Below are 230,686 nucleotides of genomic sequence, written 5' to 3'. Positions count from 1 at the left end.
TATTTTTCTTTCAGAAACCAGTCCTGGCGGTGTACTATCGTATAATTCGGCAGTACCTTGACTGCCTTTGTTCATGTGCCGTGCATGGATGCATAATCTGCGGAAGTGACCGTGAACAGCTCCGGAAGAAAGACCTTGAAGCCGATGGTCACGTCCGCGTCTTTGGAGAGAATGCACCCTTCCTCCACGGACAGGATCGGAAACTTACTTTCCAGCGTTGCGGCTTTTAATATATTTCTCATGAATGCGTTTTTTAAATAAGGAAGATATACGTTTGCGATTGATGATATAGGACGGGTGGTACTTGACTGCGGCCAGCTTCATCAGGCCGTTGGGACCATACTTCTTGTTCAGGTGGAACACCCCGAAGATCAGAGAGAAAGCGGAGAGGACACCGAAACCGATACAGAACCACCGGTCAATACCTATCATATAGAAGATGACGAACATCAGGAAAATGGCCAGCAAGCCCCCGACGAAGAAGTACAGGTATTGTGCCTGCAAGCCGTTGAATTCCACGTTGCGTCCGATTCCCTTGTTGATATTGTATTCCATAGCCTGCTATATTACAGGAAGAAGGAACGAAGGACTGTCGCCGCGACGATGAGGAAGACGCAGGCTCCAAACCAGCTCCCGGCGGTTTTACCTGTGTCAGGGTCGCCGCTGCTGAACTTCGAATATACCTTAATGGCACCTATCAGCCCCACAATAGCCCCTGCCGCATATATCAACTTGGTGGCGGGGTCAAAATAACCGGTAAGCATGGATGTTGCCTTTGTTATACCGGCACTTCCGTCCCCTTCGGCATAGGCACCCAGGGTGGAAACAGTTATTCATGCGATAAGCGCAACCGTCTTTTTAAAATGTCTTTTCATATGCAATCTGATTTTTTAGTGTGAATAAAAATCTTGTTTCAAACAATCCGCAGGAAGTTGCCCTCCTGCGGATTTGTCTCTTGCAACCACGATGTCTTTTTAGAATCAACCTGAGTCATAGTAGCCAATCATAGGTACCTTCGTTTTTAAGGGGTTAATCACTCTTTTAATGTTCGCTCCGGTAAAGGGAAAGGATCAACCGGAATCATAGAAGCCTCTCATATCTCTATATCTTCTTTTCTAACAGGTTATACACAACGTTTCAAGAACTCGTCCTGCCCGGATCAACCGGAGTCAAAGAAATCTTTCATGCTTTTTCGTCTTTTTAGGTTATACATTCTGTTTTAAAACTCGCTGCACCCGGATCAACCGGAATCATAATACTGTCTCATATTCCTTACTTGTTCTATTTATTCGGGCACATGCTCCCTAATATCAAATTCCCGGAGAATGTCGTCCCTATTCTTTCCTGTCAATAAATGGGGCTCGCCCTTATCCACATACAAGCGCATATAGCGTTTCAGTTTATCGCTGCTTCCCAGGACGCTCGCCTGCAGTACCCTTTCCATGTTTGTGCCTTCCAGCTTTTGGAAAGTCTGCCGGGCCTGTTCCTGTTCCGCTTCCGTAAGTTCGTCCGATGCCATTGCTTTCTCAATCATATCCATATCGTCAAAGGTGACACCGGTTGCCCGGTGGGGATTGCTCCGCTGTACGTATCCTGTAATCTCGTAGCGTTCGGGAATCTCCTCTTTTTCTTCACCGGAAGAAGGAGAGGCCTCCCGCATATAATCAATTTCAGGATAATTCAGTTTTTGAAAAGGAGCCGGGAATTCCGGGAATTTCGTATTCTTATCAAGGGGGTCGCGCACTCGGAGAACCGGCTCTGTTTCCTTTTCGGGAGTAAAGGTACCACTCTTTTCCATGCCCGGTTCAAGCTGTCCGTTATTGTCATCTATTGTCAGTGATTGTCGTATTTGGTATCGGCTTTTGCCTATTATTTCCGTCTCGGATGAGGAAGCTGCCGGATGGATGGCGACAGGCGTAGCCTGACGTTCCTTCCTGTCCTTTCTGCCTCTCCATGTGAAAATGCTGCCTGTATGCACATACTTTTCAATACTCAGGTAAGAGGCATAGATGAACAGGATAATAAAAAGGTATTCCATGTCCTTATGATTTTAGTGATTGGTAATACTTCTCCAGCACGGCATTTATCAATCCGCCGTTCTCTTCGAAATGATGTGCCAGCACCTGGTTTACAAAACCGGCTACGGTCACTTCGCCACGTCCTACCGCCCATACCAGGGACGAGATGCGGCGATGCAGGCCGGCATCGATATGCAATGATTTACGGGATTTGGTTCTGACCGTATTCAGGAAGGACGCCCTGTAAGCGTCGATTTCCCCGGTGGTAAAGACCGGAGCTTCGCTACTCCCGGCAATCTCCTCTACCGTATCCTCCGGCTTCGGGGATGCACTCGTTGCAGGGGAGTCCGGTCGTATCGTCCCTTTCCTGGCGACAATATCCAATATGGCCTTCTCGTCAATGCTCCGGGGGTCAAATCTCTTTTTTCCGCTGTCCATAATTCCCCTTATTGTAAGGTATGGGTGGTATCCAGATGTGTTACGGCACATAACTCATCTATCAGTTCACAGAGGCCCGAACCTTTTATCTGGCGGTTGTCGGGAGGGAACAGTGTGGAACGGAAGATACTGTTCTTCAGGGAGCTCAGCTCCTTGTTATAGCGTTTGGTATCCGGTATTCGTGACTCCAGCAGGCGTAACTCCGCTTTTTGTATGACGCGATTCCAGGACTCGTAGCTTTCTGTCCGTTCACGCTTGTCGACCATGTTCCAGAAAAGATAGATGCCTTTCAGGTTACAGTTGTGCCTGGCAATCAGTTCTTCCTCCACCACCTCGGCAAACTGGAGGGAACTCTGCATGACGACATTATCTGCCTTTAGGGGGATGAAAATGTAATCTATTGCGGAAATGGTATGGACAACCCCTTCGCTGCGGAGGGTTCCCGGAAGGTCGAACAGTACGACATCAAAGACGGCATCCTGCTCTTCGATGTAGCGGTACAGGTCTTCTATAGCTTTCTCCGGATTGCTTTTGATTACTGGATAGGAACGTTTCCGGATTTGTTCATGCTGCCGGTAGAGGGCCACTTTGAGAAAATCACTTTCCTGCACGCTTTCTATGTCCCGGTCACGCATCCGGGAGATGCTGTGCTGGGGGGAGTCGCAATCCACGACACCCACCTTCAGACCTTTCTGGTAGTGAAGGATACTGGCCACCAGAACTGTGAAGGCAGACTTTCCGACTCCTCCTTTCTGGCTGGCAAAGGCAATTAATAACGGTTCTTTTTTCATACGCTTTCTTTATATAATCAGATAAAAATATAATGCTGTAAAACTGTAATGCTTATAATTGTATATCGTTCTACACTGCAAAAGAAAGGAATGCCGGGAAAAGATGAAATACCCTGTCACGGATAGTCATGGATAGTCATGGATAGTCATGGATAGTCAGGAATTGACAGGAGGAAATGCCGTCAGGCAGACAGGAAAGGTTGCAATGAAAAAAGAAAAATCCCTGCCTCATCTTTGAAGCAGGGACTAATAATAAAGGAGCGATACCGGTTACCGGACGTAACCGGCGGCTTGCAAGTCCGTCAGGAAATGTTCAGGGGTATCGGTGGCAACTGACACGCCATGCAGCTCCCCGTAACGCCGGGCAAAGTTCTCCATATACTCCTGATCCGTGCAATCATAGTCGAACCGGCTCCCCTCACGGAGCAGCCGGACGAACTCTTCCGGGCTGGCGGCGGTTATCTGACCGCCATCCAGCAAATGATAAGTCTGTATCATACCGCTAACTTTTTAGTTCTAAGTTTAAAAAATAATTTCTGTTTCCCGTCCAGGAAGGGTAACCCCTCCAGTGTCATCCGGCTGGGAAGGCTGGAGCTTTTCGCAAAGGTAATCAATCCGTTCAAGAACCGGATCCAATTCTCCATCTTTGTGAAATTAGTCGTACCGGAATGCTGGCGGAACTCAACGGTCCGGTGCCTGGAATAAGCCTCAAAATTGACCTTGTGGTACCGATCATTATTAAAGACCTCCCGCAGGCCGTCTATCGTCCTTACCGATTTGATTCTCTCGTCGGAAACACCGGAGAGGGTTTTGCAGTAGGTATTGTTCCGGCGTGTCCTTGGCATAAAGGCATCAATCAGGTGTTCGAGATGCTTGTAGGTCAAAGCCAGATTCTTCCAAGTGTCCAGATTGAAACCAGCCGCATCCATATGGACATGGAACCCGCAACTGTCATTCACTTTTGCATTACAGATGTCAAGCACCCAGCATACCGTTTCCAGCTCTTTCAGGCCATTCTCACCCACCAGTATCGGGCTGACCAGCTCGAAAGTATTATTTCCCTGCAGGCTGCTGTCCGTCACCAGCTTCCAATGATCCCTGGTCGTGTGATTATAACCCTCAACGGCAACATGGATGCCGGCCTCCCTCAATTCGCGTGCCAGTCTTTCCATATTACAGTTATAGGCTTCAATCTCAATACCGAACTTGTGGGTGAAGGTGTAATCCATCAGGGTGGTTGCTGCCCTGTTCAGCAAGACTCCACCTTCTCTTTCAAGCATTTTCTTCTCAACATTATATACAAAACCATAGTTGCCGCGTGTCACCAAATCGGCAATTTCCCTGCGCGTCAGGCCCAGATGGAGCAGCTGCTCAATCTTGCTCGTCTTGGTGGTACTCTGTTCTAAGATATTTCTAACTTGTTCGTTCATAGCTTTTTATCCTTTATTATTATACCACTAAGGTAGCATAATAAACCCACATATCATAGTATTAGAATCCTTATTGTCAGACTGTTAGCTTAGTTTAGCTAAGGCTAAATACCCTTATTTTATGTATCCGATTATAACATTGCAGCAATCTACAAGGACAGCAATACAGCAATCTACAGTTCAGGGAACCTGTCTTTTTTCTCATCGTTTCCCCAGTTAGGGAGATTAGATAATTATGCTTATTTTTGTGATGCGAAAACTTAACCTATAACGAATAGATTATGATGAAATACCTGATTGTGTCCGACATACATGGCTCGTTACCGGCACTGGAACAAGTGCTGGCATTTTATCGGGAGCAACAATGCGGAATGCTTTGTATTTTGGGAGATATCCTGAATTATGGTCCCCGGAACGGGATACCTCAAGGACTTGACCCGAAAGGGATCGCAGAACGTCTCAATGCGATGGCCGGTGAGATTGTCGCCATCCGTGGAAACTGTGATTCGGAGGTGGACCAGATGCTGCTGGACTTTCCCATCCTGTCCGATTACACCCTGTTGGTGGATAATGGAAAACGTTTCTTTCTCATCCACGGACATATCTACAATGAGGACAGACTGCCGAAGGGAAGGTTCGATTGTCTTTTTTATGGTCACACCCACCGGTGGAAACTTGAACGGACTGAGCATACAGCGGTCTGCAATACCGGCTCCATCACTTTCCCGAAGGACGGGAACATGCCAACATTCGCTATTTACTGTGACGGTACGGTATCCGTTCACCGGCTGGACGGCAGCAGGCTCAAGGAACTTTCTCTCTGATGGGGAATGTATAATAACAGCCTTTTATAATTGCTTATCCATTATACAAATATAGCAATATCCAAAACGCCAATTATTCAGTTGTCACTGTGTAATATTCCAAGAGACTACAGATATAATAGTATTCGGATTATCCGATTATCAAAATATTCAGTTTTCTAAATATTCAATTATCACGAAAAAGAAGCCATCTGATGTGTCGGATAATCGTAGAATGCTCTACTATTACAGGAAGCTACAGCCTATTCCGCCTCCGGAATATTGGTAAAAAACACCAACTTTCCTGGAGAAGCAGACCGAAATCGGGAGAGGTTGCCATCGGGAGGGAGGCACCAATCGGGGCAATCTACAGTTCTACTTAAAAACGTTGTCCCCGTAGAGGGGACAGCAAGTTGTGTTTTCGTTAAACGAAAACCATACGGTTTAACGGCGAAAGCCATTAAACCGTCAGTAATAAAGTTCCGAAGATCGCTTTTCAAATAATAATAAAGCTATTGATATATTTCACTTCTATCATCCGTGCTAGGTATTTATATCTCCAATAATATTTTCTTTAATTGATGCAGAACATCATTATACTTACACAGCGGATAGAGAACAAGAAAAGATACCATTTTATGGAAGATACAATATATGTATCTGAGGAATATTGATAAATGTTTATCCTTTAACAAATACAAGAACAATAACTCAAATAATAAATTCTGCGATATTCATACATTATAAAACATCTATTCATGTAAGATCCGAAATCTAAATTAAATAGTAAAATCCTTATATAGACAGTTAGTAATCACACAAATTCAAAACAACATTATCAAAGCAGAGCTTAGGTAAACTAATTTTCCAGAGCCTTTATTTATACTTTCCGCCTGATAATTCCTCCTCTTTGCATGTTTTTTCTAAGATTCGGTCTTCACACATTTCATTTTCCTTTCAGATATTTCCATAAAGTAAATTCCTTACTTTAAACCTTTAAAGCATTGTGATAAAATTGAAGTGGCATTATAACAAAAGAACATATTTTTACCAGAAACATTGCCCATTAGCCAATGTATTGAAATGAAGGGAAATTAAAAACAAATAAAATCTATATAAATATTAATTATCAATGTGTTATTAAGTAATGATGATTTCTGTTGTATTCTGTTGTATTCCTTAAAATCTTTATTATTCGCCGTTTTTGTTACCTAAAACGATACTTATATTCGGATTATTTGTCACCTTTGTATATGGATATAAATCATTGATATACAATGGGAAGGAAAAAGAAATCATTAATAGAGAAATCTCCGTTCAAGTTACGTCACCGTAAACTGGCGGACGGACGTTTATCCCTGTTTCTTGACCGTAGCGTAGACGGCGGGCATGAGTACGAGTTTCTGCAACTCTATCTCATGCCGGAAACATCTGCCAAAGCAAGGCGGCAAAATGCGCAGACACTTCGCAAGGCGGAAGATATTCAGCGAGAACGGACAGAAGCCCTGCTCAATGCGAAGGTGGAAACAGTACCGGAAAGCAAATCTTCCGATATGCTGCTGTCCGACTGGATGCCCATTGTCCGCAAGAACCACGAACACCGGGGAGCACGCGACCTGAACGGAATCGACAACGCCCGCAAGAACCTGCTGAAATTCCGTGCAGATGTCAGGCTCTGTGATGTGGACAGACAATTCTATCTTGATTATATCGACTGGCTTCGCTCTTCCTGCAAGACCGCATGGGGAAAACAGGTTACTCCCAAGACGGCTCATTCCTATTATACCACTTTGCGTACCGCTTTGAACGAGGCTGTGCGTGAGAGACTGATTGAATCAAATCCTTGGTACAAACTGGAGATGACCGAGAAAATCAAAGTTCCCGAAAGCAAACGGGATTTTCTGACCATCGAGGAGATAAAGAAAATGATAGCCACGCCATTCTTTAACGAGCAGGTACGGCGAGCATACCTGTTTTCCTGTTTTTGCGGACTTCGTATCAGTGACATACGGAAATTGCGTTGGCGTGACATCTCCACATCAGACGGGCAATGGCTCGTGTCTGTAGTAATGACAAAGACCACAAATCCCGTTTATATCCCCCTTTCGTCCCAAGCGGTAAAATGGTTGCCGAAACATAATGGCTGCACGCCGGATGATCTTGTCTTTGGAGGGCTGCCCAATGCAAGCAATCTCTGCATCAGTCTCAAGAACTGAGCTGATAAGTCAGGTGTAAAGAAGAACGTGACATTCCACACGAGGAAACACAATGTATTTGTTATCTAATTGAAATTTAGATGGTTACCATATTATTTTCATTTAATAGGTAACGATTTAGAAACGAGCGAGATTCAACGGTTTGTTCTATCTTGCATACATTCAAAGAACGATTATCGTAGTGCAAATATAAGATTTGCGGGTGAGAAAAGCAAGATTATAGCCTTTCTGTATCCTAAAAATCATCAGAAACAGGAGGCCTGTTTTCACGTCCCTCCCCTGTTTTCTCGTTGGTTATATGATTCCGTATTTGCGCAACTTTTCATACAGGGTGGTCCGGCTGATGTCCAGCATCCTGGCTGTCCTCGCCCGGTTGTATGGGCTTGCAGAGATAGTTCACGGCGTCCAGTTGCATGGCTTCCACAGCGTTCTCCACCTGTCCGTAGTTCGTCATGATCAGGAACGGGACGGCAAGGCATTTCTCATGCGTCCAGCGCAGCAGCTCCGTGCTGTTCCCGTCCGGCAGGCGCAGGTCGGCAAGGACGAGGTCGAACTCCTCCGAGGCGAGGGATTTCTTTGCCGGGGCCAGTGCCGTCACGTGGCGGCATTCCATTCCCTGTTTCTTCAGCCAGTTGCCGATGCTGCGGCCGAAAACAATGTCGTCCTCTATGATCAGTATCTTTTTCATTCTTCCTTCTTTTGCAGGTTCATGGCATGGCGGAGCAGCATTTCCTTCACGATGCCAAGCTGCCGGAGGTCGTCATCCAGCACAAGGACGCGTGTCCCTTCCATATGAAGGTGCTGGGAGAGTTTTTCCGTATCCAAGGGGGATTTCCCGTCGGCCGGCGGAAGGAGAAGCAGGACGATAAATTCGCTGCCTTGCCCTTTTCGGCTTTCCACACGGATGGAGCTGCCCATCCGGGAGACCTGCCTGGAGCAGATGGCAAGGCCGAGGCCGAAACCGGATACGCCACGGGCATTCTCCAGCCGCTCGAAGGCGGTGAATATCCTCTCCGCGTCCTTTTCATCCATGCCGGTGCCCGTATCCCGGACGCACAGATGCAGCTCGCCGTTCCTGTACTCTGCCTCCAGCCGGACGCTCCCTTCCTTGGTAAACTTCAAGGCATTCGAGAGCAGGTTGTTGACGATCTGCTGGAGATGGCTCTTGTCACCGCAGACCACCACGTCCGTGCCGGAGAAACCGGAGGAGAGAAGCAGGCGCTTCCTCTGCGCAAGCGGGGCGTAATTGTCCACTGTCTCCTTGAACAGGGATTCCAGGTGGAAGATACGCTCGTATGACTGTGCCTGTCCCGTATCCAACAAATAGAAGTCCATTAGGGTATCTACTAGGGAGAGTATGTACTCCGAGGTGTGACGGATATTCTCCACATACTTCGCCTTACGCCGCCCGTCCTTCTCGCCCGGCAACAGGTCGGCGGAACCGGTTATCGTTGTCAGCGGGGAACGCAGGTCATGGGCGATGGCGAGCATCATGTCCTTCTTGGACTGGAGGAGTTCCCGGTTCTTCCTGTCGGACGTCTCCAGCTCTTTCTGGTAGCGGTATTTTCTATTTATGTCCCGGTGTATGATGGCATAGAACACGATTGTCAGCAGGGAAACACCCAGTGCAAGACAGGCCACGGTACGGTAGGACGTGTCACGGTCAAGAATGAATGCCTCATATTTAGATGTGAACCGTGTATTTGTTTCCTTTTTGAACTCGGTAACGAGCGCGTTCATTTTCCGGTTCAGTTCCGCATTGTTCCCATACAGGCTATCCATCTGGACGGACAAGTATGCTTTCCGCCTTTCCTATTCCTCAATGACCCGGTCGTTCAGGGTGAGCAGCATGCGTCTTGCGGTCACAACCGGGGAAGAGGCGGTCTGTTGTTCCTGCTTCCGTTCTATCTGTTCTTTTTGTTGCAGGTAAGCGGACTTTTTCTCTTTACGCCGGAATATATCCCAGAAATTCCGTTTTTTGGAAACCGTTCCATCTGGATCGGAGACTTCCGTTTTTAGAGAAATAGTCTGTCCCTGTGACTGTTTCCTGACCTCGGACAGGACAACCGGAATCCTTTCCCCTACGATGTCGGCTATGTTCTGCTACTCCTGAAGGTTCCTCATTGCCGTAAAAAGAAGCTGTTCCTTGTTTTCAAGCAGCAAGCACAGCGAATCGATGTGCTCTTGTTGTTCCGGTGAATGTACATATTTTTTTAGCAGGTGGAGGCTGTCGTGCCGTCGGTCTGTACATAACGTGGCGGATAACTTTCGCAAGCATTACCGCGATAGGGTTACTGGTAGCTCTGTTTCTGGGCATGGTCTTCCCGAAACCGCCCAACACCCGACCGATGACGCTGCACCGGTTGCCTGTACTGTTCCGCAACAAGGCGTTGATAAGTATCTATCTGTTCGCCTTGCTGGCAACTATGGTACATTATACGGGATACAGTTACGTAGAGCCGTTTCTGGTGCAGATTGCTCGGCTGGACGAGAATCTCATTACGTTGGTTCTGATGCTTGTGGGACTGTCCGGTATAGTAGGAAGCGTTTTGTTTTCCCGATATTCCGGTCGGAAGTCCGGTTTGCTCCTGTTTACGGCCTCTTCGGGCATGGCGGCCTCTTTTCTGTTATTGTATCCGCTTTCCGGTTTTATGAGAGCGGTACTTGCCTTGTGTTTCTTTTGGGGAATAGTTTATACCCTCTTCAACTTGTCGCCTCAGGTGAAAATTATGGCCGTATTGCCGCAGGCTTCGACCATTTCGATGACCATTTATTCTGCGGTCTTCAATCTCGGAATCGGCTGCGGTACTACTATCGGAGGAGCGGTGTGTATACATGCATCCATTGCATACATCGGTTATGCCGGGGAATCACTGCTCTGATTGCTTTTGTCTATTGTATCAGGCATGTGTTGCGTCCATTGAGACCTATTCTCTACAGAGGGTGATTTTAGCAAATATAGGCCTTACGCAGGTTTGGATTTGCCAACGGGAGATAGAGAAGCGGAATTTACAATCTATCTCCGAAGCATAGAACGTGCACTCGCTTTTGGAAAAGAAATGATGTAACTGAAGTTACTTGCAGAACATTCCGTACTTGAATAATAGACTGCAATATCAATATGATTTTTGGTTTTATATCATCTGTGTTTTAGTTTCATATTTGTTTCCTTTGTTTGTCCAGATCTGTATTCTTGTTCTATCTTTGCGTCGAAAATTGATGTTTTTTAGCATGAACTATAATATGAAAAAAGCTAATTTATCGAATGATATATGTTGCGCGATCCCTTAATTTATTCAGGATTTACCAATTCTGATGTATTTATATAGATGAGGGAAGGCTGTTCAGAATCTGAATAGCTCCCATGAATTTCAAGTCTGTTTTGATTATAAATGAACATTATGTTTTTAGGGATCAGACCGAATCAATGTTACGGTCAGCAATGAAAAAAGAGCTTTTTATCAGTTGTTTGCACAAATGTAAAATTTGGGCAATAAATGACGTGTGATTCGCAGTTCATACCTACATCATTGGAACATAACAGGATACTAATTTAATTTATAAATAAATTAACTAAAAAATAAAGTTCAAATGTGTAAATTAAGAATTATGCAGTGGTATGGGATAGTTGTTTTTTTGTTAATAGCTTCTTGTACGGATGTAGATATCACCATGCCCAAGGGTCCCAAAGGTGATACGGGGCTTTCAGCCTATGAGTTTTGGAAGGAAAAAGTGGCGGACGGAACTGTAAACTGGCCGAAGGATCAGACGGAAGTGGCAGACTTTTTCAAATATTTAAAAGGTAAGGATGGCAAGGACGGTCAAGACGGGCAAAGCGCCTTCGAGCAATGGAAAGAGATGATTGCGGACGGTAGTGTGGATAATCCGCATGATCCAGATAAAAAGTGGTCTCCCGAAAATAATACGATACAGGACTTCTGGCGCTTCCTGACCGGTGCCAGTGGCGAGGACGGACAGACACCCCATGTGGGAGATAATGGAAACTGGTTTATTGGCAATGAGGATACTGGTATTGGCGCACGCGGTCGTGACGGTCAGAATGGAGCGGATGGAAAAGATGGCAAGGACGGTCGTGATGCCGTGCCCCCGACGGTCACTATCGGTGATAACGGCAACTGGTTTGTTGACGGTGTAGATACCGGCAGGAAGGCTGTGGGCCAGGATGGAGCGGACGGCAAGGACGGAGTGTCACCGACAGTCACCATTGGCGATAACGGCAACTGGTTTATTGACGGTGTGGACACAGGCAAGAAGGCTGTGGGGCAGGATGGAACGAATGGTAAGGATGGCGTGTCACCAACAGTCACCATTGGCAATAACGGCAACTGGTTCATTGACGGCGTGGACACAGGCAAGAAGGCTGTAGGTCAGGATGGCGTGAACGGCAAGGACGGAGTGTCACCGACAGTCACCATCGGTGGTAACGGCAACTGGTTCGTGAACGGCACGGACACCGGTAAGAAGGCTGTGGGACAGGACGGAAAATCTCCCGAGGTGGCCATTGGCGAGAATGGACACTGGTATATTAACGGTAAGGATACCGGCAAGTCCGCTTTCGGCAAAGATGGCAAAAACGGAACCAATGGAACAAACGGGACCAATGGTAAAAGTGCCTATGAACTTTGGAAAGAGTACATTTCATCCGGTGAAGTGGACAATCCGCATAATCCTGACCAGAAATGGCCGGCAGACCGGAATAAGCAGACGGACTTTTGGGATTTCCTCACAGGCAAATCTTCGGTGATCGAGGTGGAAATCGGAAAATATAATGTTATTCCCGAATACTGGAACTCTTTATTGAAAGAGTATGTAATACCTTCGGACGGATCGGTGCTCTTTACCGTGTATGACAAGGCCGGCAAAAAAGTCGCGGCAGGCGTAAATGTGAGCGGCTTACCCGGCGTATCTTCCACGGAGACATTTACAACGGATGCCGAGGGGCAGTTCAAGGTCACATGGGACAAGTTGCCGGACATGAAAGAACTGTCGGACAGAAGAGGAAGCGTAACCGTAACGGTTGATGGAGCGCAGGAAACAAGTGCAAGGAACACGCTGGTGCCGAACAGGATAAATGTCAGAGCCAGTGTGAGTGGTGCGTATCTGAGTGCCTATACATCGGAAATAAATTCATTGGAGTATTTATATATATCATACAAAATTGAGCGGCAGGTAGATGGAGAATGGGGCAGTTACCCAAGTGCCATTACGACCCCTTATAGTAGTATGAAATCATCTAAGATTAATGATATAAATCAACCTGTAAATGAAGAGAATATAGATAAAAGTAAATTAAAACGTTATAGCGGAGGGGATACTTATTTATACATAATACGTCCGATGGTCTTTACAGCAACAGAGAAGGCCAATATTGCAAAGAATGATACTATCAGCCGGTTGAAACAGTATGAGTGGGACGGAAAAGAAAACTATGTAGGCCTTTATTTCGGTGATGGTGAGGGAAATTCCAACGACTATGGACAGACGATATATTTACAGGATAAGATACACGTTCCGGAATTATATCCGGCTCCGGGTTTCAAGGAGAACAGTGTCTTTGTCGAAATCAAGGAGGGTGTCACCACCCTATGGGGAGAAATTGACACGGATAAGTTACCGGACTTTTATAAGACATACTCTTACCCGACAGGACAAGATAGATTGCAGAAAGAGGAAGGTACCAATATCTGGAAACATCCGGAAGGCAACCTTTCTGCATCCGCTTTGGCTGATAACCGGGCTGTGTTCATACAAATGCGTACTTTCATCAACGGAACGGGAGGAACCGTACATACGGGAACGCTGGAACTTTCAAAGGGTGGCAGACGGTTCTGCCTGACAAGCGCCTATCCCAACAACTGGATTGGCGTGGATGTCCGCTCAAGGCAGAAAAGTGGAAGCCAGATAGTATTCTACAATACTAACGAGTACCGTGGGCGTTACGCTTACTACCTGACCAAAGAGGGCGATCAGTATTATTTAGTTGATTTTGCAGACAGGTCCCAAAAAACTCCTTTGGCAGTCAAAAATTGTCCGGCTGACTGGATGGATTGATTTATTTATCGGATAATTGAATATGAATATGAAGAAAAAAATGATAGGTTTTGTCTTCCTCTCCTTGCTGCCAGTCTCTTTGGTAGCAAGAGGGCAAGACACAGAAACAACCCGTCGCGCACCTTCTCAGGAAGAAGTGACCATACACGACGGACAACAGGAAAAAGCATCAAAAGCCTGGGAGATCGGTGTCGGTGGTTCACTGATAAACTGGAACCGTGTGGCGATAACCGGTTTCCGGAGCACACCGGAAAATTACTTTTATAATCTGAAGGCAAATCATCTGATGGGTGGGGCTAACCTGTACGTGGCACGGGAATTGAACCGATGGTTTTATCTGGACCTGCAGGGGACTGTCGGAGTGACAAGCAACAACCGTACCACAGGAAGCGGCAGGAAACATGATTGGCTGTACATGGGGGGATTAGGCTTGCAATTCCGTTTTACCCCCTTGTTCAAGTCCAAATGGGTGGAACCGTATCTTAGAGTCGGGGTAAATTATCTGCATAAGGATTTTACTTCCGTATATGGCGGTAATTTTGTGGATGATCCTACAGGAGAAGCGCGTTGGGAGTCTTTTGATACATGGAACCCTGACGGGCGCTCATCCGATAAGAACTCCTTTATCCCCCTGTCTTTCGGCGCGGGGGTAAAAGCCTGGTTAAGTAACTCGTTCGGGCTAGGTCTGCAAGGTGAATATCTTCTACCCGTACAAAAGAGTCTTCCCCACTTCGTGCAGATTTCTGCCAGTGTTATCTGGCGTATTGGCGGAAAGAACAAGCATACACCTCCAGTAGTTCGGTATGTAGAGGTGGAAAAGCCGGTCGAGGTGGAAAGAATCGTTGAACGGGTTGTAGAGAGAAAAGAGAAAGTTCCTGTCATGGTGGATACGGTATTTTGCGATTTGTTAGAGAATATTCATTTTGAATTTGACAAGGACGTGATTACTCTTGTTTCCCATAAGATTCTGGACAGGCTGGCAGCTTTGCTGAAGAATTACCCGGATAGTCATTTCCTGATCACGGGATATACAGATGCCCGTGGAAGCGCGCAGTATAATTTGCGGTTGTCTGAGCGCCGTGCAAAAGCGGTATATAAAGCCTTGCTTGAACGCGGGGTCCCCAGCCATATGCTCAAATGGCGTGGATTCGGCAATCGTGCTGCCTTGGTTCCGCCTGTAGCTGCTGACAACATTCGGGAAGGGGATAGAAAAATTTTATTGGAAAAGGTTACCAATATGGAGTACTGGAAGGTTTTGGGAAAAGAAGACTAAAAGCCAATCTTATAAAATTCACGACAAATAGATTTTGTCGTGAATTTTATTTATCCCTGTCTTAGATATTCAAGAATGTTCGACTTTACATTTATTACATGTCCCTTTAATCAGGACCTCACATTCCTCTTGTTCAAAATTCTCAGGCAAGTGATATTCTTGCAATGGAATATCCTCAAAACAAGTTACAGAATGACATATTTTGCAATAAAAATGAATATGGCTGTGATTGGGGGAGTTATTCAGTGCATATCTGGCCGTAACGTTGTCTATTGTGATCCGATGAATAATGTTTGCTTCCAACAAAGTCTGTATCGTCCGGTAAAACGTGATCCGGTCATACATATCGCCCATTTCTTCCTTGATATCACTTTCTGTCAACGGGAACCGCTTGTCAAGCAAAATAGAAATAATGGCTATTCGTTGGGCGCTCTTTTTAAGCCCTTTTTCCCTTAATATATCTATTGCACTCATAATGGCTGATTGGTTTATATTGCAAATATACTTAATAATCAGAAAGTATCAAAACAAGCAGATAGCATGGTTCGGGATTTTGAAACAGTGTTTCGACATGAACAAACACCTGTTTATAGGTATTCTGATGATATCTAAAAAAAATGAAACAATGTTTCATGTCTGAAAACTGTTTCATTTGAATGTTTTTATTATCTTTGCAGCGTTTCTATGAAAGTAGGTAGATGAAAGTAAGGACAAAAAACAGAATTGCTGTCGCATGGCTGTTACTTATGACACTCATGCCTGTCTTCGTGGTGAAGGCTATGCACCACCACGAAGAGATTGCTGTCTGCCATTCAGACAACGGGCATCCTCAGAGCCCCTGCAATCAATGTCCTGTCTGCCATTTTACCCTTTCCCCATTTACACAGGCTGAATCTTTCCATATTCAGATTATAATTCCACTTTTTAATTATGAACCGGTTGCTTATATGGGTATGAAGGGTTATCAGCCCGTTCATCCGTATAATCTGCGCGCCCCTCCCTCTTTATCTGCATTACTATAAACAAATGCGAAAATTTGCCACACCATTGTGGGTGTGCCTGCACATTGTCTGTCCGAAAAAACAGGTTATGGCATATGATATTTGTATCATTCGATTATACAAATACGGATATTGTATATCCTTTTCCGACGGCAAATGCAGGAAGGCATATGGCTAATATGCCGGATTTTAAGGAATAATTTCCGGCAGAAGGTTCTATCGATAATCTAAAAAAATAGCGATGAAAAGAGTTGTTGCAACCGTTGCGTCATTCCTGTTCATCATTCATTCTCATGCCCAGCACCAGGACAGTGTTCCGGACATGACAAAGGATGGCGTGACGTTAAGCGAAGTGGTCATCATGGGAAATGACAGCAGGCGGGATACTCAGATGAGATCCTCCCAAAGTCTTGTCAGAATCGGCAAGTCCTACCTTGAAATGAATCTTTCAGGCAGTCTGCCGCAAACATTGGCGGGAATACCGGGTGTGAAGGCGATGAATATCGGTTCCGGGCAATCCAAACCGGTTATAAGGGGACTGGGGTTCAACCGCATGGTCGTGACGGAAAACGGCATCAAACACGAAGGGCAGCAGTGGGGAGAAGAGCACGGTCTTGAAATTGACCAGTTTTCAGTAGACAGGATTGAGGTGATAAAAGGACCGGCTGCCCTGCTCTATGGTTCGGATGCCATTGGAGGGGTCATAAACCTGTATAGCGACTATATACCGGCGAGACCGTATGAAAGCAGGGCGGAACTTTTTATGCGAAGTAATAACGAATCGGTCGGTCTTTCGGCACAAATGGCGGGAAAGAGGGACAGGCTTTATTACAAAGTGGGCCTGACACTGGTGGATTATGCAGATTACAAAGTTCCCGCGGACAGCATTCAATATTATTCCTATTACATTAAATTAAAGGACCGGCGTTTACGCAATACGGCAGGCAAAGAACAGGACGGGAGTTTTACATTAGGGTATGTGGGAGACCATTTCTCCACCGCTTTCAAAATATCCGATATTTATACCAAAAGCGGATTTTTTGCCAATGCCCACGGTTTGGAGGTACGGCTGTCGGATATAGATTATGACCGTTCCAGACGTGATATCGATCTGCCGTACCATCTGGTCAACCATCTGAAAATTATGAACCATTCAACATGGCATTCAGGGAACATCCGTTGGGAGGGCAATCTGTCATTCCAGCACAATCTCCGCAAGGAATTGTCGGAGCCGGTCTCACACGGCTATATGCCTACGCCTTCCAATACCCTGGAAAGGAAATACACCAAGAATACTTATACGGCAGGTATTGGAATGAAAGTGTTGATAGCCGGAAAGCATAGCCTTAATGCTGGGGTGAATGCAGAGTATCAGCATAACAGACGTGGCGGCTGGGGATTTATCATTCCCGATTTTGAGACAACCTCGCTGGGAGGATATGTCATGGACCGTTATTTTCTGCTTGAGAACCTGATATTGAGCGCCGGATTACGACTGGACAGAGTAAACACCCATATTCACAGCTATCATGACTGGTATAAGACACCTGTGGAAGAAGCCGATTCCGTCTTTAAAGAAAGAGCCGCCGGTTTAAAGCGCTCTTTCACCAGTCTCACCGGTTCGCTGGGGATTAATTACAGTGCTGGGCAATGGATATTGAAAGTAAATATCGGAAAAAGCTTCCGTGTGCCGATTCCCAAAGAATTGGGGGCTGACGGAATCAATTACCACATATTCCGGTACGAAAAGGGAAGCGCCGGCTTATCCCCGGAAGAATCATACCAGCTTGATCTCGGAATGAACTGGCACACCGGTGCGGTCAATATTCAAATAGATCCTTACCTGAACTATTTCCCAAATTATATCTATTTGAACCCGACCTCAACGTATACCGAAGGCCTGCAAACCTATTATTACACACAAAGCCGGGTGATTCGTTACGGATTTGAGGCTGAAGTCAATTACAAGCCCATATGCTGTCTGGAGGCCGGATTAAAGGGGGAATACCTGTATGCGGAGCAACTCTCCGGTGACAAGAAAGGATATACCCTGCCTTTCTCTCCTCCATGGAGTGCCAGTGTGGAATTAAAATACACGCACCCTGCCAGGGAGGGACGTGAGGCGGGGTTTGTCTCGGCAACGTATAAAATTGTCGGCGATCAGAATGGGATTGTCCCTCCCGAAAAGCCAACCCGGGGCTATGGAGTGCTTAATATGGCGGTCGGAAAGGCTTTTGTATGGAAAGACTTCCGGCTAAGACTGAACTTTCAGGGACTGAACCTGCTGAACAGGAAGTATTACGACCATACCAGCTATTACCGGCTGATTGACGTACCCGAACCGGGACGTAACTTTTCTTTAATGATAGGATTTGATTTTTAAACAATAATTGATTAACAAACATCGAAGGAACGTACCGGAAAACAAAGCACCGGTACCTCCTTCAAATAAAAAAAGAAGATTATGAAAAAGAATTTAGTATTGACAGTAGTTCTATTGATGGGTTTATGCATGTTTACCTTTTCATCCTGTGATGATGAGAAAGAAAGCACAGGGAAACCAATCGTTGGTTTGAATGAAGTGGGCAAAGAAAACAGTAAAACCGGAATTGCCGGAAGTGACCTCCACTTGGAAGGCGAGATCATAGCCGAAAATCTGATCAGGCGTATTGATATAGAGATCCACCAGGAAGACGGCGGCGATTTCAAGATAGAAAAGTCTTTCACCGAAGGCAAGTATATAGGTGTAAAGAACGCTCATTTCCATGAGCATATAGAGATTCCCTCCGAAGCGCCTGCCGGAAAATATCACCTGCATTTTACCGTTACCGACCGGTTGGGACAGACAGAAACCAGGGAATCGGAACTGACGGTGAAAGCGGCAGCCGCACACATCATCGTGGAAGACTTGAAGTTCGGCGCCTCCCATGATTTCTCCGATAATAAGATCGGTTATACAGGTACCAAGCCAATGGTGTCCGCACATATCAAGGCGGAAAACGGACTCGAAAAGATTACGGTCTTCATACATAGTGAAGAAGGAACACCTTCATTCGAACTGGACACTACCTATACTTTTAATGGAGAGAAGGAATGGGGTACCGGAGGCCAGCATAAGCATATTGCGATTCCGGACAATGCCCCTGCAGGAGATTATCACATGCATTTCAATGTATACGACAAGAAAGGCGAAGTATCGGAAAATTCACTGGAGGGTGTGCAGTTCAGGAAAAGCAATGCGGAAGTGTACGGAGTGGAAATTGGAACCAACCGTTCGGCACTTGCCTCTGATATTCTGACAAAGTTCAGAGTAAAGGCGGAGGACGCCTTGCATTCCATCCGTATACGCATCTATAAAGAGGCTGCACCCGGTGAGTATTTTTATAATAGTACGTTGGCGGATGAGTTTTCTAAAGGAGATTTGAAGGAATACGCATTCAACAAGAGCTTGGAAGCCAGGGATGGTCATGGGAATTATGCGGCTGCAGGCGAATATATTCTTGAAATCAGAGTGGAATATGCCCTGGGAGCCAATAAGATATTCAAGGAAAAGTTTAATATAACCGTAAAATAAGAATCATGGTAAAAAGCAGGAGCATCATTCTTCCTTGTGCCTTTATGTTCTTTCTCCTTGCTGCATGCAGCAAGGATGAGAACGGCAAGGATTTGGATAAGCCGGTCATTGAAACCGATAGCGAGGCGTTACCGCAGAACTGTCAGGTATATGTGAAAGGAGAAGAAATCCCTTTCATATATACTTTTACTGACAATATGGGTCTGGGCAGCTATAATATCGAGATACATCACAATTTCGACCACCATACCCATAGTACCGATGCCGGAGATTGTCCGCTGGAGGAGAAGAAGAAACCCGTAAAGCCCTGGGTATATAACCAGGATTTTCAGATTCCAGAAAGCGCATCGACCTATAATGCCAAAGTGTATATTCCTATTCCGGAAGATGTTGATACGGGGGATTATCATTTTATGATCCGGGTGACCGACAAGGCCGGCTGGCAACAACTGAAAGCGGTAAGTATAAAGATCATAGAAAAGAATTATTAGAAAAATAATAAATCATGAAACGTTCATCACTTTATCCAATAAGTTGTGATATCGGATATATTTATCATGCTTGCGTTCCAATATTTCTGTCTTATAAAATCGTTGGCTGTAGAAGGAAATCCTCCTCTCTGTGTTTACAATCATAACAGATAGCGATATGGATATTATTTTTAGTTTTATATTATCAATGTTTTGGTTTTATATTTACTCCCCTCTTTTTTTGTATTTGGCTTCTTGTTTTACTTTTGCCTTAAAGAAATAATGCTTTTAGCATGAATATTATAAATATATGGAAAAGCTATTTTTATTGAACGATTTATATAACGATCCCCTTGCCTTATCCAGATTCAGTCAATTCAGATGCCTTTATTTAGGCAAGGGGGAGACTGTTCAGAACCTGAATGACTCCCATGAATTTCAAGTCTGTTTCGTGTTGAAGGGAACATTATGTTTTTTTAGGGACCAGATTAAGTCTATGTCACAGGTCGTAATGGAAAATGAGCTGTTCTTTATCAGTTGTCTGCACAAATGTAAAGTCAGGGCAATAGATGACGTGCATCTCGTCGTTCATGCATGCAACATTGTAGCCCCTTATTTTCATGATAAGGTAATAAAATATCTGCAGAATATAGTGCTTGAGAAAGTCAAGCCTGTGGAGGTTCTTCCTGTTTATCCGTTAATGCGTTCCTTTCTTGACCTACTGGTTGATTATATGAAGCAAGGTATGGAAATCCCGGAACTGCACCGGGCCAAGGAATATGAACTTTTTTCATTATTCAAGACCTGCTACTCAAAACATGAAATAGCATCCTTCTTTCGTGATGCCTTGTCAAATGAATTGCGTTTTTTTGTATCTGTCATGACTCATTACAAAAGCTGCAGGACCGCTAAAGATTTAGCTGTTTTATGCGGATATAATGATACCATGTTCAATTTATTATTCAAAAAATGTTTTTCTGGGGAGACTCCATACCGATGGCTGCAAAAGCGGACTTCCCACGAAATCAAGCTTAAATTGATAGAGAATATTCTGCCAGTCAAGCAAATAATGCTGGAATATCATTTTAAAACGTTTTCTCATTTTACCACTTTCTGTAAAAGAAATATTGGAGATACTCCCAATGAAATACGCAGGAAAGGAGTTGTCATTGAAAGAGTGCCTTTCCCTTAGACGATTTTCTGTATCTGTTGCCTTTAGTTAAAACAACAATATTCTAAAATAGCAGATGCCACATGTTGGATTAAAAGATAAAATACAGATACTGTCGAACCTTTTGTGTAAGCCTGTATTCTGCATCATTTGAATATAACAAAACTCTAATTTAATTTATTAATGTATGAAAAAGATTCTTTTCTATTTCTTGTTAAGTACAAGCACATTGAGTGCTTATTGTCAAACCCTGCTTGAGGGAAACAAATTTTTCGATAATTGGTCTGTTGGACTAAAGGGCGGAACAGTAACTCCGCTTACCCACAGCGCTTTTTTTAAGAATATGCGTCCTGCCGTTGGAGTGGACCTGACCAAACAGTTGACTCCCGCATTCGGACTTGGGGTCGAAGGTATGGGATATATTAATACGAGTAACAGCAGGACTGCTTTTGACGCATCCAATATCAGTCTGTTGGGAAAGTTCAATCTTATGAATCTGCTGGGTGGATATCATGGAGTTCCCCGTACTTTTGAGATGGAGACGGTTTTGGGAGCCGGTTGGCTACATTATTATGAAAACGGAAAAGGTGATATAAATTCTTGGAGCACGAAAATAGGCTTGAACTTCAACTTTAATTTAGGTTCGGAAAAGAAATGGACGTTGGCATTGCAACCTGCACTGGTGTATGACATGGAAGGAGACTTCAACGAGCACCGGAGCCGTTTCAACGCCAATAATGCCGCCGTAGAAATTACTGCCGGTATTGTTTACCATTTCAAGAACAGTAACGGTAAGCATTATTTTACAATGACCAAGCCTTATGATCAGGCGGAAATAGACGGTTTAAACCGGAGTATTAATGAGCTGCGTATGGAGGTAGATTCTAAAAAACAGGATTTGAATTCTGCAAATCAAAAACTTGCGCAGCTCAGCCAGATGCTGGAAGAGTGTCAGAAGCGGGAACCACAGGTTCAGACTGTTGTAGAAACAGCCAAAACGTTAGAATCTGTAGTCACATTCAGACAAGGAAAATCATCCATTGATGCATCCCAGTTGCCCAATGTGGAGCGAATTGCAACTTACCTGAATAAACACAGCAATGCCAAAGTCGTTGTGAAAGGATACGCGTCTCCCGAAGGCAGCATAGAAGTCAATGAACGGATAGCCCAAGCGCGCGCCAATGCCGTCATGAATTTATTAGTCAAAAAATACCGCATCAGTGCGGACCGCATTACTGCGAAAGGACAAGGCATAGGCAATATGTTCTCGGAAGCGGACTGGAATCGTGTCAGCATCTGTACTATCGAGGAAGGAAAATAGAAACTTCAATGAACATCGCAATAGTTTTCGTGTTATTCCTAATGACACGAAACTATTGCATAAAAACTTTCTATAGAATATGAATAAAAAAATATTGCAGTCAGTACTTTGGGGCTTTATTCTTATTTTATCATCATGCCGGTCTTCCCAACCGCCATACGACGGAACTTATGAAGGCATATTGCCTGCGGCCGATTGTCCAGGCATCTATGTCTTATTGACCATTAACGGAGGACAGTATGAATTACTGGAGAAATATATCACGCGTCCCGGAACTTTTGTTACTTATGGAAAGGCCGGAAATCTACCCGGTGATAAGATTCTTTTGGATAATAAGATGGAACTCAAATCCGATGATGGCCGCTTGTTATATAAGGATACGCCCCTAAAACGGATTTCCCTCCAAACGGAACTTCCGGAATTCTGTACTTCGCAACTCCTGAAAGAATCTCAAAGTGGGGAAAATGTAACCCTCAAATTATATGAGAAACAAGGAGAACAGTATGCGGACTTCCTTTTCAAGGCCAAAAAGCATATACTCAAATTAAAGGAAAAAACAGATTTAGTTTCTGAATATGCGGACAAAAACTGCTCCTTGAAAGTGCCGTCGGAACAAAAACAATCGTCCGTGTCAGACGAACTGGTTTTCAATGACGGAACAAATTCTTATACATTTGACCGCCTTACACCTGATTATTGTATTTATTCGTCGGCAACAAAGACCAATCCAACCTTTTTTGATGTTGTATATTATACTGCCGGCGAAAAACCCATGGTCAAACTTATATCTACCGCTCCTGAACATTGCTATACTCTTTTCCAGACAGAGGCTTCTGCCAAAACTGCGGAATATTCCGATGGGAAAGTGGAATGGCGGGTAGGAAATCATAAAAATGCAACATTCGTTGTTGACAATAAGGAGTATGAGTATAATGAGCAATAAAACATCAGGATTGCAGTCAAGAAAATAAATTATACATCAGGATTCATTTGCTGTTCGCTCCTTTAGCGAATAGCAATGAATCCTTGGATGACAAATGTCAAATGACAGAGTTCAGTTTCACTGCAAACCTGTTTCCTGTCTCTCTATAATGAGTCCCGACAGTTCCGGCTAATTCACCGATAGTCCCGTCAATTCGAACTTTCTTCAGATAAAGATAGGGATATCCTGTCTTTAGCACATATGATATATTAACCAAAAGGTATCCAGGGTGCAAGTGGCGTAATTTATATTATCTGTACTTTTACCTTTAATTTCTTGAATTTTGAAAGATTCAGCCATATGCTGTAACCAGCCAACATGGGTGGTCAGAATGGCTTCATTATTCATCATTATAACCGCCAATATCAAATCTATCCGGATTTTACCTATTTTTGTGCCCGTATTATGAATCTGCAAATGGAAACGATGACTGATAATAATGAAATGAATGCCGGCAACGGGACGCCATGCTGCCATTGCCACGGGGAAGAGTGCCGTTGCCGGGAAGAAAACGGGGAATGTGAATGCCACTGCCACGCGCACGAAACCCTCTACCCCGGGGTAACCTGTATCGATGTGGAACCCGACGATTTCAACGACTGGGACTAATCCCCACCGGACTTTATCCGGTACGGCACGTTCAACCGCTGACGATACCCGCCCACGCCGAACGTGGTCGTGACCTCTTCCACCAGGTAAACGCCGTTTTTCGAGGGGTTGCGGTCACTGTCCCGGTGATACCATTTAAGTTGTAGTTGCGGAAATACTCCGTCGTCTCCTCCACGAGCTGGTCGGAGATGATGCCGATGTGCGGCGACATGTACGGCACGATGGTGTAGGTCGAGAGATCGACTTTCGTCTTCGTCACGGCGCCCTTGGCGGTCGTGTTCCCGGTAACCTTGTGCGTCTTTTTGGAAATCTGCGTGGCGTTCACCGTCTGGTACTGCCTGCTGCCGGCAATCGTCGGGTCGTACTCGGGGTTCAGACGGACAGTCACCTCGAAGAATTTCTCGTCGGTGCTGAGCGCCTTACCCGTGACGGCGAGGAATTTCGGGTCGGTCTTGACGACTTTCAGGTTGCTCTGCGCCACGTGCTCGTTGAACAGGATTTTGAACGGACCCGTTGATTCGTCTTCGGGGAAGACCGGCTGCGCCTTGCTTGACGAGTACGGGCGGCCCACGGCAATCGCCGGCATGGCTCCCTCGTTTTCGGCATCGTATTTCAGGAAGCAGTAGACCTTGTATTTCGACCACTCGGAGAGGATGTCGGCCATTTGCACAGTCCCGTACTGCTATTGACTCTCTCCAGGTTATATAGCATATTAACGGTATTACATAATGTTTATGAGAGAAACTAACACTTTTAGACATTTTCGCTTTTAATATCCATCCAGAAGCGACTCCGGAGCTTCATGGAGGGTATGGTTTGGCAGCACGATTGCCGTTAAACCGTACGGTTTTGGTTTAACCAAAACACAACTTGCTGTCCGCAGGAGCGGACCACGTTTATCCAATAATTATTGTATATCAGAGTGTTGTGTGGCTATTTTCCTGTATTTTGTTTGGCTTTTCCATCAGATATTTGCCGGCTGTTCTCCCCGTTAAAAGATAGATATATCTCCATAACCATGTGACTTACGCCCATAATTCGGGGATAAGGAGGCGAATATACGGAAAATCTGCCCTTTACATACCTTATTCTCCATTAACGAATTACTACTTCTACACTTCTGCAAATGGAGAATGGCATGTAGCCGTATACGCCTTATTGTTTTTTCTTCATCGTCTCCATTAATAGATTGCTACTTCTACACTTCTGCAAATGGAGAAATGGACATGTAGCCGTATATGCCTTATTGTTTTTCTTCATCGTCTCCATTAACGGATTGCTACTTCTACACTTCTGCAAATGGAGAATGGCATGTAGCCGTATACGCCTTATTGTTTTTTCATCGTCTCCATTAACGGATTGCTACTTATACACATCTGCAAATGGAGAATGACAGGTAGCCATGTGTGACTTATGTTTTTCTTTATAGTTCTCCATTAGTGAATTGATATTTATACACTTCTGTAAATGGAGATTTTAAGATATCTGTATCTGGAAAGGTGCGTGCTCCCTTCGCTTCCGGCTATCCTTATTTTAATATCCAGCTATATTGTAATTCTGTGATAGCATTATCCGGCTAGCGTATTATCTGGCTATATACAAATATGGCTACACTATAATTCATGGTTGTGATGGAGATGGCTCTTCCCATCCGGTAACATGACCATAATACCACGAGAAAAAAAGACGACGCCCACAGAGAAAAAACGGATGGAAGGGACGGTTACAGAATGACAGATTTCAACAAATAGCCGGCTGTTTTTGGAGACAAGCTCGGATCTGAAGTTCCGGTCAATCAGCCGTCAAAGGGCTGTTCAGGTATATTATGCCATCAGGTACAAGAATGTTTGTTATGGTAGTTTTCTCCGATTGTCATTAGGGAAAAAGGATTTCAAGGTATCCTGTTTGTTGGTATTCCGGCTGTTTGGTAATCAGGTAAATAGAAAGTCCGGTACATGTGAATTTAGGAGATCATCCCAGATGGTAATCTGTTAAAGAGTTTTTTGGAACATTTGAAATACCGATAATAAAAACGAAATCAGGTATATGGACGCTGTCATACACCCACAACCTGCCATACCTCTATTCCGATAATTATATATGGTTATCCGTGTATATCGCTATATCCTTATTCCGATAGAAGGGCGTATCGTTATCGTCGTATCTCTATATCTAAACATATGGCTATGTGCGTATCCGGCGGTATCATCGCCTTTCCCATCCGGGTCTGTCACAGGTTGGATAAGTTTTTAATCTGAAGGTAACCAGCCTGATGGTATAGGAACATGAAGAACTCTGTAATCATGGCATTTACCCGGGCAGAGAAGCCACATCTTTTATTACCGAATTCTCGGCGTTGTTTCGTCCATGTGTGAAGAGGAGTTTTTTTTCATCGCAACGTTCCTTTCACATACCCAAAGGGGGGAGTGAATCCAGCCCTGCTTCGGCTTTCTTTTTCTTTCCCATATGACAAAAACTAACTATCTATGACTATTCCTGCCAGTGGACTGGTTCTGTTTAGCAGGTGTCTTTTTTTCTTTACATTCGTATCAACGAACATTAAAAATTGAGCGTATGGAAATATACTACATTGAAGCCGGTGTCCTTGAGAGGATGCTGACATGCTTCGAGAATCTGTCCACACATGTGACAGATTGTATGAGAGAAAACGTTGTAAGGAACTCGGAGAATGACTGGGCGGTCAGGATGTCTGCCTGCTCCTTAACATCTCACCGTATCTTGCTTTCTTTTGATAGGTAATGAATGATTCAAACCTATGAATTCCGTTTATCCCTATCCTAAAAAAAGTTTTATTCCCTTCTTTCTTCTCCTTAACTTATTCAATATCAAATTCTTTCTTTAATAACTTAAAGAATACATTGTTTCTATTCGATGCAAGTTCATAAATGTCTTCAAAGGAATATAGTTCTATCCTAATATCCATTTTATTTCTCGGATTATCATCCTTAGAAAAATTGTCCTCAAAGTAATATGAATTTGCCAGGAATGGGATAGGTTTATATCCGCCACTAAAACTATTGGATGTCAACTCCTTGTCTATATCGGATTTCCTAGCAAGAATGATACCTGTATATTGTACTTGCTCCGTATTCACAGTCCAATTCAATGTTTTATGTGGATGCTTATAAAAATCGTGAGCGTATCTTTTAACCTGTGCTATCATTCCTTCTTTGGTATTTCCTGCATTATGTGCGTTTGTTGTTGATTTTAACTCAAGGATCAGAATTTGTTTTGTTTTTTCTGGGTCATCAGCCCAAATGTAAACATCTGACAAAGGTTGCCCTGACTTGGTGCTTTTAACTTTGAAATCGTTTGAGAATGTTGTGAACTTGTCATCAAGAATCCAAAGATTATGTAAATGATTGATATTTGAAGAATCACTTAAAGTTGTTCCTCTTTTAATAAAGAGTTCGTACAGAGCTTTCTAATTCTGATTTATCATTTCCGTCTTCATCAAATTTTTGAATTAACATATGCAAACGTTTCAATACACTTTCTCGATGTTTGACATATATATGCAAACTTGAGTTTAAAAGCTTATAACATTCTTCAGAATCACTAAAAAGTTTATCTTCTTCATTTTCAAACTCTCTATCTATTTGATTCCAGAACTTTTTCTCTATCCTACTCTTCTCGTCAATAGCAGATTGTACAATATCTTTCTCATTTACTATCTTTTTATCATCGATAATATTACTATCTTCAATAAATGTCTCAAGCGAGGGGTACTTCTTTTTGAAATTCTTTAAATTACGCTTTGTCTCCTTTTGGTTGTTCTCTATAATAGAGCTAAATTCAATATCCAAGATCTCATTTATTTTCTTATTTATTTTTAATATATCATCAACTGGGATTTCTATTTTTTCGCCTTTTGTGTCGACATGTTCATCGAAATATTCCGATGTTAAATACAATAAATAACCGTCATTATTATCAATTGAATAACTTAATTTTCCATTGGATAAATCCGCTTTCAAGTTCCTTGCAAAACAGATTACCGGATTCTCTCCATGCATTTGTGTTCCTTTTTTTATCAACCATAGCATAAAAGATTTATTACCCTCTGCGAGATTGATTTCAAAAGGTTTTCTTTCTGTTTCAGATTCAATATTTCCTTTTTTTACAGTAACATCCTCTCCATTGAAAATAATATTTACTACAAGCTGTTCATTGGTTACAATGAATGGAAAAAAAGTTTCTATAAACCATTGTTTAAATGCTTTTGAGTTTGGGTATTTATAAAAAAAAGTTTTTGCTCGTCCTAATGTGTTTTGTTTGTTTAAGTATGCTGTCAGCTTGGTATAGGTATCTTTTATTTCTGGCATTTCTTCTACAAACTCATCAAAATTAAAAAGTCCATCAGATGTATTTGGATATGGAATGGTTCGCTTTTGATATGTACCATCTTTATCCTTATACACCGTTTCATATTCAGATGAGTCGGTAAAGTATACAATAGCCAATCTCCCTTGGCCCAAAGGATGGAAATTAAACTGCTCCTTTTCCAGGTTTTTTTTATCAAGTTCTTCAAAATAGAGACGATTTTTTTCTGTAAAGCCTTCACCATTATCCCTTAATTCGATTTTACATTGATTTTCATCAAAAGTAATATTCAGGTCTAGCTGAGGGATAAAATTCGTTTCTTTATTTTGCCGAATTAAAACGGCATGTATGGAATTGGAAATTATCTCTCTTAATAAAAGAAAGAATTTTTCACGGCTATTCTTATATTCTTTCTCTGCCCTGTATTGAACGTTTGATTTCTGTTCCATGATGATACTACAATTTTTTGAAGGCTATTTTAAACTCAACATATATTCTACTTGACGATAAAAGATCACTTGGCCACTTCAACCGACATCTTACGGAATTCCTTAAGCAAACTCCTTAATTCCAACGTAGCTTTACGTGCTTTCATACCTGCCACATTGTTGCCTTTGGAAACCAGCTGTTCCACATCTTTTTGAAAACGGCAAATTTTCTCTGAATGTCAACAAGAAGTTTGTTTATATCCTTAAAAAGTGTTTATTGATCAGTGATTTTATAATCATAGTTACAAAAATAAGATTTAAATTCCAAATAATTAAATGTTCCAGTCTCTTTTTATTGAAAAGACTACGAAGGACAAATAAGGTTCAGGAGCAATTCCTCGTTTGGAACCACTTGTTGAAATCGCAATGATAAAGTTCTTAGCCTATATGGAGCACTCCAGAGGTTTTATACTCATTTTTTTGATACTTATTTTGTACGGTGGGGATTTTTTCTTTACCTCTTTCGCATGACAATAGCCGACTATCCATGACTATTCCTGCCAGTGTGCCGGTCGTGCTTGCCTCTCATGTTTTTTTCCCTTATATTCGCTCCGACATTTAAATGAGTTGAAAATATGGAAATATGCTACATCGAGACCGGTGTCCTTGAGAGGATGCTGGTACGCGTCGAGAGCCTGTCCACACATGTGGACAGATTGTATGAGAGAAACCGCTGTAAGGAACCCGGCGAGTGACTGGACGGCCAGGATGTCTGCCTGCGCCTTGACATCTCGCCGCGTACCCTGCAGACCCTCCGCGATACCAGACGGCTGGCGTTCACCCGCCTCCAGCGGAAGTTCTATTACAAACCCGAGGATGTGGAGAGGCTGATGACCTACGTTGGCATCAGACGCAAGGAGAAGGCGGTGAGGGAAAGAAGAAAGAACGGAAACCTTTAAAGAACGGAAGAAATGGAAGGAATTATCGATAAGGAAGACGGGCGCATCCGCAGGTTCTTTGCCCTGCTGGACAATATAGAGAAAAAAGTGGAACGTCTTGCCTGTGACAACCGTCCTCCCTTCAACGGGGAACGGTTCCTGACCGACAGGGAGCTTTCCGGGATGTTGAAGATCAGCCGCAGGTGCCTGCAGGATTACAGGGACCAAGGACGGATTCCCTATATCCAGCTCGGTGGAAAGATCCTGTACAGGCAGTCGGACATCGAGAAGCTGCTGGAGGAGAATTATCACCCTGCATTGGTATAATATCGTATTCAAGTTTAAAGATTGCCGCCGGAATTGCATTTACGATTCCGGCGGCAATCCTTATTTAGTCGGCGGTTTCCTTGCCGGCCGCATCCGCGGACTTTCTTCTTTCCATCAGCCGGTCCATGTCCGAGGATATCTTCCGGTCGGTGACCTGGGCGTAGACCTGCGTGCTGTCGATGTTTGTATGGCCCATCATCCTGGCGATGCTCTCTATCGGAATACCCGCGGTCAGCGTCAGGGTTCCGAACGAATGCCGGGCCATATGGTAGGACAGGTTCTCCCTCATCCCCAGCGCCACGCCCATCCCGTGCACCTCGTACCAGAGGACGTCGCGGACAGGCAGCGGGAATATCGGCTTGCCCTCATCCGTGGTGTTGTAAAGCCCCAGTATCTGTTCGGCCACGGGGTGCAGCGGGATGAACGCCTCCACGTCCGTCTTGGCCCGGCGGATGCGGATATACCTTCTCCCTTCCGAGGTCCTTCCGATATGACGGGGATGGAGAGCCCTCGTGTCCGCGTAGGCAAGACCGGTCATACAGGAGAAGATGAATGTCCTGCGCGCCAGCTCCATCATCGGGTCGGGCATCGGGGTCTCCATCATCCGCTTCAGTTCACTGCGGCTGATATGCCTTAGTTTAGGTGCATCTTTCTTCTCGTATGCCACATCTTCTATCGGGTTGGCCCGCAATACTTCCCGGTCCACGGCGATGTAGATGAGCCGGTTGAGCCAGCACAGGCAGTGGTTCACATGCCCGTTCCTGTGTCCCAGCTCCTTCTTGAGAAAGACCTTGAACGATTCGGCGAACTCCCCGGTGATGTCCGAAAAGGCGATGTCCCTCATCCCGCGGGATTCGACGAACTGTCTCAGGTTAAGCTGCGTGGTCTTCGACTGGCGGTAGGTCGAGGTGGAGTTGATCTCCTTGGAGCGGACCCTGAGACGTTCGCGTTCCACCTCTCCGGCCTGCAGGAGATATTCCGGCACGGAATTGGCACCTGACACGGTGGTCTTGAGCAGCTTGGCCGTGACCACCCCCTGGTTCCTCAGCAGGTTGGCGTACGCCTCCTCCAGCCGGCTGCGGAAGGCGGCAAGGCGGTTGTTCTCCCTGACTGTTTTGATTTCACACTTCTTGCTGTCCCAGTCACCGGGCCTGCAATAGATGCCGGTGGTAACGGCTGACTTCTTGCCGTCAATGCTGATCCGGCAGAGGACGGCGGTCGTGCCGTCCGATCTGACCTTGTTGCGGTTGATGTAGAATAAGAGTTTGAATGTACTACGCATGATAATGATATTTTTTAGGATTAAAGAATGAGTTTCAAATCACGGGTCGCCTCGATGAACCTGTCCATGTCCTCGAACAGTTTCTTAGGGGTCACGCGCGCGTAGACTTGGGTGGTCTTTATATTGGAGTGTCCCAGCATTTTGCTGATGGTCTCGATCGGCACCCCCTCCTCGAGCGTGACCAGGGAGGCGAAAGAATGTCTTCCCATGTGGTAGACGAGGTCCTGGCTGAGCCCCGCCATCAGGCGCAGGGATTTCATGTTGGCCCTGAGCGTGTGGTAGTCCTGCGGCGGGAAGAGGGTGGCGCGGGTATCGTCACGGTACTTTTCGATCAGTGCGAGGGCCTCCGGCAGCAGCTTGACGCGTCCGAGGTAGTCGGTCTTCTTCCGCCGGTATTTCAGCCAGAGGCTGCCCTCGTCATCCCAAAAGAGGTTCTCCCGGGTGATGCTTACCACATCGGCATAGGCGGTACCGGTGTAACAGGCGAAGAGGAAGAGATCCCGGGTGATGACATGTGGCCTGCGTTTTTCCGGTATCTCCAGATCACGCAGCTTCTCGAAATTCTCACGGCTGAGTGCTTTCGGTGTTGTCTCCTTCTGCTTGGGCAGCTTGAAGTGGCAGAAATGATATTTCTCCGAGTGCCCTTCCTTGTAGGCGATGCGGCAGATCTTTTTCAGGATGGACAGGTAATGGCGCACCGTCTCCATCGCCAGTCTCTTCTTTTCCAGGCAGAAATCCTGATAGTCACGGATGAACTGCTCGTTGAGCTGTCCGAAGGCGAGGTCCGAGACCTTGAATTCCGTTTTGATGAATTCGGCAAGGGGGCGCCGGGTGTACACGTAGGTCGACATTGTCGTCGGTGCACGGTCCACGCCCACACGGGCCTTCATCTCCTCGTTGTGCCGGTCGAGAAGTTTGAGCAGGGTCATCTGCATGCCCGCGTTACCCTGGAACATGTCCCTGACCGCGGCGGCATCGAAATCCTTTTTCCTTTCCATGAGGGAATTGAAGGCCGAGTGTACGGCAAGCAGCAGTCTCTCTATTTTTTCATTGGTCTCCACCGCTTCCCGGCTCTTGCCGTTCAGCCGGCTCTCACGCGCGTTCCATAGTCCGGGGGTACAGGAGAGCTTGCAGCTGAACTGCGCCATCGTGCGGTTGAGGGTGATCCGTCCCATGATCGGGGCTTTGCCGGTCTTGTCCGGCTCGCTCTTTTTCAGGTAGAGCAGCACCTTGAATTTTTCCACTTTCATAACGCTCTTTTTTAGGTTGTAAAAATACTCCTTTGAAAAGCGTCCTTTGGCATGCAAAACATTGATAAACAGTGAATACAAATCCGCTTTGTCCCTATCGGTAAAAATTCGGTTACCTGCCGTTGTTTCCGAAACAGGCGGCTAACAGTCTGGTAACTGAAACGTTGCAATATTTTGTTTTCTTTTGCAGGTCTGTCTGTTCTGTAATTCTCGCAAAATGCTTAATTATAAACGATTTACGTTTAATTCTCGTCATTCTGTTTTTTATTGCATTTCTAAATTTTACTTCACCGTGTCGGCATCATAGAGAATCGTCATGCGCCTGCCTACATACTCTTTTGGAACACTGTAATGGTGCTTGAACAAGGAAACGTAAGAGTTCTTTCCCACGGTCATCAGTTTCCTTTCTTTCATTACGTAGCGTTTCACGGGAAGCGGACGAAGATAATCCTTCTCTCCATGAAGGAATATTTCCTTGCGTGACATCTCCCGTCCGGCCATCACCTTTTCATTGAAATCAAGCAAGGAAATATGGATGGCGGTATTGAGTTCCTCCAAACTGGAAAATGTCATTCCCTCTATATCAAGGTAAATGGAACGGTAGAGGAGCTTTACGGCATTTTCTACCAAAGCCTTGTCCTTGGGGTGACGCACACGAGCAGGATAGACCACACAGCCGTAATATTCGGCAAAAGCGGCGAAATCATCATTGATGACAGGTTCGTTGCGGTCGCTTCGTGTGACGGCAGCCTTCAGATTGTCGGGGACGATAGCCGCAGGAACACCTTCAAAATATTGAATGGCATTCTCGCATGCCTTTATCAGGTCTTCCTTGCGTTGCGACCATACGGCTTCGCAGTAGGTATAATGGCTGAACGGAAGGATGGCAACAAATACCTCGGATTTCTTCGTCTCGCCCGTCATTTCATCAACAACTTCAAGTCTGTCACCGGCAAAGTCAATATACATCTGCTCTGCGGCATAGTGCTCTACATGACCGACAACCTTAATGTGAAACCTGTATTCGCTGACAATCCGTTTGAAGGAAGACAACTGATAGCCGTCCGGATATTCGGTATGGTACTCCTTGAACAGTTTTCGGACACTCATACCTTTGCGTGACAGACGAGATACATATCCGGGAAGCAAGGCCTCCAATTCAATCCTTTTGGATGAAGGCTCCCGATGCCGGGTATCCGTGCAGCCGAACAGTTCATCCAACTGTCCATTGGGCAGGGAAAGAAGCTGTTCAATACTCTTGCCGCTTGAAAGGAATAAGCGGACATATTTGCGGACTGTATTACGGGAAATATGAAACGTAGATGCCGTTTCCTTGATTCCTATGCCAGCCGCATAACATCTTAAAATATTTTTGATTCGTTTATTCATTTGTATAGATTTTATTTTCTCCCCCGTTACACCAGGACAAGGGTACTCAAATCTACACAAAAAAACTATAATTATAGGTGAAGCAAGTGGGCAACACTATTTTAGCCAAAGGGGTCAATCATATTTTAGCCAAAAGGGATAATTCTGCGTGGCCAAAAGGGTCAAAGTTGAGTGGCTTTTCCACGCTCCCCCTCTTCTTGTCTCACGCACAGATTAAGGATAATGGTTTCAATTTCAGGTGTTATCTTCATATTGGCAAGTCTTGATGGACGTTTAGACTTATCGGACAATTCCGACTTGCCTTGTTCTTTCTCGCAATTTATCCAACGGTATAACGTGGAACGGGTAATCCCGCACCGAAGGGCAGTTTTTGTCACAGAACCCGTTTCGACGTATAGCTCAAGCCATTTTTGGCGCATCCGTATATCTTCTTTCATGCTACGAAGATACGGATTAAGATTTGCCAACGAAAAGAAAAAGTGTAGCGTATCTATTGATACTTTGCAATTAAATACTACTCCGCTTTTCAGCCATCTCCTTAATACCAGCCTGTCAATCTACACATTGTTGAGAAGCCATTCATGATTAATATGATCAAAACAACCCTTAATGTCACCTTCCAGTATCCATTGTGGTAAACAGTCTCTACTCAACCATCTATGAAGTGCGTCTATTGCATCTGCAGTACTTCTAAACTTTCTGAACCCATATGAGTTCGCATCCGCTTCACTTTCAGTTATAAGTTCTAAAGCCATAAGATATATCCTGCACGGCTCTGTCCTTCATGGTTGGTATTCCCAAAGATCTTGTCTTGCCATTTGCTTTGGCTATGTTGACCTTCCTCAGCGGGAAGGCCTTATATCCTCTCCTTTTCAATAAACATATAGCTTCTATTTTCTTGGCATCAGTGTCCCACTTCATATGGTCAACCCCTGCCGTACGTTTACCTTTATTGGAAGTTACTTTCCTTATCGCCAATGCCTTGGCTTCGTAGGAAGTGGCAAGTAGGTACCGTAAGGCCTTTACCTTGTTGTACCTCTTTTCTTTGTGGGCCTTTGCTATTCGGACCTGCAGTTTTCTCACCTTACGCTCATATTTGGAAGAATCGATATCTTTTCATGTCGTGTTTCGTACGGTTAAAGATGCACACTCGGCTTTTGCCTTGCTCATTTGCAGTTTCTTCATTTTATTAAAGTTCTACAATCGTTTCACAAAGAATTACCCTGCGGAAGTCTGCCTGATTTCGCATGGGGTGATGTTTAAACCTCTATCCTCCGCATTACACAGAATCATTCACTTTCTCCGCAATCCTTTACCCGCACCACATTCGGCTTTTCTTGCAATTGGCTTACCTGCCTGACATAGACAGGAGAAATACGGGTTTACCAAGTTCCGTACAAGTAACTGACGCCCGACTTAGAGCCCGCCCCTCCACCGCCAGTATGATGTCCGTGTAGCCTTACATTCCCAAAAGACTATCCTGACTACCCACCTTTTGGCTATAGCTTATAAATATCCGTAAGCTATTTCTTTATTACGATGGTGTAGCGATTCACATATGTTACTCATATCAGTCAGCCTAACAGCCTATACATTGGATATTTCTGTAAAGGACTGCATTGTCAAGAGGGCTTCGCACTAAACCATGACTGGTAAAGCACGCCTCTTTAGACTACTATTGACAGAACAATAGGTTCAGGCACAGTGCTGAACAATTACTTGTACGACTTCTTGTCGCACGGAATACCTAAAGATACAAAAAGGCCAACTAATTCGCAATAATTTGGCTATGAATTAGTTGGCTAATTTTATATTATTTAATAAATACCCCTATTCAGTTCGATTAATGGAGCTGAACTATAAATTTGGACGTTTGCCTTCTTATACAAGATTGACATTCATTGTTTCCGCTATTGTTTTGTTTTCAATCAGCATTCAACTGTATCAACATGAACAGTCGTTTGAAAACTTGAAACTCATTTTCCAAAAACATAAATAATCAACAGATTATTAAAGGTAATCAGTTGGACTATACATTATCTCAGAAAATATATCTATTTGACCTTCATTATATCTTTCAACAGTCCCAACGGCTCATCTGTAGTGATAAAGTCGACTTTATCCCAAAAGTATTGCATGTCCTCTTTTTTATTAACCGTCCATACATTCACTTTTAGCCCCAAGGCATGGCAACTTTCAATCCAATCGGTATAACGGTAAAATTCAGAGAAGTGATAATCCGGTCCGGCACTACCCAATTCTTTCAGTTGTTGTGGAGATAAGTCCCCTTTCAGATAATATACAGGAGTGCTTGTGGGAGCCTGACGGATCAGTTCCTTTAATGCGTGAGACGAAAAGGTGATATATATCATCCGGGGTTCGAGTCCCATCTTCTTTATCATCGAAACGATCTCTTCAACAGCTTTTATCTCCCGTTCGGGTTTACTATGAGCTTTCAACTCCAGCACCAGCTTCAAAGATGTTTTCCGCTTAGCTGTTTCCAGAAGCTCTTTTAAGGAGGGTACGCATTCTCCATTCGCTAACCATAACCCGGTTAATTCCTTCAGAGTGGACTCTTCAACCTTATGCCCTTGAATAATCCCATCATGGCTAACCACCAAACCATTATCTTTTGTCAGCCAGACATCAAACTCCGAACCATAACATCCTATAGAATCCGCTTTCAACAAAGATGTAATGCTATTCTGTGCTGATCCTTGGGTTTTCCAGAAACCACGATGGGCAATCACCCGTGTTTGTGCCGAAGTATTGGCAATCATAAACATAATTACCAATAAACACATTACCTTTTTCATTTTGTCCTTTCCTCTAATTGTTAGTTATATAAGAGCTGATTCTCTAGTATCCCGGATTCTGCACTAGATTGGGATTTACTTCTATCTGATCTTGTGGAATAGCAAGCCAATAGTTCTTGGGAGCGGTAAAATTACGAACGCCGGTTTCTTTCATGTCCGTAAGTTTATAAAAACTATCAGCGGTTTTTCCGGATAATGTCCAGGATTTCTGATAACGCATCATTTCAGTATGGGCAATTTTCCAACGGCGCATATCATGGAAACGTCTGCCTTCCATAGCCAATTCAATGGAGCGTTCATCATGTAATATTTCGCGCAACTTCTCTCCTGAAGGAATACCACCGGCTTTTGCCCATGAATCTGCAAAGGTAGGTAATCCGCAACGTTCACGTACTTTATTCAAATAGGACAGACTGGCAGTACTCAGTGTGCCGCTATATTCGAAATCCGCTTCTGCATAACTCAGATAGAGTTCGGCCAGACGCATATAAGGAAAGCACCAACGGTTGTAGGTTATTTGATCGGTAGTCCTATTATAGGTATCATATTTAGACACCCATTTCTGACAATAATAACCGTTGTCCGTTTGATACTCATCCTTGGCATTGCCATTATTCTGCTGCATTTCACCACGTCTGCATTTGAGCACTATTGTCTTTCCCTGCACGTCATAATTTCCACGATCAAAGCCAATAGAGGCATAAAAGCGCGGATCACGATTCCTGTGAAAACGTACCGTACTATCACCTGGTGCAATGGAATACGGATCAAGCTTCTTAGTCTCGGGGTCATCTGCCCAAGGTAGACCGTTCTTGGTATAATACCTACTCACACAATCCCACGTCGGGAATAAGGACCCTCTAAAACCTTTGGTCGAATAACTTGTAAATTCAACACGAGGAGCCATATTCTTGATACAGTAGGAAATAGTTCCCTGTTCAGCAAAGCCAAACAGGACTTCATTCCAGTTAAATCCGCTACCACTGATCCCATCACCGACAAAGGCTTCATGATAGTTTTTCTTCCCTTGCTCCAAGTCATTGGTCGAATTTCCATAAAGTTTGTAACCGTTCTCTTCGCAAAGGTCTATGGCCTCTTTGGCAGCATCCATCGCTCTCTTCCACTTTTCCCGGTCATAAGTCTGGTTAATCAGAAAAGTGCCGTCGGGGTTTTTAAAGTCGGAATAAAACTCACTATTCCCATTGACTAACGGCGAGGCGGCATAAAGCAACAGCCGAGCCTTGAAAGCCAAGGCAGCAGAAGAGGTAGCCCTGTTTCTCTTACTTGAATCCCATACGCCAGGAAGTAATCTAGCTGCTTCCGAATATTTATTGGCAATGAAATCGACACATGTATCATAAGGAGAACGGGAGGTCATCATCTCGGCCGGAGAACTTTCCATTGGTATTTCCTTGTCAATAATAACTATCGGTCCATAGTACTCCAGCATGATCTGATGATAATACCCGATCAAAAACAGCACTTCACCTTTCCACCAGCTCAGGTTTTCGGGGGTAATGTCCGATACCCTATCCAGATTATTAAGCACATTATAGCAATTGCGGATACTTTCCCATACTGCTTTCTTCACAGCACCCTGCGGATAAGATTTTGCTGTATTGCTCCATAATGAGTAATAAGTCGTTGTTGGGGATTCTTCCCCATAAACCAGACTGCGGAAATGAAACCAGCGCGTTGTTCCTCCTTTGCTCGTTATGATTTCGTTTCCTCCGGTAAAATCAGGAAATTGTTGGGGATGGAAATAGTTAGGGATATTCGCGTAGCAAGACAGTACCATTCCTTCAGCCTGATATTGTGTCCGGTAGATATCATCCACGGTAGCAGTACCTTGCGGAACCACATCAAGAAAATCACATGATGCCATCATTAAACAGCCGATTGCCGACAGGCATAACTTTGTATATATATTTTTCATAACTTATTCTGTTCTTAATTAATAATGAAACTGAATTCCGATCTTGGCCGTGCGCTGTAGCGGATATTTCAAACCATTCCCACTTCCCATTTCAGGATCCCAGGTACTGAACGGAGAGAATGTCAGCAAATTAGTACCTGCTGCATACACACGCAGCCACGGGAAGAAGGAATAGCCCAGTTCGGCATTCTTCAGGCGCAGGAAAGCTGCGTTACGTAGGTAATAAGTGCTGGTTTGCGCATTGTTCGTGATAAATTCGGGTGATAATCGGGGATAGGCGGCACCGGCTACATTATTGCTTTCCGACCAGTGGTCATCAACGATATACTGTGCAATGTTATATCCTTTATGGCCCGCTTCGCTGAACGGATGAATATCGCTCATCATTAAACTGACTTTGGCCACTCCCTGGAAAAACAGAGACAAATCCCACTTTTTATACTTCAACGTTCCTCCAAAACCATAGATAATCTCCGGAATTTCAGGATTGCCGATAATCGTCCTGTCATAACCATTCACCACGTTATCACCATTCAGATCTTTATATTTAATATCTCCCACCGTATAATTTCCGAACGACTGTTTGGGAGATCTGTCTATTTCCTCCTGAGAAGTAAACAATCCGTCAGACACATATCCCATAATACTGTTTATCGGGTGTCCGATTCTTGAAGAATAGGGTTCTACATTCACCGGTTCGTCTATCTCCGTAATCTCATTATGCGCATAGGTCAGACTACCGTTCAGGCGGAGCACCCAATCTTTGCCAATTACTTTGCTGTATGCTACACTCATATCCACACCCTTATTCTTTACCGAGCCAATGTTGGCATAAGGCAGCATACCTGTCACTCCCATTGTTGAAGGGACGGACGAACGTTGCATAAAAATTCCACTACGGTCTTCCTTGAAATAATCAATGGTTATATCCATAGATTCAAGAAGGGTCATATCGACACCTAAATTCAGCTTTTTCGATTTCTCCCATGTAGCGTTCGCATTACCATAAATATTTACAAGCGGCCCATTCACGCGGGTACCGCTACCAGTCCACCAATCCAAATTATTATTCATACTGACTTCTGTTACATAGGGAAAGCGAGTGGCAAGCGCATCATTTCCGGTCAATCCATAAGTAGCTCGGATTTTCAGAGTGGAAACTGTTTTTTTTAACGGTTGGAAAAACTTTTCATTAGAAATAGTCCATCCTAGGGCAATCGCAGGGAAGAATCCGAAACGATGCCCGCTTCTGAAATTCTCCGAGCCATTATAACCAAAGGTAGCCTCAAGCAGGTAACGCTGACCAAAACTGTAGGTCAGACGTCCGGCCATCCCTTGCTCACGGTAAGGAAGAAGATCTTTTTCAGCTCCGCCGTCCTTCACTTTCTTGGTTTCTTTCATGTGGTAAACAAGGGTAGCTCCCACATCATGTCCACCAAACTGGCGTGAGTAGTCCAGCGCTCCCTGTAAAGACCAGACACTCTCTGTCGGATCACGCCCGGAATTGCTCTTCAGATAAGGTTCTCCCGGCTCACCGATAGTCGAAGTCTTATAAAGGTAGTTTCCCTGATCATCCATCGTATAGTCATCAGATACTTTATAGTAGAAAGGTACAATCCAATGATCCAGCCAGTTAAAACTGTAATTATAGAAAGATGCCAGTCCGGTGAGTTTTAACCCTGGTGTGACAAACTTCAAGTCCTGTTCGAGATTGAAAGCGGTCGTCATATAGACATAATTTCGTTCCGTATAACCTTCACTCAATTTGGCGTAAGGATTCGGCTCTGATTTTCCCACATCCCACGGATCATTGCTACCGTAGCGGATGTATGTATCCCCTGGTTCAGCAGGAAGTGTAGCAGGAAAACGTACGGGATTCCCATGCATGGAATAGGCGAACAAATTCCGGGTACTTGTTTTGGGGGCATGGTGGTAGAACAACTGCGTATTCATATTTAGCCCCACTTTCGTCGTAGAGGTAACACGGGCTGTCACATTACTCTGAAACAGGTATTTCTTGTTGCGCATACCCACATCAAGCTTATCTTCCTTGGGTTGCCGGATGATACCATTTTCATAGAAGATTCCAGCATTCAGGAAGTAATCCACATTTTTGCTTCCGCCCTTGATGGAGATATTCAAATTCTGATTAACGGCGAAGTCTTTGAACAACATACTGTACCAGTCATTGTTTGGGAACAGGTAGGGATTTGCATTGGCACGTGTTTTATCTATCTTATCCCGGCTATAGAAAGGCTCATACTCTTGGTTATTGGAAATAGCCTGATTATAAACGGCTTCATTATACATATCCATGTAAGTCGGGCCATCTGCCATTTTCTGCACATAGGTAGGCATGGAGAAAGTATTATCAAAGCGGATATCTACAGACATTTTCTCGGAAAGCTGTCCTTGCTTGGTAGTAACGATGATAACTCCGTTAGCCCCCCGTGAGCCGTATAGGGACGTTGCCGTAGCATCTTTCAGCACAGAAAACGACGCGATAGATTCTGGAGGAATATTGTTCATCATCGTAGCGTTGATTTCCACACCGTCAAGTATGATCAGCGGTGAGGTATTCGAACCAAAAGTTGATATACCACGTATATAGAATTTCGCCTCATCAGAGCCTGGTTCACCCTGTGTTTGTACGGCGATGATACCTGGAACGTTCCCGGCAAATGAAGTACTAAGATTACTGGATGTCATCTTCAGGTCTTCCGGCTTCACTGCCTGCACAGCTCCCACGAGGGATTCTTTCTTTTGTTTGCCAAAACCGACCACGACCACTTCATCCAGCATCATACTCCTGTCCGGAGTCAAATTAACGGAAATGAACTTCTTATCTTTTACCACTACCGTTTTCTTCTGGTACCCAACATATGAAATGGTCAATGATGCGTTCTTTGCCAACTGTATAGTGAATATACCGTCCACATCTGTTATAACCCCGTTCTGCGTTCCACTTTCCAATACGGTAGCTCCAATAACAGGCTCTCCGTTTTCGTCTCCCACATATCCTTTCGTTTCTGCTTTTACTTCTTTTTGCTGGCTCTCGTCGATCTTTCTATTATCTGCCGCCGTTACAACGGAAACGGGAAATAATGTGAAGGCTAACCATAACAGGATGCAACAGCTTTCGCTGGTAAGGCATCCTTGTTTTACTTTACAGTTCATATATCAATAGATTTTTTGATTAGTAGTGTAGATTTTTCTCTGAAATACAGGGAGGTGTGTCGTAATGCACGATGTACCCTCTTTTTTATTCATTACTATACAACTCTGTTCATTTTCTTTTCTATTATTCATTGTGTGTGCAATTTATTTTATAATTATTTCTTTGACTTTATATAAATTACAGTACAAATTCTCAAACTAAGAATCGTTTATATATACGATAGGAAAACAACTCTCTCTTCCGCCCGAAGGCTGGCTGGCAAAAAAAAGTAAATACCTTGTCATACATCAAATTTAGTTGTTAATATATTTGCAAAATTACCCGGAACAACTCGGATAAAATATCAGAAAATGACCTGATATTATAAAATTTAAAGCAAAATACATATTACTAGTGCGATATGAAATCTTTAGGCAGTACTCCGAACTGTTTTTTAAAACAGCTTGAAAAATAGGAGGGGGTACTGAACCCTACCATGTAAGAGACTTCCACCACTCCATAGGTTCCTTCTTTCAGTATGGAAGCTGCCTGCTTCAAACGGAAAAGGCGGAGATATTCGTTCGGACTCATATTTAGGATTCCTTTCAATTTCCGGTAAAAGTTGGAACGTCCCATATTCATTGCATCCGCTATATCATCAATTTGCAGGTCCGTATTATCAAGATGGCGTAATACATACTCATTTAACTTGCTAATAAACATCTCATCGGCCTTTGTCTGCGCCATTGCATCTGCTTTGATAAAAGGAAATTCAATAAAGTGACGGCGTAATCTTTCCCGATTACTCAACAGATTTGCTACATTGGCACGAAGATACTCCATAGAAAACGGCTTTTCAATATACGCATCCGCCCCTTCTTCAAGTCCTTCGATTCTTGATTCCAGATTAGTTTTAGCTGTCAATAATATTACAGGAATATGACTATAGTCCAGATTTTGTTTCAGATGCTTGCATAATTCAACCCCGTCCATCAGAGGCATCATAATGTCACTTATTATCAGATCCACAGATTTCTGTTCAAGAACGTCCAACGCCTCGACCCCATTTTCCGCAATCAGTACATGATACAATGAAGACAATTGCCTGAACACAAAAGCAAGCATATCCTTATTATCTTCTACAACCAATATGGAAGCAACCTCTCTTTTATCTTTATCAGAAACTTCACGATCTTCATCATCATACCCAGGTTTCTTATGTTGTTCTTCCGAATCATCCGGAAGTGTCTGGTGTAATATTGGAATGGAAAGAATGAAACGGTTACAATCTAGCTCCCGGTCCATCACCAGCATACCTTGATGCAACTCTGCCAAGTAACGAGCCATAGCTAATCCGATGCCTGTGCCCGAGACAATATCTTTCCCGTCCCGGTATTGGACAAAAGCTTTAAAAATATTTTCACGCATTTCGATAGGGACTATATTCCCATCATTACTCATAGAGATAGTGAACACCTCATTCTTCTCATCAACAGACAAATGGAGATAAACGTATGTCCGGGCATATTTCAATGCATTAGCAAACAGATTACTGAGAATTTTGGTCAAAGCCTCTTTGTCAACAGAAGCCAACAATTCTTCCTCTGGAACTTCTACTTCAAGTTTAATTCCCCTTTGCTTTGCCAAAGTGGTGAAATACTTATAAACAGAGTGGACGATAGTACCGATATTATATTCTTTCGGATTCAATTTAAAACCTTTATTTTCCGCTTTACGGAAATCAAGTAATTGGTTTATCAGGTTCAGTAACCTCTCCACGTTCTGATCCATAATTTCCAATTCCATCCTTACATTTTCGGAGAGTTCCCTATCAGCAAGTACATTCTCCAATGGGCACTTTATCAGTGTTAAAGGAGTACGGATTTCGTGTGCCACATTTGTAAAGAAATCTATCTTAGTGGTGTAGAGTTCCTGCTCCTTTTCCTGTTCGAACTTCTCCATCTCTTTACGCTGCTTTTCAATAGTACGCTTCCTTAAATAAAAGAAGAGGGCGAAAAATGTACCGAGTATCAATAGGATATAAATCAGGTATGCCCATACGGATAAATAAAACGGGGGCAATATCCTGATCCCCAATGTGCGTACATCTGGATTCCATACACCATCACTATTCGCACCTTTCACGCGTAACATGTATGTCCCATAAGGTAAATTGGAATACGTAATAGGGCCCTTACCCGCTGTATGCCATTCGGAATCATACCCTTCCAGTCTATATAGCAGTGTATTCATGCTCGGTGACTGATAACTTATCGCAGCTATCCTGAAGGAGAACGAATTCTGATTTGACTGAAGTTCGATATGGTTTGACAAAGTGATACTTTGTTTCAATGGAGAGCCTTTTTCTCCGACTACCACCTTTTTATTAAAGAGCATAAAATCGGTAATCAAAACAGAGGGTAAAAAATCATTATCAATAAAGGAGGAGGGGGCAAAGGAGATGAAACCGTTAATACAGCCAAAATAAATCCGTCCATTCTTATCCTTATAGCTGGACTGGTAATTAAACTGGTTACTCAGCAACCCATTAGCAACTGTATACACTTTAAAACTGGAATTCTTCGGGTTAAAATGCACCAGCCCTTTATTGGTTGAAACCCAGAACAATCCCTTTTCATCTTCTTCAATCCGATAAATGACGTTGCTTGGCAGACCGATACCGTCATAACGGACAAAGGTGTTGGCGGAAGGCACAAAGCGGCAGAAGCCACCTCCTTGTGTGGTAAACCATAGCTGATTTTGACTGTCTTCAAAAATACTCAGCACCTTATTGGATGGAAGGGTGGACGAGTCTGCTTCCTCATGTACGAAATGTTCCCAACCACCTGTACGGACATTCTTTTTATAGACGCCATCGGCATAAGTTGCCAGCCATAAATTCCCCTGCTTATCCTCCTTTATATAATAAACAAACGTCCACCCAAGTTCGGGGACGCGTTTAAAACGTTCCGTATCTGGGTTGTACCGAAACAATCCTATTGTTGTTCCAAGATACAGATCGCCCGCAGTTATCCGGCAGATAGAAAAGATATCACTTGCAATATTATCATAGTGCTTTACAGCGTATGTCCTCAAATCAATACGCTTCAATCCTTTTGCAAAATTCCCAACCCACAGATAATCTCCGTCCAAATACAATCCGTGAACATTATGATAAATATCCGGATGAATGAACGGTTCGATTTTTCCAGTACTAGGATAATAATGGAAAAGCCCCTTATCTTCTGTACCTATCCAGAGTGTGCCGTCATGGGCGGCACAAAACTCCCGCACCCTTTTTCCCATTTTGTTTGATTCTTTCTGGGGATAGACTTTATCAAAGTAGGTATATTGCCGGGGGTAATAATTCACACCCCCAAAATAAGTCCCTATCCACATTCCGCCTTCACGGTCTTTGAGAATCGAATAGATGGCATTGTCAGAGATTGAATAGGGATCACCGTTGACGTTCTGCAAGTGGATGATTTTTGCCGTGTGCAGATTATAGATATAAAGTCCCGATTCGGTTCCTATCCATAATTCGTCATCTGAATAAAATGCAAGTTCCCTGATATAAATATCACCTCCCAATTCATCCTTGGAAAGAAGGGTACGGATAGTCTTATTAGTTAGGTTCACTTCTTTCAGTCCGAATACAGTTCCCACATACATGCAATTATAGGGTCCGGGGAGCAATTTATAGATGTATTCATCTCTGAAAGACACTTTTGAATCTTCTGGAAAAATCGGAGTTAAAGTTTTAAGCTTGTCTTTTGAATAATACAGATTTCCATCACGTATGTCCAACCAGCAGACATCGTCCGAATCAAAATAGAGTTGGCCGGAAGTTTTAAGGTTCAGAGTACCGGACCCGTCCGACTGATAATTAACCAACTGGCTATCCTGGGGATTGTAATAGAAGATTCCCCGCGTCTGAGTTACAACCCAGATACCTCCTTTCTGGTCCCCAGTTATCAGATTGACCGTACAGTCTATATCTATGTTTGGATTACTTATCAGAGTAAAATGCCTGACCTTTTCCATTTGTGGGCAATAGACATATAGGCCTACGTCTGTCCCAATCCATATTTGCCCAAGATTGTCTTCATACAAAGAAGTGATGAAATTATTGCCCAAGGTTCCGGATTCTTTCATGAAAGTCCGAAAAGAGATACCATCATACCGGTCAAGACCATCCTTCGTCCCAAACCACATAAATCCTTGTTTATCCTGAAGGATGGCATGGACCGTATTCTGGGATAATCCATTATTGATATCAAGTGAACGGAATGCATATTGTCCTTCATTCAGAACGGCAAGGGAATAAAGAGGCATCAAAGAAAGAAGTATTAATATAACTAAAATACGTAGTCTCTGCATTGTCTTAATTGTTAGTTTCATTAATTAACATACAACAGGATATAAGAATATCCTGAAAAGTGGATATCAGAGCTATTTCAACAGTATATTCTCAGTACGTCCCGGTGTCAGCAATTCCCAAAGGGATGCTACCGTCCAACCGGGAGCAAACATGTCATTATAATATCCTTTTCCATTCCTTCCATAATCCCAGTTGGTGTGCTGGATCACTTCCGGATAATAACCAACTTTTATCACTCCACACATATGTCCTTTATAAGGAAGTAACTGGCACATGGAAGTAGAAATGACTTCAGCAAAATCAGAGAAACGAGGTTCATTATACTCTTTGGAAAGCCAACGGAGCACATCGGCAAATTCAAAAATAAATACATCAATATGATTATTCTCCACCGAGACATTTCCCCAGCCGCGAGTTTTCAGACCGATATCACCCAACATCTGCCCGGGAGCAAACGGAACGTCCCAGACGTAATACCAGGACAAGGCAAAATAAGCCGCTTTTCGTGTCAGAGAGGCATAGTGGTTATGTTCCGTACCATTTGTTATCAATGATAAATAGTAAGTTGCCGTAGCGGTATAGAGGGAAGCTTCCTTATCCTCACAGTTTGCATCCAGCGTAGAGGAGAAATAGTCAGCCTTTGATATAAGCTCTTTTTCCAGATATTCCGCAGTACGCCGGGCAGCGGACAGATAGCGTTTGTCCTTAAAATATTTATATCCCATAACCAGAGGTAATGTAGCGGATGGAGTACTTCCTCCACTTCCGTCAACAACTGTAAAGTCATCATGGAATTTACGTGGAAAACTTCCATCTGGATTTTGCAGTTGCAAGAACATATCGAGCATTTTCTTTAAGCGTTGTTCCCAATCAGGATGGTGACGTTTATACTTCTGTTCATAATTCAGATAATGAAACATGGCATAAATTCCTTCCGACTGACGACGTATGCTATGCACTGGGCGTTCTTCTTTCACATCACTATCATTTTCCAGATTTACCCATTCACGCAAATAACCGGTTTCCGTAAAGCCATTTTCTAAGTAACTATCAAATATCTTTTTACTGCTAGCTGCAAGGTCATCACGTCCATTCTCATTGCCAAACTCCCATGCATTGAAAGCGTTTAGAAGTACGCGACCGACAAAACCTATCTCTGCTACATTCATGTTGGCACAGGCTGCCACTTTCATTTCAGGGCTGGAGTAATAGGCAAGAGCTTTGTCCCCAACAAAACTTTCCACAAAATAATTGCTCAGCACTCCTTTTATCTCTTCTGGAGAAAAAGGTATTTTCACAGGTTGGGGACGGTATGTATCATAACAATATTCCCAAGTATGGCAAATAAAATCTGAGTAGTCTGTAGCCTGCCCCTCAATAAATTCCCAGGTCAGGAGTACTGTTTCTCCTTTTTTTAGATATTGGAAAGATGTAACCTCCGGAGCCAGCGTCAACTTACGAATATAGGTTTTAGGAGCTTCTCGGTAAGGAAATCCAAAAGATAGTGTTGATGTTCCGTCATGGCTCTCAAAGCCGGTGAACCCTAGGGACGTTTTGCCCGAGAGGATGATTTCGCCTGTTTGGTGGGTAGCAAGGGCATCCCATTGAAAATCGTCCTTGCGTGCCACAGTCATATAACGTCCATCTTTCTGATTGAAGATACCGGTAAGGGGTGAGCTCAGACGATCCTCACGTACCAGCCAACTCTCTGATATATGAAATGAAGGAGCACCTTTAGGAGAACGTAAATTGCGACTATACCAGAATCCTGGTAGATAAAACATACAGTCATTATGTCGGAAGCCTGTTTTCAACTGTTGTTGATAATTAAAGTACACGTCTTCCAATGCCGTAATACTTACTACCATTACACATTTAACATTGTCACGTTCTATTCTCTCTGTAATGATTAATGGTATTTTTTCTTCAGACTCTAACAGATAGATTCCCTTATCATCAACGGCTCCTTGAAAAGCAAGGGAATAGTTTCGTGATTGATTACCGGGAACCTTCAAGGAGACTTGTGCAGATATTCTTTTATATATATCATTAACAGTCCTAGCATCAATAGTAATAGTACAGATCATCAGGCAACAAAGCATACATCTTAATTTTGTCATATAAATCAGATAATTTAGTTTATTAATATTCTTTTAATTTGCGTTCCAAAATTAGGATATTACGTATACAAAGAATGTGATTTTTTGAGCAATTATTATAAGATTTCAGTAGAATTCATAAGAAACAGCCCATTAAGTATTTATTTTTTTAATCCTCTATTAAGATCCCATTACAATATACACTTATATTTTTATTGGGATATTTAATACTACAAATGTAAATGTGTCAGAATGCGGGCACAACCTCAGGTCCCTAGCCTTTGTATTGACGAGACTTCTTTAAGCTGCGGAGAATTATATACTGTTGTCACTAATCGTGCGGGACGTGGTGGCAGAGGTACACTTGTGACCATGATACGTGGCACGAAGTCTGAAGACGTCATAAAGGTGCTTGAAATGATTCATGTCTCCAAGCGCAAGACAGCCAAAGAGGTCACTTTAGATCTTTTGCCGACCATGATGCGGATCGTCTGAACGGCTTTTCCCAATGCCACTATGACAAGTTATCGGTTTCATGTACCTTAATTCCGCAATACTATTGTAAATTAAATCTTTTAAGTAGAGGTTGTGTCAAAACGCTGACACACCTCTTTTAAATGCTATTTAATGCGAAATTACAAAAATACGCATTTAGATGGAGGCAAACTGTTTGCGCCATTGGCTAGGTGACATGCCCGTTTTTTGTTTGAATATACGATAAATCCATGTGTGGGATGAGAAACCGCACTCTGTGGAAATAGCGTCAATGCTATATTCGGGGTTGGCTTTCATCATGCGAACAGCCTCATTAAAACGAATGTCGCTAAGCCAGGTTCTAAAATTGGTGTATTCTGACTGATTGAAGTATTCTGTCAGTTCGTTTTTCTTGTATCCCAACTTGGTAGCTAGCGAATAGATGTTAACTTCATAGTCCTTATAAAATCCCTCTTCACACCATTTCTTGAGGGCTAATTCTATTTCCATCTTTCTATTAGCTGTCAAGATATTTGTGCCATGAGTGTTCTTGCCGTCTTTCATGTCTTCTGCTTCCGTGACTTTTGCTTCTGCGTCATTTTCCTCAGGAATGACTTCTTTGGGTGTGATGTAATAGCCCATAGCAATGAAAGTGTGGACGAAAAAGATGACAGAGAGTAATATCAAGGGACCTATTATATATAATAAGGTATTGAAGAGGATTGCTACAGGAAGGAGTCCAGCAGCAAAGTATAGCAAAATGATGCTGGCTTGCGAATAGCGCACGTATGGAATCAAGTCGATTCCGAAATTCTCCATGAGCTTCTGCTTTCGGGCTTTTGTTTCTTTGCGAATGATAAGAATAAAATATGCCATGCTAGCCACAAAAAGACCGAGCATCACATAGAGCATATTGCCAATGTGTAAACTTTGACTTTTGAACATGCCAATGACGAAAACTATGGCGATGAGTATGTATGCCATCATACCACGTAAACAATACCGTCGCACTTTGTTGCCTGTGCTCTCTATGTTGATTATGGAGAGAGTGATGGCAAATGCCACTGGAGTATAGAACAATATGTTGAATGCTGCGCCCACATCGGTACCTTGTGCACGGAGTCCATGAATCATCTGTAAGAGGTAGTGGACGGAGAAGAATAGCATGGATGCAACGAGAATCCATCTTGATATTTCGTAGCGCCACACCTTCCATCTCACCTGCAAACTTGCCATGGCTAATTGCAATGCTAGCATGGCTGTAATGACGCAACATACAAGTTGTAATATGAATAACGATTTCATAGTATTGTTATTACCTTAATTCCGCAACACTATAAATTTTAACTTTTATAATATCCTGAACAACAAAAAGTTCTTGGACAAGCCAAGCGGCAAAGCCGAGCGGCTCAGGATTTTGTCATGTCAAAGGATTCACTTAACTTAGTGTTGCAAAAATAGTCAAACAAAACCTCATCAAGCATGGTAAAAGTACAAATAAAATCCGAGAAACTCACATCTTTTGGTGGTATATTTCCAATTATGGAGAAATTCGACAGGATGTTGTCTTGTACAATAGACTCTACTTTAGGTTTGCGTAGCAAAGTGTATGGCTATCAATATAGCGAGATAATACGTTCTCTGATGTGCGTATATTTCTGTGGAGGGTCATGTGTCGAAGACGTGACCTCACACCTTATGGAAGCACTTTGCTTGCATCCACCCCTCCGTACATGCAGCGCAGACACAATACTTAGGGCCATTCGTGAATTGACCACACCGAATCTGACCTACAGGTCTGATTCGGGCAAAAGCTACGACTTCAACGTGGCTTCCGACCTTAACAATCTGCTTGTCAATGCATTGCTGGCAACTGGACAGTTGCTGCCAGACAATGAATATGACTTTGATTTTGACCACCAGTTCATTGAGACGGAGAAATTTGACGCAAAAATAACCTACAAGAAGTTTACCGGTTACAGTCCAGGAATAGCAACGGTCGGCGATGTCATCGTCGGGATAGAGAACCGCGACGGCAATACCAATGTCCGTTTCCATCAGGAAGACACTCTAAAACGTATTTTTGAGCGTTTGGAGAATGCCAGAATACATATAAACCGTGCGAGGATGGATTGTGGCTCATGCTCTGAGGCTATGGTGGAAATGGTGGAGAAGCACAGTCGGCATTTTTATATCCGCGCAAACAGGTGTGTATCGTTGTATGACGATATCTTTGCCTTGCGCGGATGGAAGACCGAATACATAAACGGTCACGAGTTTGAGATATGCTCCATCATTGCAGAGAAATGGGTCGGCAAAGCGTACCGCCTTGTCATACAGCGGCAAAGAAGCATCAACAAGGAACTCGACCTGTGGGAAGGGGAATATACATACAGATGCATACTGACAAATGACTATACTTCGACAGACCGTGACATCGTGGAGTATTACAACAAGCGTGGCGGTGCTGAGCGTGTATTGGACGACATGAACAACGGCTTTGGCTGGAAACGGCTGCCAAAATCGTTCATGGCGGAAAACACGGTGTTCCTGCTTCTGACCGCTTTAATACGAAACTTTTACAGACACCTCATATCTGACGCAAACATGAAGAGCTTTGGACTTAAACGCACAAGCAGAATCAAAACTTTTGTATTCAAGTATGTTTCTGTCCCTGCAAAATGGATTAAGACTGCAAGACAGCACATACTGAACATATACACAAGCAATGATGCATACATGATGGCCTTCAAATTTGATTTTGGGTAGCCTCAAATCTTCGTGGCCTTTTGCGTATTGCCTCAAGTCGCATCATGGGGTAAGGGGATTTTGTCTCTTGCGACTGCACCATTAGGGTTCTTTACGAAAACGAGTCGTTTTAGAGAGGTATCTGCAACCCCAGATATCAAAAATATTACAGGTTGCGGATTTTAGGATGTACAAAAGCTCTTTTATGAGGCAATTGATGAACTCAGGATTACTTATCGCTGAAGGGCACGGGATTTGGAGAGCGGAGAGCGATGAAATTCAGTGGCGCAGAGAGTAAAATAATAAAAAAGTTGGATTTTTATTGACGCGAATCAATTCTTTTAGTATTTTTGCCTTGTCTTTTACCAAAAAAGATTAATAACAGTAAGCGTTAGGCATTATCCATGTTCAGGAAATCCCCAATTTCAAGACAACAACTGGATAATACATTGGACGCTCCACGGGCTATGTATCTTATTAGTATATATAGGCGTGGGGCTTTGTGTATTATATGTTGTTGAGTATGGGGATACTTCTGAACGGTAATACCAAAGTTCCCACGCTTAACTTTATATAAACACAACTCCAGGGAACAGAGTTGTCATATAATCGCATTATGAAAGCAACTTGTTTCAAAACCGGACAGGTCCCGCCTTCCGTTTTCATTCCTCTGTCTGTTACTATCTTTAGTGGAATTCTCTGCCTTTTTGTTTCCATTCCTGCCCCTTTTCGGGACTTGCGGCTATTATTACACAAATTACATGCCAAACAGTTTCTCTGAATCCATTTATGGCATTCAATAATACCCCTGGACATACAGAAGAGGAACTTTGGAGACAAATACTCTCCCTGTCAAGGGAATTGCAGGAATGCAGGGCCTGCCTGCACTATCATAATACGCTGGACTACATATACGAGAAGATCAACATGATAGAAAAAGAACTGGATATCTTGTTGAGAATGTTGCAGAAAACTTGTGACAAAAAGACATTATAATTATATATTTTATGACTATTTGTCTTGTGAATATTAAAATTTATTTTGCGACTCCATAAGAGTCCGGTTTACAGATGCTATCACATAAATTCATGATTATTGCAGGATATGAATTACGATTTATTTTGTCTAATTTCAAATATCAGAACAGCCATGGATAAACGAATTGAATATGCGATAAACACATTGATCAATACAGAAATCTGGTCAACGAACCTGTACCTGTCATTGCAGGTCTATTTTGAGGGGCAGCAACTTCCGATATTGGCCTCATGGCTAAGTGTACAGGCACAGGACAATATGGGCAAGGTCTATCAGATGATGAACCGCATCTATCATGAAGGAGGTGCTGTAACCATCCATGAAATCAGGCGTGACATCCGGCAATGGCCGACACCGCTGGCTGCCTTGAACACCCTGCTTGAACATGAACAATATATATCCCGTCAGATATCCGAACTTCACGTACTATGCCAGAATACGGATTCATCCATCCATTCTTTCATCAAGGGGCTGTACACAAAACGGATATATGTAAGTACGGCGTTTATGGAATTGTTGCGTATCCTGGCCATGGAATATGAACGCAGGCTGCCCTGCTTCATATGATGTGTCAAATCGTGTAATCTGACCGGAGTTTATTGTTCACAGAGAAAATAATGGTCTAAAAATAAAACAAGTATCATCCTATGGATATATTCGCATACTCAATGTTGTGTTTCACTTCGTTGTTCACATTGATGGACCCCCTCGGAGTGATGCCGGTTTTCCTGCAGATGACCGAGGGCATGAGTGCCGGAGAACGCCGGAGCATCGCCTTAAAATCCTGCGCCCTCACGTTCGTCATACTGGTACTTTTCACCTTGTGCGGCAGGTTCCTGTTCCATTTTTTCGGGATCTCGACCAATGGTTTCCGGATTACGGGAGGTATCATCATCTTTAAAATCGGATATGACATGCTGCAGGCACACTTCACCCATGTGAAACTGAACGAGAACGAGAAAAAAGAATATTCCAGGAACATCACCGTCACGCCTCTTGCCGTTCCGATGCTGTGCGGTCCGGGTGTAATTTCAAGCGGCATAACACTGATGGAAGATGCCCCTGAGTATATTTTCAAAATTGCACTGGTTTGCGTGATCGCCCTAGTCTGTCTCCTCTCTTTCATTATCCTTTGCGTGTCAACGCGGCTTTTGAAAATTCTTGGAGAAACCGGAAATAATGTGATGATGAGACTGATGGGGCTTATTCTGATGGTCATCGCCGTGGAATGTTTCATAAACGGGATGCAACCTGTCCTGACAGATATTTTGAGACAAGCACACGCTTGCCCCTGAATATGAAAAATAAAAAATAGTACCAACATTAAAAATTAGATTCATTATGACCGAGAATTTACAAAAGGCCCTGAACGGGCAGATTACTGCGGAATTATGGTCCGCCAACCTGTATCTTTCAATGTCCTTCTATCTGGAAAAGGAAGGTTTTTCCGGCATGGCCCGCTGGATGCGCAAGCAATCGGCGGAAGAGACAGGACACGCATGTGCCATCGCCGAATATATGGCCAAACGTGAGGCGGAGGCAAAAGTGGACAAGGTCGATGTGGTTCCACAGGGTTGGGGCAGTCCCACCGAAGTCTTTGAACATGCCTTGGAACACGAGAGACATGTTTCCAGATTGATTGACGAACTGGTACATCTGGCTTCCGAGGAGAAAGACAATGCCACCCGTGATTTTCTTTGGGGATTTGTCAGGGAGCAGGTGGAGGAAGAGGCGAATTTCCTGAACATCGTAAACCTGATGAAGAAAGCCGGAGAGAGCGGCATCCTTTTCATGGATGCAAAACTGGGGGAACGCCAGTCCTGATTTGGAATAAAAAAACGACTGACATGAGCACGATTATTGATTTGTTGGGAACGCAGGCAGGATACTACCTGGACCATGTATGCAAGACAATAGACAAGAAACTCATCCATATCCCCGAGCCGAATATGATAGACAAGGCATGGGTGGATTCCGACAGGAATATACGCACCTTGGAGAGCCTGCAAGCCCTGTACGGGCACGGGCGTCTGGCCAATACCGGGTATGTCTCCATCCTGCCGGTGGATCAGGGGATAGAACATTCTGCCGGAGCATCCTTTGCACCCAATCCTCTTTACTTCGATCCCGGGAACATTGTGAAACTCGCTATCGAGGGAGGATGCAACGCCGTGGCATCCACATTCGGAGTTCTGGGAGCTGTGGCACGTAAGTACGCCCATAAGATTCCTTTCATCGTGAAGTTGAACCATAACGAGCTGCTGACTTATCCGAACAGTTATGACCAGGTCATGTTCGGTACAGTGAAGGAGGCATGGAACATGGGTGCCGTTGCCGTGGGGGCAACTATCTATTTCGGTTCGGAACAAAGCCGCCGCCAGATTGTGGAGGTCTCACAGGCGTTTGAATATGCCCATGAGTTGGGGATGGCCACGGTATTGTGGTGTTATCTGAGAAACAGCAGTTTTAAGAAAGACGGGATTGACTATCATGCGGCAGCAGATCTGACAGGGCAGGCCAACCATATCGGGGTCACCATCAAGGCTGATATCGTGAAGCAGAAGCTGCCGTCCAACAATGGAGGTTTTAAAGCCATCGGATTCGGTAAGACCGACGGGCGTATGTATACGGAACTGGTCTCCGACCATCCGATAGACCTCTGCCGCTACCAGGTGGCCAACGGGTATATGGGAAGGGTTGGCCTGATCAATTCGGGGGGCGAGTCCCATGGGACATCTGACCTGCATGATGCCGTCGTAACCGCAGTGGTGAACAAACGTGCCGGAGGTATGGGACTTATCTGTGGGAGAAAAGCCTTCCAGAAGACGATGAAAGACGGGGTCTCGCTTCTGAACACCATTCAGGATGTCTATCTGGATCCTTCGATAACCGTTGCATAAAAACTATATGGCATGAAAAGGATCGTATTGTTGAGACATGGCGAGAGCCTATGGAACAAGGAAAACCGCTTTACCGGTTGGACCGATGTAGACCTGAGTGATAAGGGGATCGCAGAAGCCTGTAAAGCCGGTGATATGCTGAAAGAAGCGGGATTCTCTTTTGAGGCGGCTTACACATCCTATCTGAAACGGGCTGTGAAAACGTTGAATTGTGTTCTGGACCGTCTCAATGAAGACTGGATCCCGGTGGAGAAAAGCTGGAGGTTGAACGAGAAACACTACGGCATACTTCAGGGACTTAACAAAAGGGAGACAGCAGACAAATATGGCGAGGAACAAGTCCATATCTGGCGGAGAAGTTACGGCGTGTCGCCCGAGCCGGTGAAGGAAGACGATCCCCGCTATCCGGGGAACGACACCCGTTACGCCGGTGTTCCCGAAATGGAACTGCCACGGACTGAATCCCTGAAGGATGCCGTCATGCGTGTCATGCCCTATTGGGAATGTGTCATCCTACCCACATTGATGCATAGGGACAACCTGCTTGTCGTTGCCCATGGAAACAGTCTGCGCGGGATAGTCAAGCATCTCAAGAATATTTCCGATACGGACATATCCCTCTTGAACCTGCCCACGGCAGTACCTTATGTATTCGAATTTGATGAACGGCCGGTGCTTGTCAGGGACTATTTCCTCGGAGACCAGGAGGAGATACGGAGACGGACGGAGGCTGTAGCCGAACAAGGTATGATCAGACGATAAGAGTCAGTCAATCAGACTGATTTGTATTGTCTTTTTGAATATTTTATTTATTAACAATTTAAAAAAGGAGGTAAAAATGGTACCTGTAAAAACAAATTCAAACTGGTTGCCGAGTATTTTTAACGATTTCTTCGAGAATGAGTGGCTGGCAAAAACGGGAGTTACGGCTCCTGCCATCAATGTCATTGAGAATGACAAGGACTACAAGGTTGAAATGGCGGCTCCCGGAATGACGAAGGATGATTTCAAGGTGAATGTTGACGAAAACAACAACCTGACAATCTGCATGGAAAAGAAAGAAGAGAAGAAGGAGGAGAAGAAAGACAAGAAGTATCTCCGCCGCGAATTCTCTTATTCCAAGTTCCAGCAGACCATCCTGCTACCTGAAAACGTGGAGAAGGATAAGATTTCCGCAAAAGTCGAACACGGGATCCTGTCCATTGAAATCCCGAAAGTGAAGGAGGAAGAAAAACAAAAAACTTCCAAGGCTATCGAGGTTAAATAATTCCATATCTGGAATGGTGTAAGGCCGGACAGGCTTTTCCTGTCCGGAGAGCCGTCCGGCCTTTAACAGGCACTTCCGGAACTGGGAACCGGCACAACCGATGAAGGAATTCAATTTTGAAAAAGAGCTGCTTAGCGTACAGGACGAACTGTTCCGTTTCGCGTACAAACTGACAGCGGACAGGGAGAAGGCGGAAGATCTGCTGCAGGATACCCTGCTCAAGGCAATGCTTCACAAAGAAAGTTACAACAAGAACACGAATTTCAAAGGGTGGCTGTTTATCATCATGCGTAACACGTTTATCAACGGTTACCGGGCGGAGGTCGGTCATACCCGTCTGTACATATCCTCCGATCCTGCATATTATTCGCGGATCATGGACGAGTCCCGTACAGAGGAAGTGGACAGGAACTATGACCTGGAAAAGATACGTAATGCCATCAAAAGTATACCGGAGTCGCATTTCATACCTTTTGAGATGTACCTGTCAGGGTTCAAATACCGTGAGATAGCGGAAAGAACCGGTGTGAGTTTGGGAACCATAAAGAGCCGTATTTTTCACTGCCGGAAAAAACTGAAAGCTATATTGGCAGAATGAAACAAAACAAGAACTGAGATAGATGAAAAAAGATGAATATATAGGAATCCTTACTTCCGGAGGGGACGCTTCCGGAATGAATGCGGCAATCCGTGCCGTGACCCGTACCGCCATTTTCAACGGCTTCAAAGTCAAAGGAATTTACAGAGGGTACGAAGGCCTGATAGCGGGCGAGTCCAGGGAACTTACGACCGAGGATGTGAGCAGCATCATCCAGCGTGGGGGAACCATCCTGAAAACGGCACGTTCCGAAGCGTTCACCACCCCGGAAGGACGCAGAGAGGCATACGATACCATGAGGAAAGAAAAAATCGGGGCGCTGGTAGTCATCGGGGGCGACGGCTCACTGACTGGAGCCCGCATATTTGCCGAGGAATACCCTGTCACGTGCATAGGACTGCCCGGTACCATCGACAATGACCTGTACGGTACCGATTTTACAATCGGATATGATACAGCCCTGAACACCATTGTGGAGTGTGTGGACAAAATCCGGGATACAGCCACCTCGCACGACCGAATTTTCTTTGTCGAGGTGATGGGACGCGACGCCGGTTTCCTCGCCCAGAACAGCGCAATAGCCTCGGGAGCCGAGGCCGCCATTATTCCGGAAGACCGGACGGATGCGGATCAGCTGGAGACTTTTATCGGACGCGGATTCCGGAAGACCAAGAACAGCAGCATCGTCATCGTGACGGAAAGCCCGGGCAATAAGAATGGCGGAGCCATGCACTATGCCGACCGGGTAAAAAGGGAATACCCCGGATATGATGTCAGGGTCTCTATCCTGGGACATCTACAACGGGGAGGAGCGCCAAGTGCCAACGACCGCATATTGGCCAGCCGGCTGGGTGAGGCCGCCATACAGGCCCTGATGGAGGACCAGCACAATATCATGGTAGGCATACATAACAATGAGATTGTCTATGTTCCTTTTGACCAGGCTATCAAGAACGACAAGCCCATTGACAAAAACCTGATCCGTGTCCTTAACGAGTTGTCCATATAAAATGTTACTCCTATGTCGGAAGTTGCCCCTTTAATATCAGACCTTGCCACTATCTTGATTATAGCCGGTATCATAACCGTCATTTTCAAATGGCTGGGACAGCCGGTCATAGTGGGATATATTGTGGCCGGTATTATGGCAGGTCCTTCCATTTCCCTATTCCCGACTGTTTCCGACCAGGCCAATATCAAGATATGGGCGGATATCGGTGTTATTTTCCTCCTGTTCGCCATAGGACTGGATTTCTCGTTCAGAAAGCTGATAAGTGTGGGAGCCTCGGCCATATTCTCCACTGTTATCATCGTCTGCGGCATGATGTTCCTGGGATATACGGCAGGCAATGCGATGGGCTTCTCACACACGAGCTGTATCTTTCTGGGCGGAATGCTGTCCATGTCCTCCACCGCCATCGTATTCAAAGCATTCAGTGACATGGGGCTTCTCGATCAGAAATTTACCGGTATTGTCCTGGGGATACTAATCATTGAGGACGTGGTGGCGGTAATCATGATGGTGGTCCTCTCCACATTGGCTGTAGGCAAGCATTTTGAAGGCTTCGAAATGCTGGAGAGCATATTGAAACTTGCGGCCTTTCTTATTTTCTGGTCAGCATTGGGAATCTATCTGATTCCTACCCTTCTGAAAAGATTGAACCGCTTTATTAGCAATGAAATACTGTTGACAACCTCCCTGGGACTATGCCTGGGAATGGTGATGATAGCGACAAAGGCGGGATTCTCCGCCGCGCTGGGTGCGTTCGTCATGGGATCCCTGCTGGCAGAAACAGATAAAGCGGAAGAAATCGCACATATCGTGCAACCGGTAAAGGACCTGTTCGCCTCCGTTTTCTTCGTATCAGTGGGAATGATGATCGACCCTGCCATGATATGGGAATATGCCGTTCCTGTTTTTATCCTGACGGCACTGGTCCTATGCGGGCAGGTCCTGTTCGGGAGTTTCGGCGTGTTGCTTTCCGGACAACCGCTAAAGATTGCGATACAAGCCGGCTTTTCCCTGGCACAAGTGGGTGAGTTTGCGTTCATCATCGCTTCGTTAGGAATCAGTCTGAATGTAATGGACAAATACCTTTATCCGGTCATAGTGGCAGTATCGGTCATCACCACTTTCCTTACTCCTTATATGATAAGACTGTCGGATCCCGTCTACTGTTTTGCAGACAGGCACTTGCCACAATTCCTGAAAGATTACCTGACGCATTATTCTTCTGGAACAATGACCACAAGACATCAAGGCTCCTGGCACAAGCTCATCAGGTCCATGTTGGTATCCGTCACCCTTTATCTGGTGGTATGCCTGTTTTTCATAGCGCTGTTCTTCTCCTATGCGTATCCTCTGGTAATGGGACGTATTCCGGGGATGAAAGGAAGCCTGCTGAGCTTCGTTCTTGTCCTCCTTATCATATCCCCGTTTTTGTGCGCCATCATCATGAAGAAAAACAATTCCGTCGAATTCCGCAAACTTTGGGCGGACAACAGGTTCAACAGGGGGCTGTTGGTATCAATGATAGTGATCAAGGTGTTGATCTGTATCATTATCGTAATGGGTATCATCATCCGTCTTTTCAATGTCGCTTTGGGGTCAGGACTGATATTATCTTTCCTGATCATTGTCGTTATCTATTTTTCCAAGTGGATACGGAAACGATCGCTAAGTATGGAAAAACAGTTCCTCGAGAATTTCCAGGGTACAGCCGGGACATTTCCACAGGAAGAACCGGAAACAGGAGAAACCTCCACAGAAAAAAATCATGAACTATCAAATAAGTAAAATGTTATGGAATATTCAAGTTATCATGTAAACGTCCCACAATGGAGGGAGATTACAGTCGGTTCACACCTTCCGGCAGAATTGCGGAGATTTGCGGAGATGGCACATAATCTTTGGTGGACCTGGAACGAGGATGCGAAGAGTTTATATAGTGGTTTGAACCCGGAACTATGGGAAGAGGCGGAACAGAATCCGGTACTGTTTCTGGAACGGATGGATTATGAAGAGCTGGAGGCACTGACACATGACGGAAACTTCATGCGTAAGATGGAAAACGTATATTCCACTTTTAAGGCGTATCTTGATGTGGAGCCGGACCACAGCCGTCCGTCAGTTGCCTATTTCAGCATGGAATATGGTCTGGACAGGGTTCTTAAAATCTATTCCGGCGGTCTGGGCATATTGGCAGGTGACTATCTGAAGGAAGCTTCGGACAGTAACGTAGACCTCTGCGCTGTAGGGCTTTTATATCGTTATGGCTATTTTGACCAGGCTCTGGCGATGGACGGGCAGCAACAGGTTCATTATGACCCACAGAATTTCGGGCAGCTTCCGATAGAGAAAGTGATGCAGCCTGACGGGCGACAACTGGTAATCCATGTTCCCTATGCCGACAGTTTCACGGTCCATGCCAATGTATGGAAGGCCAATGTGGGACGTGTTTCCCTCTACCTGCTGGATACGGACAATGAACTGAACAGCGAGTTCGACCGTCCGATTACCCATCACCTGTATGGCGGTGACTGGGAAAACCGGCTCAAGCAGGAAATACTGCTCGGCATCGGAGGAATGATGACATTAAAAGTATTGGGCATCGAGAAAGATGTATATCACTGCAACGAGGGGCATGCCGCACTGATCAATATCCAGCGGTTATGCGACTATATATCCGAAGGCCTGGACTTCGGACAAGCCATGGAACTGGTTAGGGCTTCCTCGCTTTACACTGTGCATACACCTGTGCCTGCCGGCCATGACTATTTCGATGAGGGGCTTTTCAATAAATATATGAAAGGATATCCTGATAAGCTGGGCATTACGTGGGACGAGTTGATGAACCTCGGACGGCAAACTCCGGGCAACAAGGGAGAACGTTTCTGCATGTCGGTATTCGCCTGCAAAACCAGCCAGGCGGTAAACGGTGTCAGCAAGCTGCACAAGTCCGTTTCACAGCAGATGTTCGCGCCTCTCTGGAAAGGCTATTTCCCGGAAGAGAACCATGTGGGCTATGTGACGAATGGCGTACACTTTCCCACTTGGTGTACGGCGGAGTGGAAAAAGCTGTTTAAGGACAATTTCGATGAGAATTTCATGAACGACCAGTCCAATCAGGAAATATGGAAAGGCGTTTATAATATACCCGATGAAGAGATATGGAACATGCGGAAAAGGTTGAAAACCAAACTGATATCCTACATCAAGTGGAAATGCGGCCGGGACTGGCTCAAAAGCCAGGTTGACCCGGCATTGGGTGTCTCCATTTTCGAGAAGTTTAATCCGAATGCTCTTCTTGTCGGCTTCGGAAGGCGCTTTGCAACTTACAAAAGAGCTCATCTTTTGTTTACCGATTTGGATCGTCTGGCGCGGATTGTGAACAATCAGGAACATCCCATACAGTTTGTCTTTGCAGGAAAAGCCCATCCAAACGACACTGCCGGGCAAGGGCTCATCAAGCAGATTGTGGAGATATCCCGCCGTCCTGAATTCTTGGGTAAAATCATCTTCCTTGAGAATTATGACATGGACCTGGCACGGCATCTTATTTCCGGGGTTGACATCTGGATGAATACTCCCACCCGTCTTGCGGAGGCTTCCGGAACTTCCGGTGAGAAGGCTCTGATGAACGGCGTACTCAACTTCTCCGTGCTGGACGGTTGGTGGTACGAAGGCTACCGCAAGGAGGCGGGATGGGCCATCACCGACAAGGCCACCTATCAGGATGAACAGTACCAGAACCAACTGGATGCGGAAACAATTTATTTCCTGCTGGAACATAATATCCTGCCGTTATATTATGAACGGAAAGAAAAAGACTATCCGGAAACCTGGGTCAAGTACATCAAGAACTCGGTTGCGCAAATAGCTCCCCGCTTCACGATGAAAAGACAGCTGGATGACTACTATGACGGATTTTACAACAAGTTGTCGGAACACTTTCATGTTTTGGCGGCGGACAATTATGCAAAGGCGAAAACGCTTGCCGGCTGGAAGGCAGCTGTCGACAGCAGATGGAATGCCGTGGAAATCGTTTCCGTGAATGCGGGAAAAGGATTGGACGCCACGGTGGAGGCTGGTAAGGAATACGAGATGACGGTCGTCATTGACGAGAAAGGGCTGGACAACGCGATCGGATTGGAATCGGTCATTATACGGCATGAGGAGAATGAGGATCGCATCCATGAGGTCATTCCTTTTTCTTTGACATCCAAAGACGGAAACCTATACACTTTCAAGGCAATAACCAGAATGTTCAGCGCTGGAAGTTTCAAACAGGCATTCAGAATGTATCCCAACCATCCCCTGTTACCTCACCGGCAAGATTTTTGTTATGTACGATGGTTCTGAACGGACATGAATAAGCAAGAGTTACTGACAAATGGACGGTGTAAGAAGAAGGCGGACCGAGAAACCGTCTGGCCGGTTGTCATCATGGACTTCACCGGTGTGTATGCCCATGAGGTATTTGCACGGAACAATCAGTTCATTTGGCTAGACTGCCGTCACCTTTCTGGAACGAGAGGTTACTGTGACAAGGAGGGGATACGAAAATTGAAGCGGGTGATTGCCGGTTATCCAGCGGAAGGTATCCATTTCATTGATTCGGGCAATTATCATTACCTGACCAAATTATGGACAGACAAACTTCGAGTTCCGTTCTCTCTGATTGTATTCGACCATCACCCCGACATGCAGCCTCCCTTGTTCAAGGGCATGCTTTCTTGTGGGAGCTGGGTAAAAGACATGTTAGACCGGAATATGCTTTGCAAGAAAGTGGTGATAGTCGGTGCATCGGACAAACTGATACGCACCGTACCGGAAGAATACGGACAACGAGTCAGTTTTTATAGCGAAGCGACGTTAGCTCACGAGAAGGGCTGGCGCAATTTCTCCTCTGCGTATATTGAAGGACCGGTTTACTTGTCCATAGACAAGGATGTCCTGAACCCGGCATCCGCAGTAACAGACTGGGATCAAGGGTCTTTCAGCCTGCAGGAACTGGAGGAATTACTGGCAATTGTCCTTCGAAAGGAACGTGTAGTCGGCATTGATATCTGCGGGGAATGCTCCGCAACGCTTACTTTGTTTGAGGAGAGGCGGGAAGCCACCGTGGACAGCCGGGCGAACAAGGAGCTGCTCAAACTCATACAGTCATTCTCCTGTTTTTTATAAAGCTGTTGGATATTGTTAATTATATTATCACATAAACCATATTTTATTATTATGATGAAAACAATTGTTCGTAAAATCGGTCTGGTTGCACACGATGCAATGAAAAAGGACATGATAGAATGGGTTCTTTGGAACTCGGAACGTCTGATAGGGCATAAGTTCTATTGTACGGGAACCACCGGTACACTCATTAAAAAAGCGCTCGAAGAGAAACATCCTGAAACAGAATGGGATATCACGATTCTGAAATCCGGTCCTTTAGGTGGTGACCAGCAAATGGGCTCACGTATTGTGGAAGGAGAGATTGATTATTTGTTCTTTTTCACGGATCCGATGACATTGCAGCCACATGACACGGATGTAAAGGCACTGACCCGGCTGGCGGGAGTTGAAAATATAGTTTTCTGTTGTAACCGTTCGACAGCGGACCATATTATTTCCAGTCCTTTGTTTCTTGACCCGACCTACAAACGGATTCATCCAGACTATACCAATTATACACAACGCTTTGAAAACAAAGAAATTGTATCGGAAGCAGTAGAACGGGTGAAGAAACGGATGAGCCGAAATGAAAACAATATGATCGAATGAGAATGTAATGTCCAATAAAGGGGATGTGATATGTTTCAGTCATAAAAAGCAGGTTCCTATCCTTTCTGTGAGTATAAAAAAAGATTAAAAGATCAACTGTGTGATAGCAAACTTGCGAGGTATCCTCAAATGGTTTGAAACAGTAATAAACTTTTATCATAAGTTTCTATTATTCCCTTTTATATGAGCGAACACGCCTTTTTGTAGGATTCCAATATAAGAATGAAGACTTCCATGTGGTTGAAACTTAAAATCCTTTTAGGATATGTCATACTGCTTCTCCTGCTCGTCCTGACCATTCATATCTTCCGCAAGGAACAGACGAGGCGGAACAGCCTGCGACAGGATGAGCATGAACTGGCCTGTATCCGGCATCTGGCCGGAGAAACATACGCGGGCTTGCTGGGACTGGCCACTTACGGTGAAACAGCCAGCGTCTGGGATGAAAGCGACCTTGGACTCTACCACACAAAAAAAGACAGTGTCTGTAACATGTTGCAGACACTGAAAAGGTATGTGAAGTCTCCCGAACAACAGTCGCGCATAGATTCGTTATGCCTGCTGCTGGAAAGAAAGGAACTGTTGTTAGACACGGTCATGGACACGTTCGGGCGTCTGCGCAAGACCGGCGAGATCGTGAACAGCAAGATTCCGGCAATCGTGTCCCATATCCAGCAGGCGGATGTCCTTCCTGCCGAGAAAAAGAAGGAGGAGGAAACTCCGAAGAAGGGTTTCTGGTCATTCATCAGGCCCGGGAGGAAAAAATCGGCCTATCTGCAGCAGAAGGAACAGCTGGAACGCCAGCGACAGTCCATTGGTAAACATCAGGGTACCACATCTGTCACGAGCATGCTGCACTCCCTTGACAGGGAGGTGACCGACATGCAGAAAGCCGAACGGGAAAGGCTGCTGGAACAGATGGACCTCCTGTACAGTAACAACACGGACCTGAACCACAGGCTACACCGGATTGTCAGGGACTTTGAGGCGGATGCTGGAATACGGCTTGATGAGCGTTACAGGCAATTCATTTCCACACGCGACCGCTCGTTCCATACGGTCTCTCTGCTGGCTGTCCTCATCTCGTTGCTGACCGTCCTCCTGTATCTTATCATCCACCGGGATCTGAACAGGATAAACCAGTATCAGCGTCAGCTGGAAGCCTCCAATCGTGAGAACACGGAGCTCCTACAATCCAGAAAACGCATGATGCTCACCATCGCTCATGACCTTCGTGCGCCACTGGCTACTATCAAAGGATGCGCCGAACTGCTCCCCGGGGAAGAAAAGAAGAGCCGCAAGGACGAGTATGCGGAAAATATACTCCATTCTTCCGATTACATGATCGGGCTGGTCAATACGCTGATCGGATTCTACCTGCTGGATACCGGCAGGAACAAACCCATCCTTTCGATTTTCCGGCTGGAGACCCTTTTCAGCGAAACAGCCCGGAACTACGGTTCGCTGGCCAAAAAGAAAAAGCTGCGGCTGACAACCGCCTTTTCCGGTCTGGATGTGGTAGTAAGCGGTGACCGTTCCCAGCTCCAGCAAATCCTGAACAATCTGCTTTCCAACGCCATTAAATTCACCCGGCAAGGTGAAATCCGCCTGCAAGCGGAATACCGGAATAAAGAATTGCATTTCTCGGTACAGGACACCGGTACCGGGATGACGGAGGAAGAAACAACCCGGATATTCACAGCTTTTGAACGGTTGGACAATGCCCGTAATGTTCCCGGTTTCGGATTGGGGCTGGCCATTGCAAGCAGGCTGGTCTCCGGGATGCAGGGAAGCCTTACCGTAAAAAGCAAACCGGGTGAAGGCAGCACGTTTACCGCATTCCTGCCACTCCTTGAGGCGGATGAATCCACCCAGATGGATGAGACACGCATCGCTACTGATTATCATCTGGATGGAATCAACGTACTGGTCATTGATGACGACCGGATGCAACTGAACATTACCAAAGAGATGTTTAACCGTAACGGAGTGCGGTGCGACTGCTGCCAGACCAGCCGTGAACTGGTTACCCGGCTACGGTCACAAAGATATGACCTGCTGCTGACGGATATACAGATGCCTGAAACGGACGGCTACGGAATACTTGAACTGCTCCGGGCATCCAATATGGAGAACGCAAAGACAATCCCCGTCATAGCGGTAACGGCACGGGTGGATGATGACAACGAGTATCTGTCGGGCGGCTTTTCGGGCTGCATCCATAAACCATTCTCTATGGAAGAACTGATAAATACAGTGGCACAAGTGATAGGAGAAAAAGACAGAAAGGAGTATGCTCCCGATTTCTCACTCATCCTTTCAGGAGAGGACAACAGGGAGGAAATGCTCGCCCTGTTTATCGAAGAGAGCCGGAAAGACCTTGCCGCATTAACCGCTGCCTTAGACCGACAAGACAAGGAGGCCGCCGCCTCCATCCTGCATAAGAACCTGCCCCTATGGGAAACCGTCCGTCTGGATTTCCCCTTGTCTCATTTACGGGAACTGGTGACAGAACCTGCGACAGAGTGGACCAATAGACAATCCATGGAAATGCGGGACATCATCCGGGCAGTGGAAAAACTGATAGTATACGCTGAAAAATACGGGAGGAAAGCCTATGAAAACAATCCTGATTATTGAAGATGATATTGTGTTCAGCCGTAGCATCAGCAACTGGCTGGTGAAAAAAGGGATGAAAACCGAATGCGTGGCAACCCTTGCGAATGCCCGTAAAGCCATCGGGCAAAAGGAGTTCGACCTAATACTGGCAGACCTGCGCCTGCCGGACGGAAATAGCACCTCGCTCCTGAAATGGATGAATGAGAAGTACTACTCTATCCCTTTTCTGATCATGACCAACTACGGACAGGTGGAGAATGCGGTGACAGCCATGCAACTGGGAGCCATCAACTACCTGTGTAAGCCTGTGCAGCCAGACAATCTCCTGGCTCTGATAACGGAGATACTGGATAAAAACGATAACGAACAGGAGTTCTACCGAGGTGAAAGCCCCAAAGCCCATGAGATGTACCGTCTGATAGAGATGATTGCCTGTGCCGACATCTCCGTTCTGCTCCGTGGGGCTTCCGGCACCGGGAAGGAGCACATTGCAGCCGAGATACATGCCCGGAGCCATCGGAAGAACAAGCCGTATCTGGCTATCGACTGCGGGGCCATTTCCGATGAGCTTGCCGCCTCCGAGTTTTTCGGTCATCAGAAGGGAGCCTTTACCGGTGCGGAAAGCGACAAGGTCGGATTGTTCCGTGCCGTTAACGGAGGGACATTGTTTCTGGACGAGATAGGCAACCTTTCCTATAAGACACAGATGCTCCTGCTCAGGGCCTTGCAAGAGAAACGCTGCAAGCCGGTAGGTTCCACGAAAGAATACTCTTTTGATATCCGGCTGGTTGCCGCCACCAATGAGAATCTGGAAAAAGCCATCGGAGAAGGACGCTTCCGGGAAGACCTGTTCCACCGGCTCAATGAGTTCACTCTGCGGATTCCTACACTGGCAGAATGCCGGGAAGACATCCTTCCTCTGGCTTATTTTTTCTTGAAACTCACTTGTGCCAAGGCCCATAAATCGTTTCGTGGCTTTGACCGGCTGGCAGAGGCGGCACTGCTGGAATATCCCTGGCCGGGGAATATCCGTGAACTGAAGAATGTAATAGGTCGAGCCGTACTCATCTGCCAAGAGCAATGGATTTCCGTTTCAGACCTGAACATTGAAATCTCCCTTCCTAAAGAAGAAGAAACGCAGTGGACGGAAGAAGAAAAAGAAAAGGCGTTGCTTCTCCAGACCCTTGAAAAGACGGGTGACAACCGTTCCAAGGCGGCCCGGTTGCTCAATGTCAGCCGGACTACCCTGTATGAGAAACTAAGGAAATACCATATCATCGACTGACCGGAGGATAACCCGAAGCAAATGAGGTTTACAAAAGTGTAAGCCGTCCTAACATTCTTGTCAAGGACGGCTTACACTTTTTATTTACACCCGTTTCTATATGAAATTTGTTTATTGTTGATTGTCAGTATTTTAAAAAGGTATAGAGCTTTAAACGGTAGCAGAGGCATTTCATTTGGCCTACTCCGGTATAAACAAATCAAATGTATGCCGTATGAAACCATTTACAGAATGCCGTATATTCAATTATTTATCTCTGGCTTCAAGCCCAAAACAGACAGTTTCCGATGAAGAATTCTCTTCCTCCTATACCGAATATGAACAATACCTTTACGACCTCGCCATCGAATCGGTTTCTGTATCGGAAAGGCTGCGCCATCTGCTTCACAGCAAGGTAGAACTGATTTCCCTAAAGAAGTTATTCACCCGAACAGGACATTTCCACACGGCAGTAGCCGAATTCTATCTGGACAAATGCCTCCTGCTGGTGGAGGCGGAAATAGAGCTGGTCAATTTTGGTGTACAGTACCCCGGAACCATCACGACACCTTCCTCGTTTCTTTCATCGCTCCATTGGAAAGGTTCGCTGGTCAACCTGATGGAACTGATCTCCTCGCTGGATTACAGCGGGCTGATTACGGACGAAAGCGGCAAACGCCTCTCTTTCGCCGGTATCGTTTCCGCTTTTGAGAAACTCTTCAATGTTGCCATTCCCAAACCATATGACCTGCGTGCCGACCTTGCCCGGCGCAAAAAGAACTATTCCGTCCTGCTGCCCAAACTAAAGGAAACCTTTGAAAAGAACATCGCGGCTTGCGGAAACGGGAAGTGAACAGGGGTATTTTTACCCCCTGTCACAAATAGTCATCTCTTGTCATTTGTAGTCACTTTCCGATTTTAGGTTCGTATCAAAATTATCACTTATTTTGCTGCCGGATAAATAAAACCTGAAAAGATATGGCTAAAATCAATAGTACACGCAAACCCGGACGGGCTGACACTTCGAGCAAATGAAGAGGCGGACGGAATCCCAAAGAGGAATCAGAACTTCATTCTTATTATTACGGATTCCGTCTGGACGAACTCCAGAACATCGAGTTTGAGAGGCTCTTTGAGAATTCGGGAGCTAAAAATAAATCCCAGTTCATCCTTGCCGCCCTTTTCGACAAACCGATGAAAGTCGTGAAAATAGATAAGGCGGCAACGGACTACTACATCAAGCTGACCAACCTGCAGAGCGAATACCGCCGGATCGGAGTAAACTATAACCAGGCAGTCAAAGCTCTGCATACCGGACTATCCGAAAAGAAGGCTCTTGCCATGCTCTATAAATTGGAGCAACTGACTATTGAACTAATATCTCTCAACCGGGAGATTATCCGTCTCACCCAAGAATTTGAACAATGGTTGCAAAAATAACATCAGGAGCCTCCGTTTACGGGGCATTATACTACAATCAAGAAAAAGTGGACAAGCAGCAGGCACGGCCACTGGCATGAAACCGGATCATGGAACCGGCAGACGGCCATCCGACCATCCAGCACTGCATCCGTTCCTTCGAACCGTATCTGGCGGCTAACCGCCGGACTGAGAAGCCCGTTATCCACATTTCATTAAATCCACACCCGGACGATGTGCTGACCGATGAACAGTTGACCGCTATCGGCCAGGAATACATGGAAAAAATGGGATATGGCAACCAACCCTATATCATCTACCGGCATGAGGATATCGGCAGGCCCCACATCCATATCGTCTCCCTGCGTATTGACGAGCAGGGAAAGAAAATTAAAGATTACAAAGAATGGCAACGCTCGACCGCTGTTTGCCGGGAGCTGGAGAGGAAATACCATCTGCTACCCGCCGAGAAGATGGAGCGACGGGAATCCCTGCCGCTGACTGCCGTCGATTACCGGAAGGGGGATATCAAGCATCAGATAGCCAATGTGGTCAAGCCCGTCATGCAGGGATACAAGTTCCAATCCGTCAAGGAGTTTAAAGCCCTGCTTGGCCTTTTCCATGTAACGGTGGAAGAGGCCCACAAGACGATAAAGGGAAAGACCTATCATGGACTGGTCTATGCGGCTACCGATGAAAAAGGAGAACGGACCGGCGTAGCCATCAAATCCAGCAAGATCGGTAAAAGCGTAGGCTACGAGGCACTCCAAAAGAAATTTGTGAAAAGCAAACAATGAATTGCCCGACATCCCGTACCCGTACAGACGAAGGAAGCTATCGCTACCGCCCTGCAAGGACAGCCCACCCGTCAGGGATTCCTGCAGGAACTTTCTGGAAAAGGCATTGCCGCCATACTCTGGCAGAACGATTCCGGTGTGATCTATGGCGTGACCTACATCGACCATAACTCAAAGACCGTATTCAAGGGCTCGCTTCTGGGCAAAGAATATTCGGCATCGGTTATAAACCGGAAGTACGGCACGATCCCACCGGAAAAGACTGAAGAAGCCCCTGTTATCCATCCGTCCGAACCGGAAATGAAAGAGACGGAGCTGGTGGAAGGACTGCTTGATATATTCTCTTTGGAATCCTATCCGTATCCGGCAGACGACCTGACGCAAAGCCCTTACGGGAAAAAGAAAAAGAGAAAACGCAGAGGTCCGCATCTGGGCTAATAAAATGTATCACCATTAATTATCATACCGCTTATGTCACAAGACGAAACCAGAGGGCTCAATAAGAACCTTGACTTCATGAGGGCCATCAGCATCCTATTTTTAGTGATGAATGTCTATTATTTCTGCTATCCCTATTTTCTTTCCATGAACCTGAACATCGGTGTCGTGGACAAGATACTGCTCAATTTCCAGCGGGATACCGGGCTGTTTTCCCATTCGCTGGTGAGCAAGTCCTTCAGTCTGCTCTTCCTTTTCTTCTCCTGCATGGGAGCGAAAGGACGGAAGGACGTGGAGATGTCATGAAGGAGTATCGGCTGTTACCTTATAGCCGGGATGCTGCTCTTTTTTGGTAGCGAGCTCTTACTGACGGCACGCTTCCCCGTCGCGCTTCTAACCTTATTATATGTAGCTACCGTAGCTGCCGGATATATCAGCCTGCTTACCGCCGGAACCTGGATCAGCCGCCTGTTGAAGAACCAACTCATGGATGACGTCTTTAACGACGAGAACGAGAGCTTCATGCAGGAGCGCAGGTTGATTGCCAATGAATACTCGGTAAACCTGCCCACCCGTTTCCGTTACCAACGAAAGACCTATTCAGGCTGGATAAACGTGATTAATCCCTTCCGCGCCTCATTGATATTAGGCACGCCGGGATCAGGAAAGAGTTATGCCATCATCAATAACTATATCCGCCAGCAGATAGAGAAAGGATTCGCCGCCTATATCTATGATTTTAAGTATCCGGATTTAAGCATAATTGCTTATAACCAGCTGCTTAAAAACAAGGATAAGTATGCCAAGCCGGTCGGATTTTATGTGATTAATTTCGATGATCCCAGATACAGCCACCGGTGCAATCCCCTCAATCCTTCGTTTCTATCCGATATCGCGGATGCATACGAATCAGCGTATGTAATCATGTTAAATTTGAACAAGAGTTGGATTCAAAAGCAGGGAGATTTCTTTGTAGAAAGCCCGATTGTGCTATTTGCGGCGGTGATCTGGTATCTTAAAATCTATGAAAACGGGAAATTCTGCACCTTCCCACATGCCATAGAGCTATTGAATAAACCGTATTCCGACCTGTTCACCATACTGACCTCTTACCGGGAGCTGGAGAATTACCTGTCACCTTTTATGGATGCATGGAAAGGTGGTGCGATGGAGCAGCTCCAAGGGCAGATAGCTTCCGCCAAAATTCCGCTATCAAGGCTGATCTCACCTGCCTTATATTGGATTATGACCGGAGATGACTTCACGCTGGATATCAATAATCCGGAGGAACCCAAAGTTTTGTGCGTCGGCAATAACCCTGACAGACAGAATATTTACTCATGTGCGTTAGGATTGTATAATGCCCGTATCGTTAAAATGGTCAACCGAAAAGGCAGGCTCAAATGCTCTATTCTAGTGGATGAGGTTCCCACACTTTACTTTAAAGGACTTGACACCCTGATCGCTACCGCCCGTAGCAACAAAGTGGCAGTATGTCTGGGAGCACAGGATTTCAGCCAGTTAATACGTGACTACGGTGATAAGGAGGCGCGGGTGATCCAGAACACAATTGGAAATATCTTTTCCGGGCAAGTGGTCGGAGAAACAGCGAAAAACCTTTCTGAAAGGTTTGGGAAAGTGCTCCAACAGCGCAAATCCATTAATATGACCCGTGAAGACACCTCAACCAATATCAGTACCCAGCTCGACTCGCTGATACCTGCCTCCAAAATCTCCAACCTCTCGCAAGGAGAGTTTGTCGGCAGTGTCTGCGACAACTTCGGGGAGAAGATAGAACAGAAGATATTCCATTGCGAGATCGTGGTGGACAATGAACCGGTAGCCGCCGAAACAAAAGCCTACAAGCCTATCCCCGTCATAACCGACTTTACCGGTGCGGATGGTAAGGACCACATGCAAGAGGAAATCGAAAGGAACTACTATCAAATCAAGGAAGACGTGACGCAAATCATCGAAAAAGAGCTGCTTCGCATCCAAAATGATCCCAACTTGAAACACCTGCTGGAAACGGCAGACGATGAATAATCCCTATTTAATTTATTAATCATTTAAATGTTGTAAACATGGAAAAAAAGAAATGTTCTCCGGCCAACCTGCCGGGAAAACCCTGCTTCCCCTGGGTGGGAGGTAAAAGAAGACTGCTTCCCGTACTTATCGAATCCCTTCCGAAAGACTTCGGACAGATGGATACCTATGTAGAACCGTTTGTCGGTGGCGGCGCCCTCTTCTTCTGAATAAGACAAGCCTATCCGGAAATCCGTTGCGTCATCAACGACTCCAACGAGGCTCTGATCAATGTCTACCGCGTCATCAAGGAATCCCCGGAGCAGCTTATTAAAGTGCTTGCCCGGATACAGGACGAATACATCGCGCTGGAGGAACATGCCCGAAGAAGGGTCTACTTCATGGAGAAACGTACCTACTACAATGAAGGAAACCCGAATAACATCACCCGTGCCGCCCTGTTTATCTTCTTCATGCGTACCTGTTATAACGGCATCTACTCCGTGAACCATAGCGGAAAGCTGTCCGTCACTTTTGGTGCCGGGGGACGGGTAAAACTGTTGGAAGAGGAACTGATCCGCTTTAACCACAAGCTGCTGCAAGATGTTGTGATTCTGGACGGTGACTACCGGCAGACCGCAGAATACACCGGAGCCAACTCCCTATTTTATTTTGACCCGCCTTATAAGCCGGTCAATGAGGGTAACTCCTGCACCTCCTACATGCCACAGGACTTCGGAGATGAAGAGCAGATCAACCTGGCAAATTTCTGCAAGGGAATAGGTGAAACCGGTGCCAAATGAATGCTTTCCAACTCCGATCCCCGGCAAAAGAACCCTGAGAACACCTTCTTCGACGACCTCTATGCCGGTTTCCATATCCAGCGAATCAGCATCTTCCGTTCCATCTGTTCCATAGCCGAGAAAAGAGAAGCGGTCAATGAATTGCTGATCAGAAATTATTAAGAATAAATATCCGGTGGTAGCCGGGTAGCAATAAAAAGAGAGCCAAATTCCCTCCAGCAGGGATTTGACTCTCTTTTTTATTGCCTGCCTTTCATGCATCAGACAAGGACCAGTATTTTATAATTTTCAACCGGACTGTTTCTTTGCAGGCTTTTCAATCAGCTTCGGGGCTGTTTCGTGCTGATGATCCGTCTTGTTCTCCTGCGCCATCTTCCTGCCCAACAGGTAATCGTTCAAATCGTTATACTCCCGGTAGCAGTCGGACTTGTCCCTGACCGGGCATCCGGCTTGCGCCATCTGCTGAAAAGCCTGCCTTCCGGCGGAATCGTTATCCAGTAGGCAGAGGGCACTCTTATACTCTTTCAAGACAGGGATAGCCTTGCCTACATTGCTGACCGAATTTAAAACGATATAGTCCGGACCGTTTCCTTTAGGCTGTCCGTTACCGGGATGCGTAGCCTTGAGCGTGAGGTATGAGAGATAATCCATAAAGCCTTCAACCACTATGCAACGGTCGCTGCCATTTTTGATATGGGTAATCTCTTTGGGCGATATGCTGCCTTTTAGGTATTTGTTACGGATCTCGTACCCGCCGCTCCGGTTGGCAAAGCCTACGGCAAAATACCATTTTCCCTTGTTCTGAAAATGCACTTCCTTGCATGCTTCCCTTGCGATTTCAGGCAAGATGCCTCTTTCTTTGAGATATCCCAGCAAGACCGGGTTCGTCAGCGGATCAATGCGTACCTGCCGGTAGCCGGTAGCCTGCGGTTCCGCCTGCCGGGGAGAGGCTGCTACCGGACGGAAAGCAGCCGGAAAATGTCCCTCTATCGTTTTAAGCGCATAAGAGATATCCTTCGTCTTTTGAAGCTCCATCGCCAGGGTGATGATGTCCCCTCCCTGTCCGATGCCGAAATCGTATCATAGGTTGCGGGATGCGCTCACCTTGAAAGAAGGTGTCTTCTCCTCACGGAAAGGGGAACAATACCAGATACTGTCCCCTTGTTGTTTTACCGGGTTGAACCCCATACGCCGGAGATAATCCTCCAACTGAATGCTCTTGGCTTCTTCAATGTTCATTGTGTAACGGATTAAATTAATGACTCTTTTTAGAACGGGAATCCTTTAGTATCACCCACTGCAACGGATTCTGCGGCTTCCCGTTTTTTCTCAGTTCAAAATGCAGATGGTTGCCGGTCGCTATGCCGGTATGACCGACATTGCCGATATGCCGACCTATGCGTACATCGCTCCCTTTCCTCACATGCAATTTGCTCAAGTGTGCATACAACGTGGAAAAGCCGCCCGCGTGCCGGATTTCGATGTACCAGCCGTAACTGCTGCTATACCTGGCTTCAACGACTTTCCCGCTTCCTGAAGCATAGACCGGCGTGCCATAGGGTGCGGCAAGATCCACTCCGGCATGGAGTATCCTTTTCTTTTTCACCGGATGCATCCTTATACCGAAACCGGAAGAAACGGCATACCTCCTCCGACTTTCATTCAATGGATACAGAATAGGATAATCGGCCAGTACGGTAACCGGCAACCGGCTGTCTCATATGAAAGACTTTCACTGCCGGGCAGAGTGGATACGGTAGATGACAGCACTGAGTCCGGCTTTATATCCCTTTGACGGGGACTGTGCAAAAGCCGGACATGACAATAAGTGACAGAACATGACAATTAATGACAACTTCCTCATAATCAAACTATTTAATGACAAAGATAGTAATTTTACCCTCGTAAATGATTCATTAATCTTTAAAATTAACGTATATGAACGATGTGAATTTAGCTCCTGAAAACAAGGAAGCAACCCCGGAACACGGGTATTTGATGGCGTATGACAAGAAAGAGCAGAAAGCCAAAGGTGTAAAAGGAATCGCAGCGAACGGAGAGCTGGAAACGCTCGAAGCTAACGAGGCGAACAGGGACCAGTTTATCAAAGTGGACCAACGTGGAAACTTCTTCACCAACTTCGGGAAGAATTTTCTCTACCAGTACAATAATCCCGGTCGTTACTCCCTCTACAACATGCCGAAGGAAACGCCCGTAGAGCAGGCCAAAGAAAAGATCGAAGCGGCGCAGGAACCACAGAACGAAGCAGTCAGAAGGGAACTGGCTTCGACCAGGGTGTATAATAACCATCGCTTCAACGAGCGGGAAGTGAATTGGGAACAGGCCGCCAAATACGGCATTACCCCGGACGGACTGAAGAACGCAAAGGACAGCCTCGAAAGAATGTTGCAGGGAAAGACTTCCGCTATCGCTTTCCGTGTGGCAAAAAATTCCGAGCTGGGGCGTGAAAACGGGGATGCCAAACTCTCCCTGTTCCGCGACGAGAACGGAGCTGTCAAGTTCGACATCCACTACATCCGTCAGGCTCCCAAGATCGGGGAAGACTACAGGGGACATGTCCTGACGGAAGAAGACCTCAAGGCCCTGAACCAGACCGGCAATCTCGGCAAGGCGGTGGATGTAGTCATTGACTACCGTACCAAAGAAACCAAATCCTGCTACCTTTCCAAAGACCCGGTGACCAATGAATTGTTCCATATGCCCGTAGAGCAGACACGCATTCCGCGTAAGGTGAAAGATTATACGCTTTCTCCGAAAGAATACGATGCTGCCGTGCGCGGTGAGGAAGTACCGATCCGTTTCAAGTCTGATAATGGAAAATTTTATGCCACCTCCATCCAGATGAGTGCCGCCGAGCGAGGGGTGGAATTCCTCTGGGAAAGAAGCACCAAGAAGTTGGAAGAGGCACAGAAACAAGGTCAGGAACAAGACGGAAGCCAGCAGCAGCCCCATGCACCGGTACAAGTAGCCGGAAAACCCCGGAAAAAAGAGGAAGCCTCACAGCAAGCGGAAAAGAAACCGCGTACCCGTAAACCGTCCATCACACCTAAAATGTAAGAAAAATGGCAACCTATATTTCTGATGATCCCAAACTATTGGACGAGCTTTTCAGGAAAGACGGTGAAGGCCAGCTCCTTGTCGGTTATGAAACCGGCAAGGAGAAACCCCATGCAGAATCCTCCTATATGCTTTATCCTGCCAATCCCGACAGGCAAGACCCTGTCTATACGTTTATGGCCTTGTTCAGCCAACAATCGATAAAAGCCAAATACTCCGCCTTCGTACCGAATACCCGTCTGGAAATCTATTCATTCCCGAAGATGACGGATGTACCGGCTATCTCCGGAGATATTTCCAAAAAGGAATATATCAATCAGGTATTACTACCCTATATCCGGGAAAAGGGACTGGCTCCTCTAATAAGTACCAATCTGAGAAATGTCCTGTTTGCGCAGTCACGCAGCGATATCCTCATGATATCGGGAGAACTTCCGAAACTGACCACACAGCAGTTGGACGAGCTGGTCCATTTTCATCAGAAGCAGGATGAGCTGGCTGCCAGGTATGATTATAATCCGGTTTACAAATTACCGCTGCATGCTGTGGAAACGTCCAAAGGAATCTTGTTTTTCAGTGATACCAAAATGGGACGGGAGGGATTGAAGAGCTTTTACCAACAGTTATCCGGCAATTATTTCTGGGTTCATGGCGAACCCGGTCCTGTCAGGCAATACAACGTCAACTGCCTGTCCGACGATATCTGTCCTTTGGTGGATGCCTGCTACCGGAAGAATCCCCAAAGCGGAAAAGGGGAATATGATTTTGATAATGCTGTATTCTCAAAAGAGGCTTTCCGTGACAGGAAACAGTGGAAACTGGCGTTTGAAACGGACATGGAGCCGAGCGCTTCTGAATTTCTCCGCCTGAATGAATTTGCCGGATGTCCTGCGAGCCGTAACAATGCGGATATCAGCAAACTGTTGTATCTGATGGAGAACGGATTCAAGCGGGATATAATAAATGATCCCGATTTCGGATACCGGAATGTCTTTCAGGAGTATGTCACCCGGATAGACGACTGTATCAACGGACAGTCCTCGGGGCCAGATTTGTCAGATGTGCTGGATGACATGCGTTGGAAAGCGAAGAATATCCTTCTGACGGATTTCGATGTCCGTGGACACCGTACATTGGATAGGACACTGAATGACAGGAGCGTCCCGTTTCTCATCAATGGAACCGATGCCGGCGAAGCCATGAGGCAAGCCTTGCTGGAAGGAAAGTGGATCTACTGTCCCCAAATATCCAAGTCAATGCCAGATTTACATTTCCTCCATGCCGAAAAGACATGCAACCGGGTAATGGCATATACCAAATCTCCCGTAAACAAGACCGTGTATCAGGAGAAAAACGGCAAAATCATTCCATATGTACCGGCTTTGAAAAAGGTATCGAAAACGAAAAGGAACAATTCCCTCAAAATGTAATGATATGAAGCAACCTGAACAATCCTATACAGCCATAGAGACAGCCCATGGCTTTGTGTTCTTTACTGATACGACGGAAGGACAGAAAAACAGGCAGGACTTTCTGCAATTTATGGCAGACCATTACTTCGATCCCCATTTCAATCTTGGTCCGGTAAATGTTTACCGGGCAGAAGGAGTCCTAAAGGATGGACCCTATGTCAATCCGGGTGAAGGCCTGTACCCGGAATATGCTTACCTGCAGATGGATAAGACACCGGAAATGGAGCTGGTCTACCGGAATGAGATGAAGCCGACCTGGGAGGATTTCGGTAGTTTCTGCCACAATATGCATTGTACCAGCAGCCATCGCAACCGTAATATCGCTGATATTTTGGAGGAAATAGAAAGCAAGGACCGTAAATTACTGGAGCTTTCCAAACAAGGTACAGCATCGGATATCCGGCAGCAGATAGAAGAAACCGGCCAGGATAAAGCCTTGCTGGACAAACTCCTCAAGCAGTATTACGATGTGCGTGGACACCGGACTGTTGGGAACATCCTCCGCGACCCGATGGAATGTGTCACCGTAGACGGTGTCCGGCTCTTTACCCCTCACCGGCAAGTATTGGCGGCAGGGCACGGACTCTTCCTGCCGGGAGAGGCAAAAAGCAACCCGTCCCATGCCTATGCATGGATAAACGGGGATTTCACCCGGATCGTATTTTCTAAGGATCCTCCTGCGAACAAACAGGTGTTCAAAGTGAAAACAGTCATCGAAAAGGCTTTGAATAAAAAGCAGGACGTGAAAAAGAAAAGAAATACCCACCCTAAATTGTAGAAATATGGACAAGAGAAACCAAATGGAAAATCCTTTTTTCGATCCCGACAAGCCGGGAAGTATTTTTGTCGGTATGGACCGTTACCATCAGTACTCTCCCCACCAGCCCCAAAATGCCCTCACATTCATTCAGAAAGGAGATGCGGACAGCCTGTTCCGCAAATTCCTGATTGACAATATCAAGGAAGCGGAGTGCTGCCCCTATATTCCGGATACGGAACTGCTCCGGTTTGACCTGGCGAACATGAGGCAGGTTCCACCGGTAGATACCCATACCCCTTTCGAGGAATATATCAGCAAGGAACTGCTGCCGTATTTTCAAGAACACTGCATTCCCCCTGCCAAACGCATTTCCCTGCGTGATGCGGTCTATACCTATAAATACAAGAATGAACCGGACGGCGGCATATTGAAGAAGTATCTCATGCAGGAACCCGCATACTTGGAGTTTCGATTACAGCAACAGGAAAAAAGGACATTGTACCGGTGCCAGCCGCGGTACACATTCCCCTTAAAAGTGGTGGAGAATGACTTCGGATACCTTATCTTTTCCGGTAACGAGATCGGCAGGAACGGATTCAGGGAGTGCATCCGGTACATCACGGACCATTACTTCGACCCGCACTACGATACCGGCCATCTGGCCGTCTACGACAGTACGTTCATGGACAAGAACCTGGTTCCTCTCATAGATGCCGCTTACAAGCCGTGCAAACCGATGGAACTGGATTATTCCTTCGATTTTTATCCGGCATCCTATATCGGTCTTGACGAACTGCCCAAAGAATTCATCGACAGTTTAAAACCGGTATGCTACCATTCGATGGAAGCGACAGCCGGGGATTTTATAAAATTCGCCACCGACTGGCATTTCAATAAGGATACGCAGGTTTCCATCAGCCGGGAGAACCATGACATTTACCGGCTGCTGACCGTCATGCGTAACGGTTATATGAATATTCATGAACAACCGTTTACCTATTTCAATGAACTGCTGCCGTATGCCAAGGAATTTGAAAAAGTCACGCAGGTTAAATCTGCCGGCGAATTCGATACGGGAAAGTTCAAGCGGTTGTCTACGGAAATCCGGAAGGCTGCCGATGGAATTTTGAAAAGGGATTTCGATGTGAGAGGGCACCGTTCCCTTGAGAATATGTTGAATGACTCCACCGTTACCTTCACCGTCGGAAGCCGAAAACTGAATGAAGTTCAAAAGACGGCACTGGCTTCGGGATACGCACTGTATCTCCCGGAAAACAACAAGGAGGCGACAAGGCATCTCCTTTTTTGCAAGGCCGACTTTGAGCAGGGCAGAATTGAGGGTTCCTCCAAGCCCTTCGGCGTCAGGACATACGTGATAAAGGACGGACTGCTCTGTCCGCTGCCGGAAGAGAAGAATACCGTTAAAAAGACTGAGAATAAGAACAGACATAACAATAACCGTTTAAAATAAAGCGATATGATACCTAAAAGTCAGATGTACCTCGGAGCGCGGATTGTAGAGAACGATCCGGAAGAGGAAACTCCCGTTGTTCCCTATAAAGGACCAGTAACAGCCATTGAAGAAACCGGAAAAGGGGAACTGGATTACTTTGTCTATATCCGGCTGGATGATGAGTCCATGAAACAAAAAAGAATCTCCCTTTGCTGCCCGGACAAGATCATGACCTGTTTTCCATGGACTATAGACCTGGAAGAAAAACAGAAAATGGAGCAGAAAATGAAGAATAAAAAAGTTCCCGACCCGTCGAAACGGCATAGACTATCTTAATCAACCATTCATCTAAACCATAAAATAATATGAGTACATACATTGGTTTCAATTTGAACAGCAACAGGCAGATTGAACATTTCCAGACCATAGAGAATCGTTATGGCATCAATTCAGATGGCGGCAAATTTCTTTTCGGGCAGGCAGAACTGGCCTTGAAAGGCTCCTACATTCCTAAGGAAGAAGTCTATTTAATACCATATCAGGGTGCTGTACAACCGGGGAACATTGAAAGGTTCATCAAGGACATGACCCATAACGGAGGACTGTCTTGTGCAACTCATTTCCCATTGCGGGATATCGCCTTCGTTTACGAGAATACATCTCCTTATGGCATCCATAATGTGGATAGCATCCAGAGAATGCTTCAAAAGGCCAAAGACAATCCCCTGCTGAAAAAACAACTGAACGCTTACCGCGCATTCCATCAAGAAAAGGAAAAAGATATCTACAACAGGGTGATTACTGCAATAAATACGAACCAGGGAGTCCTGATGTTCAATGATACCGGCAGGGGGATACAGTGTGCGCAGAAATACCTGCAGCATATTGGCGATAATTTCTTCTCGCCGGTTTACAGGGATGCGGATAAACTGCAAATATATTATTTCAGCGCTTCCAATATCAATCTGATCAAAGAGGCGTCAAAGTGTTCGAACATGTTTGAACATGGCTTAAAAAAGATATACCTTCCCCAAAAGGCTCATTTCCTGGATTCAAATATGATAGCCAACTATACCCCGGCGGTAGAATGCAGCATGGCTCCATCTTTGGAATGTTATAACCAACTGGCCGAAAAGTTGAATCTGGGCAAGAGCCAGAAGAATTATAACATAGGCGTACTCGACCGGATCTGCAAGACCGGGCAAATCGGGAATTTGGAAAAAGACAGCCGGTTCAACCATCAAAACAGCTTTGTCTCCCTGGATGAACGGATCAGGCTGTCTTATGTGGGGAAGCAGGATGGCACACTGCTGAAAAATGCACTTGAACGGACCATCAAGGATACGGCAAAGAGAATCCTACAGACGGACTATGCGGTACGGGGCTATGAACCGCCCAAACAGGAAAAGAAAAAGAGTAGAAGTATCACCATGTAACTATTTTAAATTTCAATCGTATGCAAAAGCAAGAGATTTCAAACATTATGATTTTCTTTGTTACCCAGGACTTGGAAGGGCAACCCCGACAACTGGAGATGCACCTGATGCCGGAGAAAGAAGTATCGATGATGAATCAACGATTCACCGAATACCTCCAGCGGCAAAGGGAAATGTACAAGCCGTCCCTTGTCCAAAGCCACTTGCCGGATCTTTATCTGTGCCGCTACCAGTTTCCGGCAGGAGTAAGCTACCCGGATATCCGGCTCTTTGACAAGGATAACAGCTTGGTACAAAAATTCATCACCCGGAACGGAGGAAGCATGCAGGGCAATGTCTCATTGCGCGGACTGGAATACCTGCATTTTCACGATGAAGAAAAAAGCCTGCCCATGCTGGTAGCCAGCGGACTTGCCGACCACCTGCTTGTACAGCCGGAAGCCAAACGGTTCGCGCTGGCACAGGATACTCTCCACGACGATCCGTCGGAAACCCTGACCGCCGTGGAAACCGCCAAAGGAGTGCTTCTGTTCGAATATTCCGGCTTTGGAAAGACATGCTGCCATGCCTATATGCAACATCTGGCCGACCGTTTCTTCATTACGGACGAAGAGAAACCGGAGTTTGTCAACCTGTACAAGCTGACCCGTCCGGACGCAGAAGTGGTAAAGGCATTCCAAGCATCTCCCAATGCCTTCTCCTTATATACAAACTCTTTTCTGCCGGAGAAAGCACAATATCTGGATGCGACTATCCTGCGGAATGCCCGGCTGGACAGGAGCCACCGCATAGAACCGACATTCGATGCCTATGACAAGTTTGCTTCCTCCTATAACGTGCTCCCCAGTATTGCCAATGCCCAGATACTCCGGTTACTATCCTTACAGGAAACCGCAGGAATCTATGGGATAGACTATACAACCAGAAGGATTCCGTTCATACACAAGAATTCTTTCAACTCCCAGTTCAATGCGCTGCAGAATATTCCGGCTGAAAATAAAGGCGGACAGGAGAAGGTCAAATCACAGATCCGGGATCAGGCGGCCTATATCCTGAAACGTGATTACGGGCTTATCCCGGACAGCCTGCAAAACAAAGAGATAGACCCCATCATTTCCCTCCAGACTCCCAAAGGAGCCGTCTACCTGCCCGCCACGGATGAAGGAGCCATCTATAAACAGTGTTACCTGCAATATCTGGCTGACCGTTTCTTCACTCCGGAAGTACAGGCTCTGGGACGAATCAGAGAATTCTATATTTCCTGCCCGAACCATAGCACGGAGCATTACATGCAGAAGCATCTGGACCTTTTCCGGTCCAATCCTTTCTACGGGCAGCTGGCGAAAATGCCATTGTATCCGATAGAGCAATCCGAGCTGTTGAAGAAAGGCGGCTATCCCATAGAGCCGACATACCATGCATTCAAACAGTTTACGGAAGATTACCGGCTTTCGGTAACGCCGGAGAATGCCGAGATATTCACCCTGCTCTTTATACGGGAATACGGATTACCGGCTGATTTCAATACTAATGAAAGCTATAAGGAGTTCACCCACAAAGGAAATTTTAAACCGCTGGATCAAGAAATGTCCGAACTGCAATCCAAAAAGGGATATAGTGAAAAGGCATTCTACAATATTCAAAACAGGCAGCAGCAACTCGCGGACAAGATACTTGGCCTGAGATACAGACTGACCTGTCCTCCGTTGCAACTGACCGGACCGGCGGCTTCGGAAAAGAGAAAGACGGCTTCCCGTCAGAACAAGTCACATAATCCCCGCATCTAAAACTGATTATCATGCCTGCATGGATGGAAAAAATAAAAGATACATTCACCGCTAAAGCGGATTTAAAGAGCCTGTTTATTGTGTTACAGCCGGATAATCAAGTCTCGACTGTCATGGTCGTGTCGTATGTTCCGACGGATAAGGACTCTTTTCAGGTATTTATGGATCTGACCGCCCGGATTGCTATGGATCAGAAAACCATACCGGATAACTTATTGCTGCATTTTGAGGGAATACCTGCTAAAGATATTCCTTTCACCAGCGAACTACCGGCGAAAGACAGTGAGAAAGCCCTCAGTTTCATCGCCTCTTACGGAGGCATCACTGAAAACAACTCCGTACCTTTACGGAAAGCGGCTTATTTGAGAGCATGCCAAAGGGAACTGACGGCAGAGAATATCCGGGATCTGGACTACTCACCAGCTTATAAGTGCTTTATTGCACACGAAGATGCGATGGAGAAGATTGCGGCAGGAAAGCAAGCCAAACAGTTCTACACCATAGCTGAAACGGAACAAGGTGTCCGCGTATTCAATGACGGACTTTCCGGGACTATAAAGTTTCGGGATTACCTGCAATCGACAGCGGACAATTTCTACTCAAGCTCTTTGCAGGATGTGGAGTCATTGAATATTTACCGGATAGAAACCGTCTCCCGCCGGATGCTGGAACTCTCCAACAGGAATCAGACCACCATGCCGCAGGCCGGGATGGAAATTCTGGCGAATTACAAGCCGTCCGTCACTTTCGACATGCATCCTACGGGAGAAAATCTCAACCGGTTTGTCACAGCCAGCGCATTGGAACTCTCTATCCGTAACCGGAACATTATGACACTTCAGGACATAGCAGCCAGAGGATACGCCCATTTACCGGCAGACGAATCGTTTGCCTATAAAAAGGATTTCTTGTTTGTGGAGAAAGGTATCCGTGAGATTACCCGGCAAAAGGAATTGTACCGGGATTATCCTTTCCGGCAGAAGATGGATGAATTACAAAATGCTGCCAGGTCATTGGCGCAAACACTGTTAAACAGGGATGGAGTCCGGAAGAACTATCATCGGGTAAGCCCGCCTGTTGTTGTTTCTAAGAAAGGAGAAGCTCAAACAGCCGAAAAACCGCAAGACAAGCCCGGACTGTCCTGTGGCAATGAAAAGAAAAAGGTCAAGACAAAAACCGCTTCCGTTAAAAAGCAGGCGAAGCCCAAATTATAATGCATATGGAACTGATAAATAATACATTCATTCCCGAAAAAGAGATACCACGTAGCCGCAGGGCTGCCGGAAGGAAAGCATTCCTGCAAACTTTCAGAAACCTGTTTACCAGCCGGAATCATTTCAGGAGATTCATGGATACTTACCGTTTCAACACGATCCGCTGGAGCGCGTCCAACCTCCACGAACCCTCATGGGGAAAACGGATCGGATTATTCTTTCGTACCAAAAATCCAATCGCTATCCTCCGGGATGATTACCGGAGCAATCGCAGTAATCTGTTGAATAAATGGGAAACGTCCAGCCTGAACCGTATCCAGATGGAACTGGTCCGAATGGGTAGTATGCCTATTCAGAATAAGGACAGACATACTTTCAAAGCTCTGAACAGCATTGAAAAGAAAATCAAACAACTGCAGGAATATGAAGGATGTCCCGATATGAGCCATGAAAAGCAGCTTCTGGCAACATACAAGTACATTCTTTCTTCTCCTTTTGACCGGAAGTTCGGAGGATTGCCACCCGATGAGATTTGTGGGATGCTTCAGCAGAACGGACTGTCTGAATCAAACCTTCCTTACCAAAATTACGAAGGAATCCTCCAGGGCCGTGAAACAGTCATGTACGAACTGGCAACCGGAAAGAACGGGGAGAAATACCTCCAACCGGCAGATCAGGTGAAACTGAATGCGGGAATGTCAGGAATCTCAATGGATTTAATCAGCCGTTTTCCGGCAAAGGAAATACCCCTGCCGAATCTGACGGAAAGCATACAAGTATCGGAAAAGAAAGAGAAGCTCTCCATTCCCAAAGAACCGAAGAAAAGGGTACGGAAAGAAAAATCAAAGGTCAAGAGTGTAAAAATTAAATAGTCATTCATATTAAAAAAGAAAGTAACATGAAAACAATTTGTATTTGTGAGAAGCCCTCGGTGGCACGCAGCATTGCCCGGGTCCTGGGCGTAACGGAGAAACAGGAAGGATACTTGAGTGGGAACGGATATGCCGTCACATGAACTTACGGCCATCTGTTGGCATTGGCCCTGCCTCAAGACTACGGCATTGTCCATGTGGAAAAGGAGATGCTGCCTATTATTCCCGACCCGTTCAAACTGGTTGTCCGTCAGATTAAAACCGAAGATGGATACAAGGCTGATCCGACGGCTCTGAAACAATTGGAAGTAATCCGTAAACTGTTGGGTCAGGCTAATCAAGTGATATCCTGTACTGATGCAGGGCGGGAAGGAGAGTTAATTATGAGATATGTGCTTGAATATCTGGGATATCATAAGGAAACCAAACGCTTGTGGATATCTTCCATGACAGAAAAATCGATACGGGAAGGATTTGATAGCCTCAAATCAAGTAAGGAGTTTGACAACCTGTACCGTGCCGCTAAAGCCAGGAGAGAATCAGATTGGGTCGTCGGTATGAATGCCAGCCTGTCTTTGAGCATGGCTGCAGGCAAGAGTAACTATTCTCTGGGAAGAGTACAGACACCGGCACTTGGCATGATTTGCCGTCGATATCTGGACAACAGGGATTTTATAGCCAAACCCTATTATCTGCTACAGCTACGGACAACGAAAGCAGGGAAAGAACTCGTCTTAACCTGTACCGGGAAATATGATACACCGGAAAAACTCGATGTGGACCGTAAAAAAGTGTATGAAGAGACGACAGCCAAAGTGGTGCAAGTGGAGAAGAAAGAGGTTCCAGAAGAAGCTCCGCTACTTTATGACCTGACCGCCCTGCAACGAAGTGCCAATACCAAACTCGGACTGACCGCAGAACAGACGCTGAACATTGCTCAAAAATTATATGAAGGAGGCTACATTTCGTATCCCCGTACCGGATGTAGCTATATCACAGAAGACATCTTCGAACAAGTCCCTTCCCTCATCGGCCTGCTTAAGCAACATCCCCGTTTCACATGGCATGCGGAAAACCTCTGTAACCAGCCTTTAAACCGGCACTGTGTGGACGATAGCAAGATGACGGACCATCATGCGTTAATCATTACGGAGAACTATCCCCAGAGGCTTTCCCTTGACGAGCAGAATATCTATTCCATGATCGCGGGACGCATGTTGGAGGCTTTCTCCGGCAAATGCCTGAAAGAAACGGTATCCGTACAAGCGGACTGTAACGGCGTTCTTTTCGGGATAAAAGGAAGCCAAATCAAAGTTCCGGGGTGGAGAGGCATCTATAACGAACCCAGTGAGAAAGAAGAAGGAAGTCTTCTGCCCGAATTTCAGGAAGACGAAATATTGCCCGTGCTCGGTATTGATACATTGGTCAAGAAAACCAAACCGCAGCCCATATTCACTGAGGCAAGCCTGCTTGCTGCGATGGAAGGTTGTGGCAGAACATTGGACGATGAAAAGGAAAAAGAGGCAATGGAGGATTCCGGCTTGGGTACACCGGCTACACGTGCCGGAATCATCGAACTGCTCATTGCCAGACACTACGTGGAAAGAAACGGACGGTCACTGATTCCCACTCCCAAAGGACTGGAAGTATATGATATTGTAAAAGAGAAGATGATCGCCAACGTGAGCATGACCGGAGGGTGGGAATGCGCCTTGCATGAAATCGAAACCGGCAAAGTTTCCACGGAAACATTTACTCAGAGCATCAATTCCTATACCCAACAAATCACCTCGGAACTGCTTGCCCTGAAACTTAACCATCCGGACTTGCCACATTGTAACTGCCCCAAATGCGGAGCAGAAACGATTATCGTCTTTAACAAGGTCGCCAAATGCAGCGATCCCAATTGTGGGTTCCTGTTATTTAGAACGTTCAACGGCAGGGAACTGACGGATAATCAGATGCTCCTGCTGCTATCGGGGAAACGTACCGGATATCTGAAGTTTACCAGCAAGAAAGGAAAGAAGTATGAGGCATCACTCGAGCTGGATGACAATTACAGGATTGAGATGACTTTCAAGGATAATAAACCTAAAAAATAAAGAAGCGACTTATGAAAAAAGAAATGGAAGAGATACCGGATGAACTGAATCCGGACTTAATGCTGAATACGATTGCTTCCGAACTGCTGATCAAGATAGCCAAAGGGGAGATTGATATCCAGAAGCTGGTCAGGAAACAACTCTCGGACAGGGGAATCGATGACCAACGGAACTGGATAGGACCGGACAAGGCAAGAAAATATTGGGAGAAATATAAGATGCCTGTCTAAACCAAGTCAGTCAGGATAAGAAGATAATTGCAGGTTATTCAATCCGTTTGTAGGCCAGCCTGCAAATACCGGATCTGAAACATTTGTTCCCGGTCATTTCCCATGAGGAAGGACCGGGAATTTCTGTAAACAGACGTATGCCGTCCCCTTGGATATACGGTGCGACAAAAAGGATGATTTCATCCACCAACCAGTATCTGAACATGCTGCTTATAACGGAAATTGTATCCGGAGCCGCTTCTATGAAATAAATACCTTCATTTTTCTTTTTCCATTGTGTCAATGAGATGAAAGATACATCCGGCCCGAGAGTCTGTGTAGCACGTTCCCGTATTTTGGTGAGGCCATATTTGTTCGGATTATCCCACAAAGGGGAAGAAACAGTCCTGTCGAAGAGGTATCCGTCAAGAGTAGTGATTGCAAGTAATTGGAGTTTTGCCATAAGTATAATATTTAACCTATAAATATTATTCGGCAGAAGTATTTGAGAAAGCGTGGCCTTACCCAACTCCAAGACGGAGGTTCTGGTAAACCTATGAATAGTAGCTGTGTAAGCCACGCTATGACAAAGCATAGCATAAGCAATACACAAAAAGCCTCTATTCATTGAAATTTACCAGATTTCCGTCTTGAGACATTCTGCGAATGTTATGTCTATATCTAATTGGAAGGCTATTGCCTGCCATTTAAATCTATATTTCGTTCCAAAGATACTCATATTTCTGATTTCTCCGAAGAAATCCATATCATAAAGAAATGTGGCAGGGCAAAAAAGGAAAAAAGATGAAAGAGTTACCATTTGTATAAGGGATGTCGGATTTCACGACTCCCCCGTTAAATAAAAAGTATAAGAAAAGCTACGCTGACAAAAAATGACTATTAATGACTATTAACGACACTGGAAACTAAACGATTGATTTATAGTAATATTCCCTTTATCTTGCACCCAATTTCATTATTCACAATTTAATTTATAAATCATGGAACTGACAATTATCGAAACAAGTGCTTATCAGGACTTGAAGAAACAACTAAGTATGCTGTCCGTGCAAATGATGGACTTTCAAAAGAAAATAGCCCCCGTAACACCGGACAAGTGACTGGATGCGCAGGATGTGTGCCTGGCTCTCAATATTTCCAAAAGGGCACTGCAGACTTACCGGGATAACGGGCTGATTCCTTATTCTAATATCGGTGGAAAATTCTTTTATAAAGAAGTGGACATCCAGCAAATTCTGGAGGAAGGACTAATCAAAAAAAGAAAATAAAGAGTATGGCAGACATTATCACTAAAGATTCGGAAGAGTTCAAGGAACTTACCGGATGGATCAAACGGACAGGAAAAAATCTGGAGGCTGCTGCGGCACGGATACGTCCGACGATTGCAGACGAACATTATCTGAGTGGAGATGAGGTATGCCGGATGCTTCATGTTTCCAAGCGTACATTACAAACACTACGGGATGAAAAGGCAATACCTTATACCTCAATTACCTCCGTCGGGGGTAAACTGCTCTATCCGGAAAGCGGGCTATACGAGGTACTAAAAAAGAACTATAAAGATTTCAGGCGTTACTTGAAATAAGCAACCTGCCTGAATACGAAAAACACCCTTCAACATTTGCTGAAGGGTGTTTTTTCATACTTATTCTAATTGGCCAAGCGATACACGGAACCAATCTTGTCGCACATCCTATCCGTATCTTCCCCAACCTTCGGATTGATCAGTTCAGCATAGACTTGTGTGGAAAGAATCGATTTGTGTCCTAATACTTTTTGCAAAGTTTCTAACGGCATGCCTTTCAATATAGCCAAAACTGCAAAGGTATGTCTCCCGATATGAGGGGTGATATTTACATTACAATCACACTTTTTCCCTAAAACCTTAAAACTACTTTTCATGGTTTCATAATCACCGACGGGGAAAACGCAATCAGGAGAATCTTTCTTTTTGTTATCACCCTTATACTTTTCTACAAGTTCAATTGCTATAGGTAATAATTTCACGACGTATGCTACGCCTGTTTTTATACGGTTTCCCATGAGCCATGTGCCACCATCAGAATCTGTATGGATATTCTTATAAGTAATTGCTTTCAGATCTGCGAAGGCGAGGCCTGTGAAGCACATGAAAAGTAGCATGTCACGCATAGCCTGCTGACGTTTATACCTCAATTCTACATGTATAAGCCTCTGCAGTTCTTCTTCAGAGAGAAATGAACGTCTTTTATATCCCGGCTTACATCCAAAACCCGTGAAGGGATGAACTTTTATTAAACCTTTCTCTTGAGCGATATGCATTAGCCATTTCATGGTATTAACACGTCCGAATGCTGTAGAACTGGCCGAGCCGCATGTGCCCAACATCCAATTATAATAGTCTTCAATAAAATCTTTGTCAAGTTCATCAAGTGCAATGTCCTCAACATTCTTTTTGTCTTTCAAAAAAAGCAATGCGCTCTTATAATCGGCTACTAAACCAAGATAGGTGCTTTTTGCCTTTTCCTTGCCTACTTTCTCCTTGTATGACTCAAGCTGTTCCCTGAAAAGCTCCATAAGGGTGTGGGAATCTTCTTTAAAACCGACATAGCGGCTATAGACTTTCTTGGCTGTGACAAAACTGTCATGATCGCATATGTATTGGTAATGCTTGGCAATTTGGGCTTTGGCATTATCAAGTTCCTGGTTTAACATTCTAGCTTCTTCGGATTTCCCTTTAGCCCTATTAGCTTTGGCGTCCCATAAAGAAATAGACACCTCCTTCTTACAGCTAAAGCAAGCTGTGGTCTTGTTGATGGTAATACGTCCCATTACAGGTACTTTACCATTCTTAATCGATTGATTTTTAGTGTAAAACAACACTCTGAATGTACTTCTCATAACTCAACTTTTTTAGTTACAAATTTAATTACTGTTGAGGTATTTGAAGTTATGAAGAATAATGCAATATATTGAAAACTAATGCCTTATATCCGATTAGTAGGCAAATTGGAAGAGGTAACAGATAAGTAACATAACTCACTCCCAAATATGCTCTATTTAGCTTTATTCACCACATCCGATTAAAATATTAGTTTTATAACTATTTGAATTTTAATAGGTTTGCACTATATTTGCGCATCTTGAAAAAACACTTTGTTTCTCGGTGAGAAACAAATGGTTTCATGGCATGAAACAAATCACGGCTTGTGGGGTGACGCCCAGTATGCTGTGGGATGACTGAAGATGACCTTTAAGCAAACTTGAGGTGTATTTATAATGAAAGCTGGAGAAAGGGATTGTTTTATCCTTCCTCCAGCTTTTATATTATTGATGAGCAGTGAATTACTTCACTTCCCAAGTATCATTCGTCATCAACAGCTCCTGGAAATTGTGATATTTCTTCTTGCCTTTGATTTCTTCGATTTGTTCAACGACAGCATCGTTGTAAGTCGGAGCGTCTACATCACGGATTACACCGAGTGCAATCGGGAAGTCGGGACCTTCCATCAAAGCCAGCTTCAGTTGAAGCGTATTATCTTGGCAGTGTGCGTCGTGGATAAGGATATCCTTTTCTGTGATACCGTTCTCACCCAGTTTCACTACCTTCAGCCCGAAGCCCTCCTGCATCAATCCGAACTCCTTGTTTTCACCAAATAACATCGGTTTGCCATGTTCCAGATAGATAGCATTCTTGGCACGTCCTTCTTTGGTGGCAACGCTGGCGTGAGTTCCGTCGTTGAAGATCACGCAGTTCTGTAGAACTTCTACAACAGAAGCACCTTTGTGATTGGCTGCTGCTTTCAACACTTCTACAGAAGCGGCACCATCTACTGCAATGCAGCGTGCAAAGAAACGTCCGCGGGCGCCAAAAGCCAGCTCTGCCGGATGGAACGGGTCTTCCACTGTTCCGTAAGGAGATGATTTGGTGACAAGTCCGCGTTCTGAAGTCGGTGAATATTGTCCTTTTGTCAGACCGTAGATACGGTTGTTCAGAAGAATCATATTCAGGTCGACATTACGGCGTAATGCGTGGATGAAGTGGTTACCACCAATTGCAAGGCCGTCACCATCACCGGAAATCTGCCAGATAGTCAAATTGGGATTGGCTACTTTAGCTCCTGTTGCAACAGCAGCGGCACGTCCGTGGATAGTGTGGAACCCATATGTATTTACATAGTAAGGCAGACGGGAAGAACAACCGATACCGGAAATGACGGCAATATCATGCGGAGCTACTCCCAGTTCGGCCATAGCTTTGTGCAGTGAGTTCAGGAAAGCGTGGTCACCGCATCCCGGACACCAGCGTGGTTGGCCTGATTTATAATCTTGTACGGTATATACTTTATCGCTCATCTTTTATTCCTCCAATAATTTAGTGAATGCATCTATCAATTCTCTCGTAACGAAAGGCTGTCCTTTCACTTGGTTGAACTGGCTGATGTTCAATCCGGGCACTTTCATGCGCAAATAACCTGCGAATTGTCCCAGATTCTGTTCAGCTACCACGATTTTCTTGTATTTATGCAATACATCGGCTGTGTTCTTCGGCAGCGGGTTGATGTACTGGAAGTGAACGAAAGCCACTTTCTTTCCATGTTCGCGCATATAGTCCATAGCCAGACGGAGATGACCGTAAGTACCACCCCAACCCACAATCAATAAGTCTGCATCTTCGTCACCCAATACTTCGAGTTCGGGGATATAGTCTGCAATTTTATCCACTTTGGCCTGACGCAGATGAACCATCTTATTGTGGTTTTCGGGTTCGGTAGAGATAGCGCCTGTTTCGTTGCTCTTTTCAAGACCACCGATGCGGTGCATGAATCCTTCAGTTCCCGGAGTAGCCCAGTAGCGTACGCCTGTTTCCGGATTACGTTGGTAAGGAGTCCAGTTGCCGGCCATATCCGGGGTCACATACGGAGGATTGATGGCAGGATATTCATCCAGATTAGGGAGTTTCCATGCGGCAGAACCGTTAGCTACGAAAGCATCAGTCAGCAATACAACCGGAGTCATGTGTTCCAAGGCAATCTTGCATGCCATATAAGCGGCGTCGAAACAGTTGGTCGGCGATGTTGCAGCGATTACAGGCATCGGGCTTTCGCCGTTGCGTCCGTAAAGGGCTTGTAATAAGTCGGTCTGTTCTGATTTAGTAGGAAGACCGGTAGACGGACCGCCACGCTGTACATTGACAATCACCAATGGAAGTTCACCGATTACAGCAAGGTTCATCGCCTCACTCTTCAGGCAAACACCGGGGCCGGAAGTCGTAGTCACTGCCAAAGCACCGGCAAAAGCGGCACCAACTGCAGAAGCACAACCTGCGATTTCATCTTCGCACTGTACGGTTTTGATTCCCAATGATTTATGTTTAGCTAATTCGTGCAGAATATCAGTAGCCGGAGTGATAGGATAAGAACCCAGGTAGAGCCCCAGACCTGCTTTTTCAGCTGCGGCAATCAGTCCGTAAGCGGTTGCTTTATTACCGTTGATATCTGTATAAAGTCCTTTAGATTTCGGAGCTTTGCTTTCAATCTTATAAGTAGAGACAGAAGCATGAGTGTTTGCTCCGTAGTTGAAGCCATCGTTCAATACCTTAATATTAGCTTCTGCTATTTCGGGTTTCTTGGCGAATTTCTCGCGCAGCATTTTTTCAGCAGCAGCAAGGTTACGGTTGAACAACCAGCAAACCAATCCGAGTGCAAACATATTTTTGCAACGGAGAATCGATTTGTTATCCAATCCGGAGTCTTTCAGGCTCTCTTTGCACATGGAAGAGATAGGAACTTCCAATACTTCCTGTTTTATTCCTAATTCTTCAAAGGGATTGTTGGTTTTAAATTGTGCCTTTTCCAAATCTCTGGCTTCGAATGAGTCGGAGTCGGTGATGATAAGTCCTTGCGGTTTACAGAATTTGATTTGTGTTTTCAGTGCGGAAGGGTTCATTGCTACCAATACGTGGCAACGGTCTCCGGGAGTGTAAACCTGTCCGGCACCGATGTGGACCTGGAAACCGGAAACACCGGTTAGCGAACCTTGTGGGGCGCGGATGTCTGCCGGATAGTCAGGGAATGTACAGATGTCATTTCCCACTGTAGCCGACACGTTCGAGAAGATGTTGCCGGCCAGCTGCATACCATCGCCGGAGTCGCCGGAGAAACGTACTACTACTTCCTCCAATTCTTTAACCATCATTTCGTCTGCCATAACTTTAATTACTATATTTAATTTAAAAACTGATTTTACTTTCAATTTGTGAGCGCAAAGGTCGGAAAGTTAATCGAATTATCAAAATAAATCCTACTTTATTGTCCTATTGACGCCAATTATTTGAAATATCTGAAAGGAACCTGCATTTTTATTCTTGTTAAATCGACAGAAACCGTTATCTTTGCAAGCAAATGTGAAGCGGCCTTGTAGTTCAACGGATAGAATAGAAGTTTCCTAAACTTTAGATAGGGGTTCGATTCCCCTCGGGGCTACTACAGAAGAATCTATGAGAGTGGTGTTGTTTTGCTTTCATATTGTATCAAGTTTTAAGTGTAACAATAGCTTCTTTTAAGATGAACGTCTTATAGCTTCTATTTGTTTTAATAATCAATAGAAAAAGCCTCTACCGAATGTTCGGAAGAGGCTTTTCTATTTGTGGAGTTTATTATTCTTCCGTAGCTGGTACTACGACTTTTTTGTTCTTCATCATGTTGTATGCAATCGGAGATGCAATAAACAATGAAGATAATGTACCGATAACAACACCCAGGATCATTGCGAATGCAAAGCTGCGGATTGAATCACCACCAAGGATGAAGATACACAGCAATACGATCAATGTACTTAATGATGTATTGATGGTACGAGCCAGCGTTGTGTTCAGAGAGTCGTTGAACAATACTCGTTTGTCACGTTTCGGATATAAACCGAAGAACTCACGTACACGGTCGAAGATTACCACCTTATCATTAATAGAGTAACCGATAGCTGTCAGGATAGCACCAATAAATGTCTGGTCGATTTCCAGAGAGAATGGCAGGATACCCCAGAACAGTGAATAGGCACCGATAATCATAATGGTGTCGCAACTCAAAGCTACGATAGAACCGATACTGTAAGCAATGTTGCGGAAACGGAGCAAGATATACAAACCGATAGCAAGCAGTGCCAATACTACAGAGTAGATAGCACCTGTCTTGATGTCGTCTGCGATACTCGGACCCACTTTCTGGGAGCTGACGATACTACCGCCTGTGTGATTGTCACGGTCGATGAAAGTTTCCAATGTGATATTCTGAGTCAATACCGGCTTCAAGGTTTCATATAGATATGATTCGATTTCAGAATCTACGTTGTTGCCTTCATCTTCGATACGGTAGTTTGTACTGATACGTACGGTCTTTTTGTCTGTACCGATAGCAATAACGCTTACGTTGGCGTCGCCAAATTTGCTAGAGATCAATTCACGAACTTGTTCCGGTTCTACAGGATTCTCAAATTGTACCTTAAAGTTACGTCCACCAGTGAAGTCGATACTCTGACTCAAACCACGGATGGCAAATGAACCGATACAAACAACGATGATTGCACTGACGATAATAAGGGACTTTTTGTTTGTACCCATAAAATCGAAATGGGTATTGGTCATCAGATTCTTTGAAATCTTGGTTGTGAATGTCAAGTTCAACCACTTGTCTTTGTTCATGAAGTGTTCATAAACAATACGAGTAATGAACACTGCGGTAAAGAAGGATACCAAGATACCGATAATCAATGTCGTAGCAAAACCACGAATCGGACCGGTACCAAAGTTAAACAGGATGATACCTGTGATGATAGATGTTAAGTTAGAGTCGAAGATAGCCGAGAATGCATTTGAATAACCGTCGGCAAGTGCTTTCTTCACACCCTTACCTGCACGAAGCTCTTCTTTTGTACGTTCATAGATAAGTACGTTCGCATCCACAGCCATACCAAGTGACAATACCATACCGGCTATACCGGACATTGTCAGTGCAGCCTGGAAGGATGAAAGAATACCTAGCGTGAAGAAGAAGTTGAGGATTAACGCGCAGTTAGCAACCATACCTGGGATGAAACCGTACATAGAGCACATGTAAATCATCAACAGAATCAGGGCTACAACGAATGAGAAAATACCCGCATTGATTGATTCTTGGCCTAGTGACGGACCAACGATATCTTCCTGTACGATGTGAGCCGGAGCCGGCATCTTACCTGATTTCAATACGTTTGCTAAGTCTTTTGCTTGTTCAGGAGTGAAATGACCTGTAATCTGTGAACGTCCACCTGTAATTTCAGAGTTTACGTTTGGTGCAGAATATACATAGTTATCAAGAACGATAGCAATGGAACGACCGATATTTTGTTTAGTCAACTGTGCCCAGCGGCGTGCACCGTCAGAGTTCATCGTCATGCTGACAGCCGGTTTGCTGTATTGGTCGAATTCATCTTTCGCATCTGTTACTACGTCACCTTCCAACGGAGCTTTGCCGTTACGTTCGGTAGACTTGATAGCGTATAATTCGAAAGTCTGTCCTTTCTTGTCAAATTCAGAAGGAGAAACACCCCATTTCAGACGAAGGTCTTTTGGAAGATCAGCTTTGATTTCCGGCATAGCCAGATATTTGTTGATGTCAGCAGTATCTTTGTAGTTGGCATAACCAATAACGGGACCTTGTCCGCTAGAATTCAACTGAAGTATGGACAGCAAAGGATATTGCTTTTTGATTTCTTCCATATTTGCGGCAGACTTATCTTCAGCAGTTACGTCACCTTTCAGGGCAGCTGCAAGGCTGTCGGCAGCACTTACAGTTTTTTTCTCAACCGGAGTGGCTTCGGTAAGGACTGCTTCAATAGTATCTGTATCAGCTGTTGTTCCTTCAGCTAAAATAACACGCAATTTGGCGTCTGCAGATTGCATGGCAGGGAGAACTTCTCTAGCTGTATAAGTTTCCCAGAACTCCAGATTGGCAGAACCTTGGAGAAGTTTTCTCACACGTTCCGGCTCTTTGATACCCGGAAGTTCCACCATGATACGTCCCATTTTGTCTTCCAGGCTCTGGATGTTCGGCTGAACAACACCGAAACGGTCGATACGGGTACGAAGAACGTTGAATGAGTTTTCAACAGCAGCCTTTACTTCTGCTCTCAGCACTTTTTCAACTTCTGCATCTGATGATTTCTGGTTAACTTTATCTTTCAACTGTTGTGTTGCGAAAAGTTCGGAAAGTTTTGCGTCCGGAGCAATTTTGTGGTATTCTCTGATGAACAGGGTGATAACATCATCCTGACTGTTGACAGCCTGTTTTGCAGCTGTCGCCAATGCGTTGTTGAAAGCTTCGTCAGGCTTGTTGTCTGCCAATGCTTTGATAACATCAGGTACGGAAACTTCGAGGATAACGTTCATACCACCCTTCAGGTCCAAACCTAAACTAATCTCCATCTCACGACATTGTTTCAGTGTCCAGTTCCACAGCATTACTTTCTCGTTAGAGAGAGAGTCGAGGTAGTCTTGTTCCACTTTCGGGTCGCCGTTCGCAATTTCTTTCGCCTTGTTGGTATAATGGCGTGTTACGAAGGAGAAGGAGAGGTAGAACACGCATACCAGCGTGAGTAATACCGCAAAAACCTTTACAAATCCTTTGTTTTGCATTTTACTTTTAATTTATGATGATTACTTTTTTAATTTAATTTTCAGTTAAATTCTGTCGTACACAAGTTCTTTTTGCCGTATACAAGGCTGCAAATATAGTTTTTTTTTCACATTCATGTGTAATAAGCCCTCAAATATTTGATGTTTAAGGGCTTTTTTACTGAATTATTTCATTCCTCTGTTTTTCAGTAGCGGTTCCAAGCTTGGTTCCGCTCCACGGAAATTCCGGTAAAGCACCATCGGGTCTTCGCTGTCGCCCTTCTCCAATACGTTGTGACGGAAGAGGTCGGCGGTGTTTTTATCAAAGATACCATGTTCTTTAAAAGCTTCAAAAGCATCATTGTCCAGTACATTGGCCCATAGGTAGCTGTAGTATCCGGCTGCGTAACCACCAATGATATGATTGAAGTAAGTCACGCGATAACGCGGTGCTATTTCGGGGATGAGACCGAGCTTGTCCATGGCTTCTTTTTCGAAGGCAAGCATGTCTATATTCTTTACATCTGTTACGGTGTGCAGGTTCATGTCGAGGATGGCGGCAGCCAGTAATTCGGTAGTCATGAAGCCCTGATTGAAAGTCTTCTGTTGCAGTATCTTTTCGATGATTTCGTCGGGTATCACTTCTCCTGTCTGATAATGTTTGGCATACATTTTCAGTACTTCCGGTTCAGTAGCCCAGTGTTCATTGATTTGAGAAGGAAGTTCTACAAAATCGCGCACTACATTAGTGCCTGATGTTCCTTTGTATTCACATTTTGTCAGCAGTCCGTGCAGAGCGTGGCCAAATTCGTGGAACAAAGTTTCTACTTCATCCATTGTTAATAGAGAGGGAGTATCGCCTACCGGTTTGGTAAAGCTGCAAACATTGCATACTAACGGACGGGTATCTCCTTGTTGTTCGCGGTAGTTGCTCATCCATGCGCCACCGCTTTTCCCGGAGCGTGGGAAATAGTCGACGTAGAAGATACCGAGTTGCGAACCGTCTGCGTCTTTCACTTCAAAGACTTCCACATCCGGATGATAGGTAGGGATGCCTTCCAGTTTGTTCAGGGTGATGCCATATAGTTTGTTGGCTACGGCGAAAGCACCATCGCGTACATTCTCCAGTTTGAAGTAAGGTTTTGTATCCTCTTCGGACAGGTTGTACTTTTCTTTCCGTAGTTTCTCGGTATAATACCACCAATCCCATGCTTCCACTTTTTCTCCTTTGCCTTCCTTATCCATTAATTTCTGAAGTTCGGTAGCTTCCGCTTTTGCTTTTGGCAGTGCATAGCTCCAGAGATTGTTCAGAAGATCCATTACGTTGTTGGCGTTCTTTGCCATCGTTTCGTCCAGAACGAAGTTTGCATAGCAGTCGAAACCTAATAATTTAGCTTTTTCCAAACGGAGAGAAACGATCTTACGGATATTTTCCTTGTTATCGTTTTCGTCGTTGTTGTTACCGCGGTTGATGTAAGCTTTGTATATTTGTTCCCGAAGCGGGCGATTTTCTGAATATTGCAGGAAAGGCAGGCGGCTGGCATTATGCAGGGTGAATAGCCATTTTCCCGGTTGTCCGGCTGCTTTTGCTTCTTCAGCGGCGCTTTGGCGGAACCATTCGGGCAATCCTGCCAGATCTTCTTCTTTGTCAACGAAGAGTTTGAAAGCATTATTCTCATTCAGTATATTGTTGCTGAAAGTAATGCCGAGTGTAGAAAGTTCCTTGTTGATTTCGCGGAGGCGGGTTTGGTCTTCGGCATTAAGGTTTGCTCCGGAACGGACAAATCTTTTATAAGTCTTGTCCAGCAGACGTTCTTGTTCCGATGTCAGGTTCAGCGAATCCTTCTTTTGATAGACGTCGTTCACGCGCTTAAACAGTTTCTCGTTCAGAGAGATATTATCATCATGTTCTGAAAGAACCGGTGCCAGTTTGATGGAAAGTGCGGTTAGTGAGTCAGTCGTTTCCGCATCTGTCATATTGAAGAAAATGGCGCTCACACGGTCCAGGATAGGTGCGCTGTTATCCAAAGCTACAATTGTATTTTCAAATGTCGGAATTTCCGGACTTTCGATGATAGCTTCGATGTTTTGATTCTGCTCTTCTATCCCTTTCAGGAAGGCAGGTTCATAGTGCTCCAATTTAATCTTGTCGAAAGAAGGAACACCATACTGGGTTTGAAACTCTGTAAAGAAAGGATTGCTTTCTGTTTTCGTAGCACAGGAGTACATCATACAACTTACTGCTAAAATGGTTAGTGTCTTTTTAATCATCATAAGTGTTTTTTATTAGAGTTTTCAGTTCTCATCGTTTACTGATATAGCACCAGATCGGATAGTGGTCTGATGCTTTGATAGACCGGTCTACCGTGCAATTGTAGGCTTTCAGGTTGGGGCTGATCAAGATATTGTCTATGCGGAAATAGAACTTGTTCTGATTGTAGGAAATGCCCAATCCTTTACCGGACTGTGTGAATGCATCGTCTAGTTTTTGAGTCAGGATGCGATGTGTATACGAGATAGAACCGTCGTTGAAATCGCCGCATACGATAGTTGTCGGATATTTACATGCTGCAATGGCTTTAGCCACAGAATCAGCTTGTGAAGCCCGGATAGCCGATGCTTCCGCCAGTTTTCTGATTAATTGCCTAAGTCCGGTTTTTACTTTCTTGGCATTCGGGTCTTTAATCATATCCTCATACATCCCTCTGTCTTCTTTGGTGAGTTTGTTGGATTCCAGGTGGTTGTTGATTAATGTAAGAGTGTCGTTATTTACATTCAATACATATTTCATGGAACCGTTATAATTACTTTCATATTTGATGGGATGTATCGAGAGTATGGGGAACTTGGAGAAACAGGCAAGTTGCACATCTCCTTTCCCTTGTTGGTGGACGGATTGGTAAGGATAGGCTTTCAATGCTTTTTTAATATCCTGTTCCGTCAGGTATTTCTTGTTGGTAGCGGTGTTATATTCTTGCAGACAGATAATATCGGCGTTGCTATCTACAAGATAAGATAATATAGGGTTCTTTCCATCTTTCTTCTCCAGATTGTTGAAACTCATTACGTTATAGGATAGGATTTTGATGCTTCCTTCCGGTATGGTTTTAGTGGTGGAGTTAAAAGGAATATAAGTCCGTATTTGCGGAATACAAATCAGAAAACCGATGGCGGGCAAGAGCGCATAGCGGTAGTTGACGAATGCCCAGAAGCCGATAAAAATCAGATTAATCGTCAGGAATATCGGAAATGCAAGTCCCAAGCTGGAAGCAAGTGGGTTTATTTTCGGGTTAAGGTAAGGGCTATAAGCACTTAATATCAACGTTCCCACGAAGAGAGCGTTGACAGCAAGTATCAGATATGCGACAAATTTGCCAATATGTTCCATTCTTTTATCTTTTGCTTGCGTCGAACAAGCTTTTCTTTTCTTCAGTTGTCAGACTGTCGTAACCGGATTTTTTTAGTTTTTCCAAAATACGGTCCACTTCATCAGACTGTGCTTTTTTGTGGGCATTGTAATCATAATCCTTCTCGCGACCGGTGGCACTGTTTCCATAGTGTACCTTCATTTTCGGTTTCCGTTTCCATGTTTTCTTCTGAAACAAGGAGATGAAACCATCCAGAATCCAGTTGATCCAGGAAGTCAAATCAGTTCCTTTATTTAGGCTGGCAGCAAACCAAAGTCCAGCAAGAGCACCGCCTAGGTGGGCGATATGTCCTCCGGCATTACTTGAAGTGATGGATAATACATCGATTCCGATGACAACCAGTGCCAGGTATTTGAGACGGATAGCGCCGAAAAGAAAAAGTTGCACCCTGTAATTAGGCTCACGATAAGCCGTAGCGGCTACGATGGCTAATACGGAAGCCGAAGCTCCTACCAATGTTGAGCCTACCACTTGCGAACTGAATAAAGGAAATACATTGTAGGCGATCATATACAGTAAACCTCCGCAGATACCTCCCAATACATATAGCCCTCTTAAATGTTTGGCCGAGAAAAAGTAGAGAAACAAACTTCCGAACCAATACAGCCAGAGCATATTGAATAAAATATGCAGGATACCGGCATGCATAAACATATAAGTAAATAGCGACCACGGTTGATGAATAAATCCGATAAAGGATGCCGGTAAGGCAAATATACCGAATATATCGGGGGTATTTACCTCAAAAAGTCGTAGGAAAACGTTAATCAACGTGCCGATCAGAAAGATGCCTACGTTGATATAAATCAGTTGGATGAAAATATTTCCTCTTCTGAATGTCTCCTTTAAATCAGCTATAATATGTCCCATTGTTATTGCTTTTTTTTCTCCAATATAAAATCAGGATCAATCCGAATAGCATTCCTCCCAGGTGAGCAAAGTGAGCGACATTATCTCCGGCGCTATTGGCAAGCCCTGCCCATAATTCAATTGCGGCATATCCTATCACGAAGAACTTCGCTTTGATAGGGAAAGGCAGCGGAAAGATGAACAACCGATTGTTAGGAAACAGCATACCAAATGCCAGCAAAATGGCGTAAACGGCTCCCGAGGCACCTACGGTGGTCATCATGTTCAGATATTGCTCCATAGGGATAACGCCATATCCGATCAAATTCACTTGTGTATGTTGGCTAAGTTCTATCACATATTGAATATATTGCACTCCTTCCTGGATAAGTCCCGCACCGATACCACAGAGAATATAGTAGAAGAGAAAACGTTTGGGTCCCCAGGTTTGTTCGAGAATCGGTCCGAACATGAAAACTGCAAACATATTAAAGAAAATGTGGCTGAATCCGCCGTGCATGAACATATAAGTGATAAGCTGTGCCGGATTAAAGTCACTTGCGAGGAAAAAATGTAATCCCAGATAATTTGTTAAATCCAGGCCGTAACGTTGGGCTACGATTGTCCCGAAAAATACTAGTACATTGATAATTATCAGGTTTTTAGTTACAGTTGGCATCATTTTAATTTCTGAATATTTAGATAATAGACGCAAAAGTACGAATAAATTCTGTTTTAAAGCATGAAAAACGCTTCCTATTAGCTCTTTTTCAATAATTTGCTGCGTTTTTTTTATGTTTTTATTTGATATGTTGTTTTGTTCGGCTATATTTGTGGAATCAATCCATTGTGGGATAATCTTTTGTGTAACAAATATATTAATTAATCATTTTACGTATTATGAATAAGTCTGATCTTATTAGTGCAATGGCTGCTGAAGCTCAAATGAGCAAAGCCGATGCAAAAAAAGCACTTGATGCTTTCATCACTTCAGTTACTAATGCTATGAAAGCTGGTGACAAAGTATCTCTCGTAGGTTTTGGTACTTTCTCTGTAAGCGAAAGAGCTGAAAGAACTGGTATTAACCCTTCTACAAAGGCAACTATTACTATTCCTGCTAAGAAAGTAGCTAAATTTAAAGCTGGTGCTGAATTATCTGCAGCTGTTGAATAAGATAGATAGTTGAAAGAAATTAGGAGAGGAGACGCGATGCGTCTCCTTTTTTTGTATCTTTGCGCGCAAGAAATAACTTGATTATGAAGATAGAAGATAAACTTGTAGCGTCCGTTATCAGCGGACTGAAAGCACTCTACGGTCAGGAAGTCCCTGAAAAGATGGTGCAAATGCAAAAAACAAAGAAAGAATTTGAAGGACATTTGACACTGGTCGTGTTCCCTTTTCTGAAGATGTCGAGAAAAGGACCGGAACAGACGGCACAGGAGATCGGTGAATATCTGAAAGCCAATGAACCGGCTGTAGCTGCCTTTAATGTGATAAAAGGTTTCCTGAACCTGACTATCGCATCGGCTACCTGGATTGAACTGCTCAATGAGATTCAGGCTGACGAGCAATATGGTCTGGTAAAAGCTACCGAAACTTCTCCGTTGGTAATGATCGAGTATTCTTCTCCGAATACAAATAAACCGCTTCACTTGGGACACGTGCGTAACAACCTTTTAGGTAACGCATTGGCTAACATTGTAGCTGCCAACGGCAACAAGGTAGTAAAGACTAATATCGTAAACGACCGTGGTATCCATATCTGTAAATCCATGCTGGCATGGAAGAAATATGGAAATGGCGAAACTCCAGAGACTTCCGGAAAGAAAGGCGACCATCTGGTAGGCGATTATTATGTCTCTTTCGATAAACATTATAAAGCGGAACTGTCAGAACTGATGGCTGGATTTACAGCACAGGGAATGAGTGACGATGAGGCTAAGGCGAAAGCCGAGGCAGCATCTCCTTTGATGCAGGAAGCCCGTGAAATGTTGGTGAAGTGGGAAGCCGGCGATCCGGAAGTACGCGGATTGTGGGAAATGATGAACAACTGGGTATACGCCGGATTCGACGAAACCTATAAAAAGATGGGTGTCAGCTTCGACAAGATATATTATGAATCCAACACCTACCTCGAAGGAAAAGAGAAGGTGATGGAAGGACTGGAAAAAGGCTTTTTCTTCAAAAAAGAGGATGGTTCCGTATGGGCTGACCTGACTGCCGAAGGACTGGACCACAAATTACTCCTCCGTGGTGACGGTACTTCTGTCTATATGACACAGGATATAGGTACGGCTAAACTCCGTTTTGCAGATTATCCGATTGATAAAATGATTTATGTAGTGGGTAACGAGCAGAACTATCACTTCCAGGTACTTTCTATTTTGCTTGATAAGCTTGGTTTCGAATGGGGTAAGAGTCTCGTACACTTCTCTTACGGAATGGTAGAGTTGCCGGAAGGTAAGATGAAGTCCCGTGAAGGTACTGTGGTGGACGCTGACGACTTGATGGAAGAAATGATTTCCACTGCTAAAGAAACTTCACAAGAGCTCGGAAAACTGGATGGTTTGACACAGGAAGAAGCGGATGATATTGCCCGTATCGTTGGTCTGGGAGCTTTGAAATATTTCATCCTGAAAGTGGACGCCCGTAAGAACATGACGTTCAACCCGAAAGAATCTATCGACTTCAACGGTAACACAGGACCATTTATCCAATATACTTATGCACGTATTCAGTCGGTGCTCCGGAAAGCGGCAGAATCGGGTATTGTCATTCCTGAACAGATTCCGGCTGGCATTGAATTGAGCGAAAAAGAAGAAGGCTTGATTCAGATGGTGGCTGACTTTGCGGCTGTTGTAAAACAAGCCGGTGAAGATTATAGCCCGTCTATTATCGCTAATTATACCTATGATTTAGTGAAAGAATACAATCAATTCTATCACGACTTCAGCATTTTGCGTGAAGAGAATGAGGCGGTGAAAGTATTCCGTATCGCTCTGTCTGCTAATGTAGCCAAAGTTGTTCGTTTGGGAATGAACTTGCTGGGTATTGAGGTTCCTTCCAGAATGTAAGACTTTCTCTGAACAAAATATACTTCTGCGGGGTTTCTTTTATATATAAAAGGAATCCCGTATGTTTTATTCCCCCCATCCCTTACTTCGGAAGAGAGAAACGGAAACTGCTACTGTCTCTTATTCCGAACTGCTGTTTGACCTGATCTATGTTTTCTCGGTCACGCAGCTTTCACATTATTTGCTCCATAATCTTACTTGGGCAGGATTATTGAAAGAAACCATCTTGTGGTTTGCTGTCTAGATGTTGTGGTAACACACCATTTGGGTGACTAACCGGTTTAATTCGGATACCAGGCCGATTCGTATTCTTCTTTTTATCGCATATTATTGCTGTGGTTGCTTTAGCTTTACTGCTTTCCTGGCCTTATCACATTTCTTTATTGACAATGAATATCCTAGTGACATCTGTTTTTATATTTGTGATTGTGTTTGATATGTTATTTCCTGATAAAGGTTTTAAGATCAAATGAAAAAGCCAGACTAAGTTTAATCCTAGTCTGACTTTTCATTATTGTTGATGACTGTTATTTTTTAGGGTATTTGTACCAGTCTTTGGCTTGTGCCCCATTAGATTTAACCCATGTTGCAAATTTCGGATATGATTCGTCTATCCTTACGCCTTCTTCAGGGATAGGGAATTCGCTAATTGGCATATTGAGAGCAAATGGCATTAAGTCTATCGAAACATAATATAATCCCTCGTCAGGTCTGGAAACATCTTTGCCAGTGCCTAATAGTGATGGATTGGCTTTATCTGTAGGGGGATATTTTACCAAATGCACTTCTCTACCTCTGGTTTTATCTGACTCTACGAAAATAAACGGATTATAAGGTGGTAATACGTTTTTTGAGCTTACATCATTCACTTGAATTGTTACAGTATACTTTTTGTCTGCTTCTTCTTTTCCGTCAAAAATCCTCATGTTATCAAATAATAAAATTGTAGGATGAGATTGGCCGGTCTCTGTTTTCCCAGGCATATATTGAGATTTGGAGGCATAAGAAGGCCCTTCAATAGAAACGTCACTAATATCGCTGTTAGCGATGTTATGTAATTGATAGCCAAAGCCGTTTATCAAATAACCTCCTCGGTGAAACGGAGTAAATTCATCAACAATTTTGTATACTCGATTTGTCAGTATGGATTTATATACTTTACTCTTATATCGTATCATGACATCATTCATGTCATAATCTCCCTGTTCCGGCCATAAGTCCTCGAATGTCAATATTCCGGAGTAAGTGGTGTAGTTGTCTTCATCAGTTGGAACTTCAGGATCTTCGGGCAAAGGAGGAACTACTTCTTCATCAATCGCATTTTTTTCGGAAGTATGGATATAGAAAATGGCATCGCAATAATCTAAGTCTATATTATCCTCAAATCCTATTGCTACAATTTGATTGGATTCTGTATCTCGCAGTGATACGGTTCTTTGTCTCTTTATGCCATCACTTCCCGCTTTGTTCAAAATGGTAGTAGAGTATCGGGTTCCCATGCCTTGAACAAGGTCACCTTGAACGTATTCATCTAAAGGCTTGCTTCTGAATCCCATGCCTTGCAGACACCAACCAATAGTGATCCCAGCAGGAAATTTTTCTTCAAATTTACCTTCTTTTTCGTTCCAGTATTTCAATTTAACTTCATCGCCACAAACTAAAGCACCTACTCCGGCTGTTTTATAAACAGGAGAAGCATTTGGAAATGCCAGTACCTTTTGGATATTTTCCAGAGTTGGTGTTTCGCCAGTAGGATAAGTGTAATATCCCACAGTGTTGTACCAAGCGGCAGTACTATTGACAAATACAAGACTTACTTCGGTTTCTTTAGTGATAGGGATGTCTGATATCATTTTTCCGTTAAAGAATTCGGGATAGTTGTCACGAATGCTTTTCCCGTCCGTTTTTCTAAAAACGTTTTTTATATTATAAAGTACGCTGGCAGGCGGAATGTTTTTTTCTGCAGATAAGTTATTGGGACGTCCGTTGTCGTTCCAGTCTACATTGGGTAGAAGCATCCAGTCATCCTGATATTGATGCTGATTGGTTGTCACTCCTCTGCTGACGGGTGTTGATGCTTTTGCGAGTAGAGATTGAATATACTCATTTTGGTTGAAAGAAATACGGTGGCCTTCGCCAATTGTGAGTTTTACAGGCGATGCTGCACCTAAATAGTCGGATGATAACCATACTTCTGAAATATCTGCCCGTATAGTTATTCCATCTTCATTGAACGTTCCCTTTTTGCTGGTGGCGGCACGGTAGAAAGGTTCTATGTCTTTTTTCTTCCAGCTACCATCTTTATCATTTACTTCAATCGGGTCTTGATCATAAATTTCAAAAAGAACCACATAATCTTCCTTGAAGCCATAGTCAATGTCTATAGCCAGATTCTGGTTCATGTTGAAATCAAAAAAGCTTTCTTTGGGAAGTTTTTCCGGCTCTTGAAATAAATCACGCTGGTCGTCTACACAACCACATATTAATGGGGCACAAAATAGACCCATTAATGTTTTTACAAATATTGTTTGTCTCATAAGTTTTTGAAAATAAGTAAAATAAATGGCAAATATATAAAAAGATTTATATATCTGCCATCATTCTTATTTTATTTTCTTACTTCTTTTTCGAAAACTTCTTTTTTGGTGCTGGATTCGCTCCTTTTTCGTCTTGAAGCTTGATTAAGTCGAGACAACTTTTCAGCGTTAAATCCTGTGGGACAATATCTTTGGGGATTTTATAATTGGAACCTTTATAGGTAATATAAGGTCCATAGCGTCCGTTCAAAATCTCGAGTTCCGGTTCCTCTTCAAACTTCTTGATGTGGCGTTCCACTTCTTTCTGGCGTTTGTCTAAAATGAGTTGTTCCGCCTCTTCTAAAGTAACTTCCATCGGGTCGAGTCCTTTAGGGAGCGATACATATACCTTATTATGCAGGATATACGGACCGAAACGGCCTACACCGACACTGACTGTCTTTCCTTCATATTCGCCCAATGTACGAGGTAATTTGAATAATTCCAGTGCTTCTTCCAATGTAATGGTTTCCATGGATTGACCCTTCTTCATTTGTGCAAAGCGTGGCTTTTCTTCATCTTCTACAGTACCAATCTGTACAACAGGACCGAAACGGCCAATCTTAACGGAAATGGGTTTTCCTGTCTCCGGGTCTTCTCCCAGGATGCGTTCGCCTACTTTATGTTCCGTCTTGATAGCCAACGTGCTTTCTACAGACGGGTGGAACTTATCATAGAAATTCTTCATGATAGAAGTCCACTTTACTTCTCCTTCTGCAATTTCGTCAAATTCCTTTTCTACGCTGGCGGTAAAGTTGAAATCCAGAATGTCCGGGAAATATTCGGTAAGGAAATCATTTACCACAGTGCCAATATCCGTTGGTAGTAATTTAGCCTTTTCTGCGCCGGTAATTTCAGTATGACTTTCGTCTTTAATCTGATGATCCTTTAATGTCATGACATTAAACTGACGTTCTTCACCGTCTTTATTGCCCTTCTCCACATATTCACGTTGTTGGATGGTAGAGATGGTAGGCGCATACGTAGATGGGCGTCCGATGCCCAGTTCTTCCAACTTGCGTACAAGACTTGCTTCCGTGTAGCGTGGAGGGCGTTGAGTGAAACGTTCGGTTGCGATGATAGGGCCATGTTCCAACTTCTGGCCTTTCTTCAAAGGAGGAAGCAGGTGGCTTTCATCTTCCTGTTCGTTGTCGTCATCATAAGACTCACGGTACACACGCAGGAAACCGTCGAACTTAATCACCTCGCCGATAGCTGTAAATACGTCGCTGCTGCCACTTATCGTTATGGTAGCAGTTGTCTTTTCCAGTTCCGCATCTGCCATTTGTGAAGCAATGGTGCGTTTCCAGATCAAGTCATACAGTTTCTTCTCTTGCGCTGTTCCTTCAACGGATTGGTTCTCTATATAAGTAGGGCGGATGGCCTCGTGAGCTTCTTGTGCACCCTTGGTCTTGGTCTCGAAATGGCGGGGATGTACGTAGCGGTCGCCCATCATTTTGATGATAGCGTCTTTACTGCCAGCCGTTGCAAATTCCGAGAGGTTGACAGAGTCCGTACGCATGTAAGTGATGAATCCCGATTCGTATAAACGCTGCGCGAGCATCATGGTCTGCGCTACGGTATATCCCAATTTGCGTGCGGCTTCCTGTTGTAAAGTAGACGTAGTGAACGGAGCAGGAGGCGTTTTCTTGATCGGGCGGGTGGTAATATCATCGATTGTAAAGCTCGCTCCCTGACAAGCGTCGAGGAAAGCCTTTGCTTCTTTTTTTGTTTTGATACGGCGAGCTAGTTCGGCTTTCATTTCCACCAGCTTTCCATCCGCGTCCGGGACGAGGAATACGGCAGTGACGCGATAAGCAGCTTCCGTTTTGAAGGCATGTATTTCACGTTCACGTTCAACGATCAGACGGACGGCAACAGACTGAACACGTCCGGCAGAGAGTGCCGGTTTCACTTTTCTCCAAAGTACGGGAGAGAGTTCGAAACCTACGATACGGTCCAGAATCCGTCGTGCTTGCTGTGCATTTACGAGGTTGAGGTCAATGTCGCGTGGTTGTTCAATAGCTTTTAAGATAGCGCTCTTCGTAATTTCATGAAATACGATTCGTTTTGTGTTTTCCGGTTTTAGTTTTAAGACCTCATACAGATGCCAGGCAATCGCCTCTCCCTCGCGGTCCTCATCGGATGCGAGCCATACGGTTTCTGCCTCTTTAGCTTCTGTCTTTAGTGTGCTAACCAGCGCCTTTTTGTCTGCCGGGATTTCGTAGCTGGGTTCAAAATCATTATTTACGTCGATACTGAAATCTTTTTTCTTCAGATCGCGTATGTGTCCGTAACTAGAAAGGACTTTGAAATCTTTCCCCAGAAACTTTTCAATCGTTTTTGCTTTTGCCGGAGACTCGACAATGACAAGGTTTTTCTGCATAATTCTTTCTTTTATAATGGCTTGTACCACAATATTCGGGGACAAAAGTAAAAAAAAAGATTCTCCCTACCTTATATTATAAGGAGAATTTAATAAAATCTTAAGATTTACATTTTATTACAGGAAATAAAATATCAATTGGTATAGGTTAGTTTCTCTATATTCTACGTACATTTGTCTCATTAGTAAGTTAGTTTTCGTTTGACAGTTGTCAAACGAACGCCTGACAACTGTTGAGCTATCGCTTGACAACTGTCAAACGGAAATTGAATAGTAAATTGAATAAATAATATATTGGAAGAGAGAAATTAATCTTTTCCAATGAAAAACTAATAAGTAATGAGTGTTAATTATGATCTTTATGAGACTCCCAACCCTGATAAGAGTGGAGAAGAACTACCACTGCATGCACGTGTCGTTTTGAAAGGCAGTTATACAGCCGAAGAATTTGTAGAACAAGTGACTGCATTTCAGCATATGCCTCATGCGCAAGTGGTAGGTGTCATAGAAGCTATCTCGAAAGAACTAAGACATTTGCTTTTGAAGGGATTTTCCGTTGAATTGGGTGATATTGGTTATTTTACTCTTTCTTTGAATGTGAACAAAGAAGTGACTGATTCAAAAGACTTGCGTTCACCGTCAGTATCTCTTAAAGATATTAATTTGAGAATCAACCGTCAGTTTAAGAAGGATATTGAGACTGAATTGGTATTACAACGTTATCATTCGCCTTTTCGTGTGAAGAATCCATTAGCAGAAGAAAAATGCTTGCAGCGATTAAATAAATTCTTGGAAAAGAATCCGTGTATTAATCGGCAGGATTATGCCTTACTTGTTGGAAAGACAAAAACACAGGCATTGCAGGATATTAATGCATTTATTGAAAAAGGGATTTTAAAAAAGTATGGAGCGGGACGATCGGTAGTCTATATAAAGGTAGGATGAGTCATTTTATCGGATATATATACTTGATATTAAACATTTTCTGCTTACCTTTGTTTGCATGAAAAAAGAAAATGGGAAAGGAGACGAACCTATGGCCAGTAATTATATTCGTTTCGATTGGGCTATGAAACGCTTATTGCGTAATAAAGCCAATTTTGCAGTTCTTGAAGGCTTTCTGACTACTCTTCTCAATGAAAAGATTGTCATTCAGAAATTATTGGAAAGTGAAGGAAATCAAGAAGATGAGTTTGATAAGTATAATCGTGTTGATATGCTTGCGGAGAACTCTAAAGGAGAACTTATTCTGATTGAAGTTCAGAATAATAATGAGTATGCTTATTTCCAACGTATGTTGTTTGGTACTTCTAAATTGGTGACCGAGTACATCAATCGTGGAGAAGGTTATGATAAAGTACGTAAAGTGTATAGCGTCAATATTGTCTATTTTTCATTAGGCAATGGAAAGGATATAGTATATCATGGTAAAACGGAGTTTAGAGGGATTCATCAGAATGATGTGCTGGAGTTGACTCCATTTCAGAAACAGACGTTTAAGGTCGATGCTGTCAGTCAGCTTTATCCTGAATATTATATATTAAAGGTGAATGACTTTAATCAGGTTGCCAAGAGTCCGTTGGAAGAATGGATTTGTTATCTGAATACAGGTGATATACCAGATAGTGCTACTGCTCCCGGTTTGACGGAGGCCCGTGAACGATTGAAACTCGATAAAATGACGAAAACTGAACTTGAAGCATATTATCGTCATTTGGATAATATTGTAATATTGAAAGATAATATATTGACAGAACGTGCAGAGGGGCGCGCGGAAGGTCGCGCAGCAGGGCGTGTAGAAGGTCGTGCAGAAGGACGTGCGGAAGAAAAAAGAGAAACAGCACGTAATATGAAGGCTTTGAATATTCCTATTAATACTATTTCACAGATAACAGGTCTGTCGGCAGAAGAAATACAAGGTTTGTAAATCTATTACGGATTTGTAGTGAAGACAACAAAATAATTGAAGTTTAAGTTTTTGAGAAGGGGCGTTATCCGGAAATGGAAACGCCCCTTTCATTAATTTAGAATCGGAAACTCAATCCTCCTAAGAAATTGAATCCTTCCGTAGGATAACCTAAATAATATTGATATTTCTTGTTCAGCAGGTTATGTACTTGCGCATAAACAGATACTCCTTTGAATACATTATAGCTGGCTCCGATATGCAAATCATTAATTGCGGTCATTTTTGCATACTCTTTCACTTCTTTCCGGTTGATGTAATCATAACCTAGATTTATGTTAAGAGCAGAGATCGGATGAATACGTACATTGAAAGACATTTCACTGACTGGTTTCACAGCCAACAGATATTCCTCTGTTTTGCTGTCCCAATTACGGTAAGTATATTTAGCTGATATTCCAAGGATATCTTTGTAATCGTAACTGATTTCACCTCCAAGGTAAAGATTGTCTGTATTGTCTTGAGCAAAAGAAAGATAAGAACCTGAATGAATATTACTTGGGTCAAAACCTAAATAAGATAAGTCGTTCTTTAGATTCTGATAACCACCGAACACGTTGAACCAAAGTCCCGGATAAGGGCTTGCTTTGAATCCGATACTACCGTTGATTTGCTCGTAAGTATCATAAGGACGTTGTACGTATCCCAAAGTGGCAGTGGTATTTGCCTCCGGCAGTTCACCGTAAGGACAGATACTTTCTAATCTGCGGAAATCATTCAATTGCTTACCGCCGGTTGCTTTTGCATAAACAATGTAGCTATCAGAAAAAATATACTGTGCAGTGATATCGGGTGAAATACGGAAAGACTTATCAAATCCGAAAGATAAATCTACATTGGCTCCGATATGCAATTTCCAGTCATCATTATCCAGTTCGTAATATGGATTTAAAAGAAGCGTTGTGTAGTTTTTGAAGTATTTATCTCCGGTGGAAACATTCTTTGTATATCCGTTGTAGAGAAGATTGTTCATTTCCAAAGCGATAGTTATTAATTGTTGGTCGCCGATAGCTCCCGTGACATCGCCTTTAGTGCGTATGATTGTTTCCTTGATACCTGTATTGGCTTCAGATTCATTGAACATGTTGTGCTGACGTTCATACATCAACAGATTTGTTTCTGCGTTGAAACGCAGTGGTGCAGTCTCATCAGTGAAATGAATGCCCGCATGGAAGTCACCGGATGTGAATTTCTGCTTGCTGTTTACGCTTTCCGGTTGGAAGTTGAAGTTGCTCAATCTGAAATTTCCGGCAATATTTAAATCCAACTTATCAAATTGATGCGTGTAATCCACATTAGCGCGTGTGCGATAATAAAATGCATTCCATTTTTCGGAGTCTGTGAAAGGAAGCGTTAGTTTACCATCCATTCCATCCATTTGGAAACGTACATTCAATTTGTCTTTCTGCGACAGACGGAATAGATAATTGGCAAGAATATCCAAATTGCCATAATTACCATATCCGGCACGTACATATCCCGGGGTAGTGCCGGGTTGAACTTCTTTTCCGGTATAGGGGCGCATCAGGCCTGCCGGAACGGAAGTAGCCGGAAAGAATGTTGTAGCATACTCTACTTCTTTCTTGCTCACTGTCGGTTCTTCTACTTTAGGCAGGACGTTTACTTTCGAAGCGTCCATAATGTCCGGGTTATATTCTTGTTCCACAACGACCGTGCGGGTCATTGTTGTATCCTTCGGTTGGGTGGTTTGGGCTTGAAGGCAGGATGGCATTGAGATTGCCAATGCGAGTCCTCCTATTATATAATGAGATCGTTTCATACTTTTCTATTTTTTTATTCTCAATTCTCAACTTTCAATTTACTAAGTCTGCTTTCAATCATGCTTTCAATATCGTCATTCCCTTGATAATTTTGTTGCAGACTTAGCAGATATTGGCGTGCGTCCAGGTCTTTACCCGTAGCATGATAGACGTCGGATAGAAGGATAAAACTGCGCGCTAGCCAATAAGCATGTGGCGTACTCTGTTCTATATAGTTGAGCAACTCTTTCTCTGCAGCGGCATATTCTTTTGCGTCGTAGAGGGATTGTGCAACCTGATATTTAGCTTCGGCACCGTAAGAGTTACGTGTGTCTTTGGCCAGTTCACGATAGTCTTCCATTGCTTTCTTGTCAGCCTTTTGCTTGGTGTAGGCTTTAGCACGGTAATAAAGAGCTTCATTTCTTAGCTCCGGACTAAGTTTGGCTTCTGCAAGCAGGTCGGTAGCTGCATGGATGGTTTCTATGTCATCTCGCAATAGGAAGGCGCAACGCAGAATACCCGTTTCAGCAAGTTGGCGGCGCTCTACGTTGGTTGCTTTTTCTTTCAGCATTTTGTAGCTAGCTAATGCTTCAGCCATATTTTGCTGGTTGAATTGCACTTCAGCACGCAAGATCAATGCTTCTTCTGCAAACGGATTGTTTGGATATTCCAACAACTTACCGGAATGGAGAAGAATCATATCATAATTCTTCTGCTCGTTTCCGATCAGGCAGAGATAATAATGTGCGTTCAGGCTGAAAGCTCCTTCCGGGAAAGTTTGCAGGTATTTGTTGAGGCTTGTTTTGGCTTCTTCCATTCTGCCTCGTGCATAAATCTTTTCTGCGGCGGCATACGTAAGCGAGTCTTGTTCGTTAGCATCGAAACGGATGTGTCCCGGCATGGCATTTGCTAAAGCAGCAAATTCGTCGATACGGTTGAGGTCTACATAAATAGATTTCAAATCACGCATGGCAAGGCGTGCTTCTTCACTGCCCGGATATTTTTCGATAACCTGCTTGTAGGCTTCGATTGCTTGGTTATAATCTCCTTTTTGGTAATATAATAATCCGATTTCGGCGGCAGCTTTCCTGCTGACCGGACTTTCAGGATATTTAGTAAGCAATTCTTTGAAAGAAGTAATGGCTTGGTTGTTGTTATCCATGAGAACATAGGAACGCCCTTTCTCGTAAATAGCGTTTACGGCATAAGGAGAAGCAGGGTACTTTCCTACCAGACGGTTCAGCAAGGTAATCTTACCGGTATAGTCTTTCTGTAGACCGGATACAAGAGCCAGCTGATAGAAAGAATAGTCTCCGGAAGAAGTATTCATCTGTTCGGCTTGCGAATAATACTGTTTGGCTTCTTCAAAGTTACGTACATGCAGGTGGCAGTCACCAATACGATTGTATGCATCGGCAAGTGCGGTTGCATTTTCACCTTTCTCCAGTTGAATGTATTTTTGGAAGTAATTGTTTGCTTGCATATAGTCTTTTCGGTGGAAAGCGATATACCCTAAGTTATAATTGGCAAGCGCATACATTTCGTTATTGGGTTGGGTGGTGAGTTGCAGATAAGCATTAAAATCACGTGCGGCTTCTACCATTCGGTTTAAACGGTAATAGGATTCTCCACACCAATAGTAAGCGTCTGCCTTGGTTTGACGATTGTATTGTCCGATGGCAATGGATTGGTTTAGATATTTCAGAGCTTGTTCGAAGTCGGCGTTAGCGAAAGATTGAGTTCCCAATTGGAACAGTATCTTCTGTTTGGCTTCCAATATTTGTGCGCTTGGTTTGGCAATCCGGTCGATTGATTTCAAAGCTGCATCGTAGCTACGTGTATTCATGTAAACTTCTACTAGGTAGCTGCTGACTTTTTCAGCGTATGGAGAAGTCGGAAATTCATTCAGGAATTTCTCGAAGGCAGTAACTGATTCACCGAAAGCGGAGAAAGAAGTCTCGTGCAGGCAAAGAGCGTAATTGTAAGCTGCCTGTTCCTTGATTTGCATATTGGCATTGGAGGCGGCTGCTTGTTCAAAAGCCATGCGTGCTTTGTTTTTCTCTGCCAGTTGCAGATAAGAGAGTCCCATGTGGAGATATGCGTTTTGGGTAAGGGCATCGTTGTCAGTTGTCACCTTACCTAATGTTTCGGCTGCTTTGGAGTATACTTTTGTTTGGTAGTAGGAGAGTCCTAGCATGTAAAGGGCATCCCGGCGGGGAGCCGAGCGATCCTTATTCAAGTAATTGTTGAATGCTTCTACGGCTTGGTGATATTGTCCGAAATGGTAATAGGCATCTCCCAGAATACGGTACATTTCTGCAGCGTGCTCGTTGTTCGGGTAGGCTGACAGGTAGTTTTGTGCTACAATTTGTGCCTTATCATAGTTTTTGAGCTGCGTATAAATTTCGGCTATATAATAAGGAACGAGTGCTTTGTACTTCGAGTCGTCCTGTAAGGGAAGGAAACCTTTCAATGCTTCACTATAACGTTTTTGTGTATAGCGGATGTAGGAAAGATAGTAATCACAATCTTTGGCGTATTTGGGGCTGTTGGCACGTAAAGTTTCAAACCAGATGGCTGCTTCTCTTAGATTATCGGTTTTCAGATAACAGGTAGCCAGTTGGTAGGTGCAGTCGTCCCGTTCTTCATTGCCTAACAAATCAAGGTCGGCAGAGTTGAAGAGTGCCAGTGCTTCATCATATTTTCCTTCGTAGAAATAGCAGGAGGCTAACAGCGCATAAATGCGGTTGGCATAAGGAGTGTCAGGATAACGGTCGAGATATTTGCGGAGGAGTTCGATGCGGTTTTTGTCTTTCAGTTCGTAAGCCGAACTGACTAGCATATACTCTGCGTCTTGAAGAAGGCTGGCTGCAGGCTTTTGTTTTACAAATGCTTTCAATGCCGGCAGAACAGCTGCATAATTTCTTTCCTGGAAAAGTTCTTTTCCTTCTTTATAAAGATTGTCAGTCGAAGTGAACTTGTCACCTGTCTGGGCAAATCCTATAATGGGCGTGCAGCAGATGGCAGCACAAATGAGTCTAGTAATTTCTTTTTTCATAATCGGGTGTTTATGCAAAAGTACTATATATCTTTCAATGACGTATTTTAATAGCTATTAATTTAAAGCTCATTAAAATATAAGACAGAATGAAAGGGGAAATGTTTCTGTAATTTGTTATATTTTAACGAATTATCTGCCGGATAAAAACTTTTTAAGTCCTCGGCGAATAGAATCCAGTCCAAAATCTTCCGGATTAATTTCGGAGAGAGGCAGGAAGAAAGAATCTGCTACATCATCCATTGCCGAAAAATGGCTCATGTCTTCTACGGTGCACAGAAAAAACATATCAAGTGTGTGTACAGGAAAACCTGAATAGACATAAATATTGGGAAGTGTAAACTGGTAAACTGCTTTTTTTACCTTCAACCCTGTTTCTTCCAGTACTTCACGGGTTACGCCTTCTTCACCTGTCTCGTTCATATCGATAAACCCTCCGGGAAGGTCGAGAGTTCCCTTTGCCGGCTCTTTAGCACGCTGGCAAACAAGCAATTCGTTTTTCTCATTTAAGATGAGTGCTACGGTGGCGGCGGAAGGGTTAAAGTAATAGACGAAGCCGCAATCTGTACATTTTTTGGACTTTTCGTTATTTACTTCGAAATGCGGAGAACCACATTCGGGGCAATATAGGAATTGAGCTAGAGGATGTTTCATAATCGTATATACTTCCAGTTTTTTTGTTTATGCACGCAAAGGTATAAAATGCTTTTATTAATTTCATCTATCACAGCATAGAAATATTCGATTGGACTTTTTTTGAAAAGGCGGGGTTTCTGCCTTTATCTTTGCATCAGAAACAAAAAACAAAAGATTGTTTCTGATGTTATAAGTCAAACCAATTAATAACAATAAAAGCAATAAAGATTATGGAACCAATTTTAAATTCTCAACTTCCTGAATTCAGCGTTCAGGCTTTTCACAACGGAGCTTTCAAGACTGTAACCAACAATGACCTGAAAGGTAAATGGGCGATTCTTTTCTTTTATCCTGCTGACTTTACTTTCGTATGTCCTACTGAATTGGTGGATATGGCTGAAAAGTACGATCAGTTCAAGGCGATGGGTGTAGAAATCTATTCGGTAAGTACTGACTCTCATTTCGTGCACAAAGCTTGGCATGATGCTTCTGAAAGCATTCGCAAGATTCAATACCCGATGTTGGCAGACCCGACTGGCGCTTTGAGCCGTGCACTGGGTGTATATATCGAAGAAGAAGGTATGGCTTATCGCGGTACATTCGTTGTCAATCCGGAAGGAAAGATTAAAGTGGTGGAACTGAATGATAACAATATTGGCCGTGATGCAAGTGAATTGCTTCGTAAAGTGGAAGCTGCACAGTTTGTAGCCAGCCATGACGGAGAAGTTTGCCCGGCTAAATGGAAGAAGGGTGAGTCTACCTTGAAACCAAGCATCGACCTGGTAGGTAAGATTTGATAGATCTTGATAATGGTGATTATGGGAGGCCGGTAACGGGAGACGCTGCCGGCCTTTCTTTTAAAAAAATGAAAGGAAAAAAGGTATGTTAGAATCTGCATTAAAAGAACAACTAAAGGGTATTTTTGCTGGGCTGGAGGCAAATTTTACTTTTGATATATCCGTATCATCCAGCCACGAAAACAAAACAGAATTATTGGAGCTGCTGGGAGATGTAGCGGATTGTTCCGATCATATCACTTGCTCGGTGAATGAGGGAGAAGCATTGAAGTTTACTTTATTAAGGAATGGTGATCGTACCGGAATCACATTCCGGGGTATTCCTAACGGACATGAGTTCACGTCATTGCTTTTGGCTATCCTGAATCTGGACGGCAAAGGAAAGAACTTTCCTGATGAGGCTGTTTGCAACCGTGTGAAAGCACTGAAAGGTCCGATACATCTGACCACTTATGTTTCGTTGACTTGTACGAACTGTCCTGACGTAGTGCAGGCTCTGAATGCAATGGTCACTTTGAATCCTGCTATTACTCATGAAATGGTAGACGGCGCGCTTTATCAGGACGAAGTAGATGCACTGAAGATACAAGGAGTACCCTCTGTTTTTGCAGATGGAAAATTACTTCATGTAGGCCGTGGTGAATTTGGCGAATTGCTTGCCAAGTTGGAAGAACAATATGGTATTGACGAAACCAAAGCGAATGCAGAGGTGAAAGAATATGATGTGATTGTAGCCGGTGGAGGACCTGCAGGAGTATCGGCAGCTATTTATTCTGCCCGTAAAGGACTCCGTGTAGCTATCGTGGCCGAGCGTATTGGCGGACAGGTGAAAGAAACGGTAGGTATTGAGAATCTAATTTCTGTTCCGGAAACGACAGGAAATGAACTTGCCGATAATCTGAAAACTCACTTGTTGCGTTATCCGGTGGATTTGCTGGAGCATCGTAAAGTAGAAAAAGTAGAAGTGATTGGAAAACAAAAGCAGATCACTACCTCTGTTGGGGAGAAATTCCTGGCTCCGGCACTGATTATTGCAACCGGTGCAAGCTGGCGTAAACTGAATGTTCCGGGAGAAGCGGAGTATATAGGTCGTGGTGTTGCTTTCTGCCCTCATTGTGATGGGCCGTTTTATAAGGGAAAGCATGTAGCAGTGGTAGGTGGAGGAAATTCCGGCATTGAGGCAGCCATTGACTTGGCTGGTATCTGCTCCAAAGTCACTGTTTTTGAATTTATGGATGAGTTGAAAGCAGACAGTGTACTTCAAGATCGACTTAAATCATTGCCGAACGTGGAAGTGTTTGTAAGTTCACAGACTACGGAAGTGATAGGAAATGGTGATAAACTGACTGCCCTGCGCATCAAAGATCGCAAAACGGAAGAAGAACGTTTGGTTGAGTTGGATGGTGTATTTGTACAAATCGGGCTTTCTGCGAATAGCAGTGTATTCCGCGACATAGTGGAAACCAACCGTCCGGGCGAAATCATGATTGATGCACATTGCCGTACGAATGTGACGGGTATCTATGCAGCCGGAGATGTTTCTACGGTTCCTTATAAGCAAATTATTATCTCTATGGGCGAAGGAGCGAAAGCTGCGCTTTCTGCATTTGACGATAGAGTGAGAGGGATTATCTGATTGATGTATTCAGATATAAAAAGCACATAAACAAAACATTAGCAAGAGGAGAAATGACTCCTCTAAAAAATACCCCCGTTACAGATTTGTAGCGAGGGCTATTTTATATTTAGAGAGCATGACCTTCATCAACTGCTCTATCCTGCGCATTGAGACAAATGTTCATGAATATCCGAGAAAGTGAAATGAACGTTGTTCTCATGGTATGTAATTGGGGGGATTTTAAGAAATGTGTGCTAAGTTCATTTATTTAGTCATGATATGTATATCTGACGAAATCAAACAATCCGGAATTTTCCTGCTGTGCCGGTTGGTCTCCAATAAATTTAAGATTCTCTACACTGCAAAAAATATGGAATGCAATGTCTTTCCCAAATTCCAGTTGAAGTTCATGTTTGGGCTCGTTGTCTATTAACCAGGTGATGTAATAGTTCCCGTTTTTTAATGTCAGATCAATTTCGAACAGATGCCATCCGGTCTTGATTACTACAGGAACGGAAGAAAAAGGATATGCCTGCGATGTCATATAAGCAATCATTTCGTCGGGAGTTGCATTTAACTCCTTGCGAACTGTATCTTTACCATATCCGACTTCAAAATCCAATTCATGTTGGTCGTCATGGTATATCCACGAACCCACGCTACATTGATCTCCTATTCCCATTTGCGGGATATGAGTACGCCAGGTATATCTTCCTGTTGTATAAATCCGTTCTACAGTGTGAACCTTTTTCCGATCCACCGAGTTAGCCCGTGTAAAGATCCGTAAGTAACCATTCTCTAATATGCATTGATTATCCGGGTTGTTATCCTGATGTCCGTATTTCCATCCATCCAGATTGTTGAAGTTCCATTCTTTGTTTGGCGGATTTTTAGTACTGATGTCATTGGTCTGTTGCTGTGCAAAGCAAAGGCCGCAAATGCATATTAGTAACAGAGTTAAATAGTAGTTTCTCATAATAATTGAATTTAAGTGTATTCGTTTTCTATCAATTGCTTGCTGCAAAAGTAGTCGAATGCTTTATTCTACTCATCAGATTTTAGTCATTTCAAATCATGAAACGTCCAAATCTGCACTGGAAATCCTAATCGCTCTGTTCCGGGGAGTATAATTTCTATATAAATGATAAACTAAAGTGCTGAATCTATTCTGATTGTTGTTGGGTGGAACCATGTTGTGCTCTGAATTGAGAAGGAGTCATTCCTTTCATTTCTTTAAATAACGTACTGAAATATCGTTGATAAGTGAAACCTACCTGCTCTGATATTTCAGTAATGCTCATGTCAGACTGAGTTAAAAGAATGATTGCTTTGTCGATTCTTCTACGATTGATATAATCGTTTGCTCCCATGCCGGTCAGTTCCTTGACCTTATTATATAAGGATGTCCGGCTCATAGCCATTTGGGCAGTCAGGAATTTTACGTCCAAATCTGGTTGAGACAGATTCTGATCGATCATTTCATTCAATTTGATCATAAATTGTTCATCCGCATTGCTGAAAGTAGCCTCTTGCGGAGACAGAATGAATTGATTGCCCCTGTATCTGGATTTAATATATTCACGATTTCTCATCTGGTTCTGGATCACGCTAAGGAGCATTTCCATTTCAAATGGTTTGGGCAAATAGGCATCGGCTCCTAATTTGTATCCTAACATCTGGCTTTCAGAATCGGCTCTGGCGGTAAGTAGAATAACAGGGATATGGCTAATATTCAGATTCTCTTTAATTTCCTTGCATAGCTGATAGCCATTCATTTGTGGCATCATTACATCACTTACTATAATGTCCGGTTGCTGTTGCTTAATAACTTCCAGCGCTACCAATCCATTTTCTGCCTGATAGATCTTCTTGAATTTATCCTTAAGAGCATTTTTTAAGAATTCTCTTAAGTCCTGTTTATCTTCTACAATCAACAGTGAGTATCCTTGTAGAGAGAAAGCCCCGGATTCTATTTTCTCTTCTTCCTCCGGAGAACTTAAAAGTTCGTTGAGGTAGGAATGTTGAGGACATGATACTTCTTGTTCTTGTAGATTAGCCGGTATTTCATAAAAGAATGTGGCCCCTCTGTCTTTATTATTGAAAGCGCCCATCCTACCTCCATGTAAGTCAATCAACATTTTAGCATAAGATAAACCGATACCACTTCCTCCCTCATTATGTTTGCCTTGGTAGAAACGGGTAAAGAGCTTCTTTATATCTACATTATCCAATCCGATTCCCTGGTCTTGTACGTGTACTTGTATACTTTCATTTGTACGGATGGTTTTTATAACAATACGAGTCTGATTAGGACTATATTTCAAAGCATTCATAATCAGATTGGAAAGAACAACTTTGCATTTAGTGTCATCATACGCGATAGATTGTATACTGTCGTCAAAGTCGTATGTAATTTCAATTTCTTTGGCTTTAGATGCAGTTTGAAATGTTTCTGCCACTTCCTGTATCCACTTGTGTAAAGGATGCGAAGAGATGTGTAGCACTTCCTGTCCTACCTCCATTTTGCGTGCATCAAGCACAATGTTGATAATATCTTTCATCTGATTTGCCTGTTTGAATGCCCCCTGTAGATATTCCGGTAGCTCGTCTTGCTTCACCTCTTTATTTAGAATTCGTTTCAGGGAAGCATAGATGAGTGTCAAAGGGGTACGTAGCTCATGGCTGATATTGATTAAGAAGCGTATTTTCTCTTCATATATCTTCTTCTCATGTTCCCGCATCTCACGTTTCAGCCGATTTTCTTTTTTTCTTATCAAACTAAAGAAGACCACTCCTGCCACTAGAAATGCAAAGAAAATGCATAGTATAATAAACCAGATAGATTTCCACCAAGGAGGTGAGACTATAATAGTTAAGATCTCTATCGGCTGGCTCCATTCACCGTTGGAGGTGTCGCAGGATACGCTGATGGTATATTCTCCTGATGCTAATGTACCCAATTCGAGTGTCTGGAGATAACTCTCGATCACCATTTTGTCTTTTCCTGTGATGACATACCGGAAAAGGTGTTTTCGGAAGGAGTTCTTTTCGTCAGCAATCACTTTAATGTTGAACGATGAATGATTCCAGGGAATCGAAATACAGTTATTATTAACCTGTTTCAGAGTTGATTTACCATTCAGTTTTACTTCAAGTAGCTTGAGAATAGGAGACGAATTGCTTTCGAAAATAATATCCGTATTAATGCGTACCAGTCCCATAGTACCTCCCATATACAGATTGGGAGTACGAAGAGCAGGAATAGGGGTAAATATCAATTCATTGGAAGGAACTCCATCGGATTCGTCCAGGATAACAAAACGTTTTTCGTTGATAATATACGCAAAGAACATGTTCTGCGCTCCTATCCAGACTTTTCCTTTTTTATCATAGGCAAGGCTGGATACACTGTTGAACAAGTTGGTATGTATTTTTTCTGTTTTTCCAGTCTGTTTATTATAGAAGAGCAGTCCGAAATTACTTCCTATCCAAAAGTTACCTTTATCATCCCGGCAGGCCGATGTGAAATCATCTCCCTCTTTCATATTGACTAATGAAGACAGTTCGTTGGTTTTGAAGTTTAGTTTAAACAGGTTATTGGTTCCCATTAGATACAGATGCGTATCGTCGGAATAAATTGCCTGCATAGCTATTTGGCGTTGAATGTCTATTTGGGGTGCGTAGAGAATAGATGTTTGCCGGGTATGCTTGTTGTAGATATAGACTTTTGCTCCTAATATGTAAATATTATCTTTTGTAGCATATAGATTTACCAAATCACCGGATGAAAATTCTCTTTTCGAAATAGAGTCATTGATAATGGGAAAAGGTTGCATCTGTGCGGTTCTCTTATTAAAGGTAAATACCCCTTTATTAAAACATGATAATAAGAGCTCATTTTCAGAAAAATTTGTGATAGAGGTAACTTTCTCCCCGTATGTAGTAGGGTAATGATGAAATGTATTCGTTTTTTGGTCAAATGAGTTGATACCTCCTCCGTCTGTTCCAATCCAGAGCAATGTATCCTTATCTTCAAAGATGCTAACCACGGTACGTTCGCTAATTCCATTGGGATTGTTCAGTGGAACATCTTTATAGGTTTTGATGAACACTTTCTTAATGGCGAATAATCCTCCGTGTATACTGCCTATCCATATATTGTCCATCTGATCTTTATAAAGCCGGTAGATAGAGTTATTCGGCAAGGATTGTTCATCATCGGAAATATGTTTAAGATGAGAGAATTTCATAGTCTGGAAGTCAAGTATGTTGATACCTCCTCCGTCAGTAGCTATCCAAAGTTGGTTGTCTTTTTCAAGAAAATCAAAAATGATATCGTTGTTGAGCCCGGAGTTTTTGGTGGATAAACTGAAAAGCCTTTTCCCCTCTTTCGAGTAACAGGCTATTCCTTTGCCATAGAATGATACCCAAAGCCGGTTTTGAGAGTCAACAAATATGGTGTTTATCTCGCGCTCTTTTACAAATGGACATCGATACATTTTCTTTTTTATCAAGTCGTACATCCAAAGCCCGTCTTTTTTACTGCTGGTTATCAGCACATCGGGACTCCACTGAAAGATGCGATTGATACATTTTAACTTGTCTCCATCGATGTCGGGGAAGATCGTCGTAATACTTTTATCCGTCAGATTGTATTGGTATAAAGTTTCTTCTCCTCCAAACAGGAAATTGTCACCTATTTGAAGATAAGACCAAGCGTTAAATGGCTTCCCGTTATATTTCAATGGCTGAAACTGATTTTCTGCTTTATTGTAGATGGCAATTCCTTTATTGGTAGAAACGTATAAATCGCCTAAACGATCCTCTGTAATAAAACGAATGAAATTGTCGGGCAATGAGTTGGGCTGCTCCCGGTCATGAAAATAACTTTTCAGTTCAGATTGGTCATAACTATTTAATCCCCATTTGGTACCTATCCATATGACTCCTTGATGATCTCTGTAAATGCACTGCACTCTTGATTGTGACAATCCCTGTTCCAAAGAAATTTGTCTGAAGTAGTAGTCTTGTTGTTCAGCCTTGGTAGAAAGAACAAAGAATAATATCCAGATTAGAAAAGAATACCTCTTTAGTACGTGTGCTTTTGACATAGTTATGTTCTTTTGATAGAGCAAATATAAAAGAAGTTATGAAACTGTACAATAGATTTCATCTTCTTTTGTCCACAAAGCTCATTAGATAGCTAGAAAGGATATCCAGAATACTCCTTTTGAACAGTAGCGGACTAATTATGGATGTTATTTGATCTCTATTTCCACGCTTTGCACCTATATTTGCATAGTTGACACTAAATACGGAATAGTATTAAACCTTAAAAAAAAGACTATTTACTATGAATACATCCTAAAACTGTAGAATGAAGAGGTGGCGGAGTAATGTTGGGAACATTTTGAATGCCTTGACTTGTATCTAAAATTCCTAAAAATCTAATATTATTATATTCTAACTAAATGAAAAGTATATGGATAATCTAAGAAAAACGCTTGGCTGCTTGCTACTATTTCTTTTTGCAGCAGTTACATCTACTTATGCACAGGTTGCAAAGCAGTATTCGGGTACTGTTATGGATGCCGACAGCAATGAACCTATCATCGGTGTCAACGTAACTCTTAAAGATGCACAAACTGGTACCGTAACGGATATTTCCGGAAAGTTCTCGATTAGTGCTCCTGTTGGCTCTACACTATCATTCTCTTATATCGGATACGTGACTAAAGAGGTTAAACTGGGAACGAATACCAGTTTGAAGATTACAATGCAGGAAGATCAGAACCAATTGAGTGAGGTAGTGGTCATCGGCTATGGTGTAGTGAAAAAATCAGATATAACAGGTGCTGTGGCTTCTGTTTCTTCCAAACAATTTAAGGATCAGCCGGTAAAGCGGGTGGAAGATATTCTGCAAGGACGTACTGCAGGTGTGGCAGTGACGAGCGTAAATGGTTTACCTGGTGGTACAGTTAAAGTTCGTGTTCGTGGTACTACTTCTCTTAATACCAGCAATGACCCCTTGTATGTCATCGATGGCATTATGTCTGGTGGACTGGATGTAAATCCAGCTGACATTCAATCTATTGAAGTTCTGAAGGATGCTTCGGCAACGGCTATTTATGGCTCACGCGGTGCTAATGGTGTGGTATTGGTAACTACTAAAAAAGGGGTGGAAGGTAAAGTGCAGATTTATGCGGATGTGGCTATAGGCGTATCGAACATTCTTAAAAAATATGACTTACTGAATGCTTATGAATATGCGACTGCATTAAAGGAGTATAATGGTATCTCATTTGCAGATGATGAGATGGAAGCCTATAAGAATGGCTCCAAAGGCATTGACTGGCAGAATTTGATGTTGCAGACCGGTATTAGTCAGGACTATAAATTAGGTATTTCGGGTGGAACGGCTAAAAATAAGTATCTTATTTCAGCCAATGTACTGAATATGACAGCCATGACCATCACGACCAAGTATCAACGTGCACAGTTACGGATAAATTTGGATAATGAACTCACCAAGTGGTTGACACTTTCTACCAAAATTAATGCTTCACGTACTCACAGTCATAATGGGGGTATTGACATTATGAACTTCCTGAACTATTCTCCTACGATGGAAATGAAAGATCCGGTAACGGGCGTTTATAATATGGACCCTTATAATTCAGTAAACGGAAACCCTTATGGTGCACGTGTCGCAAATTATGGTGACTCATACGTGTATGCTTTGAATACTAATATGGATTTGACTTTCAAAATAATGAAAGGGTTGACATTGTCTGTACAGGGTGCTGCTAATTACTCTCATGTTCCGAGTTACTCTTTCACCTCGTCATTAGCAAAACCCGGACAAATTAGTGGTATGGAAAATGCGAGCAGGATGAATCTATTCTGGCAGAATACCAATAATGTGACTTATAACACAAGTTTCGGCGATCATCATCTGACTGCAACAGCTGTATTTGAAGCAAGTGGTGCCGAAGGCAGAAATCTAAAACTGACCGGAAGTGATTTAGCCAATGAGTTTGTTGGTTATTGGAATGCAAAAAATGCAAAGACACGCGATGGAGAGAATGGCTATTCCGCAGAAGCTATTGTGTCCGGGCTTGGTCGAATTATGTACAATTACAAAGGAAAGTATATGCTGACAGGTACTTTCCGTGCCGATGGTTCATCTAAGTTTCAGAAGAAGAATAAATGGGGATATTTTCCGTCAGCAGCTGTTGCTTGGGATGTTGCTAAAGAAAACTTTATGAGTAAACAAAACATTGTCCAGCAATTGAAACTAAGAGCCAGTTTTGGTGTTGTTGGTAATCAAAGTATCGGTGCTTACACAACATTGGGTATGTTGGCTCCTACAAATTATGACGGTTATGGTAGCGATGCAATCCATACCGGTTATTGGACTGGAAATCTCGCTACACCGGATGTAACTTGGGAAAGCACCTATCAGTATAACATAGGTTTGGACGCCAGTGTTTTAGACGGTCGCTTGAGTTTTACAGCCGAATGGTTCCGAAAGGATACTAAGGACCTGTTGCTTCGCAAACCTGCTCCTCAGTATAACGGAGGTGGCTCTTTCTGGGTCAACCAAGGTGAAGTTAGAAACTCTGGTGTTGAATTCACCATTACAGCTACTCCTTTGACAGACAAAGATATATTTGGTTGGGAAACATCGCTGAATGCATCTTATTTAAAGAATAAGATAATCGATCTGGCAGGTAGTGATTTTATCGTTGGGGAGAATTATACAAGTATTGGCGGTGGTCCCATTCAAATTAAAAAAGTAGGGTATCCGATTGGTTCTTTCTATCTTTATGAATGGGCAAACTTTAATGACCAGGGCGCCAACTTGTATAAACATCAATCTAATGGAAGTTTGACAACCAATCCGGGTGCTGACGATCTGGTTACTAAAGGGCAGGCCGAGCCTAATTGGACTTTCGGATGGAATAATACATTTACTTGGAAAAATTGGACGCTCAATCTCTTTATCAATGCTGCATTAGGACAAGATAGACTGAATGTAAGCCGCTATGCGATGGGATCTATGACAGGTGTATATCGTTTCATCTCTTTATCTGATGCTTATTACAAAAGTTGGGATAAAGTAGCCAATAAAGCAGATGCTGTGTATGCAAGTCATAAAAATTCAGATAATAGAAACTATCCTGATTCCGATTTCTGGCTTGAAGATGCATCATTTGTGAAACTGAAAAATATAAGCCTTACGTATAATATTCCTAAGAAGATAACGAAAGTAGCCGATATTCAACTGTCGGTCAGTGCTCAAAACCTGTTTACATTAACGAAATACACAGGTATGGACCCAGAAGTGTACAGTGAATCCGATTATGGCTTTAATGGTGTGGATATGGGATCTTATCCTGTTCCAAGAACATTCACTTTTGGTATGAAACTTAACTTTTAATCTTTTAACTATACATGGATATGAAAACAATATATAGAATATTCAAATCTGTCGGACTAGCATTGATAGCACTTTGGATGGTGTCTTGCCAGGATTTACTGACAGAAGATCCTAAAGGGCAGTTGGCGGTAACTAATTTCTTCAATTCAAAAGGTGATCTGGACTTGGCTCTGAATGGAATGTATTCCAAAGTTGCGAGTGATATGTATGCAAATATTTGGGCAGGTTTCGAATCAGTGATGGGTGATGATATTTCTACACACCCTGCAGCTAATAAGCAGGGGCTGCGTGAGGTAGATACTTATAATGTTTCGGACAACAACACTTGGGTGACTGAATTGTGGGGTGCTCGTTGGAGATTGGTAAAAGCGGCTAATTTCATTATAGATAATGCCGGACGAACTCCGGAAGTGAGCCAGGAAGAGAAAGATGCGGCCATTGGACAAGCTTATTATTGGCGTGCCTATTCTTACTTTTATTTTGTAATGGCTTGGGGAGAGGTACCTATGGTTGTGAAAGATGAAATCAATTATAACATGCCATTGGCAACCGTTTCTGAAATTTACGAACTGATTGTTTCTGACCTGAAAAAGGCAGAGACAATGGTGCCTGCTAATTATACTAAAGAACCCTACGCAAGAAACGGGGTAAACATTGCTGTTAGTCAAGGAGCTGTAAAAGCAACATTGGCTTATGTGTATATGGCAATGGCAGGATGGCCGTTGAACAAGGGAACAGAATATTATCAACTAGCCGCTGCAAAGGCAAAGGAAGTAATCGATGCTTCGAAGAAAGGTACTTATTACTACAAGTTATTACCTGATTATAAGCAAGTATATTCGATGGAGTATAATAAGAATAATCCTGAAGTGTTGCTTGGCGTTTACTATAATTTGGGAATAGATGCACTTACCAATGCCCCTTTAGCTGATTTCCTGGCAGACTATGCTTATGGTGGCGGTGGATGGGGAGATACGAACGGAGAAATTAAATTCTGGTATGATTTCCCGGAAGGCTCACGCAAAGATGCATCTTATTTCCCGAAAATCATATTGAAGAATGAAACTAAGTTGCGTGATTGGTGGGAAGACCCCAATCCGGAAGCGCCGCGTGTGGTTGTTGCTCCCTGTTTCATGAAGAAAGTAGAAACGACCACTGGAGAAGAATTCGATTATACGAATCCGAAGATTTCGATGAATCAGAATGGAGAAAAGACGCATCAGATTATTCGCTTGGCAGAAGTATATTGCTGGTATGCCGAAGCCGTAGGTCGTTCAAAAACAGGCAGTATCACGGAAGCTGTCAACTTATTGAATGAGGTACGCAATCGTGCCAATGGATCTGTTGTTGCAGACCGGGATATCTATAAGACAACCATGTCGTATGATGATCTGGCAGAAGCTGCCTATAATGAACATGGCTGGGAAATAGCCGGATATTATTGGGGAAATATTGCCACTAGAGCAAGGGATATGTTTCGCATGAATCGCATTAAAGATCATTTTGAATACAGAAAATTAAATCCGGAGATTGAAGTGGCTCCCGGAGTCTTCAGGAAAGAAGCTGTTTCCGTATCTGGTACGTGGAATGACAGTAAAATGTATCTTCCCCGTCCTTTTGTAGATTCGTCTATTAATCCGAATTTGAAGAACTGAATGAAACAATAAAAACAATCATTATGAAACTAAGATATTTATATTTAGCAATAGGTGTATTATGTAATGCCTCTTTAGTATCATGCGGTGATAGCTTCAAAGAGAAAACAGAGATTGTTGCATGCGGAATCTCCACAAATGCTTTAACATTCGGAGTCTCCTCTACTGAAGTTCAGACTGTAGATATTACGTCAGAAGCAGCTTGGGAAGTTGCAGTGGATCAGGCAGGTGGTGATTGGCTTACAGTTTCTCCTTTGGAAGGAACTGGTAATGGTACGCTAACAATTTCTGCTGATAAGAATAACGGCCCAAAACGCAGTGCAACCTTGACTATAGCGGCGAAAGGTGCTGAACTTCGAACCATCACAGTTATTCAGGATGGCTATAAAGGAACCATTTATAATTACGGTGACTTTACTGGATTGCAAAAGACGGGGCTTGTGGCAGGGATCAATCCGATCACTATCGTAGATAATGACGAATGTGAAGATGGAAAAGCGTTAAGAATCTATACCCGGGCAGGTGAAGAGTATGAAGGTACTAATGGGGACCGTTTCAAGGTGCAGACAACAACGCAATTCGGATCAGGTCGTTATGAATGGAGGATATATGTCCCTAAATTCGGAATGAATGACCGGGCCAGTATTGGAGCATTTTTATATTTTGACGATGGGCATGAATTGGATTTTGAAATTTGTTCCGGTACAGCTGCAGACCGTGCAGCACATAGTGCCGGACCAGATGATATGCTGTGCCTTGTGACTAGTCAGGCTAATCCTTTTTTCTCTGAATTCACGCCTATTAAGGGGGATGCTTGGCATACGTTTGTATTGGATTTGAAGTTAGAGAATAAGAAATATCTGGCGGAGTGGTCGGTTGATGGTAAAGTTTTAAAGAGGGCACAATTAGATTATGGTGAAGAGGCTTATTTCCGTGCTATATCTAGTGTCGAGAATCTTTATGGTATGGGCGATCATGCGGCAACTCAAGAAAATTATGCCTTATTTGATTATCTTGAATATGTTCCTTATGATTATTCAATGAAGCCGATTATCGAAGGTCAGCTTCCTCCCGAACCAGAGGGAACAACAGTGAAGTGGGACTTTGAGGAAGCTGGTTTTGTTCCTGTTGGATGGACTAACAATGGAGGAACGATTGCGGATGGAAGTTTGAATCTATCTAACGGGAATAACTTCGTTTATAGTCCGGAAGTGGGAGCTGGAAAATATACATGGGAAATAGATGTTCCTTTGGTAGGGGTAGGTGAAAAATGGTTGGCAGGTGGTAATATCGCTGCAACTAACGCTGAAGAAAGGTCATTCTCTATGTTTGTTTTCTCGGGTACTGAAAATGATCGTGCGGCTTGTACGGTTCCTCCTGTTCCAGGCCAGATGCTGGTACGTTGTTATACAGAGGCTATGGGAGTTTACGGTGTACCTATTGATCCGGGTAAACACACTTTGACTATTGACCTTAGACTTAATGCAGATGGTGCATATTGGGCGGCATGGATTATAGATGGTGAAGTGGCGAAAACATTTACTACCTGGTATACTCCGGCACAGTTTAAATTTGGATTCTCAATGATGACCTTTGCTGATGGAGGTGGCTGGCAAGGAGATAAGCCTACTGCAAAGACATATACAGTCAAATATGACTATATAGAATATAAGAAGTATAATTATGATGAAGAATAACAGTTTACTTTACATTCAATGAGGTATTTAAGCATAATTGGAACAGCTATATGCTGTGTAATGTTGGTAATGACGAGTGTTTCCTGCAAGCAGGAAACACTCTCTTCCACCACCCAGGAGAAGAAAGTAGCTCCTTGGTATGTCTATATAGATGGAAGCTCTTTTAAGGATATAGAGCCAGTGAAAGAGATAATTAGTTCCATTAGCGTTTTCGGGAATCCTCCGAAATCATTTATCGATGAGTGTCATCAGAATCATATCGAAGTATATCAGGCTGTAGGTGGAAATGAAGAAACGATTGATACGCCACAGAAAAGAAAGGCACTTGTTGAGAAGTATGTAAGCGATTGCAATGCAAATGGATATGATGGAATAGATCTTGATCTCGAACATTTGAGCCCTGATATTCAGGATGCATATACCGAATTCCTGAAACTTGCTTCAAAAGAACTCCATGCTGTTGGAAAGAAATTAAGCCATTGCGTTAGTTTTTATCCGGCTTTGTATCAGGATAACGAAACTAAGATGTTTCACGATCCGGCAGTTTTGAATACTACCTGCGACTTAATTAGAGTGATGTGTTACGATATGTATTTTGCACCTGGGATAGATAAGCCCGAGCTCAAACATAGGGATGATTGTATGGGCATTGGACCTACGTCTAATTATCTATGGACTAAAGAGGCGATGCTTTTCTGGATGAAACACATTCCGAATGATAAATTAGTGATGGCTCTGCCTGCTTATGCAAATGATTATGCTGTAACTGGTGACATCAAAGGAAGGCAGGTTTACCAATCTGTGCCTGACAGTATAAATGGAATTTTGCCTTCTCCTACCTGGTTATGTTATGAAAAGGTAAACATGTATCTGTATGATGGTACTGATGGTAATCGGCATCTGTTTTATGCAAGTGATGCCAGAAGTACGGAAGCGCTACTTGAATTAGCTGATGAACTGGGAATCTCTCAAATCGGTTTTTGGCACTTTAATAGCGTAGATCCGCAAATGTGGGATACTACCGCAAAGTGGCAAAAGAAATAATGAGATAATAAATCGACCTTGTAAATAATATAGCTTTATTCTCATCCCCCCCCATTTAGAGAAAAGCTATTCTTAACAATAAGAGGCCGCAAAGGTATGAATCCGTATCTTTGTGGCTTTTTATTTTTTTCTTACCTTTGGGGAAACTTAACATAACCCCCAAAAATGAAGAACATGAAAAAGATCTTTTTACTCATTTCCGTCATCCTATTTATTTTTCCAGTACAGGCTCAACATACATTGAGACTGATGACTTATAATATTAAAAATGCGAACGGCATGGATGATATTTGTAGTTTTCAACGGGTAGTCAATGTGATAAATAATGCTTCTCCTGATGTTGTGGCTATACAAGAGGTAGACAGTATGACCCGTCGGAGCAGACAGAAATATGTGCTGGGTGAAATAGCTGAACGTACACAGATGCATGCCTGTTTTGCACCTGCTATAGAGTTTGAAGGAGGTAAATATGGAATCGGACTGTTGACAAAGCAAGTTCCGCTACGTTTACAAGCTATCCCTTTACCTGGTAGAGAAGAGGCCCGCACCTTGATTCTGGCAGAATTTGAGGATTATATCTATTGTTGTACTCATCTGTCATTAACGGAAGAAGACCGTATGAAATCTTTGGAAATAGTGAAGTCATTGATTGCTTCCTATAAAAAGCCTCTTTTTCTAGCCGGGGATATGAATGCTGAACCTGAATCCGATTTCATCAAAGAATTGCAAAAGGATTTTCAAATACTCTCCAATCCGGAAAAGCATACTTATCCTGCTCCCGATCCAAAAGAGACCATTGATTATATTGCCGCGTCAAAGCAAAACGCTACCGGATTTGCTGTCATATCTGCGAGAGTAGTTAATGAGCCAATGGCTTCCGACCATCGTCCCATACTTGTGGAATTGCGTACCGCTGAAAAGGCAGACAAGATATTCCGTACTAAACCTTATTTGCAGAATCCTGTGGGTAATGGCATTACTGTGATGTGGGAAACAACCGTTCCTTCTTATTGCTGGGTGGAATATGGCACAGATACTACCCGGCTGGAACGTGCGCGTATGATTGTTGACGGTCAGGTGGTCTGTAATAACAAGCTGCATAAAATACGTATAGATGGCTTACAGCCCGGACAGAAATATTATTATCGTGTGTGTTCGCAAGAGATGTTGCTTTATCAGGCATATAAAAAGGTATTTGGAAATACAGCACAATCGACCTTCAGTGAATTTACTCTTCCTGTTGCTGATACAGAGTCTTTTACCGCTATTGTTTTTAATGATTTGCATCAACATACCAATACTTTCCGTACTCTATGTAAACAAATACAGGATGTTAAGTATGATTTTGTTGTTTTCAATGGTGACTGTGTGGATGATCCTGTGGATCACGAGCAGGCAACCACATTTATCAGTGAACTGACCGAAGGAGTGTGTGGCGATCGCATACCGACTTTCTTTATGCGTGGCAACCATGAAATCCGCAATGCCTATTCTATCGGTTTGCGTGACCATTTTGATTATGTGGGAGATAAAACTTATGCCTCTTTTAACTGGGGAGATACCCGTATCGTCATGTTGGATTGTGGAGAAGATAAACCGGACGACCATTGGGTATATTATGGCTTGAACGATTTTACTCAATTGCGTAATGAACAGGTTGATTTTCTGAAAAAAGAACTGTCTGCCAAAGAATTCAAGAAAGCAAAGAAACGTGTCCTTATTCATCATATTCCGCTTTACGGTAATTATGAAAAGAATCTCTGTGCAGATCTGTGGACTAAATTATTGGAAAAAGCACCTTTTAATGTCAGTCTGAATGCACATACCCATAAATACGCTTACCATCCGAAAGGGGAACTGGGTAATAATTATCCAGTTATTATTGGTGGAGGATATAAGATGGACAGTGCTACGGTGATGATTCTGGAAAAGAAGAACGATGAATTGAGGATTAAGGTGCTGAATGTAAGGGGAGAGGTTTTACTGGATATAACAGTCTAAAGTCTCTAATAACTTTATAATTCATGGAGGTGCGCCAGACTTCTAGACACACCTCCATGAATTAGTTATTTCATAAAGTGCTATTCGGAGAAATATGTATAATAGAAATTCTCTATATATCCGTCATAGTTTTTGCTTTCCTCTTTGATACAACTATTTTCGTCATATTCGAATGTGTAAGTAGCTGTACTGGATGAATGTTGCCAACCACTGCTCGTATGGCAATTAGCCGAAGCTTTTCCAAAGAGACCAGTTTCAACCAGCCAACGACTAGCTCCACTGCTTTCCGCATAGATGCAATGTGCTCCGCTCACATTAGGCACGGCAGAATAGGTCTGAACTTTAAACTGCTCTACTCCATCTGAAAATCTGGTCCATTGCATAATATTTCCATTTTCTATGGTGATGTTAGATGCAATATTGCCATTCTTTTCAACTTTGGTCATGTAGCCATTCTCATCATAAGTATATTCGTAAGTGTTGGAACCATCTACAAAAGTTGCAACATAACCTTGGTCATTTAAAGTCATGTTATATGCGTTCTTACCTGTCACTGTGATATTATTTCCATCATAAGCAAAGAGCCATTCTCTATCCAATTCTCCTTCATATAACCTGTATACACGTTTTACAGTACCATTATCATTATATTCGTAATACCATTTATCCCAGTCGTCCGCAAAAGTGGCTATTCGATAAACTGTTACTTCAGAGGTTGTTGTAAAAGTGATTTCTGCATAGTCTGAATCTTCAAAATAGATTGATCCGGTTTTTTGAGCTTTTACTTTGAATGTATAACTTTTTTCCGGCTCTAAACCTGTCAGTTGAATTGTATTTTGGTCAGTACTTTGTTCACTACCGTTGTTCAAGCTATAAATATAAGCTGTTGCGTTTCCTATGGCTTTCCATGTAATAACAGCAGAACTCTCTTTTACATCAGGAACAGTAACTTCCGGTTTATCCAGAATGTTTGTACTGGGATGATTGTCATCATCACTGCAAGCAGTCGTACCTAGTACTACTGCCAGCATGGCTAATAAGTAAAAATACTTTTTCATGTTGTTCTATTTAAGGTTAATAATTAGTTTCCGGCAACTACTATCATTCCCAAACCAACCAGGAAGAAGATAAACATCAAGGCCAGTAGTTGATTAACAGATTTCGTTGAACCTTTAAATTCTTTCCAGATAAATACTCCCCAAATAGCGGCAATAAGTGGTGCGCCTTGTCCTAGTGCATAAGATACCGCCGGACCAGCTTCTCCTGATGCGATATAGCTGAACGCGGAACCAAGTCCCCATATCGCTCCACCAAGCATTCCGCATATATGAGTTTTCGTGTTTCCTTTAAAGTATTCGGAGTAGCTGACTTTTTCTCCGACAAAAGGATATTTCATTACTAATGTGTTGAAAACAAAATTGCTTAGTAATACGCCTATTGAAAAAACAAAGATGGCAGAATAAGGAGTCATCATTCCTATAGCAGGAGAATTGAAGTTTTCTACGTCCATACCTTTCACTACGAACCTGTAGAACAAAGACATCAGTACACCGGCAATTAATGCAATGATAATTCCCTTTTTGTTGTTTTTCCTGCTTTCTTCTCCCTTTTGCATTTTTCCGGAAGCCACTCCATTGCAAATGATAGCAATAACAATGAGAGCTACACCGCCAAATAAAAGCAAAGGATTACCAGTTGGAATTCCCAGATAATTGACGATTACCCCTAATACCAATGCAATGCCAACTCCTAAAGGAAAAGCTACAGACATACCAGCCAAGGAAATAGACGCTGAAAGAAGAATGTTTGAAGCATTAAATATTACGCCCCCCAAGATAACCCAACCAATGCTGTCTCCTGATGCTTGTCCCAGATCTTCCAGGAATGAACGTCCGGTATCTCCATGACTACCCATAGTGAAGCCTAGCAAGATGGTGAACAATACCATTCCAATCACATAATCCCAATAAAAAAGTTCATAACGCCAATTTTTGGAAACTAGTTTTTGGGTATTACCCCAGGAACCCCAACAAATCATGGTTACGATGCAGAATATAACTGCCAATAAATAACTGTTTACTGTGAACATACTATTAGTATTTAATTGTTAAACATGAATTCTGTTATTTAAATATAGTATCCAATCTTCCCAATAAGTGAAAACATTGGCTTCCTTACATTTTCTTGACCGGAACTCATGTTCCAGGTCCGATTCTTTCAAAAGGATATGTATATTACTACTAAAACCATATTCTTTTGATTTGGGTAGTATCTCCATCCAGCATCTGGGATATCTTTTGTGAGAGTTGACTGCTTTTATAAAATTTTGAGCATCATTCTCGTTGCCGATGGCATTTACACAGACTATGCCGGTAAACAAATTTTCTCTCTGAATAGCTTCTATACCTTCTTTAATATTATCTCCCAAAGTGATTAAAGCCCGCATACGTTGGGAACCTCTGATGCCGGAGAGTTGCTTTTCTATATCAGAAATTGTTTCTGACAGGTCTGTGTTAGCTTTTACGAAACAAAGAACAGCAGGCCATGTTTTATTCTCATCTACCATTTGATGAAACTGACTGACGAGAACCTTTTGCTGTTGTTCGTTGATTTCTCCCTGTACATAGATAATAGGATATTTTCTTGTGCTTCCTTGAGCCTGTTCCGGATAATAGACCGTTGCATTGGCTGTTTGGATAAACGGAGTCTCATTCGGAAGACTACTCTCACTATTTCCTGACTGCTTCCCATTGAAATATTCGTTTATGAATCTGAATGCTTTGGGCAGTGCAGTATTCCAGCAGGCGAAATCATGTCCTCCTGAACGTACTTCCCATTCATGAGGTATTTGTCTTTCCAGTAATAATCGGTGCAGTTCTTCATTACTTTCGCAAAGAGTACCTTCTTTATCTCCAATATCTAGCATGATGCCAAATCCTTTTAAATCGGGATTGCGGAGGGTGGAAAGAATGTGGTAGGGTGAATGTTGCTTATAGTAACTGGTTAGGCGCTGGTTACCATTCTTTCCCACTCCTCCGAAAATCCGTCCCCATTGATTGTCCCATCCTTTTTGTGGCCCTTCTTCCATGTATTGTTTTTCTGTACGGATGGATGGCGATAACGCAACGACAGAGCCGAATAAGTGGCGGTTGCGCAAACTAACGGATAATGCTCCGAATCCTCCCATAGAGAAACCAATGATCGAGCGTCCATTAATATCCTTGCGAGTACGATAGTTGTTATCTATATATGGAACCAGTTCTTTGATAAAGAAAGTTTCATAAAGGGAACTGCCATCATAAGTGTCACTGTAATAAGACAGGTAACCGTCAGGAATAACCATAATGAAAGGTTGAATCTTTCCTTCTTTTATCATTTTATCCATTACACGGGCAACGTTGCCGTATTCGAGCCAACTGGTATAATCACCTCCTATTCCATGAAACATGTATAAGACTGGATATTCTGTTTCTGAATGTTCATAACCTTCCGGTAAGATAATGGAGTAGGAGACTTCTTGCTTTAGGGACGGACTGTAAATACTCATCCCTTCTTTTTCTATGGGAAGTGCCCAAGCTCCATCTATACCTGATAGAAATAGGATAATATATAACAGTATCTTCTTCATATTATTTCTTTATTAACTGTTCACCAATATAATAACTCATTGAATAAATACCTGTTTGGGCGGACTGTTCACTATCCAGTCCGTTTCTGACACGATATTGCACCGGAGCTTCTGCACCTCGCAATCCATTGAACAGAGTAAAGATGCTATTGTAGTTGCTGCCTTCGTCTGTTATGTCCAAATAATAGATTTTGGCACGATTCTCGGCAGAAAGGTTGATAATATCCGCGTCTTCTGCAAAGAAAAAGTTGATAGCAGGGGCATTGCCTGTTGACTGATTGTATAAGTAATTAGCTTCTGAACCGTATGTTAATCCTAATCTGAAATCTGCATTGCTTTCCGTATGAACCGTCTTTTCCACAGCATCGGTAATAGCTGAAAAATTTGTTCCATTTAGAATCATTTCTTTCACATTAAAACCTGCGATTATCATACGTTTGATTTGCATAAGAGAATCTAATGCCACTGCTACCTTCTTTGTTGTAAGATCAACATTACCTTCTCCTTTGCTGTAATAAAGAACTTTGTAAGTTAGTTCGGAATTGTAGTCATCCGGTAACCATAGTTCGATATTGGAATTACCTACTTTTATGTTTTTATTAGTAGCATGTAATTCCTCTGTGAATTTTTTCAGAGTTTCCTGCGGATAGTTTTCTCCTTTGAATGAACGTTCGATAAAAGGCAATGCCTCTTTCATGGATTCACGCCAATAACTGTCAGTGTGGGCACCGTTCCGTACACGATATTCGTGCTTGATATTTTTGTCCCGTAATAGAGTATGTAATTCATCGTTTCCTGCATATAGTCTTTCTTCATCATCACCGCAGTCTATGTAATACCGTACTGTTTGAAATGTGGAACTTGGTTTATCCTTGAAAAAGTGTAGCGGACATTGGCTTTTATAATAGCTTGTCAGCCTGCCTGTTCCTGTCTGGCCGCTTCCTCCGAAGTTGTTTCCCCATTGAAGATTCCAACCGTCTTGTGACAAAGAGATGTATTGTTCATCTGTATTTAGGGAGGGACTTAATCCTATTGATACCGAGAATGTTTCAGGATGTTGCGATGCTATACTTAATGCCCCGAAACCTCCCATAGAGAACCCGGCAACAGCTCTTTCCGTCTTACTGGTTGTTGTTCGGAACCGCTTATCAATCAGGGGTACGAGTTCATTAATGAACATATCCATATAGTTGAACTTTCCGTCATAGCGGTTACAAAAATAAGAGTTGAAACCTTCCGGCATGATGTAGATCAATGGGCGAATACTACCATTGCTGGTTTGCGCATCAGCTATGCTTTGAATATTCAGACCTGAAGGTCCCCATGAACTTTGGTTCCCTCCCCAGCCATGTAGAAGGAAAACTACTCCATATTTACCCGTACTTTCCGATAGATATTCTTGAGGCAGTAATACGGAATATTTGATTTCTTGTCCTAATATTTTGCTGTAAAAACTTTGATCGGGATTATAGCGTTTGGTAAACAGTTCCGGTGTCTCGGTCTGTTCGCCTTCGGACGGACTGTTATCATCAGACGAACATGATGACAATCCGTAGGAAAATAATAATAAGGCTAATAATAGGAGTAGTTTTCTATTCATGGCTTCTCTCTTTTATTTATAAGGATTGATTGGCTCTGCCGGTATGGATGAATAAACCACCATGTCTTTACATTGAACGGCATATTTTTCATTTGGATTAATCCATTTAATAACCAGTTTGTGAGGTCCTTCCTCTAAATCATAATTATAGAAAATGTCATACTTTCTTTTTATGTAGTCATAAGGCATTTCTATGGTTTCTACTTTCTTGCCGTCAATGTAGGCCTCCAGGATGGCGATGTAATTGTCATTACTATCTTTAACATCTTGTCTGATCATCCCCATTAAAACAACTCCCTTGCCATTGAACTCAAATGTTTTTTCTGTACCGAGATCATATTTGATAACTCTTCTTTCAGAAGGATATAAGCCTTCAAAAGAAACTTCCCATGCTACGGTTTTTGGCTTCTGAATCGTGGTATAGTATTTATCTCCTTTTATTTTTCCTCCGTTTGCTTTTAATACATCACTCAATAGTTTGAGATTAATGTCGTATACAGAACTTAAAGAGATATCTGTGTAAGGGAACTTAATATTTTCACATCTTTCGAGTGCCGGTTTCCAGTATTCGGGGATAGCCTTGTAGCCTTGTATGACTCCAAGAATTCCTGCGGCAGTTGCCGGGTTACAGTCGGAATCTTGTCCGCAACGAGTGGCTATATCCATTGTTTTGAAAAAGTCGCCGTTGCCATATAAAAGTCCCATCACGCAGTAAGCCGCATTGATAGTGGCGTCAATGTTAAATGCATTGAATACCCCTTCCGGGCAGCCAATCTCAAGAGCATGACGGTTTTCTATTTCCAGCCAGCATTTACGCCAGTCATCGGGATATTGTTTCCAATATTTAATAACGTCTATGATGCAACGGTGAAATTTACTTTGTTCGGGTATTGTTTTAAGAGCTTCCGTGATAATTGTATAAATGTCGTTATTTACATAAGCCAATGCATACATTGCTCCCATGTATACACCTCCATACCATCCGTCGCCGTAGTTCATGATATGCCCTATCTTGTCCGAAAAATTGGAGGCGATATTTACCATCCCCGGACATATCATTCCAATGAAGTCTGCTTCAATCTGGAAATCAATATCGTCAGCGTGCGGATTATTTTTCCAATGTCCCGATGCCGGTGGCATAATACCGTGCAATATGTTATATCTGGCTGCCTGGTTGGCATGCCATAATTTGTAATCTGCGTTTGCAAAGGCTTTGGCAAATGATTCGGCAGGGGCATTTATCCCTTCTTTTTGCATTACTTCCAGAAAGGTAAGATCCATATATACATCATCATACAATCCCGGATCTTCTGCAAAGATGTCCTTGCAATAGTCATCATACCAGATTATTGGAGTTTTCTCATGAATGATCGCTCCTCTGTATTTAAATTCTGTAGGACCGCCATAGGTGCACCCTATGGTTTGTCCGGCCCAGCCTCCTTTAATTTTGTCGAGCAGTACCTCTTTACTTATTTCAACTGTTTTTCCATATTCTATTTGTGCCATTCCCGATATGGAAAAGGTAAATAGTAGAATGATGTTAATCAGGACTTTTTTCATCTTAACTTATTTATTAAAGTAAAATCTATCATGTTCTTTTTTCTCTGAATAATACATTATGTCGTTGATACGAATAATGTAGTCTTTTTTGCGGTTCAACCATTTCATTTTAACGTGGTGTCTTCCTTCCTTCATGAGGTATTTCCAGGCTGGTTCTACTTTGCGGTCTGTGTTTCTCATGGGTAAAGCTGCTACATGGTCCAGTTCTCCGTCAATCCATATTTCCACTTTAGCAACGTAAGGGTCATTGGGCTCTGCCAATCCGAACACCTCGGAACCGATGTGGCGTGTAGATACACGATTGATATAATCGGGAGTAATACTTCTTGTGCAGCAAATGTTGCCCCAGATAACAAATCCGTTACCATTGAAATCAAATTCAAATGTATCTGTCAGGAAGCAGTCTTTGCGTTCTCTATAAAGCGGATAGGTGTTTTCGAAATTTTGTTCTAAAGGAAGTACATCCGCCTTTTTGATTGGAATTTCTATCTCCCCACCAGATACTTTTCCACCTGTTTTGACTATGAGTTGTTTAGCTTGATCGAAACTCATTTGGTATGCTTTTGCCAACGACATATTCGTTCCTTCAAATGTAAAGTCTTCTACTTCTTTCAAAGGGTTTAACCAGAATGAAGGGATTTTATCATACCCATACATGACGCCGAGTACACCGCCGACTGTAGACGGATTACAGTCAGAATCTTGTCCGCAGCGTGTTGCAATATCGACAGAGTTGGTGAAATCTCCTTTACCGTAGAGCATAGCTAATGCTACGAAAGCGGAATTGAGCTTGGCGTCAATATTAAAGTTTAGAAATACGCCTTTGGGACATCCTACATCACAGTTCCATTTTTCTTGCAGGAAGTACCAGCAATCTTTCCAGTTGTCCGGGTGCAAAGAATGGAAATTGATTACATCCTGAATACATTGATGGAATGTACTCTCTTCAGGTATAACGGAGATTGCGGTTTTTAGAATCGCTTCAGGACTCTTTTCATAGAAAGCGGAGCTATAAAGAGCTGCTACGAAAGCACCACCATAAAAACCGTCACCGCTATTCATAATGTGGCCTACTCTGGAGGCGATATCCAATGCTTCCGGCAGCATTGCCGGAGCCATCAGACCAATGAAGTCTGCTTCGATCTGGAAATCCAGATCGTCTGCATGTGGGTTATTCAACCAATGACCGGAAGCCGGTGGCATGATACCTTGGCGGATATTATATCTGCCTGCTTGGTTAGCATGGGCCAAATGATAATCAGCGAATGCAAATCTTTTGGCAAGTTCTTCTTGTGAACAGTCCAGGCCAAGTTCATCAAATGCCTCAACAAACGTGCAATCGTTATAAATATCATCGAACAATCCGGGTTTCTTTTCCCACCAATATTTTACGTAACCTTCCGCCCAGGGGATCGGCTGGTAATCTTGAATATAAGTTCCCGTGAACTTAAACTCTGTAGGTGCTCCGAAAACAACACCAATGGTTTGTCCGGTCCATCCTCCTTTAATCTTATCTAAAAGTTCTTTATCAGATAACTTTAAAGTTTTTACAGGCTGGGCTTGTACGTTGAGAGCAAAAAGCCCTATGATACATATCGTAATTATTTTCCTCATTTTTCTCCTCCTTTATTTCTCATAAACTCCTAGTTCGGTGATAGAGATGAATGATGATACATTCTTTGTGTATTTATGCCAGTGTTCCTGCACTTTTGCATCCATTAGTACGCGTATTCCCTTGGTTTTTACTGCCGGGAATTCCAAAACATATTGTGCAAACGGAGGTTGAAAAAATACAATATCAGTTTCGGGAAGTGCCGGAGTTGATTTGAATTTACCTACGTCATACCAATGTCCGTCATTTTCAAGATATTGAATGTTTAGAGAAGTAAACCATCCTCCGAACTCTTCCAGACAGCCCATATCTAAAACAAGCATATTGATGTTATGCTCTTCTTTCCAACCGTATCCGAAATAGTCTATTTTAGGCAGATTACTTTTGGCCGCTAATGAATAAAATACAGATCCTACGCCATCTTTGACTCCGTCATTAATTACTTCTACATTTGTTGCGTACATCGGTTTTCCAAAGGTAATCCAGCAAGAATCGAGTACTTCTTCGTTTAGTTTACGGATATTGGCGTAAATAGTGTCAGCCTTGGGGGCTATATTCTTGGTTTTAACCAATAACTCAAAGTCTTTAGTAATTGAGTTCTTGTTATTTGCGCTTAATTGAAGGGTAATTGGATATTTGCCGGCTTCTGTAGGAGTTCCTGCCAGTTTACCGTTTTGGAATGTAACTCCTGCCGGAAGTTTACCTTTTACCAGTTCCCATTTGAAAGCAGCATTTGTTCTACAGGCAAATGAGTAATCGGTAGGCTGTCCGATTTCCAAGTCCGGATTCGGACCGATACAGAATTCCATCGGGGGAATGAATTGTGCTTTGGGGTTAACATATACCATATCACCTTTCACTTTTCCTCCTTTGGCACAAACCAGTTCGATTGCTTTGTTGTAAGTACGTTCAATCATGTCTTCAATGGAAGCATCAGGCATATCAAATCTGGTGATATTGATATACCGGTCGTTGAAGGGTTTTTCCCATCCTTCGATAGGTTTAGTCAAACTTTCGGGAAGAGACTTTGCGCCATACATTACTCCTAGAAGTCCGGAGATAGTGGCTGCCTGATTGTCGCAGTCAAATCCCATTGCACAGCTTAAATCCAATGTCCGTTGGAAATCTCCTTCGCCATACAACATAGCCAAAATCCCGCATAATCCGTTCAGATTAGCATTCCAGATTGTTTTTGTCATGGCTGGCTCATCTATGTAATATTTTTTAGCCATGATTTGACGTGCTTTTACCCAATCTTTAGGATATTTGTCATATAAAGCAATCATCTCTTTTACAGCTATCGCATATCTGTCATCAGCAGGCAGTTCTTTCAAGGCTCGTGTAATCAGTTTGCGGATATCCTTGCAGAAAAAAGCGTCAGCGTACATTGCACCATATAGGACAGTGGGAGATACCGCCCACGAATCGCTTGTGATACGGGCCGCCCAATCACTTTTTCCTGCAGCATACGAAATCATTCCCGGTGCTGTATACGCCCATATCTCGTTAATCAATTGAGGGTCGATCTGATACCAGTGCGGATTCAGATTTTCGTCACCTGTGAACGGAGGGGTGAATCCAAGATGCATTAATCCGAGTGCAGCCCTATTGGCTAGCCATACACGGTCACGGATATGATACACCCATCCTTCACGCATATTGGCATAAGTAGGTTCTACGCCATATTTCTCCATTAATAGTAAGTAGATATACTCAACATCAGTATCGTCATCAGAGAATGCACCGTTATACTTCTGCAATTTATCTATATTTTTAGTGTAACCGAATGGAAATCTGGATTCCGGGGCAGGTTCATCTACAAACTTGTTCTCAAAAGGAAGTCCATATATGTTTCCTACCATTTGCCCGATCCAAGCTCCGGCTATTTTGTCTTTTAACTCTGTCTTTGAAATCTTCTGTGCAGAGATAAATAAGATGTTAGTAATTAAAACAAGTAAAAAGATGATTGGTTTTTTCATACTTATCAGGGTTGATTTGTTGGAAGGTACACTTTTCTATGTGAACCTTCCAATTGTGGTTAATAATCTTTGTTTTGAGATAATTTTGGATTTGCATTTAAAATATCCGTAGGAATTGGAAATACATTTCTAAAAGTTTCTGAACTTTGGTCAGGGTGTGCCCAATATTTTTTCAGATATTTTCCGAAACGTATCATATCTTCATGGCGCCATCCTTCCCATGCCAGTTCTCTGCCTCGTTCTGCATAAAGTTCATCAATCGTCAATTGGCTTGTAGTATATGCATCAAGACCTGCTCTTGTACGAATCTTCTTGAAGTCTGCCAGTTGGATGGCCTCACTTGTTCTGTTTTGTCGTACCAAAGCTTCTACATACATTAATACAACATCGGCATAACGGAAGATGGCAAAGTCGTTGTCCATACTAACTGTATATTCTTTTAAAGAACCATCAGTCTGGTAATGCCATTTCCAGCAGCGTGCACCATCGTATGTGCCACGTCCTCCGTTGCTATTGTAATATTTTTCTTCGGAGAAGACAGGAGTATATTCGAAACCAAGATCCTTTCCGCTTAGGTCTACTTGAGGACCGTATAACCAGCTCTGACTTCTGCGAAGATCTTGTTCTGCGTATGTTTGGAAAAAGTCTGGTTGGCAGAGAAAACCCGACCATGGGGCTGCCGGAATATTAAATGTTGCTTGTGATGCAGCTTCCAATGTCAGCGTATGCAAATAAAATGAGTTACTGTCACCGCTAGTATATACTCTGTCATACAGGATTACAAAGATGTTCTCCTTAGAATCTTCATTTTTAATATCAAAATTAGTGGAATAAGAGTCTTCAATGCTGTAAGCACCTATATCCATAATGTCTTTACAGGCTTTCTCTGCTTTGTCATACATTGGAGTACCGAACCATGCTTCTGCATTCAGATACATTTTCGCAAGAATGCAATAAGCGGCAGCTTGTGTGGCCCGTCCATAATTAGTATCTGAAGGCTCCCTGTCTAGGAACTCGATATTGTCATTAATCTCTTTTTCCAGATAGTTGAAAATATATTCACGACTTTTTTGTTCCGGGTATCCGGTTTCTGTGTAGTCAGTTGTGAAAGGTACGTTTCCCCAACAAGAAATGGCTTGGTAATAGTAGAAAGCACGCAATATTTTCATTTCGGCTATAATCTTCTCTTTTCCTTCAAACTGAATAGGTGATAGTTCCGTTTCGTAAATAATTTCATTACATGCAGCAATACCATTAAATATCCAGTTCCAGCCCCTTGTTAATAATTTATTTGCAGGTGGAATTTTATTCGTCTGGATTTCTTCATAACGTCCATTACTGTACCAGGAACCACCACAAGCGGGAACAGCACATTCATCAGAAGCTTGTAAAAGCAGTGTCCATAAACTTTGTTCGGAATTGTATCCTTGTAATTTCGTATATGCTCTACCTGCATTGGCTACCAGTTCCTTCTCGTTTTTAAAGAAGTCATTCATCGCTACTCCTGTGTATACAGTTTCGCTAAGATCGGTACATCCGTATGATAATATACAGATAACGAAACTTAATATTATATTTGTCTTTTTCATGGTAATCTTATTTTTTTAGAATACTATATTAACTCCAAAAGTAAATTCTGTTGTACGCGGATAATAGCTCAAACTTTCCATACCGGGTTCCAGTCCGGAAAGGGCAACTTCTGGGTCGACACCAGAATAACCGGTGATACAGAATACATTCTGTGCAGTAAGAGACAATCTTAGTCTTTTTATCATTTTAGATGTGAAATCCCAAGTATATCCAAAGGTAACATTATCTAGTTTTAAATAAGAAGCATCCTCTATATATTTGGAGGAATATTTATAGGTCGTACTTGTGAAATTCGTTTGAGATAACCAGTTTGATGAGATATTTCTAAGTCCGATGCTGCTTAGATTTTCATATTCCATCGCATAGTTGTTCAGAATTTCTCCGCCGATAGATGCACGCAGTGAGAAACTCAAGTCGAATTTCTTATATCTGAAGGTATTACTCCAGCTAAGAGTGGCATCCGGATAAGCACAGCCAATTTTTTCCCATTGTTCTTCCGGTACGGAACCGTCTGCATTTTGTCCTAGCAATACATCTTTTCCATCTGTATCAGTTCCTAACCATATAGGACCATAGAAAGTACCCAATGACTGTCCTTCTATCAGACGTTGAGTGTAGCAGGCAGCACTTGTAGACCATCCCACTTTGTATGTTCCGTTAGTGAATTCATCATTGGTGAATTTCACCAATTTGTTTTTATTGTGCGAAACGGTAAGTGAGGTATTCCATGTAAAGTCCCTAGTGTTAAAAGGTGTACCGGATATTGTTAATTCAACTCCTTCATTAGTAACTTTTCCAACATTCGTAAACAAGGTATTATATACATAAGGAGGTGTTGGCACGATGTAGTCATATAGCAAGTTTGATGTAGTCCGTTTGTAATAATCGAAAGTGAACGAGAGGCGGTTATCAAACATTGTCATATCAACACCAACGTTGAACTCTGCTTTTTTCTCCCATTTTAGATCCGGATTTGCATTACTCGCAGGTTGATAAGTATTGATCCATTGGCCATTGTAATAGAATTTACCGGCTGTAGTCATCATCATCAAAGATTTGTAGTTTGAGAAATCCTGGTTACCGGTAACTCCGTATCCGGCTCTCAATTTTAAATCATCGATCCATTTGACATTCGAGAGGAATTTCTCTTTATTAATACGCCAACCTACGCTGACAGCCGGGAACCATCCCCATTTATTATTGTCACCGAAACGGCTGGAGCCATCACGACGTAGTGAAGCAGACAAAAGATATTTATCATCGTAGTTGTACATAAAACGTCCGAAGAATCCGATATATGTATTATCTTCTTTGTTGGACGACATGCTGGCTTTGCCTTCAGTTAGATTCGTTCCTGTTCCGATGTTATGAGTCTGGTTGTCATCGAAGTCGAAACCGGAATTTGTCATGGATGCAGATGTGCTGTAAGTATACTGGTATGTATATCCGAGTAATGCCTGAATGGAATGTTTTCCGAAAATATTCGAGTAATTTAAGGTAGACTCATATTGTGTATCGTTTTCCTGATAGTTTTGAATATAGGCTTGGCCATTCGTTCCTATTAAACTTGGATAATAATGTGTGTAATATTCACGTGTTTCATATTGTTCTTTGTCGTATGAAACAAAGTTCTCCCATTTTAATCCTTTTATAGGCAATATGTTTAGAGTAGCACGAATATTTGCACCATAATTATCATTCTTACTTTCCATGTTCCTTTCGTTAATGATCGCTACCGGATTGTAATATTCCATTGCTTTGATACGGCTATATCCTCCGGCATCCGGATCGCTGTCGTCATAAACAGGCTCTGTTGGATTATGGGTAAATGCCTGCATAAAAGCACTTGTAGAGGAAGGGCTGTATTTGCGATGAATGATATTCAGGTTATAATCCAAATCGACCCATTTATCTAATAATGACTGGCGAATATTGGTACGTGCCATTAGCTTTTCGGAGCTATTATGCTTTTGCAAGCCATCGCTCTTTTCATAATTGAAAGAAGTGTGGTGTGAGAACTTCTCGGAACCTCCGGATATAGACAAGTTGTGCTTATGGCTGAACGGAGTTTGTGTAATTTCTTTAAACCAATCGGTATCACTGTCAAAAATATAACTTTCCAATTCTGGGCGATGTTCCTTGATAACAGATTTGTATTCGCTTGCCGATAAAGGTTTTGCTCTGCGTGAAACGACTCCCACGGTGAGTTGCCCATCATAAGAAACTTCCGTTTTGCCACTTCTTGCACGTTTAGTTGTGACGATGATTACTCCATTCGTACCTCTTGTTCCATAAATAGCAGCTGCCGAACCATCTTTTAATACGTCAATTGATTCCACTTCCTGAAAATTGATATTTCTGATATCTGCACCTGCCACCCCATCAATAATAATTAATGGACCTTGGCCTGCGGAAAGTGTGTTTGTTCCGCGAAGTAATACTTCATATTTGGCTGTCGGATCAGCACCGTTCGGGTTGATAATTTGTAATCCTGCCACTTTTCCTTGCAACATTCCCATAGCATTGGTGAATGTTCCGGGATTGAGGTCATCTTTCTTCATGCTGGTAACCGATCCTGTAAGCTCTTTCTTTGTGGTAGAGCCGTAGCCGATTACTACAACGTCATTAAGCACTTTCGAGTCTTCGCGCAGGTGTATTACAAGCTGTGTCTGATTTCCTACTTGTTGTTCAACAGTTGCATAACCTACATAAGATATAACCAATACATCAGAAGGATTCGCTTTTACATTGAAGGTTCCATCAACTCCTGTAATAGAACCATTTGTTGTACCTTTAACAAGGACACTGGCACCGATAATGGGTTCATTTGCTTCATCGAGGACTGTACCTCTTATTGCCTTCTGGGCAATAGCATCATTGCTCATCAAAGAAAATACTATTAACAACATACTTGTCAATAGACCGTGGATTGAACATTGTTTTATCATAATAACAGAATTAAGGATGATTATTGTATTTCTTTTCTCAAAGGTATAGATACTTGTGCTCCCATTCTGGTAACAGAAATAGAAGAGGCTTTACTTGCAAATATAATTGCATCTTTTAGATTTTTGCCCTCAGACAGAGCTACGCACAGTCCGCCGCAGAATGTATCTCCGGCAGCGGTTGTGTCTACTGCTTCTACCTTGAAGGCTGGAATGTGGATAAACTCATTGTTTTCATAAGCGAGAGCTCCTTTGGCTCCCATCGTAATAATGACAGTTTTTATGCCTTTCGAACTAATATAACGAATCGCTTCTTTTGCCGATTCATCATCTGTAATGTGCATTCCCGAGATGATTTCAGCCTCTGTGACATTAGGAATAAGAATGTCGACATTGGCTAATAAATCGTCAGGCAGTTGTTGGGTAGGGGCAGGGGCGGGATTTAATATAACGGTAATTCCATCTTTTTTCGCCATTTTGGCTGCATAAGTGACACTCTCGATTGGAGTTTCCAACTGCATGATGACGATGGATGCCTGTTTGATGGCGGTTTCTGCATTTTGTATGTCATCAGTAGATAAAGTCCCGTTGGCTCCGGAAGCAACAACAATACAGTTTTCCCCTTTTTTGTCGACATTGATAAGAGCTACTCCTGATGGTTCCTGCGGGGTAATTCCTACATAAGTAGTGTCGATCTTTTCTTTGTGAAACATTTCCAAGGTTTCATTTCCAAAAATGTCATTCCCTATTTTACATATGAAAGTGACATCTCCTCCTAGTCTTGCAGCAGCTACGGCTTGGTTAGCTCCTTTGCCGCCATGATTCATTAAGAAGTTTCCTCCCAGAATTGTTTCTCCTGGTTTTGGTAGACGGTCTGATTTGATAACCATGTCCGTATTACTACTACCTATCACTACGATTTTCTTCTTTGTGTCCATATAATGAGTATTAAGTATTAAGGCGAATTGAATCGTAAACGATGCGCAATCGTTTGCGCAAATATAGAAATTTTTTTCAAAACAAAATATTTTTCTTGCTTTTTTCTCAGATAAAATGTTATTTTTGCAAAAAACAACCAGTAATGAAGAAAACTCTGATTGATGTATCAAAGAAGACTGGGTATTCTATCTCTACGATTTCCAGGGTATTAAATGGGAAATCGGAGAAATATAGGATCAGTCAGTCTGCTAAGGAGGTTATTTTGCAGTCCGTTAAAGAATTGGACTATCAGCCTGATATAGTTGCGCAAAGTTTGCGCAACAACACGACATATACTATAGGCCTTCTTGTACCACACATAGATAATCCTTTTTTTGCCAATATAGCAAGTGTTGTCATCCGTGAAGCACAACGTTATAATTATACTGTCATGCTTATCGATACCCTCGAAGATCCTGTTCAGGAAAATAAAGCTATTGATTCGCTTCTATCGCGTAAAATAGATGGGATTATTTTGGTTCCAACCGGTGAAAACCCTTCTAAACTCGAGGAGATTAGTACTAAAACTCCGATTGTGCTAATTGACCGCTATTTTGAGAAGCATAATTTGCCATACGTAGCTACTGATAATTATGTAGGAGCTTATCAGGCAACGAAATTATTATTAGAATCGGGGCATAGTAAGATTCTCTGTATTCAGGGGCCGGATATTTCTATAACGACTAAGGAACGTGTGCGCGGGTATCTTGATGCGCTTCGCGAAGCTGGTTATCAGGATAACGCAATGATAAGAGGAAATGAGTTCTCGATTCAGAATGGTTATATTGAGACTAAGTTGGCTCTGAACTCTACTACAAAACCTACTGCTATATTTGCGTTAAGTAGTACAATTCTTTTGGGAGCCGTCAAAGCATTAAATGAGCATAAAGTGAGAATTCCTCAAGATATGTCTATTATTTCGTTTGATGATAACTTATATCTGGACTATTTGAACCCTCCTATTACTCGTATTGCACAATCATTGGAGAATATTGGCATTATTGCTGTAAAAATGTTGATGCAGAAGATTTTGGAAGAAACTGAACTACATTCGGAGATTCTTTTGAAACCTAATATTATAAAACGGGATTCGATAAAGGTGTTAACTGATAGAAAGTAGTATTTTATATAATAGAAAAAATCGGGTTTGAACAATGTCAAGCCCGATTTTTACATATTAACACCGTTTCTTATGCTGCCGGATCCGGTGCTTCACCACTGTCTTCATTTCCACCTTCTCCGTTGCCTCCATTTCCATTGTCAGGCGTACTTGACACCATTGCCTTTTGAACCAACTATATGAATTTATAAGTATTAAGAGTTTTGGGCTCAGTTGTAATTCTTGGGGATTGGGGGGGATTTGATTCAGGGCAATCACATCCCTAAAAATTGATTCATTCCTGCACGGTTTTGAATCAATTGCCACTAATGATTTCATTAGTTACTTTTAGGTAATTACTTCCCTATTAATATGTATTTCATAGCCTAATGAGTTTTCGTTTGACTTAAGTCAAACGAACGCTTAACTTAAGTTGAACTATCGTTTGACTTAAGTCAAACGAAAACTCATTAGGCAATCAAAAAAATAATATAGGCAATCAAAAAAATAATATAGGCAATCAAAAAAATAATATAGGCAAGAAGAAAAAATAAAAGTAGCATAGTGGCGAGGTATAATTAACGATAGCATAGTTCATTCATTTCCGTACCGGAATGAATCTATTTTTAAGGGTGTGATTGCCCTGAATCAAATCCCCAAAATTTTCAGACTGAGCCGAGTTCTGGTGGAATCACTCATATGTGAGGTGGATGTTGCTCATTCTTTTTCAGGTAAAGACACTAATTTATGCATTAAATGAGAAAATACGATATCCACCCTTTATATTTTCTTTTAAAAACTATACCTTCGAAGTGGTTTCTTTCTTTTTTATCAAGTATGGATGGATTTCCGGCAAGTTCTCCTATATTTCCCGAATTAATATTCATTAACTTATTTGCCGTAATACTTTTTAATATCTCTTGTGTATTAGCTAATAGATATTGAACTATTAACTTTAAAGACTAATATTATGGAAAAAGATTCTCCTTTTTCATCCACCGGCAGAAGGTGTATTGTAACCCTAATGTGCATATTTGTCACTGCTTTTGTTTATGCACAACAGCAAAAAATATCGGTTAGTATCAAAGAGCTTCCTCTTAAAGAAGCTATCAGTCAGATAGCAGAGAAGGCATCGATGAATGTAGCCTATAGCAAAGAATTTGTGGATACGAGTAGGAAAGTGTCATTGGAGGTAAAAGACACAGAGATAAACAAAGCGCTAACTCTTTTGCTAAAAGGGACTAACATTGGGTTCCGTTTCCTGGATGACAGTATTTTATTTTATAATAAAGAATATCAAAATAAAACTGACCCTGTTGATTCGCAAGGAGAGAAAAAGGAACTATATGTGAAAGGTAAAGTTACTGACGAGAATGCGGAACCGATCATCGGAGCCACCATATCGGTAAAAGGCTCGACTACAGGTACAATCACAGATATCAATGGTCAGTATTCCATCAAGGTACCCTATGGAAGTACACTTCGGTACTCATACGTCGGCTACCGTGAAGAAAGCGTCATAGCGAAAGCAACGACAGTAAACGTAGTGATGAAAGAGAATGCTGTCAGCCTGGAAGATGTAGTAGTTGTAGGTTATGGCGTGCAAAAGAAAGTGAATGTAACAGGTGCCGTATCTATGGTTAAAGCGGAGGCTATTGAGAACCGACCTATTACTAACGTAACTACAGGGCTACAAGGATTGTTGCCTGGAGTTAGTATTGTTTCCTCTTCGGGGCAGCCGGGTGCTGTGCCCAGCATCAACATTCGTGGTACGGGAACTATTAACAGTAGTACAGCACCTTTGATCTTGATTGACGGAGTAGCCGGGGGAGACATCAACTTATTGAATCCTTCGGACATCGAAAGCGTATCCGTACTGAAAGATGCCGCCTCATCAGCTATTTATGGAGCACGTGCCGCTAACGGTGTTATTCTTGTAACGACTAAAAAGGGAGAAAAGAAAGAGCGCGTAGTATTTCAATATAACGGATATGCCGGATTCCAGACTCCCACAGCATTGCCCGAACTTGTTAATGGAAGGGAATACATGGAACTCTCCAATGAAGCCATGAGTGCTGCCGGATTTTCCAAGCCCTATACACAAGAGGCTTTCGATAAATATGATTCGGGACTGTATCCCAACGAATATTCCAATACTGACTGGATTGACGAAATATACAAAAGCCGGGCTTTTCAAACGGGGCATAATGTGAGCGCACGGGGTGGAAGCGAGAAAACCGGATTTTTTATGTCGTATGGTTTCCTGGATCAGGATGGACTGGTTGTAGGTGACGGATATAGTTCCAAAAGACATAATGCGCGTATCAGTGTAAACACGGAGGTATATGATCGTTTGAAACTGACCGGACAGATGAGCTATGTCGATTTCTATAAAAAGGACTTAGGTTATAGCGGCACATCAGGAGTATTCCGCCTGTCACAGCGTATGTCTCCGTTACTTCCCGTCATGTGGCAAATTCCTGACGAGAATGGCCGGATGGTAGATAGTGAGAACTGGTCGTATGGTTCGGTACGTAACCCCTTGCAGGTAGCTTATGAGTCGGGAATGGAAGAACGGAAAACTCGTGTGCTCAATGGTATTTTCAATGCAGATCTCAAAATTATAGACGGACTGAACGTAGGTATGCAGTACTCTGCAAATATATATACCCGCCAAGTGGATGAGTTTAACCCGAAGATGTTGTCTTATTACTCGGACGGTAGCCCGTTGAAAGCAAATGAAGATGCCAAGGACTATATCTCACAAAGCCATCTCGACGTTATGACCCAAACGTTGCAATTCACCCTGAACTTTAATAAAACCATAGGACGCCACGAGTTGGGAGCATTGTTGGGATTTTCGCAAGAGTGGGAAAATAGAAGCACACTGGGTGCTACACGTGATAATGTGATGGTTGAGGATATTCACGTTATTAGTGCCGGAATGATTAATTTTATGAATAGCGGAACAAAAGACGAGTGGGCTTTGCGTTCTTACTTTGGTCGTGTCAACTATGCTTTTGACGGTAAATACCTGTTTGAAGCTAACCTGCGCGCCGATGGAACTTCAAGATTTGCCAAGGGCAATCGTTGGGGATATTTTCCATCGTTCTCGGCAGGATGGAACTTCTCACGTGAAAAATTCATGGAGTTCGCTACTTCGGTATTGAGCTCGGGTAAGCTGCGTGCTTCCTGGGGTGAGTTGGGAAATCAAAACATTCCCGGTAATTACTACCCTTACTTGTCACCTATCATAACCGAAGAGTCTTATCCTATCGGAGCTTCTAATACACCTGTTATGGGACTTTGGCAAAATAAAATCGGTAATCCCGACATCAAGTGGGAAACCATCCGCATGCTTAATTTCGGGGTAGACCTTAGTTTTTTGAACAATAGACTGAATGTGGACTTTGATTGGTATAAGAAAGAAAATATTGATGCATTGGTTCGTCCCGATGTTCCGGCTATTGTCGGGGTTTCCAGTAGTAACGTAGGTTATGTCAATCTTGGTAAGATTGATGTCAAAGGATGGGAGCTTAATTTGTCATGGCGTGATAAGATCGGAAGTGTAAATTACAATCTCGGGTTCAATCTGTCGGACGCTCGTAATAAGATTACCGATTTGGGTGGAACTCCGGAGTCGCTGACCAGTACGGCTTCCGGTTCGTATCGTCGGGTAGGTGATCCGATAGGTGCTTTCTATGGTTATCTGACTGATGGGCTGGCGCAAGTGTATGACTTTGAATCAGTGAATACAACTACAGGTAAGTACCAGAAACCAAAATTTCCTCTTGTTGCATCACAAAACGGCATTGTACAGCCCGGAGATATTAAGTATCGGGACATCAGTGGTCCTGACGGCGCTCCCGACGGGGTAATTGATGACTACGACAAAGTGGTGTTTGGCGAGAAAGAACCCCATTACACCTATGCAATCAAGGGTGGTTTAGAATGGAAAGGCATTGATTTCAGTTTCTATTTGCAAGGCGTAGGCAAAGTTGCCGGTTACCTTGAGGATGAGGCTCGGCATGCGTTTATCAATGACTACTCAATCCCTAAAAAAGAGCATCTTGACAGATGGACGCCTATGAATCCAAATGCTTCTTATCCCAGACTTTATCAGTCGCAGGAGCACAACAGGCTCTTCAGTGACTACTGGAAAGAGGATGCATCGTACTTGCGCCTGAAGAATATTCAGATAGGTTATCGTTTTCCTGCCCGGATGGTGGCACCTCTTGGTATTAATAGTCTTAGAGTATATGCTTCGGCAGATAACTTGTTTACTAAAACCGATTACTTCGGAGCTTATGACCCTGAAGTGAGGACCACCAGCGGAGATGTCTATCCGCAAGTAAAAACCTATGTTTTTGGATTATCAATAACATTCTAACCTATTAAACGACTATAAAGATGAAATACTCAAAATACTTTTTAATCATTGCTTTCTTTGGTATAGTTACCTCATGTAGCGATTTTCTGGATAGAACGAACCCTAACGAGCCGGACAATGTAACATTCTGGGTAAATGAAGATCAGCTTAAAAATGCCTTGCCTCCCTGTTACGAAGCTTTACAAAAAGACTATCTCGTGAATTGGAGTGAATCGACGGCCGAAACTGTTATGTGGGGGAATATTACTAGTGGACTAAGTAAAGTTTCGGGAGGCAAGCACTCTTATACTGACGGCTTCCCCTTCACTACCTATTGGACAGGAGCGTATAGCTATATTTATCGCTGCAATAATTTTCTGGACAACTATAATAAAGCGCAGGTAGCTCAAAATAAGAAGGACGTTTATGCCGCAGAAGTAAAAACCATCCGGGCGCTTATGTACTTTTACCTCACGACATTTTGGGGTGATGTACCTTGGGTAGGAGAAGTCATCCAGCCCGAAGATGCATATATCGAACGTACTCCCAGAGAGAAAGTCATTGACCAGCTCGTCGAGGATTTGAAATGGGCGGCAGAGCGTATGCCTGAAGAAAGGTATACAGGCGATAAACTGGGAAGACTCGACCGCTGGGGCGCTTTAGCCATATTGGCACGTATTGCCTTGCAAAACGAAAGGTGGGAACTGGCTGCAAAAACGAGTGAATATATCATCGAAAACAGTCCCTATGGCCTGTATGAATACGAAAAACTATTTCATCACGAAGGGGATGTCGAGAATGATCCGAAAAATATCGAAGCCATCGTATATAGCCTTTTTGTACCCGAAATCCGTACACAAAGTCTGCCCAATGAAACTTGCAGCCCGACAGACTATATACGTCTCAATCCAACGAAGTCATTAGTGGATGCTTATCTGTGTACAGACGGTAAACCGGCAAAAACCGGATTGGAATATTATAAAAAGACCGGTGTGCAGACCTCATCGTTATACAAGTCGCCTGAAGAGCATTATGTGGATTATTTCCAGAACAGAGATCCTAGAATGAAGATGACTTTATATGCTCCGGGTGACAAATGGCCGGGAGGAGATGACGGTGACCCTGATACGGATAAGGCCAACGAGATATTTAATCTGCCTCGTTTTGCTTCATTGCAAGATAATAACCGTGTGGGGGCAAATAGCCGTACAGGTTTCTATCTGAAGAAGTATAACGATATTGATTTGGCCGGTTCAAGTGTGGGGGGACATGGGAATCTCAATGTCATCCGCTTTGCCGAAATCTTGCTGATTTATGCCGAAGCCACTTTCGAACTACAAGGCAAGAAACTGACACAAACACAGATTGATTACTCCATCAACAGGCTTAGAGATCGTGTGAATATGCATCGTATGAACCTTGACGAACTTAGCGCATGGGGGATGGACCTCGAAACCGAATTGAGAAGAGAACGTCGCATTGAGTTGGCAGGTGAAGGAACAAGATACGCCGATGTGATGCGCTGGCGTGAAGGCGAACTTCGCTTTGGACGTGCCATCACCGGTCCCAGCCTGAAAGTTTGTATGAATGATTTGGGCGCCAACCCATATCCCGATACCGGAGTAGATGAGTTTGGTGATGTTATCTACGAAAAGTCTACCGCGGAAGGCGGAGCACGTTACTTCGACGCAACGAAACATTATTTGTGGCCCGTGCCTAATCCCGAGCGTCAGAAGAATCCTCTGTTAGGACAAAATCCGGGCTGGGAAAAGTAATCATTAAAAAATAGAAACCATGTATTCAATGAAGAAATATTTATTATTGTTTTTATGCCTGACTTTGGGTGTTGCCTATGCGCAAGATACTCTACGGGTGCGGGTAATGACCTATAATTTAAGATTTGGCGAACTGGCATCTTTAGAGGAACTTGCTCATCACATCAAATCCTTCAAGCCTGATTTTGTGGCGCTTCAGGAAGTGGATAGCAAAACAGACCGTAAGCGTACCCCGCATCAGAAGGGGAAGGATTTTATATCCGAACTTGCCTATCATACAGGGATGTTTGGGCTTTACGGAAAAACGATTGACTATTCTACCGGTTATTACGGTATTGGGATGTTAAGTAAATATCCATATATTTCTGTCCAAAAGATAATGCTGCCCCATCCGGTCAAAGAGCATGAGAGGCGGGCCATGCTGGAGGGATTATTCGAAATGGGTAATGATACCATTGTTTTTACCTCTACGCATCTGGACGTCAACTCTCAAGAAACACGGGCGGAGCAAATAAAATTTATTACCGGGCATTTCAAAAATTATAAATATCCTGTAATTTTGGGAGGTGATTTCAACGCGCGTCATTACTCGGAGGCAATACGTGGTATGGATAGCTGGTTTGCTGCAAGCAACGATGATTTTGGAATGCCGGCATGGAAACCTGTGATTAAGATCGATTACTTGTTTGCTTACCCGCAAAAAGGATGGCGCGTGATTAGTACACAAACTGTTCAGTCGCTTTTGTCAGACCATTTACCGATTATTACGGAACTGGAATATGTGAAAGAAGCATCGAAGAAAAAATATTGATACTCACTTATAACATTTATGATTTTCTATGATACATACAATAATCAAGTATTTACTGATTTCAACAACGCTTTTTTTCTGCTCATGCCACAAGCCTAAGACGGATATTATCACCCCCGCCAAACAGTTAATAGAACGTCAGATTGGGGAAAGAGCACAGTCTATCCACTTTGAATATATCGAACCATCCGACGGTAAAGATATATTCGAAGTGATAGCAAGCGACGGTCGGCTTACCCTAAGGGGAAGCAGCTCCGTTGCTATCTGTTACGCTTTTCATACGTACATGAAAGAGGCCTGCAAGAGTATGAAAACATGGAGCGGTGAACACATAACGTCGGTGATGCCGTGGCCCGATTATGAATTGTATGAACAGGTGTCCCCTTATGAGTTGCGCTATTTCCTTAATGTTTGTACATTCGGCTACACTACCCCTTACTGGGACTGGGAGCGTTGGGAAAAGGAAATTGACAGGATGGCTCTTTATGGTGTAAATATGCCCTTGGCTACCGTGGCCAGCGAAGCCATTGCGGAGCGGGTATGGCTGCGTATGGGATTGAACAAAGAAGAAATCCGTGAGTTTTTCACTGCCCCCGCACACCTTCCCTGGCATCGCATGGGCAATCTGAACAAGTGGGACGGTCCCTTATCTGATGCCTGGCAGCAGAACCAAATCGCTTTGCAGCATCAAATCCTGACCCGTATGCGCGAGTTGGGTATGCAGCCCATAGCGCCTGCGTTTGCAGGTTTCGTGCCGGAAGGATTCGTGCAGAAACATCCCGACACACAATTCCGGCACATGCGGTGGGGTGGTTTTGATGAAGAGTACAACGCCTATGTATTGCCACCGGATTCACCTTTTTTCGAAGAGATAGGCAAACTGTTTGTCGAAGAGTGGGAAAAAGAGTTTGGAGAAAATACGTATTATCTCTCGGATAGTTTTAATGAGATGGAACTGCCTATCGATAAGGAAGATAAAGAAGCGAAATATAAGTTATTGGCCGAGTATGGAGAAACGATTTATAAATCGATTGCAGCCGGAAACCCGGATGCCGTTTGGGTTACACAGGGATGGACATTCGGATATCAACATTCATTTTGGGATAAAGAATCGCTTAAAGCGTTGTTAAGCAATGTACCTGATGATAAAATGATTATCATTGATTTGGGCAATGATTATCCGAAATGGGTGTGGAACACCGAGCAGACATGGAAAGTACATGATGGGTTTTACGGAAAGAAATGGATATTCAGCTATGTACCCAACTTTGGTGGGAAAAACACCATGACAGGAGACTTGGATATGTATGCAAGCTCCTCGGTCAAAGCATTACGTGCCGCAAATAAAGGTAACTTGATTGGGTTCGGTTCTGCCCCTGAAGGACTCGAAAACAATGAGGTTGTTTACGAACTGTTAGCCGATATGGGATGGTCATCGGATAGTATCGACCTGGACGATTGGATGAAGATATACTGCGAGGCCCGTTATGGAGGATATCCCGATGCCATGGAGGAAGCTTGGAAGCTTTTTCGGAAAACAGCATATAGTTCTTTATATTCATACCCCCGTTTTACCTGGCAAACTGTAGTACCCGATCAACGGCGGATCAGTAAAATCGACCTTAGTGATGATTACTTGCAGGCTATACGTTTGTATGCTAGTTGCGCTGACGAACTGAAAAGCTCTGAATTATACAGAAACGACCTCATAGAGTTTGTTTCGTATTATGTAGCGGCTAAAGCTGAAAATTTTTATAAGCAGGCCCTGAAAGATGATTCGGAGAATCGTGTTCTCGCAGCGCAACGTAATCTGCAACAAACTGTTGATTTGTTGATGGACGTTGACAGGCTATTGGCTTCTCATCCTTTATATCGATTAGAAGAATGGGTGGAACTTGCGCGCAATAGCGGAACAACTCTTCAGGAAAAAGATGCTTATGAAGCAAATGCCAAACGCTTGATTACAAGTTGGGGTGGTATTCAGGAGGATTATGCTGCCCGTTTCTGGAGCGGGCTGATTAAAGACTACTATATCCCTCGTATACAGCTCTATTTCACAAAAGACCGGAATGAAATCCGAGAATGGGAGGAGCAATGGATTACATCTCCCTGGAGTAACAGTACGACTCCGTTTGATGATCCGGTCGAGGCTGCATTGAGTTTAATAGAGAAAACAAATAAGTGATAGCTTTTATGAAAAAGATTGTATTGGCATTCGACTCGTTTAAAGGTTCGGTCGGTTCTTTCGAGATAGCGAAAGCTGCCGAAAAAGCGATTCAGGAGGAATTACCCGACTGTCAGATTATACGTTTCCCCATAGCTGATGGCGGCGAAGGGACTACAGAAGCTCTATGCTCTGCCCTTCATGCCCAAACGGTGTCATGTCGGGTGCATGATCCATTCATGAAGCCAATCAATGTATCGTATGGCATCGTAAACAATGGTGCGATGGCTATTATCGAAATGGCCTCGGCCTGCGGTCTGCCATTGATTGATTCAAATCGGAGAAACCCCATGAAGACTACGACTTATGGAGTTGGAGAAATGGTTGCTGACGCATTAAAACGCGGGTGTCGGGAATTCATTATCGGAATCGGCGGAAGTGCTACGAATGATGCGGGAATTGGTATGCTGAAGGCTTTAGGTACACGCTTTTTAGATAGCGGAAACGGTGAGTTGGAGCCTGTCGGTGAAAATCTGATAAAAGTTCATCAAATAGATATTTCCCAATTGAATCCGGCATTGAAGGAGAGTCACTTTACGATCGCCTGTGATGTTAGTAATCCATTTTTTGGAAAAGAGGGTGCGGCCTATGTATATGCTCCCCAAAAAGGGGCAAATAGTTTGCAAGTGATAGAGTTGGACAATGGGTTGCGGCATTATGCACAGGTGATAAAGGAATATACAAATATGGATATATCGCAGCTTCCCGGTGCCGGAGCAGCCGGAGGAATGGGAGGCGGCCTGCTTCCGTTTTTGAATGCAGAATTGCAATCCGGAATAGAAGTTATATTGAAAACGCTTCGTTTCGAAGAGGTCGTCCGACAGGCAGACCTGATACTGACCGGAGAGGGGAAACTGGATCGCCAGACTGGTATGGGAAAGGCGCTGGACGGAATTTTACGTGTCGGTGAGAAATGTCAGGTTCCGGTGATAGCGCTGGGGGGAGCGGTCGAAGCCACCGAAGCGCTTAATAGGATGGGGTTTACTGCCGTACTGCCTATTCAACCTTTTCCGGTAACACTTGAAGAGGCGATGCGACCGGAGTTTACGAAAGAAAACATAGAGAGAACGGTGCGACAGGTGGTGAGAATCATAAAACAATTTACTAAATAATACTCAATGACAGCGATAGGCGCATTAATCGGGCTTTCATTATCCATACTGTTAATCATAAGAAAGCTTTCTCCGACATACAGTCTGATTATCGGAGCGATAGTCGGAGGGTTGTTGGGAGGACTATCTTTAAATGAGACTGTTACGGTGATGACCGAAGGGGTGAAAGAGGTCACCCCGGCGGTATTGCGGATTCTGACAGCCGGAGTCTTGTCAGGCATATTAATACAAACCGGGGCTACCACGGTCATCTCCAATGCGATTATAAACAAAATGGGTGAAAAACGGGTATTTATGGCATTGGCACTCGCAACGATGTTGCTTTGTACGGTAGGCGTATTCATTGATGTGGCTGTGATAACCGTTGCGCCGGTGGCTCTTTCGATAGGCAAGCGTCTAAACCTGTCTCCATCTGTGTTACTTATTGCTATGATCGGGGGAGGTAAGTGTGGAAATATCATATCACCTAACCCGAACACTATTATAGCAGCCGGAAATTTTAATGCGGATTTATCGTCTGTAATGTTTGCCAATATTTTACCGGCAGTGGTCGGTTTGTTTTTCACTGTTTTCGTTATTGTCCGTCTGATGCCTCAATCGGTAAAAAACAAAAAAATGATGATGCAAACAGAGGATAAAGAGGAAGAGAGAAATCTGCCCTCGTTAAGAACCAGTCTGATTGCTCCTGTTGTTACGATTGTTTTATTGGCATTACGTCCTGCGGCAGGAATCAATATTGATCCTTTGATAGCTTTGCCGGTAGGTGGCTTATGTGGTGCTATCTGTATGAAACAATGGAAAAACATTCTTCCGAGTATAGAATATGGACTGCAAAAGATGTCTGTGGTAGCTATTCTGTTGATAGGAACCGGGACTATTGCCGGCATCATAAAGAACTCTTCTTTGAAAGACTGGATTCTTACAGGATTAGATCATGCTCATATTAGTGATGCATTGATTGCTCCTATATCAGGCGCGTTGATGTCGGCGGCTACCGCATCGACAACAGCCGGAGCGACACTGGCTTCTTCTTCGTTTGCTGAAACGATATTGGCTATAGGCATTTCTGCAGTTTGGGGAGCGGCTATGATTAATTCCGGAGCTACAGTTCTTGACCATTTGCCACATGGTTCGTTCTTTCATGCGACAGGAGGCGTATGCGAACTCAATTTTAAGGAACGTCTGAAGCTGATACCTTATGAATCGCTTATAGGGATAGTGTTAGCTGCCGGAACGACTATTTTATATATAATAAGTAATTAAAAGAATCAAATATTATGAATCCGAACAAACGGTTACTTTCGCTTGATGTACTTCGGGGTATTACTGTTGCCGGGATGATCTTGGTCAACAATACAGGAAAGTGCGGGTATAACTTTGCCGCTTTTGCACATGCCAAGTGGGATGGCTTTTCGCCGGCCGATCTGGTATTCCCGATGTTTATGTTCCTGATGGGTATTTCGACCTACATCTCCTTGTGTAAGTATAACTTCCAGTGTCGACCGGCCATTGCGAAAATCATAAAAAGAAGTCTCTTATTAATATTTATTGGTCTGGTTATGGAGTGGTTCATAACAGCAATAGATAGTGGTAACTATTTTGATTTGAGTCAGCTCCGGTTGATGGGAGTTATGCAACGGCTTGGGATTTGTTATGGTATTACAGCCTTATTGGCCGTAACAATACCGCATAAGCGTTTTATGCCATTAGCTATTATCTTGCTGATTGTCTACTTTATTTTTCAGTTATTTGGAAACGGATTTGAAAAGAGTGCGGATAATATCGTCGGGATGATTGATTCAGCTATTTTAGGATCTAACCACATGTATCTTCAGGGCCGTCAGTTTGTCGATCCCGAGGGGATACTTAGTACGATTCCTGCTGTATCTCAAGTGATGATCGGTTTTGTTTGCGGAAAGATAATCATCGACATTAAAGATAATGACCGCCGGATGCTAAATCTATTTCTTATAGGTACCACGCTGTTGTTTGCTGGCTATTTGTTAAGCTATGCCTGTCCTTTGAATAAGCGTTTGTGGTCTCCTTCGTTCGTTTTGCTCACTTGTGGGATTGCGGCATTGTCATTGGCATTGCTGCTCTATATCATTGATGTGAAGCAGAATAAAAAGTGGTTTTCGTTTTTCGAAGCATTTGGCGCGAATCCGCTTGTAATTTATGTGTTTAGTTGCATAGCCGGAGGATTGCTTGTGCATTGGCATATCCATACGGCTGTATTCAATAATTTGCTTAACCCGTTATTCGGAAATTACTTCGGTTCATTTATGTACGGTGTATTTTTCCTGTTGTTCAATGGGCTGTTGGGATATGTTTTGTTAAAAAGAAAAATCTATATAAAATTATAAATCAGAATGAAAAGAAAAAGTGTATACACGTGTCTGGTTATGCTGCTTATGTCGTTGGCTCTTCAGGCTAAAGACAAAGATGTAGCTGTTGCGGAAGCATTATTGAAACGTTTGCTACCGTCATACATCGAGAGTTTTCAGTTTCAAAAGTTAAAAGGAGAGAAAGACTGCTTTACAATAGAGTCCGTAAAAGATAAAATTGTAATCGGTGGAAACAACGCCAATTCAATGGCGATGGGACTGAACCATTACTTGAAATATTACTGTCTCACTACAGTGTCATGGTATGCGGATATAGCCGTTGAAATCCCTGAAGAATTGCCGATGGTTGGTGAGAAGGTGATTTCGGAAGCGAGAGTGGATACTCGTTTTTTCCTGAATTACTGCACGTATGGTTACACGATGCCTTGGTGGCAATGGAAAGAATGGGAACGTTTTATTGACTGGATGGCCCTTAATGGTATAAATATGCCTTTGGCAATTACCGGACAAGAAGCCGTGTGGTATAAAGTCTGGTCGAAAATGGGAATGTCGGACATCGAAATACGCTCTTACTTCACGGGACCGCCGTATCTGCCCTGGCATCGGATGGCTAACATAGATCGTTGGAACGGTCCGTTGCCAATGGAATGGCTGGAACACCAGGTAAGCTTGCAGAAAAAAATACTCGCGCGTGAGCGTGAATTGAATATGAAGCCTGTATTGCCAGCCTTTGCCGGACATGTACCTGCCGATTTAAAACGGCTCTATCCCGAGGCCGATATTCAACATTTGGGCAAATGGGCCGGCTTTGCTGATGCATACCGTTGTAATTTTCTGAACCCTAACGATGCTTTGTTTGCGAAAATTCAGAAACTATTTCTTGATGAACAAAAAAAACTTTTCGGAACCGATCATATTTATGGTTTAGATCCTTTCAATGAGGTTGACCCGCCCAGTTTCGAACCCGAATATTTGCGGAAGATAGCTTCGGATATGTACGCTACATTGACGGCTGCCGATCCCAAAGCCCAATGGATGCAAATGACGTGGATGTTTTATTTTGATAAAGATAAATGGACTTCCGAGCGAATGAAGGCTTTGCTGACAGGAGTGCCACAGAATAAAATGATATTACTTGATTATCATTGTGAAAATGTTGAATTATGGAAAAGAACAGAGCATTTTCATGATCAGCCCTATATTTGGTGTTATCTGGGCAATTTCGGGGGAAACACGACTTTGACAGGTAACGTCAAAGAAAGTGGCGCACGACTTGAGAATGCTCTTATTAACGGTGGAGGCAACCTTAAAGGAATCGGCTCTACGCTGGAAGGGTTGGATGTGATGCAGTTTCCCTACGAATACATTCTTGAGAAAGCATGGAACCTGAATGTAGATGATAATAAATGGATTGAATGTCTGGCTGACAGACATGTGGGATGTGTGTCGCAGTCTGTGCGCGATGCTTGGAAACGATTATTCAATGACATTTATGTACAGGTGCCGCGCACATTAGGTACTTTACCCGGGTATCGCCCTGCATTGAATAAGAACAGTGAAAAACGGACAAGTAATGTGTATAGCAATGTTGAACTACTAGAGGTTTGGAGAAAACTGAATGAGGCACCTTCTGACCGGAGAGATGCTTTTCGCCTGGATTTGATTACTGTAGGCAGACAGGTGCTTGGAAACTACTTTCTTGACGTGAAAATGGAGTTTGACAGGATGGTTGAAGCTAAAGATTATCAGGCTTTGAAAGCTTGCGGCGAGAAAATGAAGGAGATATTGAATGATTTGGATAAACTGAATGCTTTTCATCCTTACTGTTCGCTGGATAAATGGATTGATGATGCGCGGAAGATGGGAGATTCTCCCCAATTGAAAGATTATTATGAAAAGAATGCTCGCAACTTGATTACGACTTGGGGTGGAAGCCTGAACGATTATGCCAGTCGTTCGTGGGCAGGACTGATAAGAGATTATTATGCAAAGCGCTGGGAGATGTATATCAATACATTCATCAAAGCGGCCGAGAAAGGTGTAGAGGTGGATCAGAAACAACTTGAAGATGAATTAAAAGAAATAGAAGAAGGTTGGGTAAATGCAACTGATCGGAAAGATGTTCGAAAAGATATTCATTCAGCAACTGACGGATTATTATCATTCTCCACTTTTTTATTCAGCAAATATCAAAGACTGGTGAAATAAATAAGAGGCCTGTTTCATTTGTTGTTCGCGAATCATGCTATATCAGAAAGAATTAATATATTTGAAAATAAGGACTTGATATAATAAGCTTTTTATTTTCATATTTAAAATGATTAAGATGTCCCAGAAATACTCACAGGATGAAGCCCAAGCTTTGGTTAAGGCTCTGAAAGAGGGGAACCAGCTGGCATTTAGTATTGTATACAAGACGTATGCGGCGCAGACCTTTTCTTTGGCATTTAAATATCTGCTGAATAAAGAATTGGCTGAAGATGCTGTGCAGAACTTATTCTTAAAACTCTGGCTGAAAAAAGAAGAGATCGATGAAACAAAACCCATAAACAGATACCTTTTTACGATGTTGAAGAACGATCTGCTCAATACGTTGAGAGATTCAAAGAAAAATATCTATTTACTTGAGGATTGCCTTTCAATGGTTTTGGAATTGGAAGACAATTCTCAAAACGAAAACCTTAAACAAGAACAAATGAACATCATACAGCAAGCTCTTGAGCAACTTTCGCCGCAACGCCGCAAGGTTTTTGAAATGAAAGTTTCGGGAAAATACTCCAATCAGGAAATAGCCGATAAACTTAATCTTTCGATCAATACAATTAAATTTCAATATAGCCAATCTTTGAAGCAGATTCGCGCGACAGTGGGAGAGCTTAGCTTGTTGTTGCTTTATTGTATGATGTAGTTTTATCACTTTTTGCTGATATGGAACGTTCTTTTGAATTAACACGGTTTAACGTAGTCTGTATAATACTTTTTTGTAACAGTGTGTATTACTAATAGATATTGAAATATGAAATCAAAAAAGAAACATACAAATCAGGACTTTGAAGTAGTTGACGGCATCGGGAAATATATGGATGACGACATTCAGAGGATAATAGAAGGCAAACAGCTCGAATTGGGCGACAGAGAATTGCCTCCTTTTGATGAATATCGCATTTATAAGAATATTCAGGAAGCCGTGATGCGGGAAGAAAAACGAAAGAACAGGAGAATAAGGATGCCATTGTTCTTTAAGTGGACGGTAGCCTGTGCAATTGTTTTGCTAGTGATAGGTGTGGGATATAATTTCTATCAAAGTCATAATGAGGCAAACCTTGTTTATCGGGAGGTCTGTGCTGTAAGGGGGGAGAAGCTACTCGTATTACTTCCCGATGGTAGCCGGGTGTGGTTAAATGCCGATTCTAAATTGACCTATCCGGAACAGTTTGCAAAATACAACAGGAATGTTACGCTGGAAGGAGAGGCTTATTTTGAGATAGCAGAAAACAAGAAATCCCCTTTTCAGGTACTTGCCGAGAATGTGAAAATACAAGTGACGGGAACGTGTTTCAATGTAAAAGCATACGCTTCGGATAAGGTAATCAAAACTACACTCGACGAAGGAAGTATAAATATCGGGCATGTGCAAAGCCGCAGGCCTATGCAGCAAATGCTTCCCGGACAAACTGCAGTTTATGAAAAAAGGAGTAATGTAATAAAAATAAAAACTGATAGATATCACGATGATGCTTCGAGTTGGAAAAGCAACCGGCTTATTTTCAGAAATGCATCATTGAAAGAGGTGCTTACAACACTCTCGCGTCATTTTGATATAGAGATTACAGTTAAAAACGAAAAGATTGCTTCGTTTACGTACGACTTCGTTTGTAAAGGGAACGATTTGAACTATGTGTTGGAGGTGATGCAATCCATAACACCGGTTAGCTTTAAAAAAATATCAGAATATACATATACTGTTGAATAAGTAAACTTAATCTAATAACAAAAACTAATTTATGAAAGCACTTTTAAAGCCCATTGTATGGGTATGCCTTTTCTTCTTTGCGTATCAAAGTACGTATGCGCAGGCTCTTAAAATAATGAGCTATAATTGCCGGATGTCCGGACAGATGACCGGCTACTCGGTGAAGGAGTATGCTGTATTTATCAGGAAATACAATCCGGATGTTGTAATGTTGCAAGAGATAGATTACAACACAAAAAGGAACAAAAATCAGGATTTCACCACTCAATTGGCTGCGGAGTTGGGATTGTTTTCCGTATTCGGGAAAGCGATGGATACTGGTGGTGGAGAATATGGAGTAGCTATCCTTTCAAAATATCCTTTTGTTTATATCAATAACAAAACTTTTGAAGGTATAGACGGAGCCAAAGAACCCCGGACGCTATTATATGTAGATATTCAGGAGCCGGGAACTTCAGACGTAATCAGGATAGGAACGACTCACCTGGATCATTCGACAGACCTGATAAGGAGCGCAATGGCTGAACAGATTAATGAGCGGATTGGTACGGGAGATACCCCGACACTGCTGGGGGGAGATTTTAATGCCCGGACCGACTCTAATGTGATTTGTGAAGTCATGAAGAACTGGCAGAGAATCTGCGATGATACATTCACCTATCCCGCAGATCAGCCGACAATCAAGATTGATTATATATTCGGACTTCCACAGAATAAGTGGAAAGTGAAATCGTTTAAAGTTTTATCTAATCCGGAAGTTTCTGACCACAGGGCTTTGTTTGCTGAAGTTGAATTTGTAAAATGAATGAAATATGAAATCAAACTATCTATATCTGCTATTTATATGTGTCATCTCTTGCCTGTTCGTTTCGTGTAGTGATGAGGATAACAAGGGAGAAGATATTCCGGAATGGAACCGGTTCAGAACAACTAACGTGTTGGTTTATGCGCACTTGTCAGAGCAAAATTTATTTAGCTCTTGTAGTTATAAAGAGGTGGCGTCATCTATCAGAAACACTGTTCATTCAGTGGCATTGCTGGACAGGACGAACGCTGTCTATGGGCAAACAGCAATCATAAATACGGGTACGGAGACTGCTAGAGAAAGTAAGAAAGTGCCGGTGTTTGTACCTGTCAGCTATAGTAACGGAGAGAAAAAGATAATCGGCAGTACTGTGCTTTTTCCTTCTACTATTTCCGAAATGACACAATATGTAGTAAAAAACGATTGCAGATATCTTGAAACAAAAACAGAAGCAGTGAACGGAGTAGATATGCTCTTCTGTTCTGTATCATTAAATAGTGAAGACCTGATAGCTCCGGCTGTCAACGTTTTCAAGAAAAAGGTAAACGAACAGACGGTTCTGGTAGGCACTGTTAAACGTGCGTTATTGCCTAATCTTGAGTCGGCAATTACTTCTAACTTAACTTCTGATACCTATTCTTTTGTAGAAGTGGAAAATAGAAATAGAGACTCCGAGTATTGTATATTTGTCCTGACTTCACACAAATGGGCTTTTAGGGGGGTAACCGAAACAAGTGTAAGCGGAGATTTACATTGTTTTCAATTACAAATCGAATCTTTAAAATAAAAAATGAACGGTCATGAAGCAATATATCAAAAATATAATGATCCTGATACTTGCCCTTCCATGGGGTTTATTGTTGACAAATTGTAGTGATAGTGAGTCTGATTATTCGGACGACAACGCGTATCCGCCACCTACTGTAGAACTCACTTCTCCTTCCGAAATAGATGTGGTGGAGTATAACTCGACGGTGACTGTATCTGCTAAAAGTTTCTCTGCTGTGGGTATACATAGTATATATGCTACCTTGTTGAAGATGGATGAAAATGGAGAATATGAAGAGATAAACGCGACTGAACGCCAACGTTTAAAGATAGATACTCTGCAAACTGATATGACACTTGAATTTGACTTGAATGTCAAGGTCAACACGCGTGAAGCAGCCGGGATATTGGTAACATCAACGGACGTTTTGACAAAAACGGCACAAAAGGTAATACCTATTAAAAAGATAACTAAACTTCCATCCCAGATATTCACCGAACCATCAGATTTCCCTGTTTTAGTACCCGATGAAGAGGTTTCTCTGTCTGTAGTGATTCGTTCAGCTGTGGGCATTAAGTCTATAAAACATACGTTGTGTAATAAAGTACTGGGTGACCTGAAGGAATATACGACTATTCCGGTATCAGGCAATCCGTTGGAAATGGAATTTATCCTAAAAACTGTCGTAGACAATAAAGAGACCAATGGAATCAAGATCGTGGTGGAAGATATAGAAGGGTTGAAAGAGGAAAAGATTATCAATATCGAAGGTCTTGAGGGTGTTGACAATAATGTTGCGCTTGTTTTCAACGATATCGAAATGGCACCCGAATGGGAACATTCAACAGAACCGGATCAACCTTATATTTTCTCCATAGAGGGAATAATGGTACAAGGTGTGCAAAAGCATGTATTAAGCCTGAAGGAAATTAAAGGATATGGCTCAAAGGCAAATAGCGTAGACTTTGCTTTCATCAATATATGGAGAAATCCAAGCTTTGTTGCCGTTAAAAACAGAGGTTTCTCTTATGTCAGTGCGTCAAGAATTAGTGGAGGACCGATAGGGCGAGCTTACGATGTGAATGACTGGATCAAACCGGCAGGTGTTGCTACCAACAAAACGCTGTTTACCCTTATCCCTGATGATAAGGTTACTGATCTTGGTATTGATGTGATGATGGCGAATGCGGCTTCGGACGTTCATACTTTTGAGGCGTTGAATATGTTGGAAAGTATAACTAAAGGAGGTGCCGATATGTTAATGCAAAGAGTCAATGCGTCTGATGGATACCCGAATGATCCTTGTAGTCTGCAGATAAAAGACAATTCTTATATTGCTTTTGTTACTGCAGCAGGCAAATACGGTGTCATTCATGTCATTGAAGCCGCAAATGATACGGATGCGTTAGTTGCCGGAGGATGTAAAATAGCTACTCCTACAGGAGTGGTAGGAAGCCAGGGACCAGCCTACTCGGGAGCTGGCATAACCGGACTCACCTATGACGGTGTGGCATTACTTTACGGACGTACCTGTAAGTTGAAAATTGTGGTTCAAAAGTAAGGTTATTATAATGGAAGTATGAAAAAATATGTATTTTATATAAGAATCAAGAGAGGTTGGCTCTGAATTTGAGATGCTTCCTTAATATTGGCTATAGTTAAAGTAGTCCGAAAAGCTTTGAGCTTACTAAAATCACCTTTACTACAAATATATCGTAGTAAGGGTGATTTTTCTTTTTAGGGTAAAGTCATTGACTTATGCATTAAATGAGAAAAAATAGAGTTGTTTAGTGAGTGTTATGAAAAAAATGTCGAATGCTTTCAGGGTAATTCAAAAGTTACGGGTCTATTTAACAAAAGAGCTTATAAAACACATTTAAATATGGAAGACATTTATATTATCATATCTAAATATCTATTGGGAACAGCTTCTCCGCAGGAGGAGATGGAAATTATGGAATGGCGGAATGCTGATGCCGGGCACGAACAGGAATTTCAGGAACTGTGCGAGAGCTGGCAGATAGCTCATGCGGGAATACATCCGGTAATTCCTGATAAAGAACGTGTGTGGGAAAAGATAATGAGTAATCTGAATCTGGTGAAACCTGTGAAGATGTACACGCGGCGGTTGTTGTATCGGGCAGTGGGAATTGCTGCTATGCTGGCACTGGTGTTGGGCTTCTCGCTCTCTCTGCTGGTTTCGGAAGAGGAAGAAGTAGGATTAGTCTCATTTACAGCTCCTGTTGGCCAGAAAGCTGAAGTCAGTTTGCCGGATGGCACTAAAGTTTGGTTGAATTCCGGTTCTACTTTGACCTATTCTACGGATTATGCCAAAGATTGCCGTTCTGTAAAATTGAACGGACAGGCCTTTTTTGATGTGGTGCAAGACAGTAAGAGACAGTTTGATGTATTGGTAGGTGATGTGAAAGTGTTGGTTCATGGTACCGCATTCGATGTCAATGGATATGGAGACCATTCAGAATTGGAAGTTGTACTGCTTAGAGGGCACGTGACGGTTGTCTCGGCTTTAACGGACAAGCTGTTGGCAGATATGAAACCCAATCAGAAAGTCATTATTCCTTTGCATGAAATGGAGAAGTGTAAATTGGAGGCTTGCGATGCTGAAGTAGAGTCCGTATGGCGATTGGGCAAGCTGAAAATTGAAAATGAGAACCTGCAGGAAATAGTTCAAAAAATGGAACGATGGTATGGCATCAAAATTCAATTGCATGATGTACCGGAAAATAAACGTTATTGGATGACAATTAAAACAGAATCTTTGCGAGAGATGCTTGAGATCATTAATCGGGTGACTCCGATTACATACACTATTAACGGAGAGGAGGTGAGCATAACCGGAAGAAAGTAATCGAAGAATAAAAAAGGACGCAGAAGAGTGCCATCTTCCACGTCCAAAGAGCAAAACCTGCGTATGTATGCTATCCGTCAGACGGATGGCACAGGTATAGCCTTGCTTTATGCAGACAAAGGTAATAATTAATTCCTTTATTTAACCTTAAATGAGTTTACAATGTTGAAGCTAAAACAAATATTATGTAGCATTCTTGTTTTGGGCAGCCTGCTTTCCAGCCCTTCGCTATGGGCGCAGAAAGAGACTAAGGTCAATATCGCTGCCAGGCAGATTTCTTTAAAAAATCTGATACAAGCTGTTGAAAAACAGACAGATTATACTTTTGTGTTCGATAATTCTATCCCTCTGTCACGTATTGTTTCCCTGAAAGGAGGTTCTCAATATCTTTCGGATGTGCTGAAACAGGCCTTTGATAAAAGTGACATTGCGTATGAAATAGTAGGCAAACAGATTGTTTTACAAAAGGTGCAGACGAAGACCAACCGGACGATTTCGGGTGTGGTGAAAGATGAGCAGGGAGAAGCGGTTATCGGAGCAAGCGTATTGGTAAAAGGTACCACCAACGGTACGGTTACCGATTTTAACGGAAAGTTTGAGTTGCAGAATGTACCAGAAAGTGCCACTATTGATGTGACGTTTATAGGTTACGCCCCACAGAGCAAAAAGGTGGTGGCCGGAGTACGTTCAATGAATTTCGTTCTTGAAGAAGATACAGAGACATTGGATGAAGTAGTAGTGGTAGGTTACGGCGTACAACGTAAACGGGACCTTTCCGGTTCGATAGCTTCCGTCAAAGGCGATATCATTACTGAATATGCAAATACTTCTGTTGCGTCAGCATTACAGGGACGCGTGTCAGGCGTACAGATTCAGCAAACTAATGGCCAGCCGGGAGCCGGAATACAAGTGAGGGTACGTGGTTCCAATTCTATTCGGGGTGACAATGAACCGCTTTGGATTATCAACGGATTTCCGGGTGACATTAATATGATTAATACGGCTGATATCGAATCTGTTGAAGTGATGAAAGATGCTTCCGCAACTGCTATCTATGGCTCGCGCGGTGCCAATGGTGTCATCTTGATTACGACGAAGCAAGCTAAAGAGGGGAAGATTACGGTGGAATACAATGCCAGCTTCGGTGTGCAGAGTCTGGCTAAAGAACTTGAGCTACTCGATGCTTGGGAATATATGAGCTATCTGAATGAAAAAGCAGCGATTAATAATCAGCCGACGATATATACCGATGAAGAGATTAAATCTACTCGGCATAGTACCAACTGGCAGCGTGAACTGTTTCGTAATGCACTTGTTACCGACCACTCTGTGAATGTCTCTGGTGGTACAGAAAAAGTTCAGGGAACGTTAGGCGCCAGCTATTTCGATCAGCAAGGTATCGTGAAGGAAAGTGGCTATAAACGTATGTCTATCCGTTCGAGCCTGAATTATCATATATCAAAATATGTCACCGTGTCGAGCAACTTGATTTTCAGCCGCTCCAATCATAATCAGATGAATTCGCAGGGAGGTAGCCGGGGAACGTCTGTTATCGGTTCTACACTGATTCTGCCGCCAACAGCGACACCTCATTATGACGACGGAACCTGGAATGACTTCCAAACACAACCGATTGCACCGGTAAATCCGTTGGCTTATGTGAAAGAAGTGGATAATAAATGGTACGCCAACCGGATTATGGCAAATGCTTCATTGACAATAAAACCGATAGACGGACTTTCAATTCAGTTATCTGCCAACGTTAACAATAACCAGAATCGCAAAGATTATTATAAGTCATTGCAATACCCTAATTCACAAGGAGCTGCCTCTATTACATTTGGAGAAACAGTCGGTATCACAAGTAATAATATCATAACCTATAATAAGAGTTTTCTAAAAAAACACCATTTGAGTGTGATGGGTGGTTTTACCTACGAACAGAGTACATCGAAAACTGCGGGAACGGGTACGGCCGAAGGCTTCTTGAGTGATGTGACCGAAACCTATGACATGGATGCAGCTACCGTTAAGGGGCTGCCGACATCTTCTTATTCAGATTGGCGTTTGTTCTCATTTCTGGGACGTGTCAACTATAATTATGCTGATCGCTATCTATTGACTGCCAGTCTTCGTGCTGATGGTTCTTCACGTTATAGTAAAGGAAACAAATGGGGATACTTCCCTTCAGCGGCAGCGGCCTGGCGTCTTTCGCAAGAGTCTTTTTTGCGTGATGTAGAGTGGCTTTCGGATCTAAAGTTCCGTTTGAGTTACGGAGTGACTGGTAGCACTGCCATCTCACCGTATTCTACGCAGAACACATTGAGGACGGAAAATGTAGTATTCGATAAGAATACAACAGTGGCGTATGTCCCGTCAGATACCTACACCGGTGATTTGAAGTGGGAAACAACCTCACAGTTTAATGTGGGGGTTGATCTGTCCCTATTTAATAATCGCCTCCGCATGACTGCAGATTATTATCGGAAGAAAACGACTGATTTGCTGAACAATGTAGAGATGCCTCGTTCAAGTGGATACACCACTGCCCTGCGTAACATCGGTTCCATCCGTAACTCGGGGTTTGAGTTGCAACTCGACGGGCGGATTATTGATCGTGCTGTGAAATGGGATTTGGGTGTCAACTTCTCGCTCAATCGCAGCAAAGTGTTAGTCCTTTCGGAAGATAAGGATATTTTCGGTGGCGAATTGGATAACACCATTCTGAAAGACCAGCTCAATCTGATGCGTGTGGGTGAGCCAATGTATGTTTTCTACGGATATGTTGAAGATGGATACGATGAGAACGGTCATATCGTATATAAGAATATGGATGACGATCCTGCCATCACAGCAGCAGACAAGACCATCATCGGTGATCCTAATCCTGATTTTCTGGTCAATTTAACTACAGCAGTCAGTTATAAAGGGTTTACGCTAAGCGCTTTCTTCCAGAGTTCAATAGGTAATGATATATATTCGCTTAGTATGGCTGCACAAGCTTATGATTATGGATATAACGGGAATACGTTGCGCGAGGTGTACTATAACCATTGGACACTCGAGAATCCTACCGCAAAATATCCCAATCTCGACCAGACTTCTTATAAAATGTCCGACCGGTTTGTTTATGACGGCAGCTTCGTCAGACTGAAAAACCTCGAATTGGCCTACGATGTACCTTGTGCCCGTAACAAATTCATCAAGCGCGCCCGTGTCTATGTGAGTGCCCAAAACCTGTTTACTATTACGAGCTACCCTTTCTGGGATCCGGATATAAATGCCAATGGTGGCGGAAGCTCGATGATTCAGGGGGTAGATTCGTATTGTTATCCTAGTGCCCGTACTTATACGATTGGATGCCGACTCACTTTCTAACATATAAAAATTGATGTCTTATGAAAAAATTATTGATATATATTGCCGCTTTTGCTATGATACTGGCAATGAACACATCCTGTGAAGATATGGGCTCTTTGGAAGAACATCCGAAGAAAGTGGATGCAACGACTTTTATGGCGAATGCCAAAGAAGTGGAGAGTGTTATCAATTCCATCTATTTCCAACTCCGTCGTGATCCGGGATTCAGTCGTTATCTGATTGTTCTGGAAGAAGGACTGGCGGATTATTGCATTGGAAGAGGTAACTATGCCACAGCTTATGATACCGGGCTTACCAGTGGTGGGGTGGGCTTCTCCAAAGATAGCTGGGCGGTGTTGTATCGTGCCATTCGTTTTGCCAATAATATTCTTGACGGTATAGGTAATACTCCACTCTCGCAACAGGAGTATAACAACCTCACCGGGGAAACACGTTTTCTACGTGCATTCGCCTATTCATGGCTGGTACGAAATTGGGGCGCCGTTCCTTTTTTCGATGAACAGAACATGAATGACTTTAATAAACCCCGTACTCCGGAAGCTGATATCTGGAAGTTTGTGATTGATGAGGCCGATTATGCTGCATCCAATCTCCCGGAAGTGGCTAAATCTGCCGGACGTCCTTCGCGTTATGCCGCATTGGCATTGAAAACAGAAGCTTGTCTTTATGCCGGTCGCTATGAAGAGGCAGCTGAAGCAGCCGGTTTAATTATTTCATCCAAACGATATTCTCTGGTTGAGGTTGGCAAAGCGGATGATTTCCTCGACCTTTACGGTCATACGGCTAATGCCACTTCTGAAGAAATTTTCTATATAAAGTTCAACCGCGATAGTGGATCGACCATCGCCTATATGTATCTCTGCAAGCCCAATCCTTTCGTGAATATGGGAGCTGTAGGAATTTATACCGATTATCAGAAGAATAAATTTATTCAGAATTGGGACCAGAATGATTTACGTTATCAGTTCGGATTGTATAAACAAACGCAGAATGGAACACTTAATGCACTGACTAAAACGGGTATGATTTGCTCGAAATTCAGAGACTCGGAATGGACAGGGAGCAGTACAACCCCCAATGACAATCCGGTATATCGTTATGCTGATATTCTGCTTTATTATGCAGAAGCTGTTTGTCGCTGGAAAGGAGCTCCTACCGATGATGCCATGGAAAAATTGAATATGGTGCGGCGACGTGCTTACGGACAGAAACCGACACAAGCATCTTCTTCAGACTATAAACTGGCCGATTATGCAAGTAAAGATGCTTTCCTTGCACTGGTGTTGCAGGAGCGTGGCTACGAAACGATTTTTGAAGGTAAACGCTACAATGACCTGAAGCGTTGTGGAAAGCTTGCAGAAGCAGCTTTGGCTGCCGGACGTATTTCGGCTTTATCCGAAGTGGGAGATGCAGCCTACTGTTGGCCTATCCCTACCGATGAATTTAATTATAATATGGCATTGGATCAGACAAAAGACCAGAATCCTGGGTATTAACAACTTAATTAATTTGATTTCTTATGAATAGATTGAATATATTGATTGTAACAATTCTCTTTTTATTGACAACAACCGGCTGCGCCCAACAGGCTGAAAGATGGTCGACGGAAAAAGCAAACGCATGGTACGCATCTCAAAAATGGCCGGTGGGTATCAACTACGTTACTGCTACGGCAATCAATCAGTTTGAGATGTGGCAAGAGGAGACTTTTGATCCGAAAACCATGGAGTTGGAGTTGGGACGTGCCGGGGAACTCGGATTCAATACGGTACGCATATTCCTGCATGATATGGTGTGGGAAGCGGATCCGGCAGGGTTTAAACAACGACTGGATACATTTCTGGGTATTTGTCAGAAACATGGCATGCGTGCCATCGTCACTTTCTTTACGAATGGCGGGCGTTTTGAGAGTCCGAAACTCGGAGTACAACCGGCTTCTGTACAGGGTGTTCATAACTCTCAATGGATACAGAGTCCCGGAGCGCCATCCGTCAATGATCCGTCAACGTATCCGCGTCTGGAACGTTACGTGAAAGATGTGATGACTACCTTTAAGGCAGATGATCGTATTTTATTGTGGTGTTTATATAACGAACCGGAAAACTTCAAGCAGAAAGCACACAGTATGCCATTGTTGCGCGAAGTGTTCCGTTGGGCGCGTGAGGTGAATCCCTCGCAACCGCTGTCGTCTCCGATATGGATTTATCCCGGAGGACATGGCACACGCAGTAATTTGCCGATTATCAGTTTTCTGGGTGAGAATTGTGACGTTATGACCTTTCATTGTTATTACGGACCTGAAGAAATGGAAAAATTCATCGCTTTCATGAAGCAGTTTGATCGTCCGGTTATCTGCCAGGAGTATATGGGACGTCCCCGTTCAACTTTTGAAGAAATAATGCCGATTCTTAAGCGTGAAAAGGTAGGTGCCATCAGTTGGGGATTGACAGCAGGAAAGTGTAATTTCCATTTACAGTGGTCGAGCAAGGCCGGAGATCCGGAACCTGAAATCTGGTTTCATGATATATTCCGTCTGGATGGTACACCTTATAGTCAACAAGAAATTGATTTTATAAAAAGTATGACTTCAAACTGATTGATAACGGATTGAACAAATAAAAGAATGAATATGATGAAAAAGTTAAAAACTCATAGATACCTTTTGGTAACAGTAATGGGGCTTCTTGTTGCTTGTACATCTTATACCTCAACGGATGAGTGGCCTAATCCGCGTCCTAATTCAAATCCTGACCCTGAACCGGTCATCGGAGAGATTACCTCTATTCAGTCGCTCAATAAAAGTGAAAATGTAGCAGTGAACTCTCATGCGGACGAATGGGGGAATAGTTCTCTCGAATTAGACTATCGCCGGTTGCTGACTTTGGAAAGTCCGGCACTGTCGGCTGTGAATGCTCTTTATCCCCGTATCAAGAAATTAGGTGATGGGACCTATTTGCTGCTATACCAGCAGGGACCACAGGCTTGGAATGTCTATTATGCTTTAAGTACTAATCTGATTACATGGCAGAATGCATCCAGTCCTCTGTTTCAGAGCGAAAGTGCTCAGCAAACTTCCGGTGCCAGTGATACACGCTGTTTCTCATCATGTGATGCAGTTGTTCTGGCAAATAAGGATATTTTGGCATTCGCTTCCTTTCGCTTGAATCAGGGATACAGGGTCGATCCGCAGAGTAATGGTATTATGATGAGGCGTTCTTCCGATAATGGACGTACCTGGTCGACTGCCCAGATTATTTATCAGGGAACGACTTGGGAACCTTATGCATTACAACTTCGTTCGGGTGAAATACAGGTCTATTTTACGGATAGTGAGCCTCTCACAGCCGATTCGGGGACTGCCATGCTGCGTTCTATGGATAATGGGCGGACATGGACGGTCGTTGGAAAGGTGATCCGTCAAAAGACTGGACTGGCTATAGATGGCTCGGGCAAGCAAATTTATTCAGATCAGATGCCTTCTGCCCGCGAATTAAATAATTCGACGAAGATTGCAGTAGCTACAGAAACACGTTTCAGAGATGAAGGCGATGTTTATCATATTTCAATGGCGTGGAGCTCCGACAACTGGGCTTCGGCTCCATTGACCGGAGATGAAGTAGGGCCTTCGGACCGTAAACTCAATTTTGTGCAGAAGGCTGCAGCACCTTATCTGGTACAATTCCCCTCGGGAGAAACTGTCTTGTCGTACAATGCTTCTTCTCTCTTTACCATGCAGGTGGGTAACGCAGAGGCTTCCCAATGGGGAGAAACGTATCAGCCATTCAGTGGAAAAGGATATTGGGGAGCAACGGAAACTATTGACCCGCATACTCTTGTAGCTGCCATGCCTGCTACTTTTGTCAATAGCGAGAATAAAGATGCTGCCCGTATTCAGATTGGACAGTTTGTTCTGAATCATCGGATTAATGCCTCCGGAATGACACCGGTGATAGACGCCGACAATTCGGATTGGAGTGCAGTTAGTGATGCGCTATTTATCGGAAGTGTGTCCACTACACAAGCCGTGTTCCGCTTTGCTTATGATGCAGAAAATGTATATTGTCTGGTGGAACGTCTTGATAAAGACTTGACCACAGACGACAGTATGGAATTGATTTTTCAGGGTGGAGATGCTACCGGAACCCCTCTTAAAATCTCTCTTATTCCGGATGCAGTTCAATATACCATTAAATGCAGTCATTCTTCAGTAACTTGTAAGGGTGCGGTTCACGGAACTTTTGGCGATACGGCAGCCGATAAGGGATATGTAGTCGAAATGGCTATTCCACGGACTTTACTTCGGGTGGTGGCCGACCGTTTGATGTTTAATGCTACCTTATACGATCAGAATGGTAGTGATACCTTTACTGGACTGACTACTACGAATTATGAGAAATGGTTGCCAATCGTTTTAAAAGCCGCTACGGACCCTGAACCTCTACCAGGGGAAGGAGATACCGGTACTGGACCTTCCTGGAATAATGGCGATACGGAAGGTACATGGAAATAATGATAACATTTTAAATTTGCGAGACCATGAAAAAAAATAAAATTCTGATTCTTCTGGTAATTGGTTTATCATTGGGTAGTTGTGTGCAAACTGATGATGAGGTGTTTTCTCCGGAACCGACCGTTAATGGAGGAGAAAAATCCATTACGGCCATTTGTGCTGTTACTGCCACAACACGCACGTCTCTTAATGCATCCATGAATGTGGTTTGGACCCAAAATGATGAGATACGGCTGTTTGGCACTTCAACACCGAATGGAGCTGTTTATACTACTGCTGCCAATAGTGCTCGTACCGCTGTTTTTGATCCGGTGGACGCTTCTGTAGATGATGCCATCCGATATGCTATTTATCCGGCGTCGGCTGCGTCAGGCAGCCAGCTTGAAGGTACGACACTTGCTGTTGACTTTTCGGCACTTGCCGGACAGAAATGGATGGGTGCGTTCAATGCTGATAGTGAAATATCATCTTTGCCGATGGCGGCAGCCTCTGATGGTGAAGCCTTTTCTTTTAAGAATCTGTGTGGTGGAGTACGGATACAACTGACTGATTATCAATTAATGGGAATTAGTGTTAAATCTGTAGCTGTACGCGGTAATGACGGAGAACTGGTGTCGGGTATAGCTGATGTCAATGCAGCGGATGGAATCGTATCACTTCGGAAGTCTTCCACTCCTTCTGCTGCGGTTACTGCATTGGTTACTTGTGATACAAGCGTACCTCTTTCTGCAGATAATAATCCCTCGGCTCATACAGACTTTGTTTTATTTCTTCCTGCGGTAAATTATACCAAAGGGTTGACTTTCGTCATAACGGATGCTGCCGGACGGATTTACGAACAAGCAACTCCGGGTGCTTTCACTATTGAAGCCGGAGTTGTCAAACCGATGGAATTATTACCGATAACGTTGTATTATGGTAAGGTAAACTGTTATCGTACGGCATCTGCAGGAACACTTGAAATAGATGTCACACCTTATTATTCATTGGCAGGAGATTATACTTATGAAAATCGTCTGAGGGTGAATATCAATGGGGAATTAGTCGATAAGGCTGTGTCTGCAACTGTTTTGTGGACACAAACGAATTCGTCTTCATCAGGAGATGTTCTTTCTGCTATTCCTGCATTGGAGGGAACTACTTTAAAAGTTCCTGTAAGTGGCGTGAAAGGAAATGCCCTTGTGGCTATTCGAGATGCATCGGGCAAGAACGTATGGTCTTTTCATATTTGGGTGACTGAAGCATCGGATCTTACCTATATTAATGAGGAACGGGGAACATTCAAAATGATGGATCGTAATTTGGGTGCAACTTCTGTTACTCCTAAAGATCAGAATGCTTATGGTGTGTGGTATCAGTGGGGGCGCAAAGATCCGTTCCCGCGTCCGCTTGATATTGTCCGTTCGAGTGCGACAACTGTGGATAACAAGGAGCTGACCGCAAATGCAACCACTTCTGCTGAAGTGGGAACAGTAAGTTATACTATATCCAATCCTGATATAAGAATTTTTTCTGCGAATGACTGGCATAATGAATGGCGGAATAACGGACTATGGGGAAATTCTGATGGTCTCACCAAGAATGTAAAAACTGTGTATGATCCTTGTCCGGAAGGCTATTGTGTGCCCGATCAGAATTGCTATCAGGGATTCACTTTTACTTCAAAAACGGAATGTGATAACAATTACGGGCATCTGTTTGTGATTGATGGTTCGCAAACTTCTTACTTCCCGACAGGAGGCTATCTAGATAAGGGAGCTAATAAGATTGCTTATCAGGAATATCGGGGATATCAATGGACTAGTAATCCAGGAACAACAGGAGCTTATTACTTCTATTATAATAATGCAAATCTTAATTTTACAGGTATGGATCGTGCTTCGGCAGCATCTGTCCGTTGCGTCAGGATGGAGTAAAATGAAAGATATTTTTTAATCATAATAATACATGCACTCATGAAATATTTCAATATTTTGTTTCTGATTTTGTTTCTTACTACAAGCGCAAAAGCGCAATCGGTCAAGGTGTCTGTAAGCAAAGTCAGTATTCCGACATACACAGAACCTGAACGTGAAGAATTGCCGATGTTTGCCGAAAACAGGGTACATCAGCGTTCGAGTGGCAATCCTTATCCTAATAAAATCGTTCTGAAAGTGAATCGGGAACAAAAAGTGGATAAAGAATATACGCTTATCAAATTAGAGAATGAATATTTGGAACTACAAATATTGCCGGAAATTGGAGGTAAGATATATGCTGCCAAAGATAAAACGAATGGATATGATTTTTTCTATAAGAACCATGTCATAAAACCTGCTCTTATCGGTGCTTTGGGCTCGTGGATTTCCGGTGGACTGGAGTTTAACTGGCCTTTTCATCATCGGGCTTCGTCTTTTATGCCCACTGATTATGAGATAGAAAAACTGCCGGGGGGTGGAGTGGTCGTTTGGGTTTCGGAACATGATCCGACAGACCGGATGAAAGGTATGGTTGGCATTGTGCTTAACCCCGGTGAGTCTATCTTTGAAACGAGAGTCAAATTGTCGAATATCACCCCGTTAAGACATTCGTTTTTATGGTGGGAGAATGTGGCGGTACCTTCGAATAAGAATTATGAGATATTCTTTCCGCACGATGTAAGCCATGTGTTTTTCCATTACAAACGTTCGGTTACTACTTATCCGGTTGCAACAAATGCGGCAGGAATATTTAACGGTATTCGTTATGACGGTGCAGTTGATATAAGCAAGCATAAGAATACGATTCAGCCTACCTCTTATTTTAGTGCGGCATCACAGTATGATTTCTTTGGCGGTTATGATACGGGCAGGAAATGTGGGGTTGTACACATCGGAGATCATCACGTATCACCCGGTAAGAAGATGTTTACATGGGCTTACAATCAGTTGTCCCAGTCTTGGGAAAATGCTCTCACAGATACAGATGGAGCCTATTGTGAATTGATGGCAGGCAGCTATTCTGACAATCAGCCGGATTTTACATGGCTTGAACCGATGGAGACTAAAACCTTCTCGCAATATTGGTTCCCGATCGGAGAAATCGGGGTTCCGGATTTTGCGAACACGACAGGAGCTATATACGTCAAGGATACGATTAAAGTGCAATTGAACAAGACTCGTAATGTGAAGATTACGGTCAAAGGTGATAATCAGATTTTGTATTCAGGAAAAGCTACAGTCAAAGCCAGAGAAGAATATATGCTACCTGCGGATGTAAGAATGAAGTTGGGATATTCAATAGATGTTACTGCTAATGACGGAACTGTTTTAATGTCTTATACAGTGAAGAAACACGATACTTTTAATATTCCTCATACAACACAGGATATGCCGAATATCAAAAAGGTTGAAAGTCCGCATTTGTTGTATCTTGAAGGTTTGCATGTGGATCAATACCGTGATCCTGCCACTAAAGGAGAGAGCTATTATAAAGAAGCTCTTGAACGTGATCCGAATTTTGCTCCTGCATTGATCGCTTTAGGAGAAGCAAAGTTACGCAATGCTTTTTATAGTGAGGCTTTGGGATATCTTTTGAGGGCGGAAAAAGTGTTGACACGGTTCAATACGCGTCTTGAAAATGGGAAACTGTACTATTTGTTAGGGCATGTCTATTTAGCGCTCGATGAGCAGGAGAAATCCTATGATTATTTCCGGAAAGCGGCATGGAGCAGTGCTTATGTTTCTTCCGCCATGACTTATGCGGCTATGCTTGATATACGTAAACTGGAGTATGACAAGGCTGTTCAGCATCTTGCTACTGCCATTACTTATCATAAAGATAATGCTGTAGCCAATGCGTTGATGATATATGCTTCTTATTTGCAGGGAGATAAAAAAGCATCGGAACGTCAATATCTGTCTGTAGAAGCGAATGATAAACTTAATCATTTGGCACGTTACTTCGGTGTGCTGACCGGTAAAGTTAGTGCCCGGGATTTTATGGAAAAGATACGGACGGATAAGAATCAGGTATGTCTCGATCTTATAGAAACTTTGCTTGTCGCTGATCTGCAGAAAGAGGCTGTTTCCCTGATAGAGATGTTGCAAACACACGAACCTCTGATTTTTAGTCTGTCTGCCATATATGCAGATATAAAAGGCGGTTCTCCGAATGATTCGGCAACGGAAGGGATTGCTTTCCCAAGCCGGCGAATTGAAATGAACAGTTTGTCTCATTGGGCAAAACAGGGAAGTCGGAAGGCGCAGTTGCTGTTGGGATGTGCCCTTTACGCTAAAGGACATTATGAGAAGGCAGTCGCTCTTTGGGAAGGCTTGTCCAGTACTGATTATCGTGCTGCACGAAATCTGGCTGTCGCTTACTATTCACACATGGATCGTAAAAATGAGGTGTTACCCTTATTGGAGCAGGCATTATCCCTGAAGCCGAATGACGAACAGTTGATTTTTGAAACGGTCTATGTAATGGGTAAGTTAGGAGTTGCTCCTATTGAACGTATTTCTTTCTTGAATAATCATAAGTCTGCAATTAGCCGCGATGATATTATGCTTGAATGGGCACGAGCTTATAATATGGCAGGACAGGAGGATAAGGCAATAGAACTTCTTAGGGGGCGTAACTTTGTCCCAGCTGAAGGTGGGGAGCATGCAGTTGCCGAACAGTATATGTTTGCTTATTTCCTGAAAGGGCGTAGATTAATGAAAGAAAATAAGATGCAAGAAGCGGCTGATTGTTTTAAGGCTGCGCAAACTTTACCTCAAAATCTGGGAGCAGGTTTGTGGAATATCGTTAGATTGGTTCCATTTAAATATTATGAAGCAGTCTGTTTGAAATCTTTGGGGCAGGAAGACAAGGCCAATGAGAATTTTGATTTTATAACGGGTATTGAGGTAGATTATTTTAGTAATATGAACTTACCGGAATTGCCATTTTATCAGGCACTTTGTTATCGTGAAACGGGTATGCCTTTCAAGGGGGATATGCTCATCAATTATAAACTGCAAGATTGGAAAGAAGGTATGAAGACTATTGATGCGGGTTATTTTGCCACTACTCCTTTCTTTATAAGTTTCTGCGATCGTGCCGTACAGCAAAGGAGTGCTTATTATAGCTATTTACTAGCTCTGGCCTATCGTTACACTGGTGATACGAAGCTGGCACAGAAATATATTGAGCAAGCAGCAGTGAGTGATCCTTATGCTCTGAATATTTTTGCAGAAAGACAATTCTGAACGATCTTGTAAAGCTCATTTAGACGCGGATTCATACAGATTTATATTTAGAAAGAATCTGTATGATCCGCTTCATTATCAGCATCTTTGTTTAGTGCAATTAATGTGATTTCGGTTTTAGTATTAGAAAGTGTTTTGAGGGTATGGTTCTCTTTACGAAAATGTATTCCGAAAGAAAAATATTTTTTGTAGATTTGTGAGACTGATAAACACAATTCCGGGAACGATGGATATTCAAGCCTTTCGAAATTATTACGATACATACTATGAACAACTTTGTTGTTTTCTCAACTTCTATACGCATGATGTAGCAGTCATAGAAGATGTTATTCAGGAGGTGTTTCTCAAACTATGGGAGAATAAAGATTGTATTGAAATAACCTATATCAAAACCTATCTTTTCCGGGCTGCCAAAAATCGGGTATTAAACTATCTTCGTGATGAGGAAAACAGGCATCAGTTGTTAGAGAATTGGTTTAACCAGCAACTGGAAGAAAGGAAATATAAAGATTGTTTTGACATTGATGCCTTGACAAAAGTGGTGAATCGGGCAATTGAACAGCTTCCGGAGAGATGTAGGGAGATATTTTCCTTGAGCCGGAAGGAGGGACTTTCTTATAGGCAGATTGCCGAACGTCTCGGGATTTCTGTAAAAACAGTAGAGACACAAATAAGCATTGCGCTCAAACGAATAAGAGAGATCTTATCTTCTTCTGCATTTGCATTTTTGTGGCTGTTTATTCGATAAAATATTTATTCTTTACTATTGAATGTCAGATGAATAGATTTTTTGCTTTTTTGTATTTAGCTGTGTTTGTTACTGCTTGTGCGGAATGTGAAGTTATTCCTGGAATGAAAACAGCGTTTTATGGTATTACTCAAGATGGTGATACCGTTACTCAATATACCCTGACCAATGTTTCGGGGGCTCAATTCAAGGTCATTGACTATGGGTGTCGTGTGACGAATATTATGGTGCCGGACCGGGAAGGAAAAATGGCAGATGTAGTGCTTGGATATGAAAACCTAAAGGATTATGAGACTGGAGCCGAGCGGTTTTTCGGGGCTTTATTAGGACGTTATGCTAACCGTATTGCCGGCGGGAATTTTATGATTGATTCTGTTCGGTATCAACTTTCGTGCAATGAATCTCCAAACGGACATCCCGGGCATTTGCACGGCGGTGTGAAGGGATTTGATCGTGTCATGTGGAAAGCGATGCCGGTCAGTTGTTCTGATACGCTTGGCATTGTTTTTACTCGTTGCAGTCCTGACGGAGAGGAGGGATATCCTGGTAATTTGGACTGTAAAGTCACTTATTACTGGACTCCGGACAATACTTGGCGTATAGAATATGAGGCAGTTACCGATCAGCCGACTATCGTTAATATGTCGCAACATTGCTATTTTAACCTTCAGGGTTATGACGGAGGTTCGGTTTTAAATCATATCGTACAAATTAATGCGGATTCAGTTACGGTAAATACTCCGTGGTATGTGCCGTTTTCGGTTGAATCAGTAGTAGGAGGACCTTTAGATTTTCGCACTCCTCATAGCTTTGCAGAACGTGTCACCTCTCCTAATGAGCACATGAATCTTATGGGTGGTTATTCGGCTAACTGGATACTTCGTGATTATAACGGAGATTTGCGTTATGCTGCAACTGTCACGGAACCTCAAAGTGGCCGTCAATTAGAAACTTACACTACAGAGCCCGGCTTGTTGATCTATACTGGTATCGGGCTTTCAGAAAAGATTGTGGCCAAAGGTGGCCCACAACAGAAATATGGTGGTCTGATATTGGAAACCATCCACCATCCGGACACGCCACATCATCCTGAATTTCCATCCTGTGTGTTGCGTCCTCATGAGAAATATTATTCCGTTACGGAATATAGATTTACTGTGCAAAAGTAATTCAATAGAGTATACCCTGGAATTACTTATCTTTTTCCGGGAAAACTCTTATTTCTATCAAAAAAAGTAATAATTTTGGCATTGATTTGCGGATTGCCTAAATTATGAAAGATAGAATGTTAGATTTAAAACAACTTACAGCTGATGTATGCCGGATTGCTACAGAAGTTGGATATTTTTTGAAAGAAGAACGAAAGAGCTTCCGTCGTGAACGTGTGGTGGAAAAACATGCACACGATTATGTGTCTTATGTGGATAAAGAATCTGAAGTGCGTGTGGTGAAAGCCCTTACTGCTTTACTGCCTGAAGCGGGATTCATAACAGAAGAAGGCTCTGCCACTTATCAGGATGAACCCTACTGTTGGGTAATTGACCCCTTGGATGGAACCACGAATTATATTCATGATGAGGCTCCTTATTGTGTGTCCATCGCTTTACGTAGCCGTACCGAACTTCTTTTAGGTGTCGTTTATGAGGTTTGCCGGGATGAATGTTTTTATGCTTGGAAAGGCGGAAAAGCGTTTATGAATGGCGAAGAAATTCATGTGTCGAACGTTGAGGACATCAAAGATGCATTTGTCATTACAGAATTACCTTATAATCATCTGCAATATAAACAGACCGCTCTTCATCTCATCGATCAGCTTTATGGGGTAGTGGGCGGTATTCGAATGAATGGCTCGGCTGCTGCCGCAATCTGCTATGTGGCTATTGGGCGTTTTGATGCTTGGATGGAAGCATTTCTCGGAAAATGGGATTATTCTGCGGCAGCACTGATTGTTCAGGAGGCGGGAGGAAAGGTGACTGACTTTTATGGTGAGGATCATTTCATAGAAGGACATCATATTATTGCAACGAATGGAAATCTTCATCCTGTCTTTCAGAAACTCCTGTCAGAAGTTCCTCCATTGAATATGTAGGTACTTTGCAACTTTAAATCTCTATTATTATGAAACACACACTTCTTATCAAAGACTGGCTTAATTCCTTCTTATCTTTGCTATTTCCCCGTTGCTGCGTTGTTTGCGGCCGGCCGTTAGCAAAGGGTGAAGAATGTATCTGTACAGTATGTAATATCAATCTACCCCGTACTAATTATCATCTTCGAAAAGATAATCCGGTAGAACGGCTCTTCTGGGGACAAATCCCTTTGGAACGGGCTACTTCTTTTTTCTTTTACGAGAAAGGAAGCGACTTCCGGTTGATTCTTCATCGGTTGAAATATGGTGGACAAAAGGAAATAGGTGCAATTATGGGGCGGTATATGGCTGCCGAACTTTTGTCTTCCAATTTTTTTCAAGGAATTGATGTGATAATCCCCATACCGCTTCATAAGAAAAAACAGCAAATCCGTGGTTATAATCAGAGTGAGTGGATTGCCCGTGGTATTGCTGCTGTAACAGGAATACCCATCGATACAGAATCTATATTACGTAAGAAAAATACGGAAACGCAAACGCGCAAATCTGTGTTTGAACGTCGGGATAATGTGGAAGGTATCTTTGAACTTCAGCATCCCGAAACACTTGCAGGTAAACACATATTGATAGTTGACGATGTGTTGACTACCGGCTCTACTACTCTGGCATGTGCTTCCTGCCTGGTAGATGTAGAAGATATACGGATTAGTATATTGACGTTGGCAATGGTGGAATAAGTATGTATATCAGTACCCTAATTCACTATGGGTATTCAACGAAAATGAAAATAATCTGTGTGAATCTGTGTAATCCGTGGTGAACTCTAAATTAGCATTTAGCTTGTTTCGGTACGGAAATAACCAAAAGTACTATCGTTGACAATAATTCGTCAATATGCAGCTTTTATCTCTTTTTCTTGCTTATATTATTTTTTCAATTGCCTAACGAATTATCGTTTGACAGTTGTTGAACGAACGCTTGACAGATGTTGAACTATCGCTTAACAATTGTCAAGCGAAAACTCCTTAGGCAATGAAATAACTATTAATAGGTAAAGGATCGCTTAAAAATAACTAATAAAATCATTAGTGGTAATTGATTCCAAACGGTACGGTTATAAATTTATTCCATATCATTATATTTTAGACATGATAAGATTATCATTGAAATATATTTCAACATATACATTCCTACGATAGAAGTGTCAAAAATAAAAGAGACGAACAATTTCCTCAATTTAAGTTTAGGACTTTATCAGTCGATTCGTTTCTCGGTGTCGAAAAGGTTGTTTCTCGGTGAGAAACGGGTCGTTGGTTTTAAAGGAATCTATCGAATAGTAACCACCTGGATAACAGTATCTTACAAAACAGTGTTATCTGTCAGAAATACATAGGAGTTTTATTGACATTTTTTTGGCAACACCATTTATTTCTATTGTATCTATTACTGTGATAATATTTACATTAGAACTAAAATATGGCATTTATAAAAGAATCTGTTTCATTCTTTTCTTATCAGGAATGAATCTATTTTAGATTTTTCTCGGTTTAACTTAACCGATTGAGAAATAAACTTTTAGCGAATTATTTGAGAAATAGAGGTAACGATTTAGCAACTGTGCGAATTTCAGCGTTTTGCAGTGCTATGCTGTCAAATAACTCTTTCTATGTACAAAGATATGAGGATTCTATGAATTAGCAATATCTGATACAAATTTATTTCAGCATATGTTGCTTATAAATACCTATCTAACACTGTCTGCTTTTGACTTGCGGCATTTTCGATAACTTCACGAGCAACTTTTATCTTTGCTTCCAATTCTTCAACCTTAGACACGATACGTTGCTGTTCTTCTGGAGATGGAATTGGAATCCTATATTTCAAAATGTCTTCCTTATTACCTCGTGGCATCTTGATTCCCTTTTTACTTTCCATTATATAGTCAAAAAACACATCTCTACTAAGCATATAGAAAATGTACTTAGGAAGATATTTGCTTGTATCGGCAGACCTTAACACAAGAACATCTTTTGAACAACCACCTTTCTTATCCGCAAACCAAATCTTTTTAAGATATGGGCGAATATTGGAAATCAATATATCTTCATTCTTGTATTCCGTAATGGATGAAATATTCGCCTCTCCTTCAAATGGGATAATCCCCAACTTGTTCTGAAGCATATTATCAGTTGTGATGTATGTTTCAGAATCTATATCATTATACTTAATAGACTTAGTAGCAAATGGCGCAATAGCATTTAGTGTACCATCTTTAAAATTAATTGAGGACAGCAAATCCTCTATATTTTTTTCAAGCTTTTTAATCTGTTGCATAGCGGATGAAACAGACTTATCAACTTTACAAATTTCTTCTACAATCTGTTTCTGAATATCAATAGGGGGAACGGGAATTTTAATTTTAGAATACCCGTCCATATCAATATTAAGAAGTCTAATGCCATTTTGTAAGGGAATAGTTCCGCCTTTGCAATAAAAATTATGCAAAACGATCCACAGATATAGCGAATTTACTTCAGAAGTATCCTTTACTCTTACTCTAGAACAAAAATTCGAATAAGAATATGTTTCGTTATCATTCTTATCAAACAATACAACTCTTCCGATTGCTTGCGTATCACTACCGCCTGATTTTTCTAATATAATGTCTCCATATTGCAATGTGCGTGTTGCTAATTGAGTTGTTTCTACTTCTATTTCCGCAACATCGCCATAATCTAAGAAGCCATTATTTAACTTAAAGTTTGTGTTGCGTAGAACCTTTACTACTTGCAACAAACCTTTTTCGCCTTTCCATAAGCCACTTTGAAAGTTCACAAGTTTATCCAACGGTTTTAATGTATAGGCACAATTAAAGACTACTTTTTTTTTTGAATTTAAGTTTATCCCTTTTTCAAAAATATATCTATCAAAAGTGAGCATATCAATCAATGATATGCGAGATACATGTGTTTGCATACCCTCTGCTATAGGTGTGGTATAGTCGCCTTTGAAAGCTTTATATACATAAGTACTTGCTTTTTCAGGGTTATCATAGCTATTAGCATCGAAGAGTTTGGTGCATTCATCTATGTTCTTGCCTTTCTGTATAGCATGGATTCCCTCATTACCTCGGCGGTTTGAAAACTCATAGCCTAAAAAGCGTTTTTCAATGTCTTTCTCACCACTCTTTACAATAACGACCTTCTGAGGATATGCTAATACATAGTACAAAAGCTTTTCAGCTTCTATACTTAATATCGCTTCATATAACTTCGCTTCACTTTTGGCAGAGATTTTCTTTTTATACTCTGCATATATCTCGTGCGCCTTTATCTTGTCATTTGGCGATTTTTGTAACAATGTAACATAATCGGCATAATCAATCCCATCCCAAACATGAGCTACATATTTTGAGGCTGGAGTTTCTATGCCGTTGATAGTTACATCATTTAATGTACGGAAGAATGTATCAACAGCATTCTTGGTGTTTGCTGCAAAATAGTTATCTCTACGGCGCAGGAATAGAACAACAGTATTGGTATTAGTTGCCATAAATGTATTGCTCCCCAATTCTGCTATTGCAACAATATCAAAGTATTGCAATATAATCTCGCGAGCTTTAGTATAGATACCTGAATTACTCAATATTGAACTTGGCAATATAACACCGGCTATACCACCCACCATCTTTGAGTAACTGTTTGGTACGCTCAATAAAGAGACACTCTATTTCAGAGCTATTATCTGTCAATGAGTTATACAGCTCAAAGTCTTGCTCTGTATAATAGTCACGAGTTGTCTGGCGGAATGAAGATACAGAATACGGTGGGTTACTCAATATAATATCAAACTGCTGATTATCCTTTTGACTATCATCCACTTGCTTGCGTAGTTTTCCCTTATACTCTTTGTTATTGCTAAAATTCGCAAGACCGTCGCTTAGGATAACATTTGCTAAACCATCACCATGTAAATAACAACCGACTTTACCAACTTTTACAAGTCGATAATCCTTTTCGATGCCATATACATAGTCTGTCGCCCAATCAAAATGGCAATTCTGCCAATTGATAAGATGCTTCCTTGTCTCTTCAATATATTTAGAGGTATCACAATTATTTATGATGTCTTGTATCTCATGCATAAACTCTGTGATAAAGTGACCGCTACCTGCTGCATAGTCAATCATATATGGCAAAATCTCACCATCTTTACGAGATAGTTTTTCTGCCATAATGGAATCCAGCGGAAGGCTCTTAATAATAAATTGGGCAATGGGGACAGGCGTAAAGTACTGTCCAGCTTCTTGTTTAAGACCAGTAGTAAGAAGTAATTCAAAGAAATCGGATAGGTATTGTTGGCGTTTATTATATCGGATTCTATAACCCTGAATCAACTCTACAACTTCTTTTACAACCTTTGCATTTTCTTCAAATGAAGCATTGTCATACACTTCCTTGATTGCGAACTCGTTATTTTTTTCAAGACGAAGTTTGTTTACCTCCCTTAAAAGATACTGTTTTGTATCTTCATTTAGGCTGGCACAACGCTTGTCAAAATCCTCGTTGTTAAAGTCGCTGACGGTTCTATCCAAAAACCTTTTCATACCTTTACTATAAAGGTCTGTCAAGCGCAGTTGAAAATCAACATGATTATCTCGTCCATCAAGCCATTGGAATTTTAACTCTTCACCCTCTTCCGCAGTTGTTTCATCATAAACCTTGCACAAGAAAAGTGTAAATATCTTATTAAAAGCATTGCCCTTATCAGAAACTACATTATGACGCAATATTTCAAGAAAGCGGTTGAATATAAAACTCGAATCCTCAGCTTTTATCTCTTTCAACTGCCCCTTTGTCAAGGCTTTACTTTGGAAATTGTATGGCTGTACCCAAGAATCAAAAATACCATTATCTTTGGTAAGCTTATTCCATTTTTCATAAATATCCTTTACATCACCATTACGATAATCATCTTCAATCTTGATAATCTCATTTACATAGATAAACTTATTGCCTTTCAATTCTGAAGCATACAGCATTATTACATCTGCTTTGCCACCAGATAATTGGAAATATGTGAATAATTGGCCTCCGTCTTTATGAATCCTTGCCGACTCTTTATTGTACTCTTTCCCATAGGTTTTACATTCAATAAGCATATATGGCGCACCATCCTCTCGATTAACGCAAATATCCAATCTGCCCGATGTTCCATGCCCAGATGGCCAAGTCTTTTCAAGAATAATATTTTGAGGCTTATATCCTTGTATAAGTAACCTATCAACACACTCAAGCACCACAAAATTTTCGGGCTGCGAAAAATTCTGTGTGGTTTTACTTTCTGCTATGATTTTATCACCGTATTCAATATGTTCCTTATCAAAATCAATGGATATGACATAGTTGTTGTGGCCTGAATATACCTTATGATATATACCACTTCTTCCATTCTTAGGAATAAAACCTAATGCTGTTATGTGTTTCTTTACGTCCATAAAACCTCCATTCATAATACAAAAGTAGTAAAATTCCAAATGCGAAGTAAGTTTTTGAATGACTTTTTAACAATTAATGCTATAGTATTTATATTTTGAGCCTATTTTGTCGTGGAATAGGTTGCCGTATGTTCTGTCTTAGCTTGTCGAACTGTTCCTTGAACCACTCGGCAATGGGCTTTCGGTCGATGGCAAGAACTAATCTCGTCCCGTCCGTGGGGTCTTTCACTACTTGAAACCCAGCCTTTTCGGTCGTGAATTTCCGTCCGTGTTCCTCCGAATAGAGTTCCCCTGCATACTCCAACGGCTTTCCCTTGACGAGCGTTGCGGTTTGCCTTTCATCGAATCCCACAAGGCGGCAGAGGTTTTCGATACGGAGCATTTCACGGAAATAGGGAAACCATGCCGCAGCCTTTGCGATTACCGTTTTCAAGAAAGATATTTCCTCTTTGTGCTTCGTTTCCTTGTCCGCTATCTCCCTGCGGTGCTTCCGTTCTACTTCCGCCATCTGTCGGCTGTGGTCTGCCTGCATGGTCTGTATTCTATCTTGCAGGGCTTCGATGGTTTCCTCGTGGTCGGCTACCTCCCTATGTAGGGCGGTGTTCTCTTTTTCCAATGTCTTGACCTTGTTGCTGCCGAAAAGAGAACCGACACTCTCGGCGATGTTGGCGGCTGCGGTGGTTGCCGCTCCTTTCAGCTTCTCGGTCTGTATTTCTTTTTTCGCCCGTCTTAGGTCCTCCCGTGCCGTTTCTTTCTGCTGCTGCAAATCCACCACTTCCGCTTTGAGGTTATCGGAGAGTTTCTGTATATCCCGATAATACTGCTGCGTGGACTTGTGACGAGCCTTCGAACCGTCTATGCCCCTTTGCAGCCCGTATTTTGCCATCGCTCCGGCATAGGTATCTTGGTAGGACTTCAATTTCAGTCGTGTCATAATATCGTCTGCGCACAGCCTCATGGTGTCGGTCGGCTTCTTGCGGTATCGCTTCTTTGTCTGTTCCTCCCTTTTCCTGCGCTTGCGCTCTCCCTTGACGATGGGGACGAGTGTAACGTGTATGTGCGGCGTTTCCTCGTCCCTGTGCAGGTGAGCCGCCACGATGTTCTCCTTTCCAAACGTGTCGGCGAAGTATTTCAGATTGTCGGCGCACCACTCGTCCAAACGCCCCTCTTCCTCTATCCGCTTCATGTCCTCGTGCGTTCCCGATACGTTGATGCGGATAGCCCGTACTTGGTTGCTTCCGATTTTGCGTGTCAGCCCCGCTTCTTCCAATCTCTGCTGTATAGCCGCCGAACGGTCTTTCACCCCGTCGGGGTAGTCGATGAGCCTGCGGTTTAAGTACGTGCGTGTGGGGTCGGCGTTCTTCGGTATGATGAAACGCTCGATATGTGCGGTCGTTCCGCTGTCGCTGCCGTGCGCCTTTTCCATGTGTAAAACTACGAAACCCATATATTCTTCCTTTCTTTTTTGGCTTGTGAAACAATGATTTTTTGTATCTTCGGGGGCGGCAAATGCCGTCCCCGATGGGGTGTGCAGAGGGGCTTGGCCCCTTGCCTTATTGGGGAATTTTCAGCGATACGTAGTATTGCGGCTCGGAAAATTCCCTAATAAGCTACGGTATTTTCTCCGTAAATACCCTGCGGCATGCCGTCTGCCTTTCTGCGGTGGCTGTCCCTGCCGTCTGCTTGCCCGTAACCCCACCTTATTTTTTCCCTTTCGGTCGGTGGGTGGCGGAGTGGTCGTTTCCGTTTTCAAAGGCTCTTTTGCACGGGGCGGTCGGATACAAGGTTTTCCCGATAAATACGCTCGCAGCGAAGCGAGAGGAAGATTTATCGGGAAACGGCGCAGCCGCCTGACCTTTTAGCCGACATAAAGCCCCGTGCTTGCTTTGCCTTTGTAAACGGAAATGATTGCTCCGCTTTCCTCTGAAAAGAGGAATAGAACCTGCAATATATATCACCATAGTGATAGGTTTGCATGTTGGTATGCTGATATGTTGGTATGTTTGCATGTTGGTATGTTGATATATCATCATGCTTTCCAACGGCTGTTGGGCTTGCCGTCCGAAACAACCGACACGAATACCGTCGTTTTCTCTTTTCGCCTGTTTATAATCCTTTCCAACAACACTTTGCGGACTTTCGCCGCCCCGAACGATTCGATACGGAAAGCGAGGGCGGCTATCGTTTCGAGGTTGTAAACCTCCGCGCTGTATCTGTCCGATATGCGGATAATGCGCTTTATGTCATATATACTCAAAACTCCGCTTTTGCAGAGTGCCTTTATCCCTGCCCGAACCGTCGGGGCGATAACCCCGAACAGTTCGCAGATTTCCCACTCGGTCATGGCGGTTGCACCTATATCGTTCGGCAGGAAGATATTGCCCTGCTCGTCCATCGTGATAATATTCCTTTCTTCTTTCATCGGTATTCTGTTTTTAATTAGATGGCTCGACAGATATTCTTCTCCATATCTTCCAACTTGTGCGACAAGGTTTCCATGTCTTGGCTTATCTTCTGGGCGGTGATTTTGGCGTAAATTTGGGTGGTCTTTATGTTGGTATGTCCCAAAAGGCGGCTCACCGTTTCGATGGGTACGCCGTGCGACAAAAGTACGGTCGTGGCGTTCGTGTGGCGTGCCACATGGTAGGTCAAACGCACCTTGAAGCCGCATTGTCTGCCTATCTCTTTGAGTATTTTGTTGCAACTGCCGTTGCTCGGAACGGGGAAAACATGACCGTCCCGAGCCAGTCCCTTGTATTTCTCCATGATACGCTTGGGAACGTCCAAAAGGCGGATGTTCGATTCGGTGTTCGTCTTCTTTCTTCGGGTGATTATCCACAGGTTGCCGTCGAAGAATGTTTGCAGGCGGTCGGTGGTGAGGTTCTTCACGTCCGAATACGCCAAACCCGTGAAAACAGAAAAGACGAACAAGTCCCGTACAAGTTCATGGGTGGCGTTCTTCATGGGTGCGTCCATGAGCGTCTGTATCTCCGTTCGGGTGAGGTAGCCCCTGTCCACGCTTTCGGGAGAGTTGATATATCCCGCAAAGGGATTGAATGGCAAACGTCCGTCGTTTCTCGCAATGGAAACGATGTGCTTCAACACAATCATGTAGCCCCACACGGTATTGGTGCGGCATTTCTTCTCCGTGCGCAGGAAATACTCGAAATCGTTGATGAATGTGAGGTTGAGTTCCTTTAACGGGATGTCCTCACGCTTGTAGGTATGGGACAGGAACTCCCGAATATGGTTGCAGACCGTCCGATAACGGGTGAATGTCCCTTGCGCCCTGCTGTGCCCGACTTTCTTGGCAAACTCGGCGTTGTGCTGCTCGAACAGTTTCAGCAAAGTTTCCTGCTTGACGCCGATACCGAGATAGGCGTCTTTGAGTTTGGCGGCGGTAACATAACCGTCCGTCTGCATCAACTCTTGATAGCGGCGGTTTACCTCCACACGGATTTTATCTACCGCAAGGTTGATTCTCTGCGCTTCGACGCTCTTGCCCGAAGCACGGCTGTTCTTCACGTCCCACAAGCGTGGGGGAACGTCCATCTTGCAACTGAACTGTTTAATTTCGCCGTCCACCGTGATACGGCACATCAGAGGCAGGTTGCCGTTCGGCTTCTCGCTGCCTTTCTTCACGTAAAATAAGACCTTGAATGTACTTCGCATAACTCACTCCTTTTTTTGGTTACAAAATTAGTTTACAGTGAGTTACCGACAGCTATGCAAATCTACGCAAAACGCAGAAACAAAACCTTTTAGCAAGAAATTTGCACCCGTTACGGGAGTAACGAGGTGGTAACTGAACTTCTGCACCGTTTGGCTTCGAGGTGGTATTTCGTTGGCTCTGCCCCATAGAAAAACAAAGCGTAACGAACGCTCTATCAGCTAATTCGCTACGCTTTGCCCAAATTTACTTTTTCGCTATGTGTTTATTTTAAGAATGTGACTGCCCTGAATCAAATCCCCCAAGTTTTCAGACTGAGCCCTATCCATCCCAGGATTCCGTTATGCTCCGAAAAACATTGGATCAGAAAAATAAAAAAAGAGATAAATCTTCTGATTTACCTCTTTTTTTGCTCTTCCTCTTGGACTTGAACCAAGGACCCTCTGATTAACAGTCAGATGCTCTAACCGACTGAGCTAAGGAAGAATGTTTGCAATCAAGATTTTCAACTTTGCTCTTCCTCTTGGACTTGAACCAAGGACCCTCTGATTAACAGTCAGATGCTCTAACCGACTGAGCTAAGGAAGAATGTTTTTCTCAATTGCGATGCAAAAGTACTAGGTTTTTTTGAAATATGCAATATCTTTGCAAAAAAAATATTAGGAATGGACAAAATAATAGGATTGGGCAACGCCCTGGTAGACGTACTCGCAACCCTGAAGGATGATACTCTTTTGGATGAAATGGGTTTACCCAAAGGAAGCATGCAGCTCATCGATGACGCTAAGTTACAGCAGATTAACACAAAATTTTCACAGATGAAAACCCACTTGGCAACAGGCGGATCGGCAGGAAATGCCATCCTCGGACTGGCTTGTTTGGGTGCTGGAACAGGATTTATCGGAAAAGTGGGAAATGATAATTATGGAGAATTTTTTCGTGAAAATCTGCAGAAAAATAAGATTGAAGACAAATTATTGACCTCGGACCGACTACCTTCCGGTGTGGCATCCACTTTTATTTCACCGGATGGGGAGCGCACTTTCGGAACCTATCTGGGAGCAGCCGCTTCTTTGAGAGCGGAAGAACTGACGCTGGATATGTTTAAAGGTTACGCGTACCTATTTATAGAAGGCTACCTCGTTCAGGATCATGAAATGATTCTTCATGCCATTGAACTGGCTAAAGAAGCAGGTTTGCAGATTTGTCTGGATATGGCTAGTTATAATATTGTGGCCAATGATTTGGAGTTCTTCTCTTTATTAATAAACAAATATGTCGACATCGTCTTTGCAAACGAAGAAGAAGCGAAAGCCTTTACCGGCAAGGAGCCGGAGGAAGCTTTGGGAGTGATTGCCAAGAAATGCAGTATTGCTATTGTAAAAGTCGGAGCAAGCGGTTCTTATATCCGCAAAGGAACAGAGGAAATAAAGGTTTCGGCCATTCCGGTTCAGAAAGTGGTGGATACTACCGGTGCCGGTGACTATTTTGCTTCCGGATTCTTATATGGATTGACCTGTGGATACTCGTTGGATAAATGTGCAAAAATAGGTTCTATTCTCTCGGGAAATGTTATTCAGGTAATCGGAACAACGATGCCACAGGAACGCTGGGATGAAATTAAGTTAAATATTAACAGGATTCTGGCAGAATAACAAAGGATTAAGCTACTTTTACGACTCATTTAGATTAAAAAGAGGTATGAAAAAATTGCTGAACAGGCGAATAGCTATTGTTGCAGTAGCGGTGATAGCCACAGTTGCTTTCTTTAGTTTCAAGAGCGGAGATGATCGTAATTTCCAGATTGCAAAGAATCTGGATATATTTAACGCGATTGTGAAAGAACTGGATATGTTCTATGTAGATACCATTGATCCGAATAAAACGATTCGGGAAGGGATCGATAATATGCTTTACACCTTGGACCCTTATACGGAATATTATCCGGAAGAAGATCAGAGTGAGTTGGAGCAGATGATTAAAGGATCATTCGGTGGTATAGGTTCTTACATTGCTTATAATACGAAACTAAAGCGTTCGATGATTTCTGAACCTTTTGAGGGAACACCTGCTGCCAAAGCCGGGCTGAAAGCGGGAGATATCCTGATGGAGATTGACGGAAAAGACCTTGCCGGTAAGAATAATGCGGAAGTTAGCCAGATGTTGCGTGGGCAGGCAGGGACCAGTTTTAAGTTGAAGATTGAGCGTCCGAATGTGAAAGGCGGACGTACGCCGATGGAGTTCACAATTGTGCGTGAGTCTATTCAGAATCCGGCAATACCTTATACTGCCGTATTGGATAACAATATAGGTTACATCGGCCTTAGTACTTTTTCCGGCAATCCTTCCAAAGAATTTAAGAAAGCGTTTTTGGATTTGAAGAAACAGGGAGCCACTTCATTGGTGATAGACCTTCGTAGTAATGGTGGTGGATTGTTGGATGAAGCAGTAGAAATTGCGAATTATTTCTTGCCGCGTGGAAAAGTGATTGTGACGACCAAAGGAAAAATCAAACAGGCCAGTAACACTTATAAAACGTTGCGTGAACCGTTGGATTTGGATATTCCGATTGCCGTACTGGTAAATAGCGGAACGGCTTCTGCTTCTGAAATCTTATCAGGTTCTTTGCAGGATCTCGACCGTGCTGTGATCGTTGGTAACCGTACTTTTGGAAAAGGGTTGGTACAGACCACCCGTCCTTTGCCTTATGGCGGAATGATGAAAGTGACTACCTCCAAATATTATATTCCGAGCGGCCGTTGCGTGCAGGCTATTGATTACAAGCATCGCAATGAAGACGGAAGTGTCGGCACTATTCCCGACAGTTTAACTAAGGTATTCCATACGGCTGCCGGACGTGAAGTCCGTGACGGAGGTGGTGTAATGCCGGATATTACGATCAAACAAGAGAAATTACCGAATATCCTTTTCTATTTGGTACGTGATAATCTAATCTTCGATTATGCAACGCAGTATTGTTTGAAACATCCCACTATCGTTGCTCCGGAGAAGTTTGAGGTGACAGATGCTGATTATAATGATTTTAAAGCATTGGTGAAGAAAGCCGACTTCAAGTATGACCAACAGAGTGAGAAGATTCTGAAAACGTTGAAAGAAGCTGCCGAGTTTGAAGGATATATGGATGACGCTTCAGAGGAATTCAAAGCGCTAGAGAAGAAGTTGAACCATAATCTCGACCGTGACTTGGATTATTTCTCTACCGACATAAAGAAAATGATTGCTACTGAAATTATCAAGCGTTACTATTATCAACGTGGTAATATCATCCAGCAGTTGAAGGATGATGACGGTTTGAAAGAAGCGATGAAAATACTGAATGATCCGGTAAAATACAAAGAAATGCTTAGTGCCCCGGCTGCTAAGAAATAAAGAACTATTTTTCAAATATTGATAATATAGAAAACGCGGCTTTGTCATCGACAGGCCGCGTTTTCTGTATCTAATTGTAAATAGTCATATAAGTGTCATCCTCTGATACAGGTATTTGTAACCTCGACGGCACATTTATTGGCGAATCAAAGGGAGAGTGAAATAGAACCTGCTTCCCTGTCCCTCCTGGGAGCGCAGCCAGATACGTCCTTCCATTTTTTCTACTAACATTCTGCAAAGAGTCAGCCCCAATCCGGTTCCCTGAACAAAATCGTTGACTTTTCCAAAGCGGCGGAAAATAGTGGCAACTCTTTCTGCCGGAATACCGATGCCGCTATCTTTCACGTAGAACTCTACAAAATCCTCTTTTTCCCGATACCCGAAATGAATTTCTCCTTTGGGGGTAAACTTCGTGGCGTTACTAAGCAAGTTACTTATAATTTGTATAATACGATTCCAGTCACCGGAGGCATACATGTCCGCATCTACATCATCTAAAATAAGTTTGACTCCGTTTTGCGTCTTATGGCAAAACTGTTGCTCCAGTTGCAGACAGATATCTGTTAACTTGATCGGACAGATGTTGAATTTTAAAGAGTCGGCCTCCAGTGAGGACAGATCCAGAATATCGTTGAATAGATTCAGTAACATTTCCGAATTTCGTTCGATGATTTCCGCATATTGATTCTTCTCTTCCGTAGATGTTGCGTAAGTGATTAGTTTGGAGAATCCGACAATCGCATTGAGCGGAGTGCGTATTTCATGGCTCATGTTTGCAAGAAAAGCAGACTTCAGCCGGTCCGACTCTTCTGCCTTGACTCTGGCGGCCTTCAGCTCTTTCTGTTGTTGCGCGTTCGTCTGTTCTGCCTCCCATTGTTGGGATATATCACGGCACATACACAACAGATATTCATTATCCAAAGGAAAGATGCGGTTTTCGTAGTGATGTAAAACACCGTCCAACATCAGGTCATGTCTGGCTGTGGAACTTTCTCCCGTGAGGATTACTTTATCCATATTCTTGCGGACACTCTCATAAGCTTCTTCCGGCAGAATATCTTTTACGTTAGTGGTGGTGATATTACTGGCATTGATACCTTCTACGTGGTTGGTTGCCGGCGAAGAAGCAAGCTCTATAATATTGGCATCATGGTCGAAGACGGTGAGCATATCGGGGAGGGCATCCAATATCCGGGTGCTGTATTTATCGCGAAAACGTTCTTGGGAAGGAGGCGAAGAATGAGAGGAAAGAAAATCCACCTTCTCCTTTAATTGTTCGATTATTTTTAAAAGTTCCTCCTTCGTTTTGCCCTCGTAATGTCTCATAGAAGATTTATTGTTATTCATTAGAATATTGTAGAATTTGTTTTATCTGTTGCAAATATAAGACAATATTCCGAGACGCGGATTGTCTCCCAAGTTATTATAATATAAAAAAAACGGATAGCTTTTGCCCTACTAATCAGAATGTTCTATCTTTGCACCAATTATATATAAATGATTTACAATATGTCTACAGAATTATTCTCTACTCTGCCCTATAAGGTGGCAGATATTACGCTTGCTGATTTCGGACGCAAGGAAATCGATTTGGCAGAAAAAGAAATGCCCGGCCTGATGGCTCTTCGCGAAAAGTATGGAGAATCCAAACCGTTAAAAGGTGCCCGCATTATGGGATCGTTGCACATGACCATTCAGACGGCTGTGCTGATTGAAACGTTAGTGGCTTTAGGAGCTGAAGTACGTTGGTGCTCTTGTAATATATATTCAACGCAGGATCATGCGGCGGCTGCAATTGCTGCTACGGGTGTGCCTGTGTTTGCATGGAAGGGGGAGACTCTTGCTGATTATTGGTGGTGTACATTACAGGCATTGAGCTTTGCCGGTGGTAAAGGACCGAATGTGATTGTAGATGATGGCGGTGACGCTACGATGATGATTCACGTAGGTTATGATGCGGAGAATAATGCTGCCGTATTGGATAAAGAAGTACATGCAGAGGATGAAATAGAACTGAATGCAATCTTGAAGAAAGTGTTGGCGGAAGACAGTACTCGCTGGCATCGTGTAGCGGAAGAAGTGCGTGGCGTGTCTGAAGAAACTACGACAGGCGTACACCGTTTGTATCAGATGCAGGAAGAAGGCAAACTGTTGTTCCCGGCATTCAATGTGAATGATTCGGTCACAAAATCTAAGTTTGACAACCTGTATGGCTGCCGCGAATCGCTGGCTGACGGTATCAAGCGTGCAACGGATGTGATGATTGCCGGAAAAGTGGTGGTAGTATGTGGTTATGGTGATGTGGGTAAAGGCTGTTCTCATTCTATGCGTTCTTACGGAGCGCGGGTGCTCGTGACGGAAGTAGATCCGATCTGTGCATTGCAGGCTGCCATGGAAGGCTTTGAAGTGGTGACTATGGAAGAAGCTTGCATGGAAGGCAATATTTTTGTGACTACTACAGGTAATATCGATATTATCCGTATCGACCACATGGAGAAAATGAAAGATCAGTCTATCGTTTGCAACATTGGTCATTTCGATAATGAAATTCAGGTAGATGCCTTGAAACATTATCCGGGCATCAAATGTGTGAACATCAAACCACAAGTAGACCGTTATTATTTCCCGGATGGCCACAGCATCATTTTGCTTGCTGACGGTCGTTTGGTAAATTTGGGATGTGCAACCGGTCATCCGTCATTTGTGATGAGTAATTCATTTACCAATCAGACATTGGCACAGATGGAACTGTTTAACAAGAAATATGATATCAATGTATATCGCTTGCCGAAGCATCTGGATGAAGAAGTTGCCCGCCTGCATCTTGAAAAGATCGGCGTGAAATTGACTAAGTTGACTCCTGAACAGGCTGCCTATATTGGTGTGTCAGTGGACGGACCTTATAAAGCAGATCATTATAGATACTAATTAGATTTACGATTTGACGATTTACTATTTGCGATTGATAAATGTGGGAGATCGGTATTCTACCGTTATCAATTGTAAATATTGGATTGTCAGATCGTAATTTATTTTATATTCAAACTTCAATCGTAAATAGTAAATCGTGTCATTGTAAATGAAAAAGTTTCTTCCCGACTTAATAGCCATTCTGGCTTTTATCATTCTTTCTTTCGCCTATTTTTTTCCGGCTGATATTGAAGGTCGTATCTTGTTTCAGCATGACACGGCTGCCGGAGTCGGCGCGGGACAAGAATCGAAAGAGTATCTCGAACGTACCGGAGAACGTACGCGCTGGACGAATTCGATTTTTGGAGGTATGCCTACCTATCAGATGTCTCCGAGTTACGACTCGACAACGTCCCTGAAAGGGGTGGAGAAGGTTTATCGCCTCTTTCTCCCGGATTATGTAGTGCTGACTTTTATTATGATGCTCGGATTCTATATCCTTTTGCGGGCCTTCGGAATATCGGCCTGGCTGGCAGGATTGGGCGGAGTGATATGGGCATTTTCTTCCTATTTCTTCATTCTGATACCGGCAGGGCACATTTGGAAGTTTGTGACGTTGGCTTATATTCCACCTACGATTGCGGGTGTCGTTCTGGCTTACCGGAAGAAATACTTGTTGGGCGGAATTATTACAGCGTTGTTTATCGCCCTTCAGATTCAGTCGAATCACATTCAGATGAGCTATTATTTCATGTTTGTGATCCTGTTTTTCGTGGGAGCGTACTTTGAAGATGCTTATAAAAAGAAAGAACTGCCCCATTTCTTCAAGGCCAGCGCAATTTTGGCATTGGCTGCCGTGGTAGGAGTTTGCATCAATATCTCCAATCTGTATCATACTTATGAATATAGTAAGGAGACGATGCGCGGCAAGAGCGAATTGAAGCAGGAGGGTGCTGCAGCCAGCCAGACAAGTAGCGGGTTGGACCGCGACTACATAACCAACTGGAGTTATGGTATTGGCGAGACATTGACATTGCTGGTTCCGAACGTAAAAGGAGGAGGGTCAGGGTCTACGATGTCGCAAAGCGAAGCTGCTATGGCAAAGGCCAATCCAATGTATAGTGGTATTTATTCGCAGTTGCCGCAATATTTCGGTGAGCAACCGTGGACAGCCGGTCCTGTATATGTCGGGGCATTTGTGATGTTCCTGTTCGTATTGGGTTGTTTCATAGTGAAAGGTCCTCTGAAATGGGCATTGCTAGGAGCTACTATCTTCTCGATTCTGCTTTCATGGGGAAAGAATTTTATGGGACTGACGGACTTCTTTATCGATTACGTCCCGATGTACAATAAGTTCCGTGCTGTATCTTCCATTCTGGTGATTGCTGAATTTACCATTCCTTTGTTGGCGATTTTTGCTTTGAAAGAGATTTTGAGCAAACCGGATACGCTGAAGTTGAAAGAGAACCGTGGAGGGGTGATTGCCACTTTGGTACTGACTGCTGGTGTTGCGTTGATTTTAGCTGTTGCTCCGGGTGCTTTCTTCTCCGGTTTTATTACGACACAAGAGATGGCTGCTTTGAAACAAGCACTTCCAGCCGAACATTTGGCTCCGTTTGTGGCAAACCTGACTGAAATGCGTGAAGCTATTATTGCTTCGGACGCATGGCGCAGTTTCTTTATTATAATGATTGGTTGCCTGTTTTTATTCTTATATCAACAGCGGAAGTTGAAAGCTTCTTTCACATTGGCTGGTATTGCGCTTTTATGTTTGATAGATATGTGGAGCATTAATAAACGCTATTTGAATGACGAACAGTTTGTGCCGAAATCCAAACAGACAGAAGCGTTTGTTAAAACACAGGCGGATGAGATGATCCTTCAGGATACTACTTTAAATTATCGTGTGTTGAACTTTATAGGCTTCCCCGGTAATACGTTTAATGAAAACAACACGGCATACTGGCATAAGAGTGTCGGTGGTTATCATGCAGCGAAGCTCCGTCGCTATCAGGAAATGATCGATCATCATATCGTGCCCGAAATGCAGGAAACCTATCAGGCGGTGGCTACTGCCGGCGGACAGATGGACAGTGTAGACGCTTCCAAATTCCGTGTACTGAATATGCTGAATACAAAATACTTCATTTTTCCTGCCGGCGAGCAAGGGCAGGCTGTTCCTGTGGTAAATCCTTATGCATACGGCAATGCATGGTTCGTAGATAAGGTGCAGTATGTAAATAATGCAAATGAAGAAATCGACGCTTTGAATGATATTTTTCCAACGGAAACAGCCGTAGTGGATGTGAAGTTTAAAGAACAATTGAAAGGTGTGACAGAAGGATATAAAGATTCTCTATCTACCATCCAGTTGACTAGTTACGAGCCGAATCGTCTGGTTTACAAGGCTTCCACTCCTAAAGACGGAGTTGTTGTCTTCTCCGAAATATATTATCCGGGATGGCAGGCGACTATTGACGGCCAGCCCGTCGATATTGCCCGTGCAGATTATATCTTGCGTGCGATAAATGTACCGGCAGGGGAACATACCATCGAAATGTGGTTTGATCCACAAAGCATACAGGTTACAGAAAGTATTGCTTATGCGGCACTGACTTTGTTGTTGATCGGAGTTATAATCTTTGCGTTGATGCAGCGCAGCAAGATAGCGAAGAAGCCTTAAGCGAAATGTAATAGTCATTAACCTTCATAATGTATTGTAAGGTTATAAAATAAGGGCGGCACTCCTCCTCACAAAGAGCGCCGCCCTTATTTTACATTCACTAAAAAAATATGAAAAAACAAACGCTGTTCATAGAAACATATTAAGTGTGATGTTTTATGAGAGTAGTTGTTTATTGTTTGTTCATTGAAAAAGGAAAATATGAATATAAACAAATAGTTTGTGGATAGTCTTATTATACTGTAAGCTACTAAATTTGTAGCCAATAATAGAGCATTATGTTATGAAAAGACTACTATTCATTTTTTCCTTTTTTTTCTTGTTCGTGTTACGTGGGAACACACAGGAGGTAGAGATTCTGACATTAGAGGATTGTCTCCGCATTGGTATTGACAATAACTTGTCGTTAGAAGGGAAACGTAAAGAAATACAAAAAAGTAAATATGGCGTATCTGAAAACCGTTCGAAGTTGCTGCCGCAAATTAATGCGATAGCCGGTTATAATAACAATTTTGATCCTCCGGTGTCAGTCACAGACGGTTCATCTTACGGAGTTCCCTATAATATAACGAAAACATTGCAACATTCTGCTAATGCAGGACTGGAAATGCAGATGCCGCTTTTTAATCAGACTCTTTATACTTCTATGTCCATAGCTAAAGTGATGGAAGAAATCAGCCGTCTGTCTTATGGAAAAGCTAGGGAAGATGTTATTCTTCAAATCAGTAAGATGTATTATCTCGGACAGGTCACGGCCGAACAAATCATGCTGATAAAAGCAAATATCACCCGTCTGGAAGAATTGAGAGATATTACACAGGCTTTCTTCGATAATGGAATGTCTATGGAAGTCGATCTGAAAAGAGTCAATATCAATTTGGAAAATCTGAAGGTGCAATATGACAATGCACAAGCAATGATGAAACAGCAATTGAATATGCTGAAATACATTATGGATTATCCGGCTGAAAAGGAAATCGCGCTGACACCGGTAAATACCGATAGCATTACTACGGTAGCCTTGACCGGCTTGTCGGAAAATATCTATGAACTTCAACTCTCACAATCGCAAGTGCAACTGGCGGAACGACAAAAGAAGATCATTACTAATGGATATATCCCTTCTCTTAGTCTGACAGGCAGCTGGCGATATGCTGCATATACGGATAAAGGTTATCATTGGTTCCACTCCGGTCCGTCCAATCAATGGTTTCGTTCCTATGGAGTGGGGCTAACCTTGCGTATTCCGATTTTCGACGGACTGGATAAAACTTATAAAATAAAGAAGGCGATGATCGATATAGAGAATAAAAGACTGGCATGGGAAGATGCCCGGAAGAATCTGCAAACTCAATATCTGAATGCTGTGAACGACCTGATGAACAATCAGCGTAACTTTAAGAAACAGAAGGATAACTACTTGCTTGCCGAAGATGTGTACGCAGTCACTTCCGATCGTTACCGGGAAGGCATTGCTTCCATGACGGAAGTGCTGCAAGATGAAATGCAGATGAGTGAAGCTCAAAACAACTATATCAGCGCACATTATAACTATCGGGTGACTAACCTGATGCTGCTTAAACTGACCGGACAAATAGAATCATTAGTCAAATAATACGCAAATAACAATCATAAATATGGAAACAATGGAAAATAACCTTCCTTCCGCTACTCATCAGGAGAAAGCAAAAAAAATGAAGAAACTTCGTCGCTGGCAGATTGCTATCAGCCTTCTCGGAGTGGCTATTATTGTTTGGGGAGTGATTGAAGTGATCTGCCTTTTTTTGAATTATAGCCAGACGGAGACTAGTAACGATGCACAAATAGAACAATATGTGTCTCCTATCAATCTACGTGCTTCAGGTTACATTGACAAAATCTACTTTACAGAACATCAGGAGGTACATAAAGGAGATACTTTGCTGGTACTGGATGATCGTGAATATAAAATTCGCGTAATGGAGGCTGAAGCTGCCTTGAAAGATGCGCAAGCCGGTGCGACCGTCATCAATGCAACACTCAATACTACGCAGACAACAGCATCTGTTTATGATGCGTCTATTGCCGAGATTGAAGTACGTTTGGCGAAACTGGAAAAAGACCGGAAACGATATGAGAACCTCGTGAAACGAAATGCGGCTACTCCTATCCAACTTGAACAGATTGTCACTGATTATGAAGCTACGCATAAGAAACTGGAAGCTACGAAAAGGCAGAAAAAAGCAGCTCTTTCCGGTGTAGATGAAGTGTCCTACCGTCGCATGAATACCGAAGCGGCTATTCAAAGAGCAACAGCTGCGCTCGAAATGGCCCGGTTGAATCTTTCCTATACGGTTGTAATAGCTCCTTGTGACGGAAAACTCGGCCGTCGCTCATTAGAGGAAGGACAGTTTATTTCGGCAGGGCAGACCATCACCTATATTCTTCCTGATACCCAGAAATGGATCGTTGCCAATTATAAGGAGACACAAATCGAGAACCTGCATATCGGACAGGAAGTATTTGTCACAGTAGATGCCATTAGCGATAAAGAGTTTAAAGGCAAAGTCACCTCTATATCAGGAGCTACCGGCTCCAAATATTCATTAGTGCCGACCGATAACTCCGCAGGCAACTTTGTGAAGATCCAACAGCGCATCCCCGTACGCATCGACTTTACCGATTTATCGAAAGAAGACAACGAACGATTAGCAGCAGGCATGATGGTAGTGGTGAAAGCCAAACTCTAACTACCGTGCACCTATAATTCATAAATCATAATTCATAAATCAAAAATTAATGCCCTCTTATCCTAAAAATTATCCTTTCTATAGCTGGATGCCCAAGCCGTTGGGTATTATCATTCTGTTATTTTTCTTTCTGCCGATTCTTACGGTAGGCGGGGTTTATTCGGTGAATAGCACCGAAATGATGAGCGGGCTTGGCATTATATCCGAGCATATCCAGTTTGCCAACTTTGTTACTTCTATTGGTATGGCAGCCTTTGCTCCTTTCCTATATCAGTTGGTGTGTGTGCGGCGGGAGAAGATGATGTGTATTGTCGGGTTTGCGTTCATGTATATATTCAGTTATATCTGTGCAAAGACAGACAGCGTTTTTCTGTTGGCGCTTTGTAGTCTTCTGACGGGTTTCTTGCGTATGGTACTGATGATGGTCAATCTGTTCACACTTATTTGGTATGCGGGTGGAATGGAAGCTACCCGCAATATTACTCCGGGGTTGGAGCCGAAAGATACTGCCGGTTGGAATAAATTGGACATTGAAAGATGTGTGAGTCAGCCGGCTGTTTATCTGTTTTTTATGATTCTAGGACAGTCGGGCACAGCATTGACGGCTTGGCTGTCCTTTGAATATGAGTGGAAATATGTGTATTACTTTATGATGGGGATTCTCCTGATCTCTATTTTGCTCTTGTTTATTACCATGCCGAATTATAAGTTTCCCGGAAGGTTTCCTATTAATTTCCGTAAGTTCGGCAATGTCACTGCATTTTGCATCTCGCTGACTTGTCTCACGTATGTGCTGGTTTATGGAAAAGTACTCGACTGGTATGATGACGAATCTATTCGTTGGGCGACAGCTGTAAGTATTCTGTTTGCGGGAATTTTTCTATATATGGATGTAACGCGCCGGTCGCCTTATGTTTTGCTGGATGCGTTCAAACTGCGTACTATACGTATGGGAGCATTACTTTACTTATTATTGATGGTGATAAACTCCAGTGCTATGTTTGTCAATGTGTTTGCAGGAGTGGGGATGCATCTCGATAATCTGCAAAATGCTTCATTAGGTAATTGGTGTATGGTAGGTTATGCTATTGGTGCCGTGATTGCTATGGTGTTGGGAGGTAAAGGGTTACATTTTAAGTATCTGTTTGCGATGGGATTCTTCTTCCTGTCTTTATCAGCTGTTTTCATGTATTTCGAGGTACAAACGGCAGGAGTTTACGAGCGTCTGAAATATGCAGTTATCATCCGTGCCACAGGCATGATGATTCTGTATGCGCTGACGGCTGCTTATGCCAATCAACGTATGCCTTTTAAATATCTTTCCACCTGGATCTGTATTATGCTTACTGTGCGTATGGTTGTGGGACCGAGTATCGGCGGAGCAATTTATACAAATGTTTTGCAGGAGCGGCAACAACACTATATAACCCGTTATGCGCAAAATGTGGACCTGCTTAATCCGGATGCTTCCACTTCCTTCCTTGGTACGGTACAAGGTATGAAATATCAGGGAAAGAGTGAGACGGAAGCCCGTAACATGGCTGCTATATCTACCAAAGGGCGTATTCAGGTGCAGGCCACGCTCTCTGCACTCAAAGAGATGGCGGGATGGACAATTTATGGTGGGTTAATTTGTATGATATTTGTGCTCGTTGTTCCTTATCCTAAACGAAAATTGCTAACTTAGCGTCGTTTTTGATAATGATCTGTTAATATATTGGTATGATGGATAGCGGACAAGATCGTTTATTGCAGTTTGATCGCGATTTATTAAGTGGGAAAAATATATGTAGCTCTGAAGGGATATTTGTAAATTTTCCACCCTCACTGAAGAAACCTTTCCAAATGAAAGGGCTGGGGCTGATTATTTGCCGCCAGGGTAATTTCCAGTTTTCGCTTAATCAGAAAAAGCATTTCGCAGGAGCAGGCGAAAGTTTGTTTATTCCCGAAGACGGCGAGTTTCAGGTTTTGCAAGAGTCGGAAGACATGGAGGTACGGATTTTGATTTATCAGATAGAACCGATCCGGGATATTATGGGGAATCTGGTTGTTTCCATGTATATGTATTCCCGCCTTACTCCCGAAGAACCTTCTTGTGTCTGGTCTACTGGTGAGGAAGAAGAGATCGTAAAGTATATGTCCTTATTGGACAATGTGTTACAGTCGGAAGAAAATTCATTTAAACTTTATGAGCAGAAATTACTTCTACTTGCATTGACGTACAGGATTTGTTCTATTTATAATCGCAAACTCGTCAATGACGGGCGGGAAGTGGGAGGACGCAAAAATGAAGTCTTTATTCACTTGATCCAGTTAATCGAAAAATATTATATGCAGGAACGGGGTGTTGAGTTTTATGCGGATAAATTGTGCTTGTCTCCTAAATATCTTTCTGCCGTTTCTAAAAGTATCTGCGGATATACCGTGCAGGAACTTGTATTCAAAGCTATCATTCGTAAGAGCATCTCATTGCTTAAAAATACGCAGAAAGATATTCAGGAGATTTCAAATGCCTTCGGCTTCCCCAATGCTTCTTATTTCGGTACGTTCTTTAAGAAGCAGGTTGGGGTTTCACCGCAGCAATATCGGAAGAATCTTTAAACGTTTATTCTTTTTCGCCGTAGGCAAGATCGCCCGCATCGCCCAGTCCCGGAACAATGTAAGAATGTTCGTTGAGTTCGGGATCGATGGCTGCGCACCAGATTGTTGTCTTGTCTTTCGGAAATACATTCTTTATATGATCGATAGCCTTTTGGCTGGCGATAATCGAAGCAACATGAATTTCAGCAGGGTGTCCTTTCGTCAGCATTGCCTGGTAACTAAGTTCCATACTCCCCCCAGTTGCCAGCATAGGATCGGTGATAATCAGCGTTTTGTCATCAATGCGGGGAGAAGCGATATATTCTATGTGTATATCGAATTTTAGCGTATCTTTATATTTACGATAAGCGGAAACAAACGCATTCTCCGCCCTGTCGAAATAGCTAAGGAAACCTTGATGGAAAGGCAGACCAGCACGCAGGATCGTACTGATTACTAAATTGTTGTCCGGTGTACTGACCGGAGCGATTCCCAGTGGTGTCTGGATGTTCTTTACCGAGTATTTAAACTCTTTACTCATTTCATAAGCCATGATTTCTCCGATCCGTTCGATGTTACGGCGGAAACGCAGGCGGTCGTTCTGAACTTCTACATTTCTAATTTCGGATATGTACTGGTTTAGAATCGAATTAGTTTGGCCAAAATCAATTACTTTCATATTATATTTTAATCAAATTTTAATCTCATTTTCATAGTATTGATAACATACTGGCTTGCAAAGTAAACGATAATCTTTCAAATTGCAATATTCAGTTTGCAGATATTGTTAGGAATTTATAAAAGAGTTTCAATTAGGGAAAAATTTCTCTAATACCTTCTTCCTTTCCAAAGAAAGTATTACTTTTGTAGCCGGATTTACAAGGGGGTATCCAAAGCTCCCCATGTTAAGGTGAAAAGAGATAGAAAACAAAATACCAATTTTAATTAATTCAAAGAAAATGGCAAATTTAGATTTAAGCAAGTACGGCATCACAGGTGTGACTGAGATTTTGCACAATCCGTCTTATGATGTTTTGTTCGCTGAGGAAACAAAACCGAGTCTGGAAGGCTTTGAAAAAGGTCAAGTTACTGAATTAGGCGCTGTGAATGTAATGACAGGTATCTACACCGGTCGTTCTCCTAAAGATAAATTCTTCGTTAAGAATGAAGCTTCTGCTGATTCTGTATGGTGGACTTCCGAAGAATATAAAAACGATAACAAACCATGTACTGAAGAAGCTTGGGCTGACTTGAAAGCTAAAGCTGTAAAACAACTTTCCGGCAAACGTTTGTTCGTTGTTGATACTTTCTGTGGTGCTAACGAAGCTACTCGTATGAAAGTACGTTTCATCATGGAAGTAGCTTGGCAGGCTCATTTCGTAACTAACATGTTCATTCGCCCGACTGCTGAAGAACTTGCTAACTACGGAGAACCTGATTTCGTATGTTTCAACGCTTCTAAAGCAAAAGTTGACAACTACAAAGAACTGGGCTTGAACTCTGAAACTGCTACAGTATTCAACCTGAAGACTAAAGAACAAGTAATCCTGAATACTTGGTACGGTGGTGAAATGAAGAAAGGTATGTTCTCTATCATGAACTACATGAACCCGCTTCGTGGTATCGCTTCTATGCACTGCTCTGCTAACACTGATATGGAAGGAACTAGCTCTGCTATCTTCTTCGGATTGTCTGGTACAGGTAAGACTACTTTGTCTACTGACCCGAAACGTAAATTGATCGGTGACGACGAACACGGATGGGATAACGAAGGTGTATTCAACTACGAAGGTGGTTGCTACGCTAAGGTTATCAACTTGGATAAAGAAAGCGAACCAGATATCTACAATGCTATCAAACGTGACGCTTTACTTGAAAACGTAACTGTTGACGCTAACGGTAAGATTGATTTCACTGACAAGAGCGTGACTGAAAACACTCGTGTTTCTTATCCTATCTATCACATCGAAAACATCGTTAAACCGGTTTCTAAAGGTCCTCACGCAAAACAAGTTATCTTCTTGTCGGCTGATGCGTTCGGTGTATTGCCTCCAGTATCTATCCTGAACCCGGAACAGGCTCAATACTACTTCTTATCTGGATTTACAGCTAAATTAGCTGGTACAGAACGTGGTATCACTGAACCGACTCCGACATTCTCTGCTTGCTTCGGTGCTGCTTTCTTGTCATTGCACCCGACTAAATATGCAGAAGAACTGGTTAAGAAGATGGAGATGACTGGTGCTAAAGCATACTTGGTTAACACTGGATGGAATGGTTCTGGTAAACGTATCTCTATCAAAGATACTCGTGGTATTATCGACGCTATCCTTGACGGTTCTATCGACAAAGCTCCTACTAAGGTTATTCCTTTCTTCGATTTTGTTGTTCCTACAGAACTTCCGGGTGTTGATCCGAAGATCCTTGACCCACGCGACACTTACGAATGTGCTTGCAAATGGGAAGAAAAAGCTAAAGATTTGGCTGGACGTTTCATCAAGAACTTCGCTAAATTTACTGGTAACGAAGCTGGTAAGGCTTTGGTTGCTGCTGGTCCGAAACTCTAATTGGAGAATCAGATATAATATGGAAGGCGGTTCGATTTCGAACCGCCTTTTTTATTGCTATACTGTGTCTTTCTATGAAAAGGAATACTGTCTGCTTAGTTTTTTTTCCTATATTTGTCAAAACGAGACTATTTACTTTTAAAGACAGCTATGACGTATCTGGATACAGACAAACAGACCTATGCGGATTTAAGCATAACGGAGACTGCAAACAATGAGCAGTTTCTTTTCTCTTTGTTTTCTAGAACAGAGACGAAAGAAGGAAAGTCATTGATGATGAACTGGATTATGTATCCGTTAAGTGATTTGGATATGATCCGCAAAAGGCAGGAGGCTGTTGCGTGGGATGCTTTACCTGAACTTCTTTTGAATGAAGAAGAATTGGATTTTATTGAATATTATCTGGCTTATCGCGACCAGATCAGGGAAGCACACGTCTTACTGTCATGTGCTACTGTCATAGATCGCCTGTTGAGATATGATTCAACCCGTTATGTTATTTGTCGGGGAGTGAAATTGGTAATACATTTGCTGCATTGTTTGGAGAGATGGGCGAAAGAATTGGATGAGGATGCCCCACAATTGATGAAGGAGTCAGCCCGTATGGTGAATGATATTTTGTCCGGAAGTGAATTAGGTGAAGTCTTGGAACAGACTTCTGGCGAAGAAAGGCGGCTATCTAATTATACGATAGATAAATACGATTATCTATTTCGCTGTACCCGTTTGTTGTCTTTGAAAGAGTTATTATCAGTTTTGTATTTATTGGATGTCTGCCGGACAGCTCATCGGGTAGCGAAAGAGAAAAATTTCTGTTGTACACCGAAAGTGGTGGAAACAATGGATTTTTCGGTTGAGGATGTAGTTCATCCTTTTGTGAAAAATGTACGGGAGAATAACTGGGTGATGTCCCGGGGAAATATCAGTATTTTTACGGGTTCTAACATGGCGGGAAAGTCAACCACTTTAAAAGCACTGACTTTGGCTGTCTGGCTGGCGCATTGCGGACTGCCTGTCCCGGTGAAGTCAATGGTTTGTCCTCTTTACGAAGGTATTTATACTTCTATTAATTTGCCGGACTCTTTGCGTGACGGGCGAAGCCATTTCATGGCAGAGGTACTTCGTATAAAAGAAGTGATGCAAAAAGCGCTTACAGGAAAACGTTGTTTGGTCGTCTTGGATGAAATGTTTCGCGGAACTAACGCTAAGGATGCTTTTGAGGCTTCTCTTGCAGTCAATGAATTATTGAAAAGATTCTCTTGTTGCCATTTCCTTATATCAACTCATATCCTGGAGTATGCGAAAGCATTTGAAAAAGATCCTGCCTGTTGTTTTTATTATATGGAAGCGGAAATTATTGACGATGCATTTGTTTGTCATCATCGGCTATTGCAGGGGATTTCGGAGGCTAGGGTAGGATATTGGGTCGTGAAAAAACTACTGGCCGGTTTGATATAGTTTCACCTTATTATTGTGCCCATTAAGACGGTATTTTATTTTTATTAAAGGCATATTTTGATTACTTTTGTACAAACTATATACGAGAGAATAATCTTGAATAATAATGCGACAACCATGAAGAAACTCTATTTCTTTCTTATCTACTCCTTGTTTTTTGTCTCCGGACTTTACGCAGGTGAAACTGATTATACCCAAGGACTTTCCATCTGGTTTGATACTCCCAATACTTTGCAGGGGTATGCCGTGTGGTATGGGGGAAGACCGGAACTGTGGAAAGGTGGTGATAAACCGGAAACAGCAGGAAATGCAGGTCATAATCCGGATCCTGCTTGGGAATCGCAATCATTACCGATAGGGAATGGTAGTTTAGGTGCGAATATCATGGGGTCGGTGGAAGCTGAACGTATTACCTTTAACGAAAAAACGCTTTGGCGTGGCGGCCCGAATACGGCGAAAGGGGCGGACTATTATTGGAATGTCAATAAACAGTCGGCTCATCTTTTGGATGAAATACGTCAGGCATTTATGGAAGGAAATCAGGAAAAGGCTGAAATGCTGACACGTCAAAACTTCAACAGTGAGGTGTCTTATGATGCTGACGGAGAAACACCTTTCCGTTTCGGCAGTTTTACTACCATGGGAGAGTTTTATGTAGAAACAGGATTGAATATTATAGGAATGAGTGACTATAAACGTATTCTTTCTTTGGACTCTGCAATGGCAGTTGTTCAGTTTAAAAAGGATTATGTGGCTTATCAGCGCAATTATTTCATTTCTTATCCTGCCAATGTGATGGTGATGCGTTTCAGTGCGGATCAACCGGGTAAACAAAACTTGGTTTTTAGTTATGCGCCTAATCCGGTGTCTACCGGGAATATGGCTTCTGACAGTAATAAAGGGTTAGTGTATTCCGCATCTCTGGACAATAACGGAATGAAATATGTCGTTCGTATTCAGGCAGAAACAAAAGGCGGAACCTTGTCTAATGCAGATGGAAAACTGACGGTGAAAGGTGCGGATGAAGTTGTGTTTTATATTACGGCTGATACTGATTATAAACCTAACTTTGATCCGGATTTTAAAGATCCGAAGACGTATGTGGGTGTCAAGCCGGAAGAAACAACCAAGGAATGGATGAATAACGCAGTGTCACAGGGGTATACTGCTTTGTTTAGTCAGCATTACAATGATTATGCTGCTTTGTTCAACCGGGTTAAATTGAACCTGAATCCGGCGATCAAGGGAAGAAATCTGCCGACTCCCCAGCGCTTGAAAAACTACCGGGCAGGACAGCCGGATTATGATCTGGAAGAATTATATTTTCAATTCGGCCGCTATCTGTTGATTTCAAGTTCCCGTCCGGGCAATATGCCGGCGAATTTGCAGGGTATCTGGCATAATAATGTCGATGGACCGTGGCGTGTGGACTATCATAATAATATCAATATTCAGATGAATTATTGGCCAGCTTGCTCCACCAACCTGAATGAATGTATGCTTCCATTGGTCGATTTCATTCGTACGCTGGTAAAACCAGGTGAAAAGACCGCGAAATCTTATTTCGGTGCCAGAGGATGGACGGCATCTATTTCTGGCAATATATTCGGATTTACCACTCCGTTGGAAAGTCAGGATATGTCGTGGAACTTCAATCCTATGGCAGGTCCCTGGTTGGCTACTCATATTTGGGAGTATTATGATTATACAAGAGATCTGAAATTCCTGAAAGAAACGGGGTATGAGTTGATAAAAAGTAGTGCGGACTTTGCTGTCGATTATTTGTGGCATAAACCGGATGGAACATATACGGCTGCTCCATCTACTTCGCCGGAGCATGGCCCTATCGATCAGGGTGCTACCTTTGTACATGCCGTTGTACGTGAGATTTTGCTGGATGCAATCGAGGCGAGTAAAGTGTTGGGCGTAGATAAGAAAGAACGTAAGCAGTGGGAGCATGTGCTTGCCAATCTCGTTCCTTATAAAATAGGGCGGTATGGTCAGTTGATGGAATGGTCGGTAGATATTGATGATCCGAAAGACGAGCATCGGCATGTGAATCATTTGTTCGGACTGCATCCTGGGCATACGGTTTCTCCGGTCACCACTCCCGAACTGGCGAAAGCCGCTAAAGTAGTACTGGTGCATCGTGGTGACGGGGCTACCGGTTGGAGCATGGGCTGGAAGTTGAATCAATGGGCGCGTTTGCATGATGGTAATCATGCTTATACCTTGTTTGGCAATTTGTTGAAGAACGGTACGCTGGATAATTTGTGGGATACACATTCGCCTTTCCAGATTGACGGAAACTTTGGCGGAACAGCCGGTATTACCGAGATGTTGCTTCAAAGTCATATGGGTTTTATTCAGTTGCTGCCTGCTTTGCCGGATGCATGGAAGGAAGGCTCTGTCAGTGGTATCTGTGCAAAGGGGAATTTTGAAGTGGCTATGGTTTGGGAGAATAATCAGCTGAAAGAAGCTGTGGTTCATTCCAATGCGGGAGGAAACTGTGTGATAAAGTATGCTGATAAGACTCTTTCTTTTAAAACAGTGAAGGGGCGTAGCTATCGGGTTGAATATGATGTGACTAAAGGACTTATTAGACAGTAAATAGAAAATATCGGAAAATTAGAAAGTAGGAATGGTATTAGAGTATTTGAAATTGTTCGTGACGTTTGCGAAGATTGGAATGTTTACTATTGGTGGCGGTTATGCCATGATTCCGTTAATTGAACGGGAGATCGTTGCCAAACAGTGGATGAGTAAGGAAGAATTCATGGAGATGTTTGCCTTGACGCAGTCACTACCGGGTGTATTTGCTGTGAATATTTCTATTTTTGTAGGATATAAGTTGTATAAAGTGGGCGGGAGCCTGGTATGTGCTTTGGCTACGATTCTTCCCTCCTTTGTTATTATGATGCTGATAGCCATGTTTTTTGCACGGTTTCAAGATAATGAGGTGATGATTCGCATCTTTAATGGAATACGTCCTGCCGTGGTAGCGTTGATTTTGTTTCCTTGTATTTCTGCTGTAAGAGCTCTGAAACTGAAATACCTTCAGTTGGTTGCTCCTGCCATAGCTACTCTTTTGATTTGGCAGTTTGGACTGTCTCCTATTTATATTGTATTGGCAGGAATTCTGGGAGGATTGGTATATACATTGTGGTTGAAAGAAAAAATAATGAATAAAGAGGTATGATATATTTGCAGTTACTTTGGGTGTATCTTAAAATAGGTATGTTCGGTTTTGGAGGTGGATATGCGATGCTTTCCCTTATTCAACATGAGATAGTGGATATTCATCATTGGCTGACTCCCCAACAGTTTACGGATGTGGTGGCGATTTCGCAAATGACTCCGGGGCCGATTGGTATCAATAGTGCTACTTATGTAGGGTATGCGGTAACGCAAAGCGTGTGGGGAGCGGTGCTAGCTACGGTAGCGGTTTGTTTACCTTCTTTTATTCTGGTGTTGCTCATTTCTTATTTCTTTGCGAAGTGTAAGGATAACAAGTATATTAAGGCGGCTATGTCCGGACTGCTACCTATGTCGGTTGCTCTGATTGCTTCGGCTGCATTACTTATGATGAATAGAGAAAATTTTATGGACTATAAAAGTATCGGTATTTTTGCGGCAGCCTTTTTGGTTACATGGAAATGGAATCTTCACCCTATCCTGTTGATTTGTCTGGCGGGTGTGGTAGGATTGTTGTTGTATTAGTAATACGTGCCATACTGCAGAAAAAAATAAAATCCCGGTAAAACACTGCGTTTCACCGGGATTTCTATTATAATATAATGAAAGAATGGTTAGTTCTTGTTGGCACGTTTACGTTCGATTTCGTCCAAAATCACTTTACGCATACGCATTGCCTTTGGAGTAACTTCTACATATTCGTCTTCCTTAATATATTCCAGTGCCTCTTCAAGTGAGAACTGGATAGGCGGAATCAGACGTACTTTGTCATCCGAACCGGAAGCACGCATATTCGTCAGCTTCTTCGATTTGGTTACGTTGATAACCAAGTCGTTGTCGTGAGAGTGCTCGCCTACTACTTGTCCTGCATAGACTTCGTCCTGCGGGAAAATAAAGAACTTACCGCGATCCTGTAATTTGTCGATGGCGTAAGCAAAAGCTGTTCCGCTTTCCATAGCAATCATAGAACCATTGGTACGACGTTCAATTTCTCCTTTGTGCGGCTGATATTCTTTGAAACGGTGTGCCATAATGGCTTCACCGGCAGAAGCCGTCAGTACATTGGTACGCAAACCGATGATACCGCGTGAAGGCATATTGAATTCAAGATTGATGCGTTCGCCTGTATTTTCCATCTTTACCATTTCACCTTTACGGCGGGTAACCATATCAATAATCTTGCTGGAATATTCTTCCGGTACGTTGATGGTCAACTCTTCAATCGGTTCGCATTTCACACCGTCGATTTCTCTGAAGATAACCTGTGGCTGACCTACCTGCAATTCATATCCCTCGCGGCGCATTGTTTCAATCAATACAGAAAGGTGGAGTACACCACGGCCGGAAACAATCCATTTACCGTCTTCTTCACTCTTTCTTACGCGGAGGGCCAGGTTCTTGTCGAGTTCCTTCATCAGACGGTCGTGGATGTGGCGTGAAGTCACAAACTTACCATCCTTACCGAAGAAAGGAGAATCGTTGATAGCAAACAACATACTCATGGTCGGTTCGTCAATTGCGATGGGTGGCAGTGCTTCCGGACTTTCGAAATCACAAACTGTATCTCCAATCTCGAATCCGTCAATACCTACCAGCGCGCAGATGTCACCGGAAGAAACCTCATTTGTTTTCACACGGCCTAAACCTTCGAAAACATGGAGTTCTTTAATTTTGCTCTTGAACATATCGCCGTTACGTTTCACAAGCGTTATATTCATACCTTCTTTTAATGTACCACGATGTACGCGACCTACGGCAATACGACCGGTATAAGAAGAATAATCCAGAGAAGTAATCAACATCTGGGGAGTACCTTCCAACTGTTGCGGTGCCGGAATGTTTTCGACGATACAATCCAGTAGCGGAGTGATGCTGTCAGTTTGTTGTTGCCAGTCGGTGCTCATCCAGTTGTTTTTGGCGGAACCGTAAATCACGGGGAAGTCCAACTGATCTTCCGTTGCGTTCAAGCTGAACATCAAGTCGAAAACCATCTCGTAAACTTCTTCCGGGCGGCAGTTAGGTTTATCTACCTTATTAACTACCACAATGGGTTTCAAACCGATTTCGAGCGCTTTTTGCAGTACGAAACGAGTCTGTGGCATCGGACCTTCGAAGGCATCTACCAACAGAATACAGCCATCGGCCATATTCAATACACGTTCTACTTCACCACCGAAGTCGCTGTGTCCCGGAGTATCAATAATATTAATTTTTGTACCGTTGTAATTGATGGATACGTTTTTGGAGAGAATCGTTATACCACGTTCACGTTCCAAATCGTTGTTATCCAGGATAAGTTCACCACTATTTTGGTTGCTGCGGAATAAATTTCCGGCCAATAGCATCTTGTCAACCAGCGTTGTTTTCCCATGGTCAACATGGGCAATGATTGCAATGTTTCGAATATTTTGCATATAATACCTATTATTTGGCTGCAAAGGTACGAAAATAGGATTAGAAATATGCGCAATGATAGCAATTTTTTCTTGTAAATCGTTGTGTGATATAAAGATAATGCCTATCTTTGCACGCTCAAAAGAATAATTTATCAATTAAAATTCTAAGAATTATGTATTTAGACGCTGCTAAAAAGCAAGAAATCTTCGGAAAGTACGGAAAGTCTAACACTGACACCGGCTCAGCTGAGGCCCAAGTGGCATTGTTTTCCTACCGTATTTCTCACCTGACTGAGCACATGAAGCTCAACAGAAAAGATTATAGTACTGAAAGAGCGTTAACAATGTTGGTAGGTAAGCGTCGTCGCTTACTCGACTACCTGAAAGCAAGAGATATCGAAAGATATCGTGCTATTGTTAAAGAGCTCGGTTTGCGTAAGTAATCTACTTGTCGCGAAAAGATTTAAAGCCGTTCCTCATGATAGAGGAACGGCTTTTTTTTAGTTTCTTCTTTTTCTTCCTGATAGTCGTATTTTCTTCGGTTATAATTGTGTTCATCTAAAGATTTTGCTATTTTTGCAGCTTAATTATTATAATTTATCACCTTTGATAACTAAAATGCTTTCAAAATGGATACAAGTAAGATTGTTGGCGAGAAAATTAAAGCCCTCCGCGAAGATAAATCAATAAGCATAGAAGAGTTGGCGCAACGTTCAGGTTTGGCTATCGAACAGGTTGAACGTATTGAGAATAACATTGATATACCTTCTCTCGCACCGCTGATTAAGATTGCGCGTGTGTTGGGAGTACGTCTGGGTACTTTCCTTGATGATCAGGATGAAGTCGGACCGGTCGTATGCCGTAAGAAAGAAGCCAAAGATGCGATCAGTTTTTCCAATAATGCGATTCACTCTCGCAAACACATGGAATATCACTCGTTGTCCAAGTCAAAGGCGGACCGTCACATGGAACCGTTTATTATCGATGTGATGCCGACGCAAGATACTGACTTCGTGCTTTCTTCTCATGAAGGAGAAGAGTTTATCATGGTTATGGAAGGTATCATGGAAATCAGCTATGGCAAGAACACCTATCTGCTGGAAGAGGGTGATAGTATTTATTATGATTCCATTGTTCCTCATCATGTACATGCTTATGAGGGACAGGCTGCAAAAATCCTGGCAGTAGTTTACACACCGATTTAATGAAATAGTAGGAACCAAGACTTAAGTATAATTACATGCAATTATTTGATCGTACTTTGGGGCAGTGGCTGGAACACTGGGCTGAAGAGACTCCCGATAAGGAATATATCGTATATTCCGACCGAAATCTCCGTTTTACCTGGAGTCAGTTGAACCGTCGTGTGGATGATATGGCAAAAGGGCTTATTGCCATTGGTGTGGAACGTGGTACTCATGTGGGTATCTGGGCGGCTAATGTTCCCGATTGGTTGACATTGCTATATGCCTGCGCGAAGATTGGTGCGGTATATGTTACAGTGAATACGAACTACAAGCAATCGGAATTGGAGTATCTTTGCCAGAACTCGGATATGCATACGCTTTGTATTGTGAATGGTGAGAAGGATAGTGATTTTGTGCAGATGACATACACGATGCTTCCTGAATTGAAGACTTGTGAGCGTGGACATTTAAAGAGCGAACGCTTTCCATATATGCGAAATGTAGTATATGTAGGTCAGGAAAAACATCGTGGTATGTATAATACAACGGAGATCCTGCTGTTGGGAGATAATGTGGAAGATGACCGTTTGAACGAACTAAAAAGCAAAGTGGATTGTCACGATGTGGTAAATATGCAATATACGTCGGGCACTACCGGTTTTCCGAAAGGGGTGATGCTGACACATTATAATATCGCCAATAATGGATTTCTGACGGGGGAACACATGAAGTTCACGGCAGATGACAAACTTTGTTGTTGCGTTCCGTTGTTCCATTGTTTTGGGGTAGTATTGGCTACCATGAACTGTCTGACTCATGGTTGTACACAAGTGATGGTAGAACGTTTCGACCCGTTGGTTGTGCTGGCCTCTATTCATAAAGAACGTTGTACGGCTCTTTATGGTGTGCCGACTATGTTTATCGCCGAGTTGCATCATCCGATGTTCGATCTCTTTGATATGTCTTGTCTTCGTACAGGTATTATGGCGGGTTCGCTGTGTCCTGTCGAACTAATGAAGCAGGTAGAAGAGAAAATGTATATGAAGGTGACTAGTGTCTACGGATTGACAGAAGCCGCTCCCGGTATGACGGCCACCCGTATTGATGATCCGTTCGATGTACGTTGTAATACGGTAGGACATGATTTCGAATTTACGGAGGTGAAAGTGATTGATCCTGAAACAGGTGAAGAATGTCCGGTTGGGGTACAAGGTGAAATGTGTAACCGTGGTTATAATACCATGAAAGGATATTATAAGAATCCGGAAGCAACGGCGGAAGTGCTTGATGAAAACAACTTCTTGCATTCCGGCGACTTGGGTATTAAGGATGAAGATGGAAATTATCGGATTACCGGACGTATCAAAGATATGATTATTCGTGGTGGCGAGAATATTTATCCGCGCGAAATAGAAGAGTTTCTTTATAAGCTTGACGGAGTGAAAGATGTTCAAGTAGCTGGTATTCCTTCTAAAAAGTATGGTGAGGCAGTCGGAGCATTTATTATTTTGCAGGAAGGAGTACAAATGCAGGAAGCCGATGTACGTGATTTCTGCAGAAATAAGATATCCCGTTATAAGATTCCGAAATATATTTTCTTTGTGAATGAATTCCCGATGACGGGTAGTGGAAAGATTCAGAAGTTCAGATTGAAAGATCTGGGACTGCAACTTTGCAAGGAGCAGGGAATAGAGATTATTTAGAGACTCATGATTATTTAAAGACACACAAAGTTTTTCGATTATAAACAGTGAACGGTGAACTCTCTGCAATCAATTATGCGGTTTGTTCACCGTTCACTATTTGTATGGTCTTATCCGGTTTTGGCTCCGGCGTCAGGTTGCGTGTTATTAAATGAAATCATCGCCCAGTTGCATTTGGGCGTCGTTTACATATTTACGGATGGCATGTTCTTCATCTTTGCGGCAAATCAAAAGAACGTTGTCCGATTCGGCTATCAGAAATCCTTCCAGTCCATCGATAACGGCCAGTTTGCCTTTCGGAAGTACTACCATATTATCTTTACTATTATATATAAGTGAATGGCACTTCAGCGTAACATTGCCTTCCGGGTCTCTTTCCGATAAATCATAAAGTGATCCCCAAGTTCCAAGATCGGACCAGCCAAAATCTCCTAATGATACATACACATTATCCGCTTTCTCCATAATGCCGAAGTCGATGGATACATTAGGACATGCTGGGAAGTTTTCTTCGATGAATGCTTTCTCCTTGTCGGTGGCATAAATATCTTTTCCCGGTGCCAGTTTGGAAGCTAATTCAGGCAGTAAATCTTCACTTGCTTTGATGATTGTATTTACATTCCACATAAATAGGCCGGAATTCCAATAAAATTCTCCGCTCTCTACGAATACTTTAGCTAATTCCAGTTCCGGTTTCTCTGTGAATGTTTTTACTTTATAGAAGTTTTCTCCTGCGGGTTCGTCTATTTGTATATATCCGTACCCTGTTTCCGGGCGATTGGGTTTAATACCTAATGTCAGTAGCTTTTCCGAGCGTGAAACAAAATCAAGTCCTTTTTCGATAGCGGCAAGAAACTCATCCTCTTTTAATATTAAATGGTCTGAAGGAGCGACTACGATATTGGCGTTCGGGTTCAGTGCCCGGATGTGGTAAGCGGCCCATGCTATACACGGAGCGGTATTTCGTCTTGCGGGTTCCAGCAGAATCTGTTCTTCGTTCACTTCGGGCAATTGTTCCTTCACTAAGTCCGCATACATTGCATTGGTAACGATGAAAATATTTTCTGTTGGGATAACCTTTTGGAATCGGTCGAAAGTCTGTTGTAAAAGTGAACGGCCCGTTCCGAAGAAATCTAAGAATTGTTTGGGCAATGTTTTGCGGCTAAACGGCCAGAAGCGGCTTCCAATGCCGCCACCCATAATCACGCAATAATTATCCTGGTTTGTCATGATAGTGACTCTATTTTAAAGTTTCTGCTAATGTACGGTTTATTCTCTGAATAGAGAAGTGTTTAAGATATGTTTTATTATTTTTTTCTCCTTTTTTTTGCCAAACTATTGTGGAATCAAAATAATGTCGTATCTTTGCACCGCAATTGAGAAATCAAGTATGCGCCCAGATGGCGGAATCGGTAGACGCGCTGGTCTCAAACACCAGTGGATTCACTTCCATCCCGGTTCGACCCCGGGTCTGGGTACAAATAAACCCTGATAATCGACTGATTATCAGGGTTTTCTCTTTCTGTAAGGCGTACTAAATGTGTACTGAGCGACAAAAACAAGAATAGAGTGTACTTTTGTGGTTTTCATCCTTTCATCTTTATGATTTCTTAACTCTTATGCGTTCTTTTCTGTCTTATTATTGCTGATGTTTTCTCGGAAAATGCGATTTCCACCTTATATTTGTATCTGAGAACAAATTTATATAAGGTACAGTTATGGAAAATCATATAGAAACCAATTTCAGAGAGATACAGAAGATATTAGATAGTTGCGTATCGCATGGCTATAAAACTAAGGTTGATGCACTATTTTTAAAGCGTGAATATCTGACACAGGCTCAGCTAAAGGATTATTTGCGACAGGAAATTTTCCGTGTTACCGAAAATATAGTAGCCATTCAGCAAAAATACCGTGTCGTGCGTGATATTGTACAGGATATGGATGTTCCCGATTTTTTGTGGGAAAGCGGTTATTTTGAGGACTTAAACTCTAATGAGAGGAAAAAGTACATCGTTTTCCGCTGTTCTGATTTTGATATGGACGCATATTTGCATGAACCGTCTTGCTATGATGAACGACTTCCCTATTTTTCCATCATTGTTAGCCTTGTGGTACTTTCTAAGTATTTGTACTTTCTGCAAGAACAGGAAAGCAAATACTATACAGATTCTATTGCCCCCCAAGAACAAGTCTTGCCAAAAGAAAAAGATGAAAGTGTAGAAACCACTCCAGCCAAAATTGTGGGTAAAAGCAATCCCTTCAAATCCACTTTGAAAGCCAATGAAATCAAACTTCTGACTGAATGTGTGAACGAAGCGAATATGTTTACTACTACTGTCAGCACCAAAATACTTACCGATTTTTTCAACTGTAAGTTGGACGGTGTATTGAAAGTTAATAATACCCGTCTGTTGGCTTACCTAATGATGCAACTCAGCTGTTATAACTACATCGTTTATGAGTGGCAGTCAGTTATAGCAAACAACAAGTTGATATTGAAGAAGATAAAAGGAGAACCGCTTACACGTACTGACTTGTCGAGTGCGACAGACCAGGCGAAGAACATCTATCCGAAAGGATATGAAATCATAGACAAATACATCAAACAACTGCAAAAAGGTTGAGCATAGATTGAACGCTCAAACAAAGGTCAATTAGACTTCATTTTCAACCTCTTAACTTTGCCCCCGTTAACACAAAAGACGAGGGTGCGCACCTTCATATTGTTTCACCTAAATTCCCAAACGATATGGAAAAAGACTTGGAGTTAAGAGTTTCCGAACTCGAAAAGATGTTGTTCCTTTCAAAGAATGTGCTTAGCTTCGATGAAGCGAGCAGGTTCTTGAACCTTTCTAAAAGTTACCTGTACAAGCTGACTTCGGGTAACTTGATACCCCATTACAAGCCGCAGGGCAAAATGCTTTACTTTGAAAAAACTGAACTGGAAGCATGGTTGCGTCAGAACCCGGTGAAGACGCAGGCGCAGATAGAGCAGGAAGCGCAGAAGTATATCCTTAACCGTCCTCTAAAGAAATAATGGCTATGGAAAACAAGAAGAAAGAGGAAATCGGACAAGGCACAGCCATGACGAAAGAAGATTTTGCAGCCCTTTGGAAAACCATTCGTCTAAAGGTGACGGACACTTATGAAGTACCGCCCGAAATTCTTTGGGTGAACGGTTCTACTATCGGCACATTGGGCAATTTCAGCGCATCCACAGGCAAAGCCAAGAGCAAAAAGACATTCAACATTTCCGCCATTGTTGCGGCTGCATTGAAGAATGACGAGGTTCTAAAGTATTCGGCATATCTGCCACCGAACAAGCGCAAAATTCTCTATGTTGATACCGAGCAGAGCAAGTACCATTGCCATAAGGTCATGGAACGCATTTTGCGCCTTGCCGGACTGCCGACCGATAAGGATGTGGATGATTTTGTTTTCATTGTGTTAAGGGAGCAGACCCCCGACAAACGTAAGCAGATAATTGGCTATATGTTGGAGAATATGCCCGATGTGGGGTTGCTCATCATTGACGGAATCCGTGATTTGATGTACGACATCAACAGTCCGAGCGAATCGACCGACCTAATCAACCTTTTGATGCGCTGGTCAAGTGGGTATAACCTGCATATTCACACCGTACTGCATTTGAACAAGGGGGATGATAACACAAGAGGACATATTGGTACAGAGCTGAACAACAAAGCTGAAACCGTCCTGCAAATCACGAAAAGCACGCAGGACGGCAATATAAGCGAAGTAAAGGCGATGCATATACGTGACCGTGAGTTTGACCCGTTCGCATTTCGCATCAATGACAACGCTTTGCCCGAAGTCATGGACGGTTATGTATTCCAACAACCCAAGCAAGACAGGAACTTTCCGCTTACAGAGCTGATGGAACAGCAGCACCGGGAAGCATTGGAGAACGGTTTCGGCAAGCAGGTTGTACAAGGCTATTCCAATGTGATAGCGGCATTGAAACAAGGTTACGCAAGTATAGGTTACGAGCGTGGACGCAATGTCCTTGTGTCGCTTAACAAGTTCCTTGTGAACAAGCGCATGATTGTGAAAGAGGGTAAGGGCTATCGCTACAATCCCGATTTTCATTATTAAAAGTCGGTTTGGTTTAGTCCGGGTGTATATATAAACGGAACGGACTGTCTGTTTCCCGGTATCGACAGCAGGCAGGTTTAGTATGGTACGGGTATATATATGACGGACTAAACAGGACTGGCGCACTTTTCAACGATTTTTTAATCCCCAAAAAGAAAATATTATGAACATCGAAGATGTGAAACAAATATCCATTGCAGATTATCTGCATAGTTTAGGTTATTCGCCTGTCAAGCGGCAGGGTAACGGTTTATGGTACAAATCACCGTTAAGAGAGGAACACGAAGCGTCCTTTAAGGTGAATACAGACCGCAATCTTTGGTATGATTTTGGCGCAGGAAAAGGCGGCAACATCATCGCCTTGGCAAAGGAACTTTATTTTTCCGACAGTCTTCCCTACCTTTTAAAGAGGATAGAAGAGCAGACCCCGAATGTTCGCCCAGTCAGTTTTTCTTTTCCCCAGTGTAGGACAGAACCAAGTTTCCAACATTTGGAAGTCCGGGACTTAACTCATCCGGCATTGCTCCGTTATTTGCAGGGACGGGGTATCAATATTGAGCTGGCAAAAAGAGAATGTAAGGAACTTCATTTTACCAATAACGGGAAGCCGTTCTTTGCTATCGGGTTCCCGAACATGGCAGGAGGTTACGAGGTTCGCAATTCCTTTTTCAAAGGCTGCATTGCCCCGAAAGACATCACCCATATACGGCAGCAGGGAGAGCCGAGAGAGAAGTGTCTGGTATTCGAGGGATTCATGGACTACCTCTCTTTCCTTACACTCCGGATGAAGAACTGTCCGACCATGCCTGACCTTGACAGGCAGGACTATGTTATTCTTAACTCGACTGTCAATGTGCCGAAAGCCATTGACGTGCTATCCCCGTATGAACGCATCCACTGTATGCTTGACAATGATGAGACAGGGTATAAGGCAACACGGGCTATCGAATTGGAATACTCCTACCGTGTGCGTGACTTCTCACACAATTACAGAGGGTATTCGGACTTGAACGATTACCTGTGCGGCAGGAAGCAGGAACAGAAAAACGCAGCCAGCCAAGTACAGGAAATAAAGCAGAAAATCGGACAATGTGCCGTCCAAAAACAAAAGAGAGGCAGGGGCATTTAATCCGGCAGGATTGCCAGCGGTTGGCGGTTTCATAGGGAGAGCAAGGTTATGTTTCGGTAAACCGAAACTACCTTGCTTTGCTCACCGCAAAGAAAATTTCTCCCGTTGGTCGCAATTTTTAAGACACCATTCAAACGTAAAAAACCATGACGAGTATAAAGGACAAGCCGGGGGGACGTCCGGCAAAGAAACGGATAGAGAAGCAGCAACGGGTTGTCAGTACGAAACTGACCGAGTTGCAGTATTACGCCATCAGAAAGCGAGCCGGGGAAGCCGGGTTGTGTGTCAGTGAGTATGTAAGGCAGGCGGTTGTTTCGGCAGAGGTCATACCCCGGTTGAACAGGCAGGATGCGGACACCATCCGCAAACTGGCAGGGGAAGCCAACAACATCAACCAGTTGGCGCACCGGGCGAATGCCGGAGGTTTCGCACTGGTGGCGGTGGAACTGGTGAAGCTCAAAAACAGAATTATTGAAATCATAAACCATTTGTCGGATGATTGGAAAAATAAAAAAGGGAAGCGGTTTTAAGGGCTGTGTGAACTATGTGCTTGGCAAGGAACAGGCGGTTTTGCTTCATGCGGACGGGGTTCTGACTGAAAGCCGGGGCGATATAATCCGCAGCTTCTGTATGCAGACCGGGATGAATCCCGATTTGAAGAAGCCAGTCGGACATATTGCGTTAAGTTATTCGGCAGTGGATGCGCCCAAATTGACAGACGGAAAGATGGTACAGCTTGCGCAGGAGTATATGCGTGAAATGAAAATCACCGATACGCAGTATATCAT

General features: G+C 43.0%; 171 protein-coding genes, 4 tRNA genes and 8 pseudogenes (1 of these 183 cut by a window edge). 114 read left to right on the top strand and 69 right to left on the bottom strand.

What is annotated here, in order from left to right:
* The 8 genes and pseudogenes from DW862_RS03625 to DW862_RS03585 form a co-directional block, all read right to left on the bottom strand.
* A pseudogene (locus DW862_RS03625) lies at window positions 1-242 on the bottom strand (TraG family conjugative transposon ATPase); its annotated part reaches 1,843 nt to the left of the window's first position; the annotation flags it as partial.
* Complete coding sequence (locus DW862_RS03615; RefSeq protein ID WP_087306419.1) at window positions 205-555, bottom strand: DUF4133 domain-containing protein; 351 nt, start codon at window positions 553-555, stop codon at window positions 205-207. The pseudogene DW862_RS03625 and the gene DW862_RS03615, both read right to left, overlap by 38 nt.
* Window positions 556-566: 11 nt before the next feature.
* A complete protein-coding gene (locus tag DW862_RS03610; protein WP_087306421.1) occupies window positions 567-833 on the bottom strand; it encodes a DUF4134 domain-containing protein in 267 nt (88 codons plus the stop codon).
* A gap of 452 nt (window positions 834-1,285) precedes the next feature.
* Window positions 1,286-2,038, bottom strand: a complete 753-nt coding sequence (locus DW862_RS03605) for a hypothetical protein (protein WP_087306422.1) — start codon at window positions 2,036-2,038, stop codon at window positions 1,286-1,288.
* Window positions 2,039-2,042: 4 nt separating this feature from the next.
* Window positions 2,043-2,456 (bottom strand): DUF3408 domain-containing protein, encoded by a 414-nt coding sequence (locus DW862_RS03600; RefSeq protein ID WP_008643638.1) that lies wholly within the window; start codon window positions 2,454-2,456, stop codon window positions 2,043-2,045.
* A gap of 8 nt (window positions 2,457-2,464) precedes the next feature.
* Window positions 2,465-3,247 (bottom strand): ParA family protein, encoded by a 783-nt coding sequence (locus DW862_RS03595; RefSeq protein WP_120067293.1) that lies wholly within the window; start codon window positions 3,245-3,247, stop codon window positions 2,465-2,467.
* 270 nt (window positions 3,248-3,517) lie between these two features.
* Window positions 3,518-3,745: a hypothetical protein gene (locus DW862_RS03590; protein WP_004309901.1), complete on the bottom strand. Its 228-nt coding sequence runs from the start codon at window positions 3,743-3,745 to the stop codon at window positions 3,518-3,520.
* On the bottom strand, window positions 3,742-4,677 hold the full coding sequence (locus tag DW862_RS03585; RefSeq protein WP_087306424.1) for an amidoligase family protein: 936 nt from the start codon (window positions 4,675-4,677) through the stop codon (window positions 3,742-3,744). The genes DW862_RS03590 and DW862_RS03585 overlap by 4 nt, the downstream gene beginning before the upstream one ends.
* A gap of 284 nt (window positions 4,678-4,961) precedes the next feature.
* On the opposite strand from DW862_RS03585, the gene yfcE reads away from it, so the two are divergent.
* Window positions 4,962-5,501 (top strand): phosphodiesterase, encoded by a 540-nt coding sequence (gene yfcE, locus DW862_RS03580; RefSeq protein ID WP_182423208.1) that lies wholly within the window; start codon window positions 4,962-4,964, stop codon window positions 5,499-5,501.
* Between the two features lie 1,256 nt (window positions 5,502-6,757).
* Window positions 6,758-7,696: a site-specific integrase gene (locus DW862_RS03575; RefSeq protein WP_241150207.1), complete on the top strand. Its 939-nt coding sequence runs from the start codon at window positions 6,758-6,760 to the stop codon at window positions 7,694-7,696.
* 294 nt (window positions 7,697-7,990) lie between these two features.
* Here the strand turns inward: DW862_RS03575 and DW862_RS26680 are convergent, their stop codons facing one another.
* The 3 genes and pseudogenes from DW862_RS26680 to DW862_RS03565 all read right to left on the bottom strand — a co-directional run bounded on the left by DW862_RS26680 (window position 7,991) and on the right by DW862_RS03565 (window position 9,187).
* Window positions 7,991-8,050, bottom strand: a complete 60-nt coding sequence (locus DW862_RS26680; RefSeq protein ID WP_369739617.1) for a helix-turn-helix domain-containing protein — start codon at window positions 8,048-8,050, stop codon at window positions 7,991-7,993.
* A 16-nt stretch (window positions 8,051-8,066) separates the two neighbouring features.
* A pseudogene (locus tag DW862_RS03570) lies at window positions 8,067-8,384 on the bottom strand (response regulator); the annotation flags it as partial.
* Window positions 8,381-9,187: a HAMP domain-containing sensor histidine kinase gene (locus tag DW862_RS03565; RefSeq protein WP_224200693.1), complete on the bottom strand. Its 807-nt coding sequence runs from the start codon at window positions 9,185-9,187 to the stop codon at window positions 8,381-8,383. The gene DW862_RS03565 and the pseudogene DW862_RS03570, both read right to left, overlap by 4 nt.
* Here DW862_RS03565 and DW862_RS25785 point away from each other — a divergent pair.
* The 4 genes from DW862_RS25785 to DW862_RS03550 all read left to right on the top strand — a co-directional run bounded on the left by DW862_RS25785 (window position 9,068) and on the right by DW862_RS03550 (window position 15,041).
* Window positions 9,068-9,715 (top strand): hypothetical protein, encoded by a 648-nt coding sequence (locus tag DW862_RS25785; RefSeq protein ID WP_224200697.1) that lies wholly within the window; start codon window positions 9,068-9,070, stop codon window positions 9,713-9,715. The genes DW862_RS03565 and DW862_RS25785 overlap by 120 nt on opposite strands.
* A 176-nt stretch (window positions 9,716-9,891) precedes the next feature.
* A complete protein-coding gene (locus DW862_RS03560) occupies window positions 9,892-10,578 on the top strand; it encodes an MFS transporter (protein ID WP_118313750.1) in 687 nt (228 codons plus the stop codon).
* Between the two features lie 709 nt (window positions 10,579-11,287).
* Window positions 11,288-13,768 (top strand): hypothetical protein, encoded by a 2,481-nt coding sequence (locus DW862_RS03555; protein WP_087306477.1) that lies wholly within the window; start codon window positions 11,288-11,290, stop codon window positions 13,766-13,768.
* A gap of 28 nt (window positions 13,769-13,796) precedes the next feature.
* The gene (locus tag DW862_RS03550) at window positions 13,797-15,041 is read left to right on the top strand and encodes an OmpA family protein (protein WP_034532992.1); all 1,245 of its coding nucleotides are present in this window, start codon (window positions 13,797-13,799) and stop codon (window positions 15,039-15,041) included.
* Window positions 15,042-15,110: 69 nt separating this feature from the next.
* On the opposite strand, the gene DW862_RS03545 is transcribed toward DW862_RS03550, so the two are convergent.
* Complete coding sequence (locus tag DW862_RS03545; protein WP_032940363.1) at window positions 15,111-15,515, bottom strand: Fur family transcriptional regulator; 405 nt, start codon at window positions 15,513-15,515, stop codon at window positions 15,111-15,113.
* Between the two features lie 224 nt (window positions 15,516-15,739).
* Between DW862_RS03545 and DW862_RS03540 the strand changes: the two genes are divergently transcribed.
* The 7 genes from DW862_RS03540 (at window position 15,740) to DW862_RS03510 (ending at window position 23,521) form a co-directional block, all read left to right on the top strand.
* Window positions 15,740-16,063, top strand: a complete 324-nt coding sequence (locus tag DW862_RS03540; RefSeq protein ID WP_008665334.1) for a hypothetical protein — start codon at window positions 15,740-15,742, stop codon at window positions 16,061-16,063.
* Window positions 16,064-16,283: 220 nt separating this feature from the next.
* On the top strand, window positions 16,284-18,425 hold the full coding sequence (locus DW862_RS03535) for a TonB-dependent receptor (RefSeq protein WP_008665336.1): 2,142 nt from the start codon (window positions 16,284-16,286) through the stop codon (window positions 18,423-18,425).
* Window positions 18,426-18,506: 81 nt separating this feature from the next.
* Window positions 18,507-19,616, top strand: a complete 1,110-nt coding sequence (locus tag DW862_RS03530) for a DUF4625 domain-containing protein (protein WP_087306473.1) — start codon at window positions 18,507-18,509, stop codon at window positions 19,614-19,616.
* 5 nt (window positions 19,617-19,621) lie between these two features.
* Window positions 19,622-20,107, top strand: a complete 486-nt coding sequence (locus tag DW862_RS03525; RefSeq protein ID WP_008653094.1) for a DUF4625 domain-containing protein — start codon at window positions 19,622-19,624, stop codon at window positions 20,105-20,107.
* Between the two features lie 289 nt (window positions 20,108-20,396).
* Window positions 20,397-21,278, top strand: coding sequence for an AraC family transcriptional regulator (locus DW862_RS03520; protein WP_008665340.1), 882 nt, complete (start codon window positions 20,397-20,399; stop codon window positions 21,276-21,278).
* Between the two features lie 166 nt (window positions 21,279-21,444).
* Window positions 21,445-22,578 carry an OmpA family protein gene (locus tag DW862_RS03515; RefSeq protein ID WP_008665342.1) on the top strand — a complete coding sequence of 378 codons (1,134 nt, stop codon included), beginning with the start codon at window positions 21,445-21,447 and terminating at the stop codon, window positions 22,576-22,578.
* A gap of 79 nt (window positions 22,579-22,657) precedes the next feature.
* Complete coding sequence (locus DW862_RS03510) at window positions 22,658-23,521, top strand: copper resistance protein NlpE N-terminal domain-containing protein (RefSeq protein WP_008665343.1); 864 nt, start codon at window positions 22,658-22,660, stop codon at window positions 23,519-23,521.
* Window positions 23,522-23,618: 97 nt separating this feature from the next.
* Here the strand turns inward: DW862_RS03510 and DW862_RS25780 are convergent, their stop codons facing one another.
* Window positions 23,619-23,759, bottom strand: coding sequence for a hypothetical protein (locus tag DW862_RS25780; protein ID WP_157132500.1), 141 nt, complete (start codon window positions 23,757-23,759; stop codon window positions 23,619-23,621).
* A 119-nt stretch (window positions 23,760-23,878) separates the two neighbouring features.
* Between DW862_RS25780 and DW862_RS25775 the strand changes: the two genes are divergently transcribed.
* A complete protein-coding gene (locus tag DW862_RS25775) occupies window positions 23,879-24,169 on the top strand; it encodes a hypothetical protein (protein WP_034532971.1) in 291 nt (96 codons plus the stop codon).
* On the opposite strand, the pseudogene DW862_RS03500 reads toward DW862_RS25775, so the two are convergent.
* The 4 genes and pseudogenes from DW862_RS03500 to DW862_RS26130 form a co-directional block, all read right to left on the bottom strand.
* Window positions 24,166-24,833 (bottom strand): annotated as a pseudogene (locus tag DW862_RS03500) (hypothetical protein); the annotation flags it as partial. The gene DW862_RS25775 and the pseudogene DW862_RS03500 sit on opposite strands and share 4 nt — an antisense overlap.
* Window positions 24,834-27,005: 2,172 nt before the next feature.
* Complete coding sequence (locus DW862_RS26260) at window positions 27,006-27,464, bottom strand: hypothetical protein (protein ID WP_227204746.1); 459 nt, start codon at window positions 27,462-27,464, stop codon at window positions 27,006-27,008.
* A 124-nt stretch (window positions 27,465-27,588) separates the two neighbouring features.
* Complete coding sequence (locus DW862_RS03485) at window positions 27,589-28,962, bottom strand: ATP-binding protein (RefSeq protein WP_008665350.1); 1,374 nt, start codon at window positions 28,960-28,962, stop codon at window positions 27,589-27,591.
* 65 nt (window positions 28,963-29,027) lie between these two features.
* Window positions 29,028-29,168, bottom strand: a complete 141-nt coding sequence (locus tag DW862_RS26130) for a histone H1 (RefSeq protein WP_192938491.1) — start codon at window positions 29,166-29,168, stop codon at window positions 29,028-29,030.
* A 528-nt stretch (window positions 29,169-29,696) separates the two neighbouring features.
* On the opposite strand from DW862_RS26130, the gene DW862_RS03480 reads away from it, so the two are divergent.
* Both DW862_RS03480 and DW862_RS03475 read left to right on the top strand, forming a co-directional pair.
* Window positions 29,697-29,900 carry a helix-turn-helix domain-containing protein gene (locus DW862_RS03480; RefSeq protein WP_083804140.1) on the top strand — a complete coding sequence of 68 codons (204 nt, stop codon included), beginning with the start codon at window positions 29,697-29,699 and terminating at the stop codon, window positions 29,898-29,900.
* A gap of 12 nt (window positions 29,901-29,912) precedes the next feature.
* Window positions 29,913-30,206: a helix-turn-helix domain-containing protein gene (locus DW862_RS03475; RefSeq protein WP_118326067.1), complete on the top strand. Its 294-nt coding sequence runs from the start codon at window positions 29,913-29,915 to the stop codon at window positions 30,204-30,206.
* A 64-nt stretch (window positions 30,207-30,270) separates the two neighbouring features.
* On the opposite strand, the gene DW862_RS03470 is transcribed toward DW862_RS03475, so the two are convergent.
* The 11 genes and pseudogenes from DW862_RS03470 to DW862_RS03415 all read right to left on the bottom strand — a co-directional run bounded on the left by DW862_RS03470 (window position 30,271) and on the right by DW862_RS03415 (window position 48,537).
* Complete coding sequence (locus DW862_RS03470; RefSeq protein ID WP_087306469.1) at window positions 30,271-31,488, bottom strand: site-specific integrase; 1,218 nt, start codon at window positions 31,486-31,488, stop codon at window positions 30,271-30,273.
* 20 nt (window positions 31,489-31,508) lie between these two features.
* Entirely contained in the window at window positions 31,509-32,738 is a 1,230-nt protein-coding gene (locus DW862_RS03465; RefSeq protein WP_120067292.1) for a site-specific integrase, read from the bottom strand.
* A 285-nt stretch (window positions 32,739-33,023) separates the two neighbouring features.
* Window positions 33,024-34,127 (bottom strand): annotated as a pseudogene (istA, locus tag DW862_RS03460) (IS21 family transposase); the annotation flags it as partial.
* A 161-nt stretch (window positions 34,128-34,288) separates the two neighbouring features.
* Entirely contained in the window at window positions 34,289-34,564 is a 276-nt protein-coding gene (locus tag DW862_RS03455) for a helix-turn-helix domain-containing protein (RefSeq protein ID WP_087306331.1), read from the bottom strand.
* Between the two features lie 120 nt (window positions 34,565-34,684).
* On the bottom strand, window positions 34,685-34,882 hold the full coding sequence (locus DW862_RS03450) for a reverse transcriptase domain-containing protein (protein WP_008775183.1): 198 nt from the start codon (window positions 34,880-34,882) through the stop codon (window positions 34,685-34,687).
* A complete protein-coding gene (locus DW862_RS03445; protein ID WP_004308130.1) occupies window positions 34,860-35,210 on the bottom strand; it encodes a reverse transcriptase N-terminal domain-containing protein in 351 nt (116 codons plus the stop codon). The genes DW862_RS03450 and DW862_RS03445 overlap by 23 nt, the downstream gene beginning before the upstream one ends.
* Before the next feature lie 971 nt (window positions 35,211-36,181).
* Window positions 36,182-36,943, bottom strand: coding sequence for a glycerophosphodiester phosphodiesterase family protein (locus tag DW862_RS03435; protein ID WP_182423205.1), 762 nt, complete (start codon window positions 36,941-36,943; stop codon window positions 36,182-36,184).
* A 43-nt stretch (window positions 36,944-36,986) separates the two neighbouring features.
* Window positions 36,987-38,879, bottom strand: coding sequence for a RagB/SusD family nutrient uptake outer membrane protein (locus DW862_RS03430; protein ID WP_004312654.1), 1,893 nt, complete (start codon window positions 38,877-38,879; stop codon window positions 36,987-36,989).
* A gap of 18 nt (window positions 38,880-38,897) precedes the next feature.
* Window positions 38,898-42,056 (bottom strand): TonB-dependent receptor, encoded by a 3,159-nt coding sequence (locus DW862_RS03425; RefSeq protein WP_087306328.1) that lies wholly within the window; start codon window positions 42,054-42,056, stop codon window positions 38,898-38,900.
* Window positions 42,057-42,447: 391 nt separating this feature from the next.
* A complete protein-coding gene (locus DW862_RS03420; RefSeq protein ID WP_032849363.1) occupies window positions 42,448-46,416 on the bottom strand; it encodes a two-component regulator propeller domain-containing protein in 3,969 nt (1,322 codons plus the stop codon).
* Between the two features lie 72 nt (window positions 46,417-46,488).
* Window positions 46,489-48,537: a hypothetical protein gene (locus DW862_RS03415; protein WP_004318649.1), complete on the bottom strand. Its 2,049-nt coding sequence runs from the start codon at window positions 48,535-48,537 to the stop codon at window positions 46,489-46,491.
* Between the two features lie 231 nt (window positions 48,538-48,768).
* On the opposite strand from DW862_RS03415, the gene DW862_RS03410 reads away from it, so the two are divergent.
* A complete protein-coding gene (locus DW862_RS03410; protein ID WP_004318648.1) occupies window positions 48,769-49,011 on the top strand; it encodes a transposase in 243 nt (80 codons plus the stop codon).
* Between the two features lie 156 nt (window positions 49,012-49,167).
* On the opposite strand, the gene DW862_RS03405 is transcribed toward DW862_RS03410, so the two are convergent.
* A complete protein-coding gene (locus DW862_RS03405; RefSeq protein WP_004312658.1) occupies window positions 49,168-50,295 on the bottom strand; it encodes an AraC family transcriptional regulator in 1,128 nt (375 codons plus the stop codon).
* Between the two features lie 177 nt (window positions 50,296-50,472).
* On the opposite strand from DW862_RS03405, the gene DW862_RS03400 reads away from it, so the two are divergent.
* The 23 genes and pseudogenes from DW862_RS03400 (at window position 50,473) to DW862_RS25760 (ending at window position 73,846) form a co-directional block, all read left to right on the top strand.
* Window positions 50,473-51,759 carry an IS1380-like element ISBfi1 family transposase gene (locus tag DW862_RS03400; protein WP_004312659.1) on the top strand — a complete coding sequence of 429 codons (1,287 nt, stop codon included), beginning with the start codon at window positions 50,473-50,475 and terminating at the stop codon, window positions 51,757-51,759.
* A 768-nt stretch (window positions 51,760-52,527) separates the two neighbouring features.
* Window positions 52,528-52,734: a hypothetical protein gene (locus tag DW862_RS03390; RefSeq protein WP_087306324.1), complete on the top strand. Its 207-nt coding sequence runs from the start codon at window positions 52,528-52,530 to the stop codon at window positions 52,732-52,734.
* Between the two features lie 153 nt (window positions 52,735-52,887).
* Window positions 52,888-53,343: a ferritin-like domain-containing protein gene (locus DW862_RS03385; protein WP_087306322.1), complete on the top strand. Its 456-nt coding sequence runs from the start codon at window positions 52,888-52,890 to the stop codon at window positions 53,341-53,343.
* A gap of 80 nt (window positions 53,344-53,423) precedes the next feature.
* Window positions 53,424-54,071 (top strand): MarC family protein, encoded by a 648-nt coding sequence (locus DW862_RS03380; protein ID WP_087306321.1) that lies wholly within the window; start codon window positions 53,424-53,426, stop codon window positions 54,069-54,071.
* Window positions 54,072-54,117: 46 nt separating this feature from the next.
* Window positions 54,118-54,600 (top strand): ferritin, encoded by a 483-nt coding sequence (locus DW862_RS03375; protein WP_004308118.1) that lies wholly within the window; start codon window positions 54,118-54,120, stop codon window positions 54,598-54,600.
* 23 nt (window positions 54,601-54,623) lie between these two features.
* Window positions 54,624-55,676, top strand: a complete 1,053-nt coding sequence (locus DW862_RS03370) for a class I fructose-bisphosphate aldolase (RefSeq protein WP_004308117.1) — start codon at window positions 54,624-54,626, stop codon at window positions 55,674-55,676.
* Window positions 55,677-55,688: 12 nt separating this feature from the next.
* Window positions 55,689-56,438 carry a 2,3-diphosphoglycerate-dependent phosphoglycerate mutase gene (gpmA, locus tag DW862_RS03365; protein ID WP_004308116.1) on the top strand — a complete coding sequence of 250 codons (750 nt, stop codon included), beginning with the start codon at window positions 55,689-55,691 and terminating at the stop codon, window positions 56,436-56,438.
* 76 nt (window positions 56,439-56,514) lie between these two features.
* Complete coding sequence (locus DW862_RS03360; protein ID WP_004308115.1) at window positions 56,515-56,943, top strand: Hsp20/alpha crystallin family protein; 429 nt, start codon at window positions 56,515-56,517, stop codon at window positions 56,941-56,943.
* A 100-nt stretch (window positions 56,944-57,043) separates the two neighbouring features.
* The gene (locus tag DW862_RS03355; RefSeq protein ID WP_004308114.1) at window positions 57,044-57,541 is read left to right on the top strand and encodes an RNA polymerase sigma factor; all 498 of its coding nucleotides are present in this window, start codon (window positions 57,044-57,046) and stop codon (window positions 57,539-57,541) included.
* Between the two features lie 22 nt (window positions 57,542-57,563).
* The gene (gene pfkA, locus DW862_RS03350; RefSeq protein ID WP_004308113.1) at window positions 57,564-58,550 is read left to right on the top strand and encodes a 6-phosphofructokinase; all 987 of its coding nucleotides are present in this window, start codon (window positions 57,564-57,566) and stop codon (window positions 58,548-58,550) included.
* 12 nt (window positions 58,551-58,562) lie between these two features.
* Window positions 58,563-60,338, top strand: a complete 1,776-nt coding sequence (locus DW862_RS03345) for a cation:proton antiporter (protein WP_087306319.1) — start codon at window positions 58,563-58,565, stop codon at window positions 60,336-60,338.
* 6 nt (window positions 60,339-60,344) lie between these two features.
* On the top strand, window positions 60,345-62,903 hold the full coding sequence (gene glgP, locus DW862_RS03340) for an alpha-glucan family phosphorylase (RefSeq protein ID WP_004313433.1): 2,559 nt from the start codon (window positions 60,345-60,347) through the stop codon (window positions 62,901-62,903).
* 6 nt (window positions 62,904-62,909) lie between these two features.
* Window positions 62,910-63,728 carry an arginase family protein gene (locus tag DW862_RS03335; RefSeq protein WP_087306317.1) on the top strand — a complete coding sequence of 273 codons (819 nt, stop codon included), beginning with the start codon at window positions 62,910-62,912 and terminating at the stop codon, window positions 63,726-63,728.
* Window positions 63,729-63,782: 54 nt separating this feature from the next.
* Window positions 63,783-64,319, top strand: coding sequence for a methylglyoxal synthase (locus tag DW862_RS03330; protein ID WP_008775197.1), 537 nt, complete (start codon window positions 63,783-63,785; stop codon window positions 64,317-64,319).
* Window positions 64,320-64,553: 234 nt separating this feature from the next.
* Window positions 64,554-66,959, top strand: coding sequence for an ATP-binding protein (locus DW862_RS03325; RefSeq protein WP_004312905.1), 2,406 nt, complete (start codon window positions 64,554-64,556; stop codon window positions 66,957-66,959).
* Window positions 66,937-68,223, top strand: a complete 1,287-nt coding sequence (locus DW862_RS03320) for a sigma-54 dependent transcriptional regulator (protein ID WP_087306315.1) — start codon at window positions 66,937-66,939, stop codon at window positions 68,221-68,223. The genes DW862_RS03325 and DW862_RS03320 overlap by 23 nt, the downstream gene beginning before the upstream one ends.
* Before the next feature lie 214 nt (window positions 68,224-68,437).
* Window positions 68,438-69,055: an RteC domain-containing protein gene (locus DW862_RS03315; protein ID WP_004308105.1), complete on the top strand. Its 618-nt coding sequence runs from the start codon at window positions 68,438-68,440 to the stop codon at window positions 69,053-69,055.
* A 242-nt stretch (window positions 69,056-69,297) separates the two neighbouring features.
* Window positions 69,298-69,642, top strand: coding sequence for a conjugal transfer protein MobA (gene mobA / locus DW862_RS03310; protein WP_241150200.1), 345 nt, complete (start codon window positions 69,298-69,300; stop codon window positions 69,640-69,642).
* Window positions 69,643-69,731: 89 nt separating this feature from the next.
* A complete protein-coding gene (locus tag DW862_RS25770; protein ID WP_004308102.1) occupies window positions 69,732-70,418 on the top strand; it encodes a relaxase/mobilization nuclease domain-containing protein in 687 nt (228 codons plus the stop codon).
* 138 nt (window positions 70,419-70,556) lie between these two features.
* Complete coding sequence (locus DW862_RS25765) at window positions 70,557-70,856, top strand: hypothetical protein (RefSeq protein WP_004308101.1); 300 nt, start codon at window positions 70,557-70,559, stop codon at window positions 70,854-70,856.
* A gap of 33 nt (window positions 70,857-70,889) precedes the next feature.
* Window positions 70,890-72,902 (top strand): annotated as a pseudogene (mobC, locus tag DW862_RS03295) (conjugal transfer protein MobC).
* Between the two features lie 38 nt (window positions 72,903-72,940).
* Window positions 72,941-73,684: pseudogene (locus tag DW862_RS03285) on the top strand (DNA adenine methylase).
* On the top strand, window positions 73,685-73,846 hold the full coding sequence (locus DW862_RS25760; RefSeq protein WP_004308096.1) for a hypothetical protein: 162 nt from the start codon (window positions 73,685-73,687) through the stop codon (window positions 73,844-73,846).
* Between the two features lie 126 nt (window positions 73,847-73,972).
* Here the strand turns inward: DW862_RS25760 and DW862_RS03280 are convergent, their stop codons facing one another.
* Genes DW862_RS03280 through DW862_RS03275 form a run of 3 tightly spaced genes read right to left on the bottom strand, consistent with a single transcriptional unit; the run spans window position 73,973 to window position 75,392 of the window.
* Window positions 73,973-74,719 (bottom strand): toprim domain-containing protein, encoded by a 747-nt coding sequence (locus DW862_RS03280; RefSeq protein WP_004318633.1) that lies wholly within the window; start codon window positions 74,717-74,719, stop codon window positions 73,973-73,975.
* Window positions 74,720-74,764: 45 nt separating this feature from the next.
* Complete coding sequence (locus tag DW862_RS25755; protein ID WP_004311895.1) at window positions 74,765-74,923, bottom strand: hypothetical protein; 159 nt, start codon at window positions 74,921-74,923, stop codon at window positions 74,765-74,767.
* Between the two features lie 16 nt (window positions 74,924-74,939).
* Complete coding sequence (locus DW862_RS03275) at window positions 74,940-75,392, bottom strand: M23 family metallopeptidase (RefSeq protein WP_008771124.1); 453 nt, start codon at window positions 75,390-75,392, stop codon at window positions 74,940-74,942.
* 230 nt (window positions 75,393-75,622) lie between these two features.
* Between DW862_RS03275 and DW862_RS03265 the strand changes: the two genes are divergently transcribed.
* The 11 genes from DW862_RS03265 (at window position 75,623) to DW862_RS03215 (ending at window position 88,088) form a co-directional block, all read left to right on the top strand.
* Window positions 75,623-76,762, top strand: coding sequence for a DUF4099 domain-containing protein (locus DW862_RS03265; RefSeq protein ID WP_087306308.1), 1,140 nt, complete (start codon window positions 75,623-75,625; stop codon window positions 76,760-76,762).
* A 5-nt stretch (window positions 76,763-76,767) separates the two neighbouring features.
* Window positions 76,768-78,192, top strand: coding sequence for a DUF6047 family protein (locus tag DW862_RS03260; protein ID WP_087306306.1), 1,425 nt, complete (start codon window positions 76,768-76,770; stop codon window positions 78,190-78,192).
* A 4-nt stretch (window positions 78,193-78,196) separates the two neighbouring features.
* Window positions 78,197-79,012 carry a DUF6047 family protein gene (locus DW862_RS03255; RefSeq protein ID WP_087306304.1) on the top strand — a complete coding sequence of 272 codons (816 nt, stop codon included), beginning with the start codon at window positions 78,197-78,199 and terminating at the stop codon, window positions 79,010-79,012.
* Window positions 79,013-79,016: 4 nt separating this feature from the next.
* Window positions 79,017-80,465, top strand: coding sequence for a DUF6047 family protein (locus DW862_RS03250; RefSeq protein ID WP_087306302.1), 1,449 nt, complete (start codon window positions 79,017-79,019; stop codon window positions 80,463-80,465).
* 6 nt (window positions 80,466-80,471) lie between these two features.
* Entirely contained in the window at window positions 80,472-80,783 is a 312-nt protein-coding gene (locus DW862_RS03245) for a transcription-repair coupling factor (RefSeq protein ID WP_087306300.1), read from the top strand.
* A gap of 29 nt (window positions 80,784-80,812) precedes the next feature.
* Complete coding sequence (locus tag DW862_RS03240) at window positions 80,813-81,883, top strand: DUF6047 family protein (RefSeq protein WP_120067291.1); 1,071 nt, start codon at window positions 80,813-80,815, stop codon at window positions 81,881-81,883.
* A 20-nt stretch (window positions 81,884-81,903) separates the two neighbouring features.
* A complete protein-coding gene (locus DW862_RS03235; RefSeq protein WP_087306298.1) occupies window positions 81,904-83,670 on the top strand; it encodes a DUF6047 family protein in 1,767 nt (588 codons plus the stop codon).
* An 11-nt stretch (window positions 83,671-83,681) separates the two neighbouring features.
* Complete coding sequence (locus DW862_RS03230) at window positions 83,682-84,884, top strand: DUF6047 family protein (protein ID WP_087306296.1); 1,203 nt, start codon at window positions 83,682-83,684, stop codon at window positions 84,882-84,884.
* Window positions 84,884-85,756 carry a hypothetical protein gene (locus DW862_RS03225; RefSeq protein WP_004318625.1) on the top strand — a complete coding sequence of 291 codons (873 nt, stop codon included), beginning with the start codon at window positions 84,884-84,886 and terminating at the stop codon, window positions 85,754-85,756. Before DW862_RS03230 ends, DW862_RS03225 begins: the two co-directional genes overlap by 1 nt.
* Window positions 85,757-85,965: 209 nt before the next feature.
* Window positions 85,966-87,858: a type IA DNA topoisomerase gene (locus DW862_RS03220; RefSeq protein WP_087306295.1), complete on the top strand. Its 1,893-nt coding sequence runs from the start codon at window positions 85,966-85,968 to the stop codon at window positions 87,856-87,858.
* Between the two features lie 11 nt (window positions 87,859-87,869).
* On the top strand, window positions 87,870-88,088 hold the full coding sequence (locus tag DW862_RS03215; RefSeq protein WP_004318621.1) for a hypothetical protein: 219 nt from the start codon (window positions 87,870-87,872) through the stop codon (window positions 88,086-88,088).
* A 34-nt stretch (window positions 88,089-88,122) separates the two neighbouring features.
* Here the strand turns inward: DW862_RS03215 and DW862_RS03210 are convergent, their stop codons facing one another.
* Window positions 88,123-88,530, bottom strand: a complete 408-nt coding sequence (locus DW862_RS03210) for a deaminase (protein WP_004311882.1) — start codon at window positions 88,528-88,530, stop codon at window positions 88,123-88,125.
* 658 nt (window positions 88,531-89,188) lie between these two features.
* On the opposite strand from DW862_RS03210, the gene DW862_RS03200 reads away from it, so the two are divergent.
* On the top strand, window positions 89,189-89,356 hold the full coding sequence (locus DW862_RS03200; protein WP_008771129.1) for a helix-turn-helix domain-containing protein: 168 nt from the start codon (window positions 89,189-89,191) through the stop codon (window positions 89,354-89,356).
* A 5-nt stretch (window positions 89,357-89,361) separates the two neighbouring features.
* Complete coding sequence (locus DW862_RS03195; RefSeq protein WP_004311879.1) at window positions 89,362-89,673, top strand: helix-turn-helix domain-containing protein; 312 nt, start codon at window positions 89,362-89,364, stop codon at window positions 89,671-89,673.
* A gap of 65 nt (window positions 89,674-89,738) precedes the next feature.
* On the opposite strand, the gene DW862_RS03190 is transcribed toward DW862_RS03195, so the two are convergent.
* The 3 genes from DW862_RS03190 to DW862_RS03180 all read right to left on the bottom strand — a co-directional run bounded on the left by DW862_RS03190 (window position 89,739) and on the right by DW862_RS03180 (window position 94,277).
* Window positions 89,739-90,968: a site-specific integrase gene (locus DW862_RS03190; protein ID WP_004311878.1), complete on the bottom strand. Its 1,230-nt coding sequence runs from the start codon at window positions 90,966-90,968 to the stop codon at window positions 89,739-89,741.
* 444 nt (window positions 90,969-91,412) lie between these two features.
* Window positions 91,413-92,423, bottom strand: coding sequence for a 2-oxoacid:ferredoxin oxidoreductase subunit beta (locus DW862_RS03185; RefSeq protein WP_008642470.1), 1,011 nt, complete (start codon window positions 92,421-92,423; stop codon window positions 91,413-91,415).
* 3 nt (window positions 92,424-92,426) lie between these two features.
* Entirely contained in the window at window positions 92,427-94,277 is a 1,851-nt protein-coding gene (locus DW862_RS03180; protein WP_004317185.1) for a 2-oxoacid:acceptor oxidoreductase subunit alpha, read from the bottom strand.
* Between the two features lie 203 nt (window positions 94,278-94,480).
* Between DW862_RS03180 and DW862_RS03175 the strand changes: the two genes are divergently transcribed.
* Window positions 94,481-94,552, top strand: a tRNA-Arg gene (locus DW862_RS03175).
* A gap of 173 nt (window positions 94,553-94,725) precedes the next feature.
* Here DW862_RS03175 and secDF read toward each other — a convergent pair.
* From secDF to DW862_RS03150, 5 genes are all read right to left on the bottom strand, one after another.
* Window positions 94,726-97,737 carry a protein translocase subunit SecDF gene (secDF, locus tag DW862_RS03170; protein ID WP_004317186.1) on the bottom strand — a complete coding sequence of 1,004 codons (3,012 nt, stop codon included), beginning with the start codon at window positions 97,735-97,737 and terminating at the stop codon, window positions 94,726-94,728.
* A 165-nt stretch (window positions 97,738-97,902) separates the two neighbouring features.
* Window positions 97,903-99,987, bottom strand: coding sequence for a M3 family metallopeptidase (locus DW862_RS03165; protein WP_120067290.1), 2,085 nt, complete (start codon window positions 99,985-99,987; stop codon window positions 97,903-97,905).
* 31 nt (window positions 99,988-100,018) lie between these two features.
* Entirely contained in the window at window positions 100,019-101,104 is a 1,086-nt protein-coding gene (locus DW862_RS03160) for an endonuclease/exonuclease/phosphatase family protein (RefSeq protein ID WP_120067289.1), read from the bottom strand.
* 4 nt (window positions 101,105-101,108) lie between these two features.
* Window positions 101,109-102,014, bottom strand: a complete 906-nt coding sequence (locus DW862_RS03155; RefSeq protein ID WP_120067288.1) for a rhomboid family intramembrane serine protease — start codon at window positions 102,012-102,014, stop codon at window positions 101,109-101,111.
* Window positions 101,995-102,672 (bottom strand): rhomboid family intramembrane serine protease, encoded by a 678-nt coding sequence (locus DW862_RS03150; RefSeq protein ID WP_049701323.1) that lies wholly within the window; start codon window positions 102,670-102,672, stop codon window positions 101,995-101,997. The genes DW862_RS03155 and DW862_RS03150 overlap by 20 nt, the downstream gene beginning before the upstream one ends.
* 221 nt (window positions 102,673-102,893) lie before the next feature.
* On the opposite strand from DW862_RS03150, the gene DW862_RS03145 reads away from it, so the two are divergent.
* The 3 genes and pseudogenes from DW862_RS03145 to DW862_RS26255 form a co-directional block, all read left to right on the top strand.
* Entirely contained in the window at window positions 102,894-103,166 is a 273-nt protein-coding gene (locus DW862_RS03145) for an HU family DNA-binding protein (RefSeq protein ID WP_004296482.1), read from the top strand.
* 83 nt (window positions 103,167-103,249) lie between these two features.
* The gene (gene argS / locus DW862_RS03140; protein WP_120067287.1) at window positions 103,250-105,067 is read left to right on the top strand and encodes an arginine--tRNA ligase; all 1,818 of its coding nucleotides are present in this window, start codon (window positions 103,250-103,252) and stop codon (window positions 105,065-105,067) included.
* Window positions 105,068-105,128: 61 nt separating this feature from the next.
* Window positions 105,129-105,392, top strand: a pseudogene (locus DW862_RS26255) (low temperature requirement protein A); the annotation flags it as partial.
* Window positions 105,393-105,594: 202 nt separating this feature from the next.
* Here the strand turns inward: DW862_RS26255 and DW862_RS03130 are convergent.
* Together DW862_RS03130 and topA are read right to left on the bottom strand one after the other, a co-directional pair.
* Complete coding sequence (locus DW862_RS03130) at window positions 105,595-107,604, bottom strand: LruC domain-containing protein (RefSeq protein WP_120067286.1); 2,010 nt, start codon at window positions 107,602-107,604, stop codon at window positions 105,595-105,597.
* A gap of 79 nt (window positions 107,605-107,683) precedes the next feature.
* Window positions 107,684-110,029 carry a type I DNA topoisomerase gene (gene topA / locus DW862_RS03125; RefSeq protein WP_120067285.1) on the bottom strand — a complete coding sequence of 782 codons (2,346 nt, stop codon included), beginning with the start codon at window positions 110,027-110,029 and terminating at the stop codon, window positions 107,684-107,686.
* 339 nt (window positions 110,030-110,368) lie between these two features.
* Between topA and DW862_RS03120 the strand changes: the two genes are divergently transcribed.
* Window positions 110,369-110,974 carry a DsbA family protein gene (locus DW862_RS03120; protein WP_004323869.1) on the top strand — a complete coding sequence of 202 codons (606 nt, stop codon included), beginning with the start codon at window positions 110,369-110,371 and terminating at the stop codon, window positions 110,972-110,974.
* A gap of 58 nt (window positions 110,975-111,032) precedes the next feature.
* Window positions 111,033-111,956, top strand: a complete 924-nt coding sequence (locus DW862_RS03115) for an Rpn family recombination-promoting nuclease/putative transposase (protein ID WP_120067284.1) — start codon at window positions 111,033-111,035, stop codon at window positions 111,954-111,956.
* 97 nt (window positions 111,957-112,053) lie between these two features.
* Here the strand turns inward: DW862_RS03115 and DW862_RS03110 are convergent, their stop codons facing one another.
* The 3 genes from DW862_RS03110 to DW862_RS03100 form a co-directional block, all read right to left on the bottom strand.
* The gene (locus tag DW862_RS03110; protein WP_120067283.1) at window positions 112,054-113,775 is read right to left on the bottom strand and encodes a TonB-dependent receptor; all 1,722 of its coding nucleotides are present in this window, start codon (window positions 113,773-113,775) and stop codon (window positions 112,054-112,056) included.
* 20 nt (window positions 113,776-113,795) lie between these two features.
* On the bottom strand, window positions 113,796-116,813 hold the full coding sequence (locus DW862_RS03105; RefSeq protein ID WP_120067282.1) for a tetratricopeptide repeat protein: 3,018 nt from the start codon (window positions 116,811-116,813) through the stop codon (window positions 113,796-113,798).
* Window positions 116,814-116,945: 132 nt separating this feature from the next.
* On the bottom strand, window positions 116,946-117,467 hold the full coding sequence (locus DW862_RS03100) for an NUDIX domain-containing protein (RefSeq protein WP_120067281.1): 522 nt from the start codon (window positions 117,465-117,467) through the stop codon (window positions 116,946-116,948).
* A 212-nt stretch (window positions 117,468-117,679) separates the two neighbouring features.
* On the opposite strand from DW862_RS03100, the gene ahpC reads away from it, so the two are divergent.
* Together ahpC and ahpF are read left to right on the top strand one after the other, a co-directional pair.
* Entirely contained in the window at window positions 117,680-118,246 is a 567-nt protein-coding gene (ahpC, locus tag DW862_RS03095) for an alkyl hydroperoxide reductase subunit C (protein ID WP_004307892.1), read from the top strand.
* Between the two features lie 85 nt (window positions 118,247-118,331).
* The gene (ahpF, locus tag DW862_RS03090; protein WP_120067280.1) at window positions 118,332-119,882 is read left to right on the top strand and encodes an alkyl hydroperoxide reductase subunit F; all 1,551 of its coding nucleotides are present in this window, start codon (window positions 118,332-118,334) and stop codon (window positions 119,880-119,882) included.
* Window positions 119,883-120,132: 250 nt separating this feature from the next.
* Here ahpF and DW862_RS03085 read toward each other — a convergent pair whose 3' ends face one another.
* Together DW862_RS03085 and DW862_RS03080 are read right to left on the bottom strand one after the other, a co-directional pair.
* Window positions 120,133-120,840, bottom strand: coding sequence for a hypothetical protein (locus tag DW862_RS03085; protein WP_049701303.1), 708 nt, complete (start codon window positions 120,838-120,840; stop codon window positions 120,133-120,135).
* Between the two features lie 187 nt (window positions 120,841-121,027).
* On the bottom strand, window positions 121,028-124,975 hold the full coding sequence (locus DW862_RS03080) for a two-component regulator propeller domain-containing protein (RefSeq protein WP_120067279.1): 3,948 nt from the start codon (window positions 124,973-124,975) through the stop codon (window positions 121,028-121,030).
* Between the two features lie 371 nt (window positions 124,976-125,346).
* Between DW862_RS03080 and DW862_RS03075 the strand changes: the two genes are divergently transcribed.
* The 5 genes from DW862_RS03075 to DW862_RS03055 all read left to right on the top strand — a co-directional run bounded on the left by DW862_RS03075 (window position 125,347) and on the right by DW862_RS03055 (window position 134,704).
* A complete protein-coding gene (locus tag DW862_RS03075; RefSeq protein WP_004302470.1) occupies window positions 125,347-128,307 on the top strand; it encodes a TonB-dependent receptor in 2,961 nt (986 codons plus the stop codon).
* 20 nt (window positions 128,308-128,327) lie between these two features.
* Window positions 128,328-129,962: a RagB/SusD family nutrient uptake outer membrane protein gene (locus tag DW862_RS03070; RefSeq protein WP_008642575.1), complete on the top strand. Its 1,635-nt coding sequence runs from the start codon at window positions 128,328-128,330 to the stop codon at window positions 129,960-129,962.
* Between the two features lie 23 nt (window positions 129,963-129,985).
* Window positions 129,986-131,659 (top strand): BACON domain-containing protein, encoded by a 1,674-nt coding sequence (locus tag DW862_RS03065; RefSeq protein ID WP_008642576.1) that lies wholly within the window; start codon window positions 129,986-129,988, stop codon window positions 131,657-131,659.
* A gap of 60 nt (window positions 131,660-131,719) precedes the next feature.
* Entirely contained in the window at window positions 131,720-132,703 is a 984-nt protein-coding gene (locus DW862_RS03060; RefSeq protein WP_032841992.1) for a glycosyl hydrolase family 18 protein, read from the top strand.
* 174 nt (window positions 132,704-132,877) lie between these two features.
* Window positions 132,878-134,704, top strand: coding sequence for an endonuclease/exonuclease/phosphatase family protein (locus DW862_RS03055; RefSeq protein WP_165861872.1), 1,827 nt, complete (start codon window positions 132,878-132,880; stop codon window positions 134,702-134,704).
* 80 nt (window positions 134,705-134,784) lie between these two features.
* Here DW862_RS03055 and DW862_RS03050 read toward each other — a convergent pair whose 3' ends face one another.
* Genes DW862_RS03050 through rbsK form a run of 10 tightly spaced genes read right to left on the bottom strand, consistent with a single transcriptional unit; the run spans window position 134,785 to window position 150,556 of the window.
* The gene (locus DW862_RS03050; RefSeq protein WP_004296463.1) at window positions 134,785-135,762 is read right to left on the bottom strand and encodes a fibronectin type III domain-containing protein; all 978 of its coding nucleotides are present in this window, start codon (window positions 135,760-135,762) and stop codon (window positions 134,785-134,787) included.
* Between the two features lie 23 nt (window positions 135,763-135,785).
* On the bottom strand, window positions 135,786-136,793 hold the full coding sequence (locus DW862_RS03045) for a GRP family sugar transporter (RefSeq protein ID WP_008642584.1): 1,008 nt from the start codon (window positions 136,791-136,793) through the stop codon (window positions 135,786-135,788).
* Window positions 136,794-136,811: 18 nt separating this feature from the next.
* A complete protein-coding gene (locus tag DW862_RS03040; protein ID WP_015531758.1) occupies window positions 136,812-138,332 on the bottom strand; it encodes an alpha/beta hydrolase-fold protein in 1,521 nt (506 codons plus the stop codon).
* A 1-nt stretch (window position 138,333) separates the two neighbouring features.
* Window positions 138,334-139,932: an esterase family protein gene (locus tag DW862_RS03035; protein ID WP_120067277.1), complete on the bottom strand. Its 1,599-nt coding sequence runs from the start codon at window positions 139,930-139,932 to the stop codon at window positions 138,334-138,336.
* 12 nt (window positions 139,933-139,944) lie between these two features.
* On the bottom strand, window positions 139,945-141,492 hold the full coding sequence (locus DW862_RS03030) for an ADP-ribosylglycohydrolase family protein (protein ID WP_015531757.1): 1,548 nt from the start codon (window positions 141,490-141,492) through the stop codon (window positions 139,945-139,947).
* A 6-nt stretch (window positions 141,493-141,498) separates the two neighbouring features.
* A complete protein-coding gene (locus DW862_RS03025; RefSeq protein ID WP_120067276.1) occupies window positions 141,499-143,106 on the bottom strand; it encodes an ADP-ribosylglycohydrolase family protein in 1,608 nt (535 codons plus the stop codon).
* Between the two features lie 12 nt (window positions 143,107-143,118).
* Window positions 143,119-145,083 carry an ADP-ribosylglycohydrolase family protein gene (locus DW862_RS03020; protein WP_120067275.1) on the bottom strand — a complete coding sequence of 655 codons (1,965 nt, stop codon included), beginning with the start codon at window positions 145,081-145,083 and terminating at the stop codon, window positions 143,119-143,121.
* A gap of 59 nt (window positions 145,084-145,142) precedes the next feature.
* Complete coding sequence (locus DW862_RS03015) at window positions 145,143-146,672, bottom strand: RagB/SusD family nutrient uptake outer membrane protein (protein ID WP_120067274.1); 1,530 nt, start codon at window positions 146,670-146,672, stop codon at window positions 145,143-145,145.
* 15 nt (window positions 146,673-146,687) lie between these two features.
* On the bottom strand, window positions 146,688-149,621 hold the full coding sequence (locus tag DW862_RS03010; protein WP_120067273.1) for a TonB-dependent receptor: 2,934 nt from the start codon (window positions 149,619-149,621) through the stop codon (window positions 146,688-146,690).
* 20 nt (window positions 149,622-149,641) lie between these two features.
* Entirely contained in the window at window positions 149,642-150,556 is a 915-nt protein-coding gene (rbsK, locus tag DW862_RS03005; RefSeq protein ID WP_074704533.1) for a ribokinase, read from the bottom strand.
* 143 nt (window positions 150,557-150,699) lie between these two features.
* Between rbsK and DW862_RS03000 the strand changes: the two genes are divergently transcribed.
* The 25 genes from DW862_RS03000 (at window position 150,700) to DW862_RS02870 (ending at window position 189,422) form a co-directional block, all read left to right on the top strand.
* Complete coding sequence (locus DW862_RS03000; RefSeq protein WP_004323847.1) at window positions 150,700-151,716, top strand: LacI family DNA-binding transcriptional regulator; 1,017 nt, start codon at window positions 150,700-150,702, stop codon at window positions 151,714-151,716.
* A 949-nt stretch (window positions 151,717-152,665) separates the two neighbouring features.
* The gene (locus DW862_RS02990; protein ID WP_074704535.1) at window positions 152,666-156,085 is read left to right on the top strand and encodes a TonB-dependent receptor; all 3,420 of its coding nucleotides are present in this window, start codon (window positions 152,666-152,668) and stop codon (window positions 156,083-156,085) included.
* A 20-nt stretch (window positions 156,086-156,105) separates the two neighbouring features.
* A complete protein-coding gene (locus DW862_RS02985) occupies window positions 156,106-157,839 on the top strand; it encodes a RagB/SusD family nutrient uptake outer membrane protein (protein WP_004310724.1) in 1,734 nt (577 codons plus the stop codon).
* Window positions 157,840-157,858: 19 nt separating this feature from the next.
* Complete coding sequence (locus tag DW862_RS02980; protein ID WP_004310723.1) at window positions 157,859-158,650, top strand: endonuclease/exonuclease/phosphatase family protein; 792 nt, start codon at window positions 157,859-157,861, stop codon at window positions 158,648-158,650.
* Window positions 158,651-158,678: 28 nt separating this feature from the next.
* Complete coding sequence (locus DW862_RS02975; protein WP_120067272.1) at window positions 158,679-160,835, top strand: alpha-N-acetylglucosaminidase; 2,157 nt, start codon at window positions 158,679-158,681, stop codon at window positions 160,833-160,835.
* Between the two features lie 8 nt (window positions 160,836-160,843).
* Complete coding sequence (locus DW862_RS02970; RefSeq protein ID WP_120067271.1) at window positions 160,844-161,986, top strand: glycerate kinase; 1,143 nt, start codon at window positions 160,844-160,846, stop codon at window positions 161,984-161,986.
* A 6-nt stretch (window positions 161,987-161,992) separates the two neighbouring features.
* Window positions 161,993-163,249: a GntP family permease gene (locus tag DW862_RS02965; protein ID WP_008646410.1), complete on the top strand. Its 1,257-nt coding sequence runs from the start codon at window positions 161,993-161,995 to the stop codon at window positions 163,247-163,249.
* 14 nt (window positions 163,250-163,263) lie between these two features.
* Window positions 163,264-164,349, top strand: a complete 1,086-nt coding sequence (locus DW862_RS02960; RefSeq protein ID WP_117810190.1) for an acyltransferase family protein — start codon at window positions 163,264-163,266, stop codon at window positions 164,347-164,349.
* Between the two features lie 6 nt (window positions 164,350-164,355).
* Entirely contained in the window at window positions 164,356-166,539 is a 2,184-nt protein-coding gene (locus DW862_RS02955) for an alpha-N-acetylglucosaminidase (RefSeq protein WP_120067270.1), read from the top strand.
* A 118-nt stretch (window positions 166,540-166,657) separates the two neighbouring features.
* The gene (locus DW862_RS02950) at window positions 166,658-167,239 is read left to right on the top strand and encodes an RNA polymerase sigma factor (RefSeq protein ID WP_004317492.1); all 582 of its coding nucleotides are present in this window, start codon (window positions 166,658-166,660) and stop codon (window positions 167,237-167,239) included.
* Between the two features lie 108 nt (window positions 167,240-167,347).
* Complete coding sequence (locus tag DW862_RS02945; protein ID WP_008646407.1) at window positions 167,348-168,304, top strand: FecR family protein; 957 nt, start codon at window positions 167,348-167,350, stop codon at window positions 168,302-168,304.
* A gap of 31 nt (window positions 168,305-168,335) precedes the next feature.
* Window positions 168,336-169,109, top strand: a complete 774-nt coding sequence (locus DW862_RS02940) for an endonuclease/exonuclease/phosphatase family protein (RefSeq protein WP_004302417.1) — start codon at window positions 168,336-168,338, stop codon at window positions 169,107-169,109.
* Between the two features lie 7 nt (window positions 169,110-169,116).
* Window positions 169,117-169,896, top strand: coding sequence for a hypothetical protein (locus DW862_RS02935; protein WP_004310715.1), 780 nt, complete (start codon window positions 169,117-169,119; stop codon window positions 169,894-169,896).
* A gap of 13 nt (window positions 169,897-169,909) precedes the next feature.
* Entirely contained in the window at window positions 169,910-171,439 is a 1,530-nt protein-coding gene (locus DW862_RS02930; protein WP_120067269.1) for a hypothetical protein, read from the top strand.
* A 321-nt stretch (window positions 171,440-171,760) separates the two neighbouring features.
* The gene (locus tag DW862_RS02925; protein ID WP_120067268.1) at window positions 171,761-172,747 is read left to right on the top strand and encodes a FecR family protein; all 987 of its coding nucleotides are present in this window, start codon (window positions 171,761-171,763) and stop codon (window positions 172,745-172,747) included.
* Between the two features lie 162 nt (window positions 172,748-172,909).
* Complete coding sequence (locus DW862_RS02920; RefSeq protein WP_120067267.1) at window positions 172,910-176,125, top strand: TonB-dependent receptor; 3,216 nt, start codon at window positions 172,910-172,912, stop codon at window positions 176,123-176,125.
* Between the two features lie 20 nt (window positions 176,126-176,145).
* Window positions 176,146-177,624 carry a RagB/SusD family nutrient uptake outer membrane protein gene (locus DW862_RS02915; protein ID WP_120067266.1) on the top strand — a complete coding sequence of 493 codons (1,479 nt, stop codon included), beginning with the start codon at window positions 176,146-176,148 and terminating at the stop codon, window positions 177,622-177,624.
* Between the two features lie 23 nt (window positions 177,625-177,647).
* Complete coding sequence (locus DW862_RS02910) at window positions 177,648-178,724, top strand: cellulase family glycosylhydrolase (protein ID WP_004317506.1); 1,077 nt, start codon at window positions 177,648-177,650, stop codon at window positions 178,722-178,724.
* 36 nt (window positions 178,725-178,760) lie between these two features.
* Window positions 178,761-180,638: a hypothetical protein gene (locus DW862_RS02905; protein WP_081354124.1), complete on the top strand. Its 1,878-nt coding sequence runs from the start codon at window positions 178,761-178,763 to the stop codon at window positions 180,636-180,638.
* A 26-nt stretch (window positions 180,639-180,664) separates the two neighbouring features.
* On the top strand, window positions 180,665-182,554 hold the full coding sequence (locus DW862_RS02900; RefSeq protein WP_074704553.1) for a hypothetical protein: 1,890 nt from the start codon (window positions 180,665-180,667) through the stop codon (window positions 182,552-182,554).
* Window positions 182,555-182,593: 39 nt separating this feature from the next.
* Window positions 182,594-185,848 (top strand): DUF5107 domain-containing protein, encoded by a 3,255-nt coding sequence (locus tag DW862_RS02895; RefSeq protein WP_120067265.1) that lies wholly within the window; start codon window positions 182,594-182,596, stop codon window positions 185,846-185,848.
* A 226-nt stretch (window positions 185,849-186,074) separates the two neighbouring features.
* Window positions 186,075-186,596: an RNA polymerase sigma-70 factor gene (locus DW862_RS02885; protein ID WP_032849707.1), complete on the top strand. Its 522-nt coding sequence runs from the start codon at window positions 186,075-186,077 to the stop codon at window positions 186,594-186,596.
* A gap of 29 nt (window positions 186,597-186,625) precedes the next feature.
* The gene (locus tag DW862_RS02880; protein ID WP_120067263.1) at window positions 186,626-187,765 is read left to right on the top strand and encodes an aldose epimerase family protein; all 1,140 of its coding nucleotides are present in this window, start codon (window positions 186,626-186,628) and stop codon (window positions 187,763-187,765) included.
* A gap of 116 nt (window positions 187,766-187,881) precedes the next feature.
* A complete protein-coding gene (locus DW862_RS02875; protein WP_120067262.1) occupies window positions 187,882-188,685 on the top strand; it encodes an inositol monophosphatase family protein in 804 nt (267 codons plus the stop codon).
* 29 nt (window positions 188,686-188,714) lie between these two features.
* Window positions 188,715-189,422 carry a ComF family protein gene (locus DW862_RS02870; RefSeq protein ID WP_120067261.1) on the top strand — a complete coding sequence of 236 codons (708 nt, stop codon included), beginning with the start codon at window positions 188,715-188,717 and terminating at the stop codon, window positions 189,420-189,422.
* A gap of 997 nt (window positions 189,423-190,419) precedes the next feature.
* Here DW862_RS02870 and DW862_RS26675 read toward each other — a convergent pair.
* The 7 genes and pseudogenes from DW862_RS26675 to DW862_RS02830 all read right to left on the bottom strand — a co-directional run bounded on the left by DW862_RS26675 (window position 190,420) and on the right by DW862_RS02830 (window position 198,440).
* Window positions 190,420-194,182, bottom strand: a pseudogene (locus tag DW862_RS26675) (N-6 DNA methylase).
* An 88-nt stretch (window positions 194,183-194,270) separates the two neighbouring features.
* Complete coding sequence (gene mobV, locus DW862_RS02855; RefSeq protein ID WP_120067259.1) at window positions 194,271-195,629, bottom strand: MobV family relaxase; 1,359 nt, start codon at window positions 195,627-195,629, stop codon at window positions 194,271-194,273.
* A gap of 253 nt (window positions 195,630-195,882) precedes the next feature.
* Complete coding sequence (locus tag DW862_RS02850; protein ID WP_243636444.1) at window positions 195,883-196,191, bottom strand: hypothetical protein; 309 nt, start codon at window positions 196,189-196,191, stop codon at window positions 195,883-195,885.
* 20 nt (window positions 196,192-196,211) lie between these two features.
* The gene (locus tag DW862_RS02845; RefSeq protein WP_015547642.1) at window positions 196,212-196,604 is read right to left on the bottom strand and encodes a hypothetical protein; all 393 of its coding nucleotides are present in this window, start codon (window positions 196,602-196,604) and stop codon (window positions 196,212-196,214) included.
* A gap of 17 nt (window positions 196,605-196,621) precedes the next feature.
* Complete coding sequence (locus DW862_RS02840) at window positions 196,622-197,854, bottom strand: site-specific integrase (protein WP_120067257.1); 1,233 nt, start codon at window positions 197,852-197,854, stop codon at window positions 196,622-196,624.
* Between the two features lie 410 nt (window positions 197,855-198,264).
* Window positions 198,265-198,338: transfer RNA gene (locus DW862_RS02835), tRNA-Asn, on the bottom strand.
* Window positions 198,339-198,366: 28 nt separating this feature from the next.
* Window positions 198,367-198,440, bottom strand: a tRNA-Asn gene (locus DW862_RS02830).
* Between the two features lie 77 nt (window positions 198,441-198,517).
* Here DW862_RS02830 and DW862_RS02825 point away from each other — a divergent pair.
* Entirely contained in the window at window positions 198,518-199,507 is a 990-nt protein-coding gene (locus DW862_RS02825) for an adenosine kinase (protein WP_120067256.1), read from the top strand.
* A 46-nt stretch (window positions 199,508-199,553) separates the two neighbouring features.
* The gene (locus DW862_RS02820) at window positions 199,554-201,242 is read left to right on the top strand and encodes a S41 family peptidase (RefSeq protein WP_120067255.1); all 1,689 of its coding nucleotides are present in this window, start codon (window positions 199,554-199,556) and stop codon (window positions 201,240-201,242) included.
* 135 nt (window positions 201,243-201,377) lie between these two features.
* On the opposite strand, the gene DW862_RS02815 is transcribed toward DW862_RS02820, so the two are convergent.
* Complete coding sequence (locus DW862_RS02815; protein ID WP_120067308.1) at window positions 201,378-202,568, bottom strand: ATP-binding protein; 1,191 nt, start codon at window positions 202,566-202,568, stop codon at window positions 201,378-201,380.
* A gap of 171 nt (window positions 202,569-202,739) precedes the next feature.
* Between DW862_RS02815 and ahcY the strand changes: the two genes are divergently transcribed.
* The 6 genes from ahcY (at window position 202,740) to DW862_RS02785 (ending at window position 212,165) form a co-directional block, all read left to right on the top strand.
* Window positions 202,740-204,170 (top strand): adenosylhomocysteinase, encoded by a 1,431-nt coding sequence (ahcY, locus tag DW862_RS02810; protein ID WP_085929822.1) that lies wholly within the window; start codon window positions 202,740-202,742, stop codon window positions 204,168-204,170.
* 151 nt (window positions 204,171-204,321) lie between these two features.
* Window positions 204,322-206,835 (top strand): YfhO family protein, encoded by a 2,514-nt coding sequence (locus tag DW862_RS02805; protein WP_008023147.1) that lies wholly within the window; start codon window positions 204,322-204,324, stop codon window positions 206,833-206,835.
* A gap of 283 nt (window positions 206,836-207,118) precedes the next feature.
* Complete coding sequence (locus DW862_RS02800) at window positions 207,119-208,450, top strand: TolC family protein (protein WP_008023145.1); 1,332 nt, start codon at window positions 207,119-207,121, stop codon at window positions 208,448-208,450.
* Window positions 208,451-208,472: 22 nt separating this feature from the next.
* Window positions 208,473-209,564, top strand: coding sequence for an HlyD family secretion protein (locus DW862_RS02795; RefSeq protein WP_120067254.1), 1,092 nt, complete (start codon window positions 208,473-208,475; stop codon window positions 209,562-209,564).
* 49 nt (window positions 209,565-209,613) lie between these two features.
* The gene (locus DW862_RS02790) at window positions 209,614-211,251 is read left to right on the top strand and encodes a hypothetical protein (RefSeq protein WP_004302396.1); all 1,638 of its coding nucleotides are present in this window, start codon (window positions 209,614-209,616) and stop codon (window positions 211,249-211,251) included.
* A 38-nt stretch (window positions 211,252-211,289) separates the two neighbouring features.
* Window positions 211,290-212,165, top strand: coding sequence for an AraC family transcriptional regulator (locus DW862_RS02785; RefSeq protein WP_004302395.1), 876 nt, complete (start codon window positions 211,290-211,292; stop codon window positions 212,163-212,165).
* A 4-nt stretch (window positions 212,166-212,169) separates the two neighbouring features.
* Here the strand turns inward: DW862_RS02785 and upp are convergent, their stop codons facing one another.
* A complete protein-coding gene (gene upp / locus DW862_RS02780) occupies window positions 212,170-212,823 on the bottom strand; it encodes a uracil phosphoribosyltransferase (RefSeq protein WP_008023141.1) in 654 nt (217 codons plus the stop codon).
* A 280-nt stretch (window positions 212,824-213,103) separates the two neighbouring features.
* Here upp and pckA point away from each other — a divergent pair, with 280 nt between their 5' ends.
* The 5 genes from pckA to DW862_RS02750 all read left to right on the top strand — a co-directional run bounded on the left by pckA (window position 213,104) and on the right by DW862_RS02750 (window position 219,889).
* The gene (gene pckA / locus DW862_RS02775) at window positions 213,104-214,711 is read left to right on the top strand and encodes a phosphoenolpyruvate carboxykinase (ATP) (RefSeq protein ID WP_120067253.1); all 1,608 of its coding nucleotides are present in this window, start codon (window positions 213,104-213,106) and stop codon (window positions 214,709-214,711) included.
* A gap of 150 nt (window positions 214,712-214,861) precedes the next feature.
* Window positions 214,862-216,169, top strand: coding sequence for a hypothetical protein (locus DW862_RS02765; RefSeq protein ID WP_008023139.1), 1,308 nt, complete (start codon window positions 214,862-214,864; stop codon window positions 216,167-216,169).
* Between the two features lie 117 nt (window positions 216,170-216,286).
* The gene (locus DW862_RS02760; RefSeq protein ID WP_118408212.1) at window positions 216,287-218,779 is read left to right on the top strand and encodes a glycoside hydrolase N-terminal domain-containing protein; all 2,493 of its coding nucleotides are present in this window, start codon (window positions 216,287-216,289) and stop codon (window positions 218,777-218,779) included.
* Between the two features lie 31 nt (window positions 218,780-218,810).
* A complete protein-coding gene (locus DW862_RS02755) occupies window positions 218,811-219,368 on the top strand; it encodes a chromate transporter (RefSeq protein WP_004317546.1) in 558 nt (185 codons plus the stop codon).
* Entirely contained in the window at window positions 219,365-219,889 is a 525-nt protein-coding gene (locus tag DW862_RS02750; RefSeq protein ID WP_004317547.1) for a chromate transporter, read from the top strand. Before DW862_RS02755 ends, DW862_RS02750 begins: the two co-directional genes overlap by 4 nt.
* An 89-nt stretch (window positions 219,890-219,978) precedes the next feature.
* On the opposite strand, the gene typA is transcribed toward DW862_RS02750, so the two are convergent.
* Window positions 219,979-221,778, bottom strand: coding sequence for a translational GTPase TypA (typA, locus tag DW862_RS02745; protein WP_004317549.1), 1,800 nt, complete (start codon window positions 221,776-221,778; stop codon window positions 219,979-219,981).
* Window positions 221,779-221,933: 155 nt separating this feature from the next.
* Between typA and rpsO the strand changes: the two genes are divergently transcribed.
* The 3 genes from rpsO (at window position 221,934) to DW862_RS02730 (ending at window position 224,650) form a co-directional block, all read left to right on the top strand.
* Window positions 221,934-222,203, top strand: a complete 270-nt coding sequence (gene rpsO, locus DW862_RS02740) for a 30S ribosomal protein S15 (protein WP_004296393.1) — start codon at window positions 221,934-221,936, stop codon at window positions 222,201-222,203.
* Between the two features lie 186 nt (window positions 222,204-222,389).
* The gene (locus DW862_RS02735) at window positions 222,390-222,965 is read left to right on the top strand and encodes a helix-turn-helix domain-containing protein (protein WP_009038953.1); all 576 of its coding nucleotides are present in this window, start codon (window positions 222,390-222,392) and stop codon (window positions 222,963-222,965) included.
* A 35-nt stretch (window positions 222,966-223,000) separates the two neighbouring features.
* Window positions 223,001-224,650, top strand: a complete 1,650-nt coding sequence (locus tag DW862_RS02730) for an AMP-binding protein (protein ID WP_087322220.1) — start codon at window positions 223,001-223,003, stop codon at window positions 224,648-224,650.
* A 147-nt stretch (window positions 224,651-224,797) separates the two neighbouring features.
* On the opposite strand, the gene DW862_RS02725 is transcribed toward DW862_RS02730, so the two are convergent.
* Complete coding sequence (locus DW862_RS02725) at window positions 224,798-225,880, bottom strand: mannose-1-phosphate guanylyltransferase (protein WP_004310696.1); 1,083 nt, start codon at window positions 225,878-225,880, stop codon at window positions 224,798-224,800.
* A gap of 164 nt (window positions 225,881-226,044) precedes the next feature.
* Here DW862_RS02725 and DW862_RS02720 point away from each other — a divergent pair.
* The 7 genes from DW862_RS02720 to DW862_RS02690 all read left to right on the top strand — a co-directional run.
* Window positions 226,045-226,128: transfer RNA gene (locus DW862_RS02720), tRNA-Leu, on the top strand.
* Window positions 226,129-226,368: 240 nt separating this feature from the next.
* Entirely contained in the window at window positions 226,369-227,277 is a 909-nt protein-coding gene (locus DW862_RS02715; RefSeq protein WP_117462331.1) for a hypothetical protein, read from the top strand.
* 125 nt (window positions 227,278-227,402) lie between these two features.
* The gene (locus DW862_RS02710; protein WP_016660812.1) at window positions 227,403-227,690 is read left to right on the top strand and encodes a helix-turn-helix domain-containing protein; all 288 of its coding nucleotides are present in this window, start codon (window positions 227,403-227,405) and stop codon (window positions 227,688-227,690) included.
* A gap of 5 nt (window positions 227,691-227,695) precedes the next feature.
* On the top strand, window positions 227,696-228,769 hold the full coding sequence (locus DW862_RS02705) for an AAA family ATPase (protein ID WP_117462411.1): 1,074 nt from the start codon (window positions 227,696-227,698) through the stop codon (window positions 228,767-228,769).
* A 163-nt stretch (window positions 228,770-228,932) separates the two neighbouring features.
* Entirely contained in the window at window positions 228,933-229,898 is a 966-nt protein-coding gene (locus tag DW862_RS02700) for a toprim domain-containing protein (protein ID WP_117462330.1), read from the top strand.
* A gap of 146 nt (window positions 229,899-230,044) precedes the next feature.
* A complete protein-coding gene (locus DW862_RS02695) occupies window positions 230,045-230,428 on the top strand; it encodes a MobC family plasmid mobilization relaxosome protein (RefSeq protein WP_117462329.1) in 384 nt (127 codons plus the stop codon).
* Window positions 230,394-230,686, top strand: a 293-nt coding sequence (locus DW862_RS02690) for a relaxase/mobilization nuclease domain-containing protein (protein WP_243636443.1), incomplete at its 3' end; no start/stop codon positions are given. The genes DW862_RS02695 and DW862_RS02690, both read left to right, overlap by 35 nt.

Source organism: Bacteroides sp. AM37-9 (assembly GCF_003603455.1).
Lineage (GTDB): Bacteria > Bacteroidota > Bacteroidia > Bacteroidales > Bacteroidaceae > Bacteroides > Bacteroides xylanisolvens.
This window is presented reverse-complemented; position numbering and strand designations above follow the sequence as displayed.

Coding starts and splice junctions, on each gene's coding strand:
- DW862_RS03615 (WP_087306419.1), bottom strand. CDS start 555: ATGGAATACAATATCAACAAGGGAATCGGACGCAACGTGGAATTCAAC.
- DW862_RS03605 (WP_087306422.1), bottom strand. CDS start 2,038: ATGGAATACCTTTTTATTATCCTGTTCATCTATGCCTCTTACCTGAGT.
- DW862_RS03600 (WP_008643638.1), bottom strand. CDS start 2,456: ATGGACAGCGGAAAAAAGAGATTTGACCCCCGGAGCATTGACGAGAAG.
- DW862_RS03595 (WP_120067293.1), bottom strand. CDS start 3,247: ATGAAAAAAGAACCGTTATTAATTGCCTTTGCCAGCCAGAAAGGAGGA.
- DW862_RS03590 (WP_004309901.1), bottom strand. CDS start 3,745: ATGATACAGACTTATCATTTGCTGGATGGCGGTCAGATAACCGCCGCC.
- DW862_RS03585 (WP_087306424.1), bottom strand. CDS start 4,677: ATGAACGAACAAGTTAGAAATATCTTAGAACAGAGTACCACCAAGACG.
- yfcE (WP_182423208.1), top strand. CDS start 4,962: ATGAAATACCTGATTGTGTCCGACATACATGGCTCGTTACCGGCACTG.
- DW862_RS03575 (WP_241150207.1), top strand. CDS start 6,758: ATGGGAAGGAAAAAGAAATCATTAATAGAGAAATCTCCGTTCAAGTTA.
- DW862_RS03565 (WP_224200693.1), bottom strand. CDS start 9,187: ATGCTCGCCATCGCCCATGACCTGCGTTCCCCGCTGACAACGATAACC.
- DW862_RS03555 (WP_087306477.1), top strand. CDS start 11,288: ATGTGTAAATTAAGAATTATGCAGTGGTATGGGATAGTTGTTTTTTTG.
- DW862_RS03550 (WP_034532992.1), top strand. CDS start 13,797: ATGAAGAAAAAAATGATAGGTTTTGTCTTCCTCTCCTTGCTGCCAGTC.
- DW862_RS03545 (WP_032940363.1), bottom strand. CDS start 15,515: ATGAGTGCAATAGATATATTAAGGGAAAAAGGGCTTAAAAAGAGCGCC.
- DW862_RS03540 (WP_008665334.1), top strand. CDS start 15,740: ATGAAAGTAAGGACAAAAAACAGAATTGCTGTCGCATGGCTGTTACTT.
- DW862_RS03535 (WP_008665336.1), top strand. CDS start 16,284: ATGAAAAGAGTTGTTGCAACCGTTGCGTCATTCCTGTTCATCATTCAT.
- DW862_RS03530 (WP_087306473.1), top strand. CDS start 18,507: ATGAAAAAGAATTTAGTATTGACAGTAGTTCTATTGATGGGTTTATGC.
- DW862_RS03525 (WP_008653094.1), top strand. CDS start 19,622: ATGGTAAAAAGCAGGAGCATCATTCTTCCTTGTGCCTTTATGTTCTTT.
- DW862_RS03520 (WP_008665340.1), top strand. CDS start 20,397: ATGGAAAAGCTATTTTTATTGAACGATTTATATAACGATCCCCTTGCC.
- DW862_RS03515 (WP_008665342.1), top strand. CDS start 21,445: ATGAAAAAGATTCTTTTCTATTTCTTGTTAAGTACAAGCACATTGAGT.
- DW862_RS03510 (WP_008665343.1), top strand. CDS start 22,658: ATGAATAAAAAAATATTGCAGTCAGTACTTTGGGGCTTTATTCTTATT.
- DW862_RS25775 (WP_034532971.1), top strand. CDS start 23,879: ATGGGTGGTCAGAATGGCTTCATTATTCATCATTATAACCGCCAATAT.
- DW862_RS03485 (WP_008665350.1), bottom strand. CDS start 28,962: ATGGAACAGAAATCAAACGTTCAATACAGGGCAGAGAAAGAATATAAG.
- DW862_RS03475 (WP_118326067.1), top strand. CDS start 29,913: ATGGAAGGAATTATCGATAAGGAAGACGGGCGCATCCGCAGGTTCTTT.
- DW862_RS03470 (WP_087306469.1), bottom strand. CDS start 31,488: ATGCGTAGTACATTCAAACTCTTATTCTACATCAACCGCAACAAGGTC.
- DW862_RS03465 (WP_120067292.1), bottom strand. CDS start 32,738: ATGAAAGTGGAAAAATTCAAGGTGCTGCTCTACCTGAAAAAGAGCGAG.
- DW862_RS03455 (WP_087306331.1), bottom strand. CDS start 34,564: ATGAAAGAAGATATACGGATGCGCCAAAAATGGCTTGAGCTATACGTC.
- DW862_RS03450 (WP_008775183.1), bottom strand. CDS start 34,882: ATGGCTTTAGAACTTATAACTGAAAGTGAAGCGGATGCGAACTCATAT.
- DW862_RS03435 (WP_182423205.1), bottom strand. CDS start 36,943: ATGAAAAAGGTAATGTGTTTATTGGTAATTATGTTTATGATTGCCAAT.
- DW862_RS03430 (WP_004312654.1), bottom strand. CDS start 38,879: ATGAAAAATATATATACAAAGTTATGCCTGTCGGCAATCGGCTGTTTA.
- DW862_RS03425 (WP_087306328.1), bottom strand. CDS start 42,056: ATGAACTGTAAAGTAAAACAAGGATGCCTTACCAGCGAAAGCTGTTGC.
- DW862_RS03420 (WP_032849363.1), bottom strand. CDS start 46,416: ATGCAGAGACTACGTATTTTAGTTATATTAATACTTCTTTCTTTGATG.
- DW862_RS03415 (WP_004318649.1), bottom strand. CDS start 48,537: ATGACAAAATTAAGATGTATGCTTTGTTGCCTGATGATCTGTACTATT.
- DW862_RS03410 (WP_004318648.1), top strand. CDS start 48,769: ATGCGGGCACAACCTCAGGTCCCTAGCCTTTGTATTGACGAGACTTCT.
- DW862_RS03405 (WP_004312658.1), bottom strand. CDS start 50,295: ATGAAATCGTTATTCATATTACAACTTGTATGTTGCGTCATTACAGCC.
- DW862_RS03400 (WP_004312659.1), top strand. CDS start 50,473: ATGGTAAAAGTACAAATAAAATCCGAGAAACTCACATCTTTTGGTGGT.
- DW862_RS03390 (WP_087306324.1), top strand. CDS start 52,528: ATGGCATTCAATAATACCCCTGGACATACAGAAGAGGAACTTTGGAGA.
- DW862_RS03385 (WP_087306322.1), top strand. CDS start 52,888: ATGGATAAACGAATTGAATATGCGATAAACACATTGATCAATACAGAA.
- DW862_RS03380 (WP_087306321.1), top strand. CDS start 53,424: ATGGATATATTCGCATACTCAATGTTGTGTTTCACTTCGTTGTTCACA.
- DW862_RS03375 (WP_004308118.1), top strand. CDS start 54,118: ATGACCGAGAATTTACAAAAGGCCCTGAACGGGCAGATTACTGCGGAA.
- DW862_RS03370 (WP_004308117.1), top strand. CDS start 54,624: ATGAGCACGATTATTGATTTGTTGGGAACGCAGGCAGGATACTACCTG.
- gpmA (WP_004308116.1), top strand. CDS start 55,689: ATGAAAAGGATCGTATTGTTGAGACATGGCGAGAGCCTATGGAACAAG.
- DW862_RS03360 (WP_004308115.1), top strand. CDS start 56,515: ATGGTACCTGTAAAAACAAATTCAAACTGGTTGCCGAGTATTTTTAAC.
- DW862_RS03355 (WP_004308114.1), top strand. CDS start 57,044: ATGAAGGAATTCAATTTTGAAAAAGAGCTGCTTAGCGTACAGGACGAA.
- pfkA (WP_004308113.1), top strand. CDS start 57,564: ATGAAAAAAGATGAATATATAGGAATCCTTACTTCCGGAGGGGACGCT.
- DW862_RS03345 (WP_087306319.1), top strand. CDS start 58,563: ATGTCGGAAGTTGCCCCTTTAATATCAGACCTTGCCACTATCTTGATT.
- glgP (WP_004313433.1), top strand. CDS start 60,345: ATGGAATATTCAAGTTATCATGTAAACGTCCCACAATGGAGGGAGATT.
- DW862_RS03335 (WP_087306317.1), top strand. CDS start 62,910: ATGAATAAGCAAGAGTTACTGACAAATGGACGGTGTAAGAAGAAGGCG.
- DW862_RS03330 (WP_008775197.1), top strand. CDS start 63,783: ATGAAAACAATTGTTCGTAAAATCGGTCTGGTTGCACACGATGCAATG.
- DW862_RS03325 (WP_004312905.1), top strand. CDS start 64,554: ATGTGGTTGAAACTTAAAATCCTTTTAGGATATGTCATACTGCTTCTC.
- DW862_RS03320 (WP_087306315.1), top strand. CDS start 66,937: ATGAAAACAATCCTGATTATTGAAGATGATATTGTGTTCAGCCGTAGC.
- DW862_RS03315 (WP_004308105.1), top strand. CDS start 68,438: ATGAAACCATTTACAGAATGCCGTATATTCAATTATTTATCTCTGGCT.
- DW862_RS25770 (WP_004308102.1), top strand. CDS start 69,732: ATGGAACCGGCAGACGGCCATCCGACCATCCAGCACTGCATCCGTTCC.
- DW862_RS25760 (WP_004308096.1), top strand. CDS start 73,685: ATGCTTTCCAACTCCGATCCCCGGCAAAAGAACCCTGAGAACACCTTC.
- DW862_RS03280 (WP_004318633.1), bottom strand. CDS start 74,719: ATGGAGCTTCAAAAGACGAAGGATATCTCTTATGCGCTTAAAACGATA.
- DW862_RS25755 (WP_004311895.1), bottom strand. CDS start 74,923: ATGAACATTGAAGAAGCCAAGAGCATTCAGTTGGAGGATTATCTCCGG.
- DW862_RS03265 (WP_087306308.1), top strand. CDS start 75,623: ATGAACGATGTGAATTTAGCTCCTGAAAACAAGGAAGCAACCCCGGAA.
- DW862_RS03260 (WP_087306306.1), top strand. CDS start 76,768: ATGGCAACCTATATTTCTGATGATCCCAAACTATTGGACGAGCTTTTC.
- DW862_RS03255 (WP_087306304.1), top strand. CDS start 78,197: ATGAAGCAACCTGAACAATCCTATACAGCCATAGAGACAGCCCATGGC.
- DW862_RS03250 (WP_087306302.1), top strand. CDS start 79,017: ATGGACAAGAGAAACCAAATGGAAAATCCTTTTTTCGATCCCGACAAG.
- DW862_RS03245 (WP_087306300.1), top strand. CDS start 80,472: ATGATACCTAAAAGTCAGATGTACCTCGGAGCGCGGATTGTAGAGAAC.
- DW862_RS03240 (WP_120067291.1), top strand. CDS start 80,813: ATGAGTACATACATTGGTTTCAATTTGAACAGCAACAGGCAGATTGAA.
- DW862_RS03235 (WP_087306298.1), top strand. CDS start 81,904: ATGCAAAAGCAAGAGATTTCAAACATTATGATTTTCTTTGTTACCCAG.
- DW862_RS03230 (WP_087306296.1), top strand. CDS start 83,682: ATGCCTGCATGGATGGAAAAAATAAAAGATACATTCACCGCTAAAGCG.
- DW862_RS03225 (WP_004318625.1), top strand. CDS start 84,884: ATGCATATGGAACTGATAAATAATACATTCATTCCCGAAAAAGAGATA.
- DW862_RS03220 (WP_087306295.1), top strand. CDS start 85,966: ATGCTGCCTATTATTCCCGACCCGTTCAAACTGGTTGTCCGTCAGATT.
- DW862_RS03215 (WP_004318621.1), top strand. CDS start 87,870: ATGAAAAAAGAAATGGAAGAGATACCGGATGAACTGAATCCGGACTTA.
- DW862_RS03210 (WP_004311882.1), bottom strand. CDS start 88,530: ATGGCAAAACTCCAATTACTTGCAATCACTACTCTTGACGGATACCTC.
- DW862_RS03195 (WP_004311879.1), top strand. CDS start 89,362: ATGGCAGACATTATCACTAAAGATTCGGAAGAGTTCAAGGAACTTACC.
- DW862_RS03190 (WP_004311878.1), bottom strand. CDS start 90,968: ATGAGAAGTACATTCAGAGTGTTGTTTTACACTAAAAATCAATCGATT.
- DW862_RS03185 (WP_008642470.1), bottom strand. CDS start 92,423: ATGAGCGATAAAGTATATACCGTACAAGATTATAAATCAGGCCAACCA.
- DW862_RS03180 (WP_004317185.1), bottom strand. CDS start 94,277: ATGGCAGACGAAATGATGGTTAAAGAATTGGAGGAAGTAGTAGTACGT.
- secDF (WP_004317186.1), bottom strand. CDS start 97,737: ATGCAAAACAAAGGATTTGTAAAGGTTTTTGCGGTATTACTCACGCTG.
- DW862_RS03165 (WP_120067290.1), bottom strand. CDS start 99,987: ATGATTAAAAAGACACTAACCATTTTAGCAGTAAGTTGTATGATGTAC.
- DW862_RS03160 (WP_120067289.1), bottom strand. CDS start 101,104: ATGGAACATATTGGCAAATTTGTCGCATATCTGATACTTGCTGTCAAC.
- DW862_RS03155 (WP_120067288.1), bottom strand. CDS start 102,014: ATGGGACATATTATAGCTGATTTAAAGGAGACATTCAGAAGAGGAAAT.
- DW862_RS03150 (WP_049701323.1), bottom strand. CDS start 102,672: ATGCCAACTGTAACTAAAAACCTGATAATTATCAATGTACTAGTATTT.
- DW862_RS03145 (WP_004296482.1), top strand. CDS start 102,894: ATGAATAAGTCTGATCTTATTAGTGCAATGGCTGCTGAAGCTCAAATG.
- argS (WP_120067287.1), top strand. CDS start 103,250: ATGAAGATAGAAGATAAACTTGTAGCGTCCGTTATCAGCGGACTGAAA.
- DW862_RS03130 (WP_120067286.1), bottom strand. CDS start 107,604: ATGAGACAAACAATATTTGTAAAAACATTAATGGGTCTATTTTGTGCC.
- topA (WP_120067285.1), bottom strand. CDS start 110,029: ATGCAGAAAAACCTTGTCATTGTCGAGTCTCCGGCAAAAGCAAAAACG.
- DW862_RS03120 (WP_004323869.1), top strand. CDS start 110,369: ATGAGTGTTAATTATGATCTTTATGAGACTCCCAACCCTGATAAGAGT.
- DW862_RS03115 (WP_120067284.1), top strand. CDS start 111,033: ATGAAAAAAGAAAATGGGAAAGGAGACGAACCTATGGCCAGTAATTAT.
- DW862_RS03110 (WP_120067283.1), bottom strand. CDS start 113,775: ATGAAACGATCTCATTATATAATAGGAGGACTCGCATTGGCAATCTCA.
- DW862_RS03105 (WP_120067282.1), bottom strand. CDS start 116,813: ATGAAAAAAGAAATTACTAGACTCATTTGTGCTGCCATCTGCTGCACG.
- DW862_RS03100 (WP_120067281.1), bottom strand. CDS start 117,467: ATGAAACATCCTCTAGCTCAATTCCTATATTGCCCCGAATGTGGTTCT.
- ahpC (WP_004307892.1), top strand. CDS start 117,680: ATGGAACCAATTTTAAATTCTCAACTTCCTGAATTCAGCGTTCAGGCT.
- ahpF (WP_120067280.1), top strand. CDS start 118,332: ATGTTAGAATCTGCATTAAAAGAACAACTAAAGGGTATTTTTGCTGGG.
- DW862_RS03085 (WP_049701303.1), bottom strand. CDS start 120,840: ATGAGAAACTACTATTTAACTCTGTTACTAATATGCATTTGCGGCCTT.
- DW862_RS03080 (WP_120067279.1), bottom strand. CDS start 124,975: ATGTCAAAAGCACACGTACTAAAGAGGTATTCTTTTCTAATCTGGATA.
- DW862_RS03075 (WP_004302470.1), top strand. CDS start 125,347: ATGGATAATCTAAGAAAAACGCTTGGCTGCTTGCTACTATTTCTTTTT.
- DW862_RS03070 (WP_008642575.1), top strand. CDS start 128,328: ATGAAAACAATATATAGAATATTCAAATCTGTCGGACTAGCATTGATA.
- DW862_RS03065 (WP_008642576.1), top strand. CDS start 129,986: ATGAAACTAAGATATTTATATTTAGCAATAGGTGTATTATGTAATGCC.
- DW862_RS03060 (WP_032841992.1), top strand. CDS start 131,720: ATGTTGGTAATGACGAGTGTTTCCTGCAAGCAGGAAACACTCTCTTCC.
- DW862_RS03055 (WP_165861872.1), top strand. CDS start 132,878: ATGAAAAAGATCTTTTTACTCATTTCCGTCATCCTATTTATTTTTCCA.
- DW862_RS03050 (WP_004296463.1), bottom strand. CDS start 135,762: ATGAAAAAGTATTTTTACTTATTAGCCATGCTGGCAGTAGTACTAGGT.
- DW862_RS03045 (WP_008642584.1), bottom strand. CDS start 136,793: ATGTTCACAGTAAACAGTTATTTATTGGCAGTTATATTCTGCATCGTA.
- DW862_RS03040 (WP_015531758.1), bottom strand. CDS start 138,332: ATGAAGAAGATACTGTTATATATTATCCTATTTCTATCAGGTATAGAT.
- DW862_RS03035 (WP_120067277.1), bottom strand. CDS start 139,932: ATGAATAGAAAACTACTCCTATTATTAGCCTTATTATTATTTTCCTAC.
- DW862_RS03030 (WP_015531757.1), bottom strand. CDS start 141,492: ATGAAAAAAGTCCTGATTAACATCATTCTACTATTTACCTTTTCCATA.
- DW862_RS03025 (WP_120067276.1), bottom strand. CDS start 143,106: ATGAGGAAAATAATTACGATATGTATCATAGGGCTTTTTGCTCTCAAC.
- DW862_RS03020 (WP_120067275.1), bottom strand. CDS start 145,083: ATGAAAAAACCAATCATCTTTTTACTTGTTTTAATTACTAACATCTTA.
- DW862_RS03015 (WP_120067274.1), bottom strand. CDS start 146,672: ATGAAAAAGACAAATATAATATTAAGTTTCGTTATCTGTATATTATCA.
- DW862_RS03010 (WP_120067273.1), bottom strand. CDS start 149,621: ATGATAAAACAATGTTCAATCCACGGTCTATTGACAAGTATGTTGTTA.
- rbsK (WP_074704533.1), bottom strand. CDS start 150,556: ATGGACACAAAGAAGAAAATCGTAGTGATAGGTAGTAGTAATACGGAC.
- DW862_RS03000 (WP_004323847.1), top strand. CDS start 150,700: ATGAAGAAAACTCTGATTGATGTATCAAAGAAGACTGGGTATTCTATC.
- DW862_RS02990 (WP_074704535.1), top strand. CDS start 152,666: ATGGAAAAAGATTCTCCTTTTTCATCCACCGGCAGAAGGTGTATTGTA.
- DW862_RS02985 (WP_004310724.1), top strand. CDS start 156,106: ATGAAATACTCAAAATACTTTTTAATCATTGCTTTCTTTGGTATAGTT.
- DW862_RS02980 (WP_004310723.1), top strand. CDS start 157,859: ATGTATTCAATGAAGAAATATTTATTATTGTTTTTATGCCTGACTTTG.
- DW862_RS02975 (WP_120067272.1), top strand. CDS start 158,679: ATGATACATACAATAATCAAGTATTTACTGATTTCAACAACGCTTTTT.
- DW862_RS02970 (WP_120067271.1), top strand. CDS start 160,844: ATGAAAAAGATTGTATTGGCATTCGACTCGTTTAAAGGTTCGGTCGGT.
- DW862_RS02965 (WP_008646410.1), top strand. CDS start 161,993: ATGACAGCGATAGGCGCATTAATCGGGCTTTCATTATCCATACTGTTA.
- DW862_RS02960 (WP_117810190.1), top strand. CDS start 163,264: ATGAATCCGAACAAACGGTTACTTTCGCTTGATGTACTTCGGGGTATT.
- DW862_RS02955 (WP_120067270.1), top strand. CDS start 164,356: ATGAAAAGAAAAAGTGTATACACGTGTCTGGTTATGCTGCTTATGTCG.
- DW862_RS02950 (WP_004317492.1), top strand. CDS start 166,658: ATGTCCCAGAAATACTCACAGGATGAAGCCCAAGCTTTGGTTAAGGCT.
- DW862_RS02945 (WP_008646407.1), top strand. CDS start 167,348: ATGAAATCAAAAAAGAAACATACAAATCAGGACTTTGAAGTAGTTGAC.
- DW862_RS02940 (WP_004302417.1), top strand. CDS start 168,336: ATGAAAGCACTTTTAAAGCCCATTGTATGGGTATGCCTTTTCTTCTTT.
- DW862_RS02935 (WP_004310715.1), top strand. CDS start 169,117: ATGAAATCAAACTATCTATATCTGCTATTTATATGTGTCATCTCTTGC.
- DW862_RS02930 (WP_120067269.1), top strand. CDS start 169,910: ATGAAGCAATATATCAAAAATATAATGATCCTGATACTTGCCCTTCCA.
- DW862_RS02925 (WP_120067268.1), top strand. CDS start 171,761: ATGGAAGACATTTATATTATCATATCTAAATATCTATTGGGAACAGCT.
- DW862_RS02920 (WP_120067267.1), top strand. CDS start 172,910: ATGTTGAAGCTAAAACAAATATTATGTAGCATTCTTGTTTTGGGCAGC.
- DW862_RS02915 (WP_120067266.1), top strand. CDS start 176,146: ATGAAAAAATTATTGATATATATTGCCGCTTTTGCTATGATACTGGCA.
- DW862_RS02910 (WP_004317506.1), top strand. CDS start 177,648: ATGAATAGATTGAATATATTGATTGTAACAATTCTCTTTTTATTGACA.
- DW862_RS02905 (WP_081354124.1), top strand. CDS start 178,761: ATGAAAAAGTTAAAAACTCATAGATACCTTTTGGTAACAGTAATGGGG.
- DW862_RS02900 (WP_074704553.1), top strand. CDS start 180,665: ATGAAAAAAAATAAAATTCTGATTCTTCTGGTAATTGGTTTATCATTG.
- DW862_RS02895 (WP_120067265.1), top strand. CDS start 182,594: ATGAAATATTTCAATATTTTGTTTCTGATTTTGTTTCTTACTACAAGC.
- DW862_RS02885 (WP_032849707.1), top strand. CDS start 186,075: ATGGATATTCAAGCCTTTCGAAATTATTACGATACATACTATGAACAA.
- DW862_RS02880 (WP_120067263.1), top strand. CDS start 186,626: ATGAATAGATTTTTTGCTTTTTTGTATTTAGCTGTGTTTGTTACTGCT.
- DW862_RS02875 (WP_120067262.1), top strand. CDS start 187,882: ATGTTAGATTTAAAACAACTTACAGCTGATGTATGCCGGATTGCTACA.
- DW862_RS02870 (WP_120067261.1), top strand. CDS start 188,715: ATGAAACACACACTTCTTATCAAAGACTGGCTTAATTCCTTCTTATCT.
- mobV (WP_120067259.1), bottom strand. CDS start 195,629: ATGGGTTTCGTAGTTTTACACATGGAAAAGGCGCACGGCAGCGACAGC.
- DW862_RS02850 (WP_243636444.1), bottom strand. CDS start 196,191: ATGCAAACATACCAACATATCAGCATACCAACATGCAAACCTATCACT.
- DW862_RS02845 (WP_015547642.1), bottom strand. CDS start 196,604: ATGAAAGAAGAAAGGAATATTATCACGATGGACGAGCAGGGCAATATC.
- DW862_RS02840 (WP_120067257.1), bottom strand. CDS start 197,854: ATGCGAAGTACATTCAAGGTCTTATTTTACGTGAAGAAAGGCAGCGAG.
- DW862_RS02825 (WP_120067256.1), top strand. CDS start 198,518: ATGGACAAAATAATAGGATTGGGCAACGCCCTGGTAGACGTACTCGCA.
- DW862_RS02820 (WP_120067255.1), top strand. CDS start 199,554: ATGAAAAAATTGCTGAACAGGCGAATAGCTATTGTTGCAGTAGCGGTG.
- DW862_RS02815 (WP_120067308.1), bottom strand. CDS start 202,568: ATGAGACATTACGAGGGCAAAACGAAGGAGGAACTTTTAAAAATAATC.
- ahcY (WP_085929822.1), top strand. CDS start 202,740: ATGATTTACAATATGTCTACAGAATTATTCTCTACTCTGCCCTATAAG.
- DW862_RS02805 (WP_008023147.1), top strand. CDS start 204,322: ATGAAAAAGTTTCTTCCCGACTTAATAGCCATTCTGGCTTTTATCATT.
- DW862_RS02800 (WP_008023145.1), top strand. CDS start 207,119: ATGAAAAGACTACTATTCATTTTTTCCTTTTTTTTCTTGTTCGTGTTA.
- DW862_RS02795 (WP_120067254.1), top strand. CDS start 208,473: ATGGAAACAATGGAAAATAACCTTCCTTCCGCTACTCATCAGGAGAAA.
- DW862_RS02790 (WP_004302396.1), top strand. CDS start 209,614: ATGCCCTCTTATCCTAAAAATTATCCTTTCTATAGCTGGATGCCCAAG.
- DW862_RS02785 (WP_004302395.1), top strand. CDS start 211,290: ATGGATAGCGGACAAGATCGTTTATTGCAGTTTGATCGCGATTTATTA.
- upp (WP_008023141.1), bottom strand. CDS start 212,823: ATGAAAGTAATTGATTTTGGCCAAACTAATTCGATTCTAAACCAGTAC.
- pckA (WP_120067253.1), top strand. CDS start 213,104: ATGGCAAATTTAGATTTAAGCAAGTACGGCATCACAGGTGTGACTGAG.
- DW862_RS02765 (WP_008023139.1), top strand. CDS start 214,862: ATGACGTATCTGGATACAGACAAACAGACCTATGCGGATTTAAGCATA.
- DW862_RS02760 (WP_118408212.1), top strand. CDS start 216,287: ATGAAGAAACTCTATTTCTTTCTTATCTACTCCTTGTTTTTTGTCTCC.
- DW862_RS02755 (WP_004317546.1), top strand. CDS start 218,811: ATGGTATTAGAGTATTTGAAATTGTTCGTGACGTTTGCGAAGATTGGA.
- DW862_RS02750 (WP_004317547.1), top strand. CDS start 219,365: ATGATATATTTGCAGTTACTTTGGGTGTATCTTAAAATAGGTATGTTC.
- typA (WP_004317549.1), bottom strand. CDS start 221,778: ATGCAAAATATTCGAAACATTGCAATCATTGCCCATGTTGACCATGGG.
- rpsO (WP_004296393.1), top strand. CDS start 221,934: ATGTATTTAGACGCTGCTAAAAAGCAAGAAATCTTCGGAAAGTACGGA.
- DW862_RS02735 (WP_009038953.1), top strand. CDS start 222,390: ATGGATACAAGTAAGATTGTTGGCGAGAAAATTAAAGCCCTCCGCGAA.
- DW862_RS02730 (WP_087322220.1), top strand. CDS start 223,001: ATGCAATTATTTGATCGTACTTTGGGGCAGTGGCTGGAACACTGGGCT.
- DW862_RS02725 (WP_004310696.1), bottom strand. CDS start 225,880: ATGACAAACCAGGATAATTATTGCGTGATTATGGGTGGCGGCATTGGA.
- DW862_RS02715 (WP_117462331.1), top strand. CDS start 226,369: ATGGAAAATCATATAGAAACCAATTTCAGAGAGATACAGAAGATATTA.
- DW862_RS02710 (WP_016660812.1), top strand. CDS start 227,403: ATGGAAAAAGACTTGGAGTTAAGAGTTTCCGAACTCGAAAAGATGTTG.
- DW862_RS02705 (WP_117462411.1), top strand. CDS start 227,696: ATGGAAAACAAGAAGAAAGAGGAAATCGGACAAGGCACAGCCATGACG.
- DW862_RS02700 (WP_117462330.1), top strand. CDS start 228,933: ATGAACATCGAAGATGTGAAACAAATATCCATTGCAGATTATCTGCAT.
- DW862_RS02695 (WP_117462329.1), top strand. CDS start 230,045: ATGACGAGTATAAAGGACAAGCCGGGGGGACGTCCGGCAAAGAAACGG.